General features: G+C 62.2%; 211 protein-coding genes, 3 tRNA genes, 4 pseudogenes and 2 riboswitches (1 of these 220 running past the window's edge). Of the genes and pseudogenes, 133 read left to right on the top strand and 85 right to left on the bottom strand.

What is annotated here, in order from left to right:
- Positions 1–275: the 5' end (the start) of a CASTOR/POLLUX-related putative ion channel gene (locus ASD31_RS01590; RefSeq protein WP_056328424.1), read on the bottom strand. 1,624 nt of this gene lie to the left of the window's left edge; only the first 275 of its 1,899 coding nucleotides appear in the window; its start codon is at positions 273–275; the stop codon falls past the left edge of the window.
- A 198-nt stretch (positions 276–473) separates the two neighbouring features.
- On the opposite strand from ASD31_RS01590, the gene ASD31_RS01585 reads away from it, so the two are divergent.
- The 6 genes from ASD31_RS01585 (at position 474) to ASD31_RS25720 (ending at position 4,677) form a co-directional block, all read left to right on the top strand.
- Positions 474–1,580: an endonuclease/exonuclease/phosphatase family protein gene (locus tag ASD31_RS01585; protein ID WP_056328422.1), complete on the top strand. Its 1,107-nt coding sequence runs from the start codon at positions 474–476 to the stop codon at positions 1,578–1,580.
- Positions 1,581–1,585: 5 nt separating this feature from the next.
- Positions 1,586–2,335, top strand: coding sequence for an NUDIX hydrolase (locus tag ASD31_RS01580; RefSeq protein WP_056329289.1), 750 nt, complete (start codon positions 1,586–1,588; stop codon positions 2,333–2,335).
- Between the two features lie 67 nt (positions 2,336–2,402).
- The gene (locus ASD31_RS01575) at positions 2,403–3,323 is read left to right on the top strand and encodes a PhzF family phenazine biosynthesis protein (protein WP_056328421.1); all 921 of its coding nucleotides are present in this window, start codon (positions 2,403–2,405) and stop codon (positions 3,321–3,323) included.
- A gap of 127 nt (positions 3,324–3,450) precedes the next feature.
- Positions 3,451–3,526, top strand: a tRNA-Lys gene (locus tag ASD31_RS01570).
- Between the two features lie 234 nt (positions 3,527–3,760).
- The gene (locus ASD31_RS01565; RefSeq protein WP_056328419.1) at positions 3,761–4,396 is read left to right on the top strand and encodes a DUF1236 domain-containing protein; all 636 of its coding nucleotides are present in this window, start codon (positions 3,761–3,763) and stop codon (positions 4,394–4,396) included.
- Between the two features lie 116 nt (positions 4,397–4,512).
- Positions 4,513–4,677, top strand: a complete 165-nt coding sequence (locus ASD31_RS25720; protein ID WP_156392464.1) for a hypothetical protein — start codon at positions 4,513–4,515, stop codon at positions 4,675–4,677.
- Positions 4,678–4,680: 3 nt separating this feature from the next.
- Here the strand turns inward: ASD31_RS25720 and ASD31_RS01560 are convergent, their stop codons facing one another.
- Positions 4,681–4,929: a hypothetical protein gene (locus tag ASD31_RS01560; protein WP_056328417.1), complete on the bottom strand. Its 249-nt coding sequence runs from the start codon at positions 4,927–4,929 to the stop codon at positions 4,681–4,683.
- A 184-nt stretch (positions 4,930–5,113) separates the two neighbouring features.
- On the opposite strand from ASD31_RS01560, the gene ASD31_RS01555 reads away from it, so the two are divergent.
- Complete coding sequence (locus tag ASD31_RS01555) at positions 5,114–5,374, top strand: DUF6894 family protein (RefSeq protein WP_056328416.1); 261 nt, start codon at positions 5,114–5,116, stop codon at positions 5,372–5,374.
- On the opposite strand, the gene ASD31_RS01550 is transcribed toward ASD31_RS01555, so the two are convergent.
- Genes ASD31_RS01550 through ASD31_RS01535 form a run of 4 tightly spaced genes read right to left on the bottom strand, consistent with a single transcriptional unit; the run spans position 5,364 to position 9,179 of the window.
- Positions 5,364–6,398, bottom strand: a complete 1,035-nt coding sequence (locus ASD31_RS01550) for a sulfate/molybdate ABC transporter ATP-binding protein (protein ID WP_056328414.1) — start codon at positions 6,396–6,398, stop codon at positions 5,364–5,366. The two genes, ASD31_RS01555 and ASD31_RS01550, sit on opposite strands and share 11 nt — an antisense overlap.
- A gap of 14 nt (positions 6,399–6,412) precedes the next feature.
- Positions 6,413–7,300 carry a sulfate ABC transporter permease subunit CysW gene (gene cysW / locus ASD31_RS01545; RefSeq protein WP_056328413.1) on the bottom strand — a complete coding sequence of 296 codons (888 nt, stop codon included), beginning with the start codon at positions 7,298–7,300 and terminating at the stop codon, positions 6,413–6,415.
- Positions 7,290–8,147, bottom strand: coding sequence for a sulfate ABC transporter permease subunit CysT (gene cysT, locus ASD31_RS01540; protein WP_056328411.1), 858 nt, complete (start codon positions 8,145–8,147; stop codon positions 7,290–7,292). Before cysT ends, cysW begins: the two co-directional genes overlap by 11 nt.
- Before the next feature lie 6 nt (positions 8,148–8,153).
- On the bottom strand, positions 8,154–9,179 hold the full coding sequence (locus ASD31_RS01535) for a sulfate ABC transporter substrate-binding protein (protein ID WP_056329286.1): 1,026 nt from the start codon (positions 9,177–9,179) through the stop codon (positions 8,154–8,156).
- Positions 9,180–9,485: 306 nt separating this feature from the next.
- Between ASD31_RS01535 and ASD31_RS01530 the strand changes: the two genes are divergently transcribed.
- The 6 genes from ASD31_RS01530 (at position 9,486) to ASD31_RS01505 (ending at position 18,547) form a co-directional block, all read left to right on the top strand.
- Positions 9,486–10,046, top strand: coding sequence for a DUF924 family protein (locus ASD31_RS01530; RefSeq protein WP_056328409.1), 561 nt, complete (start codon positions 9,486–9,488; stop codon positions 10,044–10,046).
- A gap of 135 nt (positions 10,047–10,181) precedes the next feature.
- Positions 10,182–12,728, top strand: coding sequence for a mechanosensitive ion channel family protein (locus ASD31_RS01525; protein ID WP_056329283.1), 2,547 nt, complete (start codon positions 10,182–10,184; stop codon positions 12,726–12,728).
- A gap of 149 nt (positions 12,729–12,877) precedes the next feature.
- Positions 12,878–15,439 (top strand): GcvT family protein, encoded by a 2,562-nt coding sequence (locus ASD31_RS01520; RefSeq protein WP_056328408.1) that lies wholly within the window; start codon positions 12,878–12,880, stop codon positions 15,437–15,439.
- Positions 15,440–15,718: 279 nt separating this feature from the next.
- The gene (locus ASD31_RS01515; protein ID WP_056328406.1) at positions 15,719–15,982 is read left to right on the top strand and encodes a hypothetical protein; all 264 of its coding nucleotides are present in this window, start codon (positions 15,719–15,721) and stop codon (positions 15,980–15,982) included.
- A 177-nt stretch (positions 15,983–16,159) separates the two neighbouring features.
- Positions 16,160–17,002, top strand: a complete 843-nt coding sequence (locus ASD31_RS01510; RefSeq protein WP_056328404.1) for a response regulator — start codon at positions 16,160–16,162, stop codon at positions 17,000–17,002.
- Between the two features lie 276 nt (positions 17,003–17,278).
- A complete protein-coding gene (locus ASD31_RS01505; RefSeq protein ID WP_056328402.1) occupies positions 17,279–18,547 on the top strand; it encodes a sensor domain-containing diguanylate cyclase in 1,269 nt (422 codons plus the stop codon).
- A gap of 74 nt (positions 18,548–18,621) precedes the next feature.
- Here ASD31_RS01505 and ASD31_RS01500 read toward each other — a convergent pair whose 3' ends face one another.
- Entirely contained in the window at positions 18,622–19,626 is a 1,005-nt protein-coding gene (locus ASD31_RS01500; protein ID WP_156392462.1) for a GlxA family transcriptional regulator, read from the bottom strand.
- Here ASD31_RS01500 and ASD31_RS26200 point away from each other — a divergent pair.
- Entirely contained in the window at positions 19,565–19,753 is a 189-nt protein-coding gene (locus ASD31_RS26200) for a hypothetical protein (RefSeq protein WP_162251119.1), read from the top strand. The genes ASD31_RS01500 and ASD31_RS26200 overlap by 62 nt on opposite strands.
- A 673-nt stretch (positions 19,754–20,426) precedes the next feature.
- Here the strand turns inward: ASD31_RS26200 and ASD31_RS01490 are convergent.
- The 6 genes from ASD31_RS01490 to ASD31_RS25715 form a co-directional block, all read right to left on the bottom strand.
- Positions 20,427–21,932: a tripartite tricarboxylate transporter permease gene (locus ASD31_RS01490; protein WP_056328397.1), complete on the bottom strand. Its 1,506-nt coding sequence runs from the start codon at positions 21,930–21,932 to the stop codon at positions 20,427–20,429.
- Positions 21,933–21,941: 9 nt separating this feature from the next.
- Positions 21,942–22,403, bottom strand: a complete 462-nt coding sequence (locus ASD31_RS01485; protein ID WP_056328395.1) for a tripartite tricarboxylate transporter TctB family protein — start codon at positions 22,401–22,403, stop codon at positions 21,942–21,944.
- A gap of 159 nt (positions 22,404–22,562) precedes the next feature.
- Positions 22,563–23,546 carry a tripartite tricarboxylate transporter substrate-binding protein gene (locus tag ASD31_RS01480; protein WP_056328394.1) on the bottom strand — a complete coding sequence of 328 codons (984 nt, stop codon included), beginning with the start codon at positions 23,544–23,546 and terminating at the stop codon, positions 22,563–22,565.
- A gap of 198 nt (positions 23,547–23,744) precedes the next feature.
- On the bottom strand, positions 23,745–25,094 hold the full coding sequence (locus ASD31_RS01475) for a sigma-54-dependent transcriptional regulator (protein WP_056328392.1): 1,350 nt from the start codon (positions 25,092–25,094) through the stop codon (positions 23,745–23,747).
- Positions 25,091–26,860 (bottom strand): sensor histidine kinase, encoded by a 1,770-nt coding sequence (locus ASD31_RS01470; RefSeq protein ID WP_274534247.1) that lies wholly within the window; start codon positions 26,858–26,860, stop codon positions 25,091–25,093. The genes ASD31_RS01475 and ASD31_RS01470 overlap by 4 nt, the downstream gene beginning before the upstream one ends.
- A gap of 152 nt (positions 26,861–27,012) precedes the next feature.
- On the bottom strand, positions 27,013–27,150 hold the full coding sequence (locus ASD31_RS25715) for a hypothetical protein (protein ID WP_156392461.1): 138 nt from the start codon (positions 27,148–27,150) through the stop codon (positions 27,013–27,015).
- Positions 27,151–27,374: 224 nt separating this feature from the next.
- Here ASD31_RS25715 and ASD31_RS01465 point away from each other — a divergent pair, with 224 nt between their 5' ends.
- Positions 27,375–28,259: a LysR family transcriptional regulator gene (locus tag ASD31_RS01465; protein ID WP_056328391.1), complete on the top strand. Its 885-nt coding sequence runs from the start codon at positions 27,375–27,377 to the stop codon at positions 28,257–28,259.
- Between the two features lie 19 nt (positions 28,260–28,278).
- Here the strand turns inward: ASD31_RS01465 and ASD31_RS01460 are convergent, their stop codons facing one another.
- The 9 genes from ASD31_RS01460 to ASD31_RS01420 all read right to left on the bottom strand — a co-directional run bounded on the left by ASD31_RS01460 (position 28,279) and on the right by ASD31_RS01420 (position 37,042).
- Positions 28,279–29,364 carry a DNA topoisomerase IB gene (locus ASD31_RS01460; RefSeq protein WP_056328389.1) on the bottom strand — a complete coding sequence of 362 codons (1,086 nt, stop codon included), beginning with the start codon at positions 29,362–29,364 and terminating at the stop codon, positions 28,279–28,281.
- A 51-nt stretch (positions 29,365–29,415) separates the two neighbouring features.
- The gene (locus ASD31_RS01455; protein WP_056328387.1) at positions 29,416–31,455 is read right to left on the bottom strand and encodes an ASKHA domain-containing protein; all 2,040 of its coding nucleotides are present in this window, start codon (positions 31,453–31,455) and stop codon (positions 29,416–29,418) included.
- 262 nt (positions 31,456–31,717) lie between these two features.
- Complete coding sequence (locus ASD31_RS01450) at positions 31,718–32,680, bottom strand: methyltetrahydrofolate cobalamin methyltransferase (protein WP_056328385.1); 963 nt, start codon at positions 32,678–32,680, stop codon at positions 31,718–31,720.
- 121 nt (positions 32,681–32,801) lie between these two features.
- Entirely contained in the window at positions 32,802–33,896 is a 1,095-nt protein-coding gene (locus tag ASD31_RS01445) for a methylenetetrahydrofolate reductase (RefSeq protein ID WP_056328384.1), read from the bottom strand.
- Between the two features lie 3 nt (positions 33,897–33,899).
- On the bottom strand, positions 33,900–34,481 hold the full coding sequence (locus ASD31_RS01440) for a methylenetetrahydrofolate reductase C-terminal domain-containing protein (protein ID WP_056328382.1): 582 nt from the start codon (positions 34,479–34,481) through the stop codon (positions 33,900–33,902).
- Positions 34,474–34,776: a virulence factor gene (locus tag ASD31_RS01435; protein ID WP_056328380.1), complete on the bottom strand. Its 303-nt coding sequence runs from the start codon at positions 34,774–34,776 to the stop codon at positions 34,474–34,476. Before ASD31_RS01435 ends, ASD31_RS01440 begins: the two co-directional genes overlap by 8 nt.
- 112 nt (positions 34,777–34,888) lie before the next feature.
- Positions 34,889–35,671, bottom strand: coding sequence for a formyl transferase (locus ASD31_RS01430; RefSeq protein ID WP_056328379.1), 783 nt, complete (start codon positions 35,669–35,671; stop codon positions 34,889–34,891).
- 11 nt (positions 35,672–35,682) lie between these two features.
- Positions 35,683–36,321, bottom strand: a complete 639-nt coding sequence (locus ASD31_RS01425; protein WP_056329276.1) for an exopolysaccharide biosynthesis protein — start codon at positions 36,319–36,321, stop codon at positions 35,683–35,685.
- A gap of 121 nt (positions 36,322–36,442) precedes the next feature.
- On the bottom strand, positions 36,443–37,042 hold the full coding sequence (locus ASD31_RS01420) for a DUF1638 domain-containing protein (RefSeq protein ID WP_056328377.1): 600 nt from the start codon (positions 37,040–37,042) through the stop codon (positions 36,443–36,445).
- A 58-nt stretch (positions 37,043–37,100) separates the two neighbouring features.
- On the opposite strand from ASD31_RS01420, the gene ASD31_RS01415 reads away from it, so the two are divergent.
- A complete protein-coding gene (locus ASD31_RS01415; RefSeq protein ID WP_056328375.1) occupies positions 37,101–37,259 on the top strand; it encodes an entericidin in 159 nt (52 codons plus the stop codon).
- 76 nt (positions 37,260–37,335) lie between these two features.
- Here ASD31_RS01415 and ASD31_RS01410 read toward each other — a convergent pair whose 3' ends face one another.
- A complete protein-coding gene (locus ASD31_RS01410) occupies positions 37,336–38,034 on the bottom strand; it encodes a corrinoid protein (RefSeq protein WP_056328374.1) in 699 nt (232 codons plus the stop codon).
- Between the two features lie 382 nt (positions 38,035–38,416).
- Here ASD31_RS01410 and ASD31_RS01405 point away from each other — a divergent pair, with 382 nt between their 5' ends.
- The 5 genes from ASD31_RS01405 (at position 38,417) to ASD31_RS01385 (ending at position 44,225) form a co-directional block, all read left to right on the top strand.
- Positions 38,417–39,988, top strand: a complete 1,572-nt coding sequence (locus tag ASD31_RS01405) for a trimethylamine methyltransferase family protein (RefSeq protein ID WP_056328372.1) — start codon at positions 38,417–38,419, stop codon at positions 39,986–39,988.
- 107 nt (positions 39,989–40,095) lie between these two features.
- The gene (locus ASD31_RS01400; protein ID WP_056328370.1) at positions 40,096–40,797 is read left to right on the top strand and encodes a 4Fe-4S dicluster domain-containing protein; all 702 of its coding nucleotides are present in this window, start codon (positions 40,096–40,098) and stop codon (positions 40,795–40,797) included.
- A 92-nt stretch (positions 40,798–40,889) separates the two neighbouring features.
- Positions 40,890–41,615, top strand: a complete 726-nt coding sequence (locus ASD31_RS01395) for a phosphodiester glycosidase family protein (protein ID WP_244483726.1) — start codon at positions 40,890–40,892, stop codon at positions 41,613–41,615.
- A gap of 73 nt (positions 41,616–41,688) precedes the next feature.
- A complete protein-coding gene (locus ASD31_RS01390) occupies positions 41,689–42,210 on the top strand; it encodes an RNA polymerase sigma factor (RefSeq protein WP_056328366.1) in 522 nt (173 codons plus the stop codon).
- Entirely contained in the window at positions 42,210–44,225 is a 2,016-nt protein-coding gene (locus ASD31_RS01385; protein WP_056328364.1) for a vWA domain-containing protein, read from the top strand. The genes ASD31_RS01390 and ASD31_RS01385 overlap by 1 nt, the downstream gene beginning before the upstream one ends.
- A gap of 65 nt (positions 44,226–44,290) precedes the next feature.
- Here the strand turns inward: ASD31_RS01385 and ASD31_RS01380 are convergent, their stop codons facing one another.
- Positions 44,291–44,611 (bottom strand): hypothetical protein, encoded by a 321-nt coding sequence (locus tag ASD31_RS01380; RefSeq protein ID WP_156392483.1) that lies wholly within the window; start codon positions 44,609–44,611, stop codon positions 44,291–44,293.
- 248 nt (positions 44,612–44,859) lie between these two features.
- Between ASD31_RS01380 and ASD31_RS01375 the strand changes: the two genes are divergently transcribed.
- Complete coding sequence (locus tag ASD31_RS01375) at positions 44,860–45,882, top strand: hypothetical protein (RefSeq protein ID WP_156392459.1); 1,023 nt, start codon at positions 44,860–44,862, stop codon at positions 45,880–45,882.
- A gap of 50 nt (positions 45,883–45,932) precedes the next feature.
- Here the strand turns inward: ASD31_RS01375 and bmt are convergent, their stop codons facing one another.
- Both bmt and ASD31_RS01365 read right to left on the bottom strand, forming a co-directional pair.
- Positions 45,933–46,949, bottom strand: coding sequence for a betaine--homocysteine S-methyltransferase (bmt, locus tag ASD31_RS01370; protein WP_056328357.1), 1,017 nt, complete (start codon positions 46,947–46,949; stop codon positions 45,933–45,935).
- A 160-nt stretch (positions 46,950–47,109) separates the two neighbouring features.
- On the bottom strand, positions 47,110–48,108 hold the full coding sequence (locus ASD31_RS01365; RefSeq protein WP_056328355.1) for an ABC transporter substrate-binding protein: 999 nt from the start codon (positions 48,106–48,108) through the stop codon (positions 47,110–47,112).
- 629 nt (positions 48,109–48,737) lie between these two features.
- Between ASD31_RS01365 and ASD31_RS01360 the strand changes: the two genes are divergently transcribed.
- The 5 genes from ASD31_RS01360 (at position 48,738) to cobO (ending at position 57,256) form a co-directional block, all read left to right on the top strand.
- Positions 48,738–50,192 carry a cobyric acid synthase gene (locus tag ASD31_RS01360; protein ID WP_056328353.1) on the top strand — a complete coding sequence of 485 codons (1,455 nt, stop codon included), beginning with the start codon at positions 48,738–48,740 and terminating at the stop codon, positions 50,190–50,192.
- Positions 50,193–50,254: 62 nt separating this feature from the next.
- Positions 50,255–50,651, top strand: a riboswitch (cobalamin riboswitch).
- A 161-nt stretch (positions 50,652–50,812) separates the two neighbouring features.
- Positions 50,813–51,334: a bifunctional adenosylcobinamide kinase/adenosylcobinamide-phosphate guanylyltransferase gene (gene cobU, locus ASD31_RS01355; protein ID WP_082520359.1), complete on the top strand. Its 522-nt coding sequence runs from the start codon at positions 50,813–50,815 to the stop codon at positions 51,332–51,334.
- A gap of 3 nt (positions 51,335–51,337) precedes the next feature.
- Complete coding sequence (cobW, locus tag ASD31_RS01350) at positions 51,338–52,405, top strand: cobalamin biosynthesis protein CobW (protein ID WP_056328348.1); 1,068 nt, start codon at positions 51,338–51,340, stop codon at positions 52,403–52,405.
- A gap of 182 nt (positions 52,406–52,587) precedes the next feature.
- The gene (gene cobN, locus ASD31_RS01345) at positions 52,588–56,547 is read left to right on the top strand and encodes a cobaltochelatase subunit CobN (protein WP_056328346.1); all 3,960 of its coding nucleotides are present in this window, start codon (positions 52,588–52,590) and stop codon (positions 56,545–56,547) included.
- A 64-nt stretch (positions 56,548–56,611) separates the two neighbouring features.
- The gene (cobO, locus tag ASD31_RS01340; protein ID WP_056328344.1) at positions 56,612–57,256 is read left to right on the top strand and encodes a cob(I)yrinic acid a,c-diamide adenosyltransferase; all 645 of its coding nucleotides are present in this window, start codon (positions 56,612–56,614) and stop codon (positions 57,254–57,256) included.
- Between the two features lie 10 nt (positions 57,257–57,266).
- Here the strand turns inward: cobO and ASD31_RS01335 are convergent, their stop codons facing one another.
- Positions 57,267–58,052: a TSUP family transporter gene (locus ASD31_RS01335; RefSeq protein WP_056329272.1), complete on the bottom strand. Its 786-nt coding sequence runs from the start codon at positions 58,050–58,052 to the stop codon at positions 57,267–57,269.
- A 314-nt stretch (positions 58,053–58,366) separates the two neighbouring features.
- Here ASD31_RS01335 and ASD31_RS01330 point away from each other — a divergent pair, with 314 nt between their 5' ends.
- The 12 genes from ASD31_RS01330 (at position 58,367) to ASD31_RS01275 (ending at position 69,259) form a co-directional block, all read left to right on the top strand.
- Positions 58,367–58,894, top strand: coding sequence for a cobalamin biosynthesis protein (locus tag ASD31_RS01330; protein WP_056328342.1), 528 nt, complete (start codon positions 58,367–58,369; stop codon positions 58,892–58,894).
- Positions 58,891–59,733 (top strand): uroporphyrinogen-III C-methyltransferase, encoded by an 843-nt coding sequence (gene cobA, locus ASD31_RS01325; protein ID WP_056328340.1) that lies wholly within the window; start codon positions 58,891–58,893, stop codon positions 59,731–59,733. Before ASD31_RS01330 ends, cobA begins: the two co-directional genes overlap by 4 nt.
- Positions 59,730–61,034 carry a cobyrinate a,c-diamide synthase gene (locus ASD31_RS01320; protein ID WP_056328337.1) on the top strand — a complete coding sequence of 435 codons (1,305 nt, stop codon included), beginning with the start codon at positions 59,730–59,732 and terminating at the stop codon, positions 61,032–61,034. Before cobA ends, ASD31_RS01320 begins: the two co-directional genes overlap by 4 nt.
- A complete protein-coding gene (cobD, locus tag ASD31_RS01315) occupies positions 61,031–62,035 on the top strand; it encodes a threonine-phosphate decarboxylase CobD (protein WP_056328336.1) in 1,005 nt (334 codons plus the stop codon). Before ASD31_RS01320 ends, cobD begins: the two co-directional genes overlap by 4 nt.
- A gap of 13 nt (positions 62,036–62,048) precedes the next feature.
- The gene (cbiB, locus tag ASD31_RS01310; RefSeq protein ID WP_056328333.1) at positions 62,049–63,032 is read left to right on the top strand and encodes an adenosylcobinamide-phosphate synthase CbiB; all 984 of its coding nucleotides are present in this window, start codon (positions 62,049–62,051) and stop codon (positions 63,030–63,032) included.
- A gap of 145 nt (positions 63,033–63,177) precedes the next feature.
- A complete protein-coding gene (locus ASD31_RS01305; protein WP_056329269.1) occupies positions 63,178–63,606 on the top strand; it encodes a L,D-transpeptidase in 429 nt (142 codons plus the stop codon).
- A 143-nt stretch (positions 63,607–63,749) separates the two neighbouring features.
- Entirely contained in the window at positions 63,750–64,034 is a 285-nt protein-coding gene (locus ASD31_RS01300; RefSeq protein WP_156392458.1) for an acyl carrier protein, read from the top strand.
- 216 nt (positions 64,035–64,250) lie between these two features.
- A complete protein-coding gene (locus ASD31_RS01295) occupies positions 64,251–64,736 on the top strand; it encodes a 3-hydroxyacyl-ACP dehydratase FabZ family protein (RefSeq protein ID WP_056328332.1) in 486 nt (161 codons plus the stop codon).
- 2 nt (positions 64,737–64,738) lie between these two features.
- Positions 64,739–65,944: a beta-ketoacyl-ACP synthase gene (locus tag ASD31_RS01290; RefSeq protein ID WP_056328330.1), complete on the top strand. Its 1,206-nt coding sequence runs from the start codon at positions 64,739–64,741 to the stop codon at positions 65,942–65,944.
- Between the two features lie 11 nt (positions 65,945–65,955).
- Positions 65,956–67,239, top strand: coding sequence for a beta-ketoacyl-ACP synthase (locus ASD31_RS01285; protein ID WP_056328328.1), 1,284 nt, complete (start codon positions 65,956–65,958; stop codon positions 67,237–67,239).
- Between the two features lie 53 nt (positions 67,240–67,292).
- Positions 67,293–68,321, top strand: a complete 1,029-nt coding sequence (locus ASD31_RS01280) for a zinc-binding dehydrogenase (RefSeq protein ID WP_056328326.1) — start codon at positions 67,293–67,295, stop codon at positions 68,319–68,321.
- Positions 68,322–68,332: 11 nt separating this feature from the next.
- Entirely contained in the window at positions 68,333–69,259 is a 927-nt protein-coding gene (locus tag ASD31_RS01275; RefSeq protein ID WP_056328324.1) for a lipid A biosynthesis lauroyl acyltransferase, read from the top strand.
- A 14-nt stretch (positions 69,260–69,273) separates the two neighbouring features.
- Here ASD31_RS01275 and ASD31_RS01270 read toward each other — a convergent pair whose 3' ends face one another.
- Positions 69,274–69,624: a VOC family protein gene (locus tag ASD31_RS01270; RefSeq protein WP_056329262.1), complete on the bottom strand. Its 351-nt coding sequence runs from the start codon at positions 69,622–69,624 to the stop codon at positions 69,274–69,276.
- Positions 69,625–69,633: 9 nt separating this feature from the next.
- Positions 69,634–70,032, bottom strand: a complete 399-nt coding sequence (locus ASD31_RS01265) for a hypothetical protein (protein ID WP_056328322.1) — start codon at positions 70,030–70,032, stop codon at positions 69,634–69,636.
- A gap of 313 nt (positions 70,033–70,345) precedes the next feature.
- Between ASD31_RS01265 and gndA the strand changes: the two genes are divergently transcribed.
- On the top strand, positions 70,346–71,776 hold the full coding sequence (gene gndA / locus ASD31_RS01260) for an NADP-dependent phosphogluconate dehydrogenase (protein WP_056328320.1): 1,431 nt from the start codon (positions 70,346–70,348) through the stop codon (positions 71,774–71,776).
- A 70-nt stretch (positions 71,777–71,846) separates the two neighbouring features.
- On the opposite strand, the gene ASD31_RS01255 is transcribed toward gndA, so the two are convergent.
- Positions 71,847–72,875 carry a LacI family transcriptional regulator gene (locus ASD31_RS01255; protein ID WP_056329260.1) on the bottom strand — a complete coding sequence of 343 codons (1,029 nt, stop codon included), beginning with the start codon at positions 72,873–72,875 and terminating at the stop codon, positions 71,847–71,849.
- Positions 72,876–73,335: 460 nt separating this feature from the next.
- Between ASD31_RS01255 and ASD31_RS01250 the strand changes: the two genes are divergently transcribed.
- The 10 genes from ASD31_RS01250 to ASD31_RS01205 all read left to right on the top strand — a co-directional run bounded on the left by ASD31_RS01250 (position 73,336) and on the right by ASD31_RS01205 (position 85,481).
- A complete protein-coding gene (locus ASD31_RS01250; protein WP_056328318.1) occupies positions 73,336–74,571 on the top strand; it encodes an ABC transporter substrate-binding protein in 1,236 nt (411 codons plus the stop codon).
- A gap of 172 nt (positions 74,572–74,743) precedes the next feature.
- Complete coding sequence (locus ASD31_RS01245; RefSeq protein ID WP_056328316.1) at positions 74,744–75,646, top strand: carbohydrate ABC transporter permease; 903 nt, start codon at positions 74,744–74,746, stop codon at positions 75,644–75,646.
- Between the two features lie 103 nt (positions 75,647–75,749).
- A complete protein-coding gene (locus tag ASD31_RS01240) occupies positions 75,750–76,577 on the top strand; it encodes a carbohydrate ABC transporter permease (RefSeq protein WP_156392481.1) in 828 nt (275 codons plus the stop codon).
- 3 nt (positions 76,578–76,580) lie between these two features.
- The gene (locus tag ASD31_RS01235; RefSeq protein ID WP_056328313.1) at positions 76,581–77,672 is read left to right on the top strand and encodes an ABC transporter ATP-binding protein; all 1,092 of its coding nucleotides are present in this window, start codon (positions 76,581–76,583) and stop codon (positions 77,670–77,672) included.
- Positions 77,673–77,755: 83 nt separating this feature from the next.
- Positions 77,756–80,212 (top strand): beta-mannosidase, encoded by a 2,457-nt coding sequence (locus tag ASD31_RS01230; protein WP_056328310.1) that lies wholly within the window; start codon positions 77,756–77,758, stop codon positions 80,210–80,212.
- A 10-nt stretch (positions 80,213–80,222) separates the two neighbouring features.
- Positions 80,223–80,912, top strand: a complete 690-nt coding sequence (locus ASD31_RS01225; protein WP_056328308.1) for a D-lyxose/D-mannose family sugar isomerase — start codon at positions 80,223–80,225, stop codon at positions 80,910–80,912.
- A gap of 21 nt (positions 80,913–80,933) precedes the next feature.
- Positions 80,934–81,695, top strand: coding sequence for a sugar phosphate isomerase/epimerase family protein (locus ASD31_RS01220; RefSeq protein WP_056328306.1), 762 nt, complete (start codon positions 80,934–80,936; stop codon positions 81,693–81,695).
- Between the two features lie 24 nt (positions 81,696–81,719).
- Entirely contained in the window at positions 81,720–82,853 is a 1,134-nt protein-coding gene (locus tag ASD31_RS01215; RefSeq protein ID WP_056328304.1) for a Gfo/Idh/MocA family protein, read from the top strand.
- 129 nt (positions 82,854–82,982) lie between these two features.
- Positions 82,983–84,014 (top strand): L-glyceraldehyde 3-phosphate reductase, encoded by a 1,032-nt coding sequence (mgrA, locus tag ASD31_RS01210; RefSeq protein ID WP_056328303.1) that lies wholly within the window; start codon positions 82,983–82,985, stop codon positions 84,012–84,014.
- A 357-nt stretch (positions 84,015–84,371) separates the two neighbouring features.
- Positions 84,372–85,481, top strand: coding sequence for a TRAP transporter substrate-binding protein (locus ASD31_RS01205; RefSeq protein WP_056328301.1), 1,110 nt, complete (start codon positions 84,372–84,374; stop codon positions 85,479–85,481).
- A 117-nt stretch (positions 85,482–85,598) separates the two neighbouring features.
- On the opposite strand, the gene ASD31_RS01200 is transcribed toward ASD31_RS01205, so the two are convergent.
- Both ASD31_RS01200 and ASD31_RS01195 read right to left on the bottom strand, forming a co-directional pair.
- Positions 85,599–87,350 (bottom strand): TRAP transporter large permease, encoded by a 1,752-nt coding sequence (locus ASD31_RS01200; protein WP_056328299.1) that lies wholly within the window; start codon positions 87,348–87,350, stop codon positions 85,599–85,601.
- Positions 87,347–87,925, bottom strand: coding sequence for a TRAP transporter small permease subunit (locus ASD31_RS01195; protein ID WP_056328297.1), 579 nt, complete (start codon positions 87,923–87,925; stop codon positions 87,347–87,349). The genes ASD31_RS01200 and ASD31_RS01195 overlap by 4 nt, the downstream gene beginning before the upstream one ends.
- A gap of 336 nt (positions 87,926–88,261) precedes the next feature.
- On the opposite strand from ASD31_RS01195, the gene ASD31_RS01190 reads away from it, so the two are divergent.
- A complete protein-coding gene (locus ASD31_RS01190; RefSeq protein WP_056328296.1) occupies positions 88,262–89,881 on the top strand; it encodes a glycoside hydrolase family 43 protein in 1,620 nt (539 codons plus the stop codon).
- Between the two features lie 83 nt (positions 89,882–89,964).
- On the opposite strand, the gene znuA is transcribed toward ASD31_RS01190, so the two are convergent.
- Positions 89,965–90,942, bottom strand: coding sequence for a zinc ABC transporter substrate-binding protein ZnuA (gene znuA / locus ASD31_RS01185; protein ID WP_056328294.1), 978 nt, complete (start codon positions 90,940–90,942; stop codon positions 89,965–89,967).
- Positions 90,943–91,047: 105 nt separating this feature from the next.
- Between znuA and ASD31_RS01180 the strand changes: the two genes are divergently transcribed.
- Genes ASD31_RS01180 through ASD31_RS01170 form a run of 3 tightly spaced genes read left to right on the top strand, consistent with a single transcriptional unit; the run spans position 91,048 to position 93,213 of the window.
- On the top strand, positions 91,048–91,983 hold the full coding sequence (locus ASD31_RS01180; RefSeq protein WP_056328292.1) for an ATP-binding cassette domain-containing protein: 936 nt from the start codon (positions 91,048–91,050) through the stop codon (positions 91,981–91,983).
- Complete coding sequence (locus tag ASD31_RS01175) at positions 91,976–92,809, top strand: metal ABC transporter permease (RefSeq protein ID WP_056328291.1); 834 nt, start codon at positions 91,976–91,978, stop codon at positions 92,807–92,809. Before ASD31_RS01180 ends, ASD31_RS01175 begins: the two co-directional genes overlap by 8 nt.
- A complete protein-coding gene (locus ASD31_RS01170) occupies positions 92,809–93,213 on the top strand; it encodes a Fur family transcriptional regulator (protein ID WP_056328289.1) in 405 nt (134 codons plus the stop codon). The genes ASD31_RS01175 and ASD31_RS01170 overlap by 1 nt, the downstream gene beginning before the upstream one ends.
- Before the next feature lie 3 nt (positions 93,214–93,216).
- Here the strand turns inward: ASD31_RS01170 and ASD31_RS01165 are convergent, their stop codons facing one another.
- The 3 genes from ASD31_RS01165 to ASD31_RS01155 form a co-directional block, all read right to left on the bottom strand.
- Complete coding sequence (locus ASD31_RS01165) at positions 93,217–93,759, bottom strand: gamma carbonic anhydrase family protein (RefSeq protein ID WP_056328288.1); 543 nt, start codon at positions 93,757–93,759, stop codon at positions 93,217–93,219.
- A 17-nt stretch (positions 93,760–93,776) separates the two neighbouring features.
- Positions 93,777–94,463, bottom strand: coding sequence for a fumarylacetoacetate hydrolase family protein (locus tag ASD31_RS01160; RefSeq protein ID WP_056328286.1), 687 nt, complete (start codon positions 94,461–94,463; stop codon positions 93,777–93,779).
- Between the two features lie 67 nt (positions 94,464–94,530).
- A complete protein-coding gene (locus ASD31_RS01155; RefSeq protein WP_056328284.1) occupies positions 94,531–94,734 on the bottom strand; it encodes a hypothetical protein in 204 nt (67 codons plus the stop codon).
- 280 nt (positions 94,735–95,014) lie between these two features.
- On the opposite strand from ASD31_RS01155, the gene ASD31_RS01150 reads away from it, so the two are divergent.
- The 3 genes from ASD31_RS01150 to dusA all read left to right on the top strand — a co-directional run bounded on the left by ASD31_RS01150 (position 95,015) and on the right by dusA (position 97,129).
- Positions 95,015–95,269, top strand: a complete 255-nt coding sequence (locus ASD31_RS01150) for a hypothetical protein (protein WP_056328283.1) — start codon at positions 95,015–95,017, stop codon at positions 95,267–95,269.
- A gap of 211 nt (positions 95,270–95,480) precedes the next feature.
- A complete protein-coding gene (locus tag ASD31_RS01145) occupies positions 95,481–95,723 on the top strand; it encodes a DUF982 domain-containing protein (RefSeq protein ID WP_056328281.1) in 243 nt (80 codons plus the stop codon).
- 272 nt (positions 95,724–95,995) lie between these two features.
- Complete coding sequence (dusA, locus tag ASD31_RS01140) at positions 95,996–97,129, top strand: tRNA dihydrouridine(20/20a) synthase DusA (RefSeq protein WP_056329257.1); 1,134 nt, start codon at positions 95,996–95,998, stop codon at positions 97,127–97,129.
- Between the two features lie 139 nt (positions 97,130–97,268).
- Here the strand turns inward: dusA and ASD31_RS01135 are convergent, their stop codons facing one another.
- Positions 97,269–97,481 (bottom strand): cold-shock protein, encoded by a 213-nt coding sequence (locus tag ASD31_RS01135; protein WP_037095903.1) that lies wholly within the window; start codon positions 97,479–97,481, stop codon positions 97,269–97,271.
- Positions 97,482–97,970: 489 nt separating this feature from the next.
- Here ASD31_RS01135 and ASD31_RS01130 point away from each other — a divergent pair, with 489 nt between their 5' ends.
- The gene (locus ASD31_RS01130; RefSeq protein ID WP_056328280.1) at positions 97,971–98,555 is read left to right on the top strand and encodes a J domain-containing protein; all 585 of its coding nucleotides are present in this window, start codon (positions 97,971–97,973) and stop codon (positions 98,553–98,555) included.
- A gap of 227 nt (positions 98,556–98,782) precedes the next feature.
- On the opposite strand, the gene ASD31_RS01125 is transcribed toward ASD31_RS01130, so the two are convergent.
- The gene (locus ASD31_RS01125; RefSeq protein WP_056328279.1) at positions 98,783–99,208 is read right to left on the bottom strand and encodes a hypothetical protein; all 426 of its coding nucleotides are present in this window, start codon (positions 99,206–99,208) and stop codon (positions 98,783–98,785) included.
- A gap of 414 nt (positions 99,209–99,622) precedes the next feature.
- Between ASD31_RS01125 and ASD31_RS25710 the strand changes: the two genes are divergently transcribed.
- From ASD31_RS25710 to ASD31_RS01115, 3 genes are all read left to right on the top strand, one after another.
- A complete protein-coding gene (locus tag ASD31_RS25710) occupies positions 99,623–99,892 on the top strand; it encodes a hypothetical protein (RefSeq protein WP_156392457.1) in 270 nt (89 codons plus the stop codon).
- A 279-nt stretch (positions 99,893–100,171) separates the two neighbouring features.
- Positions 100,172–100,390, top strand: a complete 219-nt coding sequence (locus tag ASD31_RS01120) for a hypothetical protein (RefSeq protein WP_156392456.1) — start codon at positions 100,172–100,174, stop codon at positions 100,388–100,390.
- A 74-nt stretch (positions 100,391–100,464) separates the two neighbouring features.
- Positions 100,465–101,061, top strand: coding sequence for a hypothetical protein (locus tag ASD31_RS01115; protein ID WP_156392455.1), 597 nt, complete (start codon positions 100,465–100,467; stop codon positions 101,059–101,061).
- Positions 101,062–101,136: 75 nt separating this feature from the next.
- On the opposite strand, the gene ASD31_RS01110 is transcribed toward ASD31_RS01115, so the two are convergent.
- Both ASD31_RS01110 and uvrB read right to left on the bottom strand, forming a co-directional pair.
- On the bottom strand, positions 101,137–101,595 hold the full coding sequence (locus ASD31_RS01110; RefSeq protein ID WP_056328273.1) for a DUF3828 domain-containing protein: 459 nt from the start codon (positions 101,593–101,595) through the stop codon (positions 101,137–101,139).
- Positions 101,596–101,910: 315 nt separating this feature from the next.
- The gene (gene uvrB, locus ASD31_RS01105) at positions 101,911–105,189 is read right to left on the bottom strand and encodes an excinuclease ABC subunit UvrB (RefSeq protein WP_056328272.1); all 3,279 of its coding nucleotides are present in this window, start codon (positions 105,187–105,189) and stop codon (positions 101,911–101,913) included.
- Between the two features lie 207 nt (positions 105,190–105,396).
- Between uvrB and ASD31_RS01100 the strand changes: the two genes are divergently transcribed.
- The 3 genes from ASD31_RS01100 (at position 105,397) to ASD31_RS01090 (ending at position 108,533) form a co-directional block, all read left to right on the top strand.
- Complete coding sequence (locus tag ASD31_RS01100) at positions 105,397–105,750, top strand: DMT family protein (RefSeq protein WP_056328270.1); 354 nt, start codon at positions 105,397–105,399, stop codon at positions 105,748–105,750.
- A gap of 94 nt (positions 105,751–105,844) precedes the next feature.
- On the top strand, positions 105,845–107,341 hold the full coding sequence (locus ASD31_RS01095) for a DUF1800 domain-containing protein (RefSeq protein ID WP_056329254.1): 1,497 nt from the start codon (positions 105,845–105,847) through the stop codon (positions 107,339–107,341).
- A 7-nt stretch (positions 107,342–107,348) separates the two neighbouring features.
- Positions 107,349–108,533, top strand: coding sequence for a DUF1501 domain-containing protein (locus ASD31_RS01090; protein ID WP_056328269.1), 1,185 nt, complete (start codon positions 107,349–107,351; stop codon positions 108,531–108,533).
- A 7-nt stretch (positions 108,534–108,540) separates the two neighbouring features.
- On the opposite strand, the gene ASD31_RS01085 is transcribed toward ASD31_RS01090, so the two are convergent.
- Positions 108,541–109,128, bottom strand: coding sequence for a hypothetical protein (locus ASD31_RS01085; RefSeq protein WP_056328267.1), 588 nt, complete (start codon positions 109,126–109,128; stop codon positions 108,541–108,543).
- Between the two features lie 3 nt (positions 109,129–109,131).
- A complete protein-coding gene (locus ASD31_RS01080; RefSeq protein ID WP_056328265.1) occupies positions 109,132–109,512 on the bottom strand; it encodes an acyl-CoA thioesterase in 381 nt (126 codons plus the stop codon).
- Positions 109,513–109,738: 226 nt separating this feature from the next.
- Between ASD31_RS01080 and ASD31_RS01075 the strand changes: the two genes are divergently transcribed.
- The 3 genes from ASD31_RS01075 (at position 109,739) to ASD31_RS01060 (ending at position 113,244) form a co-directional block, all read left to right on the top strand.
- Positions 109,739–111,553, top strand: coding sequence for a methyl-accepting chemotaxis protein (locus ASD31_RS01075; protein ID WP_056328264.1), 1,815 nt, complete (start codon positions 109,739–109,741; stop codon positions 111,551–111,553).
- A gap of 210 nt (positions 111,554–111,763) precedes the next feature.
- A complete protein-coding gene (locus tag ASD31_RS01065) occupies positions 111,764–112,360 on the top strand; it encodes a Kazal-type serine protease inhibitor domain-containing protein (protein ID WP_056328260.1) in 597 nt (198 codons plus the stop codon).
- An 80-nt stretch (positions 112,361–112,440) separates the two neighbouring features.
- Complete coding sequence (locus ASD31_RS01060; protein ID WP_056329251.1) at positions 112,441–113,244, top strand: endonuclease/exonuclease/phosphatase family protein; 804 nt, start codon at positions 112,441–112,443, stop codon at positions 113,242–113,244.
- A gap of 50 nt (positions 113,245–113,294) precedes the next feature.
- Here ASD31_RS01060 and ASD31_RS26575 read toward each other — a convergent pair whose 3' ends face one another.
- Entirely contained in the window at positions 113,295–113,588 is a 294-nt protein-coding gene (locus tag ASD31_RS26575) for a hypothetical protein (RefSeq protein WP_244483725.1), read from the bottom strand.
- Here ASD31_RS26575 and ASD31_RS01055 point away from each other — a divergent pair.
- From ASD31_RS01055 to ASD31_RS01045, 4 genes are read left to right on the top strand one after another with little or no spacing between them, the layout of a single operon-like run.
- Positions 113,587–114,738: an extensin family protein gene (locus tag ASD31_RS01055; RefSeq protein ID WP_244483724.1), complete on the top strand. Its 1,152-nt coding sequence runs from the start codon at positions 113,587–113,589 to the stop codon at positions 114,736–114,738. The two genes, ASD31_RS26575 and ASD31_RS01055, sit on opposite strands and share 2 nt — an antisense overlap.
- A gap of 53 nt (positions 114,739–114,791) precedes the next feature.
- A complete protein-coding gene (locus ASD31_RS25705) occupies positions 114,792–114,986 on the top strand; it encodes a hypothetical protein (RefSeq protein WP_156392454.1) in 195 nt (64 codons plus the stop codon).
- 56 nt (positions 114,987–115,042) lie between these two features.
- Entirely contained in the window at positions 115,043–115,969 is a 927-nt protein-coding gene (locus tag ASD31_RS01050; protein WP_056328257.1) for an ABC transporter ATP-binding protein, read from the top strand.
- Positions 115,966–116,727 carry an ABC transporter permease gene (locus ASD31_RS01045; RefSeq protein ID WP_056328255.1) on the top strand — a complete coding sequence of 254 codons (762 nt, stop codon included), beginning with the start codon at positions 115,966–115,968 and terminating at the stop codon, positions 116,725–116,727. Before ASD31_RS01050 ends, ASD31_RS01045 begins: the two co-directional genes overlap by 4 nt.
- A 28-nt stretch (positions 116,728–116,755) precedes the next feature.
- On the opposite strand, the gene ASD31_RS01040 is transcribed toward ASD31_RS01045, so the two are convergent.
- From ASD31_RS01040 to ASD31_RS01020, 5 genes are all read right to left on the bottom strand, one after another.
- A complete protein-coding gene (locus ASD31_RS01040; RefSeq protein WP_056328253.1) occupies positions 116,756–117,673 on the bottom strand; it encodes a DMT family transporter in 918 nt (305 codons plus the stop codon).
- A 62-nt stretch (positions 117,674–117,735) separates the two neighbouring features.
- Complete coding sequence (locus tag ASD31_RS01035) at positions 117,736–118,326, bottom strand: TetR/AcrR family transcriptional regulator (protein WP_056328252.1); 591 nt, start codon at positions 118,324–118,326, stop codon at positions 117,736–117,738.
- Between the two features lie 228 nt (positions 118,327–118,554).
- Positions 118,555–119,256 carry a TIGR02281 family clan AA aspartic protease gene (locus ASD31_RS01030; protein WP_056328250.1) on the bottom strand — a complete coding sequence of 234 codons (702 nt, stop codon included), beginning with the start codon at positions 119,254–119,256 and terminating at the stop codon, positions 118,555–118,557.
- Complete coding sequence (locus tag ASD31_RS01025; RefSeq protein WP_056328248.1) at positions 119,253–119,477, bottom strand: DUF1289 domain-containing protein; 225 nt, start codon at positions 119,475–119,477, stop codon at positions 119,253–119,255. Before ASD31_RS01025 ends, ASD31_RS01030 begins: the two co-directional genes overlap by 4 nt.
- 44 nt (positions 119,478–119,521) lie before the next feature.
- On the bottom strand, positions 119,522–120,310 hold the full coding sequence (locus tag ASD31_RS01020) for an adenosylcobinamide-GDP ribazoletransferase (protein WP_056328247.1): 789 nt from the start codon (positions 120,308–120,310) through the stop codon (positions 119,522–119,524).
- 169 nt (positions 120,311–120,479) lie between these two features.
- On the opposite strand from ASD31_RS01020, the gene cobT reads away from it, so the two are divergent.
- The 5 genes from cobT to ASD31_RS00995 all read left to right on the top strand — a co-directional run bounded on the left by cobT (position 120,480) and on the right by ASD31_RS00995 (position 126,123).
- Positions 120,480–121,496, top strand: coding sequence for a nicotinate-nucleotide--dimethylbenzimidazole phosphoribosyltransferase (gene cobT / locus ASD31_RS01015; protein ID WP_056329248.1), 1,017 nt, complete (start codon positions 120,480–120,482; stop codon positions 121,494–121,496).
- 259 nt (positions 121,497–121,755) lie between these two features.
- Positions 121,756–122,172, top strand: a complete 417-nt coding sequence (locus ASD31_RS01010; protein ID WP_056328245.1) for a diacylglycerol kinase — start codon at positions 121,756–121,758, stop codon at positions 122,170–122,172.
- 141 nt (positions 122,173–122,313) lie between these two features.
- Positions 122,314–123,345 (top strand): iron ABC transporter substrate-binding protein, encoded by a 1,032-nt coding sequence (locus ASD31_RS01005; protein ID WP_056329245.1) that lies wholly within the window; start codon positions 122,314–122,316, stop codon positions 123,343–123,345.
- Positions 123,346–123,568: 223 nt separating this feature from the next.
- On the top strand, positions 123,569–125,068 hold the full coding sequence (locus ASD31_RS01000) for an ABC transporter permease (protein ID WP_156392480.1): 1,500 nt from the start codon (positions 123,569–123,571) through the stop codon (positions 125,066–125,068).
- On the top strand, positions 125,065–126,123 hold the full coding sequence (locus ASD31_RS00995) for an ABC transporter ATP-binding protein (protein WP_056328242.1): 1,059 nt from the start codon (positions 125,065–125,067) through the stop codon (positions 126,121–126,123). Before ASD31_RS01000 ends, ASD31_RS00995 begins: the two co-directional genes overlap by 4 nt.
- Positions 126,124–126,184: 61 nt before the next feature.
- Here the strand turns inward: ASD31_RS00995 and ASD31_RS00990 are convergent, their stop codons facing one another.
- The gene (locus tag ASD31_RS00990; protein ID WP_056328240.1) at positions 126,185–127,720 is read right to left on the bottom strand and encodes a sensor histidine kinase; all 1,536 of its coding nucleotides are present in this window, start codon (positions 127,718–127,720) and stop codon (positions 126,185–126,187) included.
- A 133-nt stretch (positions 127,721–127,853) separates the two neighbouring features.
- Here ASD31_RS00990 and ASD31_RS00985 point away from each other — a divergent pair, with 133 nt between their 5' ends.
- The 3 genes from ASD31_RS00985 to ASD31_RS00975 all read left to right on the top strand — a co-directional run bounded on the left by ASD31_RS00985 (position 127,854) and on the right by ASD31_RS00975 (position 129,628).
- Positions 127,854–128,444 carry a thermonuclease family protein gene (locus ASD31_RS00985; RefSeq protein WP_056328238.1) on the top strand — a complete coding sequence of 197 codons (591 nt, stop codon included), beginning with the start codon at positions 127,854–127,856 and terminating at the stop codon, positions 128,442–128,444.
- Positions 128,437–129,075: a uracil-DNA glycosylase family protein gene (locus tag ASD31_RS00980; RefSeq protein WP_056328236.1), complete on the top strand. Its 639-nt coding sequence runs from the start codon at positions 128,437–128,439 to the stop codon at positions 129,073–129,075. The genes ASD31_RS00985 and ASD31_RS00980 overlap by 8 nt, the downstream gene beginning before the upstream one ends.
- Positions 129,076–129,139: 64 nt before the next feature.
- Complete coding sequence (locus ASD31_RS00975) at positions 129,140–129,628, top strand: Lrp/AsnC family transcriptional regulator (protein WP_056328235.1); 489 nt, start codon at positions 129,140–129,142, stop codon at positions 129,626–129,628.
- 15 nt (positions 129,629–129,643) lie between these two features.
- Here ASD31_RS00975 and ASD31_RS00970 read toward each other — a convergent pair whose 3' ends face one another.
- The 4 genes from ASD31_RS00970 to ASD31_RS00955 form a co-directional block, all read right to left on the bottom strand.
- A complete protein-coding gene (locus ASD31_RS00970; protein ID WP_413813772.1) occupies positions 129,644–130,342 on the bottom strand; it encodes a DNA alkylation repair protein in 699 nt (232 codons plus the stop codon).
- The gene (locus tag ASD31_RS00965; RefSeq protein ID WP_056328233.1) at positions 130,339–131,208 is read right to left on the bottom strand and encodes an NAD(P)-dependent oxidoreductase; all 870 of its coding nucleotides are present in this window, start codon (positions 131,206–131,208) and stop codon (positions 130,339–130,341) included. The genes ASD31_RS00970 and ASD31_RS00965 overlap by 4 nt, the downstream gene beginning before the upstream one ends.
- Positions 131,209–131,408: 200 nt before the next feature.
- Positions 131,409–132,980: a hypothetical protein gene (locus ASD31_RS00960; protein WP_056328231.1), complete on the bottom strand. Its 1,572-nt coding sequence runs from the start codon at positions 132,978–132,980 to the stop codon at positions 131,409–131,411.
- Between the two features lie 156 nt (positions 132,981–133,136).
- Positions 133,137–133,952 (bottom strand): methyltransferase, encoded by an 816-nt coding sequence (locus ASD31_RS00955; protein WP_056328229.1) that lies wholly within the window; start codon positions 133,950–133,952, stop codon positions 133,137–133,139.
- Positions 133,953–134,101: 149 nt separating this feature from the next.
- Here ASD31_RS00955 and ASD31_RS00950 point away from each other — a divergent pair, with 149 nt between their 5' ends.
- Positions 134,102–134,827 carry a DUF2270 domain-containing protein gene (locus ASD31_RS00950; protein WP_056328228.1) on the top strand — a complete coding sequence of 242 codons (726 nt, stop codon included), beginning with the start codon at positions 134,102–134,104 and terminating at the stop codon, positions 134,825–134,827.
- Between the two features lie 88 nt (positions 134,828–134,915).
- Positions 134,916–135,620: an SDR family oxidoreductase gene (locus ASD31_RS00945; RefSeq protein WP_056328226.1), complete on the top strand. Its 705-nt coding sequence runs from the start codon at positions 134,916–134,918 to the stop codon at positions 135,618–135,620.
- Positions 135,621–135,644: 24 nt separating this feature from the next.
- Here the strand turns inward: ASD31_RS00945 and ASD31_RS00940 are convergent, their stop codons facing one another.
- The 4 genes from ASD31_RS00940 to ASD31_RS00925 all read right to left on the bottom strand — a co-directional run bounded on the left by ASD31_RS00940 (position 135,645) and on the right by ASD31_RS00925 (position 138,724).
- Positions 135,645–135,911: an usg protein gene (locus ASD31_RS00940; protein ID WP_056329240.1), complete on the bottom strand. Its 267-nt coding sequence runs from the start codon at positions 135,909–135,911 to the stop codon at positions 135,645–135,647.
- 252 nt (positions 135,912–136,163) lie between these two features.
- On the bottom strand, positions 136,164–136,994 hold the full coding sequence (locus ASD31_RS00935; protein WP_056328224.1) for an ABC transporter permease: 831 nt from the start codon (positions 136,992–136,994) through the stop codon (positions 136,164–136,166).
- Positions 136,991–137,794, bottom strand: a complete 804-nt coding sequence (locus tag ASD31_RS00930) for an ABC transporter permease (RefSeq protein ID WP_056328222.1) — start codon at positions 137,792–137,794, stop codon at positions 136,991–136,993. Before ASD31_RS00930 ends, ASD31_RS00935 begins: the two co-directional genes overlap by 4 nt.
- A gap of 147 nt (positions 137,795–137,941) precedes the next feature.
- Positions 137,942–138,724, bottom strand: a complete 783-nt coding sequence (locus tag ASD31_RS00925; RefSeq protein ID WP_056328220.1) for an ABC transporter substrate-binding protein — start codon at positions 138,722–138,724, stop codon at positions 137,942–137,944.
- 352 nt (positions 138,725–139,076) lie between these two features.
- Between ASD31_RS00925 and ASD31_RS00920 the strand changes: the two genes are divergently transcribed.
- Positions 139,077–141,143 carry an OmpA family protein gene (locus tag ASD31_RS00920; protein ID WP_056328219.1) on the top strand — a complete coding sequence of 689 codons (2,067 nt, stop codon included), beginning with the start codon at positions 139,077–139,079 and terminating at the stop codon, positions 141,141–141,143.
- Positions 141,144–141,198: 55 nt separating this feature from the next.
- Here the strand turns inward: ASD31_RS00920 and mobB are convergent, their stop codons facing one another.
- From mobB to ASD31_RS00905, 3 genes are read right to left on the bottom strand one after another with little or no spacing between them, the layout of a single operon-like run.
- Complete coding sequence (gene mobB / locus ASD31_RS00915) at positions 141,199–141,735, bottom strand: molybdopterin-guanine dinucleotide biosynthesis protein B (protein ID WP_056328217.1); 537 nt, start codon at positions 141,733–141,735, stop codon at positions 141,199–141,201.
- Entirely contained in the window at positions 141,732–142,388 is a 657-nt protein-coding gene (mobA, locus tag ASD31_RS00910) for a molybdenum cofactor guanylyltransferase MobA (protein ID WP_056328216.1), read from the bottom strand. Before mobA ends, mobB begins: the two co-directional genes overlap by 4 nt.
- Complete coding sequence (locus ASD31_RS00905; RefSeq protein WP_056328214.1) at positions 142,385–143,320, bottom strand: DMT family transporter; 936 nt, start codon at positions 143,318–143,320, stop codon at positions 142,385–142,387. Before ASD31_RS00905 ends, mobA begins: the two co-directional genes overlap by 4 nt.
- Positions 143,321–143,754: 434 nt before the next feature.
- On the opposite strand from ASD31_RS00905, the gene ASD31_RS00900 reads away from it, so the two are divergent.
- On the top strand, positions 143,755–146,307 hold the full coding sequence (locus ASD31_RS00900) for a methyl-accepting chemotaxis protein (RefSeq protein WP_056328212.1): 2,553 nt from the start codon (positions 143,755–143,757) through the stop codon (positions 146,305–146,307).
- Between the two features lie 125 nt (positions 146,308–146,432).
- On the opposite strand, the gene moaA is transcribed toward ASD31_RS00900, so the two are convergent.
- The gene (moaA, locus tag ASD31_RS00895; RefSeq protein ID WP_082520356.1) at positions 146,433–147,482 is read right to left on the bottom strand and encodes a GTP 3',8-cyclase MoaA; all 1,050 of its coding nucleotides are present in this window, start codon (positions 147,480–147,482) and stop codon (positions 146,433–146,435) included.
- A gap of 167 nt (positions 147,483–147,649) precedes the next feature.
- Between moaA and ASD31_RS00890 the strand changes: the two genes are divergently transcribed.
- The 3 genes from ASD31_RS00890 to ASD31_RS00880 all read left to right on the top strand — a co-directional run bounded on the left by ASD31_RS00890 (position 147,650) and on the right by ASD31_RS00880 (position 149,913).
- Complete coding sequence (locus tag ASD31_RS00890) at positions 147,650–148,024, top strand: gamma-butyrobetaine hydroxylase-like domain-containing protein (protein ID WP_056328210.1); 375 nt, start codon at positions 147,650–147,652, stop codon at positions 148,022–148,024.
- A 24-nt stretch (positions 148,025–148,048) separates the two neighbouring features.
- On the top strand, positions 148,049–149,236 hold the full coding sequence (locus tag ASD31_RS00885; RefSeq protein ID WP_413813771.1) for a low temperature requirement protein A: 1,188 nt from the start codon (positions 148,049–148,051) through the stop codon (positions 149,234–149,236).
- Between the two features lie 68 nt (positions 149,237–149,304).
- Entirely contained in the window at positions 149,305–149,913 is a 609-nt protein-coding gene (locus ASD31_RS00880) for a pyridoxamine 5'-phosphate oxidase family protein (protein WP_056328209.1), read from the top strand.
- 21 nt (positions 149,914–149,934) lie between these two features.
- Here the strand turns inward: ASD31_RS00880 and ASD31_RS00875 are convergent, their stop codons facing one another.
- On the bottom strand, positions 149,935–151,002 hold the full coding sequence (locus ASD31_RS00875; protein ID WP_056328207.1) for a GGDEF domain-containing protein: 1,068 nt from the start codon (positions 151,000–151,002) through the stop codon (positions 149,935–149,937).
- Between the two features lie 177 nt (positions 151,003–151,179).
- A complete protein-coding gene (gene fumC / locus ASD31_RS00870; RefSeq protein WP_156392453.1) occupies positions 151,180–152,592 on the bottom strand; it encodes a class II fumarate hydratase in 1,413 nt (470 codons plus the stop codon).
- A 535-nt stretch (positions 152,593–153,127) separates the two neighbouring features.
- Between fumC and ASD31_RS00865 the strand changes: the two genes are divergently transcribed.
- On the top strand, positions 153,128–155,005 hold the full coding sequence (locus ASD31_RS00865; protein WP_056328203.1) for a L,D-transpeptidase family protein: 1,878 nt from the start codon (positions 153,128–153,130) through the stop codon (positions 155,003–155,005).
- 53 nt (positions 155,006–155,058) lie between these two features.
- Here the strand turns inward: ASD31_RS00865 and ASD31_RS00860 are convergent, their stop codons facing one another.
- Positions 155,059–155,736: an HAD family hydrolase gene (locus ASD31_RS00860; protein ID WP_056328201.1), complete on the bottom strand. Its 678-nt coding sequence runs from the start codon at positions 155,734–155,736 to the stop codon at positions 155,059–155,061.
- Between the two features lie 220 nt (positions 155,737–155,956).
- Between ASD31_RS00860 and rpiA the strand changes: the two genes are divergently transcribed.
- From rpiA to ASD31_RS00835, 5 genes are all read left to right on the top strand, one after another.
- Positions 155,957–156,658 carry a ribose-5-phosphate isomerase RpiA gene (gene rpiA / locus ASD31_RS00855; RefSeq protein ID WP_056328199.1) on the top strand — a complete coding sequence of 234 codons (702 nt, stop codon included), beginning with the start codon at positions 155,957–155,959 and terminating at the stop codon, positions 156,656–156,658.
- 175 nt (positions 156,659–156,833) lie between these two features.
- On the top strand, positions 156,834–157,382 hold the full coding sequence (locus tag ASD31_RS00850; protein ID WP_056328197.1) for a DUF2059 domain-containing protein: 549 nt from the start codon (positions 156,834–156,836) through the stop codon (positions 157,380–157,382).
- A gap of 187 nt (positions 157,383–157,569) precedes the next feature.
- The gene (gene gor / locus ASD31_RS00845; protein ID WP_056328195.1) at positions 157,570–158,961 is read left to right on the top strand and encodes a glutathione-disulfide reductase; all 1,392 of its coding nucleotides are present in this window, start codon (positions 157,570–157,572) and stop codon (positions 158,959–158,961) included.
- Positions 158,962–159,232: 271 nt separating this feature from the next.
- Positions 159,233–160,606 (top strand): class II 3-deoxy-7-phosphoheptulonate synthase, encoded by a 1,374-nt coding sequence (locus tag ASD31_RS00840; protein WP_056329233.1) that lies wholly within the window; start codon positions 159,233–159,235, stop codon positions 160,604–160,606.
- Positions 160,607–160,739: 133 nt separating this feature from the next.
- Complete coding sequence (locus ASD31_RS00835) at positions 160,740–161,138, top strand: GFA family protein (RefSeq protein WP_056328193.1); 399 nt, start codon at positions 160,740–160,742, stop codon at positions 161,136–161,138.
- A 35-nt stretch (positions 161,139–161,173) separates the two neighbouring features.
- Here the strand turns inward: ASD31_RS00835 and ASD31_RS00830 are convergent, their stop codons facing one another.
- The 3 genes from ASD31_RS00830 to ASD31_RS00820 all read right to left on the bottom strand — a co-directional run bounded on the left by ASD31_RS00830 (position 161,174) and on the right by ASD31_RS00820 (position 166,291).
- Positions 161,174–162,088 (bottom strand): hypothetical protein, encoded by a 915-nt coding sequence (locus ASD31_RS00830; RefSeq protein ID WP_056328191.1) that lies wholly within the window; start codon positions 162,086–162,088, stop codon positions 161,174–161,176.
- 187 nt (positions 162,089–162,275) lie between these two features.
- Positions 162,276–164,057 (bottom strand): methyl-accepting chemotaxis protein, encoded by a 1,782-nt coding sequence (locus ASD31_RS00825; RefSeq protein WP_056328190.1) that lies wholly within the window; start codon positions 164,055–164,057, stop codon positions 162,276–162,278.
- Positions 164,058–164,365: 308 nt separating this feature from the next.
- Positions 164,366–166,291, bottom strand: coding sequence for an LTA synthase family protein (locus ASD31_RS00820; RefSeq protein ID WP_056329230.1), 1,926 nt, complete (start codon positions 166,289–166,291; stop codon positions 164,366–164,368).
- A gap of 291 nt (positions 166,292–166,582) precedes the next feature.
- Here ASD31_RS00820 and ASD31_RS00815 point away from each other — a divergent pair, with 291 nt between their 5' ends.
- The 4 genes from ASD31_RS00815 to bluB all read left to right on the top strand — a co-directional run bounded on the left by ASD31_RS00815 (position 166,583) and on the right by bluB (position 171,115).
- Positions 166,583–168,262: an NAD+ synthase gene (locus ASD31_RS00815; RefSeq protein WP_056329227.1), complete on the top strand. Its 1,680-nt coding sequence runs from the start codon at positions 166,583–166,585 to the stop codon at positions 168,260–168,262.
- Positions 168,263–168,271: 9 nt separating this feature from the next.
- On the top strand, positions 168,272–169,108 hold the full coding sequence (locus ASD31_RS00810; protein WP_056328187.1) for a TolB family protein: 837 nt from the start codon (positions 168,272–168,274) through the stop codon (positions 169,106–169,108).
- Positions 169,109–169,295: 187 nt separating this feature from the next.
- On the top strand, positions 169,296–170,117 hold the full coding sequence (locus ASD31_RS00805) for an SDR family oxidoreductase (protein WP_056328186.1): 822 nt from the start codon (positions 169,296–169,298) through the stop codon (positions 170,115–170,117).
- A 41-nt stretch (positions 170,118–170,158) separates the two neighbouring features.
- Positions 170,159–170,369: riboswitch (cobalamin riboswitch) on the top strand.
- A gap of 44 nt (positions 170,370–170,413) precedes the next feature.
- Complete coding sequence (gene bluB / locus ASD31_RS00800) at positions 170,414–171,115, top strand: 5,6-dimethylbenzimidazole synthase (RefSeq protein WP_056328184.1); 702 nt, start codon at positions 170,414–170,416, stop codon at positions 171,113–171,115.
- Here bluB and ASD31_RS00795 read toward each other — a convergent pair whose 3' ends face one another.
- Together ASD31_RS00795 and ASD31_RS00790 are read right to left on the bottom strand one after the other, a co-directional pair.
- A complete protein-coding gene (locus ASD31_RS00795) occupies positions 171,116–172,219 on the bottom strand; it encodes a DUF2865 domain-containing protein (RefSeq protein ID WP_056328181.1) in 1,104 nt (367 codons plus the stop codon).
- Positions 172,220–172,360: 141 nt separating this feature from the next.
- Positions 172,361–174,673 (bottom strand): NADP-dependent malic enzyme, encoded by a 2,313-nt coding sequence (locus ASD31_RS00790; RefSeq protein WP_056328179.1) that lies wholly within the window; start codon positions 174,671–174,673, stop codon positions 172,361–172,363.
- A 194-nt stretch (positions 174,674–174,867) separates the two neighbouring features.
- Here ASD31_RS00790 and ASD31_RS00785 point away from each other — a divergent pair, with 194 nt between their 5' ends.
- Complete coding sequence (locus tag ASD31_RS00785; RefSeq protein WP_056328178.1) at positions 174,868–175,707, top strand: UDP-2,3-diacylglucosamine diphosphatase; 840 nt, start codon at positions 174,868–174,870, stop codon at positions 175,705–175,707.
- Between the two features lie 76 nt (positions 175,708–175,783).
- Positions 175,784–177,004 carry an MFS transporter gene (locus ASD31_RS00780; protein WP_056328175.1) on the top strand — a complete coding sequence of 407 codons (1,221 nt, stop codon included), beginning with the start codon at positions 175,784–175,786 and terminating at the stop codon, positions 177,002–177,004.
- Here ASD31_RS00780 and dgcA read toward each other — a convergent pair.
- The gene (dgcA, locus tag ASD31_RS00775; RefSeq protein WP_056328173.1) at positions 176,956–177,939 is read right to left on the bottom strand and encodes an N-acetyl-D-Glu racemase DgcA; all 984 of its coding nucleotides are present in this window, start codon (positions 177,937–177,939) and stop codon (positions 176,956–176,958) included. The genes ASD31_RS00780 and dgcA overlap by 49 nt on opposite strands.
- 139 nt (positions 177,940–178,078) lie before the next feature.
- Here dgcA and ASD31_RS00770 point away from each other — a divergent pair, with 139 nt between their 5' ends.
- The 4 genes from ASD31_RS00770 to ASD31_RS00755 all read left to right on the top strand — a co-directional run bounded on the left by ASD31_RS00770 (position 178,079) and on the right by ASD31_RS00755 (position 182,323).
- On the top strand, positions 178,079–179,221 hold the full coding sequence (locus ASD31_RS00770; RefSeq protein WP_056328171.1) for an MlaE family ABC transporter permease: 1,143 nt from the start codon (positions 178,079–178,081) through the stop codon (positions 179,219–179,221).
- Positions 179,222–179,301: 80 nt separating this feature from the next.
- Positions 179,302–180,075 carry an ABC transporter ATP-binding protein gene (locus ASD31_RS00765; protein WP_156392479.1) on the top strand — a complete coding sequence of 258 codons (774 nt, stop codon included), beginning with the start codon at positions 179,302–179,304 and terminating at the stop codon, positions 180,073–180,075.
- A gap of 82 nt (positions 180,076–180,157) precedes the next feature.
- Positions 180,158–181,528, top strand: coding sequence for an MlaD family protein (locus tag ASD31_RS00760; RefSeq protein WP_056328169.1), 1,371 nt, complete (start codon positions 180,158–180,160; stop codon positions 181,526–181,528).
- Positions 181,529–181,708: 180 nt separating this feature from the next.
- A complete protein-coding gene (locus ASD31_RS00755; protein WP_056328167.1) occupies positions 181,709–182,323 on the top strand; it encodes an ABC-type transport auxiliary lipoprotein family protein in 615 nt (204 codons plus the stop codon).
- On the opposite strand, the gene ASD31_RS00750 is transcribed toward ASD31_RS00755, so the two are convergent.
- Entirely contained in the window at positions 182,316–182,588 is a 273-nt protein-coding gene (locus tag ASD31_RS00750; RefSeq protein ID WP_056328166.1) for a BON domain-containing protein, read from the bottom strand. The genes ASD31_RS00755 and ASD31_RS00750 overlap by 8 nt on opposite strands.
- Positions 182,589–182,742: 154 nt before the next feature.
- On the opposite strand from ASD31_RS00750, the gene ASD31_RS00745 reads away from it, so the two are divergent.
- Positions 182,743–182,997 carry a hypothetical protein gene (locus tag ASD31_RS00745; RefSeq protein WP_056328164.1) on the top strand — a complete coding sequence of 85 codons (255 nt, stop codon included), beginning with the start codon at positions 182,743–182,745 and terminating at the stop codon, positions 182,995–182,997.
- A gap of 65 nt (positions 182,998–183,062) precedes the next feature.
- On the opposite strand, the gene hemF is transcribed toward ASD31_RS00745, so the two are convergent.
- Positions 183,063–183,974 (bottom strand): oxygen-dependent coproporphyrinogen oxidase, encoded by a 912-nt coding sequence (gene hemF / locus ASD31_RS00740; RefSeq protein WP_056328161.1) that lies wholly within the window; start codon positions 183,972–183,974, stop codon positions 183,063–183,065.
- A gap of 206 nt (positions 183,975–184,180) precedes the next feature.
- Between hemF and ASD31_RS00735 the strand changes: the two genes are divergently transcribed.
- Positions 184,181–184,441: a hypothetical protein gene (locus ASD31_RS00735; protein ID WP_056328158.1), complete on the top strand. Its 261-nt coding sequence runs from the start codon at positions 184,181–184,183 to the stop codon at positions 184,439–184,441.
- A gap of 12 nt (positions 184,442–184,453) precedes the next feature.
- Here ASD31_RS00735 and soxR read toward each other — a convergent pair whose 3' ends face one another.
- Entirely contained in the window at positions 184,454–184,978 is a 525-nt protein-coding gene (gene soxR, locus ASD31_RS00730) for a redox-sensitive transcriptional activator SoxR (protein ID WP_056328156.1), read from the bottom strand.
- A gap of 76 nt (positions 184,979–185,054) precedes the next feature.
- On the opposite strand from soxR, the gene ASD31_RS00725 reads away from it, so the two are divergent.
- Positions 185,055–185,624 carry an NADPH-dependent FMN reductase gene (locus tag ASD31_RS00725; RefSeq protein ID WP_056328154.1) on the top strand — a complete coding sequence of 190 codons (570 nt, stop codon included), beginning with the start codon at positions 185,055–185,057 and terminating at the stop codon, positions 185,622–185,624.
- 16 nt (positions 185,625–185,640) lie between these two features.
- On the opposite strand, the gene ASD31_RS00720 is transcribed toward ASD31_RS00725, so the two are convergent.
- Positions 185,641–186,105, bottom strand: coding sequence for a tRNA (cytidine(34)-2'-O)-methyltransferase (locus tag ASD31_RS00720; RefSeq protein ID WP_056328152.1), 465 nt, complete (start codon positions 186,103–186,105; stop codon positions 185,641–185,643).
- A gap of 395 nt (positions 186,106–186,500) precedes the next feature.
- On the opposite strand from ASD31_RS00720, the gene ASD31_RS00715 reads away from it, so the two are divergent.
- The 7 genes from ASD31_RS00715 to ASD31_RS00685 all read left to right on the top strand — a co-directional run bounded on the left by ASD31_RS00715 (position 186,501) and on the right by ASD31_RS00685 (position 194,440).
- Entirely contained in the window at positions 186,501–188,366 is a 1,866-nt protein-coding gene (locus ASD31_RS00715; RefSeq protein ID WP_056328150.1) for an ABC transporter ATP-binding protein, read from the top strand.
- A 40-nt stretch (positions 188,367–188,406) separates the two neighbouring features.
- Positions 188,407–188,790: a hypothetical protein gene (locus tag ASD31_RS00710; RefSeq protein ID WP_156392452.1), complete on the top strand. Its 384-nt coding sequence runs from the start codon at positions 188,407–188,409 to the stop codon at positions 188,788–188,790.
- Between the two features lie 107 nt (positions 188,791–188,897).
- Positions 188,898–190,766 (top strand): ABC transporter ATP-binding protein, encoded by a 1,869-nt coding sequence (locus ASD31_RS00705; protein ID WP_056329223.1) that lies wholly within the window; start codon positions 188,898–188,900, stop codon positions 190,764–190,766.
- Between the two features lie 365 nt (positions 190,767–191,131).
- Entirely contained in the window at positions 191,132–191,710 is a 579-nt protein-coding gene (gene petA / locus ASD31_RS00700) for a ubiquinol-cytochrome c reductase iron-sulfur subunit (RefSeq protein WP_056328147.1), read from the top strand.
- A 14-nt stretch (positions 191,711–191,724) separates the two neighbouring features.
- Positions 191,725–192,996, top strand: coding sequence for a cytochrome b (locus ASD31_RS00695; protein WP_056328145.1), 1,272 nt, complete (start codon positions 191,725–191,727; stop codon positions 192,994–192,996).
- A gap of 32 nt (positions 192,997–193,028) precedes the next feature.
- Complete coding sequence (locus ASD31_RS00690) at positions 193,029–193,913, top strand: cytochrome c1 (RefSeq protein WP_056329220.1); 885 nt, start codon at positions 193,029–193,031, stop codon at positions 193,911–193,913.
- Positions 193,914–194,221: 308 nt separating this feature from the next.
- Positions 194,222–194,440 carry a hypothetical protein gene (locus ASD31_RS00685; protein WP_056328143.1) on the top strand — a complete coding sequence of 73 codons (219 nt, stop codon included), beginning with the start codon at positions 194,222–194,224 and terminating at the stop codon, positions 194,438–194,440.
- Between the two features lie 201 nt (positions 194,441–194,641).
- On the opposite strand, the gene ASD31_RS00680 is transcribed toward ASD31_RS00685, so the two are convergent.
- Both ASD31_RS00680 and ASD31_RS25700 read right to left on the bottom strand, forming a co-directional pair.
- Positions 194,642–194,715 (bottom strand) — tRNA-Cys (locus tag ASD31_RS00680).
- Positions 194,716–194,822: 107 nt separating this feature from the next.
- Positions 194,823–194,960, bottom strand: coding sequence for a hypothetical protein (locus ASD31_RS25700; protein ID WP_156392451.1), 138 nt, complete (start codon positions 194,958–194,960; stop codon positions 194,823–194,825).
- A 268-nt stretch (positions 194,961–195,228) separates the two neighbouring features.
- Between ASD31_RS25700 and ASD31_RS00675 the strand changes: the two genes are divergently transcribed.
- Entirely contained in the window at positions 195,229–195,777 is a 549-nt protein-coding gene (locus ASD31_RS00675) for an MgtC/SapB family protein (protein ID WP_056328141.1), read from the top strand.
- Positions 195,778–195,879: 102 nt separating this feature from the next.
- Here the strand turns inward: ASD31_RS00675 and ASD31_RS00670 are convergent, their stop codons facing one another.
- Both ASD31_RS00670 and ASD31_RS00665 read right to left on the bottom strand, forming a co-directional pair.
- Positions 195,880–196,254, bottom strand: coding sequence for a GFA family protein (locus ASD31_RS00670; protein ID WP_056329218.1), 375 nt, complete (start codon positions 196,252–196,254; stop codon positions 195,880–195,882).
- A gap of 271 nt (positions 196,255–196,525) precedes the next feature.
- Positions 196,526–196,601 (bottom strand) — tRNA-Lys (locus tag ASD31_RS00665).
- A 190-nt stretch (positions 196,602–196,791) separates the two neighbouring features.
- On the opposite strand from ASD31_RS00665, the gene ASD31_RS00660 reads away from it, so the two are divergent.
- Entirely contained in the window at positions 196,792–197,541 is a 750-nt protein-coding gene (locus tag ASD31_RS00660; protein ID WP_056328139.1) for a cytochrome c biogenesis CcdA family protein, read from the top strand.
- A gap of 31 nt (positions 197,542–197,572) precedes the next feature.
- Positions 197,573–198,550: an AEC family transporter gene (locus ASD31_RS00655; protein ID WP_056328137.1), complete on the top strand. Its 978-nt coding sequence runs from the start codon at positions 197,573–197,575 to the stop codon at positions 198,548–198,550.
- On the opposite strand, the gene ASD31_RS00650 is transcribed toward ASD31_RS00655, so the two are convergent.
- Entirely contained in the window at positions 198,518–199,723 is a 1,206-nt protein-coding gene (locus ASD31_RS00650) for a UbiH/UbiF family hydroxylase (RefSeq protein WP_056328135.1), read from the bottom strand. The two genes, ASD31_RS00655 and ASD31_RS00650, sit on opposite strands and share 33 nt — an antisense overlap.
- Positions 199,724–199,987: 264 nt before the next feature.
- Between ASD31_RS00650 and pcsA the strand changes: the two genes are divergently transcribed.
- The 12 genes from pcsA (at position 199,988) to ASD31_RS00590 (ending at position 213,481) form a co-directional block, all read left to right on the top strand.
- Positions 199,988–200,713 carry a phosphatidylcholine synthase gene (gene pcsA, locus ASD31_RS00645; RefSeq protein ID WP_056328133.1) on the top strand — a complete coding sequence of 242 codons (726 nt, stop codon included), beginning with the start codon at positions 199,988–199,990 and terminating at the stop codon, positions 200,711–200,713.
- Positions 200,714–200,722: 9 nt separating this feature from the next.
- Positions 200,723–201,700, top strand: a complete 978-nt coding sequence (locus ASD31_RS00640) for a quinone oxidoreductase family protein (protein WP_056328131.1) — start codon at positions 200,723–200,725, stop codon at positions 201,698–201,700.
- A 50-nt stretch (positions 201,701–201,750) separates the two neighbouring features.
- Positions 201,751–203,325 (top strand): ABC transporter ATP-binding protein, encoded by a 1,575-nt coding sequence (locus tag ASD31_RS00635; protein ID WP_056328129.1) that lies wholly within the window; start codon positions 201,751–201,753, stop codon positions 203,323–203,325.
- Positions 203,315–204,424 (top strand): ABC transporter permease, encoded by a 1,110-nt coding sequence (locus ASD31_RS00630; RefSeq protein ID WP_056328127.1) that lies wholly within the window; start codon positions 203,315–203,317, stop codon positions 204,422–204,424. The genes ASD31_RS00635 and ASD31_RS00630 overlap by 11 nt, the downstream gene beginning before the upstream one ends.
- Entirely contained in the window at positions 204,424–205,344 is a 921-nt protein-coding gene (locus tag ASD31_RS00625; protein WP_056328126.1) for an ABC transporter permease, read from the top strand. Before ASD31_RS00630 ends, ASD31_RS00625 begins: the two co-directional genes overlap by 1 nt.
- A gap of 44 nt (positions 205,345–205,388) precedes the next feature.
- Complete coding sequence (locus ASD31_RS00620; protein ID WP_056328124.1) at positions 205,389–206,459, top strand: BMP family ABC transporter substrate-binding protein; 1,071 nt, start codon at positions 205,389–205,391, stop codon at positions 206,457–206,459.
- A 163-nt stretch (positions 206,460–206,622) separates the two neighbouring features.
- A complete protein-coding gene (gene ytfQ / locus ASD31_RS00615; RefSeq protein WP_056328123.1) occupies positions 206,623–207,585 on the top strand; it encodes a galactofuranose ABC transporter, galactofuranose-binding protein YtfQ in 963 nt (320 codons plus the stop codon).
- Positions 207,586–207,736: 151 nt separating this feature from the next.
- Complete coding sequence (gene ytfR, locus ASD31_RS00610; protein WP_056328121.1) at positions 207,737–209,260, top strand: galactofuranose ABC transporter, ATP-binding protein YtfR; 1,524 nt, start codon at positions 207,737–207,739, stop codon at positions 209,258–209,260.
- Positions 209,257–210,282 carry an ABC transporter permease gene (locus ASD31_RS00605; protein WP_056328119.1) on the top strand — a complete coding sequence of 342 codons (1,026 nt, stop codon included), beginning with the start codon at positions 209,257–209,259 and terminating at the stop codon, positions 210,280–210,282. Before ytfR ends, ASD31_RS00605 begins: the two co-directional genes overlap by 4 nt.
- Positions 210,279–211,247 carry a galactofuranose ABC transporter, permease protein YjfF gene (yjfF, locus tag ASD31_RS00600; RefSeq protein ID WP_056328118.1) on the top strand — a complete coding sequence of 323 codons (969 nt, stop codon included), beginning with the start codon at positions 210,279–210,281 and terminating at the stop codon, positions 211,245–211,247. The genes ASD31_RS00605 and yjfF overlap by 4 nt, the downstream gene beginning before the upstream one ends.
- Positions 211,248–211,258: 11 nt before the next feature.
- Positions 211,259–212,020: a FadR/GntR family transcriptional regulator gene (locus ASD31_RS00595; protein WP_056328117.1), complete on the top strand. Its 762-nt coding sequence runs from the start codon at positions 211,259–211,261 to the stop codon at positions 212,018–212,020.
- A gap of 183 nt (positions 212,021–212,203) precedes the next feature.
- The gene (locus tag ASD31_RS00590) at positions 212,204–213,481 is read left to right on the top strand and encodes a hemolysin family protein (protein ID WP_056328115.1); all 1,278 of its coding nucleotides are present in this window, start codon (positions 212,204–212,206) and stop codon (positions 213,479–213,481) included.
- A gap of 225 nt (positions 213,482–213,706) precedes the next feature.
- On the opposite strand, the gene glp is transcribed toward ASD31_RS00590, so the two are convergent.
- The 5 genes from glp to ASD31_RS00565 are packed head-to-tail and all read right to left on the bottom strand — an operon-like array spanning position 213,707 to position 219,181.
- The gene (gene glp / locus ASD31_RS00585; protein ID WP_056328114.1) at positions 213,707–214,936 is read right to left on the bottom strand and encodes a gephyrin-like molybdotransferase Glp; all 1,230 of its coding nucleotides are present in this window, start codon (positions 214,934–214,936) and stop codon (positions 213,707–213,709) included.
- Positions 214,936–215,430, bottom strand: coding sequence for a cyclic pyranopterin monophosphate synthase MoaC (moaC, locus tag ASD31_RS00580; protein WP_056328112.1), 495 nt, complete (start codon positions 215,428–215,430; stop codon positions 214,936–214,938). Before moaC ends, glp begins: the two co-directional genes overlap by 1 nt.
- Positions 215,427–216,245, bottom strand: coding sequence for an indole-3-glycerol phosphate synthase TrpC (trpC, locus tag ASD31_RS00575; RefSeq protein WP_056328110.1), 819 nt, complete (start codon positions 216,243–216,245; stop codon positions 215,427–215,429). Before trpC ends, moaC begins: the two co-directional genes overlap by 4 nt.
- An 11-nt stretch (positions 216,246–216,256) precedes the next feature.
- Positions 216,257–217,270 carry an anthranilate phosphoribosyltransferase gene (gene trpD / locus ASD31_RS00570; protein WP_056328108.1) on the bottom strand — a complete coding sequence of 338 codons (1,014 nt, stop codon included), beginning with the start codon at positions 217,268–217,270 and terminating at the stop codon, positions 216,257–216,259.
- A gap of 15 nt (positions 217,271–217,285) precedes the next feature.
- Positions 217,286–219,181, bottom strand: coding sequence for a peptidylprolyl isomerase (locus ASD31_RS00565; RefSeq protein WP_056328107.1), 1,896 nt, complete (start codon positions 219,179–219,181; stop codon positions 217,286–217,288).
- A gap of 375 nt (positions 219,182–219,556) precedes the next feature.
- On the opposite strand from ASD31_RS00565, the gene ASD31_RS00560 reads away from it, so the two are divergent.
- Positions 219,557–221,203: a Na/Pi cotransporter family protein gene (locus ASD31_RS00560; RefSeq protein ID WP_056328105.1), complete on the top strand. Its 1,647-nt coding sequence runs from the start codon at positions 219,557–219,559 to the stop codon at positions 221,201–221,203.
- Here ASD31_RS00560 and ASD31_RS00555 read toward each other — a convergent pair whose 3' ends face one another.
- A complete protein-coding gene (locus tag ASD31_RS00555; protein ID WP_056328103.1) occupies positions 221,204–222,952 on the bottom strand; it encodes a hypothetical protein in 1,749 nt (582 codons plus the stop codon).
- A 178-nt stretch (positions 222,953–223,130) separates the two neighbouring features.
- Between ASD31_RS00555 and glmU the strand changes: the two genes are divergently transcribed.
- The 5 genes and pseudogenes from glmU to ASD31_RS26555 form a co-directional block, all read left to right on the top strand.
- Positions 223,131–224,489, top strand: a complete 1,359-nt coding sequence (glmU, locus tag ASD31_RS00550; protein ID WP_056328101.1) for a bifunctional UDP-N-acetylglucosamine diphosphorylase/glucosamine-1-phosphate N-acetyltransferase GlmU — start codon at positions 223,131–223,133, stop codon at positions 224,487–224,489.
- 155 nt (positions 224,490–224,644) lie between these two features.
- A pseudogene (locus ASD31_RS26570) lies at positions 224,645–225,422 on the top strand (glutamine--fructose-6-phosphate aminotransferase); the annotation flags it as partial.
- A gap of 2 nt (positions 225,423–225,424) precedes the next feature.
- Positions 225,425–225,886: pseudogene (locus ASD31_RS26565) on the top strand (SIS domain-containing protein); the annotation flags it as partial.
- A 1-nt stretch (position 225,887) separates the two neighbouring features.
- Positions 225,888–226,581, top strand: a pseudogene (locus ASD31_RS26560) (SIS domain-containing protein); the annotation flags it as partial.
- Between the two features lies 1 nt (position 226,582).
- A pseudogene (locus ASD31_RS26555) lies at positions 226,583–226,771 on the top strand (glutamine--fructose-6-phosphate aminotransferase); the annotation flags it as partial.
- Positions 226,772–227,688: the final 917 nt, after the last annotated feature.

Here is a 227,688-nt window from a genome sequence, read left to right as displayed (position 1 = left end):
ACGAACAGCGAGACGCCGCGGAAACTCCAGCCGGCATCGCCACCCATGGTTCCGGCGTCGAAGGTGCGCATCAGCGAGCCCCAGGTGCCCTCGATGAAGCTCATGGGTTCGCCGCCCTCGGGCGCAATGCTGGTCAACGCAAGGAAAGCGCCGGCGACAACGATGACGAAAAGAGAGATGACCGTCAGCCAGCCGATCAGCGCGATCGGCCCGGCCGCCATGCTCTTGTCGAACTCATAGCGCAGCCGTGTGCCCCATGTCGTCGTCTTGCTCATCGAATTCCCCTTGCTCGGTGGTGGCGCGATGTTGCGCATTCGAAACGGCACAACAAGATCGATTGTTCGTGCTTTGGCGATCACCCCAAATTTGGTTCGGGCCGACAGATTATGGTCTGGGCGCGCTGGCCTGCGGAAAGCCGTTCGACTTTTCCGGGCGAATGGCTAAAGTCCGGGGATTGCATACGGAAACCTCTGATGTCCCTTCGCCTTGCCACCTTCAATATCGAGAACCTGATGAGCCGGTTCGATTTCTCCGGCTTTCGCAACCAGACCAAACAGGATCGCGTCCTGCGGCTTTTCGACGTGAAGGACAAGGACGAATACGAGCGGCTGGAATCGGCCCGCACCATCGCCCATACGGACGATACGCGCCAGATGTCGGCGCTGGCGATCGCCGATTGCGATGCCGATATCCTGTGCCTTCAGGAGGCCGACAATATGGCGGCGCTGCAGGCCTTCGAATATGGCTATCTTTATCGCATGGTCGGCAATGGCTATCGGCAGAAATACCTGATCGAAGGCAATGACAGCCGCGGCATCGACGTCGCCGTGCTGGTGCGCGAAAAGACCCGCGACGGCGAGACGATCGAATGCGTCGGGGTCACCTCCCATGCCGGCGCCACCTATGCGGATTTCGGCCTCTTCGACAACGCCATTGCCGACACCAACGTGCCCGGCGATCGCATCTTCCGGCGCGACTGCCTGGAGCTGGATTTCCGCATCGGCGGGCGGCCCTTCACGCTGTTTGTCGTCCATTTCAAATCGATGGGTCCGGCCCGCGACGGGATCGACGGGCGCATGGCGACGATGCCGGTGAGAACGGCCGAGGCCGCCGCCGTCCGGCGCATCGTCGAGGCCCGTTTCGGCGCCGGCAACACCGGTGGCAAGATGTTTGCCATCTGCGGCGACATGAACGATTATCAGGAACGGGTTGAGGTGCTCGGCGACCGGCGCCAAGGCTACCGCTTCGTGCCGCGCCGCGAGGCGGTCAGCGCCCTAGACGTCTTCAGCCGCGACGGCTTTGCCGAAAACGCCATGCGGCGGCGACCGGAACTCGACCGCTGGACGCTGTTCCACAGCCGCGGGCCTGAAGAACGGCACCTCTGCCAGCTCGATTATATCTGGCTGTCGCCGGCACTTGCCAAGCGCAATCCGGCAAGCGTGCCGGAGATCATTCGCGCCGGCCAGCCCTATCGGACGATCTTTCCGCAAGGACAGGAGGTGGAGCGCTATCCGCGGACCGGCTGGGACCGGCCGAAGGCGTCCGACCACTGCCCGGTCGTCATGTCGCTCGATCTGTGATGCCCATGGACGATCCCCAGCCGCAGCCGACCAGCAACATATCCAAATGGCCCGGCGAGCGGGTGATCTTTCCGGTATCACGCATCGATCTGCGCGTGACTGATGCGCCACATCCTTATTTTTCGGCCAATCGGGCGCAGGTCGCGCAGAACTGGGCCGAGGAAATCGCCGCCAATCCGGCCCTCTTTGACGGGCGCATGCTGCTGCCGCGTTTTGTCCATATCGGCGACGGCGCGATTTCCGGCGAGGCGCATATCGTCTCCTACTCCACCTTCCTTCTTTGGCGGAAGACGCGCCCGGCGGCATCGGCGATCCATCTGTTCGGCCTCCCGGTGATCCTTTCCGCCGATGGCGCGGTGATCGCCATCCGTATGGGCGGGCATACCGCCAATCCCGGCCGCGTCTATTGTGCCGCCGGCTCTCTCGACCCGCAGGATGTCCGCGACGGGATGTGCGACCTCGACGGCAACATGGCGCGCGAAGTGCTGGAGGAGACCGGGTTGGTGCTTGCCGAGGCGGTCTCGGTGTCAGGCTTTCACGCGCTGCATGAAAACGGCGTGATCGCCGTGCTGCGGCTCTACCGGTTCAAGGAAACCGCCGACACGTTGATCGGGCGTATCACCGCGCATATCGCCGGCGATCCGGAGCCGGAGATCGATGAGGCGTTTGCCATCCGCGATGCCGCGCCGGAGCGGCATGCCTATCCGCCGTTCATGCCGCCGATTCTCGACTGGGTTTTCAACAATCGGCCGTAATGCTTTTGCTTGCCGGTCCGCGCCGGTCGTGCAAGGTCTTGAAAAGGCAACAGACAGGGAGTTCATCGTGGCGCGACGCTATGCAATCTATGACGTTTTCACCGCCAGGCCGCTTGAAGGCAATCCGCTGGCGGTGGTGTTCGACGGCGATGGCCTGAGCACGACGGCGATGCAGGCGATCGCTGTGGAATTCAGCCTGTCGGAAACGGTCTTCATCCTGCAGCCCGAAAATCCTGCACATGCGGCGCGCCTGCGGATCTTCACGCCGGACCATGAACTGCCCTTTGCCGGACACCCGACGGTTGGCGCCGCCGTGGCGCTGGCGGAAATTTCGCGCGGCGGCGAAGGCGAAGGGAATTACGATCTCGTCCAGGTGCTGGAGGAAAATGTCGGCCCGGTGCGCTGCGCGGTGCGAGCAAGGGCATCGGCCGCGACCTTCGCGGAGTTCGACCTGCCACGCAAATCGGTGAAACTCGCCGCGAAATTCGACCGGCAGGCGATCGCCGACGCGCTCAGCCTCAAGGCGACGCAGATCGGTTTTGAAAACCACGTGCCCTCCTTCTGGAGCGCCGGCGTGCCCTTCGTGACGATCCCGATACACGACCTTGCCGCCGCGGGTGCCGTCGATTTCGACGCCACGCTATGGGAGCGGCTGGCGCCGATGGCGGAAGGTCGATTGGCCAGTGCCTATCTCTATTGTCGTGGCGGGGTCAACCACATGGCGCGTTTCCATGCCCGCATGTTCGCGCCTGCCATGGGCATTGGCGAGGATCCGGCAACGGGGGCGGCGGTTGCTGCCCTTTCCGGGGCCATCCATCATTTCGATGGATTGACCGATGGCCACCATCCCCTGCTGGTCGAGCAGGGCGTCGAGATGGGCAGGCCGTCCTTCCTGCATCTCCATGTCGATGTCGCCGGTGGGGAGATTACCGCGGCAAGGATCGGCGGGCAGGCGGTCCGGATCGCCGCGGGCGAACTTTATCTTTGAAAAACAGGCTCTAACCGCCGCTCTGTATTTTTTTGTCAATTCGCCAAAGAAAATGACGTCGGGAACTGGACAAGCTCCAAGAAGGCCATTATACGCCCCATCAGACCGCAGCAACGCGGTTCTGGACGGGTGATTAGCTCAGTTGGTAGAGCAGCTGACTCTTAATCAGCGGGTCCACGGTTCGAGCCCGTGATCACCCACCAGATTTCTTTTCCAAGATGATTTTCTTGTGCCTCTTGAATTTTCAGCAGGGTAATCGGCCTTTTCTGATCCAGCCTCAATCCGTACGCCGCGATGACGATCAGTCTATCCTGGTGGACCTGATCTGATGCAGCGCTGACCGCTATTCACATTCCTGTTGAACGACAAGTCGCGAGCACAACGGCGCCCGGCTTCGTGCGCGTCGAGGGAACCTTGCGGGCGGCGGGGCGTTTGGGATGCAGTGTTCTAGCAGGAGAAGATATATGCGTTGGATTTCAAGGCCCTTGCTCGCGGGTGCGATGCTTTTTTCCGGCGCTGGGCTTGCCCAGGCCGAGATGATGGCGACGACGGCGACCGATCTGACCGTCTATTCCGGGCCGGGTACCGACTATCCGTCGGTGGGCGTCGCCACGCGCGGCAGTTCGGCCGCCCTTGACGGGTGCCTCGCCGGTCAGGGCTGGTGCCGCATCGACGTCAACGGCATGCGCGGCTGGGCCTATGCGCAGGAACTGACCATGGATCTGGGCGGCGCCGCGGTGATCGTCGAAGAACGGCGGACCGACCTCGGCATTCCCGTCGTCACCTATGAGCGTACCGGCAGCATCGCCGCCGATCCGGCCCCGGGTGACGAATTGATCGGGACGGTGGACGCCAACGGCGTCATCGTGCCGCCAGCCGAAGTGCGCACCTATATCGACAGCAGCCCGATCGCGACCGTGACCTATGAGGGTGACATCGCCGTCGGTACGATCCTGCCGGGTGACATGGTGATGACCGAGGTTCCCGACTATCAGTATCGCTATGTGCGGATCAACGACCGGCCCGTGCTGGTCGATCCGCAAAGCCGCCGAATCGTCTACGTCTATCAATAGCCCACATGCCGGCCATGGACAGATGAATGCCCATGGCCGGTTGCATCGCGCCTCGGAAAGCCTCCAAGATTGATATTTGTAAGTGATTTTAGGAAGCATCGAGATCGGAGCTCGATATGACGTCCCGCACACTGATGATCAGCGTTATCGGCGTCGTCGTCGGGTCGATATTGAGCATTCTCGCGGTTCAGTATTTTCTTCCCGACGAAAGCGCGAAAAGCACCCGGCCGCCTGACCCGCTCGTCGTCAGCCCGGAAAATGCTGCGCAGGACACCAACTAGGCGTCAGTGGCTCGCGGTTGCCGTGTCGATCACCAGGTCGCGCTGCAGGGTGGTTTCGCAGGCCCTCTTCAACACAGCAGCGTCGCGCTCGCCGGCCCGGTAGAGACGCATGATGGTGGAGGCGCATCTCTGCATGTCCTCATCGGAGCCCGGTTTCCGATGCGTCCTGCAGAATTCCTCGAAGACCAGCCGCATCAGGTCGATGTCCTCCGAGCAGAGGACATCCGCATAGGGGCTGTGGGTCGCCATCATATTCCTCCTCCTGAAGGTGGAATTACCTGTCCTTGCAAAGCCGTGAAACGGTTCGGACCGGTGCAGTGTAGCGCGATTTTCGCTCGATGCCATTCACTATGACATGATCGGCATGTCAGGATAATTTTTTCCCGAGGCAACCTTTTCGTCTTTCAGGCTTTTGTCCCGACACGGGAAAAATGCCATGGCTCTCTTCTATTTCAAGGTCGTCGATAATGACGGCACCATTCCGGCCGACGATGGATTCGAGTTTCCGGATCTCCTATCCGCCGTCAGGCAGGCGAAAGTGGTTCTGGCCGAAATGGCGCTCGACGGATTGCCGCAGGATCCGGAAAAGGCGCTCGAGATCGAGGTGCAGAATGCCGATCACTTTCCAATCGTGCGGCTGCTTCTGGAACTGAAGGTCGACTATCTCGCCGCTCCGGCGGTCAAAACTACGTCCTGAACAATTTCCATCGGGTCGGCCTGAAGGCGATGCGGGCGCGATCGGATGTGAATTTTTCCGGCGGAAGCTCGATCTCCACCTTGGTGCCCGTCGCGCCGATATCGAGTTCGACATGCCGGGTGCCTGCAACCCGCCGTGTCACCACCACGGTGCCGGAAATGCTGCCTTCGCCGTCCAGCAGTTCGATGTCGTGCGGGCGGAAGTAGAGATGGGCGGCACCGTCCGCCTCGCCGGGGGCACTAACGCCGACTGGCTGATCACCCATCAACAATTGACCGTTCTCAATCCGTACCGGCAGCATGTTCGACTGGCCGATGAAGCCGAACACAAAGGGGGAATTGGGCGTATCGTAGATTTCGTCGGGCGTGCCGATCTGCTCGATTTTCCCCTTGCTCATGACGACCACCCGGTCGGCGAGTTCCAGCGCCTCGTCCTGGTCATGGGTCACGAAGACCGTGGTATGACCGGTGCGGTCGTGGATTTCCCGCAGCCAGCGGCGCAGTTCCTTGCGCACCTGCGCGTCCAGCGCGCCGAAGGGCTCGTCGAGCAGAAGCACGTTCGGTTCCACCGCCATGGCGCGCGCGAGTGCGACGCGCTGGCGCTGGCCGCCGGACAATTGTGCCGGATAACGTTTTTCAAGGCCGCTCAGTTGCACGAGATCGAGCAGTTCGCCGGCGCGACGGCGGATTTCGGCGTTGGAGGGGCGCCGGTCAGCTGGCCGGATGGTCAGGCCGAAAGAGACATTGTCGAGCACCGTCATATGCCGGAAAAGGGCATAATGCTGGAAGACGAAGCCGATATTGCGCTGCTGCACGGTCTTGCGGGAGGCATCCTCGTCACCGAAGAAGACTGTGCCTTCGGTCGGGCTTTCCAGCCCGGCAATCAGCCGCAGCAGCGTCGTCTTGCCGGAACCGGAGGGCCCGAGCAGCGCGATAAGCTCGCCGGACCTGATGTCGAGCGAAACGTCGTTGAGCGCCGGAAAGCGGCCGAATTCCTTGCGTATGTTCTGAACGCGGACTTCCATGAAATCTTGACCTTTCAGTGCCGGCGGCTGGCGGCGATCTGTTCGCTGTACTTCATTTCGAGCAGCGATTTCAGAACGAGGGTGACGAGGGCCAGCAGGGCGAGAAGCGTTGCGACCGCGAAGGCGGCAACGAAATTATACTCGTTGTAGAGGATTTCCACCTGCAGCGGCATGGTGTTGGTCAGGCCGCGGATATGGCCGGAGACGACCGATACGGCACCGAATTCGCCCATGGCGCGGGCGTTGCAGAGCAGTACGCCATAGAGCAGGCCCCATTTGATATTCGGCAGGGTAACATACCAGAAGGTCTGCCAGCCGCTGGCGCCGAGCGACAGGGCCGCTTCTTCGTCGCTCGTTCCCTGCTCCTGCATCAACGGGATCAGTTCGCGGGCAACGAAGGGGAAGGTGACGAACACGGTGGCAAGCACGATACCCGGCACGGCGAAGAGGATCTGGATGCCATGGCTTTGCAGAAAGGGCCCAGCCAGGCTGTGCGATCCGAACAACAGCACGAAGACGAGGCCGGAAATGACCGGCGAGACCGAAAACGGCAGGTCGATCAGCGTTGTCAGGAAGGCCTTGCCGCGAAACTCGAACTTGGCGATCGCCCAGGCGGCTGCGATGCCGAAGACGAGGTTGAGCGGCACGGCAATGCCGGCAACGAGCAAAGTGAGCCTGATTGCCGCGAAGGTCTCGGGATCGGACAGCACGGTCAGGAATTCGCCCGGACCGTTGCGCATGGCCTCGGTAAAGACCGCCGCCAGCGGCAGGACGAGAAACAGCGCGACGAAGCCGAGGGCGAGGCCGATCAGGCCGTAGCGCGCCAACCGGCTTTCGGAGGTCGCGACGCGAACCAGTTCGGTGTTGCCGGAACCGGTGTTGGAAACAGCCTCATGCGCCATAGCCGTACCTCCGCCTGCTCCAGGCCTGGATCATGTTAATGATCAGCAACATGGCAAAGGAGATCATGAGCATGACCGCGGCAATCGCGGTGGCAGCCGGATAGTTGAACTCCTCCAGCCGGATCACGATCAGCAGCGGTGCGATTTCAGAGACATAGGGGAGATTTCCGGCAATGAAGATGACCGAGCCATATTCGCCGACACCGCGCGCGAAGGCGAGGGCGAAACCGGTCAGCACCGCCGGCGCGAGGCCCGGCAGGAGGACGCGGCGGATCGTCTGGAAGCGGTTGGCGCCGAGCGTGGCGGCGGCTTCCTCCACTTCCTTGTCGATTTCCTCCATGATCGGCTGGACAGTGCGCACGACGAAGGGCAGGCCGACGAAAACGAGCGCAAAGACGATGCCGAGCGGGGTGAAGGCGATCTTGATGCCGAGCGGGCTCAGCAGGCTGCCGATCCAGCCGTTCGGGGCATAGAGCGTCGTCAGTGCGATGCCGGCAACGGCCGTCGGCAGCGCGAAGGGCAGGTCCACCATGGCATCGACCAGGCGCTTGCCGGGAAAGCGATAGCGTACCAGCACCCAGGCGAGGATGACGCCGAAAACCACATTGACCAGAGCCGCCGCAAGCGCGGTGCCGAAGCTGATGCGCAGCGCATTGATCGTTCGCTGGTCTGTGGCGAGTTCGAGGAAGGTTGCCCAGCCGAGCGCGCTGGAGCGCCAGGCGAGACCGGAAAGAGGGATGAGGATGATGAGAACGAGCCATGTCAACGTGACGCCGAGCGCCAATCCGAAACCCGGAAGGACGCTCGGCTGCCTGAATTGCCACAGCGGTGCTGTGCGTGCGCTCATGAAATCTTACTGTCCCGGCTTGTAGATCTGATCGAAGAGCCCGCCGTCGCCGAAATATTTCGGTTGAGCTTCCTTCCATCCGCCGAATTCGTCAATAGTGACGAGCTTCACATCCGCAAACCGCTTGATGTCCTCGGGATCGGCGGCTTCGGGCTTGAAGGGGCGATAATAATGTTTCGCCGCAATCTTCTGTCCGACATCGGAATAGAGGTATTGCAGATAGGCCTCGGCCACCTTGCGGGTACCCTTGGCATCGGCATTGCCTTCCACCAGCGCCACCGGCGGCTCGGCCTTGATCGAGATGGACGGCGTGACGATGTCGAAATTGTCGGGCCCGAGTTCCTCGAGCGAGAGATAGGCCTCGTTTTCCCAGGCAAGCAGCACATCGCCGAGGCCGCGCTGCACGAAGGTGGTCGTCGCGCCGCGGGCGCCGGTATCGAGCACCGGTACATGCTTGAAGAGATCGGCGACATATTGCTGAGCCTTGGCGTCATCGCCGCCATTGGCATCCCGCGCCCAGGCCCAGGCTGCCAGGAAATTCCACCTTGCGCCGCCGGAGGTCTTCGGATTGGGCGTGATGACCTGGATATCGTCCTTCACCAGATCGCCCCAATCCTTGATGCCCTTGGGATTGCCCTTGCGCACCAGGAAGACGATGGTCGAGGTATAGGGCGAACTGTTGTTGTCGAATTTGGTTTTCCAGTCGGCCGGGATTTTTCCGGTAGCGGCGGCGATGGCGTCGATATCCGCCTCCAGGGCCAGGGTCACCACGTCGGCGCCAAGGCCGTCGATCACGGACCGGGCCTGCTTGCCGGAGCCGCCATGGGATGCCTGTATCGTCACCGTCTCGCCGGTATCGGCCTTCCACTTCTCCGCGAAGGCGGCGTTGAACTCCTTGTAGAGTTCGCGGGTCGGATCATAGGAGACGTTGAGCAGCGTCGTGTCGGCGAATGCCATGCCCGGCCCGCCGAGCTGGATGCTGCCGGCGAGAAGTGCTGCGGTAAAAAAACGCATCAGTGTCTTGGCTTGCATGTCCACCTCCATTGTTAGCAGGTATAGTCTATCCATTAAGTGGGATATTATAACGCAGAACTTTTCGCCTTCGCCGATCCGTTGGAGAAAGTCCTGCCCCCAGTGGGCATGGATGCTGAAATCATTTGCCCGGCGCGGCCGTTTCGCCGTCGAACTTCCGCAGGCCCTTGCCGGAGCTGCGGTGCCGGCGGTAGGACTGTGGCGGCGAAACGAACGCCGACCGGCTGCCATGGAAACGGCGACGTTACTTTCTATGTCTCCAATAGCACGGCATTGGGCGTTCGTGATTGAAGAGAGGGAACCGACTTGGCTGAGACTGATGACAATGCCAGCCCGGACGACATCCTGTCGTTCTGGTTCGAGGAACTGCAACCGCAGGATTGGTTCAACCCGCCGCCGGGGCTCGACGAACAATGCGACCGGCGCTTTCGAAAGGCGCATCTGGCACTGGCGCGGGGCGTCGCTCCTGTTTGGCGGGCAACGCCTGAGAACAGGCTTGCCGCGGTGATCCTATTGGATCAGATGCCGCGCAATATATACCGGGCAACACCGCTCGCCTTCGCGACCGACGGACTTGCGCTGGGCGAGGCCCGGCTTGCCATGGAGGCGGACGCGGACAAAAGCCTGACGGTCGATCAAAGGGCGTTTCTCTATTTGCCGTTCGAACATTCCGAAAACCTCGTCGATCAGGAGCAGTCGGTGCGGCTGTTCTCCGATCTCGGCAACGCCAATTATCTGGATTTCGCTATCCGTCATCACGAGATCGTCGCCCAGTTCGGGCGTTTCCCGCATCGCAACGCCATTCTGGGGCGAGCCTCGACGCAGGCCGAACTGACATTCCTCACCCAGCCGGGTTCCGGATTCTGACGGTCCGCCGCCGATGAGGGAAGAATGGCCATGAAATGGATTTTGCATCCGGCGCGCCTGCGCCTTAAGCAGCGCCTCAACTGCTTGCGTCCCGTTGCGATTCTGTCTGGGACGCGGTTGCTGCCGGAGAAGAACATGTCATTGTCCAAGCGCTTTCTTGTAGCCTTTTCTCTGATGTTACTGGCCTGTTCCGTACCGGCTCTCGGCCAGCAGCCGGCCGTTCGCGCCGAACCTCAGGGCCAAACGCAGGGCAAGATCCAGCCTCCGGATGAAGCAAGTCCGCAGGCGCAGACGAGCGCGCAGCTCGACGCCGCCCGCAAATCGCTTCAGCAATTGGCCGATCAGGTCGAAAAAGCCGAGAATGACGATATCCGCCTGGCGGATATCAAGGTCGAGGTCGATGCCGCCGCCAAGCAGATCATCGCGATTTCCGTCGCCACCCGGCCGCGTCTCGACGCGATCAAGGCGCGGTTGACCGAACTGGGCGAGCCGCCGCCGGCGGATGCACCGCCGGAGGCCGACGTCGTTACCCAGGAGCGCAAGCGCCTGATGGCCGAGCGCGGAGAAATCAACGCGCTGACCGGAACCGCCGAGGATCTCTCGATCCAGGCGACCAGATTGTCCAACACCATTACGGCAACGCGGCGCGCCCTGTTCAGCAATACGCTGCTCAAGCACACCACGATCAACGGTGCCACGCTCGACAATGCGATTGTCGCGTTCAACATCGAGCGGCAGCAGTTTTCGCGCAGCGTCACCAGCTGGCTCCGGTTCGTCTGGAGCTTCAAGCGCCTGCAACTGCTGGGAGCGTTGTTCCTGTCGCTTTGCGCCGCGCTTGTTCTCGTGGTCGGGACGCGACGGCTTTTTTCGCCGCTTGTCTATCGTGAGGCAACCAGCGGAGAGCCCGGCTACATCACCCGCCTGTCGGTCGCCTTCTGGTCGACCATGATACCGACTACGGCCATGGTGGTTTTTGCGGTGACGAGCTATTTCTTCCTTCAGTCCTTCAATGTCCTGCGGCCGGATATCGCGCCGATCGTTGCGGCGATGCTGGCGACGAGCGGAGCGCTCGTCTTCGTCTCCACCCTTGCCAATGCGGTGCTGGCGCCACGGCAGAATGTCTGGCGCCTAGTGCGCGTCTCCAATCAGGGCGCGCGCCTGCTGGTCCTGTCGATCTTCGCCATGGCGATCGTCAATGGCCTCGATTACCTGGCCGGCGCGATTGGCGAGGCAATGGGCTCTCCGGTGGTCCTGACCGTCGTCAAGAGCCTGATCGCGTCTATCATCACCGGGCTGATCCTGATGGCTATGGCGCTGATCAAGCCGATCGTTTCCGCCGGCGAAACGCCGGATGGCCGCGGCAAGCCTTGGCCGCGCTTCATCTCGGCGCTGCTGGTTCTGGCCGGCGCCGGGCTGATCATCGCGGCACTTTCGGGCTATGTCGGTCTTGCGCGCTTCATCGCCACCCAGATCGTCATGACCGGCGCCATCGTGGTCACCATGTATATCGGCATCCTGACGGGCAAGGCGGTGGCCAAGCAGAACGCGCTCGCCGACACGGTCGTCGGCCGCTATCTGGAGCGCCGTTTCGGCCTGGAACAGGTGGCACTCGACCAGGCGGGGCTTGCCGCCGGCCTTGCCATCTATGCGCTGGTGGTACTGGTTTTCATACCGCTGATCCTGCTGCAATGGGGATTCCAGATCGCCGATATCCAGGCCTGGGCCTATCGCATCTTCACCGAGATCAAGGTAGGCAGCATCACCATCTCGCTGGTCGGCATTTTTGTCGGGATATTGCTGTTCATCGCCGGCTTCGTCGTCACGCGCTGGTTCCAGCGCTGGCTTGACGGCAATGTCATGGCACGTAGCCGTGTCGATACCGGCGTGCGCAATTCGGTCAAGACCGGCATCGGCTATCTCGGGCTCGGGCTTGCCGGGCTGATCGGCATTTCGGCGGCCGGGCTCGACCTGTCGAGCCTGGCGCTGGTGGCCGGCGCGCTGTCGCTTGGCGTCGGCTTCGGCCTGCAGAATATCGTGTCGAATTTCGTGTCCGGCCTCATCCTTCTGGTGGAACGGCCGTTCAAGGTCGGCGACTGGGTCGTCACCGGCACGACGGAAGGCTTCGTCAAGCGCATCTCGGTGCGCGCGACCGAGATCGAGACCTTCCAGCGGCAGACGATCATGGTGCCGAATTCATTGTTCATCAATGCCATGGTCGGCAACTGGACGCACCGCAACAAGCTTGGCCGCTCCGATATCCCGGTGACCGTCACCTATGAAAGCGTGCCGCGACAGGTGATGGATACGCTGCTGGAGATCGCCGCTGCGCATCCGCTGGTTCTCCGGAACCCCGAGCCCGTCGCCGTGTTCAGCGCCTTTGGCGATTCCACCATGACCTTCGAACTGCGGGTCTATCTCGCCGATATCGTCAATGGCGGCGGCGTGCGCAACGAGTTGCGGCTGGCGATCTACGAGCGTTTTCGCGAGGAGGGGCTCGGCGCGCCCTTCCCGAAGCAGCAAGCGGAGGCCGAGCCGACCGTGCCGGAGACTGACGAAATCGAGGCGCCGGACGTGTCTGAGGAGCAGATGCAGACGGTTCTTCCGGCCGACAGCGTCAAGCGCAGCGGCACGCAACGCAGGCCCCGAAGAATCAGCGTCGGCGGCACGGCGGAAACGGATTGACGTGAACGGCGATCGGCAAGGTCATGGGCCGTTGCGCTCTGGTCGTGCAGTATGGTGATTATGTCGTAGACAGGCTCTAGTCCCGACGGCGCAAGCCCTAAAGTCCGCCTTCAATACTCCAATCCAGCATCCAATCAGGGTCGCACGCAATGGCAGAATTTCCACAAAAGGCGAAGGTCGTCATCATCGGGCTCGGCGGTATTGTCGGCGCCTCCATTGCCCATCACCTGATCGAGCGGGGATGGGACGATATCGTCGGCATCGACAAGTCCGGCATCCCGACGGATATCGGCTCGACCGCGCACGCCTCCGACTTCTGCTACACGACCAGCCACGATTTCCTCTCGGTCTGGACCACGCAATATTCGATCGATTTCTACGAGAAGATGGGTCACTACGCCCGCATAGGCGGGCTTGAAGTGGCGCGTACCGGCGACGACAACTGGATGGAAGAGATCAAGCGCAAGCTTTCCTCCGCCCGGGCCTTCGGTACCCGCGCCCATTATGTCGGTCCGGCCGAAATCAAGACGCTCTTCCCGCTGATCGAGGAAGACCAGGTCATGGGCGGGCTGTTCGACCCGGATGCCGGCCTCGTCATCCCACGCTCGCAGACCGTTGCCGGCAAGCTGGTCGATGCCGCCGAGAAATCCGGCAAGCTCAAGATCTTCGGCAATACGCCGGCCCAGTCGCTGATCGTCGAGGGCGGTCGCATCAAGGGCGTCGTCACCCATCGCGGTACGATCATGGCCGATCACGTCGTCGTCTGCGCCGGCATCTGGGGCCGCCTGATCGCCGAAATGGTCGGCGAGGACCTGCCGGTCATGCCGGTCGATCATCCGCTGACCTTCTTCGGCCCGTATAATGAGTTCGAAGGCACCGGCAAGGAGATCGGCTATCCGCTTCTGCGCGACCAGGGCAACTCCGCCTATATGCGCGATACCGGCGATCCGAACACCACCGAGGGTGGTCAGATCGAATGGGGCTATTACGAAACCGACAATCCGCGCCTCTGCCATCCGCGCGAGATCCTGGAGAAGCATGAGGCGCGGCTGTCGCCGTCGCAGCGCGACCTCGACATGGAACAGATCATCGAGCCGCTCGAGCGTGCCATGGAACTGACGCCGATCCTCGGTGAGCTCGGCTATAATGAAGGTCATTCCTTCAATGGTCTCCTGCAGGTTTCGGCCGCCGGCGGACCGTCCTGTGGCGAAAGCCAGAAGGTGCGCGGCCTCTGGTACTGCGTTGCCATCTGGGTCAAGGACGGCCCGGGCTACGGCAAGCTGATCGCCGACTGGATGACCGATGGCCGTACGGAAATCGATCACAACTCGATCGACTACGCCCGTTTCTATCCGCACCAGCTCACGGAAGAGTTCATCAACGGCCGCAGCTACGAGGCGGCGCAAAAAATCTACTTTCCGGCGGTGCACACCCGCGAGCCCTACGCCTCCGGTCGCGGCGTCAAGCGCTCGCCCTTCCATGAGCGCGAGAAGGAACTGGGCGGCTATTTCATGGAGCTTGGCGGCTGGGAGCGTGCCCATGGCTATGCGGCCAACGAGCATCTTCTGGAAAAATACGGCGATCGCGTACCAGTGCGCGAGAACGAATGGGACAACCGCCATTTCTGGCGCGTTTCCAATGCCGAACAACTGGCGATGAGCGAGGATTGCGGCATCGTCAGCCTCTCGCATTTCCATATGGTGGATATCGAAGGTCCGGATCATGTCGCGCTTCTCGAATGGCTCTGCGCGGCCAAGATCGGCGGAGATGGCAATATCGGCAAGGGCATCTATACCCACTTCCTCGACGACGAGGGCATGGTGCGCGCCGATTTCACCGTCTTCCGCATGGCTGACCGCTGCCGCCTTGTGAACGGCGCCGATGCCGGCCCGCGCGACTTCCACTACATGAAGCGCTTGGCTGAGGATCGCGGTCTCGATGTCACCATCACCGATGTCTCGGAAAAGATCATCACCATCGGTATCTGGGGCCCGAACGCCAGACAGACGCTCAAGAAGGTCGTTGCTGATCCCACAAGTCTCGATCCGGAAAACTTTGCCTTTGCGGCGATCAAGCAGATCGAGATCGCCGGCAAACCGGTCACCGCCTTCCGCATTTCCTATGTCGGCGAGCAGGGCTGGGAACTGCATATGCGATATGAGGATGGCCTGGCCGTCTGGGACGCACTACGCGAAACCGGCGTCATGGCCTTTGGCGTCGAGACCTACGCGAATTCGCGCCGCATGGAAAAGAGCCTGCGCCTGCAGAACGCCGACCTCCTCACCCAGTACAACCTGATCGAGGCCGATCTTGCCCGTCCAAAGGTCAAGGAAGCCGATTTCCGCGGTAAGGCCAAGCATCTGGAATACAAGGCGCGCGCCAACCAGCCGGCCATGCTCTGCACATTGGTGATGACCGAGAATACGGACAGGAATGGCGTGAAACGTTATCCGGTCGGCTCGATGCCGGTGGTCGATCCAGCGACCGGCGAGGTGCTTGTCGATAGCCTTGGCCGTCGCTCCTACACCACTTCTGTCGCCTTCGGCCCGACCCTCGGCAAGAATATCGCGCTTGCCTATCTTCCCTGGTCCCATTGCCAGGAGGGGCGCAAGCTGAATGTGGAATATTTCGGCGAAACCTTTCCCGTCGAGGTCGCGAGCGTCGGCTACAAGCCGCTTTACGACCCGGAAAACTTGAAGCCGCGGAGCTGATCAGGCGGCGCCGGATATCACAATGCAGTCTTTCAGGCGCGCCGTTTAAATCGACGGCGCGCCTTTTTTCGTCGGCATAACCACCGTGAAGGCGGCAGATCATGTGAATGCCGGCTGCATGTGGCATTCAGCCCCTATTCAGCCGGCCCGGAATATTTATCATGCAATTCATCCGGCATGCGTTACTCTAAAGCCGGCTGAATAAGTGTCTCGCTTCATCCGGGCATGTCGTCCGGAGCCGCGAGCCGCAAAAGGGGCGGCGCTTGGCGCCGATGGGCGATGAAAATATTTGCAAGTGCCTGTTTCTTGACTGTGATCGCGGCTTTTCCCGCCTGGTCCGCCACCGTGACCAACAGGGACGGCGAGGCCGCCGTGCTCGTCGTCGTCGAGGGCGAAAGCCGCATGGAAGTGGCCATCAGCGCCGGCGGCACGGAATCGATCTGCCCGAGCGGCTGTTTCATCACCACGCCGAGCGGCGACCGCATTGGTCTGCAGGGTGATGAAACCATAGAGATCGTCAATGGCTCGGCGGTGGTGAAATAGGCCTGGCAGCCTCCGTGTCCAGGGCGGGGGCGACCGCCCGCCTGCTGCGGTGCAGTGCGGGCTCTTGCCGATGCATGGGGTATTTGTGACCGTATTAATTCAGCAAGCGGTTAACCACTGGGAAAACCTTTCTGCGTAGCTTGGCCTCGAGGGACAATCTTTTCAGATAGGCGATCAATGTCATTCTTCGGCGTGTCCGGAATGTACTATTCCGGTGAATCCTTGCAGCATCATCGCATCGTGCTTGCCGAGGATTCCAATCTTTTCTCCGCCATGGTTTCGAAGCGCCTCAAGGAGCTTCTCGACATCGACGTCATCAACTGCCGCGACTATGACGATTTGCAGTTTGCGGTTGAAAATGCATCCTTTCCCGCGGCGCTGGCGATTTCGAACATCAATCTTCCCGGCGCTGAAAATGGCGAGGCGCTGTCCTATCTCATCGATATGAGCGTGCCGACGATCGTCTTTACCGGCACCTTCCAGGAAAGCACGCGCGAGTCCATTCTTGCCAAGGACATCGTCGATTATGTCATCAAGGACAATGTCTTTGCCGTCGACATGCTGGCTGAATCGGTCTGCCGATTCCTGACCAACCACAAGCATCACGTGTTGATCGTCGACGACAGCCCGACGGCACGCGCGCTTTTGACGACGCAGCTGAAGCGCTACAATTTCCGCACCAGCTCGGCCGAAAGCGGCGCGGCGGCGCTGGAGATCCTGAAGCAGCATCCCGATATCGGGCTGGTGATCACCGATTACAACATGCCCGATATAGACGGGTTCGAGCTGACGCGGCGCATCCGCGGCGCCTATGGGCCGCATCAGTTGCGCATCATCGGCGTCTCGTCATCGGCCAACCGCCTGCTGTCGGCGCGATTCCTCAAGGCCGGCGGCAACGACTTCATGCTGCGGCCCTTCATCAACGAGGAATTCTACTGCCGAGTGAACCAGAACCTCGATACTTTGACGAAAATCCAGACGGCAGGGGACAGAAAGCCGCCGAAAAGCATGAAACTGTGATTTCCAAGGCAGCTGAATGCGGATTTCTTGTATTAAACAACAATTTTAGGTCATTCGAACGGATCATTTAACCAATTTGCAAGCGCCAGCGATTTGAATGGTGTGGGGAAAAAGGGTGGCGTTCTGTTTGATCAGACCCGTCGTCCAACAGAACGAAAAGTCTAAGAGCCAGCGCCCCTCAGGAACGCCCACGGCTCAATACGGGATTGACCAAAGGTGAGCTTTCGCAAAGCATCGGGGCGAGGAGCCAACGTGCACAAGCATTCGGGAAAACGAATGCTGCTCGTTGAGGATTCCCGCATGTTCACCGCTGCCTTGAAATCCGGCCTGGAGGCCGCTCACGGACTGGAAGTCATGCCTTGTGCCTCCCTTGCCGCGCTGCGAGAGGCGGTGGAGGGGCATGATGGCGAATTCTGCCTTGCTGTGCTCGATCTCAATCTTCCCGACGCGCCCAATTGCGAGGCGCTCGACTATGTGATCTCCAAGAATATCGCCGCCATCGTCTTTACCGGATCTTTCAACAACCGGACGCGCGAAGAAATACTGTCGCGCAATGTGGTGGACTGCGTCATCAAGAGCCAGCCGGAGTCCATCGGCCATCTGATTGCGGTGGTCGATCGGGCGTTGATCAATGTCAGGACCAGCGTGTTGCTGATCGATTCCGACGCGGCATCGCGGGCGGAACTGTTCACCCGCCTGCAGCAGCAGCAATTCTGCGTGACGGCCGCCGACTGCGGTGCGCAGGCCCTGCGGATGCTCGATGCCAGCGACAATTTCGACGTGGTGATCACCGATATCGCGCTGAGCGACATGACCGCCTACACCCTCCTGACGGAAATCCGCCAGCGGCACGGCGAGGATACGCTGGGCGTGATCGCGCTTGCCGCCACGCAGGACCGCCAGCATGCGGCGCGCTTCCTCCATAGCGGCGGCACGGAATTCATCCAGAAGCCCTTCCTGCCGGAGGAGTTCAACAGCCGGGTCTTCCAGGTCGCCAATATCCAGAAACGCATTCAGGCGCTCCACAATATCGCCGCGCGCGACTACCTCACCGACATTTACAACAGGCGCTACTTCTTCCAGACGGGGCCACGGCTCGTCGAGCAATGTTTGCGGCGGGGAGAAACCACTTCGATCGCCATTCTCGATATCGATCACTTCAAGCGGCTGAACGACACTTATGGCCACGAGGTCGGCGATCTCGTGCTGAAGGCGGTGGCGAAACGGCTGCGTATGCTGGTGGGTGAGGAGCATCTGCTGGCGCGACTGGGCGGTGAGGAGTTCGGCGTCCTGTTCAACGGGCTCGATGTCCCTGCCGCCAATGTGTTTTGCGAAACCTTGCGGGCCGAGATCGCCGAGGCGAAAATTCTGGCCGACGACGAGGAATTGTCCATCACCGTATCGATCGGCCTGGCGCGGATCGAAGGTCCAGAGGCCTTCGACAACTACCTGAATGCCGCCGACCAATTCCTCTACATGGCAAAATATGACGGACGCAACCGGATCGTCTCGGAACTGACCGTGCTCAAATCCATGGCATCCTGAAAGCAAAAATTGAAAAACCATCGCCGGCTTTGCGGCGATGGTTTTTCAGCGTCATTGGCGCCATTCGGCGCGCGTCAGCGCACGGTCTGCAGTGTCAGCTTGCGCTCTGCGCGCTCCTGCTGGGGAGAACGGTTATAGAGCTCGCGGTAACATTTTGAAAAATGCGAGGCCGAAACGAAGCCGCAGGCGACGGCCACTTCCACCACCGGCATGGCCGACTGGACCAGCAGGTGGCGGGCACGGTCGAGCCGGATTTCGAGATAGTAGCGGGCAGGGGACCTGCCCATTTCCTGACGGAACAGCCGCTCGATCTGGCGGCGCGACAGGCCGGCGCTGTCGGCGATCTCAAGCAGCGACAGGGGTTCGGAAAGGTTTCCTTCCATCAATTCGATGATCGACAGCACCTTGGCATTCTGCACGCCGAGGCGTGCACGCAGCGGCAGGCGCTGGCGATCATGCGGCCCGCGCACGCGGTCCGTGAGGGCCTGTTCGCAAACCCGATTGACGAGGTTCTCGCCGAAATCCTGGTCGATGAGATTGAGCATCATGTCGAGCGAGGCGGTGCCGCCGGCGCAGGTATAGATATTGCCGTCGATCTCGTAGAGATCTGCATAGACATCGACCTGCGGAAAGCTTTCGGCAAAGCCCGGAAGGTTCTCCCAGTGGATCGCGCAGCGCTTGCCGGTGAGCAGGCCCGCGGATGCCAGCACATGGGCGCCCGTACAGAGGCTGCCGACCGAAACCCCGCGGTTATAGACTTCGCGCAGCCAGGCATTGACCGACTTGTTCTGGAATTCCTCGACATAGACGCCGGAACAGACCAGCACCATCGAGGGGCGGTTCTCGCCGCCCAGGAACTTGCGCTCGTCGGCAAGCGACGTATTCACCTCCAGGCCGATGCCGCTCGACGACTGGACCTGTGTGCCGTCGGTCGAGGCCAGCCGCCATGAATAGGCTTCATAGCCGAGCATCCGATTGGCGATGCGCAAGGTTTCGATCGCCGCGGAAAAAGGCAGCATGGAAAAATTAGGCACCAGAAAGAATACGAGGGAACGCTTTGTCGTCAAAGGCTTCGTCATCGGTGGCTCCATGCGCCGCGGGATGTCGCATTTGTCACGTGGACGCCCGGCATCGCGCTATCTTGAAAGCGACATTGGCATGGACGGCCGCGACGGGGAAGGAATATGTGATCTTTTTAAATTATAAATCAGTCTTAAACGAACCGAAGAGCCCAAGATTTAATCATAATCTTGCGTAGGACAAGGGTTCATCCGGTGATCCATCATTTGTCCACCGCTCGGAAAAGCGCCACGAAACCGAGATAGGCACCGTTCTTCTTGGCAATTTGCGACGTCGTTTTTCTCGCCATTCTGTCGGAAACAGGCCATCCTGAGCGGCGGTAAAGGCGGGCAGCAAAAAGGGCATTCGGTCATCGAATGCCCTTTTCAAAGATCTAGAGTTTTGCGACAGGCGAACTTATCGCCCGTCCCGGTGAGCGGATCGGTCATCGCGTCGGGGTGTTTTTGTTTGACCCGTCGGCGACGGGAAAACCGATATCCTTGAGTGTTTCGTAGGAAAGGCCTGCGAGAGCCTTTTCGGCGCGGTGACGCTTCCAGGACGCAACGGTCCGGGCACGCAAACCGATGAGACTTGCGGCGAGGACGGAGCGCCCTGACCGCGGTGAGTGTTCGAGACTGAAGAATGACATTTCCTGGTTCCTTTTGAACGAGTGCTTTCAAAAGGTCGCGACCATGCAAGGATAATGCCGCCTGCCCATCCATCATTCAAGCGAATATAATTGATCTCGTACATCAATGAATTTGATTGATTGGAGCGGGTGGCCGAGGGCGGCTAAGCGTTGCCGCTCGCCGCCCCTCGTTCAATCCTCTTCCTGGAACACGGCTTCGCGCTTGGCCTTGACGGTGGGCATGAAGACGATGACCAGCACGGCAAGGGCGATCAGCAGGAGAACGGCGCTGATCGGCCGGGTCACGAAGGTCGTCGCATCGCCGCGCGACAGGATCATCGCTCGCCTCAGATTTTCCTCCAGCAGCGGACCGAGCACGAAACCCAGCAGAAGCGGTGCCGGCTCGCAGCGCAATTTCACCAGCGCATAGCCCACGAGCCCGAAGAAGGCGACCGCATAGAGATCATAGACGTTGGAATTGACGCTGTAGACGCCGATCGAGCAGAAGGCCATGATGATCGGGAAAAGCACATAGTAGGGGATCGTCAGCAGTTTCACCCAAAGGCCGATCAGCGGCAGGTTGAGGATCACCAGCATCAGATTGCCGATCCACATCGAGGCGATGATGCCCCAGAACAGTGCCGGCTGTTCGGCGGCCACGTTCGGGCCGGGCACGATGCCCTGGATGATCATGGCGCCGATCATCAGCGCCATCACCGGATTGGCGGGGATGCCGAGCGTCAGCAGCGGTATGAACGAGGTCTGGGCGCCGGCATTGTTGGCCGATTCCGGGCCGGCCACGCCGGCGACTGCGCCATGACCGAATTCCTCGGGCGTATCGGAAAGGCGCTTCTCCACCGTGTAGGAGGCGAAGGCCGCGAGGATGGCGCCGCCGCCTGGCAAGATGCCGAGCGCCGAGCCGATCGCGGTGCCACGCAGGACCGGAGCGACCATCTTGCGGAAATCGTCGCGCGTCGGCAAAAGGCCGCTCACCTTCGCCATCAGCACCGTTCGGGTCTTCTCGCCTTCGAGATTGCGCAGGATTTCGGCGATACCGAAGACGCCGACCGCGACGGCAACGAAGTTCAGTCCGTCGGAATATTCCCGGATGCCGAGGATGAAGCGCGGCGTGCCGGTATAGATGTCCGTGCCGACGAGGCCGAGCAGAAGCCCGAGAACCACCATGGCCAGCGCCTTGACGATCGAGCCATGGGCAAGCGCGATCGAGGAAACGAGACCGACGACCATCAGCGAGAAATATTCCGCGGCGCCGAACTTCAGCGCGATCCCGGTCAGCGGAATGGCGAAGATGGCGACCAGGAAGGTAGAGACCGTGCCGGCGAAGAAGGAGCCGAGGGCGGCGATCGACAGGGCGGCGCCGGCCCGGCCCTTGCGGGCCATCTGGTAGCCGTCGATGGCGGTGACGGCGGAAGAGGATTCGCCGGGCATGTTGATCAGGATCGCCGTCGTCGAGCCGCCATACTGAGCGCCGTAATAGATGCCGGCAAGCATGATCAGCGAGGACACGGGCTCAAGCTGGAAGGTGATCGGCAGGAGCATGGCGATGGTCGCCGTGGCGCCGATGCCCGGCAGCACGCCGATCAGGGTGCCGAGCAGCACGCCGATCAGGCAGAACAGGAGATTTTCCGGCGACGCGGCTGTGGTGAAGCCGAGTGCGAGATTGCTGAAAAGGTCCATCGGTATGTCCTAGAATCTGAGCCAGGGGCCAAAGCGCTGAAAGGGCAGGCCGAGCGCATAGCTGAAGACCGCGACGGAAAAAATCGCCAGTCCCGCCGATACGATCAGGGCCGTGAGCGGCTTCATGCGCTGCGACGCGAAGCAGGCGATCAGGGCGGTGCAGAAGACCGCCGGCACGAAACCGAGGCCACGCACCGTCAGGCCGAAGAAGATGGGGGCCGGCAGGATGAAGAACACGCCGCGCCAGGCGATCGGCCCCAGCGGCTCGCCCTTGACACGAGCCGACTGGACGAGAATGACGCAGCCGAGAAAGGTCAGGATAAGGGCAAGCATGAGCGGAAAATAGCCGGGCCCCATCCGGAATGCCGTGCCAAGCTCGAGGCCGAGACATTGGTAGATGAAGAACCCGCCGGTCGCGATAAGGATCGCGCCGCAGAGTGCGTTTGTCGTATCGAAAGCGATGGATCTCATGGAACCCCCTCCCTTGGTTTCCAGCCTGCCCGGCAGGGCGTAGAGTTTTCGAGCCATGCCGGACAGCGGTTTGTTCGTGAAGCCTGCGCGACCGCTTGCAACGGCCACTCTTCCGCCGGAAGGGAAAGAGCGGCCGTTAATGGGCGGCGGATCGAACGATCAGTCGGCGTACTGACCGGCAGCCTCGATTACAGGCTTCCAGCGAGCGATTTCGCTTTCGAGCTTGGCCTTCAGGGCAGCCGGCGTCGCGTCTTCCTGCGAGGACGGTTCCGTGCCGAGTTCGGCGAAGCGGGCAACGACATTCTCGTCCTTGAGGGCAACCTGCAGCGATTTCGACAGACGCTCGACGGCCTCCGTCGGCGTGCCCTTCGGGGCATAGACGCCGTGCCAGATGCCAACCTGGAAATCGGCAAGGCCGCTTTCGATGGCGGTGGGGACATCCGGCAGCACCGGCAGGCGTTCCGGCGACGTCACGGCATAGGCCTTGATCGTGCCGCCCTTGATCTGCTTGGTGGTGTTGGTCGTCTGGTCGCACATGATATCGACCTGACCGCCGAGCAAGTCGGTCATGGCCGGGCCGGTACCCTTGTACGGTACGGTGACCAGCGGCGTTTCGATCGCACTCATGAACATCATGCCGCAGAGATGCGAGGCGGCGCCGATGCCGGCATTGGCGACGGTCACCTTGTCCTTGTTGGCCTTGACATAGTCGATCAGGCTCTTGATGTCGGTCGGCTCGAAGTCCTTGCGGGCAACGATCGTCATCGGCACTTCGGTGACGAGGCCGACATATTCGAAGGCGTTCAGCGTGTCATAGGCGAGCTTGCGATAAAGCGTCGCGCTGGTTGCCATGCCGATATGATGCAGAAGGACAGTGTAGCCATCCGCTTCGGCCTGCGCCACGCGCCCTGCGCCGAGCGTTCCACCGGCGCCGCCGACATTTTCGACGACGACCTGCTGGCCGAGATCCTTGGACATGGATTCGGCAACCAGGCGGGCAACGGTGTCGGTCGGGCCGCCGGCCGAGAACGGAACGACCATGGTGATCGTACGCTCGGGATAGGTCTGCGCGCTGGCGGAAACGGCAATGAGCGAAACGGCGGCAAGCGCCGTCATGCCAAGCATGGCTTTCAGGGTTTTCATCGAAATCCTCCGGATAAATATGGCCAGCCGACGCAGCTCCTCCCGCGCCGTTTCTGGGTCCTTTATTTTTGGCGCCGACCCATCATGGCGCAACCGCTAACATGCGGCTGATGGATTTTCCTGAGATCATCGAGCGCAGCATGGGTAGGATTCGAAACAAATGCGTTTGGCGATGAGTGGAATTCCGCCCATTCGGGATCAGGAAAGGTCGTCGGTGAAAGCCATCTTCTTGTCGAGGCCGTATCTCTGCATCTTTTCGTAGAGCGTCTTGCGGGAAATCCCCAGCATTTCATAGACCGGTCGCAGGCTGCCGCCATGGGCGGCAAGCGCGCTTGCGATGACACCGCGCTCAAAGGCGGCGACCTTTTCGGCCAGCCGCTGCGACCCGGAGGCAGCCGGGATATCCTCCGGCTTGAGGTCAAGACCGAGCACGAGACGGTCGGCGGCGTTGCGCAGTTCGCGGACATTGCCGGGCCAGCTCTGTTCGGCGATCTCGGCCACCAGGTCCGGGGGGACATCGATGTCATTGCGGGCATAACGGGCGGATGCTTCCCGTACCAATTGCAGGAACAGGAGCGGGATATCGGCCTTGCGCTGCGCCAATGAGGGAACGCGCAAGGTCGCGACATTCAACCGGTAGTACAGATCCGCACGAAACCGGCCGGCGGCGACTTCCGCCTCCAGATCGGCCTTGCTCGTGGCGATGAAGCGGACGTCGAGGGGCACGATTTCGTTGGAGCCGAGCCTTGAAATCACCCGCTCCTGCAGCACGCGCAGGAACCTTGCCTGAAGGTCGTAGGGAAGGGAGCCGATCTCGTCGAGCAGGATCGTGCCGCCGCGGGCATGTTCGAACTTGCCGTAGCGCGGACGAAGGGCGCCGGGAAAGGCGCCGACCTCATGGCCGAACAGTTCGCTCTCGATGAGATTTTCCGGCAGGGCGGCGCAATTGATGGCGACCAGCGGCCGGTCGGCGCGGATGCTGATATCATGCAGCGCGCGGGCGACGACCTCCTTGCCGACGCCGGTCTCGCCGATGATCAGCGTGTCGGCGTCCGAGGCGCCGATGGCGCGCAGGCGGTAACGCAGATCGACCATGGCCTGGGTGCGCCCGGGCAGCCTTGCCTCGATATCGTCGCGCTTTCCCGCGACGGCCCTCAGCCGGCGGTTTTCGAGCACGAGGCTGCGCCGGTCGAGCGCCCGGCGGGCAATGGCGGCCAGATGCTCCGCGGTAAAGGGCTTTTCGAGAAAATCATAGACGCCCTCGCGCATCGCCTTGACCGCAAGCTGCACGTCGCCGTGGCCGGTGACGAGGATAACCGGAATTTCCGCATCGACCTCGCGGATGCGCTGCAAAAGGGTCATGCCATCCATGCCGGGCATGCGGATATCGCTGATCACGATGCCGGAAAAGCTGTAGCCGATCAGTTCCAGCACGTGTTCGGCGCTGGAGAAGGTCTCGACATCCAGCCCGAACAGTTCCAGCGCCTGCGTGGTGGAGCGCCGCATTTCCTCTTCGTCGTCGCAGAGAAGCACGCGGGCATCGCTCATTCGGCCGCCTCCCGCAGCGCTGTCGCCGCCTGGAGTTCGACGCTGAAAACGGCGCCGCCATCGGGGTGGTTGGAAGCCGATAGGCTGCCGCCGAAATCCTTGACGATATTGTAGGATATGGAAAGCCCGAGCCCGAGCCCCTTGCCGACGCCTTTGGTGGTGAAGAAGGGGTCGAATATGCGCTCCGCGATGGCGGCCGGCACGCCGGGGCCGTGATCGCGGATTTTCAGGATCGTCTTTGCGCCGTGGCGTTCGGCGGCGATATGTATGCGCCGGTCGGGAAGGCCCTCGACGGCGTCGGCCGCATTGCTGATGATGTTGACGAGCACCTGCTGCAGGCGGACCGAGCCGGCCTTCACCATCATCCTGTCAAAGGGCGCGATCTCGACATCGGCATCGGCCGCCTTCAGGCGCGCCGAGACGATATCGAGCGTGTCCGCCATTACGTCGGTCAGCGCCACGGGGCCGAATTTCTCGTTCGGCTTGCGGGCGAAATTTCGCAAATGGCGGCTGATGGAGGCCATGCGGTCGATCAGGCCGGAGATGCGGCGTATATTGTCGCGCGCTTCCTCGGTGCGTTCGCGATCGATCAGCATGGCGGCGCTGTCGGCATAGGTCTTGGCGGCGGCCAGCGGCTGGTTCAGTTCGTGGGAGAGGGCCGCCGACATCTGTCCTAGGCCCGCCAGCTTGCCGGCCTGGATCAGGTCGGCTTGAGTCTTGCGCAATTCCTTCTCCGTCAGTCGCCGTTCGGCAATTTCGAGCTCGATGCGCCGGTTGACCAGGGCAAGATCGGCGGTCCGCTCCTCGACCCGGCGCTCCAGCTCGTTGCGAGCCTCGGCCTGCATGCGCATGCGCTCTGCCAGGCGGGCCCGGCGCTGCAGGAAGATCGCCAGCGCCAGGCCTGCCAGGCAGAGGAAGAGGACCACGGCAACGACGATGGTGCGCGCCTGGGTGCGTGCGGAGGCGGTGTCCATCAGTACGTTCACCGTCCAGTCAGCCTGCGGCATGTAGTGCGACAGGACGAGATATTCGCGGCCGTCGGCCGTAGTCACCAGCGAATGATCGTCCAGCCGGCTACGGGCGATCGGCAGCGGCTTGAGTTCGGCCTCGGCATAGCGGCGCGATGCCTGGGTGCGGTCAATGCGGGCATGATCCAGCGGCAATATGCCGGAATAGAGCCATTCCGGGCTGCCGGTCATGAAGATGATGCCTTCGGGATCAGAGACGAAGATCTTGTACTCGCCCCCGCGCCACGAGGTCTCGATCGAATCGATATCCACTTTGAAGACGATGACGCCGCCGATCCGACCTTCGGCGCGGATGGGCGAGGCGAAGTAGTAGCCGCGCTTCAGCGAGGTGGTCCCGAGCGCGTAGAAGCGTGACTGGCGCCCCTCGGCGGCATCCTGGAAATAGGGCCGATAGCTGAAATTCTGACCGATGAAACTTGCCGGCCCGTCGAAATTGCTGGCGGCGATGGTGTTTCCATCCATCGTCATCACATAGACATCGGAGGATTCCAGCAGCGTGTTGATGCTTTTCAGATAGATGTTGGCCCCGCGGCGCAGCCTGTCATCATCCGGTCGGCGGATCAGGGCCTTGATATCGGCATGATCGGCGATCAGCGCGGGAAGGGGCTCGTAGCGGCTGAGATGACCGCTGAGTGCCGAGACCGCCAGACGGAGCGCCGAGCCCGCCTGCAGGGAGGCTTCGTTCATGGAATTGCGGGTTGCCAGCGCGCCGCCCTGGAACACCACGGCATAAAACATGAGCGGCGCCAGGAACAACACCAGGCCAAGGCGATATTTCACGACTGCAACGCTCCACCCAACTTGGCGACCGCATTGGCCGCTGCAGCAAGCTTAGCCGTCAACGCCGCTGTTTCCAAGAGGAGGTGGAGAGTGGGCGTGCAAGGTGCGGTTCATAGCCATCTGGTGCCGACAACCGTACCGTCTTCGAAAGCCAGATCCTCCTGCAGATTGCCGGGCAAGGCGGAGATTTCGCGCTGGGTCGCCTTGCGTGCTTCCATGATCCTGTGGGTGCGGTAGCTGTCTCTCACGTCTCGCACCAATGGAGAAAATATCCGACGCATCGCCGAGGAGAGGCTCATGGAGCCTGGAGCCGCATCTTTGAGTGGTGTTGTTACACTGTGTTGCAGAGACATCGAAAGCTCCTTTCATCGCATTTTTCGTGCTTGCAACTTGACTATCGGGCCGGTTTGAAGTTCAATCAAACGAAATGGTATCAAGCTATAAGTCAGAAAATTTGATCTAGGAGCCCCCCATGAACGTGATGCTGCGGCACGTCCTTCCGCTTCTCGAACTGGACGTCCTGAAGACGTTCGTCGCCATCGCCGAGACAGGCAATTTCACGACGGCGGCCGAAACCGTCTACCGGACGCCCTCGGCGGTCTCGATGCAGATCAAGAAGCTCGAGGAGATGCTCGGCTGCGTACTCTTCCTGCGCGATGCGCGCTCTGTTTCGCTGACGCCGAAGGGCGAGGTACTGCTCGGTTTTGCACGGCGCTTGCTGGCGCTCAACAACGAGGCCGTCTCGCGCTTCCTGCTGCCGGACATGAACGGTGTCGTCAAGGTTGGCGCGCCGGAGGATATCGGCGAGCGCATCCTGCCGGAAGTGCTCAAGAACTTTTCCGAATCCTATCCGAACGTGACCGTCGATGTGACGATCGGCAACAGCATCACCATGCGCAAGCGCGTCGAGGAACACCGCATGGATATCGCCATCTTCAACAGCATGGCGGGCGACAACACCGGCGGCGGCGAAATCCTGGTGGCCGAGAAACTGGTCTGGGCCGGGACGAAATGCGGCACGGCGCATACGCGCGAACCGCTGCCGGTCTCGATGTGGGAAGATGGCTGCGTCTGGCGCGCCGATGCGGTGGAACGGCTGAACCGCAGCGGCCGCAAGTTCCGCGTGGCGTTTCTCAGCGCCCATACGACCGGACAGCGTGCGGCCATTCAGGCCGATCTCGCCATTGCGCCCTTGCCCCGTTACCTCGTCCAGGGAGACCTGGTGGCACTCGGTGACGCCGAAGGCCTGCCGGAACTCGGGCATTACAATATTGGACTGCAGGTGGTCGAGAACGCCTCGGCGCCGGTACTGGCGGTCGCCGAGCATGTGCGCACCGCCTTTGTTGGGCTGCAATAATCTTAGACGAGAGGAAGGCTCAGGCGCCAGTTTTCTTCAACCAGCGCTGAACCCTGATCTCATCCTCATCCATCCAGCGGGTCAGGGTCTCGCTGCGGCTCGGCCGCAATTTCAGAAGGCCCGAAAGCGTGCCGCTGGCAAAATCCTCGAAGACCTGGGGATGGATATAGGAGGAGCGGCAGACGGCGCGGGTGTTGACGAGGCGGGCGGCCACTTCGTCCACGACCTTGTTGACCTGCTGCTTGAGGACACGCTCGCTGTCGCCCGGCTCGATGGCCGCCAGCCGCGTCGCCGCCATGCGTGTGGCGCCCCAGGTGCGAAATTGCCGTGAGGAAAAGTCGGTGCCGCAGGCCTCGCGGATATAGGCATTTACGTCCTGCGATCGGATCGGATGGCGCCGGCCATCCTCGTCGAGATATTGGAACAATTGCTGGCCCGGCAAATCCTGCAGCATCCGGATCGCCTTGCTGATGCGCCGGTCGGTATGGCTGAGGCGCCATTCCTTGCCGGATTTCCCCTTGAAATTGAAATGGACGCTGGAGCCGTCGATCTTCACATGGCGGTCGCGCAGCGTCGTCAGCCCATAGGAGCCGTTTTCCTGGGCATAGGCCGCATTGCCGATGCGGATGAACAGATTGTCGAGAAGCCAGACGACGGTGGCCAGCGCCTTGTCCATGCCCGGCTTGCGCAGCCTAAGGTCGGCATCGACCCGCTCGCGGACTTTCGGAAGCCGGGCGGCGAAATCCGGCAATTGCGCGAATTTGGTTTGGCCGCGCTCGGCGGACCAGTCGGGATGGTAGCGATACTGCTTGCGCCCGCGCACGTCCCGCCCCGTCGCCTGCAGATGCGTGTTCGGATCGGGCGAGATCACGACATCCGTATAGGCGGGTGGGATGGCTAGGGCGGCGATCCGGTCAAGCTCTGTCCGGTCGGTGATCCGCTGCCCATCGGGGGCATGGTAGAGGAAGCCGCGCTTGCCGGGCGTGCGGATAATGCCTTCGTCGAGGCTAGAAAGATAGACGAGTTCGCCTGGCGTCTGCTCCTTGTCGGGCGCGCGCAGCTTGATCGTCTTCTGTTTCGAGATGTGAGAAATTGTCTGATCCACGGTGACGCAAGAACGCCACCGTGGTCATTTGGTTCCCGGGGTTTTCCAGCGTCAGTCGCGACTGCGACGCCTGCGTCTGCCGCTCCCATCGCCGCCGTCGTCGGCCAGAACCTTGCGCTCCGGCAGCGTGACAACCTGGGCGAGCTTCGGGAAGGCATCGACCTTGTTGGGAAGCGCCATCGCATAGACGAAATGCTCCTGAAATTTTGATTCAAGTGCCGTCTCTATCTTCTCGATCTTGCTGACCATTTGCTCGATCTCGCGGCGGTGGCCGCGATTGAGGAGACACATCAGCGCGCCGGTGCCGGCGGCATTGCCCACAGCCTTCACCTCGGCAAGGTCGCAATCGGGGATAAGGCCGAGTACCATGGCATATTTCGGATCGATGAAGGAGCCGAAGGCGCCGGCGAAGCGGATCGTATCGACGTGATCGATCCCGAGCTTTTCCATCAGGAGCTTGATGCCGGCATAAAGGGCCGCCTTGGCAAGCTGGATGGCGCGCACGTCGTTCTGCGTCACGGTAATCCGCGGCTGTCCGTCATGGACGAGATAGGAGAAGGTGCGGCCGTTCTCGAGGATGCGCGGGCTTCTTGCGGCCATGCTGCCATCGACGACGCCGTCCTGCGAGATGATGCCGCAGAGATACATTTCGGCGACGACCTCGATGATCGCCGAACCACAGATGCCGGTAACGCCGACCGATGCCGCAGCCTCTGCAAACCCGTCCTCGTCGGACCATTTGTCGACGCCGATGACGCGGAATTTCGGCTCCAGCGTCTCGGGATCGATGCGTACACGCTCGATGGCACCAGGGGCCGCGCGCTGGCCGGAGGAAATTTCCGCGCCCTCGAAGGCAGGCCCGGTCGGCGAGGAGGCGGCGACGACGCGGTCGCTGTTGCCGAGTACGATCTCGGCATTGGTGCCGACATCGACGAGCAGCATCATCCGGTCCTGCTTGTAAGGCGCCTCGGCCAGCGTCGCGCCGGCGGCGTCGGCACCGACATGGCCGGCAATGCAGGGAAGCATATAGAGCCGCGCGCCGCGATTGACGTCGATGTCGATCTCATGTGCCCAATATTGAAGCGCGCCGGAAACGGCCAATGCGAACGGTGCCTGACCAAGCTCGGTCGGGTCGATGCCGAGGAACAGGTGGTGCATGATCGGGTTGGCGACGAAGACCATGTCGAGGATGTCGTGCCGGTCGACCTGGCCTTCCTCGCAGACCTTGCCGATCAGCATGTTGGCGGCCTCACGCACCGCCTTGGTCATGGCTTCGCGTCCGTCCGGGTTCATCATCACGTAGGAGACCCGGCTCATCAGGTCCTCGCCGAAGCGGATCTGCGGGTTGGACGTACCGGAGGAAGCGACGATGCGGCCGGAGAGCAGCGAGACGAGGTGCATGGCGATGGTCGTCGAGCCGATATCGCAGGCGATGCCGTAGGCCTCGTTCTTAAGCCCGGGCCAAAGCGCGACGATGAAGGGACGGGAGGAATCCATGTCGCGATGGATCGCGGCGGTGACGCCCCAGTTTCCCTTGCGCAGGATGCCCTGAATCTGCGGAATGAGATGCGGGGCGATCAGCAGGTCCTTCCAGCCCCAGTCCCGTTCCAGCATGACCTTCAGGCGGTCGAGATCGCCGAGCGGCTTGTGCATGTCGGGGTCGTCGACCTCGACATAGCAGAGCTGGACGGCGGCATTGCGCTCGATCACCCGGTCGGTCGCGGCCTTGCGCACGACCTGCGCATTGATCACGGTATCCTGCGGCACATCGACGACGAGATCGCCGAGGATCTGGGTGGAACAGGAGAGGCGGCGGCCTTCCGGCAGGCCGCGAATGCTCTCGTAGCGCTCCTCCTTCGGTCCCTTGGCGGAAATATTGTCGAGCGAGGAGACGATCTTGTGCTTGGCGAAATTGCCCTCCTGCACGGAGATCTGGCAACGGCCGCAGGTCGCCCGGCCGCCGCAGACGCTTTCGACATAGACGCCGAGCGAGCGCGCCGCATCGAGCACCGGCGTGCCGACAGGAAAGCGGCCGCGCTTGCCCGACGGCATGAAGAGGACGAGGGGATCCTTGCCTGTGACTTCGGTCATGTGGGCATCGTTTCCGGCAGAGCCATCAGTACGCATTTCCATCTTCCCTTACAAAGCCGTCCGTCGCCAGACTGCACCCGCCCTGTCGGCAACATTGTCCGGTTTCCGACATGCAAAGATCACCCTGCCGTTTTTGCAGGGTGACCGATCAAAATCCCGTCGGCCGGGATGTCCGGAGATTCGTCTCTCCTTCATCCCAGCGCTGTTTCACACCATAGACCCATCCGCCAGGTGGAGCGGCGAGCCTATTTCGATACGGTGGTCATTCCACCTTTGCGCCGGCGCCGGCGCGTCCCGCCCGTCCACCGCGGCGGCCGCTCGAGGCGCCGGGAGCGGATGCCGCGGTGGCAGCGCCGCCTTCGGCCGGCTTGTGATCGCGATAGGTCATGATCCAGTTGCCGCAATTCTGGTCGGTGCCGTTCAGCACATTGGCGGCGCGCACGGCTTCCATTTCCTGCGGGCGGCAGGGGTTCATGATCGCCGAGGTCATGCCGGCGCCGATCACCATGGGGATGAAGCCGGCATTGATGCCGTGGCGGTGCGGCAGGCCGAAGGAGATGTTGGAGAGGCCGCAGGTGGTGTTGACCTTCAATTCGTTGCGCAACCGGTGCAGCAGCGCAAAGACCTGGCGGCCGGCATCGCCCAGCGCCCCGATCGGCATGACCAACGGATCGACGACGATATCATGCGGCTTGATGCCATGGTCCATGGCGCGCTCGACGATTTTCTTGGCGACCGCGAAACGGACATCCGGGTCCATGGAAATGCCGGTCTCGTCATTGGAGATGGCAACCACCGGAACGTCGTATTTCTTGACCAGCGGCAGGATGGCCTCGAGCTTTTCCTCCTCGCCGGTGACGGAGTTCACCAGCGGCCGGCCCTTGGCGACCTTCAGGGCCGCCTCGATGGCGGCGGTGACCGAACTGTCGATCGACAGCGGCACGTCGACGAGACCCTGAACGATCTCCAGCGTCTGGACGAGCAGGCCCGGTTCGGTCTCGTTCGGATTGACGGAGGTGACGCCGGCATTGACGTCGAGCATGGTGGCGCCGGCGGCGACCTGTTCCAGCGCGTCCTTGATGACGGTCTCGAAATTGCCAACGATCATTTCGGCCGCCAGCTTCTTGCGACCGGTCGGATTGATGCGTTCGCCGATGACGCAGAAGGGCTGGTCGAAACCGATGATGATCTCGCGGGTGGCGGAGGCGACGATAGTGCGGGTCATGTCTGATCCTTGGGGTCGGTGGAGCGCGTATTGTTCGTAGCGCGCCGGCGTGGTTTGTCAAAGGCGTTCAGGCGGCTGCGCCCAATTTGTCTGTTGGCATTGGTCAATGCGATTGCTGGGGTCAATGCGATTGCTGGGCGGCGACCTCGGCCATCTGTTCCTGGTTTTCCGTCTTGCCGCCCTTCAATGCGTCGAGCCTTTCGGCGACGCGGCCGTCGCCCGGATTGGATTCGCGAGTCCAGGGGGTGCGGCCCTTAAGGACGCCCGATTCGTGGACGATCTCGGCGACATATTCCTCTTGCCGGTAGGCCATGACATGCACGCCCGATACGCCCTTGATCTCCTTCACCTCATTGATGATGTCGATGCAGAGCTGCTTGCCTTCCTTCTTCTGGTCCTGCGCACCTTCCAGCCGCTTGATGATCGCGTCGGGAATATGGATACCCGGCACATTGTTGCGGATCCAGTTGGCGGTCTTGGCGGAGGCGAGCGGGCCGACGCCGACGAGGATGAAGCATTGTTCGTCGAAGCCGAGGTCGCGCACCCTCGTCATGTAGTCGCGGAACATCGGCACGTCGAAGCAATACTGGCTCTGGACGAATTGCGCGCCGGCCTCGATCTTCTTGCCGAGCCGGTGGGGACGGAAATCGTAGGGCGGCGCAAAGGGATTGATGGCGGCGCCGAGAAACACCTGCGGCGGCGTCGTGAGCTTGCGGCCGGACAGGAACTTGCCGTTGTCGCGCATGATCCGCACGGTTTCCAGCAGCGACATGCAGTCGAGGTCGAAGACGGGCTTGGCGCCAGGCTGGTCGCCGGCCTGGACGCCGTCGCCGGTCAAGCACATGATATTGGCGACGCCCATGGCGGCGGCGCCCAGAACATCGCCCTGGATGGCGATGCGGTTCTTGTCGCGGCAGGCGATCTGCATGATCGGCGCATAGCCCATGCGGGTCAAAAGCGCGCAGATGCCGACCGAGGACATATGGCAATTGGCACCGGAGGCATCGACGGCATTGATGCCATCGACCCAGCCTTCGAAGATCGCCGCCCGCTCGTAGACGTCCTCGGGATCGGCGCTGTCGGGCGGATTGAGCTCGGCGGTGACGGCGAATTCGCCGCGTCGCAGCACGCGTTCGAGGCGGCCGCGCGAGGAATGGCCGGGCACCGGATCAAGCGGCAGATGGCGCCCCAGCGGGTTTTCGTCGATATGCGCCATGCGTCAAGCGTCCTTCGATACGGCTGCCGCTGCTTCGCGGGCTTCGGCGGCCTGCGCGGTCACGCGTAGCCAGGAGGAGGTTTCGCGCAGCGACTGGTTGACCGGTTTCTGCACGTTCATGATGGCATTGCCGCCGGCCATGTTGCGCGAGCCTTCCCAGGCCTTGACCCAGACGCAGGGCATGTCCGGCTCGACCTCGCAATTGCCGTTGGCGCGCACGCCGCCGCAGGGGCCGTTGCGCAACTGCTTGGGGCAATTCATCGGGCAGGACATGCCGGTCGATGAAAGCACGCACTGGCCGCACATGCGACAGTCGAACAAAAGGCCCTTGACGTGGCGCTCGACGAATGTGACCGGCGCCTCCACGCGGGCATAGCCGATCGCCTTCCACAGCGGATGCAACAGCAGGAAGACCCGGGCGAAGCGGTGATAGAACCATTCGAAGAAGCGTGAGTGGCGTATCGCCCAGAGGCGGATCGTATAGCTGCGCTGGCCGCGGCGGTTGGGCGAGACGCTGGACGGCGTATAGGCGCCTGTCGCCGCCTTCTTGGCGGAGGCTGCGTTTCCGGGCTTCGGATCAGCCATTGTCTTTGCCGCCGGATTTGACCAGCGCCACCAGCCGCTCCCGGTCATAGGTCGCCTCGAGTTCCGCCGCCGCCTTGTCGGCTTCGGCCTCGAGATCGTCGGAGACGGGGGTCGGTTCGGCCTTGCGCCATTCCGCCAGGTAATCGCCGCTGTCGGCGGCGCCGGTGCGCATGGCGCACATGTCTATCGCCTCGGTGAAGCGCAGGCTCAGCTCGCGCTTGGCGGTCCTGCGCCCCTGCTTGATGATGACCTGTGCGGGAATATCGCGCCAGTAAACGATGATGCGGTCTGCCATTTGCCAGAAGTCTCCTCTCGCGGGACAATGCGCATCCTGGCGCGTCATGGCTCACCTTGGCACGACGCGCGGCATGCTCAAAAGCGACCCGGCGCCCTGTGCGTAAATATAACTACCAGATGCCCCGGGTAACGCCATTCCACAACCAGGTCCAGACAGGAGGATGATACCATTGCTGGGACGGGCCGAGGCAGGGTTGCGGCCGCAGATCACCCGACAGGGCATCCTCGACCGCGCGCGTGACGATCTCGACGGATGCCGCCGTCTGCAGCAACGGATAGGTGTGCATGGTGTCGCCTCCCAAAGGACGCATGCGCGCCTGATAGAGGATATCGCCGGTATCGACGCCCGGATCGACCAGATGCACCGTCGCCCCGAAATTCGCCTCGTCGTCGTTTATGCGTGACCAGTATCCGCCCATCAGGCCGCGATAGTGTGGTGTGATGCCCGCATGGAAATTGAGGACGGGGCAGGGCATGGCGGCGAGCGTTTCGCGCTTCAGCATACGGCAGCTGACCAGGAGGACGACGGCCGGGGAAAGCTTGCGAATCTGCGCAATCGCCGCCGGCGTATTGATGGAATCTGTCGCGATCATCTGCACTTCCGGATTGTCCCGGTCGTCTGCGCCATGGTCGCGAAGAATTTCGGCGGCGCGCTTCCCGGTAAACCTCTTGCCGAATTTCGAGGCGATCATGGTGGCGAACTGGCCGATTGTCGTGACAAGGCCAAGCTTGCGCATGCGGCGGCTGAAAAAGACCGCCTTCGATTCAGGTTTTTCCCGCAGCACGACAACGTCGGCAAAGCTGCCATGGAGCGCGTTGATGAGGATATTCGGGTTCTGCCCGCCTGCCGTCACGATCAGGACCGGACCGCTCCGCGCATTGGTGTCTGACATGGAACTGCCGCCTAGACGAGAAAGGCCAGAAGTGCGCCGGCGGCCGCGATGACGCTGAAGGCGACCGCCAGCGACACGATGCCGATCAGTGCACCGGCGACGAGGCCCAGGCCGTCTCGCTCCGTATGGGCAAAGCCGATGACGGCGAGCGCGAAGGCCGGCAGCCAGTTGCCGAAGGGTATCGGCAGGAAGATGACGACCGCCAGCACGAGCGCCAGAAGTCCGACGAGACGCTCGCAGAAGCGGCTGCCGAGAAACCAGCCGCGCGGCCGGATCAGGCTTTCGGCCCGCTGAAGCCAGGGCGAGATGCGGTTGACGAAGACGAAGAAGGTCTGGTTTTCAAAGGCATAATCGCCCATCCGCTGCGGCAGCCAGAGCCGGGTGCGGCGCGAGGCCAGCATCTGCCAGGCGACGAAGATCAACGGAAGGCCGAGAATGAAGGTGGCGCCTGGCGGCAGCGGAATGAGGTTCGGCAGCGCGAAGACGACGAGGAAAGCGCCGAACGACCGATCTTCCATGGCGATCGCCAGGTCGCGCAGGGTGATCTTCGGGCCGGCATCGAGCGCCAGGTTGCGCAAAAGCTGCGAAAGCTGCTGCGGGTGGCCGTGGGCGTCTTTTCTTCCCGTCGCCGTCGCAAAACTGTCCATCATCCCCGTCACCTTATTGTCTTTGTTGGCGGGAGTTTGACGGAGAGCCTTTACAAGGCGCTTAAATCGCTTGCTGTCGTGATCGCAAAATTCGCGCAAGGCTAACAGATGGTTTCCATCGCGCTTACACGCCAAGCAATGCCGGCTTCAGGTCGCCAAAGCCGGTAAACCGATATTCATAGGCAAGGCCGAGCAATTCCGCCGCCCGGCGGGCCTTTTCCTGCAGTGCCTCGTCCTCGACCTGCGAGAGGTAGACGAGTTTCCTGTAGTGGCCGAAATACATGTCGCGCAGTTCCGGATGGCGATCGAGGCCAAGCGGTTCGATGACGAAGGCCTCGAACTGGCGGGCAAGGAAATCGGTGAGGAAGAAGGATGTGAAGTCATCGTCCCAGCTGGCTTCGAAGGCAGCATTGCCGGCAAAGAAGGAATAGCAGTGGGGGCCGGCAATGCGCTCCACCTTCTCTTCTTCGCAAAGCTTGTCGAGCAATCCGCCGGTGCCGCAATCGGCATAGGCGACGAAGATCCGGGTGAAGCCCTCGGCGCGGGCCTTGTCGATCGCAGCCTTGATGCCGGGGGTGATTTTTTCGGGCGTGTTGTGCCAGATCGCCGGCAGACAGCTCAGCTCGATATGGCCGAGCTTGTTGGCTTCGCAGATGGCGAGGATTTCCCGGGCGATCGCGCCGCAGCCGATGACGTGAACTTTTTTCGCTTTCGTGCGTTCCATAGCCGAAGATCTTTCTTCCCCGCCGATTTACCTGTCACAAGCGTAAGGAACTCCAGCAATGACAGCCAGAACACTCGCCACGCTCGGTATCGTCCTCTTCTCCGTCGCCACGCTCGCCTCCTGCGGCAATACGATCCGCGGCATGGGCGCCGACACGGCCAACGCAGTGGACGCAACGCAGGATGCGGGGCGCAACGTCGAAAGAGCCGCCAACTAAGGTCTATCCCTGATATAGGAAAACCGGCCGCGCAAATCATCAGCGCGGCCGGTTTTGCGTTGTTTGGTCAGTCCGGTCAGGCGCCGGACATCTGATTGTGCTTGCGCTTCATGAAGTCCTTGGCGGTTTCGACCGCGACCGCGGCATCGCGGCAATAGGCGTCGGCGCCGACGGCCTTGCCGAATTCCTCGTTGAGCGGCGCGCCGCCGACCAGAACGACGTAATCGTCGCGCATGCCCTTTTCCTTCATCGTGTCGATCACGACCTTCATGTAAGGCATGGTCGTGGTCAAAAGGGCGGACATGCCGAGAATGTCGGGTTTTTCGCGCTCGATGGCATCGAGATAGTTTTCGACCGGATTGTTGATGCCGAGATCGATAACGTCGAAGCCGGCGCCCTCCATCATCATGCCCACAAGGTTCTTGCCGATGTCGTGGATATCGCCCTTGACGGTGCCGATCACCATCTTGCCCTGCTTGGGGGCACCGGTCGCGGCAAGAAGCGGCCGCAGGATGAACATGCCGGCCTTCATGGCGTTGGCCGAGAGCAGCACTTCCGGAACGAACAGGATGCCGTCGCGGAAATCGACGCCGACGATCCGCATGCCTTCGACCAGGGCCTGTGTCAGGACATCATAGGGGACCCAGCCGCGCGCCAGAAGGATCTTGGTCGCATCCTCGATTTCCTCTTTCAGGCCGTCGTAAAGGTCATCGTGCATCTGCTGCACGAGTTCTTCGTCGGAAAGATCCTCGAGAATGATTTCGTCGTCTGCCATGATGGGTTTCCTCGGTTCCAGGCGCTGCCGGGGCAATCTCCCGGACGGACGCACTATACTTAGCTTTGTTGCAGCCAAAAGCTCTTTTCGAAAGCGACGTCGCAGGCGATGAAAAACGACGGCGGCGTGGCGATATCCGCTCCTAGCCGGAGACGGCTGATGAAAACAATATTTCATCTGCCAAAGCCGATAAAAAACATGATATCGCAAGAGAAACGAGCGGTCCCGCCAGTTGCCGCCGACTGTCGGGACGGCAGCCGGCGGGCGCGTCATCGTGTTCGAGTTGCGCCACCTGTTGGCGCATTGAGAAGCGTTCCGATGCCACGGCTTGGTAGCATAGGCTCGATTACAGGCGCAGACGATGCGTTGGAGAGGATTTGACATGACTGAACTGACGGAACAGAAGGAAGAAAGCGGCGCGCGCCGCTCGCGCGGAGAGAGCCGGGGGGCCGCCGCCAGACGCGCGTCCCGCACCGGTGGCGGCGCCGGTCCTTCGCTTCCCTACATCACCCGCAAGATTCGCGAATACGAAGTCCTCGACGAGGAAGGCCTGAGCCTGATCGAGGCCAATGCCGACCTGATCCTCGAAGAGATCGGCATCGAGTTCCGCGACGACGCCGAGGCGTTGGCTCTGTGGAAGGAAGCCGGCGCGGACGTTCGGGGCGAGCGGGTGCATTTCCCCAAGGGCCTGTGTCGCGAACTCCTGAAGACGGCGCCGTCCAGTTTCACCTGGCATGCGCGCAATCCGGAGCGCAATGTTCAGATCGGCGGCAAGGCGACGGTCTTCGCGCCGGTCTACGGCCCTCCCTTCGTACGCGATCTCGAGGGCGTGCGCCGCTATGCGACGATCGAGGATTTCCGCAATTTCGTGAAGCTCGCCTATATGGCGCCGTCGATTCATTCTTCCGGCGGCACGGTCTGCGAGCCGGTCGATATTCCGGTCAACAAGCGCCATCTCGACATGGTCTACAGCCATATCAAATATTCCGACAAGCCGTTCATGGGCTCGGTCACGGCGCCGGAACGGGCAGAAGACACGATCGCCATGGCCAAGCTCGTCTTTGGCGACGACTTCGTCGAGAACAATTGTGTCACGCTGAACCTGATCAACGCCAATTCGCCGATGGTTTTCGATGAAACCATGGTGGGTGCGCTAAAAGTCTATGCCCGTCACAACCAGGCCTGCGTCGTGTCGCCCTTCATTCTTTCCGGTGCCATGAGCCCGGTGACGGTGACGGGAACCTTGACGCAGATCCTGGCCGAAGTGCTGGCCGGCGCCGCCTTCACCCAGTTGATCCGTAAGGGCGCGCCGGTGCTGTTCGGCACGTTTGCGGCCTCGATTTCCATGCAGTCGGGCGCGCCGACCTTTGGAACGCCGGAGCCGTCGCTGGTTTCCTATGGCGCGGCCCAGCTCGCGCGGCGTCTCGGCCTGCCGTTCCGAACCGGCGGTTCGCTCTGCGGTTCCAAGGTTCCCGATGCCCAGGCAGCACACGAATCGGCCAACACGATCAACATGACGCTGCTTGCCGGCACCAATTTCGTGCTTCACGCAGCCGGCTGGCTGGAAGGCGGTCTCGTCAGTTCCTACGAGAAGTTCATGATCGACCAGGACCAGCTCGGCATGATGCAGAAGATGGCCGAAGGCATAGATCTCTCGGAAAACGCTCAGGCGCTCGACGCCATCCGCGAAGTCGGTCCCGGCAGCCATTATCTCGGCTGCGCCCATACCCAGGCCAATTTCCAGACGGCCTTCTACCGTTCGGCGCTGGCCGACAACAATTCCTTCGAACAATGGGAAATCGAGGGCGAGAAGCGGGTGGAACAGCGCGCCAATGCACTGGCCCGCAGCTGGCTGGAGCACTATGAAAATCCTCCGCTCGACCCGGCGATCGATGCCGCGCTCCTTGACTACATTGCAAAGAAGAAGGATTCGATGCCCGACGCCTTCACTTGAAGAGAGCCCGAACAAGCCAGGGAGCAAGGCGGAGCGGCGCAGGTAGCAGATTTCATCCAGAAAGAAGTCTGGCGCCCACATTATGACAGGCATGGACCGAAACCGAAATGACCGGTCCCGTGGCATCGCCCGATGATGTCTTGAACACACTCCGTGCGGTGCTTGCGCCGCACGGAGTTTTTTTGCGCGGCATTGTCGTTTTTTCGGAGGGCGAAGCGGCACCGTCATTGAAAAACGGCCGGCCAGCCAGAAGCGTGGTCCTGATCGGCAATGTTGGTGGCTCCCTCTGGCCGGCCTTCGCGCGCTGGCGGGCCGATGTTGGCCAGGGCGTGGACAATCCGCTCGATTGCTGGTCCAAGGCGGTGATCGAGCCCGTGGCACAAATATTGGGTGCAACGGCGTATTTTCCATCCGATCCGCCCTTTCAGCCATTCCAGCAATGGGCGATGCGCGCGGAAGGCCTGCGGGCCTCGCCGCTCGGCATCCTCATCCATCCGGATTATGGACTGTGGCACGGATATCGCGGCGCGCTGGGCTTCGATCATGTGCTGCCCTCGGGGGCGGTTGCAGCGAAAGATCATCCCTGCGCCCGCTGCACCGACAAACCCTGCCTTTCGGCCTGTCCGGCGAATGCGATATTTCTCTCGGGATTTGGCGTGGCGGCCTGCCGAAATCATCTGAAGACACAGCAGGGACAGGCCGGCTGCATGAACGCCGGATGCGCGTCCCGCAATGCCTGCCCGTTCGGGGCCGGATATCGATATCCCGACGAACAATTGCGTTTTCACATGGCCGCGCTTGATATCTAGGTGTTCTGCCCCGATTTTGCTGCTGTCGGCGGGCAGGTTCGGCGTTATCAAAGGGAGCGGGCATGGTTCGCAATGCAGGCATTGGAGTGGTCATGGCCGCATCTGTTGTTTTTGGTGGGGACGCTGCCGCCGCCTGCCGCACGGTGACGCATCTGGCGCAGCCGTATGCCGTCTGCAGCTATGATCCGGCCGTTAGCGATATCCGCATTCATCACCGGGGTAGGGACGGGCTTCCCCATGGCGGCTTCGAAGCCCTGGCGCGTGATCTGCGGCAGGAGGGCGAATATCTCGAGTTCGCCATGAACGGCGGCATGTATGAAAGCGATCTCACCTCCGTCGGCCTGCTGGTGACGGAGGGCACCGAGGCCAAGCCTTTGGCGCGCGGCCAGAGCTGGGGTAATTTCTATCTGAAGCCGAACGGCGTTTTCTTCCTTCAGGGCAAGCGGGCAGGGGTGATGGAAACCGAGGCCTATGCGGCAGCGTCGATCAGGCCGGATTTCGCCACGCAATCCGGCCCGATGCTGGTGATCGATGGCGCCCTGCATCCCGCCTTCCTGCCGCACAGCGACAGCCTGCAGATCCGCAACGGCGTCGGCGTGGCGCGCGACGGCATGGCGGTCTTTGCGATTTCGCTCGAACCGGTGCGCTTCCACGATTTCGCCACCCTGTTTGCCGATCGGCTCGATTGCCCGAACGCACTCTTTCTCGACGGCTCCATTTCGAGCCTGTTTGCGCCCTCGTTGAACCGCTACGATGGCGCCCATCCGATGGGGCCGATCATCGCCGTGACGCGAAAAATTCCCGGCTCCGGAAAATAATCGATATCCGCACCCAAGGATCGGACAACGGCGGACGTCAGAACAGCAGTTGGCAACGGACCGGGCGGATATATTGGACGAGGATTTGATCGAAAGGGCGCGGCAGGGCGATCGGGATGCCTTCGGCCTGCTTGTCGAACGGCATTATGATTTCGTCCATTCCGTCGCCTGGCGCTGGTCCGGCAATGTCGATGACGCGGAGGATATCGCCCAGACCGTGTGCGCCAGGCTCGGTGGTGCCATCCGGGCCTTTCGCGGCGCGAGCCGCTTTCGTACCTGGCTCTATACGTTGACGCTGAACGCAGTGCGCGATCAGCAAAGGCGCCAGTCGCGGGAGCGCCGGCAGGTCGCGCGCTTTCTCACCGATCCCACCAGCGCCGTCGTCCATGACGATCAGGGCCAGATCGAGGCTTTGTGGGAAGCGGTCCGGCAGCTTCCGGAAAAACAGTCCGATGCCGTCCTGCTCGTCTATGGCGAGGGATTAAGCCATGCGGCGGCGGCCGATGTGCTTGGATGCGCGGAGGCGACGATATCCTGGCATGTGCACGAGGCGCGCAAGCGCCTGAAGATCCTGCTCGGCAGGGAGATGGTGTGATGAACGACGAATTGAACAAACTTGGCCGGATGACTGCACCACCGCCATCGCCGCAGGCGCGGGCGAAAGCCCTTTCCGCTGCGATGGCGGCTTTCGACGAGGCCGAAGATAATTCGCGGCGAACCCAAGGAACGGCTGCCGACCGGCGTCGAAGCTCCATCCTCAACAGGCTATGGAGCGCCGTCATGAACAGGAAATTTCTCGCAGGCTCGGCACTTGCCACGCTGATCGTCGTGCCCGCCGCCGGCTTTCTCACGCTGGAACTGACGCGTGGCGGACTGCCGGTCGAGATTGCAGCCAAGGATCCATCGGTGGAGAAGCAGGTGGCCAAAGCGGAACCTGCTAAACCGAAGAACGATACCGTGGCAGACAGCATCGCCGGCGACAAACAGACCCCGGCACTTGCAAAGGAACGAGCAGCAGACAGCGAACAGGCGGCCGAAGTGAACGCAGCGGCCTCCAGCACGCGCCGGACGCAGTTCCGCGCACCGTCGCCTTCCGCGGTCACGACCGAGGCTTTCGGCGGCGCCGTCGGGCAGATCATGCCACCGCCGGGGCCGGATTCGGACCTGTCGTATCAGGCAGAGAATCGCGGTCGGTTCGCTCAAGTGGAGACCAATCCCGTCAGGAGCGTCGCCACCGACCCGGTGTCCACTTTCTCCGCCGACGTCGATACCGCCTCCTATTCCTTCGTGCGGAAATCGCTGCTGGCCGGGCGGATGCCGGATCGCGACAGCGTGCGCGTCGAGGAGATGATCAATTATTTTCCCTATGACTGGCCGGGGCCGGACAGCGAGGCCGAGCCGTTCAAGGCCAGTGTCACCGTTCTGCCGACGCCGTGGAACCCGGACACGCGGCTGATGCATGTGGGCATCAGGAGCTATGACCTGACGCCTGCCCAGGCGCCGCACGCCAATCTCGTGTTCCTCATCGATGTCTCCGGTTCGATGGACGAGCCGGACAAACTGCCGCTCTTGAAAAGCGCCTTCCGGCTTCTGGTCGAAAAGCTGCAGCCGGAGGATACGGTGTCGATCGTCACTTATGCCGGCAATGCCGGTACGGTGCTGGAGCCTACGGCCATCCGCGACAAGGCAAAAATCCTGTCGGCGATTGATACGCTCCAGCCGGGCGGATCGACGGCGGGTGCCCAAGGGCTTGAGGCGGCCTATCAACTGGCCGAGCGCGCCTTCGTCAAGGGTGGGGTCAACCGCGTCATGCTGGCGACCGACGGCGACTTCAATATCGGCCCCTCGAGCGACGAAGACCTGAAGGCGGACATCGAGGCCAGGCGCAAAAGCGGCATTTTCCTGTCGGTGCTCGGTTTCGGGCGCGGCAATTACAATGATGCGCTGATGCAGACGCTTGCGCAGAACGGCAATGGCACGGCGGCCTATATCGACACGCTGTCGGAGGCGAGGAAGGTCCTGGTCGAGGAGGCGGGTTCGTCGCTGTTTCCGATTGCGAGCGATGTAAAATTCCAGGTGGAGTTCAATCCGGGTGAGATCGCCGAATACCGGCTGATCGGCTATGAGACGCGGGCGCTGAAGCGTGAGGATTTCAACAATGACAGGGTCGATGCCGGCGATATCGGTTCCGGCCACCGGGTCACGGCCATCTACGAGATCACCCCGACGGGAAGTCCGGCGACGCTCAACGACGACCTGCGTTATGGCACGAAGCCCGCCGGCCAGGCCGATCCTCAGGCTTCATCGGGCGAATTGGCCTTCCTGAAGATCCGCTACAAGCGGCCGGATGGCGATGCCAGCACGCTCATCACCACGCCGGTGACCCAGGCCAATCTTGTACCGTCCGTGGAAAAAGCAGGCGAAGATGTACGCTTTTCCGTGGCGGTCGCGGCCTTCGGCCAGAAACTGCGCGGCACGGATGCCGTCTCCGCCTATCCCTACGGTTCGATCATCGATCTTGCCTCGGGCGCCCGGGGCACGGATATCTACGGCTATCGCGCCGAATTCCTGAACCTCGTGCGGCTCGCCAAAAGCCTTTCGGGGGAATGACGGCGGGGCAGAAAAAAGTCCTCTCGCCTGGAGGGATATCGACCGCATCTTCCGAGGGCGAGGTGTCACGCCTTCGGATAAGCCTTTTCCAGTCCGCCCGACCGGACAAGTCCGGCGCGGAAAGCCTGGTAGGCGGCGTGCTGGCTCGACTTCGACGTTTCCATCAGGCGGATCTGCAACCGGTTGGGGGCGTTCGCACCCAGCCATTCGCCAAGCCGTTCGAGTTTCAGCGAGTTCAGCAGCCTGGCGTTCGAGGCGAGATCTATATGGTGACGCAGGGCTTCGATCAGGTTTTCGTCCTGCGCGGGATTCTCCATCAAAAGCTGGAGATGCGATTTTTCGCTGTCGCCGAGCGCGGAAAGCGTGGCGGCAATATTCTCGCGCATGGATAGGGTGGCCGTGGTTCCGTTCATGAATGCTCCCGTCGATCGCCGTAATCGTCCTGTCATGCCTTCGCCGTCGTCCAGCGTCGGGCCTTGGTGCCGTTTTAGAGGGTGGCGCTGGAGCAGAACTGGATTTGCGCCGGACTTTGCGCCAGCCCGGCGCAGGCATGCCGAGTCTTAGTGTATCGACAAGCGCAAGCCGAACGGATTAGGGACCAAGCCGACAATGGCGCTGCCAGCGGGACAGGACAATGCCACTTCTCTCTATCTGCATGCCCAGCAACCGCGATCTCGCCGGCTCACGCGGGGCGATCGAAAGCGCGCTTGCCTATGCGCAAGGGACGGGCGCCCGGCTGATCATCTCCGACAATTCCGCCGATCCCTTAAAGCGAGCCTTCCTGGAAGGCCTGTCATCGCCCAGTCTCACCCATATCTCGTCAACTGCCAGCGATGCCATGGGCAACTGGATGAGCACGCTCTCGCGGGTCGATACGCCCTTCGTCCTGCCGATGGGGGATGACGACGAGCTTCACCTCGTCGATGGCGCCGTGCCGATCGATCTTGCCGGCTTGCCAGCGGATGTCGCCGGCGTCAGGCCGCTGACGGAAATATGGACGGCGCAGGACGGCGTTCATCACAGCGAGGCCTTCACCATCGACGCCCCGTCGCCGTCCGGCCGGCTGGCCGAATACAGCGCCAAGGCGCAGGGCAATAACAGCATTTATTACAGCATATATCGTACCAGCCTGTTCCTGCCGCTGATCAGCTTCTTCAATGCGGCGCATCCGACACATGGCGGCTATTGCGACTGGGCCATGTGCCTGTCGCTGTTTACGGCCGGCCGGATGCTGCACGATCCCTCCATGCTCTATCGCTACGACATGGGGCGCTGGGCGGAGGCGCGGCAGCTTGACACGATGAAGAAGAGCCTGTTCCTGCAGGCGGGGCTGCCGGAGGCGGCGGAGAATTTCTCAGCGCTGCTGATGTTTCTCGACCTGCACATCTTCAGCCTGCGTCCATCTCTTCCCCTTGATGCGCAGCAGCGCCGCGAGGTGCTGATGATGAACGCTCGGGTCACGCTTGCGGGCTTCCTGCGGCAGGTGCGCGAACAACCGGAAATCTTTGATGAGACGGTTGTTTATCTCTGCCAGTTGATCGAGCAGGAACAGGATCTCGATCAGATCGTCAGTCTCTGCATTCTCCTGACCGATTGCATCAGGCCGGGATTGAAGGACGGCTATGTCCGGTTCTTCCAGGCGGCGCTCAAAGCATAAAGGCCGAAAACGCTTGCGTTTCCGGCCTCGGTAGGGAGCAGGGCCTTGTCTCAGCCGCGGCGGCGGCTGCGCTCGCGTGGGGCGGCGGACGGGGTTTCGTTGGCCGTCTTGTTCCGCATCGGGCCGATGCGTTCGACAATGGTCTCGACCGTCGGCCGTTCGCCGGGGACATAGGTATCGAGCGCCACGCGCATCGCCGCCAGATGCTCGCAGGAGGTGCCGCAGCAGCCGCCGATGATTTTTGCGCCGGCGTCGCGGGCTAGCCGCGCATAATCGGCCATCAGCGGCGGTGTACCGGAATAATGGATTTCCGAGCCGCGAAATTCCGGAATGCCGCAATTGCCCTTGACGACGAAAATCGCCTCCGGATTGGCTTCGGTCATGTCGAGAAGCGAGGACAGGATGTCGGAGGCGCCGACGCCGCAATTGGCGCCGGTAGCGACCGGGCCGTTTCCGATATCGCCGGCAACGGCGAACATGTCGCGCGGGTGGAGGCCCATCATCGTCTTGCCGGCCGTGTCGAAGGAGCCGGTGCAGACATAGGGCATGCCGATTTTCACGGCGGCTTCAGCCGCGGCGCGGATTTCATCCGGCGACGACATGGTTTCGATCCAGGCGATTTCAGCGCCGCCGGCCTTCAGGCCCTCGATCTGCTCGGCGAAGGCATCGACGGCCTCGTCATAGGTCATGGCGCCGAGCGGAACCAGCAATTCGCCGGTCGGGCCGACCGAGCCGGCGGTGATCACTTTGCGCGGCGCCTTGTCGGCAACGGCACGGGCGATTTCGGCGGCACGCCGGTTGAGTTCGTGAACCCGGTCCTGCGCATGGTGCAGCTTGAGGCGGTGGCGGGTGCCGCCAAAGGAATTGGTCAAAATGATATCGGCGCCGGCATCGACGAAATCCTGATGCAGCTTGGTGATGTTTTCAGGCCGCGTTTCGTTCCACAATTCCGGAGCCTCGCCGGCTTCCAACCCCATGGCGAACAACGACGTGCCGGTGGCGCCATCGGCGAGGAGCACGCCCTTGGCATGAAGCAGGTCGGACAGCGGGTTGGCATGCACGGTCATGGGCGGATTCCTGATGAATGGATTCACAAAGACATAAGGATATCTTTATGTGATTGCAATGGCCGAGATTGTGCCGTGCGGGATATCGGCGGCAATTCATCAAAAAAAGCGCGCTTTGCGGAGCGCCCTTACAGCCTATCCGCTCGATCCGGGTCAGATATCACAACGCCGCCTTGATCTTCTCGGCGACACCCGGAGCGACCCATTTTGTCCATATGTCCGGATAGGTCTCCAGGAAATAGCGCGCCGCATCCTCGTTCGTTGCCTTGTTGGTCTCCATCCAGGCAAGGATCTTGTTGACAGTGCTGTTGTCCCAGTTGCGGTTCTTCACGTAATCCATTGCGACACCGGCCTTTTCGGAAAAGGCCTTGGTCACCAGCGTATAGACGTCGGAGGTCGGATAGGAATTGACCTTCGGGTCCGGGCAGTCCGGCACCGCCGTGCAGGTGTCCCACTGCGCCTTGTCGTGTTCGGTGTTGAAGCTCAGGCGGATCATGTCGTATCTGCCGAGAATGGAGGTCGGCGCCCAGTAATAGCCGAGCCAGCCGATTTTCTGTTCGAAGGCACTGGCGATCGATTCGTCCAGGCCGGTTGCGGAACCCGGATCGACAAGCTCGAAACCCAGCTGTTCGGCCCCGAGTGCCCTATAGAGATTGGCTGTGGAGACATGACAGTTCCAGCCTGAGGGGCAATTGTAAATGGCAGCCTTCGAGGCGTCCTTTGGTGCAGGGAACAGGTCGGGATGTTTCAATGCGTCCTGGACCGTCCTGATATCGGGGTGGGCGTCGGCAAGGAATTTCGGGATCCACCAGCCCTCGACCCCGCCCTCGTTGAGGATCTTGGCCGCCTGGATCAATCGGCCTTCCTCGACCGCCTTGGCAAGCGGGACGCGCAATGAACTGACCCACATTTCCGGCGCCATGTCGGGCTGGCCCTTTTCGTTCATCGAGGCAAAAGTGGGCACGATATCGCCGGCCACCAGCGTTGCGGTGCAGCCATAGCCTTTTTCGAGGATGAATTTGTCGAGATGGGCGGTAACGCCGGCGGATGCCCAGTTCATTTCGGCAATAGTGACTTCGCCGCAACCAGCAGCCTGCGCGGAGCCTGCGAAGGCCCAAAGGCCGGCCGCCAGCATCGTGGAAGCGAGGAGCTTCATCATGTTCAAGACCTCCCAGTCTCGGTTGCAGCCGGATCCGGAATGGCCGGAAACGGCACCTCCCGAACATCCCGTCGACCAATCGAGGCAGGCCGGGATGACCGATCCATGCCGATCGTGGCGGCCTGGCAGGACAAAAATTTCTGTCTGATCGCCTCTCACTACATTGAGTGAGCCTAGGTGTTCCCTGAAGGAAATCAACCACGGGATTGCTCAAACGCAATTTTTTGGTCCCGGCTCGCCAAGCAAATGGTTGAATTGAGTGAGCCTGACCGGATTGGACGATTGCCCTGTCATTTTCAGCTTCTCTTCTCACAGATTGATCATGGTCGCCTGCATCCAGGAAGATTTTACGCCTTTCAGAAAAATGCGAAAAAATCGCCGAATTCATCTTTGGTTAAACACTCGCTAACCATGCGGTAACACTGTCAGGCTAATTGTTTCTCGCGGCCGAAATTGCCGCCCGGCCGGATCAGGTGTTGCGTCCCGGCTGGTGATCTCCGGGTGTATGCCGGAGGGCCATGTGTCTGTTTTGGCGGACCGCACAGTTCCCTGCAGGGTGCGTGCGGTTTTCCGCGTTGTCGGATGATTTCGATTGGCGGACATGCCAACTCTGCTCTAGACGAGGCGTCATGACAAAGACGATCATGCTTCAGGGAACCGGCTCGGATGTCGGAAAAACCGTATTGGTGGCGGGGCTGTGCCGGATCGCCTCGAATCGCGGCCTGAAGGTCGCGCCGTTCAAGCCGCAGAACATGTCGAACAACGCCGCCGTCTCCGACGATGGCGGCGAGATCGGCCGGGCGCAGTGGCTTCAATCCATGGCGGCGCGCATCCCGTCCTCGATCCACATGAACCCGGTTCTCCTCAAGCCGCAATCCGACACCGGCAGCCAGATCGTCGTCCAGGGGAAGGTCGCGGGCCAGGCGAGGGGGCGCGACTATCAGGCGCTGAAGCCGAAGCTGATGGGCGCCGTGATGGAGAGCTTCGAGGCTGTTTGCGCCGGCACCGACCTGGTGGTCGTCGAGGGGGCGGGATCGCCGGCGGAGATCAATCTTCGCGCCGGCGACATTGCCAATATGGGCTTTGCCACCCACGCCGGCGTACCGGTCGTGCTGGTCGGCGACATCGACCGCGGCGGGGTTATCGCCTCGCTCGTCGGCACCCACGCGATCCTTGATGATGACGACCGGCGTATGATCACCGGCTATCTCGTCAACAAGTTCCGCGGCGACGTTTCCCTTTTCGACGATGGCATCGCGGCGGTTGGAAAATTCACCGGCTGGCCGTGCTTCGGCGTCGTGCCCTGGCTGAAGAGTGCCGCACGCCTGCCGGCCGAGGATTCCGTCGTGCTGGAGAAGCTGACGCGTGGAGGCGGCAGGGCGTTGAAGGTCGCGGTGCCAGTTCTCTCGCGTATTGCCAATTTCGATGATTTCGATCCCCTGGCAGCCGAGCCGGACGTCGATCTCGTCTTCGTGCGCGCCGGAGAGCCCTTGCCGCCGGATGCCGCTCTTGTCGTTCTGCCCGGCTCCAAGGCGACGATCGCCGATCTTGCCTATCTGCGCGCGCAGGGCTGGGATCGTGATCTTGAGGTGCATCTGCGCCGCGGCGGCCGCGTCATCGGCATCTGCGGCGGTTATCAGATGCTGGGGGAGCGCATCACCGATCCTCACGGCATAGAGGGCGATGCCCGCGAAATCGCCGGTCTCGGGGTTCTCTCGGTCGTCACCGAGATGGCGCCGGAAAAGACCGTGCGCAACAGCAGCGCCCGCTCGGCGGTCTATGATGTGCCACTGGAGGGCTATGAAATCCATCTCGGCCGGACCACCGGTGAAGATTGCGCCCGGCCGGCGGTGATCATCGACGGGCGGGCCGATGGCGCCGTCTCGGCAGATGGCAGGGTCAGTGGAAGCTATCTGCACGGGCTTTTTACCAGCGATGCCTATCGCGCCGCCTTGCTGGACAGTTTCGGCATTGCCGGCGGCGGCGAAAACTACCGGCAATCCGTGGACCGCGCGCTCGACGATGTCGCGGGCGAACTGGAGGCCGTGCTCGATCCGAAATGGCTCGACCAGTTGATGTCCTGACAGCTTGTGCGCCGCCTGCATGGATGCCGCGATCCGATTGACTTGCCTCCGGCGAAGGCCTATTCATCGACGCATTGGATGGTTCCCGGACCGGCGTTTCGGTTCGGGAGTAAATGGGAATGTGGAGGAGTGGACCCAAGCCGGGCGCTCTTATCGCAGCCGACCCCGCGACTGTAGAACGGTCAGGGTTCGCCATCCGGGAAAGCCGGTGTTTCGGACTGGCCGCCTGACGCGGCCGCGAAATTTTCAGGCCCAACCGGAAAAGCCACTGGAGAGCATCACGATCAGCCGGGGCCGGACGCCTCTATCTCTACGAATCGTCCACCTCTTCGTGATGCCCGTCGATTGCGGTCACGCAATCCGGCGCGAAACCTCCGGGAAGGCGAGGCGAACCCGTTCGCGCCCTTGAAGCGCGTGGCACCGTGAGCCAGGAGACCTGCCATCCGCAGGGCATCGTGCCCGATCCAGGGAGAGATACTCCCGATGCCAGCACGGAGGTTGTCATGGCTTCATCATCCCGTTTTTTCGGCGCCTGCGCGCGCCTTGTCGTGTTTTCCCGTCCGTGCCAGGAGCAGGGCATGCTCCTCTCCCGCAGGCGCTGAGGCCGGGATATTTCCATCATGTCGATCCCATCAGGACCCGTGCTGGTGCTGGGCGGCGCCCGTTCCGGCAAATCTGCCTTCGCCGAAAAACTCGTCCGGACGTCGGGTCTCGATGCTCATTACGTCGCGACCGGAAGAGCTTTCGACGACGAGATGCGGGCAAGGATTGCCGAGCATCGCGACAGGCGCGGGCCGGAGTGGAAGACACATGAGGCGCCGGTCGATCTCGCCGCCCGCCTGGTGGAAATCGATGCGCCCGGCAGGATCGTCCTCGTCGATTGTCTGACGCTCTGGGTCACCAATCTGATGATGGAGGAACGGGACATGGCGGAGGAATTCGAGGGCCTCGTTTCGTTTTCGCGGAAGGCACAGGCGCGGCTCGTCTTCGTTTCCAACGAGGTCGGGCTCGGCATCGTGCCTGAAAACCGCATGGCGCGGGCTTTTCGCGATCATGCCGGCCGGTTGCACCAGTTCATCGCGGAAATTTCCGCTGACGTCTATTTTATCGCGGCGGGATTGCCGCTGAAAATGAAGGGTTGATCCATGACCACCGCCAAGACCGCCCACGGCAAAATTCCTGCCACCGTCATCACCGGCTTTCTCGGTGCCGGCAAGACGACGATGATCCGCAACATGCTCGAGAACGCGCAAGGACGGCGCATCGCGTTGATCATCAACGAATTCGGCGATCTCGGTGTCGATGGCGATGTGCTGAAGGGCTGCGGCGCCGAAGCCTGCAGCGAGGACGATATCATCGAGCTGACCAATGGCTGCATCTGCTGCACCGTCGCCGACGATTTCATACCGACGATGACCAAGCTGCTCGAGCGCGAGAACCGGCCGGACCACATCATCATCGAAACCTCGGGCCTGGCGCTGCCGCAGCCGCTGATCGCCGCCTTCAACTGGCCGGATATTCGCACGCAGGTGACGGTCGATGGCGTGATCACTGTGGTGGACAGCGCGGCGGTTGCGGCCGGGCGGTTTGCCGACGATCACGACAAGGTCGATGCGCTGAGGGTCGAGGACGGCAATCTCGACCATGAAAGCCCGATCGAGGAATTGTTCGAGGACCAACTGACCGCCGCTGACCTGATCATCCTCAACAAGACTGATCTCATCGACATGGCCGGCCTTGCCTTCGTGCGCAACGAAGTCTCCTCGCGCACGGCCCGCAAGCCGGCGATGATCGAGGCGAAGAACGGCGATGTCTCCGCCGCCGTGCTGCTCGGCCTCGGCGTCGGCACGGAAAGCGACATCGCCAACCGCAAGTCCCATCACGAGATGGAGCACGAGGCGGGCGAGGAACACAGCCATGACGAATTCGACAGTTTCGTCGTTGAGCTCGGTGCGATCGCGGATCCCGCCGGTTTCGTCGAGACGCTGAAAACCATCATCGCCAAACACGACGTGCTGCGCCTGAAAGGTTTCGCCGACGTGCCCGGCAAGCCGATGCGCCTTTTGATCCAGGCCGTCGGTACCCGCATCGACCAGTATTTCGATCGCGCCTGGGCCGCCGGCGAAGTCCGCCGCACTCGGCTGGTGGTCATCGGCCTGCACGACATGGAAGAGGCGGCGGTACGGGCTGCGATCACGGCGGCAGCCTCGTAAATGGTTAGTGCTGCGTACCCCCCTCTGTCCCTTCGTGACATCTCCCCCTCAAGCGGGAAGATCACCACGATAGGCAGTGCGTCCATTGCCGGTGACGCTCGGAGCTTGCGGCCAATCTCCCCCCTTGAGGGGGAGGTGTCCCGGAGGGACAGAGGGGGGTGCTGCAGGCAGCGGGGGGGCTCATGCACCTGCTCCTAGCCCAGAAAGGCACCATCGCCGATGGCGAGGAGGCGATCGATCTCGGTCAGTCGCCGGCCGATATCCTATTCCTGTCGGCCGCCGATACCGAGCTTTCCTCCATCGCCGCCGCGCATCGGTCAGGCAAGGGGCCGAAAAGCCTGCGGGTGGCCAGCCTCCTGACGCTCAAGCATCCGATGTCGGTCGATACCTATGTCGAGCGTACCGCGCGCTATGCCCGGCTTATCGTGGTGCGGGCGCTCGGCGGCGCCAGCTATTTCCATTATGTGCTGGAGGCGCTGCATGCGGCGGCCGTCACCCACGGATTCCAGATCGCGGTGCTGCCGGGTGACGACAAGCCGGATGCGGGCCTAGATGCCTTTTCCACTGTTTCACTCGATGACCGCGACCGGATATGGGCCTATTTCACCGAGGGCGGCGCCGACAATATGGGGCGGCTGCTTGCCTATGCCGAAGCACTGATCGACGGCACGGAGAAGCCGGAGCCGGCAGCCCCGTTGCTGAAGGCCGGCATCTGGTGGCCGGGGCAGGGTGTGGTCGGGGTCGAGGCATGGAAGACGGTGGTCGGGTTCCGTGCAAGTAGCGAATTACCCCCCTCTGAAGTTCGCGCCCCCGTCGTCGCCCTCTGCTTCTACCGCGTCCTCGTCCAGAGCGGCGAGACCAGGCCCGTCGAGGCCCTGATCGAGGCCCTGTCCGCCGAGGGCATGACGGTGCTGCCGGTCTTCGTGTCGAGCCTCAAGGATGCGGTCTCGATCGGCACGCTGGAGGCGATTTTCGGCGAAGTGGCGCCGGATGTGGTGATGAATGCCACCGGTTTCGCTGTCTCAGCGCCCGGCGCCGACCGCAAGCCGACCGTGCTCGAAATAACCGAAGCGCCGGTGCTGCAGGTGATCTTTTCCGGTTCCACACAGGCCGCCTGGGAGGCCTCGCCGCAGGGGCTGATGGCGCGGGACCTCGCCATGAACGTGGCGCTGCCGGAGGTCGATGGCCGCATTCTTTCGCGGGCCGTTTCCTTCAAGGCAGCTGCCGTCTACGACGATGTGGTTGAGGCCAATATCGTCGGCCACCAGCCGCTGGCCGACCGTGTGGCCTTTGCCGCAAAACTGGCGGCCAATTGGGCGCGATTGCGCGGTATCGCGCCGCGCGAGCGCCGCGTGGCGATCATCCTGGCGAACTATCCGAACCGCGACGGCCGGCTCGGCAATGGCGTCGGCCTCGATACGCCGGCCGGCACTGTCGAAGTGATGAAGGCCATGGCCGCCGGCGGCTACGACATCGACGCCATTCCGGCCGATGGTGATGCACTGATCGGCCATCTCATGGACGGCCCGACCAATGCGGCAAGGGCCGATTGTGTCATCCGCGAGACGATTTCGCTCAATCAATACAACCGCTTCTTGGCTGGTCTTCCCCTTCAGATTCAGAATCAAGTCGCTGACCGATGGGGCGCGCCGCAGGATGATCCGTTCTTTCGGGACGGCCGGTTCGCACTGCCGCTCGCCCGCTTCGGCGAGATCCTTGTCGGCATCCAGCCGGCGCGCGGCTACCATATCGATCCGAAGGAAAGCTATCACTCGCCGGATCTCGTGCCGCCGCATGGCTATCTCGCTTTCTATGCCTTCCTGCGGCGCGAATATGGCGCGCATGCCGTCATCCATATGGGCAAGCACGGCAATCTCGAATGGCTGCCCGGCAAGGCGCTGGCATTGTCGGAAACCTGCTATCCCGAAGCGGTGTTCGGCCCCATGCCGCATCTCTATCCCTTCATCGTCAACGATCCGGGCGAGGGCACGCAGGCCAAGCGCCGCACCAGCGCCGTTATCATCGATCATCTGACGCCACCGCTGACGCGCGCCGAATCCTATGGGCCGCTCAAGGACCTCGAGGCGCTGGTCGACGAATATTACGACGCGGCCGGCGGCGATCCGCGCCGGTTGCGGCTCTTGAGCCGGCAGATTCTCGATCTCGTCCGCGATATCGGGCTCGACCACGACGCCGGCATCGCCGGCACGGATGGAGAGGACAAGGCCCTTGAAAAGCTCGACGCCTATCTCTGCGACCTGAAGGAACTGCAAATCCGCGACGGCCTGCATATCTTCGGCGTGGCGCCGGAAGGGCGGCTGCTGACCGATCTGACCCTGGCGTTGGCGCGCGTGCCACGCGGCCAGGGCGATGGCGGCGATCAGAGCCTGCAACGCGCGATCGCGGCGGATGCAGGGCTCATGCGTGCCCCATCGATCTCCCCCTCAAGGGGGGAGATCGACCAGGTGGCTGGCCTTGGTGGACAAGCAGCAGCAAAAATTGAACCTGCGTTGAGGCCCTTGTTGGGTCGAGATGTCGCCACAGCGATCTCCCCCCTTGAGGGGGAGATGTCCGACAGGACAGAGGGGGGCAAAGCGGCAAACTCGATCGGCCCAGTCTTCGACCCGCTCGACTGCGTCCTCTCCGATCCCTGGACAGGACCGAAGCCGGCGATCCTGGCCGATCTCACCGAAGCACCCTGGCGCACCGCCGGCGATACGGTGGAACGTATCGAGCTGCTGGCCGCCGAATTGGTCTCGGGCGCAATCCTCTGCCCGCCGGACTGGCAGGCGACACTGGTGGTTCTTCATCAGGTGGAAACCCGCCTCAAGCCTTCGATCGTGCAATCGGGGCCGGCCGAGATTGCCGCGCTGATGACCGGCCTCGACGGTCGTTTCGTCGCTCCGGGGCCTTCCGGCGCGCCGACGCGCGGGCGGCCGGACGTGCTGCCGACAGGCCGTAATTTCTATTCCCTCGACAGCCGCGCCGTGCCGACGCCGGCGGCCTTCGAGCTTGGCAAGAAGTCGGCTGAGCTTCTGATCCGCCGCTATCTCCAGGATCACGGCGAATGGCCGACCTCCTTTGGCCTGACCGCCTGGGGCACGTCCAATATGCGCACCGGGGGCGACGACATCGCCCAGGCCATGGCGCTGATCGGCACCCGGCCCGTCTGGGACATGATATCGCGCCGGGTGACCGGCTATGAGATCGTGCCGCTGGCGCTGCTCGGGCGTCCGCGCGTCGATGTGACCCTGCGCATCTCCGGCTTCTTCCGCGATGCCTTTCCCGACCAGATCGCCCTGTTCGATACGGCCATCCGCGCGGTCGGCGCGCTTGCGGAAGACGATGCCGACAACATGATCGCGGCGCGGATGCGGGCGGAAGCCCTGCGCCTGGAAGCGGCTGGTATCGCGCCGAAGGAAGCGGCAAGGCGCGCCTCCTACCGCGTCTTCGGCGCCAAGCCCGGCGCCTATGGCGCGGGCCTGCAGGCAATGATGGACGACGGCGGCTGGGAAAACCGCGCCGATCTCGCCGACGCTTACCTCACCTGGGGAAGCTATGCCTATGGTGCCGGGGAAGACGGCAAGGCCGAGCGCGGACTGCTGGAGGCACGGCTGAAGACCGTCGAGGCCGTCGTCCAGAACCAGGACAACCGCGAGCACGATCTGCTCGACAGCGACGAATATTACCAGTTCGAGGGCGGCATGTCGCTTGCCGTCGAGCAATTGGCGGGCAACCGCCCCGCCCTTTATCACAACGACCATTCCCGGCCGGAAAAGCCGGTGATCCGCTCGCTGGAAGAGGAGATCGGCCGGGTGGTGCGCGGCCGCGTCGTCAATCCGAAATGGATCGAGGGCGTCATGCGCCACGGATACAAGGGCGCCTTCGAGATCGCCGCCACGGTGGACTACATGTTCGCCTTTGCGGCGACGACCGGCGCGGTGCGCGACCATCATTTCGAGGCTGCCTACCAGACCTATGTGCTGGACGAGCGGGTGCGTCGGTTCATGGAAGATAAGAACCCGGACGCCCTGCGCGACATGACCGAGAGGCTGATGGAGGCGATCGACCGCGGCCTCTGGTCGCCGCGTTCCAATTCCGCCCGCTTCGAGTTGCAGGGGCTTGTCGTCGCGGCCCAGTGAACAGGCGGCCCCTGATCGCGGATCGGGGCCGCATCGACCACCACCATGATCGGAGGAAACAGGAATGAGCGAAGACCAGGTGCAGACGGACGAAGGCGCAACCGGCCATGACGAGGCGCGCCATGCCATGAAGATGGCAAAGAAGAAGGTGGCCCGCGAAAAGATCATGGCGACGAAAACGGACCAGAAGGGCCTGATCATCGTCAATACCGGCAAGGGCAAGGGCAAGTCGACGGCCGGCTTCGGCATGATCTTCCGCCATATCGCCCACGGCATGCCCTGTGCCGTCGTCCAGTTCATCAAGGGCGCCTGGGAAACCGGCGAACGCAACCTGATCGAGAAACATTTCGGCGAGCTTTGCCAGTTCCACACGCTCGGCGAGGGCTTTACCTGGGAGACCCAGGATCGTTCGCGCGATGTCGCCATGGCTGAAAAGGCCTGGGAAAAGGCCAAGGAACTCATCCGCGACGAACGCAATTCCATGGTTCTGCTCGACGAGATCAATATCGCCTTGCGCTACGATTATATCGATGTCGCCGAGGTGGTGCGGTTCCTCAAGGAGGAAAAGCCGCACATGACCCATGTCGTTCTCACCGGGCGCAATGCCAAGGAAGAACTGATCGAGGCCGCCGACCTGGTGACCGAAATGGAACTGGTCAAGCATCCGTTCCGCTCCGGCATCAAGGCGCAGGTCGGCGTCGAATTCTAGGCTTTGTCGATCAGAAGCCGAACCAGATCCGGACCGGATGGGCCGGGTCTGCCAGGAGCCGGATCGCCAGCGCGATGCAGGTGATGACCAGGAGTGGCTTGATGATCTTCGCGCCGTTCTTCATGGCAAAGCGCGAGCCCACCTGCGCGCCGGCGAACTGGCCGGCACCCATAACCAGGCCGACCTTCCACAGGACGACGCCATAGATCAGGAAAACGGTGAAGGCGCCGATATTCGAGCCGAAATTCAGGAATTTCGTATGTGCGGTCGCCTTCAGCACGCCGAAGCCGGCCAGAGCGATGAAGGCCAGCATGAAGAACGAGCCGGCACCGGGTCCGAAAACGCCGTCATAAAAGCCGATCAGCGGCACGATCGTCAGGGTAAACAGGAAAGGCGTCATCCGGCGGGCCGTGTCGAGATCGCCGACACTCGGCTTGACGGCGAAATAAAGCGCGATGGCGACGAGCAGGAAGGGCAGGAGGACTTTCAGCACATCCCCCGGCACGACCGTGGCAAGCAGCGCGCCCAGCGCCGCACCCAGCGCCGACATCGCCGCCATCGGCAGCTGCGCCCGCAGGTCGACATGGCCGCGGCGGGCATAGGCAAGGCTGGCCGAGGCCGAGCCGAACAGCGATTGCAGCTTGTTGGTTCCCAGCGTTTCGAGCGGCGGAATGCCGGCAAGCAGCATGACCGGCACGGTGATCATGCCGCCGCCGCCGGCAATCGAATCGATAAAGCCGGCCACGAAGCCGGCGATGAACAAAAGGGCGAGGATATGGAGCGCAAGATCGTGCAAGGGGGACTCGGTGAATGGCGGGCCGTTCGGGAATTTGATCTTCTGTGACAGAGGCCGGGCGAAAAAGCAAAGGGCCTGGTGGGCCAATGTCGCATATGGCGTCGATCGCCTGCTTGATGGCGCAAACCGGTTTGACCGGCCTTTTTCTCTGGGGTAAAAACAGGCTGTGCGACGGTGCCCGAACAAGGGCTGAAAAAGCGTCCGGTCCGGCCGACCCAGTCAGGGGGCTTTATCCGGTGCTGTCCAGGCCGCTTCGATGCCATCGGCTCGAATGCCCCGACGCTTCCTGACTGCGGCGAGGGGAGGTCCGTTTCGTGACATATCGGAAGAGCAAGGATCAGGTCGCGCCTGCGTCGCTCGTTCTCGGCCTTGGCTGCGAGCGCGGGACGCCGCCGGAAGACGTGATACGGCTGGCGCAGGCCGCGCTCGATGCGGCTGGCGGCACCGCTCGCTCGCTTACCTGCATCGCCTCGCTGGACGCGCGTTTGACGGAGCCGGCCTTGATCGCCGCGGCCGCCCATTTTTCTGTGCCTCTGCAGGGTTATGATGCCGCAGTGCTGGAAAATGAGACAGCGCGCCTGAAAAATCCCTCCGACATCGTCTTTGCGCTGACGGGCTGCCATGGCGTGGCGGAGGCGGCAGCTTTAGTCGCAGCCGGAACCACTGGTGCTCTCCTCGTGCCGAAAATGAAATCCGCCCATGCGACCGCCGCCGTTGCCTCGATCGATTTCTGCATGCCGAACCAGAGGGTTACGGCCGTTTCCTTGCAGTGTGATTCGCCGTCTTCAGCTTTTGATTCAGCCGGCTTGCGGCCCACCCTTCCGGCAGGGGCGATGTCATGAGCAATGCGATGTTTTCCACCCTGCCAGCGCTCGAACCGGGCTCGGTCTGGCTCGTGGGTGCCGGTCCCGGCGATCCGGGGCTTCTGACGCTGCATGCGGCCAATGCCCTTGGTCAGGCTGACGTCATCGTTCATGACGCGCTGGTCAATGCCGACTGCCTTGCCATGGCCAAACCGGGCGCGGTGCTTGAATTCGCCGGCAAGCGCGGTGGCAAGCCTTCTCCGAAGCAGCGGGATATTTCCCTGCGATTGGTGGAATTGGCGCGCCAAGGCAAGCGTGTGCTTCGGCTGAAAGGGGGCGACCCCTTCGTATTCGGACGCGGCGGCGAGGAGGCGCTGACCCTGGTCGAGCACGGCATCCCGTTCCGGATCGTGCCCGGTATCACCGCCGGCATCGGCGGCCTTGCCTATGCGGGCATCCCGGTCACGCATCGCGAGGTCAACCACGCGGTGACCTTCCTGACGGGCCACGATTCGTCGGGCCTCGTTCCCGACCGCATCCACTGGGAGGGCATTGCCAAGGGCTCCCCGGTGATCGTGATGTATATGGCGATGAAGCATATCGGCCAGATCGCCAACAACCTGATGGCCGCCGGCCGGTCTCCGGCAGAGCCGGTGGCCTTCGTCTGCGATGCCGCCACAGTGCGGCAAACCGTCCTGGAGACGACGCTCGCACGGGCAGAGGCGGATGTTGCGGCCTCCGGGCTCGAACCGCCGGCCATCGTCGTTGTCGGCGAGGTCGTGCGGCTACGCCCGGCACTTGACTGGCTGGGCGCGCTCGACGGTCGCGTTCTCAGCGCCGATCCCTTGTCGCTGCGCGCCTTCAAGGATCCGGCATGACCGGTCTTTTGATCGCGGCGCCATCCTCCGGTTCGGGAAAAACCACGGTCACGCTCGGGCTGATGCGCGCCTTGCGCCATCGCGGCATTGCGGTGGCACCGGGCAAGGCGGGGCCGGATTATATCGATCCGGCTTTTCACACGGCGGCCAGTGGCGAAGCCTGCTTCAACTACGATCCCTGGGCGATGCGCCCGGGCCTCCTGCTTGCCAATGCCAGCGAGGCGACGGCCGGCGACCGGACGCTGATCATCGAGGCGATGATGGGACTTTATGATGCCTCAATCGACGGGACCGGTTCGCCGGCGGATCTCGCGGCACTTTTGGGATTGCCGGTCATTCTCGTCGTCGATTGCGGCCGCATCTCCCAGTCGGTGGCGGCTCTCGTTCGCGGCTATGCCGGGCATCGCGACGATGTGCGCGTTTGCGGCGTCATCCTCAACAGGGTCGGCAGCGACCGCCATGAAAAAATGCTGCGTGATGCATTGGCAGGGATCGGCATGCCGGTGCTCGGCGCTCTTCGCCAGAGCGAGGATTTGAAGCTGCCGGAGCGTCATCTCGGCCTGGTTCAGGCCGGCGAGCACGGCGAACTGGAGGCCTTCATCGAACGGGCTGCAAGCCGTGTCGAGCAGGCCTGCGATCTCGACGCCATGCTGTCAGTCGCCCGCTCCGGTGCTGTGAAGAGGCAAGCCGCGAACGCAAGACCGCTCAGGCCGCTTGGCCAGAAGATCGCAATAGCCCGTGATATCGCCTTTGCCTTCTGCTACGAGCATCTGCTGTCCGGCTGGCGGAGTGCCGGTGCCGAGCTGTCGTTCTTCTCGCCGCTGGCCGATGAGGTGCCGGCAGGAGATGTCGATGCAGTCTATCTGCCCGGAGGCTATCCGGAACTTCATGCCGGGGTTTTGGCGGATGCCGCCCGGTTCAAGGCCGGCATGGCGGCGGCGGCAGGCCGTGGTATCAGGATTTTCGGCGAATGCGGCGGCTACATGACTCTCGGTGAAGGCCTTGTCGCTGCGGATGGCGAACGTTACGAAATGCTCGGCCTTTTGCCGCTCGTGACCAGTTTTGCCACGCGCCGCCGGCATCTCGGCTATCGACGCATCACGCCGCTCGATAAAACCCTGTTTACCGGCTCGCTGACGGCGCATGAATTCCACTATGCGACGATCCTTTTGGAGGGTGATGCCGAGCGACTGTTCGACACAGCGGACGCGGCCGGCACGCCGTTGGGCCAGGCGGGACTTCGGCGCGGTAAAATTGCAGGTTCCTTCATGCACATCATCGATGAGGCCCGGCCGGCATGAGCGCTCCCATCTTGCACGGCGGCGGGATTACCGAGGCTGCCGCCACCTATGGCGGCGAGCCGGGGGATTGGCTCGATCTGTCGACGGGCATCAATCCCAATCCGGTCGCCTTGCCGGATATTCCCGTTTCCGCCTGGCACCGGCTGCCGGACCGGCATCTGGCCGATCGGGCGTGCATGGCGGCGGCGCGCTATTATCGCAGCGGCACGCGCCTGCCGCTTGCCGTTCCCGGCACGCAATCGGTCATCCAGCTATTGCCGCGCCTTGTCGCGCCCGGCAGGCGTGTTGCCATCTTCGGGCCAACCTATGGCGAATATGCACGTGTCCTTGCCGCTTCCGGCTTTGACATCGATCAAGTTTCGTCGCCGGAGCAACTGACGCCGGACCACGGGCTTGCGATCGTCGTCAATCCCAATAATCCGACCGGCCGCGCCTTTTCACCGGAGGAACTCGGCGGCCTTGCCCGCCGCATGGCTGGCGTCGATGGCCTGCTTCTGGTGGATGAGGCCTTCGGCGATACGCAACCCGGATTGAGTATCGTGCCGCTCGCCGGCGCGCATGACAATCTCGTCGTCTTCCGGTCCTTCGGCAAGTTCTTCGGGCTTGCCGGCCTGCGGCTGGGCTTCGTCATCGCAACCGAATCCGTGGTCTCGGCCTTCCGCGAAGGGCTTGGCCCCTGGGCGGTGTCCGGCCCGGCGCTGGTTGTGGCGGCGCATCTGATGACAGGCGATACGCTGGCGGTGCAAGCGCTGATATTGGAGCGCAAGGCCGGGCTCGATGCGGTCTTGCGAGGAGCGGGGCTGAGGATCATCGGTGGTACGCCGCTTTTTTCACTGGTCGAACTGGACCGGGCGTCCCGGCTTCACGAGCATCTCTGCCACCGCCATATCCTTACCCGGAAATTCGATTATGCACCGTCCTGGCTGAGGATTGGGCTTGCGCCGGACGGGGCCGGCGATACACGCTTGGCACAAGCGCTGCGCGATGCGGATCTTGCCTGAACGGACCCGTTGAATGTCGATCGAAATCCTCCTTCTCCTGATGGCAGCCCTGGTGCTCGACCGGATCGTCGGCGATCCAGATTGGCTCTGGCGCCGCCTGCCGCATCCCGTCGTCCTGTTTGGGGCACTGATCGGCTGGTGCGACCGGAGCTTCAACCGCAAAAGCCTTGGTACGGACACCTTGCGGATCAGCGGTGTTGTCACGATTGTTGGTCTCCTGACCGCAAGCCTTGCCGCAGGCTTTGCGCTGCACCGGCTGTTCGGCGCCATCGGGCCGCTGGGCCTGGTGCTGGAGATCATCCTCGTTGCGGTTTTCCTGGCGCAGAAAAGCCTTGCCGATCATGTGGCCCGTGTTGCCACCGGCCTGCGTCTCGGTGGGCTCGACGGAGGGCGCGCGGCCGTGGCGATGATCGTCGGGCGCGATCCGCAAAAGCTGGACGAACCCGCCGTCTGCCGTGCGGCGATCGAAAGCCTGGCGGAAAATTTTTCCGACGGCGTCGTCGCGCCGGCCTTCTGGTATGCGCTGCTCGGCCTGCCGGGACTGCTTGCCTACAAGATGCTGAACACCGCCGATTCGATGATCGGCCACAAGAGCCCGAAATATCTGCATTTCGGCTGGGCCGCTGCGCGTCTCGACGATTTTGCCAATCTTCCAGCCGCCCGACTTTCGGTACTTCTGATCGCGGCGGGCGCTCTGTTCACTAACGGGCGGCGGGCGGCCTGGAATGCCGTGGACACGGGCCTGCGCGACCACGGCCTGCATCGCTCGCCCAATTCCGGCTGGCCGGAAGCGGCAATGGCCGGCGCGCTCGATATCCGGCTTGCGGGTCCGCGAATCTATTCGGGCGACGTGGTCAATGAACCGATGATCAACGGCGCGGGCCGGCCGGGCGCCACCGTCGGCGATGTGGAGACCGGCATTTCGATCTTCAACGGCGCCTGCACGGCGCTTGTCGCCTTCCTTGGGCTTGCCGCCATCGTCTTCTGTATAGTTTAATGCCCCGCACGGGCCGGAAATATTCCTGCCGACCTGTTCATTGCAGATTTCGCTTCGTCTTGAACGCCTGTCATTTCAGAGACTGCAAGGTCGAAATTGCGTTGGGGCACCCGTAGAAATGGTGCGCAGTTTTGGGGACATTTTCATGCGCAATATTCTCATGGCCTTTCTGGCCCTTCTATTCCTGCAAATTCATTCACCCTCTGCCTTGGCCGCCGCACTTATTGCCAATATCAGCCTTTCCACCCAAACCATGACGGTTTCGCAGAATGGCGTCGTGCGTCATCGCTGGAAAGTCTCCACCGCGCGCAAGGGCTATGTCACGCCGCGCGGCAGCTGGAGCGCCAAATGGCTTTCGCGGCATCATCGGTCGCGCAAATATGACAATGCGCCCATGCCTTATGCGGTGTTCTTCAACGGCGGCTATGCCGTTCACGCGACCTTCGACCTCAAACGTCTCGGGCGCGCGGCGTCGCATGGCTGCATTCGCCTGCATCCGGAGAATGCCGCCGCGTTCTTCTCGCTTGCCAGGCGGTACGGGTTGAAAAACACCAGGATCACTGTCGGTCGCTGAGCCTTTGCGCAAGGTATGTGGCGCACCGGCGGACATGATGTTTGCGCAACACCGCCTTTCTAAATGCAGGCGCCGGCGCGCAAGCCCATTGGCTTTTCCGGCGCATTTACCTATAGGTGCGCCAAATATGGATTCTATGAGGTATGGGCGTGACAGCTACATTCGACAAGGTTGCCGACATCATTGCAGAGACCAGCGAGATCGATCGCGAAACGATCACGCCGGAAAGCCACACCATCGATGATCTCGGCATCGACAGCCTCGATTTCCTCGACATCGTCTTTGCGATCGACAAGGAGTTCGGCATCAAGATTCCGCTTGAACAGTGGACGCAGGACGTCAACGAAGGCAAGGTTTCCACGGAGGAATATTTCGTCCTGAAGAATCTCTGCGCCAAGATCGATGAACTGAAGGCCGCCAAGGCCTGATCGCCGCTCCGCGGCCTTTCGCGGAGCCCGGCGTGACCGATCAGATGCCGCCTGTCGCGTGGTCTGCGCTTGACAGGCGGCATTTGCGTTTTTACTTGACGGTCACATGATCGCGTCTGTTCCGCCCTGGCGGATCGCGCGCGAATTCGAAATCCGGGGAATTGTCGGCGCCAGCTTCCTGCGCGCCGTGCTCCGGGCCAAGCTGGATAGCTCCTGATGCTCCTTGAATATTTCCAGATGATCGACCGGGTCGAAACGCTTGATCTTTCCGCCCGAACGCTGACGGCGCGCTCGGTGGTTCCTGCCAAGAGCCCGGTGTTCGAGGGGCATTTCCCAGGTTACCCCCTTGTTCCCGGCGTGCTGTTGATCGAGACCATGGCGCAGGCCTGCGGCTTTCTCGTTCTGGCCGCCACGGATTTCGCGGCCATGCCCTTCCTCATGTCGGTCGATAGCGCCAAGATGCGCAGCTTCGTCGAGCCGGAAGCCGTGCTCGATATCGAGGCCTTCCTCGAACATGACGGTTCGGGCTTCGCCGTCGTCAAGGCAAAGATCACGTCAGAAGGCAAGAAGGTCTGCGACGGTCAGTTGAAATTGCGCACCATGCCCTTCGATCAGGTGCCGCTTGGGCCGATCGTCAGAAAGCGCGCCGAAGAAGTGGGGCTGATCGCCGCGATGGCGGGTTCAGTCGGGACGGGGGAATGATGATGGAAAAATCAGCCAATGACGTGGTGATCACCGGCGTCGGCATCGTGACCAGCCAGGGTGTGGGCGCGCAGGCTCATACGGCGCTTCTGACCTCGTCGGAAACGCCGGTTGCCCGTGTTGAAACCGAGCGTTTCGCGCCCTATCCGGTGCATCCGCTGCCCGAGATCGACTGGTCGCAGCAGATCCCCAAGCGGGGCGACCAGCGGCAGATGGAGAACTGGCAGCGCCTCGGCGTGTTTTCGGCCGGACTGGCGCTCGACGATGCCGGCTTCAAGGACGATCTGGATGCCTGCGGCAGCATGGACATGATCGTGGCCGCCGGCGGCGGCGAGCGCGATATCAATGTGGATTCGCTGATCGTCGACGAGGCCTTGAAACGCAACGACCGGGAGCATCTGCTCAACGAAAAGCTGACCACCGAACTGCGCCCGACGCTGTTTCTGGCCCAGCTCTCCAATCTCCTCGCCGGCAATATTTCCATCGTCCACAAGGTGACCGGCTCCTCGCGCACCTTCATGGGCGAGGAAGGCGCCGGCATTTCGGCGATCGAGACCGCCTTTGCCCGCATCAAGGCCGGGCAATCGACCCACACGCTGGTAGGCGGCGCCTTTTCGGCGGAACGCCTCGACATGCTCCTTCTCATCGAGGCGATCCAGGGACATGCGCTGGGCGAATGGCACCCGATCTGGTCGCGCAAGCCGGAAGATGGCGGCGGAATGATCCTCGGTTCGGTCGGCGCCTTCCTGGTGCTGGAATCGCGGGCCCATGCCGAAGCTCGCGGCGCCCGCATCTATGCGACGATCGACGCGATCGGCGGCGATCGCGGCAGCCGCGACGGCGACCGGCTGGAACAGCGCCTTCAATATCTGACCGATCCCGCGACCGATGCCGACCCGGCTTCGACCGTCGTGTTTTCCGGTACATGCGGATTTCACGATCTGACATCTCGCGAAAAGACGTTTCTCGACGCGCAGTTTCCGAAGGCCGCCATCCGCGCTTTCGGCGGGCTCGCCGGCCATGGGCTCGAGGCACAGTTTCCACTGGGGCTGGCCTTCGCCGCCCTGTCGCTCGGCGCCGGCGCCAAGGTGCCCGCCTTCGATCCTGCAATCGAAAAGCCCATGGACGAGGCGGCAAGAACGGCCATCGTCACCACGATCGGCCATGCGCGCGGCGAAGGTGTCGCCGTTCTTTCGGCGGAAGAATAGGAGCGGCAGATATGACCAGCGCTTACCAGGACCATCTCGGCCGCCCGCTGATCGCCGTCACCGGCATGGGCGTCATCACCTCGCTCGGCCAGGGGCTCGACGACAATTGGAAGGCGCTCACCTCGGGCGTCTCCGGCATTCACAAGACCACCCGATTCCCGACCGAGGGCCTCTCGACGAGAATCAGCGGAACCGTCGATTTCATTGATATTCCTGTCGAAAACTCGGTCGAGCGTTCCTATGCCTTTGCCCGCGAGACGACTGCGGAAGCTTTGGCGCAGTCCGGCCTGTCTGGCGATTTCAACGGGCCGCTGTTTCTGGCCGCCCCGCCGATCGAGCCGGAATGGAGCGCCCGCTTCGATCTTGCCGACCGGGCAGGGCCGTCCGAAAAGCCGGGCGATGCCTATGACCGGTTCCTCGCCGCCATGCGCCAGCGCGCCGACGCGAATTTTCATGAGGCTGCGCTGTTCGGTGCCATTTCCGAGCGCCTGTCCGATCGCTTTGGCACACGCGGCCTACCGGTAACCCTGTCGACGGCCTGCGCCTCGGGCGCAACCGCGATCCAGCTCGGCGTCGAGGCGATCCGCCAGGGGCGCACCGACCGCGCCCTGACGGTGGCGACGGACGGGTCCGTCAGCGCCGAGGCGCTGATCCGTTTCGCGCTTCTTTCGGCTCTTTCCACCCAGAACGATCCGCCGGAGCGCGCCTCCAAGCCCTTTTCCAAGGATCGTGACGGCTTCGTTATCGCCGAGGGTGCCGCCACGCTGGTGCTCGAATCGCTGGAAGCCGCGATTGCACGCGGTGCCCGCGTCTACGGCATCCTGAAGGGCTGTGGCGAGAAGGCCGATCATTTCCACCGCACGCGCTCTTCGCCCGACGGCGGGCCGGCCATCGCAACGATCCGCGCGGCCCTTGAAGATGCGGGCATGGACGAGGGCGATATCGGCTATATCAATGCGCACGGCACCTCGACGCCGGAAAACGACAAGATGGAATATCATGCCATGTCGGCCGTCTTCGGCGACGGTCTGCCAAAGATTCCAGTCTCGTCCAACAAGTCGATGATCGGCCATACGCTGACCGCCGCCGGTGCCGTCGAGGCCGTGTTCTCACTGCAGACTATGCTGACCGGCACGCTGCCGCCGACCATCAATTACCAGAACCCCGATCCGGCCATCGTTCTCGACGTGGTACCGAATGTGAAGCGCGACAAGCAGGTAACGGCCGTCCTGTCGAATTCCTTCGGCTTCGGCGGCCAGAACGCCAGCCTTGTCATGGCGGCTGAACCGGCCTAATCGGACTGCTGAATCTTTCGACGAATGACGCCCTTCGGGCTTGAGGACTTATCATGCGCGCTTTGCAACTGGTCGACGACCGCAAGCTGGAAATCACCGACCTGCCCGAGCCGGATGCGCCGGGGCCGGGCGAGGTGACGCTGCGCGTCAAGGCCGTGGCGCTCAACCATATCGATGTCTGGGGCTGGCGCGGTATGGCATTCGCCAAGCGCAAGATGCCGCTGGTGATCGGCGCGGAAGCCTCAGGCGTGGTCGATCAGATCGGTCCGGGTGTTTTCAACGTCCTGCCGGGACAGCTTGTGTCGATCTATGGCGCGCGCACCTGCGGCCTTTGCCGTCCGTGCCGCGAAGGCCGCGACAATCTGTGCGAGCATGTGGGTGGGGTTCACGGTTTCCATCTCGACGGTTTCGCACAGGAAAAGGTCAACCTGCCGGCCCGCCTGCTCGTTCCGGCACCTCCGGGCGTCGATGCGGTAGCGGCGGCGGTGGCACCGGTCACCTTCGGTACCGTCGAGCACATGCTGTTCGACAATGCGAAGCTCGAACCCGGCGAAACCATCCTCATTCATGCCGGCGGTTCCGGCATCGGCTCGGCGGCGATCCAGCTTGCCAAGAAGATCGGCTGCACCGTGATCACCACGGTCGGCTCCGACGACAAGATCGAGAAGGCGAGGACGCTCGGCGCCGATCACGTCATCAACTATCGCACCGACCGTTTCGAGGGCGTCACACGCAAGCTGACCAAGAAGAAGGGCGTCGACGTCGTCTTCGAACATGTCGGCAAGGATACCTGGGCGGCCTCGATGTTCGTGCTGAAGCGGGGCGGGCGCCTCGTGACCTGCGGCTCGACCTCCGGTGTTTCCACGGAAATGAACCTGATGATGCTGTTCCAGCAACAGTTGAAACTGTTCGGTTCCTTCGGCTGCCGCATGGAGAACATGGCCAATGCCATGCAAAAAATGGCGCGTGGCCTTGTTCATCCGGTCATCGACACCGAAGTGGGCTTCTCCGAGATCGACCGGGCGCTGGAGCGGATGGAAACCCGCCAGGTCTTCGGCAAGATCATCCTGAAAATGGACTGAACATCGTGCGGATGCTGATCACCAGGCTGGTTCTGACGGCGGAGCGTTTCCGCCAATGGTCGATCGCACAGTTCGCCTTCCTGCTCCTGGGATTGCTGAAGCTGTTTCCGGCGGATGGCGCCATTGCCTTTGCCGAGCGCTTCACGCGCTGGCTCGGTCCGAAGCTCAAGCGCCGGCACAAGCTGACGCTAACCAATCTGCGCAATGCCTTTCCGGAGAAAAGCGAAGCGGAGATCGAAGCGATCGCGCTCGAAAGCTGGGGCAGCATCGGCCGGCTGGCGGCCGAATATGTCTTTCTCGACGAGCTCTTCGATTTCGATCCGGAAAATCCGAAGCCCGGCCGCATCGAGGTCTCAGGCATCCCGCTGTTTCTGGAACTGCGCGAAAAGCCGCGGCCCTTCATCGTCTTTACCGCCCATACCGGCAATTTCGAATTGCTGCCGGTGGCCAGTGCTGCCTTCGGCCTCGACGTGACGGTGCTTTTCCGGCCGCCGAACAATCCCTATGTCGCCGAAAAGGTGTTTGATTTCCGCAAGCAGCGCATGGGCAACCTCGTACCGTCGCATGCCGGTTCGTCCTTCACGCTGGCGCGAAAGCTCGAAGCGGGCGGTGCGGTCGGCGTGCTGGTCGATCAGAAATTCCGCAAGGGCCTGACGACCAAGTTCTTCGGCCAGGATGTGCGCACCAATCCGCTTCTGGCCAAGCTGGTACGGCAATTCAATTGCGAGGTCTATCCGGCCCGCTCCATCCGCCTGCCGGGGGGACGGTTCCGGCTCGAACTGGAACCGGCCATCGAAATCCCGCGCCGGGCCGATGGCAGCGTCGATGTCGTCGCCACCGCCCAAATGCTCAACGACAAGGTGGAGAGCTGGGTCCGGGAATATCCCGGACAATGGCTCTGGTACCACGACCGCTGGCAGATCAAGCGCAAACTGTGAGTGGCTGCCGCACCTTATTTGTCGGACCAAACCGCCAATTCATACCCGTCCGGATCGGCAAAATGGAAGCGTCGGCCGCCGGGAAAGGAAAAGGTCTCGCGGACGATACGGGCGCCTGCCGACTGTAGTCGCGACTGCGTCTCCAACAGATTCTCCGCATAAAGGATTACTAGGGGACCGCCCGGCCGCACCGGGCCGGTGGTCAGTCCGCCGGTCAACCGGCCATCGCTGAATTCGCAATAGTCCGGGCCGTAATCCGTAAACGTCCAGCCGAAGGCCGCTCCGTAAAAAGCCTTCGAGCGGGCAATATCGGCAACCGCGAATTCGATATTGTCGATCTGGCGATCGGTGCCCTTCTGTCCCATCATGTGCCCCTATGTTTCCAATAGCGTCTTCAGCTCGGTGAGGTCCTTCAGAACCCATTTCGAATCGGCGTCGAACTGCGCATCGGTCATATCCGGCTGTTTCAGCAAGGTGAACGCCACTTCGGCGCCATCGCCATTCGCAACGACGCGCAGCGCATTGTTGACCTGGAGGCCCGATTCCATCGTCACGAGATGGTCGATCACGCCGAAATCGTTTCTCGGCGCAAACCGGACCCGCACGCTGCCGAGTGCGCCCTGCGCCACCCAGTCCTCGCCGTCCTGCACCAGCCCGGAAGCCAGGCCGGAGGCCCAGGCAGGCATGTTTTCCGGTCGCGACGCATAATCATAGACATCGCGCCAATGCCTGTTGATGCCGATATGCACGATCCTGGCTTCCATCACGCTCATTTCAATCCTCCGGTACGGGATGGTCAGGTCACGATATCCCGGTGCTATTCTTTTCTGCTCGAGCGGCCCTTTGCAAGACCTTCCGATACCATCGATGCACGGCGATCCGGTTCGTCGAAGTCGCCAAAACTTGCCGGTGGGCGAACAATCGCTTGTCGTTGCACGCTTTGAGTGCCAAAACTCCGTCAGCATTCGCGGGGCGCAATGTCCGGGGTATTCATGCCCGGACGGGATCGCCGGCGGCGTCAATAGGATGAGGCGTTGCGATGGCCCATGAGGACCTTCGCCGCTTCACGGTCAATGGAGACATAAGATGGCACAGGCGGAAATCGGCCTTATCGGACTTGGGGTCATGGGATCGAATCTGGCGCTGAACATTGCCGAAAAAGGCAATCGGATCGCAGTTTTCAACCGCACGCCTGAAGCGACGCGCAAATTCTATGCGGAGGCGGGGGCCTTGCAGGGCCAGATCGTTCCCTGCGAAACGATCGAGGATTTCGTTGCCGCCATTCGTCCGCCGCGGCCGATCATCATCATGATCAAGGCCGGCGATCCCGTCGACCAGCAGATGGAACTGCTCAAGCCCCATCTTGAAGCCAACGACATCATGATCGATGCCGGCAATGCCAATTTCCGCGATACGATGCGCCGCTTCGATGCGCTCAAGGATAGCGGCCTGACCTTCATCGGCATGGGGGTGTCGGGCGGCGAGGAGGGCGCGCGCCATGGTCCGTCGATCATGGTCGGCGGCAAGGAAGCCTCGTGGAAGCGGGTCGAGCCGGTACTGACCTCGATCGCTGCCAAATATAATGGCGTTCCCTGCGTTGCCTGGCTTGGTGAAAACGGCGCCGGCCATTTCGTCAAGACGATCCACAACGGCATCGAATATGCCGACATGCAGATGATCGCCGAAATCTACGGCATCCTGCGCGACGGCCTGAAGATGGGCGCCACGGAGATCGGCGAAGTCTTCGGGGAGTGGAACAAGGGGCGCCTCAATTCCTATCTGATCGAGATCACCGAGACGGTCCTGAAGGCCGCCGACCCGATTACCGGACGGCCGATCGTCGATCTCATCCTCGACAAGGCCGGCCAGAAGGGCACCGGCAAATGGTCGGTGATCGAAGCGCAGAACATGGGCGTGCCGGCCACGGCAATCGAGGCGGCCGTTGCGGCGCGCAGCATCTCTTCGGTGAAGAGCGAGCGCGAGGCGGCCGAACAGGTGCTGGGCCTGCCGAATGTCGGCGAGTTCAAGGTGATCGACAGGGCCTCTTTCCTGAAGGATCTCGAAAGCGCGCTGCTGGCGGCCAAGATCGGTGCCTATGCGCAGGGCTTTGCCGTCATGGCGCAGGCCTCGCGCGAATTCAATTGGAACCTTCCGATGCCGACCATCGCCAAGATCTGGCGTGCCGGCTGCATCATTCGCTCGCAGTTCCTCGACGAGATCACCACCGCCTTCACCAAGGATCCGAACATCGCCAACCTGATCGTCACGCCGGCATTTTCGGCCATGGTCAAGGAAAGCGACGGCGCCTTGCGCCGGGTGGTCTCGGCGGCGGCCCTTGGCGGACTGCCGGTGCCGGCACTCGCCTCTGCGCTTGGCTATTTCGACAGCTACCGCCGCGCCCGCGGCACCGCCAACGTCATCCAGGCGCAGCGAGACTTCTTCGGTGCCCATGGATTCGACCGGATCGACGGTGCCGATGCGCATCACGGCCCCTGGGGCAGCGGGCTCAACGCCTGATCATCATTGATTCGATGAACAGCAACGCCGCGCGAATCGCTTCGCGCGGCGTTCTCATATCAGGGTGAGTCTAAAGTGGCTGGCTCAGGCTCTGCAGCTCTTCCGCCGGCGTGCCGGCTATGCGGGCGATGACGGCCCTTGCAAGCTCCTGGCCGGCGCGGCGGATATCTTCCCGCATGGTGATGACCTCCGGCCGCAGCCAAGTGAGAAAGTCGCTCGGTACTTTCGAGACCATATCGACGTCCTGATGCAATTTCTTTCCGGCGGCTTCCAGCCCGGCGATCACCGCGATCGAGCCTGCACCCGAACCCGAAACGATACCGTCGGGCGCCTCCGGTGAGCGCATCAGCGCTTCGACGGCAGCGCGGATTTCCACGAGGCTGTTGTCGATATCGACGGCACCGAAGGGCACGGCCTCGACGCCGAAATCGCGGATGCCCTTGTCGAAGCCCTTGCGCATATGCCGGTGGAACGTCAGGTGCTGCGGCGGCTGCAAGAGCACGATGCGCCGGCGCCCGAGTTCGGCCAGGCGCCGGACCGCCTCATAGGCAAAGCCTTCATTGTCGAAGTCGTGATAGGGATGAGCCAGCCCCATATCCGTCCTTCCGTGGGTGGCAAAGGGGAAGCCCCGCTCCATCATCAGCGCGACGCGCGGGTCCTTGGGCTCCGTGCGCGAAATGATCACGCCGTCGGCGGCCCCGGTGTCGAGGACGTAGCGCACCGGGGCAAGCGCGTCCTTGGACGAGCTATAGGGGGTGATGACGAGATGGTAGGGGGTTTCCGCCAGGACCTCGGAAATTCCGACCACGATCGGGCTCGTCAGGCCCATCACCTCTTCCTCCAGCGACAGGACGAGGCTGATGACATTGGTCTTGCCGGTGCGCAGGCGGACCCCCGCCCGGTTGGGCTGGTAGCCTACCTGCCTGGCCACCAGCCGGACCCGCTCCTTGGTCTCGGCGCCGATATCGGGCGCATCCTTCAATGCCCGTGAAACGGTGGTGATGCCGAGCCCGGTCATGAAGGCTATGGTTTTCAGGGTCGGACGCTCGTTCGGCGAGGATGCCGCCGCCGTCTGTCTGCGCTTGGTCTTCTGGTCCATGTCGCCGTTCATCGCTTTCCCAGGTTCAGGCGCTGGCGCCGCAAGGGCTGTAATGGCCTGGAGTGGCCATCCCTGGCCTTTTTTGCGCTTATATATGATTTCGCCGACATTGATATCCGCAGGTTGCCAATGCTGGCAATGAAAACCTGTAACGATACAGGTGGTTTTTCCGAGTGATATCCGCGTGTGATGGCTCACATTTTTTACTGTTCCACAGCTCGGAGATGCGCAATGCGCCCCGCGGACAGGATTTCTGATTTCGACGAAAGTATAAAGGGTGATAAAATAATACTTATATATCAGTATGTTAATTCCGTGCTGTGTTCGCATGCTGATGAAATACGCTGGTCTCGTGATGGCGTTTTTCATTTTACCGAAAAATTCCACCCGCCGGCTGTTGCGTCTCCAAATCGATTGAATTAAGTTTTTACGGTAACGTTACAGTGAGGGAGGAGAACTCATGAAATCGCGTTTGTTGGCTGCCGTCCTGGCAGCAGGTGTCGTGCTTCCGCTCGGAATGGCAAAGGCTGCCGAACTGGAAGTGACCCATTGGTGGACGTCCGGCGGTGAGGCCGCGGCCGTCGCCGAGCTTGCCAAAGCATTCAATGCCACCGGAAACAAGTGGATCGACGGCGCCATCGCCGGTGCGGGTGGAACCGCGCGGCCGATCATGGTCAGCCGCATCACCGGCGGCGATCCGATGGGTGCCACCCAGTTCAACCATGGCCGCCAAGCCGAGGAGCTGGTTGAGGCTGGCCTGATGCGTGACCTCACAGATGTCGCCACCAGGGAAAACTGGAAGGACATCATCAAGCCTTCGAGCTTGCTCGACAGTTGCACGATCGACGGCAAGATCTATTGCGCGCCGGTCAATATTCATTCCTGGCAATGGCTATGGTTGTCGAATGCGGCCTTCGAGAAGGCTGGCGTCGACGTGCCGAAGAACTGGGACGAATTTGTCGCGGCGGCTCCGGCGCTCGAAAAGGCAGGCATCATCCCGCTCGCTGTCGGCGGCCAGCCATGGCAGTCCGCAGGTGCCTTCGACGTGCTGATGGTGGCGATCGCCGGCAAGGACGTCTTCAACAAGGTATTCGGCGACAAGGATGCGGAAGTGGCCGCCGGTCCCGAAATCGCCAAGGTCTTCAAGGCCGCGGACGATGCCCGCAAGATGGCCAAGGGCAGCAATGTCCAGGATTGGAACCAGGCCACCAATCTCGTCATCACCGGCAAGGCCGGCGGCCAGATCATGGGCGATTGGGCGCAGGGCGAATTCCAGCTGGCCGGCCAGACGGCGGGCAAGGATTACACCTGCCTTCCGGGGCTCGGCGTCAATGAAGTGATTTCCACCGGCGGCGATGCCTTCTATTTCCCTGTCCTGGAGGACGAGGAAAAGTCGAAGGCCCAGGAAGTGCTCGCCTCGACCTTGCTCAGCCCGGCAACCCAGGTTGCCTTCAACCTGAAGAAGGGCTCGCTGCCAGTGCGCGGCGATGTGGATCTCGCGGCCGCCAACGATTGCATGAAGAAGGGTCTCGATATCCTGGCAAAGGGCAATGTGATCCAGGGAACGGACCAGCTGCTTTCGGCCGACAGCCAGAAGCAGAAGGAGGACCTCTTCTCCGAGTTCTTCGCCAATGCCTCCATGACGCCGGAAGATGCGCAGAAGCGCTTTGCCGACATCATCGGGTCTGCCGACTGACCAGGTTCTCGACGAAAACCGGTTCCGCTTTGCGGAGCCGGTCCATCGCCGGGCCTAGGCGTTTCATCACATCGCAATGTCGTTCGTAGCTGGATATCCGGCCGCGCCGGGATTGCGGTGGACGCGCGGCCTTGCCGGCGACAACGATCGCAATTCAGGGAGGAATGACCGAATGACGGGCCATGCGAAAGCCGGCCGGCCGAACCAGTTGCTGCGCAATCTCAATTCCAAGATTGCCTCCATTCCGATGATGCTGACCGCCGTGGTCATCTTTCTCGGCGGCACGCTCTGGACGGTCGTCTATTCCTTCACCAATTCAAAACTCCTGCCGCGAATGAAATTCGTTGGCCTGGATCAATATGAACGTCTGTGGTCGGCACCTCGCTGGCTGGTCTCGATCGAGAATCTGGCGATCTACGGCGTGTTTTCGCTCATTTTCAGTCTGACGATCGGTTTCGTGTTGGCGGCATTCATGGATCAGAAAATCCGGTTCGAAAACACGTTCCGTACGATCTTCCTTTATCCCTTCGCGCTGTCCTTCATCGTTACGGGCCTCGTCTGGCAATGGATCCTCAATCCGGAATTCGGCGTGCAGTCCGTGGTGCGTTCGCTGGGCTGGACCAGCTTTGCCTTCGACCCACTCTACAACCAGGAGATCGTCATCTACGGCATCCTGATCGCCGCGCTGTGGCAGGGGACCGGGCTCGTCATGTGCCTGATGCTGGCCGGCCTGCGCGGGATCGACGAGGATATCTGGAAGGCGGCGCGCGTCGATGGCATCCCGATGTGGAAGACCTATATCTTCATCATCATCCCGATGATGCGGGCGGTGTTCATCACCACGCTCGTCATCGTCGCCAGCGGCATCGTGCGGGTCTATGACCTCGTCGTCGCCCAGACGAGCGGTGGCCCGGGCATCGCGTCGGAAGTGCCAGCCAAATATGTCTATGACTATATGTTCCAGGCGCAGAATCTCGGCCAGGGCTTTGCCGCCTCGACCATGATGCTGATCACGGTCGCCATCATCATCGTGCCTTGGGCCTATCTCGAATTCGGAGGGCGCAAGCGTGGCTGACACCGCATCGATCGACCATTCGACTATCACCTCGACCTCGGCAAAATCCGCCGCCGGCCCGCGCGGGAAAAAGCCCCGCCCGCTCTTTTCTTCCCGCAACATCATGGTCTACGGCGTCCTTATTTTCGCCGCGGCCTATTATCTTCTGCCACTTTACGTCATGGTGGTCACGTCTCTGAAAGGCATGCCGGAAATCCGGCTCGGCAATATCTTCTCGCCGCCGATGGAGATCACCTTCGAGCCCTGGGCAAAAGCCTGGGCGAGCGCCTGCACGGGGCTCAATTGCGAAGGCCTGTCGCGCGGCTTCTGGAATTCCGTCCGCATCACCATTCCCTCCACCATCGTCTCGATCGCGATCGCCTCGGTCAACGGCTATGCGCTGGCCAACTGGCGGTTCAAGGGCGCGGACCTGTTCTTCACCATCCTCATCGTCGGCGCCTTCATTCCCTATCAGGTGATGATTTATCCGATCGTCATCGTGCTGCGTGAAATGGGCCTCTACGGTTCGCTTACCGGCCTGATCCTTGTCCATACGATCTTCGGCATGCCGATCCTGACGCTGTTGTTCCGCAACTATTTCAGCGCACTGCCGGAGGAATTGTTCAAGGCTGCCCGCATCGACGGCGCCGGATTCTGGACGATCTATTTCAGGATCATGCTGCCCATGTCGCTGCCGATCTTCGTCGTCGCGATGATCCTGCAGGTCACCGGCATCTGGAACGACTTCCTGCTCGGCGTCGTGTTCACGCGGCCGGAATATTATCCGATGACCGTGCAGCTCAACAATATCGTCAATTCGGTCCAGGGCGTGAAGGAATACAATATCAACATGGCCGCGACCATTCTTACCGGCGCCGTGCCGCTGATCGTCTATTTCGTCTCCGGACGGCTTTTCGTCCGGGGCATCGCCGCCGGCGCAGTGAAAGGATAAGCCATGACCAGCAACAGCGTATCGGTCAGGGACCTGTCGTTGAACTTCGGTGCGGTCACCGTTCTCAAGACCCTCAATCTCGATGTCAGGGACGGTGAGTTCCTCGTCCTGCTCGGGTCTTCCGGTTGCGGAAAGTCGACGCTTCTCAATTGCATCGCCGGACTTCTCGACGTCTCGGACGGCCAGATCTTCATCAAGGAGAAGAATGTCACCTGGGAAGAGCCCAAGGACCGGGGCATCGGGATGGTGTTCCAGTCCTACGCGCTCTATCCGCAGATGACGGTGGAGGGAAACCTGTCCTTTGGCCTCAAGGTCGCCAAGCTGCCGCAGAGCGAGATCGACAAGCGGGTGGCGCGGGCGGCCGAAATCCTGCAGATCCAGCCGCTCCTCAAGCGCAAGCCGTCCGAGCTTTCCGGCGGCCAGCGCCAGCGCGTGGCGATCGGCCGGGCCTTGGTGCGCGACGTCGATGTCTTCCTGTTCGACGAGCCGCTGTCCAATCTCGACGCCAAGCTGCGCTCGGAACTGCGAGTCGAAATCAAGCGGCTGCACCAGTCACTGAAGAACACCATGATCTACGTCACCCATGACCAGATCGAAGCCCTGACGCTGGCCGACCGGATCGCGGTGATGAAGAGCGGCGTCATCCAGCAGCTTGCCGATCCGATGACGATCTACAATTTTCCGGAAAATCTCTTCGTTGCCGGCTTCATCGGTTCGCCGTCGATGAATTTCTTCCGCGGCGAGATCGCTGACCGGGGCGGCCGCAAGGTGATCGCCGTCAATGGCGTCGATTTCGGCATGGAGAGCTATCCGGCGCGCGGGCCGCTGGAAACCGGCCGAAAGGTCGTGCTCGGCGTCCGCCCGGAGCATGTGAAGGTCGACGAGAGCGTTCCCGGTTCCGAGGAGCATGACGCGGTCGTCGATATCGAGGAGCCGATGGGTGCCGATAATCTGCTCTGGCTGAAGCTTGCCGGCCAGACCATGTCGGTCCGCATCGCCGGCGCACGTCGCTATGCGCCCGGCACCGCCCTCAAGCTCGGCTTCGACATGTCGATGGCCTCGGTCTTCGACGCGGTGACGGAGAATAGGGTTTAGTCGCCCAGTTAGTCCGTGGGGGAGATGTCCCGGAGGGACAGGGGGGTAAAAGCCCCGCACATCGAAGCAAATTGGTATCTCGCATGAATATCGCCACCGCCATCGACCTCTCGGGCACCTGGCAACTTGCCACGACCGACCAGAGCCATGAACTGACGATCGCCGTTCCCGGCGACGTCCATAGCGCGCTGCAGGCGGCTGGCGTGATCGCCGATCCCTATGCCGGCCGCAACGAAGACGACGTGCAATGGGTGGCACACAGGGATTGGCAGCTCGCGCGGACGGTCCATATCGACGGCGCCGATCTGTCCGGCAGCTGGTATCTCGATATCGAAAGCCTCGATACGGTCGCCGAAGTCTATGTCAATAAGCATCTGGTACTCGAAGCCGACAATTGTTTCCGGCGCTACCGGCCGGATGTCGGCCGGTTCCTGAAGGCGGGCGAAAACAGGCTTCGCATCATCCTGCGCTCGTCGGTCACAGCGGCGGCGGAAACGCAGGCTAAGCAGCCCTTCTACATTCCCTATTCGACCGGCAATTCGCCGATTGCCAACGGCAATATGCTGCGCAAGCCGCAATGCCATTTCGGCTGGGACTGGAACATCGCCATCGCGCCGCTCGGCATTTACGGCACCATTTCGCTGAAGAGGCTTGCCGCCGCCCGCATAGAGCATGTGACCACGCGCCAAGTGCCGCTCGCCGGCGGCGCCATCGGTCTTCAGGTCACCGTGACGCTCTTTGCCGAAGAGCCCGGCGTTGCCAGTCTCGACCTCTCGCTCGATGGGCAGAGTGATCGCCTCGATTGCGCCGTCAATCCCGGCGAGACCCGCACTACCCATGTCTTCAGGGTCGAAAATCCCAAGCTTTGGTGGCCGGCGGGCAGCGGCGATCAGGCGCTTTCCAAGCTTGTCGTCACCGTAGCCGGCGAGAGCGTCACTCGCCAGATCGGTTTTCGCACCGTCGAACTTCTGACCGATCCGGACGAGGCCGGCAGCCGCTTTGCATTCCGCGTCAATGGCCGCGAAATTTTCTGCCGCGGTGCCAACTGGATACCGGCCGATGCCTTGATGTCACGGGTGAGCCGCGAGAGCGTCGAGGATCTGCTGCGCTCGGCCGTAGATGCCAATATGAACATGATCCGCATCTGGGGCGGCGGCTTCTATGAGCCCGACTGGTTCTACGATCTTTGCGACCGGCTGGGCCTGATGGTCTGGCAGGATTTCATGTTCGCCTGCAATCTCTATCCCTCGACGCCGGACTTTCTGGAAAATGTCACGGAGGAGGTCGATTATCAGGTCAGGCGTCTCTCCTCGCATCCCTCGATCGTGCTCTGGTGCGGTGACAACGAGTTGGTGGGCGCTCTCACCTGGTTCGACGAGAGCCGCAAGGACCGCGACCGCTATCTCGTCTCCTATGACCGTCTCAACCGGACGATCGAGACCGGTATCAGGGCAGCAGCACCCGAGGCGATCTGGTGGCCGTCGAGCCCCTCCGTGGGACCGCTCGATTTCGGCGACGCCTGGCATGCCGACGGGGCCGGCGATATGCACTACTGGTCCGTCTGGCACGAGAACAAGAGCTTCGACAATTACCGCAGCGTGCGCCCGCGCTTCTGCTCGGAATTCGGCTTCCAGTCCTACACATCGATGCCGATCATCAGGCAATTCGCCGGGCAGAAGGATTTGAATATCGCCTCGCCGGTGATGGAGGCCCATCAGAAGAATGCCGGCGGCAATGAGCGTATCGCGGCCACCATGTTCCGCTATTTCCGCTTCCCGAAGGATTTTTCGAGCTTCGTCTATCTGAGCCAGATCCAGCAGGGGTTGGCCATCAGGACCGCCGTCGATTACTGGCGCTCGCTGAAACCTCATTGCATGGGCACGCTCTACTGGCAGCTCAACGATACCTGGCCGGTCGCCTCCTGGGCGAGCCTCGACTATGGCGGTAACTGGAAGGCCTTGCACTACATGGCGCGCCGATTCTTCCAGCCGGTCGCCGTGGCCGCCATTCCGTCTACCGATGATGGCGAGATCGCCTTCTCGATGGTCAATGACACGGCCGAACCGGTCACCGTTGAGCTGCAGACCTTCCTCGTCACGCTCACAGGCGAACGGCAGCCGCTGACGGCCGCTGCCGGAACCTGCAGCCCAGATCGCGCCGCCACGCTGATGACGATCGCCGCATCCGATATCGGCAAGGGTGAAGTTCTTTTCTGGTCCTTCGAGGCATCGAACGGCATGCGCGGCGAGGGGCATCATGTCGCGGGCACCTACAAGGCGCTCGACCTCAATCCCTCCGGCCTTTCCCTTTCGGCAGCGCTCAGGGGGGACGGTGTCTTCGAAGTGACGATTTCGGCAACGGGACTGGCCCTGCATGCCGTCATCGAGGCGGATGTCGAAGGCCGCTATTCGGACAATGTCATCGATTTGACGGCGGGCGAAAGCCGCACCGTGGAATTTACGCCCAAGCTGCCGCTGGCTTTGGGGGCCTCTCCGGTCTTCACGGCCTATGATCTGCAATCCTGTCAGGGCAACGGATAGGGAAAATCTGATGCTGCGCAGCGACGTCAATGCCATTATCGAGCGAAGCGAGGCCTTCATGCGCCGGCACGGCTTCGTCCTGCCGCCTTTCGCCTATTGGTCGCCGGAGGAATTGCAGGCGCGGACGGCTTCCGATGCGCCCGCCATCCGCGATGCCCGGCTCGGCTGGGATATCACCGACTACGGCAAGGGCCGCTTCGACGAACTCGGTCTCGTGCTCTTCACCCTGCGCAACGGCAATGTCGCGGCACTGAGCGAAGGGCGCGGCATGCTCTATGCCGAAAAGCTGATGATCACCGCCAGGGACCAGGTCAATCCGCTGCACCGGCATGCGGTCAAGACCGAGGATATCATCAATCGCGGCGGCGGCACGCTCGTGCTGCAGATGTACAATTCTCTGCCCGATGGCGCGGTCGATGGGGAAAGCGATGTCCATGTCGCGAGCGACGCCCGGCTCAGGACCTTGAAGGCCGGTGCCTTCCTCAAACTTTCGCCCGGTGAAAGCGTCACCCTTCTGCCGGGAAACTGGTATGCCTTCTGGGCCGAGGGCGCCGATGTGCTGATGGGCGAGGTATCCACCGTCAACGACGACCTGACCGACAATTATTTCCGCGAGCCCGTCGGCCGCTTTTCCACCATCCAGGAAGATACCCGCCCGAGCCACCTCTTGGTCTCGGACTACGACACCTGGCTCAGATAGATTCACCTCGGAGGATTTTCCATGCAGACCGTCAGTTTCCAGCTTTACAGCGCCCGCAATTTCCCGCCGCTCGCCGATGTCCTGAAAACCGTGGCTGCCGCCGGCTACGGCCAAGTCGAGGGCTATGGTGCGCTCTATGCCTCCCTCGACGATGCGGCGATCAGTGCCCTCAAGCAGGACCTCGACAGAAACGGGTTGACGATGCCGACGGCGCATTTCGGCCTCGACATGCTGGAAGCCGATCCGGCGCGTGCGCTTCAGATCGCCAATACGCTCGGTATCAAGGCCATCTACTGCCCCTATATTGCCGCTGAGCAGCGCCCGGGCGGTCCCAACGGTTGGCATGAGTTCGGCAAGCGACTGGAACAGGCCGGCAAGCCGTTTCGCGACGCCGGTCTCGATTTCGGCTGGCACAATCACGATTTCGAATTCGTCGAACTGGCCGATGGCAGTTTTCCGCAGGACCATATCTTTGCCGGCGGGCCGAGCCTGAGCTGGGAAGCGGATATCGCCTGGGTCATCCGAGGCAACGCCGATCCTTTTGCCTGGATCGAGAAATACGGCAGCCGCATCACCGCCGTCCACGTCAAGGACATCGCGTCGGCGGGCGAGGGCGCAGATGAGGATGGCTGGGCGGATGTCGGTCACGGAACCGTGGAATGGCCGCGGCTTTTTGCGGCGCTCGCCTCGACGCCCGTGAAATATTTCATCGTCGAACACGACAATCCCAAGGATTTCAAGACGACTGCCGAGCGCTCCATCGCCTCGATCAAGTCCTACTGAACATTACCGATAGAAAGACGGACCATGACACGCGAACTCGGCGTCGGCATCATCGGATGCGGCAATATCTCCACGACCTATTTCACGCTTTCGCCGCTCTTCAAGGGCATCAAGGTGCTGGCATGCGCCGACATCAACCCGGCCGCCGCTGAGATGCGGGCGTCCGAATATGGCGTCGAGGCACAGACCATCGAGGCCCTGCTCGCCAATCCGCAGATAGATATCGTCGTCAATCTGACGATTCCGGATGCCCATTTCGCGGTTTCGAAAATGATCCTCGAGGCCGGCAAGCATGTCTATTCGGAAAAACCGCTGGTGCTCTCGCTGGAAGAGGGCGAGCAGCTTCGTGGGCTCGCCACCGCCAACGAGCTGAAGGTGGGATGCGCGCCGGATACGTTTCTCGGCGGCGCCCACCAACTGGCGCGCGACTATATCGACCAGGGCAGGATCGGTCGCGTCACCTCCGGCACCTGCCATGTGATGAGCCCTGGCATGGAGATGTGGCACCCGAACCCGGATTTCTTCTTCCTGCCCGGCGGCGGCCCCATCCTCGATCTCGGTCCCTATTACATCGCCAATCTCGTCAACCTGATTGGCCCAGTCAAGCGGGTGGCGGCCTTGACCTCGATGGCCAACCACACGCGCACCATCACCAGCGAGCCGCGCAAGGGCGAGGTCATTCCGGTGAAGACCCCGACCAATATCCATGCGCTGCTCGAATTCCAGAATGGCGCGACGGTCACGCTGTCGGCCAGCTGGGATGTCTGGTCGCACCGCCACGCGAATATGGAGCTTTATGGCACCGAGGGCTCGCTGTTCGTGCCGGATCCGAATTTCTTCGGTGGCACGGTATCGGCCAGCGGCCGGGACAAGGATATCCAGCCGCTCGAAACCTGGGATCATCCCTTCTCGATCGCCAATCAGGAACATCCGCAGGGCATGATGGCGAACTATCGCACCGCCGGCCTTGCCGACATGGCGACCGCCATTCTCGAAGGCCGCGACGCCCGCTGCTCGCTGGAGCGCGCCCTGCACGGCGTCGATGTCATGGTCTCGATCCTGAAATCCGGTGCGGAAGGCTGCTTCATCGAGCTGACGACGACCTGCACCCAGCCAGCGGCGCTTGGCATCGAGGAGGCGAGGGCTCTGCTGCGCTAGGGCGCCCTTGATCTTGGCGGTGGAGATCGGACGGGCGCGTTTGCGCCTTGTCCGGGATCGGGATAAAAGCGGCAACGCATCCCCGGAGGCTCCGCTTCGGGGATTTTGGTTTTGAGGAAAGGGCCAGCCATGACATGGCAACCGGCGGACAATCGCTACGAAACGATGAAATATAACCGCTGCGGCAGGACCGGCCTGAAATTGCCGGCGATCTCGCTCGGGCTCTGGCACAATTTCGGCCAGGACACGCCGCACGAGCGCAAGCTCGACATGTGCCGCACGGCCTTCGATCTCGGCATTAGCCATTTCGACCTCGCCAATAATTACGGCCCGCCCGCGGGGTCCGCCGAAACCGCTTTCGGTGAAATCCTGCGCAGCGATTTTGCCGCCCATCGCGACGAGTTGATCATCTCCTCCAAGGCCGGCTACGACATGTGGCCCGGCCCCTACGGCGAATGGGGCAGCCGCAAATATCTGATCGCCTCCTGCGACCAGAGCCTTGCGCGCATGGGCCTCGATTATGTCGATATCTTCTATTCCCATCGCTTCGATCCCGATACGCCGCTCGAGGAAACCTGCGGCGCGCTCGACCATATCGTCCGGTCGGGCAGGGCGCTCTATGTCGGCATTTCCTCCTATAATTCGCAGCGCACCCGCGAGGCGGCAGCCATCCTGAAGGAACTCGGCACGCCCTGCATCATCCACCAGCCGAGCTATTCCATGCTCAATCGCTGGGTGGAGGAGGACGGTCTCGTCGATACGCTGGAGGAACTCGGCATCGGTTCGATCGTCTTTTCGCCGCTGGCACAGGGAATGTTGACGACGAAATATCTCGGCGGCATTCCCGAAGGCAGCCGGGCGGCACAGAACCATTTCCTCAAGAAGGAATTCATCCGCCCGTCGATCATCGACAATATCAGGAAGCTCAACGAGATCGCCGAGAGGCGGGGCCAGACGCTGGCGCAGATGGCGATCGCCTGGGTCTTACGCGGCGGCCGCGTGACCTCGGCACTGATCGGCGCCAGCCGCGCCTCGCAGATCGTCGATTGCGTCGCAGCCTTGAACAACGACCAGTTCACGGCGCAAGAACTGGCCGAGATCGATGTCTATGCCAAGGAAGCCGATATCAATTTGTGGGCATCCTCGGCCGAACGCGTCTGAACGGATCTGGATTTCGGCAGCAAATGAAGGCACCGGATCGTCAGATCCGGTGCCTTCATCGTTTTGGCGCAGCTGGTGTTTCATGGTCTTGAAAAGCGCCCCGTGAAACCGCTGCAAATATGGAAAATTGTTGTTAGACAAAAGTTGAAAGAATGGTCCCGCGGCCATGGCTGGACATGGGGGGCTCAGCGTGTAATCTGCCTGCGAAGCCATGGTTTTCCCTGAAAACGCATGGCTAAAGACAGACGTTCAATATGGCGCACGCCTTGGTCCGGTCGGAGCGATCGGCGCGGCCTGCACCCCGCGGGGAGGATCAGCACCGGCATGTCGGGCTGTCCGCGAAACAGAGGAGAGAACATGGATCGCCGTTCATTTATCACGCGTGCAGGTCTCGGCGGCGTCGGTGCCGTTGCGGCAACGACGCTCGCAGCGCCTGCGATTGCCCAGAGCAATCCGAAGGTCAACTGGAGACTGGCTTCGTCGTTTCCGAAAAGCCTCTCCGACACGATTTTCGGCGGCGCGACCTCGCTGGCGAAATATGTTTCCGAGGTTACCGACGGGAATTTCAACATCCAGGTCTTTGCCGCCGGCGAGATCGTGCCCGCGCTTCAGGTCGCCGACGCGGTAACGCAAGGGACCGTCGAGGCAGGCCATACGGTTTGTTACTATTTTTGGGGCAAGGACCCCACCTGGGCGCTTGGATCGGCTGTCCCGTTCTCGCTCAATGCCCGCGGCATCAACGCCTGGCACTATCATGGCGGCGGTGTGGACCTGTTCAACGAGTTTCTCGCCACGCAGGGCATTGTCGGCTTTCCGAGCGGCAATACCGGCGTCCAGATGGGTGGCTGGTTCCGTAAGGAAATCAACACGGTCGAAGACCTGAAGGGGCTGAAATTCCGCGTTGGCGGCTTTGCCGGGAAGGTTCTGGAAAGGCTGGGCGTCGTGCCGCAGCAGATCGCCGGCGGCGATATCTATCCGGCGCTCGAAAAGGGCACGATCGATGCCGCCGAATTCGTCGGTCCGTTCGACGACGAGAAGCTGGGCTTCGTCAAGGTCGCTCCCTACTATTATTATCCCGGTTGGTGGGAAGGCGGACCGACGGTCCATTCGCTCTTCAACAAGGAAAAATTCGAGGAACTCCCCAAGCAGTATCAGTCGGTGCTTCGGGTTGCTGCCCAGGCGGCGGATTCGAACATGCTCAGCGCCTATGATTTCCTGAATACCGCCGCTCTGAAACGGCTGGTTGCCGCCGGGGCGCAATTGCGGCCGTTCAGCCAGGAAATCCTGTCGGCGTCCTTCGATGCCGCGAACGAGACCTACGCTGAAATCGAAGCGACCAATGCTCCCTTCAAGAAGATCTGGGATTCGATCAAGGCATTCCGCAAGGATTATTACCTGAACATGCAGGTGGCGGAATATAATTACGACACGTTCATGATGGTCCAGCAGCGCAACGGCAAGCTTTAGCCAGAGCTGCGGAGATCGGAAACAGACAAGCCCCGGGGCGGCGACGCTCCGGGGCTTGTCGATTCTGGCATGTGTCGTGGAAAAAAACACGGCCGGAAAGTCCGGCCGTGCTTCGTATCAGTTGAATGACGGTGGTGCGCTGAGGTCGATGGCGGGCTGGCTTTCCTTGCCACCCTCCGTTCCCTCTGCAGGCGGGGCACCATCGGTGAGCGGAGTGCCTGGAAGCTGCAGGCCCGGCAGGCCAAACCCGCTGTCGTTGAAGCCTGGAACCTGCAGCTGGATGGTCGAGGGATCGACGACCACGGCCTCGTCCTTGTAGTGCGTGACCATTTGCGGGAACATGATCGTCAGCGCCACCATGAGGATCTGGATGCCGACAAAGGGCACGGCGCCCCAATAGATTTGGCCTGTCGTTACCGGCGCCGTCACCTTGCCCGTTACCCGGTCGAGATAGGGGACGCGGGCGGCCACGGATCGCAGATAGAACAGCGCGAAACCGAAGGGTGGGTGCATGAAGCTGGTTTGCATGTTGATGCCGAGCAGGACGCCGAACCAGATCAGGTCGATGCCGAGCGCGCTGGCCGCCGGCGCGAGCAGCGGCACGATGATGAAGGCGAGCTCGAAGAAATCGAGGAAGAAGGCCAGGAAGAAGACGAGCAGGTTGACGACGATCAGGAAGCCGACTTCGCCGCCCGGCATGGAGACCAGCAGGTGTTCCACCCAGATATGGCCGTTGACGCCATAGAAGGTGAGCGAAAAGACCCGCGCGCCGATCAGGATGAACAGCACGAAGGACGAGAGGCGGGTGGTCGAGGCCAGCGCCTGCTTGATGACGTCGAAGGTCAACCGTCCCTTTGCCGCTGCCATGACGAGGGCGCCGACCGCGCCCATGGCGCCGCCTTCCGTCGGCGTGGCGACGCCGAGGAAGATGGTCCCGAGCACCAGGAAGATCAGCGCCAATGGCGGGATCAGAACGATGATGACCTGCTGGGCGAGCCGCGACATCCGGTTAATGTTCAGGCCACGGTCTGCGAGTGCGACGATGTAGATGAAGGCGATGCCGACAGTGGCACCGAGAATATCGGCATTCTCGCCCTGGGTCGGGAAGAGCAGGACGTGCGCCGTATAGGCAATACCGGCGGCCACGGCGAGCGCGATGATCAGCGAGGTGACGCCGGAGCCGAGGGTACGGGCCTCAATCGGCAGTGCCGGCATCGAATCCCTGCGGATGAAGGTCATCAGCAGGATATAGCTCATATAAAGGCCGGTAAGAACGAGACCCGGGATCAGGGCGCCGGCATACATGTCGCCGACCGAACGGCCCAGCTGGTCGGCAAGGACGATGAGCACCAGCGATGGCGGAATGATCTGTGCCAGCGTGCCGGAGGCGGCGATGACGCCCGAGGCCACCCGCCGGTCATAGCCGTAGCGCAGCATGATCGGCAGCGAGATCAGGCCCATGGCGATGACCGAGGCGGCAACGACGCCGGTGGTGGCCGCCAGAAGCGCGCCGACGAAGATCACCGCATAGGCGAGACCGCCACGGACAGGCCCGAACAGCTGGCCGATCGTATCGAGCAGATCTTCGGCCATTCCGGATCGTTCGAGCACGATGCCCATGAAGGTAAAGAACGGGATCGCAAGCAGCGTTTCATTCGCCATCACACCCCAGAAGCGATCCGGCAGTGCGTTCAGGAGCGGCCAGGACAGATTGATCGATTCCGAATAGGGGGCAAGTTCGACGCCGATCACGAAAAACAGCAAGCCATTGGCAGCCAGCGCGAAGGCAACGGGGTAACCGAGCAGAAGGAAGACGAAGAGTGACAGGAACATGATCGGTGCCATGTTCTGGGCGATGAATTCGATCATCCGCGGTCCTCCCTGACCGACGCGTCATCGTCGAGCGGCGCGTGGGCGGGTACGTAAGGGGTGGGGTCCTCCATATCGCCACGGATGATGGCAATCTTCTTGATGATTTCCGAAACACCCTGGAATGCGAGCAGGACGAAACCTGCGAGCAGGATCGCCTTGGCGGGCCATACGATCAGGCCGCCGGCGCTGGAGGAGCCTTCGCCCGAGACATAGGACATCTCCACATAGGGCACGAAATAATAGACCATCAGGAGCACGAAGGGCATCAGGAAGAAGCAATGGCCGAACAGGTCGATCCAATGCTGAACCCGGCGCGAGAAGGCGCCATAGACGACGTCGATGCGGATATGCTCGTTCTGCTGCAGCGTATAGGCGGCCGCCAGCATGAAGGCACCGCCGAACAGATACCATTGGGCCTCGAGCCAGGCGTTGGATGACATATTGAATATCTTGCGGATGACCGCGTTGCCGGCGCTGACGAGAACGGCGACGAGAATGAGCCAGGCGACGGCCTTGCCTATGTTTTCCGTGATCGTGTCTATGAGTCGGCTGAAGCCGAGTAAAGAATTCATCTGTTCCTCCCCGCAAGGCTGTTTTTCGCTTTTTTGCCAAGCACAGTCACAGTGCCGATTTCAAGCCCCGATTCAACCCTGGCCAGGGATTTTCCCGCATTGTGCCGTAGCGTCATACCAAAGTCGCATGCGCCTTTATGTGTGGTGCCTAATGTTTGGGCAGAACCCTTCCGGTCCAGCATCCTGCAGCCTGGAGGCCACGGCTATTCCATGCAAAGGCGATTCGAAGAAGGTGGTTGTCGGTCGTTTTTGCGAGCCATCGGCCGCCGCCGGCACTTGAAACGGCATGGCGTTTCGGGCTGGATGCGGCACCGAATATCGAGGAAGAGAGAAGACATGCCCGCGACGATCCGCAATCCGATCCTGCCCGGCTTCAATCCGGATCCTTCCATCTGCCGCGTCGGCGACGATTACTATATCGCGACCTCCACCTTCGAATGGTATCCGGGCGTGCAGATCCACCACTCGCGCGATCTCGTCAACTGGACGCTCGTGCGCCGCCCGCTCGAGCGGGCAAGCCAGCTCGACATGCGCGGCAATCCGGACAGCTGCGGCGTCTGGGCACCCTGCCTCTCCCATGCCGACGGGCTGTTCTGGCTGGTCTATACCGACGTCAAGCGTTTCGACGGCAATTTCAAGGATGCCCATAACTATATCGTCACATCGCCGACGATCGACGGCGAATGGTCCGATCCCGTCTATGTCAATTCCTCGGGCTTCGATCCCTCGCTGTTCCACGACGAGGACGGCCGCAAATGGTTTCTCAACATGCAGTGGAACCACCGCACCGAAAGTTTCGGCGGCGCGCCGAAATCGCCGGCTTTCGACGGCATCCTGCTGCAGCAATGGGACCCGGCTTCCGGGACGCTTGTCGGTCCGGTCCGCAACATCTTTGCCGGCAGCAGCCTGGGCTTGGTGGAAGGTCCGCATCTCTTCCAGCGAAACAGTTGGTATTACCTGACCACGGCGGAAGGCGGGACCGGTTACGACCATGCGGTGACGATGGCCCGTTCGCGGGCGATCGAGGGACCGTATGAGATGCACCCGCAGACGCATCTGATCACCGCCAAGGACCATCCCGATTCACCTCTGCAGCGGGCAGGGCATGGGCAATATATCGAGACGTCGGACGGGTTGGCCTATCATACCCACCTGACCGGCCGGCCGCTCGGGCCCGGACGGCGCTGCACGCTCGGCCGCGAGACCGCATTGCAGAAATGCGTGTGGAGGGACGATGGTTGGCTCTATCTCGAGCAGGGCGGCGTCGTGCCGGCAATCGAGGTTCCAGCTCCTGCCGATGCTGTTATCGTCGAGAGGCCCGCCCGGGTCGAAACCGGTTTTGACGGCACGCACTTGCCTGCGGAATTCCAGTGGCTGCGCACGCCGCTGCCGCAGCGCATCTTCTCCTTGACCGACAGACCCGGTTTCCTGCGTCTCTTTGGCCGCGAAAGCATCGGCAGCTGGTTCGAGCAGGCGCTGGTGGCGCGGCGCCAGGAACACCACCGGTTCCGCGCCGAGACTGTCGTCGATTTCGATCCCGACACCTACCAGCAGGCCGCCGGCCTGACGCATTACTACAACCGGCATAAATTCCATGCTCTTGCCGTGACGCTGCACGAAACGCTTGGCCGCGTGGTGACGGTGTTTTCCTGCGCCGGGGATTTCCCGCATAGTCGCATGAGCTTTCCGGCCGGAAGCGGCGTGGCCGTGCCCGATGGACCGGTGCATCTGGCGATGGAAATTCGCGACAACGACCTGCAGTTTTCCTGGCGGCCGCAGGGCGCAAACGACTGGCAGGCGCTTGGACCGGCGCTTGACGCCGGCGTCGTTTCCGACGAGGGCGGGCGTGGCGAACATGGCTCCTTCACCGGTGCCTTTGCCGGCGTTTTCGCCTTCGACACATCGGGCAGGGGGCAGGCGGCCGATTTCGACCGATTCAGCTACGAGGCGCTGTGATCGTCCTTGCCATGCATTTGCGGTGCCGGGGGCGGCGATATCGCACGAGCCCGCCCCCGGCGGACCTTTGGTAAGGCGACCTGTCAGTCGCTCGAGGAGAGGCAGGTCTTCAGGGATGTGGCGATGCCTTCCATGAGCTGGAAATAGAGGTCTGGTCCGGCTTCGATGGTCGCCCCCTCCGGGTCGAGCGTGCCGGATTTGGCTTTCGTGCCCTCCAGCACGACATTGACCAGCTTCGGTTCGAACTGCGGTTCGGCAAAGACGCAGGTTGCGCCAAGGTCGATGATTTTTTCATGGATCTGCGTCAGCCGCGCGGCACCGGGCAGACTTTCCGGGCTGACGGTGATCGAGCCGGCCACCTTCACGCCATAGCGATGCTCGAAATATTGATAGGCGTCGTGAAAGACGACGAAGGGCGTGTCGCGGATCGGCGCGACAGTTTCTGCGAGCATCCCGTCGAGCGTGTCGATGCGCGTGTTCAGCTTGTCGAGATTGGCGCTGTAGGTGGCGGCATTGTCCGGATCCGCCGCGGCCAGTGTCTTTTCGATCTCGGTCGCCATCGCCTTTGCATTGGCGGGGTCGAGCCAGAGATGCATGTCGAAGCCGCCGTCATGGTGGTGCTCCCCGGCATGTGCGTCTTCGCCCTCAGCTACCGCATGTGCGTCGCCATGGTCGTGGTCGTCGCCGTGATCATGCGCCTCGAAGGCGCCGCCTTCGCGGAATTCCAGCTTGGTCAGGCCGGGAGCCTCTTCCAGCGCCACGCGTTTCGCGCCCTCGCCAAGCGTCTCCAGCGGTTTTTCCAGAAAGGCCTCCATCCCATGACCGACCCAGAAGACGATATCGGCCTTCTCGATGGCAACCGCACTGGAGGGCTTCATGCTGAAGGTATGGGGCGAGGCGGCGCCATCGACGATCAGTGCCGGCTCGCCAATTCCCTGCATGATCGATGCGACCAGAGAGTGGATGGGCTTGATCGAAACCACGACATTCGGCGCTTCGGCATGGGCTGCGGCAGTCGAAGCCAGCAGCAGGGGGGCAAGAAATAGGGTCTTCAGATTCATTGATCGGCTCCGGGCTTGTTAATGCATGTAATGTTATTACATCAATTGCGTAATGCTATAACGTGTGGCATAGCAACTGGCAACACCGAATTCGGAAATTTTGAAATGTCTCTGATCCGCCCCTCCGATCACAAGCTGTCCGATCAAAAGCCGCTTGTGGTCCTGAAAAATGCCGGCGTGCGCCGCAATGGCCGTTGGCTGGTGCGCGGTGTCGAATTTTCGATTGGGCGCGGCGAGATCGTTACGCTGATCGGCCCCAATGGTTCGGGAAAATCGACGACGGCGAAGGCGGCGATCGGCGTTCTCAAGCCGGACGAGGGCTGGGTGGAGAGGCAGCCAGGCTTGAAGGTTGGCTATGTCCCGCAAAAACTTGCGATCGACTGGACGCTGCCCTTGACCGTCGAGCGGCTGATGACCTTGACCGGGCCACTGAAGGCCGGTGAGATCGCCGATGCGCTTTCCGCCACCGGCATTTCCCATCTTGCCCGCGCCGAGGTGCAGCATCTGTCCGGCGGCGAATTCCAGCGCGCGCTTCTCGCCCGCGCCGTTGCCCGCAAGCCGGATCTTCTGGTTCTCGACGAGCCGGTGCAGGGCGTCGATTTCACCGGTGAAATCGCCCTCTACGACCTGATCAAGTCCATCCGCAACCGGACCGGCTGCGGCATCCTGCTGATTTCGCACGATTTGCACATGGTCATGGCGGCGACTGATACGGTCATCTGCCTCAACAGCCATGTCTGTTGCCGCGGTACGCCGCAGGCGGTCAGCCAGAGCCCGGAATATCTCAAGCTGTTCGGTAGCCGCGCGGCAAAGACGCTCGCCGTCTACAGCCATGATCACGACCATACCCATCTGCCCGACGGGCGGGTGCTTCACGCCGATGGCAGCATTACCGATCACTGCCACCCGGATGACGGACATCATCATGGCGACCGGGCAGACGAGGGCGGCGATCTCGATCACAGCCACGGACCGGATTGCGGCTGTGGCCACCACAGCCGCCTGCAGGGCTTCGATACCAAGGAGCGCGACCGTGCTTGACGATTTCTTCATCCGGGCGCTCGTCGCCGGCATCGGTCTTGCTATCACCGTAGGACCGCTCGGCTGTTTCGTCATCTGGCGGCGCATGGCTTATTTCGGCGATACGATGGCCCATTCCGCTCTGCTCGGGGTAGCGCTGTCGCTGCTGTTCGATCTCAACCTGATGCTCAGCGTCTTCCTGGTCGCCGCCGGCGTCTCGCTGCTGCTGCTTCTCTTGCATCGGCGCGGCGCGCTCTCCACAGATGCGCTGCTGGGCATTCTCTCCCATTCGACCCTGTCGATCGGCCTCGTCCTGGTCGCCTTCATGAGCTGGGTGCGGATCGACCTGATCGGCTTCCTGTTCGGCGATATCCTGGCCGTATCCAGGGCCGATATCGATCTGGTCTGGGGCGGCGGCATTCTGGTGCTTTTCGCCATTATCTACCTCTGGCGGCCGCTGCTTGCCTCCACCGTCAATCACGAGCTTGCCGAAGCCGAAGGCCTGCAGCCGCAACGAGCACGGCTTTTCTTCATGCTGCTGATGGCGCTGGTGATTGCCATCGCCATGAAGATCGTCGGCATCCTGCTCATCACCTCGCTTCTGATCATCCCGGCGGCGACGGCGCGGCGCTTTGCCAGTTCGCCGGAAATCATGGCCGTGCTTGCCTCGTTGATCGGCGTGCTTGCGGTCACCGGCGGATTATTCGGCTCGCTTCATTTCGATACGCCTTCCGGCCCTTCGATCGTGGTTGCGGCGCTCGGGCTTTTCGTGCTCAGTCTTATACCGTTCGGGCGCCGGGCCGCCGGTGGAGCGATGACCCATCCGACATCTGGAGGACAGCATTGATGGCGACACAGCCTCTGACCAGGAACCAGATTCTCGTTCTGGATGCGCTGACCGGTGCAGAGGGCCCGCTCAGCGCCTACACGATCCTCGACAAGCTGCGGGACCACGGCTTTCGCGCGCCGCTGCAGGTCTACCGGGCGCTCGACAAATTGCGCGAACTCGGCCTTGTCCACCGTCTCGAAAGCCTCAACGCCTTCGTCGCCTGCACGCAGCCCCATGACCATCATACCGATCACGGGGTCACGGCCTTCGCCATCTGCGAGGATTGCGGGCAGGTGGACGAGATGCACGATGCGGGTATCGAGGAGCGCCTGTCGGTGCTGGCCGGCGTCCGGCATTTCAAGACCGAGAAAACGACGATCGAAATCCGCGGCCATTGCCAGAACTGCAGCGCGGCGGAATAGCCGTCACCGCTTTGCCTGATCGACCAGCGAGAGCGAGGTGGCGAAATGCCGCCACTTCTCGACATAGCTCTCGGCCGATTTGCGCAAGCCCGCGACAGCGGTCTCATCGAGCACGCGGATAGCCCGCGCCGGCGCGCCGACGATCAGCGAATTGTCCGGAAAGCTTTTGCCCTCGGTGATCAGGGCATTGGCGCCGACCAGGCAATTCCTGCCGATGACGGCACCATTGAGCACTGTCGCGCCCATGCCGATCAGGGAATTGTCACCAATGCTGCAGCCATGCACGATGGCGCGATGGCCGATCGTGCAGCCTTCGCCGATCGTCACCGGATATCCCGGATCGACATGGACGACGGCGCCTTCCTGGATATTGCTGCGGCTGCCGATGCTGATCCGCTCATTGTCGCCGCGCAGCACCGCACCGAACCAGATGCCGACATCCTCGCCCAGTTCGACATCGCCGATCACATGGGCGTCCGGCGCCAGCCAGTAGCTGCCCTCGGCCGGTGTGCGGGGGTGGCGGGGGCCAAGGTCGTAAAGGGGCATGGGCTCTGCCTTTGCTGTCAGACGACGGTGACGGAAAGGGTCGCAACCCCATCTATGCCGCAGGAAATCACATCGCGGCGCGCGACCGCGCCGACACCGGAGGGGGTGCCGGTCATGATCAGGTCGCCGGCGGAAAGCCTGAACAGGCGCGACAGTTCCGCAATGATTTCCGGCACGTTCCAGATCATCTGGGAAAGATCGCCTTCCTGTCTCGTTTCGCCATTGACGGCGAGCCAGATGCGACCGTTGTCCAGATGGCCGATCGCCTCGGCGGGGACGAGGGGCGAAACCGGTGCGGAATGCTCAAAGGCCTTTGCCGCTTCCCAGGGCTTGCCGGCGGATTTTGCCCGGGCCTGCAGGTCGCGGCGGGTAAAATCGATGCCGACACCATAGCCATAGACGCAGTCGAGCGCATCGGCGGCGTCGATCGCCTCGCCACCGCTCTTCAGCGCGACGACCAGTTCCACCTCGTGGTGGACATCCTCAGACAGGGGCGGATAGGGAAAACCGGCGGCCGGCAGGACGACATTGTCGGGGTTCTTCTGGAAGAAGAAGGGCGGTTCGCGCACGGGGTCATGGCCCATTTCAATAGCGTGGGCCGCATAATTGCGCCCGACACAATAGACCCGACGGACGGGAAAGGACGATTTGGAGCCGGAGACGGGCAGGAGAACGGGGGCAGGCAGCGAAAATACGGTTGTCATTTCGGTCCAGACATTCGATTGCGAATATCTGACGATAGCACCCCTTCACCGGGCGGGGAAAGACCGATCAGCCGCAGACATAGGCCTGAAGCTGGTCGCGGGTCAGAAACCGGCTGTCGGCATGTGAATTGATCTCGGGATAGGTATATTCCAGGCTTGGAACATCCGGGAGTTCCAGTGCCTGGCGCACGGTCATGATGCCGACGTCACGCCGGCTTGCGCCGTGCTTGAGGCTGACCTCGACGATACGATACAGATGGTCCTGACCCATGTTTTACTCCCTATTTCTTATTCTTATGATTCTGTGCGCAGTAGCTGCCTGGAAACAGGTTTTTGTGAGGCGCCTCCGATTATAGCACCGTGCGATGAACAAGCCGTGACGCCCGGCGCACCATGGCGACCGGAAAGTGTATCGGAGCGGGCCATATGATCGGCCATCCGGAATAGAGGCCATATCGACCTGGCGAAGACGGCCGCTCAGTCCGGCTGCGGGAACCATCCGGCACTTCATGGGTTTGTCGAACAGAACAGCCCTGCGGAAGGAGTTTCGAATGGCGAACGTCAAGAATTTGAAGACCGGCTTTACCGGCGAGCTGGAAAAGACGGACGGGCTTGCCGCCAAGGCGCGCCAGGCCGCCGGATATGTCAAGGAAGAGGCCGGCGCGGTGACCCGCAGCGCGCAGGACCACCCTTCCGCTACTGGCACGGCCCTTCTGGTGTTTGGCGCTGCAGCTTTCATCGCCGGTTACCTGATCGGCAGCGGCTCTGCACCGGAGAGAAGCCGCTATTGGCATTGGGATAGATAAGGTATTTGCAGCGTTGAGGCCGGCTGGAGCCTGATTTCCGCTTCAACCCCATGGCTTGGAAGCCAATTTTCTCGGCACTCCGGCTCCGATTTAGGAAGCCGACCGCATGGGTTTGCGCGGCCGGCTTTTTTTATTGCCGAGGACTGCCCAGCGGGAACCAAATGGATTACCTTGTGGTTATGGTCTGGCAAGACAATCGGAGGAGACGTTCATGCCAAATGCCAAGTGGTCCAGCCCCGTCGAGGTTGGTTTCGCGCATAAAGCTTCCCAAACCGTACAGGGCCCGTTCGATGCCCTGATCTGCCTGATGGATACATGGCCTGACATGCGCGGCCCACGCTATGTCGCGGCCAGGAGCTTCTGCCGCGCGGCAATCGAGGGCCGCAAATCGCCGGAGGAAGCGCGCGAGGTCTTCATTTCCGCCGCGAAGGAAGCGAAACTGCGGACCCACTGAGCGGCGCCTATCGCGTCCGTTTCAAGTCTCCCGCCTTGGACTTGCCGATTGCCAAAGGCTTCGGGAGGAGGCGGCTTTTCCGCAGCCGGGACCGGTTTCCGGCCCGCTTCGCCTTTCCCGTTCCAATAATTTCGAATGCCTCTCTCCATGCCGAACCTCCGCGCCGGGTGGCTCTTGTCTCGCTTTTTTCCCCTTTGCAGTGTATAGGCCGCACCTTCCGGATCGAGACCGGCTGCGACGGCACGACCCGGCAGGCAAGCGAGACAGGCACCATGACCACCGCACATTCTTTCACAGGCCAAGAAGGCTGCCAGCCATCCGACACGAAGGCCGCATCCGGCCGCTACTTCAAGGCGCCGGTTTTTGCCGTTGCCCCTATGATCGACTGGACGGATCGGCATTATCGGTTCCTGGCCCGCCAGCTTTCGAGCCATGCCCTGCTTTACACGGAAATGATCGTCAGCGAGGCGATCCTGCGTGGCGACCGGCAGCGGCTGCTTGGGCATGATGCAGGCGAGCAGCCGGTGGCGCTTCAGCTTGGCGGCAATGATCCGGAGAAGATGGCGCAGGCGGCACGGATCGGCGAGGCGTTCGGCTATGCCGAGATCAACATGAATGTCGGCTGCCCCTCCGACCGGGTGCAATCGGGAACCTTCGGCGCCTGCCTGATGCGCGAGCCGGCGGTGGTTGCCGATTGCGTGGCGGCGATGAAGGCCGCGGTCTCCATTCCCGTCACCGTCAAATGCCGGATCGGCGTCGACGACCAGGACCCCGAACTGGCGCTGCGCGCGCTGGTGGCGGATGTGGCGGTGGCGGGTGCCGACGCGGTCTGGGTGCATGCGCGAAAAGCCTGGCTGCAGGGACTTTCGCCGAAGGAAAACCGCGATATCCCGCCTCTGGACTATGGCCTCGTGCGCCGGCTCAAAAGCGAATATCCTCATCTTTTCATCGGCCTCAATGGCGGTCTTGGCAGTTTGAATCAGGCTCTTGAGGAACTGAATCAGGAAAACCCCGTGGATGGCGTCATGCTGGGCCGGGCTGCCTATCACGATAGTGCAATGCTGAGCGCCGTGGACGGATTTTTTTCCCATCCGCTCAGCGGCACGGCACCTGTCGATTTTGGAAGCGAGGCGTTTACCGCCGGCGGGCACCGGCAATCGGCCGACTTCTGGGCCGGGGTCTGCGCCGCGATGATGGAGCATGCGGCCGGCCACATTGCCGCCGGCGGACGGTTGATCCATGTGACCCGCCACATGGTGGGCCTGTTCCAGAGCTGGCCGGGGGCGCGGCGGTTCCGCCAGATCCTCTCCAGCGACGCGACCCGCCCCGGCGCCGGCCCTGATATCATCGCCCGCGCCTTCGAGGCCGTGCTGACAGCCGCCGAGGGGCGGCAGGCCGCGGAGTAGGTGAGCAGTGATTAGTGAGCGGGAGGTAGGTTGATGGCGTGCGGCTTTGTTGTTCTTAACTCCTCACTTCACATCCCGAACAAAAAAAACGGCGCCCCGGGAGGCGCCGTTTGAAGAGCGATCGCTTGGATCGTCAGGCTTAGTCGGCCTGGATGTTGACGGCCTTCGGGCCCTTGCCCATGCGGTCCGGCTCGGTGTCGAAGGTGACCTGCTGGCCGTCCTTGAGGGTCTGGAGGCCGGCGGCCTGCAGCGCGGAGATGTGTACGAACACGTCCTTGGCGCCGCCTTCCGGCGTGATGAAGCCAAAGCCCTTGTCCTGGTTGAAGAATTTTACGGTGCCCTTGGTGGCCATGGGAGAAGTCCTTGTTTCCCTTGTTGATCTGTCTTCACCCCTGCCAGGGTGGAGACTTCTTTTCTTTCCGTTTTGTCTTTATGCGGAAAGCGGTGGGTGAAGTCACGTACGGGGAAAGAACGTCTACAGTGCCGTCTTTATCGACACGCCCGGTTTGCTTCCGGGACCATACAGCCAGTCCAGTCTCCGGGATTGAAAACGCCCGAACATCGAAATAATTGCCAGCAAAAAAACAAAATAGCAAGCGTTTAATCCTTGCCGCTAAACTGTGCCGCCGAACGCCGCGGCCTTGGCCAAATCTCTGTTTTCGCCTCGCCGCCGGGGAAAACCGCCGGCCATCGCCTTTCCACCACAATTTGGTCCCGGCCGTGCCCGATGAAGGAGCGGGGTTGATGACGGCCCGGCGACGGGCTAGGTCAGGTGCCAGGCTGCAAGGGGCCAAGGGGCAAAGGCGGAAGGACGAGGTGCGGCGGGAATGCGAGGTGCTCATTGATCGATCCCTATGAAACGCTCGGCATCGGGCGCGAGGCCGATGGCGAGGCGGTCAAGGCGGCCTATCGGAAACAGGTGAAGACTGCTCATCCCGACAGCGGCGGCGACGAGAAGGCTTTTGGCCGGCTGCGGGCCTGCTACGAGCTCTTGAAGGACCCGGTGCGCCGCAAGCTCTACGACCATACCGGCTACGACCCGGAACTGGCCGATCCGCGCGATCTCAAGGGCATATTGCGGCTGGAGACCCTGGTCAGCGACGTCATCCTCGACGAACGCGAGCCCGGCAGTTTCGATCCGGTCGCGGCCATGCGCCGCAAACTCTCCGACGACATGGTGCAGAGCCGCTTCCACATCCTCGAACTGGAGCGGCACCGCGCCCGGGTGCGCCAGCATCTCGACCGGCTCGGCCGCCGGCCCGCCGCCGACGTGCTCGGCGCGATGCTGCGCAGCCGCTCGCAATCGATCAGCGAGGCGATCCGCAGCGCCGAGACGCAGATCGAGGCGATCGAGCAGGCCTATGCCATGCTCGAAGGCTATTCCTACGAGATGGAGGCGCTGGCCGAGGTGAAGGCGGCGGAATAGGGAGGGGTGATTCATGCGGACGTCTTTTCGATGTGTCGAGCGTTGTTTCGGGGGTCTCCCGGTGTCCGTCATTCCTGTGCTTGTCACAGGAATCCAGTGTGCCGTGTCCACGGCGCGTTAGACTCTTTACGAGGAACGAAGGAAAGCCTCCTTTCACGGCGCGGACGCGCCGTGGCTGGATTCCTGTGACGAGCACAGGAATGACGGAGGGTGAGGAGCCCCGAGGCTCACGAACGATCACGGCGGTTGTCAAGGTCAACCGAGCCGCCGGATGCCGGGCCGGACGGGTTTTCCCGGTCGCGGCGGAAGGTGTCGAAGCGGCGTTTGTCGTGGGGCGGAATGATGGTGCGGGCGATCTCGACGCCGGCATCCTGCAGCGGCCGGTGCTCGGCATTGCCCCAGGCATACATCAGGCCGTTGCGGCCGCCATGCTCGCGGACGAGCAAGGCCTGCTCGTAGAGGTCGTCGAACAGGCGGCGTTGTTCGGGCGTCAGGTTGCGCAGGCAGCAGGGCTCGCCGCTTCCCTTGAAATGCCAGAAGCAGGCGTTCCGGCGGCGGCAGTCGCGGCGGCGGCAGGCGAAATGCGGCAGGGCCAGCATCTCGGCGGTGTGCGCCATCAGCTTCGTGTGGACCGTAAGGCGGCGCTCTGTCATGTCTCGTCTCCGGTGTGAGTGCAGGATGTCCGTGCATGCGAATGCGTTCACGCGCGATGTCTCGCCGTGGCTTGAAGGCATTTTCGGACGGGGCGCTGGAAGCTGCCTCGCTTGGTAGTCTAAAAGTGGCACCTTTCAGCGCCCCGTTCGGCGGTTTTTGCCCGCGACTTGGGTCCCTCTGAGGTGGCCTGGCGAAAGATGTTCGTCTGACCTGATGSAGGCACGCCCGGCGCGCTCTTTCGGGCATCAAGAGACAGGAGCAAAACTCCCGTCTCTCCCCGTGTCGCCGGAGGGAGACCATTTTCCGCGAACCCCGGACCTGGAGACTTCCGTCCTTTCTCCAAGTCCAGCGCCGGCCCCGCCTCGCTGCCACGGCTGGCAGTGTATCCGAGGGCGGAACGAGATGAGTGTGGCATGAGCGCGAGGGGCGGGGATGAGCGGGGATCATACTTACCAGCAGAATTTGAAAATGAGCTTAGCTACCCAGATAAGGCGCGGTGTTCTCGGGCGGAATACTTCCGCAATCCGGCGGTGTGGATTGCCGGGTTTGAGGGGTATTTCCGGGGTTTTGTTTGCGGTATCGGAAAATTTAACTGCGACTTTATGTCATGGAAAAATTGGGTAGAGACCCTCTTTTATATTTTATTTGAATTGTTAAACTCATCACAACGATTTGTGGTGTAGATTCTATTGACGAGATGCGCCTGGTTGTGTAGGGCGCCGCAACTAGGGTCTTGTTGTTGCCGCATTGCAACGCTACATTGCCGTGAATAGAGGCGAAAGCACCCGTATAGGGATTACGTTTGTAATTCTTTCTGTCATGGTGTTTTTGGCTTGGCCGACGAGGAGAATTCCGGCGGCAAGAATTTAATCGGAACAGGGAACGTTTGTCAGCGCTCACTGTTCTTCCTGTATGATGGCAAAGGGAGAGTGCCACATGCGTGATCAGAAGGAGTGTCTATGATGTCCGAGAGCGCCAAGACTAAGCTCCACTCCCTTCTTTTCGAAGAGGGGCGTGAGCTGGTGAACATAAAGTTTATGCCCGGAAAGAGTCGCGGGCTGACGGCTGCCCGCCTTTCTGATGCTGCTGCGGATGCCATTCGCAGCGCAATTGATGGTGGATTGGTTAATCAACCGCCACGTACTGGAATGCGAAAGTGTAAACTTGAAGCTTTTCATTAAAAAGGCTATCCAGATTCATTCGAATCGTAAAAGGCTCGGGTCATTCCGAGCCTTTTTTCGTGGTGGTGTTGTTTATGTATTTGAAGAATTTGCTGGCTGCCGTCGCTATAATCGATGAGATGCCACTCGAAGTGGAAGACATGGCTGCGGAGCTGATAAAGGCAGGCTGTCAGGACAGGATTATATTCAGCGCCGCTGACGAGGATCCTGCGGAAATACAAGGTGTATTTTATCAGTACACCACTAAGCCTGGTGTTTATTGCTCACCTGACTTTATCACCCTGATTGTATATTCAAAACATCTTTCTGTCGAGTGGCAGCGTCTTGTGTGTTGCAAGGAGTTGATCCATGCTTGTGATAGCGAGATAGAACAAACCAACACGGAAGAAGAGGTTCAAGCGTTATTAGAAAAGATTTTAGGTCCCCTTTCTACAGAGGACTTCGGTTTGGCCGATCTCATGGCGGCCAAAGACAAATTTGCAATATACCAAGCGCTTGCAATTTTATTTCCTTTATCTGCTCGTGATGAGGCTCGAAAAGCTATGTCAGAGAAAAAAAGAACGCTTGAACAGGTGGCTGCTTGGGCTTGTTTGCCTTCTCAATTAGTTGAACTGGTTCTCAGTGATGATTGGCCTAAAATTCGTAACGATTTAGTCGTCGGCTGGGGCTGAGTAGGGGCGGGCGTCGTTGATGGATCCTCGGGTCAAGCCCGAGGATGACGGAGGGGAGGCTTATTCTTCGCCTGCTCACCGTCCCACCCCCTCAAACAGCCCGCTCAAGCTCCACGGATAGTCCCCCTGCTGCTGGGCGATGTCATCGACTTTCCAGGCGCCGTGCTCGTGCACGAGCGTGTAATAGAGGGTGACGGGCTCGAAATTGGTGAAGGTGACTTCCAGCTCGGCGGTGGTGTCGAGGATGATCGGCTGGCCGATGTCGACATTGGTGGCTTCGCCGTCCTGGCCCGCGATGACCGGGTCGAAATCAATGGCGCCGACGTCGCCTTCCGGGGTGTTGTCGAGGTCGGCCTGGAAGCGGGCGTTCAGTTTTTCGGAGAAATAGGCGGAATAGGGCGAGGGCGCGTTCGGGTCGGCCTCGGCGGGGTCGGCGCTGTAGAGGGCTTCGAGCAGCGCGCGTGGCGTCTCGAAGGGTTCCGCGGCGGCCGGGAATGCGATGAGGGCGGAGAGGAGCAGGGCGGGCAGGCGCATGGAAGGGTCCTTTGGCGAGGCGGCGTCGATCGAGGATTAGTTGATGGCGGTGGTTCGGCCAAGGTGCATTTTGGGGGATGTGGGCGGGGTGGGATGGCGTTGGCTTGCCCCTCACCCTAGCCCTCTCCCCGCAAGCGGGGAGAGGGGACGACGCAGGGCGTCGTTGCACCTCCCGGCATGCTGAGAGAGAATGTGCCGTGGGTGCGGAAATTGTGGGGGCTTACCCCCTCTGTCGGCCTTGCCGACATCTCCCCCGCAAGGGCGGAGATGGGGTCCGTGGATGTGCGGCGTTGTGGCGGTTTTCTTTTCGAGGGCTTATTGGCCGGGGCGGCCGGTCTTGCCCTTGGTCTTTTTCTGGCGCTTGAGGTCGCCGGAATCCTCGTAGGAGCCGGCGCCGGGTTTGGCGCGGATCAGGGGTTTGGGGTCGTCGGCGCGTGTGGCCCCCTCATCCGCCCTTCGGGCACCTTCTCCCCGCTGGGGAGAAGAGGAGTCCGAGCGCTCCGGCTGGCCTTCCATCAGCGGCGAGAAACGCTTCGTGCTTTTGGCGATGTCCGGTTTTTCCGGCAGTTGACCCCTGGTGTTGAGCGGTTTTTCGGTGCGGCCGACGGTCATTTCGTCGAGGCTGTTCTTGCGGAAGAGGCTGCCGGCCGGCGGTGATTCGCTCGAGGCATCCGGACGGTCCCCCTCATCCGCCCTTCGGGCACCTTCTCCCCGTGGGGGAGAAGCGGAGCGGGCGGGGGTGGCGATGTCGCGGCCCATCTCGTCGAGGGAGGGCTTGGCGAAGGTAGACGGCTTGCGGGCCGGGCGTGTCATGTCGGTACCGGGGCCCATGTCGTCGAGGCTGGGTTTGGCGAAGAGGGAGCGGCCAGACTGATCTTCCCCCTCAAGGGGGGAGATCGGGTCCGTGGGTGGGGTTTTCCCCTCCCCAACGCTCCCCACAGGGGGGAGGGAGTCGACGGAGGTTGCGGCGCCCGGTCCTCGGGTCGCGCTGCGCTTGCCCGAGGATGACGGAGAGGTGCGCGCGCCCTCCATCGCCCGCGCCGACTTTCCTGCGTTCCCGGTCGCGCCTTCGGCGCTCCTCGCCTCCTGCCTTGCCATCGGGTCGTCCATGACGGCGAGTTCGGCGGCTTTGAGGCGCTTGATTTCGTCGCGGAGGCGGGCGGCGGTTTCGAAGTCGAGGTCGGCGGCGGCGTTGCGCATCTGTTTTTCGAGCGCTTCCAGATGGGCGGCCATATTGTTGCCGACCAGTTCGGTGACGCCGCCCTTGACGCCCCTGATGCCGATATCGGCGCGGACATGGTCGCGCTCGTAGACCGAATCGAGAATGTCGGAAATGCGGGCCTTGACCGATTCCGGCGTGATGCCGTTGGCCTCGTTATAGGCCATCTGCTTTTCGCGGCGGCGCGAGGTCTCGTCCATGGCGCGCTGCATGGAGCCGGTGATGTTGTCGGCATAGAGGATGACCTTGCCGTCGACGTTACGCGCGGCGCGGCCGATGGTCTGGACCAGCGAGGTTTCAGAGCGCAAAAAGCCCTCCTTGTCGGCATCGAGAATGGCGACGAAGCCGCATTCCGGGATGTCGAGGCCTTCGCGCAGAAGGTTGATGCCGACGAGCACGTCGAAGGCGCCGAGCCTGAGGTCGCGGATGATCTCGATGCGCTCCAGCGTGTCGATGTCGCTGTGCATGTAGCGCACGCGAATGCCTTGCTCGTGCAGATATTCGGTCAAATCCTCGGCCATGCGCTTGGTGAGCACGGTGACGAGGGTGCGGTAGCCGGCGGCAGCGGTCTCGCGGATCTCGCCGAGCACGTCGTCGACCTGGCTCTTCGCCGGGCGAACCTCGACCGGCGGATCGATCAGGCCGGTGGGTCGAATGACCTGTTCGGCGAAGACGCCGCCGGCCTGTTCCATTTCCCAGGCGGCCGGGGTGGCGGAGACGGCGATGGTCTCGGGGCGCATGGCGTCCCATTCCTCGAAGCGTAGGGGACGGTTGTCCATGCAGGAGGGCAGGCGGAAGCCGTATTCGGCCAGCGTCGCTTTTCGCCTGAAGTCGCCGCGATACATGCCGCCGATCTGGCTGACGGAGACATGGCTCTCGTCGATGAACAGCAGGGCGTTGTCGGGGATATATTCGAACAAAGTCGGCGGCGGCTCGCCGGGCTGGCGGCCGGTGAGATAGCGCGAATAGTTCTCGATGCCGGCGCAGGAGCCGGTGGCTTCCAGCATCTCGATATCGTAGCGGGTGCGCTGTTCCAGCCGCTGGGCTTCCAAGAGGCGGCCGCCCTTTTCAAGCTCGGCGAGGCGCAGCTTCAGCTCCTCCTTGATCGACTTGATCGCCTGGTTGAGCGTCGGGCGCGGGGTGACATAGTGGGAATTGGCGTAGATTTTCACGCTCTTCAGGTCGTCGGTCTTCTGGCCGGTGAGCGGATCGAATTCGGTGATGGCGTCGATCTCGTCGCCGAACATCGAGATACGCCAGGCCGCGTCTTCCAGGTGGGCCGGGAAGATCTCGATCGTGTCGCCCCTGACGCGAAAAGAGCCGCGCTGAAAATCCATGTCGCGGCGCTTGTATTGCTGGGCGACGAGGTCGGCGAGCAATTGGCGCTGGTCAAGCCGGTCGCCGATCTGCATCTGGAAGGTCATGGCGGTGTAGGTTTCCACCGAGCCGATACCGTAGATGCAGGAGACTGAGGCGACGATGATGACGTCGTCGCGCTCGATCAGCGAGCGGGTGGCGGAGTGGCGCATGCGGTCGATCTGCTCGTTGATCGACGATTCCTTCTCAATGAAGGTGTCGGAGCGCGGCACATAGGCCTCCGGCTGGTAATAGTCGTAGTAGGAGACGAAATATTCGACCGCATTGTCGGGGAAAAAATTCTTGAATTCGGAATAGAGCTGGGCGGCCAGCGTCTTGTTGGGCGCCAGGATGACGGCCGGGCGCTGGGTGGCCTCGATCACCTTGGCCATGGTGAAGGTCTTGCCCGAACCGGTGACGCCGAGCAGGACCTGGGTACGGTCCTGGTTGGCGAGGCCTTCGACCAGGTCCTTGATGGCGGTGGGCTGGTCGCCGGCCGGCTCGAAATCGGATTTCATGACGATCTTGATGCCGCCTTCGGATTTCTCCGGGCGGGCCGGACGGTGCGGCGTCCACAGCTTGCCGTCCTTGAACAGCGGATTGCCCGATTCGATCAGCGCCGACAGGGCCTCGACGGTGGCGGTGACGCCGCCGGGAGCCAGGGCGCCGGCCTCCTCCAGCGAGACGTCCATGCCGGAGACCGGATTGAGGCCGGCGGCGGCGCGGGCCTTGGGGTCCGATGTGCCGCCCATGGAGGTGCCGCGTGCGCTTCTGCCCGGCCCAACGGTGTCCGTGTTTTTCGCCTTCTGCGCGGCGATCTCCACCTTCTTGCGGTGCTTGCCGGCCTTGGAGGCGACGTCGTGGCGGGTCTCGATCGTCTCGGCCTCGGCCATGCGCTGCAGCTCTTCGGCCCAGTCCGCGACGTTGGAAGACAGGGGGGCGCCTTCGAACGGGGCCTGGGGGGCTTCCTCGAAGCCGCCAAGGTCGGAGGGGCGGGATTTTTTCGGTGTTTTCGACATGGCGGGAATATGGAGAGAGTCCGGCGGAAAGGGAAGGGGCGGAGGAGTACAAAAAGGCAACGGCCGGTTCGCTACTGCCGGTTTCTGGCAGGATGTCGTGAGCCGCCGGCCGGCAGACTTTCTTTTCAGGCGGCCTGGTGTCCCTGCTTGAATGGCAGTGGCCTGGCGGTGCATGTTGCGTCTCCCACCGCTCCCGAGGAATCACCGATGCCCTTCGCGCTCAATCCGGCCGCCGTCTGGCCGATCCTGCTGCTCGTCCTGTCGAACGTGTTCATGACCTTTGCCTGGTACGGCCATCTGAAGCATCCGGGCTCGCCGCTGTTCATGGCGATCATCGTCAGCTGGGGCATCGCCTTCTTCGAATATTGCCTGGCCGTGCCCGCCAATCGGATCGGCCATACGGTCTATTCGGCGGCGCAGCTGAAGACGATGCAGGAGGTGATTACCCTTCTCGTGTTTTCCGGCTTCTCGGTGTTCTGGCTGAAGGAGGCGCTGACCTTCAACCATGTCGTCGGCTTCTGCCTGATCGCCGCCGGTGCCGCCTTCGTGTTCCGGGGTTAAAGCAAGCCGCTCCGGATTTTGACTTTTGCGCCGGCCGTCCGCAGAATTGCCACAAGCCCGGCGTAGCAAGGCGTGACGATATGGGGCATTGCTGATGACGCTGGCATTTTCGACAATCGCGAGCTTGCGGTTCGGCACGGGTTTTCGCCCGGGCGAGACGCCGCCCGGCAGCGTCGAGGACCTGCTGGCGCAACTGGAGGCCGGACGGCGCGAGGCGCTGGCCTTTCCCGATGGCGGGCCGGCGGCGGCGCGCGAAAGGCTGGCCGATGCGGCGCAGGCCTTTGCAGGATTGCGGCTGGCGGAGAAAAACCGCGATCCGGTGAGCAAGCGCGCCCACCGCCTGCGGTTCCGCGCCGGCCTGAACAATCTGCTGTTCAAGGACGAGCATGCGCGCTTCATGCAGGGCGTCCTGTCGCCCCACGGTTTCAACGAGCGGCTGGCGGGCTTCTGGTTCGATCACTTCAGCGTCCATACACTGAAAGAGGGTTTTACCCGGCTGCTGGTGCCCCTCTATGAGGCGGAGGCCATCCGTCCGAACATGGCCGGGCGGTTCGCTGATCTGGTCAAGGCGGCGGTCCTGCATCCAGCCATGCTGATCTATCTCGACCAGGTTAAATCCTTCGGCCCGACATCGTCTGCGGGCCTGAAGCGACAGGCCGGCCTGAACGAGAATCTCGGCCGCGAACTCCTGGAACTGCACACGCTCGGCGCCGGCGGCGGCTATAGCCAGGAGGATGTGCGCAACGCCGCCTTCGTGCTGACCGGCATGACCGTCGACCGCAAGACCTACCGCCCCCGCTACAGTCTCGGCATGGCGGAGACCGGCGCGTGGAGCGTGCTGGGAAAATCCTATGGCGGCGCGCGGCGCGGGCAGGGCGATATCCTGGCGATGATCGAGGATCTGGCCGCCGCGCCGCAGACGCGCGCGCATATCTGCACCAAGATCGCCCGCCATTTCCTCTCCGACAGGCCACCGGCCGATGTGGTCGCGGCGATGGAAACCGCCTGGAAACGCCATGACGGGGAACTGGCGGCGGTCTATGGCGCGATGCTGCGCCACAGGCAAAGCTGGGAGAACGAAGGGCAGAAGGCCAAGCCGCCTTTCGACTTCATCATTTCCGGCCTGCGGGCGCTTTCGGCCGAGAAAGACGATCTGCAGGACCGCGGATTGGCGCCCCTGAAGACGGCGATGGCCATGCCTGCCGCCGCCAAGGACACGCGCGGGGCGATGACGGAAGCGCCGCTGCCGGCGGTCGATATGCCCGATGCCGCCATCCGCAAGTTGCGGCTCAATCCGTTGACGGTGCTGGGCGCCGCGAGACTGGGCCAGCCGCTGTGGCGGCCGCCGAGCCCGGCGGGGTTCGACGACAGTTTTTCCACCTGGATCGCCGGCGGGCCGCTGACGGGCCGGATCGCCTGGGCGCGGCTTGCCGTGGCGAAGCTGGGCGACGAGCATGATCCGCGGCGGTTCCTGCGGGAAACACTGGGCGATGCGGCACGCCAGGATACGATCGACATCGTCTCGAAGGCGCCGAACAGACAATTGGGGCTGGCTCTGGTTCTGGCGTCGCCCGAGTTCAACAGAAGGTAGGCCGCAGATGGATATGAGCGACAAGATGGCTCTGAGCCGGCGCGGCTTCCTCACCTCCGCCTGCTGCCTTGCCGCAGCGCCGCTGATGACAAAAATGACGCTGGCCGCAGTGCCGGGCGACAAGCGCCTGATCACCATCATTCTTCGCGGCGCAATGGATGGGCTGCATCTCGTCCAGCCCTATGGCGACCCGGCCTTTCGGCTGCTTCGGCCGAACCTTGCGGCTGCACCCGGTAAGGAGATGATCGATCTCGACGGTTTCTACGGACTGAATGCCGAGGCCGGCAGCCTGCTGCCGCTGTGGCGGCGCGGCGAACTTGCCTTCGTGCAGTCGGTCTCGACGCCCTATCGCGATGCGCGCAGCCATTTCGACGGCCAGGACATGCTGGAAAGCGGCGGTACGGACGTCGGGCAGGAAAAGACAGGCTGGCTGAACCGGGCGCTGTCGGCCATACCCTCCGCCGGCTCAAGGCGGGCGATCGATATCAATTCATCCGCCGAACTGCTGCTTGGCGGGGCCAACGAAGTCGATGTCTGGTCGCCGCGCGCCGACCTGACGATGAAGGCGGACGAGATGCGGTTCTTCGACCGGCTCTATCGCAACGATCCGCCCTTTGCCCGGGCGATGGCCGAGGCGACGATGACCGATCTTTCCGCCGACGCGCTCTATGGCGATGAGAAGCGGGGCGCAGGGGCCGAGGACGTGGCGCGGCTCGCTGCCGGCATGCTGATGCAGGACTACCGGATCGCCAGTTTTTCCATCACCGGCTGGGATACCCATGCCGGCCAGAGACGCGCCTTCAAGGCACCGGCATCCGACCTTGCAACCGCGATCCTGACCATCCGCAAGACGCTGTCATCGGCCGTCTGGCGCGAGACGGTAATTCTCGCCATGACGGAATTCGGCCGCACGGCGCGCGAAAATGGTTCCGGCGGCACCGACCACGGCACCGGGGGCATGGCGCTGATTGCCGGCGGCGACATCAATGGCGGCAAGGTCATCGGACAATGGCCGGGGCTTGCCGAGAGCCAGCTTCTCAACGGCCGCGACCTGATGCCGACCGGCGACGTGCGCGAACTGGCGGCGGCGATGCTTTATCGTCAGTTCGGCATTTCGCCCGGCAATCTCAGCAATACCGTCTTCCCCGGTATCGGCTTCGACCGCTCGTCGATCTATCTGCGGGCGCTCTGACGGGCGCTTAGTCGAGAAAGTCAAAGGCGCGGAATATCCAGGCGACCTGATAGAGGAGGCCAGCGATCAGGAAGGTCGCGTGAAACCGCCTGTTGGCGGTGATCGCAGCGATGATGCAAAGCAGGATATAGGCGCCGTTGCGCAAGGGATATTCGATGCCGAAATGCGAGAAATAGACGCTGCCCTTCAAGGCTGTATCCGCGAGATCGACAGCATAGACGAGGGCGAGGAAGCCGAAGAACCAGCGCCGGCGCGACAGGAAATAATCCTCATAGCCGTCATAATCGTCCAGTGTGGTGGGGAACAGCAGCACGCAGAGAAAGAAGAAGATACAGCAGTAGGAAATGACGAACAGGTAGACGCTGAAATCGATGACCGGCAGCGCATGCAGGCGATATTCCCACCACCAGAAATAGACCAGGAAGAGAAACAGGAACAGGACCCAGCCGAGATGGAGCCCGGAGACTTTCGTCTTGCCGGGATGCTGCACGAACAGGGCGAGGCCGCTCAGCAGCCGCGCCATCGAAAGGCCGATGACCATGCCCATGACGACGCGGATATGGGAGAAGATCTGCGGATCGACGGTATGGTCCATTGTTCAGGCCTCCGCGGGCACCGGCTTGGGGTGGCCGGTCTCGTCCAGCGCCACCATGACGAAGAGAGCATCGGTGACCTTGTCCATGCGGTCGGACAGATAGCGCTGCGCCCAGGCCTCGACCTTGAGGGTGATCGAGGTGCGGCCGACCTTGACCACATCGGTATAGATGCACAGCGTATCGCCGATCTTGACCGGCAGTTCGAAGGCCATTTCCTTGACGGCGGCGGTAACGACGCGGCCGCGGGCACGCTCGGCCGCCCGGATGCCGCAGGACAGGTCCATCTGCGCCATGACCCAGCCGCCGAAAATATCGCCGGCGGCATTGGCATCGGCCGGCATGGCCAGCGTGCGCAGGGTCAGATCGCCATTCGGTTTTGCCATTTCGTCTTGTCTCCGTGCATTCGTGGGGCGTTTCCGGTGTAGAGCGGTTCCTTCCCGAACGGAAGCCCTTGTCGTATGCGAGATGGCGGCCAGCTACTCCGGCAGCGGGGCTGAACATTAACGGCCGGTAAAAATAAAACTCTTATTTCTAACGATGCTTTGTTAGTAAGTTTGAAAACTCGACGACGTTACTTTCTTTTTCGATATCGAGGAGGACCCGTTCGTCATGAAGAATTTCCGTATTTCCGTGCGTCTCTATGCCCTGGTGGGGCTCGCGCTCCTGGCGATCGCCGGGGCGATGACGCTTGGACTGTTCCAGGAGCAGGATAAGCTCGTTGCCCAGCGCAAGGCCATGCTGGAAGCGATGAACGAGAACGCCGTCTCGATGTTCGAGACCTACTACAAGCAGGAGCAGGCCGGCACGCTGAGCCGCCAGGAAGCGCAGGCGCGCGCCATGGAGGCGGTTCAGGCGATGCGTTACCAGGGCGACGGCTATTTCTGGATCAACGACATGCATCCGGTCATGGTCATGCATCCGATCAAGCCCGAGCTGAACGGCGTCGATCTCACGGAAAACAAGGATCCCAACGGCAAGCACCTGTTCGTCGCCTTCGTCGACAAGGTCAAGGCCGAGGGCAAGGGCTTCGTCGATTATCATTGGCCCAAGCCCGGCGCCGACAAACCGGTGCTGAAATATTCGCATGTCGCGGGCTTTGCGCCCTGGGGCTGGATTGTCGGGACCGGCGTCTATGCCGACGACCTGGCCGCCATGTTCCATCGCGGCCTCATCGAAATGGCGCTGATCTGCGGCGCCGCGACGCTGCTCATTCTTCTCGCCGCCTTCTCCATCGTGCGCAGTGTCGTCCGCCCGATCGAGCGGCTGAAAGCCTCGATGCAGGCGATCGCCGACGAGGATGTGTCGGCCGAGGTGCCGGAGACGGACCGCAAGGACGAGATCGGCCAGATGGCCGGCGTGCTGGTGGTGCTGCGCGATTCCGTCAAGGAGCGGATCGGCCTTCGGGAACGCGAGGCCGAGCAGCAGGACCGCCTCGACGACGAGCGGCGCAACAACGAACATCGCCAGCAAACGGATGCGCGGATGCAGGCCGATGCCATGGCGACGGTCGGCGATGCGCTGGAAAAGCTGGCAAGCGGCGACCTGACGGTGGAGATTACCGGGATTTCCCCGCAATATTCCAAGCTGCGCGATGATTTCAACACCGCCGTCACTGCCCTTCGCGGCGTCATCCACTCGATCGCCCAATCGACCGAAGTGGTCTATGGCAGCGCCGGCGATATTTCCCAGGCGGCCAACAACCTGTCGCGCCGCACCGAACAGCAGGCGGCGGCTCTCGAAGAGACGGCAGCGGCGCTCGACGAGATCACCTCGACCGTCCGGAGTGCTTCCGAGCGGGCGGCCGAGGCGCGCGAAATGGTCAACGAGACCAAGGCGAGCGCCGGCAAGTCGGGCGAGATCGTCAGCAATGCGATCGCGGCGATGAGCCGGATCGAAGGGTCGTCCAGCCGCATCAGCCAGATCATCGGGGTGATCGACGAGATCGCCTTCCAGACCAACCTGCTTGCGCTCAATGCCGGCGTTGAGGCGGCGCGGGCAGGCGAGGCGGGCCGCGGCTTTGCCGTCGTGGCGCAGGAAGTGCGCGAACTGGCGCAGCGTTCGGCCGGTGCCGCCAAGGAAATCAAGGAACTGATCCGCAATTCGGCGGTCGAGGTGGAAGCCGGCGTGACGCTGGTACGCTCCACCGGCGATGCGCTGAAAGCCATCGAGGGGCTGGTCAACCAGGTGAACGAGCATGTCGCCTCGATCGCCACCGCTGCCCGCGAGCAGGCGACCGGTCTTGCCGAGGTCAACACCGCCGTCAACAGCATGGACCAGATGACGCAGCAGAACGCGGCCATGGTCGAGGAGACGACGGCGGCCAGCCAGACGCTGGCGCAGGAAAGCCGCGAGTTGAAAAACCTGCTGCAGACCTTCCAGCTTTCCGAGGAAGGCCGCCCGCCCGCCTATGGCCGCGCCGCCTGAGCATCCAAAAAGACGGAAATGCCGATTGCCCGCGTCTGACAAGGACGCGGGCTTTTTCGTGGGCGCGGCGAAACGGTGTCACGGCTTTTTCCGGGGGCAGCGGGCGGGATATGCGCGCGCCGCCTTGACCGGGGCGGATTTGCAGGGAGAATACCGCCGATGGAAACCGGATGCGCCGCAAGAGGCGAGCGCCGAAGCCAGGGAAGCTGAATGATGTCGTTTCGACGTGGTGTGATCCGCATGGGGGCGCTGGTGGCCCTTTCCCTTGGCCTGCTGAGCGCGTGCACCGTAGTGGAGGAAAGCGGGCCGAGACCGCCGCGCCCCAGGCCGTCCTCCCCGCAGATGTGTACGATGGAATATGATCCGGTCTGCGGCCAGCGCGGCGGCGACAGGCAGACGTTTTCAAATGCCTGCCAGGCGCGGGCGGACGGCTACCGCATCGTCGGCCGCGGCGAATGCCGGCGCGAACGGCCCGAACCCGACCGGGACCGGCCGCAAGTCTGCACCCGCGAATATGATCCGGTTTGTGCCCGCAAGGGCCGCCGCGAGCAGACGTTTGCCAATGCCTGCACGGCGCGGGCCGATGGCTTCCAGGTGATCGGTCGCGGCGAATGCCGTCGCTCCGACAGCCGGCCCGACGACACCGGCATGCGCCCGGACCGCGACCCGGATCGGCGGCCACAGATGTGCACGATGGAATATGATCCGGTCTGCGCTCGCCAGGGCCGTCGGGAACGGACTTTCGCCAATGCCTGCTCGGCGAAAGCCGAAGGCTTCCGGGTGACGGGCGCCGGTAGCTGCCGGTAAAATAAGGTGGCCGGGGGAGCCGGCGCGCCGCCCGAAGCGGGCGGTTGCAGGTGGCTGCGGCTGGAGCGGAGGACAGGGTGCTGCGCATCGTCTCGTTGAATGCCTGGGGCGGTCGGTTGCATGCGCCGCTGATCGCCTATCTGGCCGGGGTGGATGCCGATGTCTTATGCCTGCAGGAGGTGGTGCGGGCGCCCGCCGCCCGCACCGACTGGCTGGACTACCGCGACCAGAACATGGTGCTGCCGCAGCGGGCCCATCTTTTCGAGGAAATCCGCGCGGCCTTACCCGGTCATGACGGGTTCTTCGCACCGACGGCGCGCGGCACGCTGTTCGACGGCGAGGAGGCGGTGCCTGCGGATTTTGGGCTGGCGACTTTCGTGCGCAAATCGCTTGCCGTCATCGGCCAGGCGCAGGACTTCGTCCATGGCACGTTTTCAACCGATGGCTGGGGACCGCATCCGCGCGCCCGCAATGCGCATTGCCTGCGGCTGTTCAGCCACGACCACGGGTTTGCGGTGACGGTGGCGCAGATGCACGGGCTTCGCGATCCGGAGGGCAAGGGAGACACGCCGGCGCGGGACGCTCAGACTGGGGCGCTCACGGACCTGATCGGGCGCATATGGGCGCCCGGCGAGCGGCTGGTGGTCTGCGGCGATTTCAACGTGCTGCCGGACAGCCGGATGTTTCCGGCTCTTGGCCGGCTCGGGCTTGCCGACCTGGTGACCGGGCGCGGTCATGCCGATACGCGTACCTCCTATTACGAAAAGCCCAGCCGCTTTGCCGATTACATGCTGGTGACGCCGCAGGTGGAGGTGGTGCGCTTCGATGTCGTCGCCGAGCCGGAGGTCTCCGACCACCGCGCCCTGCTGCTCGACATGCGGTAGGACATGCGTTTACGGGGAGAGGGCGGAAAGGCTTCGTTTACCCTATTCACCTAAAATCCAGGCTGTTCGACCCATTGCGGTCCGGCGACCGCTTTTCCGACACGGGCGGGAAGCAGGTTGCGGCTGGGCGGGCGATTTTGGACGATGCGTTGCGGCGCATCCAGTGCGCGGCGGCTGTTGTCGATCTTGACGGCGGCGTTGCCAAGGGCGGCGATCAGTATGGCGTATGTTTCCCCTTTCCACCGGTCGGCGCGGGCGCTCACCCTTTCTCTTTCCATCTCTCTGTTGCTTGCAGCCTGTTCGACCGACGTGCTGAGCCCGCCGGCGCGGATCGATACCTCCATGCGGGTCAGTTCCGTGCAGCCGGTGCGGCAGGCGGCCTATCCGGCTGTCGAGACGCCGATGGGTGATTTCACCGATGCACCCGAAAACGCGATGCCTGTGGAGACGGGCGATATGGCCTCCGGGCAGCGGTTGCCGATGATCGACAGTGCGGCGGCTGGCGTGCAGGTTGCTGTGGCGAATGCTGGTTCCCAGCCGCTGGTGGTGCCGCCGCAGGGCGTCAACATGGATGCGATGCTGGGTGTCGCGCCGGCCTCGGGCTCCGTGGTGGGACTGGCCGAGGAACAGAGCCGCGAGATCGCCGAGGGCAATGCCAGCCAGCCGGTGGTCGGCGGCATCGGCAGCGACGATGTCCGCCAGCTCGGCGGACAGCAACAGGCGATGGTGGCGCCGGATGCGGGTGGCGATGCCGACCTGCCGATGCTGACGCCGGAACGACAAGCGGCCGAGGAGGCGCGCAGGGCCGCGTTTCTGGAGCAGGAGCAGCGGGCGACGCTGCGCAAGCGCGAGGTTCGGGAGGAGCGGCAGGTGGCCTTTCTGCCGCGCGCCGGCAATCCTTTGTCCGGGCCCGACTCCGAGCCGGATTTTACCGGCCGCATGCCGGCAGCCGAAATTGCCTGTCGGCAGCGGCTGAAGAAGCTGCGCGTCGAATTCACCGATGTCGCCCGCATTTCCAAGGGGAAATCCTGCGGCATCGATTATCCGATCGAGCTGACCGGGCTTTCCGGCGGCATCGACGTCAAGCCGGCCGTCAAGCTCAACTGCCAGGTGACGGAAGCCTTTGCCAAATGGGTGAAGAGCGAACTCGCCCCCTCGGCGCGCTACCGCTATCTTTCCGGCATCAAGACGATCAAGCCGCTCGGCGGCTATTCATGCCGGACGATGAATTCAGGTCGCGGCAATCCGATGTCGGAACATGCGCGCGGCAATGCCATCGATGTCGGCAAGTTCGTGCTGAATTCCGGCAAGGAGATCGACGTGCGCAAGCCGGGCTTCTTTGCCTTCCGCGAAAAAGGCCTGCTCAAGGCGGTGCGCACTGACAGCTGCAAATATTTCAGCACCGTTCTCGGGCCCGGCAGCGACCGGCACCACAAGGACCATTTCCACTTCGATCTCAGAAGCCGCAAATCCGGCTACCGGCACTGCGACTGACCGGCTCATTGGTCTGCGGGCAAAAAAAATGGCCGGCGGGGAGCCGGCCTAAAATGAACCTCGCCGAAGGTGGGACTGCCGGAAGGTTCTCGCAAATCCGTCGCGGTGTGGTGCGACGGGGTGACCATGCCTGCCAAGGGTCACGGTTTGATGACAGCGGCGGCCTGATGCGCGTGGCGGGAAGAGGTCAGCCGCGCATTGTGAACAGTTTTTCGGGTTTGATGATTTTTCGGGCTGATATTTTCTGAAAGGCACCCCATATAGGAGCATCTCCTTGCCCCACCCGTCTCCCGGAACATCATCCATGGCTCCCATCGTTTCCGTTTCCAATCTGGTCAAGACCTATGCGTCCGGCTTCCAGGCCCTGAAGAATGTCAGTCTCGATATCGAAGAGGGCGAGATCCTCGCGCTGCTGGGGCCGAACGGCGCCGGCAAGACGACGCTGATCTCGATCATCTGCGGCATCGTCAATCCGAGCGGCGGAACCGTGCTGGTTGGCGGCCATGATGTCGTCAAGGAGTTTCGCGCCACCCGCGCGATGATCGGCCTGGTGCCGCAGGAACTGACGACCGACCAGTTCGAGACGGTGTGGAACACGGTTTCCTTCTCGCGCGGCCTGCACGGCAAGAAGCCGGATCCGACCCATATCGAGAAGGTGCTGAAGGACCTTTCGCTCTACGACAAGAAGGACAGCATGCTGCGCGAGCTTTCCGGTGGCATGAAGCGCCGGGTGCTGATCGCCAAGGCGCTCAGCCACGAGCCGCGCGTGCTCTTCCTTGACGAGCCGACGGCGGGCGTCGACGTCAATCTGCGCAAGGATATGTGGCAGGTGGTGGAGCGCCTGCGCGAGACCGGCGTGACGATCATCCTGACGACGCATTATATCGAGGAGGCCGAGGAGATCGCCGACCGGGTCGGCGTCATCAATCACGGCGAAATCCTCCTGATCGAGAGGAAGGCCGAACTGATGAAGAAGCTCGGCCGCAAGCAGCTGCGCGTCGATCTCGCCGAACCGGTGACGGTGCTGCCGGAGGCGCTTTCGAGCTATGCCCTGACCATCGAGGACGAGGGCCATCGGCTGATCTACGACTATGACGCCGCCGGCGAACGCACCGGCATCACCGCGCTTCTGTCGGCGCTTGCCGCTGCCGGCATCAGGCTCAAGGACCTCTCGACGCGCCAGAGTTCGCTCGAGGATATTTTCGTCGAACTGGTGGGGACACGGGCATGAATTTCGAAGCGGTCAAATCGATCTATCTTTTCGAGATGGCGCGGACGCGGCGCACCCTGCTGCAGAGCGTCGTCTCGCCTGTCATCTCGACCTCGCTCTATTTCATCGTTTTCGGCGCCGCCATCGGTTCGCGCATCCAGCTTATCGACGGGGTGTCCTACGGTGCCTTCATCACACCGGGGCTGATCATGCTGACGCTTCTGACGCAGTGCGTCGGCAACGGGTCCTTCGGCATCTATTTCCCGAAATTCACCGGAACGATCTATGAGCTTCTCTCTTCGCCGATCTCGATGATCGAAATCGTCCTCGGCTATGTCGGGGCGGCGGCGACGAAGGGCATGATGATCGGCCTGATCATCCTGGCGACAGCATCGCTGTTCGTCGACCTGTCGATCGCCCATCCCTTCGTGATGCTCCTGTTCTTCGTCCTGACGGCGGTAACCTTCAGCCTGTTCGGCTTCATCATCGGCATCTGGGCCAAGGATTTCGAACAGTTGAACCTCATTCCGATGCTGGTGATCCCCCCGCTGGTCTTTCTCGGCGGCAGCTTTTATTCGATCAGCATGCTGCCGCCCTTCTGGCAGGCGGTCAGCCATTTCAATCCCGTCCTCTACCTGATCAGCGGCTTCCGCTGGAGCTTCTTCGAAATCGCCGACGTCAACCCGGTCGTCAGCCTTGCCATCATCATCGGCTTCCTGGCGGCGCTGATGGGGCTGCTGACCTGGATCTTCAAGACGGGCTATCGGTTGAGGAACTGAGGGCAGGAGCCGTCTGACGAAAGGAAGGTTAGTCGGGCTTGCCCGCTTTCGCCACCATGACGATGCCGGCCAGCGAGACGATGAGGCCGACCGCCATGGCGAGGGACAGGGGCTCGTCGAACATGATCCAGGCCCAGACCATCGTGACCGGTGGGCTGAGATAGAGGATGGCGGTGACGCGGGCCGGCGAGGATTTGCGCAGCGCGATGTAATAGAGGCTCCAAGCGCCGAAGGTGGCGACGAAGACGAGCCAGAGGATGCCGCCGATAAAGCCCGGCTCGAGGACGGGCAGCACGCTGCCTTCGTGCCAGGCCAGGAGAGCGAAGATCGCGGAGGCCGAGAGGCACTGGATGCAGAGGCTCTGGTAGACCGGCATGGAGACGCTCGGGCTGCGCTTTTGCAGCAGCGTCGCCATGGCGAGCGACAGCGTTCCAAGGACCGGCAGGCCATAGGCCCAGAGCGGCACATCGCCCATGTCCAGCGACCATCCCGAGGCAATCAGCACGCCGGCAAGTCCGATGAAGGAACCGAGCCATTGGCGCGGCGTCAGCGCCTGGCCGAGCACCGGCCATGACAGGAAGGCGACCGCCAGGGGCAGCATGTCGGTGATCAGCGCCACCAGGCCGGTGGGAACGCCATGGGCAATAGCCAGCGCAAAGCCCGTCAGATAACCGGCCATCGCCAGCACACCGAACAACATATGGGCAAGCACCTGTTTCAGGCGCAGCTTGGGGCCAAGGGTGAGGGCGAAGGGCAGGAGAAAGAGGCCGGAAATGAGGCTGCGCCACAGAAGGATCAGGAAGATCGGCGCGTGATCGATCGCGAACCGGATGCCGACGAAGCCGGCGCTCCAGGAGACGATCAGTGCCGCCTCCAGAAGGACGAGGATGGCGACCGCCGAGAGGGTAGCTCTGTGGCGCGGAGATGCGGCGGTGGCGTCGGTCATTTCATGGGATTTCCGGTTTGGGTGGTGACGGGTGTAAAAACGTCTGAACGCCAGGGCGCGACCTACGGCGCGGCGGCATCCGGGAATTGCTCCAGCATGGAAAGGGCGATCTTGCGCGCTGTCTTGAGGCTGGTGTCGTGGCCATCAAGCCCGGCACGCGCCATCGCGCCTTCGAGCAGGAAGGACAGGTGCTGGGCGGTTTCCTCCACAAGGGCGTCGTCGTCCGGCCTGATCTCGCCGAGATAAAGCCTGAACAGCCGCTCGACCTCGTCCTTCTGGAAGGCGACGGTTGCCCGACCGGGATCGCCGACCGGAAGCTCGGCCGCCGCATTAAGCAGGCCGCAGCCGCGAAATCCCTTTTCGCCGGCGAGGTTCGTATAATCGACATAGGAATCGAAGACGGCGAGCACGCGCTCCAGAGGCGTTTTCGCGCCTTCCAGTCTTCCGGCCAGAACCGCCTGCCATTCCGAGACGCGGGTCTTGAGATAGGCATCAACGAGTTCGGCCTTCGACGAAAAATTATTGTAGAGGCTCATCTTCGCGACGCCGGCGCGCGCGGTGATCGTGTCAATCCCGGTGGCACCGACCCCTTCCGCATAAAACAATTCAGCGGCGGCCTTCAGCAGGCGCTCCCTGGCGGGAATCTTTTCCATGACATGCGCTCCTCACATAGGTAGACCGATCTACCTATTTTTGTTTCCTGTCAAGCGTACGGCTGGCTAATCCCGCCCGGCATTCAGTAGGCGGGTTCAACGGATGCTTTAAGGAATGGATATAAGCTTTGGAAATGGAAGAAATAAGTTTCATGCAGTCGCGCTTGGCGGACGTGCATATGGTTCTCTTTCAGGCTGAATGGAGGCCCTGGATGCCGAGCCGGGCGATCAGTCCCTCAACCGCAATTCATCGGTCTGCATCTGCAGGAAACCGAGTGTCGATAGGAAACTCATGCCGAGCAGGCTCTGGTCGAGCTTGCCCTGTTCGGTGACCATGGCGCGGACATCGGTGCGGACGATCGGGCCGATGGCGACTTCGGCAAGGGTGACGGGGGCGGCGCGGGCCTCGCCGTTGGCCGTCAGCACGACCTGGGTAAAGGCAAGATTCTGCGGATCGAGGCCAAGCGTTTCGGCATCCTCCCAGGACAGGACCACCCGGCTCGCGCCGGTATCGAGCAGCATGCCGACGCTTGTGCCGTTTACCGCAACCGACGTTTCGAAATGGCCGCTCATGCCCTTGTGGAGAACGACCTCGCTGTGGCCCTCCGCATCGGTGATGACTGTTGCCCGGCCGGGAATGAGGCCGGCGGCCAGCCTGTTGCCGAAAGCCTCCAGTTCGGTGCGGTAGAGATAGGCCGAAACGAGAAACAGCACGATCAGTAGCCAGATGCCGAACTGGCGTAGGCTCTGTCCCAGATGCCGCCGGCTCTGCACCACACCGGTACCGATCATCGCGGCAATGGCGCCGAGCGTGACGAGGCGGCCGAAATCATCGTTCATGATGCCGAAACTGCGGCCGCTATCGTGATTGAGGATGAGGACGACGAGGCCGATGGCGAGAATGGCGAGGAGGATGGTGAGCCTGTTCATTCGCTGCCTATGCGCTCCTTCGCCATACGCGTGCGCCGGGTTTCGCGGCGGGGCTTGCGCTCCACGGTTTCCAGCCGGGCGGGAAGGGCGGCCATGATGGAGCGGCGCTCTTCCGACGTATAGAGCGTCCAGGCGCCGATCTCCTCGCGCGTGCGGCCGCAGCCGAAGCAATAGCCTGTGGCCATGTCGATCGAGCAGACGAGGATGCAGGGTGATTCCATGAGGCACAATGTCCGAACAAACCAGTGCTGAAGATATCGTCGTTTCAGATCGCCAAAGCAAGGGCGGCAAGGACGGCGATCTCGGTCAATTGCTGGGTGGCGCCGATCGTATCGCCGGTATGGCCGCCGATCTTGCCCTTTACGATCTCGCTGAAGGCGGCGACGGTGGCGGCAAAGGCGCCGATGGCGAGCACCGCCGAAAGCAGCGAGGCGCCCGACAGGAGAAGAAGCAGCGCGGCACAGACGATGCCGAGGACGAGCGCCATCGTGACCGCTCCCGTCTCCGGCTCGCCGGCGGAAGCGGCCACCCCGTCGCGGCGGGCGGGCGGCAGTTTCGACCAGTGCCAGACCATGGCCGTGCGGCTGAGCGCGGCGACGGCGAGCACGAGGAGGCCGGCGCCTGTCGGCGATAGAAGCGGCAGCACCGCCGAAAGCGCCGAGACCCTGAGCCCGAAGGACAGGATGAGGGCGACCGCGCCATAGGAGCCGATGCGGCTGTCCTTCATGATGATCAGGGCGCTTTCCTTCGTCCTTCCGCCGCCAAGCCCGTCGGCGGTATCGCTAAGACCGTCCTCGTGCAGGGCGCCGGTGATCAGCGCCTGGATCGCCACCACGACGAAGGCCGTGAACAGGGCGGCGGCATCGATGGCGCTGAAGATCGAGGCAACCGCCGCCGCAGGCAGAACGATGAGGAGGCCGGCCAGGGGAAAGGCACGCACGGCGCGGCTGAGGCGGCCGTCGAAATCGACGAAATGGCGCTGCGGCATATGGATGCGGCTGAGAAAGGCCACCGAACGGGCCAGATCGTCGATGAAGTCGCGGATGTCGATCATTGGTTCCTCCCGGGGCCTCGCGCGCCTGCGAATCGCTGCCTGCACGGATCATGCGCCGACGACAGGAAGCGGCGCAAATGCCGTTGCCCGATTCTTCGCGGCCCTCTATGAGGAAGCATCTTGGCGGGACGGGCGTTCCGCCGGCGACACGATGATCAAGGATATTCCCATGAGTGCCAGCGGCCTGCCTTTCGACGATTTCCGCGAATTGCTGCGCAATCTTCCAGGCCCCGACAGCGCCGCCCTGATGGCGGCGCGCGAGCGCGACGCGCAGTTGACCAAGCCGCCCGGTGCGCTGGGGCGGCTGGAGGAGATCGCCTTCTGGCTGGCGGCCTGGACCGGCCGGCCGCCCGCCGTCAACCGGCCGCTGGTGGCAATTTTCGCCGGCAATCACGGCGTGACGAAACAGGGCGTGACGCCCTTTCCCTCATCGGTGACGGCGCAGATGGTGGAGAATTTCGCGGCCGGCGGCGCCGCCATCAACCAGATCTGCGTCAGCCATGATCTGGGGCTGAAGATATTCGATCTCGCGCTCGACTATCCGACGGGTGACATCACCGAGGAGGCGGCGCTGTCCGAGCGCGACTGCGCCGCCACCATGGCCTTCGGCATGGAGGCCGTGGCCGGCGGCACCGATCTGCTGTGCATCGGCGAAATGGGCATCGGCAATACGACGATCGCCGCGGCGATCAACCTGGCGCTCTACGGCGGGACGGCCGAGGATTGGGTCGGCCCGGGCACGGGATCGCAGGGCGAGGTGCTGGCCCGCAAGGTGGCTGCGGTGGAAAAGGCCGTGGCGCTGCATGCGGACCATCGTTCGGACCCGTTCGAAGTGCTGCGTCGCCTCGGCGGCCGCGAGATCGCCGCCATGGCCGGCGCGATCCTTGCCGCCCGCATGCAGAAAATCCCGGTGATCATCGACGGTTATGTGGCGACGACGGCGGCGGCGATCCTGAGGGCCGCCAATCCGTCGGCGCTCGATCATTGCCTGATCGGTCATGTCTCGGCAGAGCCCGGCCATATGAAGGCGATCGAGATGCTGGGCAAGACGCCGCTCCTGGCGCTCGGCATGCGGCTGGGCGAGGGCACGGGCGCGGCCCTTGCCGCCGGCATCGTCAAGGCCGCCGCCGCCTGCCATTCCGGCATGGCCACCTTCGCGCAGGCGGGGGTCAGCAACAAGGGGTGATGATTTGCGGGGTTTGCCGAGGGGGCGAATTCTCCCCGGTCGGCCATCGCATCCGTGAGGTGGGGATCGATCAAGCGGTCGATTCGCCTCGTGCCGGCCTAGGGCGACCGGTCAGGGCTTGATAGGCCCTGTGTTCTCACCTATTCGGAAGCGGCGGCCGCCATCGCGAATCGCTGCGCGCATGTCCATGTTCACGGCGCATTCAGGCTGATGTCAGTATCGCCTGCTCTTTGCCGATTTTAGAGAACGCGGGGCACGCATGGTTTCGGACGAGGGCACGATTGGAATGGGCAGTGAAAAGCCGGTAAAAAAGCTGACGGGCGTCCGGCATTTCTTTGCCGCCGCGACCTATTCCTTCGGCGGTGCCAAGCGCCTGCTCGGAGAAGCGGCGTTTCGCCACGAACTCGGCGCCTTCGTCGTCGTCCTCATCGCCTTTGCCCTGACCGGCGCGACCTTCTTCCAATATGTGGCGATGATCATCCTGTTTCTCCTGATGATCGCGTTCGAGGCGCTGAACACCGCCATCGAGGAGATCGTCGATCGCGTCTCGCCGGAGATTTCCGACATGGGCCGGAATGCCAAGGATCTCGGCTCGCTGGCCTGCCTCTGCCTGATCCTCGCCAATGGCGGATATGCGGCCTATGTGGTCGTGCTCTCGAAATTTTTCGGGTTCTAGCAAGGCCTGGGCCTAGCCGATAGAAGCCTGCGCGCTTTGCCGCGGCCGCGGTTTTCCCGCGACAATAAGTTGACGGATCAAATCAGGTATATATACCGAGACCGCCGGGCAGGAGGTCCGGTGGAGTTTCAAGAGGTGATCATGAACATTTCCCTTTCGGCCAGTGCCAATGCCTTTGCGCGCGCCGCGCTTTTCGCTGGCGTGTCGGTCGTTGCCTTCGGCTCTGTCTCGGCCAGCGCCGACGACATCGGAATCGTCGTCTACAATGCCCAGCATGAAAGCCTCGGCGTCGCCTGGGCCGAAGCCTTCACCAAGGAAACCGGCATCAAGGTGACGCTGCGCAAGGGCAAGGACATGGAGTTTGCCAACCAGATCGTCCAGGAGGGGGCTGCCTCGCCGGCCGATGTTTTCCTCACGGAAAATTCCCCCGCCATGTCGCTGGTCGATGGTGCCGGCCTGTTCGAACCGATCGCTGCCGAGACGCTGGCGCAGGTGCCCGAGAATTTCCGCCCCTCCAACGGTCATTGGGTCGGCGTTGCCGCCCGTTCGACGGTGTTCGTCTATGACAAGGCCAAGCTGAACGCCGAAACACTGCCGAAGTCGATGCTCGATCTTGCCGATCCGGAATGGAAGGGCCGCTGGGGCGCCTCGCCGTCGGGCGCCGATTTCCAGGCGATTGTCAGCGCCCTCCTGGCGCTCAAGGGCGAAGAGGTGACCGCTTCCTGGCTGAAGGCGATGAAAGAAAATGCCACGCCCTACAAGGGCAATTCCGCCGCGATGAAGGGCGCCAATGCCGGCGAAGTCGAAGGCGCGCTGATCTACCATTATTATTATTTCGGCGATCAGGCGAAGACCGGCGAAAACAGCGGCAATGTCGCGCAGCATTATTTCAAGAACCAGGATCCGGGCGCCTTCGTCAGCATTTCCGGCGGCGGCGTGCTTGCTTCCAGCCAGCACAAGGAAGATGCGCAGAAATTCCTTGCCTGGGTGACCGGCAAGGGTGGCCAGGCGATCCTGCGTGAAGGCACCTCGTTCGAATATGCCGTCGGCGAAGGCGAGGCATCACATTCGTCGCTGACGCCGCTTTCGGAACTGGATTATCCGAAGGTCGATCCGGCGACGCTCAACAGCGCCAAGGTGACAGAATTGATGACGGCGGCCGGCCTGCTGTGATAGGCAGCGCCTGAGCACCGTCAAACCTGAGCGGAAATCTCCGCTTAGGGTTCATCATCCGGTCTACCGGTAGCATTCGCAGGCGCTCGACGGGCGGCTGCGAATATCCTTTTTGGTTTGAAAGCAGACAATTTTGAGCGCCACCGCGTTGGATGCCGATTCGCCCCTTGCCGTCAGGCGGCTGATTGCCGCCGCGCGGGGCAGGCGCGTGGCCTATCCGTGGATGACCGCCATTGCGGCGCTGGTATCGCTCATCAGCCTCGTGCCGCTCGGCTTCATCGTCGTCATCACCTTCCAGACAGGATGGGACACGGCGGTCGCGCTGGTGTTCCGCGGCCGTGTCGGCCAGCTTCTGGTCAATACCGTCCTTCTGGAACTCTGCACCGTTCCGCTGACGATCCTGCTCTCGGTCTCGCTCGCCTGGCTGACCGAACGCACCGATCTGCCCGGCGCGCGGATCTGGGCGCTTCTGGCGGTCGCGCCGCTTGCTGTGCCGGCCTTCGTCCACAGTTATGCGTGGATCAGCCTGCTGCCCGGCCTCAAAGGCCTCGCCGGCGGCGTGTTGGTCTCGGTGCTTGCCTATTTCCCGTTTCTCTACCTGCCGGTCGCGGCCCAGCTTCGCCGCCTCGATCCGGCGATCGAGGATGCGGCGGCTTCGCTCGGCCTGACGCCCCGGCAGGTGTTCTTTCGAGCGATTCTGCCGCAGCTGCGGCTGGCAATCTGCGGCGGCTCGCTGCTGGTCGGCCTGCATCTGCTTGCCGAATACGGCCTCTATGTGATGATCCGTTTCGACACGTTTTCGACGGCGATCGTCGATCAGTTCCAGTCCGCCTTCAACGGGCCGGCGGCCAATATGTTGGGCGGCGTGCTGGTGGCGTGCTGCCTGGTGCTTCTCGCGCTGGAGGCCTTTTTGCGCGGTGACGAGCGCTATGCCCGTATCGGGTCCGGCGCGGCGCGGCCGGCGGACCGGCGCAGGCTTGGCCGGATGCTGGTGCCGGCGCTCGCGCTGAATGTCGCGACAGCGGCGCTGGCGCTCGGCGTGCCCTTCGTGACGCTGACGCGCTGGCTCTATCTGGGCGGCATCGAAATCTGGCGGCTGGACCTTGTCGGCGGTGCCTTCACGCAGACGCTGGTACTGGCGATCGCCGGAGGACTCATGGCGACGATCGCGGCGATCCCGATGGCCTGGCTGTCGGTCCGGGCCCCCGGCCGGCTGCAGCGGCTTTTCGAGGCCTGCCATTATTATGTCGGGTCGCTTCCCGGCGTGGTGGTGGCGCTGGCGCTGGTGACCATTACCGTGCGTCTGTTCCTGCCGCTCTACCAGACCTTCGCGACGCTGTTTCTCGCCTATGGCATGTTGTTCCTGCCGCGCGCGCTCGTCGGCCTGCGCGCCAGCATCGCCCAAGCGCCGGTGGAACTGGAGCGCGCTGCCATGGCGCTGGGGCGCACGCCCTTCCAGGCGGTGCGTCAGACGACGATGCGGCTGGCAGCCCCCGGCGTCGCGGCAAGCACCGCACTGGTGGCGCTCGGCATCACCAATGAACTGACGGCGACACTGATGCTTTCGCCGAACGGCGTGGAGACGCTGGCGACGAAATTCTGGTCGCTGACCAGCGAGATCGACTATGTCGCCGCCGCTCCCTATGCGCTGATGATGGTGCTCCTGTCGTTGCCGCTTACCTTCCTTCTCCATGTTCAAGCCAGGCGGGCGACCGGACAATGACCTTTCTGACCCTTGACGGTATCAGCAAAACCTATGGCGAGACGGTGGCGCTCGACGCGATCCGCATGGAGATCGAGGCGGGCGGGCGCACGGCGATCGTCGGGCCCTCGGGTTCAGGCAAGACGACGCTCCTGCGCATCATCGCCGGTTTCGAGACGCCGGATCGCGGCTCGCTGGTGCTCGAGGACCGGGTGCTTGCCGATGATACCAGCTTCGTCCCGGCGCACCGGCGCGGCATCGGCATCGTTTCCCAGGACGGCGCGCTGTTTCCGCACCTGACCGTCGCCGACAATATCGGCTTCGGGCTTTCGCGCAATGCTGCCGGCCGCAAGGAGCGCATCACTGAGCTGATGGACATGGTGGAACTCGATGCGGTGATGGCGGAGCGCCGTCCGCATCAGCTGTCGGGTGGTCAGCAGCAGCGGGTGGCGCTTGCACGGGCGCTTGCGCTGCGACCGCGGCTGATGCTGCTCGACGAACCGTTTTCCTCGCTCGACACGGGCCTGCGCGACACGATGCGACGCACCGTAGCCCGGGTGCTGCGCGCCGCCGGCGCCACCGCGATCCTGGTCACGCACGACCAGGCGGAGGCGCTCTCCTTCGCCGACCAGGTGGCGGTGTTGCGGCAGGGCCGGCTCGTGCAGTTCGGGCCACCGCGGCGGCTCTACAGCAAGCCGGTCGATCGGGAGACTGCCGCTTTTCTCGGCGAGGCCATCCTGCTGGAGGCCGATATTGCCGATGGCCGTGCCGCCTGCGCGCTCGGGCCGCTGCCGGTCGATGCTGGCACAAGGGCAGGGCAGGCGACGATCATGCTGCGTCCCGAACAGATACGGCTGACCGCGGTGCCGGCCGACAAGGTGCTGCAGGTGCCGGTCGGACGGGTCGATGATGTGGAGTTCGGCGGCGGCGACTGCATGGTGCTGGTGAAGATCGACGGCTTGAAGACCGGCATGCCGGTGTTCCTGTCGATCCGCTGCGCCGGCTTCGAGGTTCCCGAACCCGGCGACCGGGTGGCGATCACCGTGCATGGCACGGCCCATGTGCTTTCCAACTGAAATTGCTGGCCGACTTAAAATTGCTTTGTGATTGAAAGCTGTTGGCCGACTGAAGAGTTGTTCAGGCGAAGCTTTTCCTGCGGCGGAAGACGGCCGGGGCGTCTTCGACGGCGGGCAGGCTCTGCAGCACGCGCTTGGACGGCAGGATGGCGATTGCCTCGGTCCCCTCGCGAAGCTTGGAGCGCAGGATGAATTCGCCATTGTGCTTGGCGAGGATGGCCTGGACGATGGGCAGGCCGAGGCCGGTGCCCTGTTCGGCGCTCTTGATGGCAATGGAGCCCTGACCGAAGGCCGACAGGACGATGGGGATTTCGTCTTCCGGAATGCCAGGTCCGTTGTCCCTGATCGACAGATATTGCCCGCCGCCGGCCGTCCAGCCGGCCTTGACCGAAATCTCGCCGCCGGAAGGCGTGAATTTAACCGCATTCGACAGGAGATTGAGCGTGACCTGGCGCATGGCCTTCTCATCCACCCAGACCGCCGGCATGCCCTGTTCGAACTGTTCGGTAATGGAGATGTTCTTGGTGCGGGCCTTGAGTTGCACCATGCCGATGCAATCCTCGGTGATTTCCACCAGATGGATGGCTTCCTCGTTGAGATCGTATTTGCCGGCCTCGATGCGCGACAGGTCGAGGATTTCGTTGATGAGATCGAGCAGGTGCTGGCCCGAGCGATGGATATCGCCGGTATATTCCTTGTAGATCGGATTGCTGAGGGGACCGAGAACCTCGGTCGACATCACCTCGGAGAAGCCGAGGATGGCGTTGAGCGGCGTGCGCAATTCATGCGACATGGACGCAAGGAAACGGGATTTGGCCAGGTTGGCCTCTTCGGCGCGGCGGCGCGCCTCGTCGGACATGGACTTGGCGACTTCAAGCTCGGCGATGAGATCGTCCTTCTCCGACTGGACGGAGAGGATATGCACATTGGCGCGGTGCATGCGGTTGGTCATGAAGATGAGGAAGACGAGCAAGGACGAGACCACCGCCGTCAGGGCCAGATAGGCGGGGCTTGCGGTGCGGGCGGCAAGGCCGGCGAGCACCAGTATGACCGGAACGAAGGTGACGAGCAGGCCATTGCGCAGAAGGAAGGTGCCCATGGCTGTCGCGGCGAGCGCAATGAGCAGGACCGCGGCCTTGAAGAAGCTGAATCCGGCCTCGCCGCACTGGCCGCAATCGCGCAGCAGGAAGGCCGCCCAGCAGATGCCGAACAGAGCCTGGACAAACAGGAAGCGGCGGCGCCAATAGGCCACCTTGTCGGCGGCGATCTCGCTCGCCTTTGCCCGGCGCGCCAGGAAGATGCCGATCGCATGGACGCAGAGCGCCATGATGCCCCAGACGAGGAGATCCAGGCTCTGCGACAGATAGATGCCGAGGCCGGTGACCAGAAACAGGAAGAACGGCATGGCGACGGCGCCCTGCAGCATCGAATCGATGTACAGTCCGAGCATGTCCTTGTCGAAGCCGGCGAAATTGGATGGACCGGCCTGCAGCTTCTCCCGGGTCGTACGCACGGCTTTCGACACAGCCGTGTTGCGATGGCTGCGCGATTTGTCGACGATAATCTTGTCGGTGGAGGTGCTGACGCCCTTGCTCATGGTCCCGGACACGTTCATGGAATTTGTTGAACTTTAAGGTTGAATCCTTAAGAAGTTGCTGCATTCGGCGGGAAACCGCGCGCTGCATCGAGCCCGGACGGCCGCATGCGCGCAAGGGACAAATGGGAAAGGCATGGCGCGAATCCTCCGCGATATTCTGCTCGTGACGCTGATCCTGCTGACGGCCGGGCTTGTCATCGTGCGCCTGGACGAGGCCGGGCAGGCAAGCCTTGCGGGCAGGGCGCGCGTCGTCGATGGCGATACGCTAGTGCTTGGCGCAGAGCGCATAAGACTGAGCGGCATCGACGCGCCCGAACTGCGGCAGGTCTGCCGGCGGGACGAGAGCGACTGGCCTTGCGGCACGGTTGCCCGCGATCATCTGGCCGGGCTGATCGGCGACGCGGATATGCGCTGCAAGACGGGCGGTGACGATCGCTACGGGCGGCGCCTCGCCACCTGCATTGCCGACGGCCGCGACCTCAATGCCGCGATGGTCCGGGCCGGCCATGCGCTGGCATTCGGCGGCTACGAGGCGGAGGAGGAGGCCGCGCGCTCAAGGAAGCTTGGCCTGTGGGCCGGCACGTTCGACGCGCCACGGACATGGCGGCGGACCCATGGCGGAATGGACGAGGCCCCCCATATTGTGGAGGACTGGCTGGACGCGATGATTGCGCGGGCGGCCGAAACGACAAGGACGATCCTTGTAGGCTGGTGGAATGGATGACAACGTGACGGACGGGCTGGACGCCCTGCGTATGGCAGTGGCGGCGTGCCGGATTTGCCGCGACAATCCGGCGCGCGGGGCCGAATACCGGCTGCCGCACGAGCCGAGACCGGTGGCGGTGATCTCGTCCGCCGCCCGCATCCTGATTGCCGGACAGGCGCCAGGCCTGCGCGTGCACGAGAGCGGCTTGCCTTTCGATGATGCCTCCGGCAACAGGCTTCGCCAGTGGCTCGGCGTGACGCGGGAAGAGTTTTACGATCCCGGAAATTTCGCCATCGTGCCGATGGGCTTCTGTTTTCCCGGCTATGACGCGCATGGCAGCGACCTGCCGCCCCGGCGCGAATGCGCGCCGCGCTGGCGTTCCGAGGTCATCGAAGCGATGCCGCAGGTCGAACTGGTGCTTGCCATCGGCCAGTATGCTCAGAGTTGGCATCTTGGCGAGCGGCGGGCCGCGACGATGACCGAAACGGTGCGCGACTGGCGCAGCCATCTCGGCAGCAACAGCAGCCTGGCGGTACTTGCCATGCCGCATCCGAGCTGGCGCAACACATCCTGGCTGAAGAAGAATCCATGGTTCGAGACGGACCTGCTGCCGGTGTTGCAGGAACGGGTGGGAAAATTGATTTCTTGAAACAATATTCTTTCATTTGCCAAATTTGACGCTATAAAGAGAAAAATATTCGAAGAGGTTTGTCATGGATCGTCTTGATCGCAAAATCCTGCGGCTGCTGCAGGAGGATTCCACGCTTGCAGTTGCCGATCTCGCCAAGAAGGTCGGCCTGTCGACGACGCCGTGCTGGCGGCGCATCCAGAAGATGGAAGAGGACGGCGTGATCCGCGGCCGGGTGGCGCTGCTCGATCCGGTAAAGGTCAATACCAAGGTGACCGTCTTCGTTTCCATCCGCACCAATACCCATTCGGTCGAATGGCTGCGGCGGTTTTCCGAAGTGGTTGGGGATTTCCCCGAAGTGGTGGAATTCTACCGGATGAGCGGCGACGTGGATTATCTGTTGCGCGTCGTCGTGCCGGATATCGCCGCCTATGACGCCTTCTACAAGCGGATGATCGCCCGGATCGAGATCCGCGACGTGTCCTCGGCCTTCGCCATGGAACAGATCAAATATACGACCCAGCTGCCGCTCGACTACATGATGATCGACCAGGCGAAATCCGGCGAGGATTGAGGCGTCTTGCGGGCGTCAGTCCCGCAGCTTTTGCAGAACGGCGCTGCCTGTCAGTTCGCGTGCTGCGTCCCGGCCGATCCATCGTGCTGTCCTATCGGGCAGGGTCGCCAGTTTTTGCGCCAGCGCCAATGCCGGCGCGTGGCAATGGGCATTGCGCTTGCCGATCTGACGCAGCGCCCAGTTCACCGCCTTCTTGACGAAGTTGCGTTCGTCGCCGGCATGCGCTTCAACCAGCGGCAGCCAGGCAAGTAGGGTTTCGTCCGGCTCGTTCTTTAGATGAACGGCGCTGACGGCCATTATGGAGAAGGCCATTCGTCGAACGAACTCCCGCCCGTCGGCGGCGAGTTCCGGCACAAGGATCGCCTCCAGCCGCGCCGCGACAAACAGATCGGCGACGCCATCGACAATTTCCCAGGAATTGCATCCAGCCGCCCATTTGCGCGCGGTGTCGAGTGTCAGTTTATCCGGTTCGGCGGTGAAGGCGGCGAGCAGGCGCGCTTCGCGAATGCCGCTTTCCCAAAGCGCAAGCGCGCGCGGCTGATCGCGTTTTATCCGTCGTGCGATCCTTCGTAACTTGGCGTTGGAAATACCCAGCGCCGTGCCGGTTTCGACGCCGAACCGGGACAATGCCGCGACGGCGTCGGGCGCCTGCAAGGATTGCAGATGGGCAATGATGACGCCCGCCGGGGAGGAGGGCGTCAGCGCTGGAATCACTTCTCCAGCCGCGCCAGAAGCGAGGATGTATCCCAGCGGTTGCCGCCGAGCGCCTGCACATCGGCGTAGAACTGGTCGACCAGGGCGGTGACCGGGAGGCTGGCGCCGTTGGCACGGGCTTCGGAAAGCAGGATGCCGAGATCCTTGCGCATCCAGTCGACGGCGAAGCCGAAATCATATTTGCCGGTGTTCATGGTCTTGTGGCGGTTTTCCATCTGCCAGGAGCCGGCGGCGCCCTTGGAGATGACCTCGACGACCTTTTCGATATCGAGGCCGGCCTTCTTGCCGAAATGGATGCCTTCCGCGAGCCCCTGGACGAGGCCGGCGATGCAGATCTGGTTGACCATCTTGGTCAGCTGGCCGCTGCCGGCCGGCCCCATCAGGCCGACCATGCGGGCATAGGCGTCGATGACCGGTCTTGCCCGCTCGAAAACCTCCGGCGTGCCGCCGCACATCACCGTCAGCACGCCGTTTTCGGCGCCCGCCTGGCCGCCGGAGACCGGAGCGTCGATGAAATGGGCGCCACGCGCCGTTGCGGCCGCGTCAAGCTCGCGGGCGACTTCGGCCGAAGCGGTGGTGTTGTCGATGAAGATCGCGCCGGATTTCAGGCTCTCGAAGGCGCCGTCCTTGCCGGTCGTCACCGCCCGCAGATCGTCGTCATTGCCGACGCAGGAGAAGACGAAATCGGCGCCATCGGCGGCTTGCGCCGGCGTCGGCGCCGCGCGCCCGCCGAATTCGGCCGCCCATTTTTCCGCCTTCGCGCCCGTGCGGTTATAGACCGTAAGGTCGTGGCCGCCCTTGACCCGCAGATGACCGGCCATCGGATAACCCATGACACCCAGACCGATGAACGCGACTTTCGCCATTTCCGGTATTCCCCCTGCAAATTCCGTGTCATCGAGCTTTAGCCGATGCGGCCGGGACGCGGAAGAGGGTAAAAATGGCGGATGGTGCAAATGGCCGTGAAACGGAGCCGGGCGCCGCGTGAGAGGCAAAGCTGGCGGGCAGACTGGAACGACAATGGACGGCCGGTTGGCGGCCGCCCTCTATCCTTGCGGGCAATGTCTCAGGCTGCGACCTGAGCCTGGAGGGCCGGGACGACGGCTGCGGCATCGGGATTGTCGGGCAGGTACCAGGAGCTTTCCCCCAGGCTGTTGGATATGTCGATCCACAGGCGGCGCAGGCGGCGTACATGCAGGTCGTCGGCGATCCAGCGCAGCACATGCTCGGCGGCCTGGGCGCTATCGGTCCCCTGGATGCGCAGCCGCGCCCAGAGGCAATAATCATCCGCCCCGACCTTGGCCGCCTGTTGGGCATCGACCTTGACGAGCCCGGTATCGGCGATTTGAAGCGTCTTTTTCAGGCCGCTGGTGGGCGCGAAGAGTATTCCGGCGCAGATTTCGTCGAAGGCGGGAACCGACTGGCGGCTGCTGATCGCCCGCTCGAGATCGAAGATCGTGCGGATATTCATTTCCCGGAAGATGAGGAATTTCTCCAGGCCGAGGATGTGGCAGAGCTGGGCCTGGGCGACCCAGTCGAAGGTCTGGTAGATGCCGTAGGGCGATTCGATATGCAGCATGATCGGATTGTAGGTGGCGAGATTCTGCACGTCGTAGATGCCGCATTCCTCCAGCCGGAAGCGGGTTTCGTAGTCGATGCCATCGATAACGTCGAGCGAGGTGATCTTGCTGACCTCGACAAAGCGGTCGTCGGTGGTCTTGATCCAGGTGATCAGCGACTGGAACTTGACCAGCAGGAATTTGGTGGCGCTCTGTGGCAGGAGACCAAGAAGGGGTGCGAGGCCGTACCAGACGGGTTGGATATGGGTGTCCGTATTGGCGACGGCAGCGCCCGGCAGTATCCCCGCGACGGCCGCGAAAGGATCGCGCAGCAGGGCGAAGAGAACGATCGTGAAAATCACCGAGGCGACGACCTCGCCGGTTTGTCGCAGGAAACCGTAGGGCGAGAGATCGAAGACCGCAACGGCGCGCACGAAACTGCGGACCGCGGCGATATAGGCGCCGGCAAAGGCCAGCGAACCGATGGCCGCCAGTTGCGCCCAGCTTCCGTAGGTTGCGCCGGGGGCGCAACCTGTCGTCCCCAGGCCGCAGAGGAGCGTGGCGTTGAGGGCGGAGAAGCCGAAATAGACGAGGATGACCAGCCCGATGGAGGAGTAGAACAGCCGGCGATCGGCAAACGAACCGAAGCCGCCGACATTTCTGAGGATCCAATCTATCTGCTCGACATCGTTGAGCCTGTCGAAGGTCTCTCCGTCCGCCTTGGTGATCCTCAGATCCGAGATATATTTCGACTTGACGAATTCGAAGGACGGATTGGTGGCGATCCTCGCATCCCGCGTGGAATTTGCCTCCGGCCTGGGCAGGATTTGCGGCAGTTGCGCGGCCGGCGTTACCGCTTGCGGCGGATCCCGGGCCGCATTAGGATCGAAGGCACGCAGGAAATCCTTGATCGACTGCAGCCGCCTCAAGCGCACCTCGTGGCGGGCAAAGAGAATAAGCAGCGGCGTCATCAGGGCGAAAAGAACGGCGACCGGGTCCAGCCCGACGTAATCCCTGATCGTAGAGACGATAAGACCGAAGAGACCGCCGGCCTCCTTGAACCATGCCAGATTGTCCATGAAGCTTCCCCCTCTTTCGAAGGAAAGCTTATGGCCGCATGGCAGGCATCGTCCATAAATCGGCCACATCAAAGGATTGCAAAATCTACCGGAGGTTGCAATGTGGCCTTATATTTTTGCTGTCCCGTCAAAGGCGGGTTGAAACGGTGTTTTACGTCAGCCGCGGAAACGAGCGATCACCAGGTGCCCGGCGATCGGCTCGCCCTCTTCCTTGCGCACGGTGATGTCTGTCATTTCGAGAAGGTCGAAGCCGGTGGCGTCGAGGCGTTCGCGGACATAGGCCGGTGCGTGGGCGAAACGTTGGTGCGGGCCGACCATGAAGGGGCGACCGGCGAAGCTCTCGTCGGGCAGGGTTTCGCTGGAGAAAATCAGGAGCCCGCCGGCATTGATGTTTTCGGCGACGCCGAAAAACAGCGCTTCCAGCGCGCCGAGATAGGGCAGGACATCCGTGGCGGTGACGAGATCGAAGGGCGCGTCGTCATTGTCCTCGAGGAAATCGACCACTTCGGCGACATAGAGGGTCTCGTAGAGATCCTTTTCATGGGCGATCTCGACCATGTTTTCCGACAGGTCGATACCGGTGATGTCGTCCGCCATGTCGCGCAGAGCGCCGCCGGTGAGGCCGGTGCCGCAGCCGAGATCGAGCATACGGGCGAAGGGGCCGAGACTGAGGGCCTGCAGCCGCTGGCGCACCAGCAGCGGCACGTGATAATCGAGTTGCTCGACGAGCACATCTTCGAAAACCTCCGCATGCTGATCGAACAGGGTCGTGACATAGGCGTCCGGCGCCTTGTCGGGCGTCTCGCCGCGTCCCATCGAGGCAATGCGCACGGCGGCGCCGCCGTGATCGTCCGGATCGATCGCCAGGACCTCTTCATAGGCCTTGACCGCCGCATCGACATCGCCCGATTTTTCGAGCGCAAGGGCGCGGTTATAGGCCTGCGCGAGGGCTTCTTCGTCGATCTTCTGCATGCGGCGTCTTTACGGCGCGGGCGCGGTTTTGGCAATGCAAAAACCGGGTGCAAAAACCGGAAATGCTGCATGGCCGGCCCCCGAAGACGTTTCTCCCTCGCCGAATCGGGTGCATGATCGGATGGATCACTACTGCGGAGGAAGAGACCATGGCTGCGGAACTCAATCCGACCGGGCTCCTGAAAGACGATGCCCAACCGAAGAGCCCGGCCTTGCCGGCGACATCGTCGGAGACGATCAGCGCGCTCACCCATTATTATCGCGGCGAGATGGGCCGCATGGCCGGCTGGCGCGACCGCATCGACCGGACCTCGAACTGGGCGATCACCGTGGTCGCCGCGCTTCTCTCGGTCTCGCTGTCGACGCCGGCCTCGCATCACGGCGTACTTCTGTTTGCCATGCTGCTGGTGACGCTGCTTCTGTTCATCGAGGCCCGACGCTACCGGTTCTTCGACGTCTACCGGGCGCGCGTGCGCCAGATCGAGCGCGGCTATTTCGCCGAGATGCTCTCCCCGCAGGCGGGTTTCACGGCCAACTGGGCAACGCCGATCGCCGAAAGTCTGCGCCGGCCGGCCTTCCTGATGAGCTATCGGGAAGCCTTCTTCCGGCGGCTGAGGCGCAATTATTGCTGGATGTACCTGATCCTGCTGCTCGCCTGGGGCCTGAAAATCTCCTCGCCGATCCTGCAGGCGGACGGAAGCGCGACGGATCATGTGCGCTCCCTTGCCGGTGCCGCCGCACGGGCGGCGCTCGGGCCGGTTTCCGGCTGGCTGGTGATTGCCGTCGTCGGTCTGTTCTATGCCGCGATCGCCTTCGCATCGTTGCACAGGGAACCGGGCGAGGGGGAACTGGCCCATGGGGAGGTGCATGTCTGAGGGCTGCTGATGGCAGATACAGGATTTCTCGTTTGCGATTGTCGTCCGCGGCTGCTTTGATCGCTTCTTTCGACAGGAGCAGACAAAGATGACGGATCAGAAGGTTGCAATCATCACGGCGGGCGGGTCGGGCATGGGGGCCGGTGCGGCGCGCAGGCTGGCGGCGGAAGGATACGGCGTCGCCATTCTTTCTTCTTCCGGCAAGGGGGAGGCGCTGGCAAAGGAGCTTGGCGGTATCGGCGTGACCGGTTCCAATCAGTCGAACGACGACCTGAAGCGGCTGGTGGACGCAGCCTACCAAAAATGGGGAAGGGTAGATGCGCTGGTCAATTCGGCGGGCCATGGCCCACGCGCGGCTGTTCTCGACCTGTCGGACGACGACTGGCACAAGGGCATGGACGTCTATTTCCTCAACGTGGTGCGCCCGACGCGGCTGGTGACGCCGATCATGCTGGAGCAGAAATCCGGCAGCATCGTCAATATCTCCACCTATGCGACCTTCGAGCCGGACCCGCTGTTTCCGACTTCGGGCGTATTCCGCTCCGGCCTTGCCGCCTTCACCAAGCTGTTTTCCGACAAATATGCGGGCGACAATATCCGCATGAACAATGTCCTGCCCGGCTTCATCGACAGCCTGCCGGAGACCGAGGAACGGCGCCAGCGCATTCCGATGGGGCGCTATGGCACGTCGGAGGAGGTTGCCGAACTGGTGGCGCTGCTGGCAACCGATCGCGGCGCCTATATCACCGGCCAGAACATCCGTATCGACGGCGGCATCACCCGTTCAGTGTAACATGCGGCACGGTGGGGCGAGGCGTCAGTTGATGATGAACTCGCCCTTCAGCGCCCGCCAGTCGGAGGCCGAAATCAGCTTGCGGTGCATGTAGCGCACCGAATGCAGCGGCCCATCGAGCTTTTCCTGCCAGAACTTCAGGAAGCTCTTCATTTCAGGGAATTCCGGCGCCAGATCATAGTGCTGCCAGATATAGGATTGCAGCAGGCTTGGGTGATCCGGCATGCGATAGAGAATCTGCGCCGTGGTCAGGCCATAACCCTTGAGTTGCAGTTCGAGTTCGTTTGTCATTTCGGACCCCATTCTTGTCGAAGATGGTCCCTGCAATTGAAGCGCTCAATTGCTTAATCATATCTGAATATCGGCCTGAAATAAAAAAAATAACTTTAAAACACAATGGGTTGGCAGCATGCCTTGATGAGTGCTGCCAAGCGACGGCCTAAGCGCGTCGCGATCTTTCAGATTCGCTTCCGACGCTTCAGGTCTTTGATTTCGCGCATGTCGCTATCACAAAACCGCCGCACATTTTTGCGCGACATTGCTTTAGCGCTTCAGGTGGCGGGTCAGGCGGTTTTCGATCCAGGTCCAGAGATTGCGCAATATCTCGACCATGATCAGATAGAGCACCGCGGCCCAGAGATACATCTGGAAGTCGTAGGTCCGCGAGAAGGCGCGGCGCGTTTCGCCCATCAGGTCGAACACGGTGACGATGGCGACGATGGCCGAACCCTTGATCATCAGGATGATCTCGTTGCCGTAGGGCCTGAGCGCGACGATCATCGCCTGGGGAAGGATGACCTTCAGGAACGCGATGCGCGTGGGCAGGCCGAGGGCCGCCGAGGCCTCGTGCTGGCCGCGCGGCACGCTCTGAATGGCGCCGCGCAGGATTTCCGCCTGGTAGGCTGCGGTATTGAGCGTGAAGGTGAACAGCGCGCAGAACCAGGCGTCGCGGAACAGCGTCCACAGGCCGACCTGTTCCAGATAGGGACGAAAACTGCCGAAACCGTAATAGACCAGGAAGAGCTGGGTGATCAGCGGCGTCCCACGGAAGAAATAGACATAGCCATAGGCGATGGCGGAAAGCCACTTGTTCTTCGTCATCCTGCCATAGGCGATGGGCAGCGACAGGATGGCGCCGAGCACGATGGAGATGGAGACCAGGGTCAGGGTGACGCCGAGGCCGGAGATGAAGTTCGGCCCGTATTTGACGAGTTTCTCGACGCTCCAGCTATCGACGATGAACAGGAATATGCCGACGGAGGCGGCGAGCCAAATGCCCAGGGCGACGCTGCCGACAAAGCGCGACAGGGTATAACGCCGCACGGCTTCGGGCGGAGCGGGCAGGGCGGGCAGCATGGTATCGCGATGGCTCATCGTCCGACCCCCGAACGATTGGACCGGCGCTCCAGTGCCGAGAAGACCAGCGACGACAGCATGGCCAGAACGAGAAACAGCAGGCAGGCGAGCGAGAAGAACTCGAAGGCGTGCTTGGTGACGCGCGCCGCGATGCCGGTCTGGCGCAGAATATCCGGAAGACCGATGATCGAGACCAGGGCCGTATCCTTGAGCAGGATCATCCAGAGATTGCCAAGCCCGGGCAGGGCGATGCGCACCAGTTGCGGCAGGATGATCAGGCGCATGGTCTTGCCGCGATGCAGGCCGAGTGCGTCGCCGGCCTCGTACTGGCCACGCGGAATGGCCTTGAAGGCCGACAGCAGGACTTCGGAACAATAGGCGGAAAAGACGACGCCGAGCGCAACCATGCCGGCGACGAAGGTATTGATCTCGACCGGCCCCTCATAGCCGAAACCCGCCATCAGGCGCTGGGCGAGGATCTGCAGGCCGTAATAGATGATGAACAGCGTCAGGAGTTCGGGCAGGCCGCGAAAGATGGTGGTGTAAATATTGGTGGCGAGGCGCAGCGATTTCTCTTCGGACTGTTTCGCAAGCGCGATGAAGAAGCCGAGAATGAGGCCGACCGGCAGTGTGCAGATGGCGAGGCTCGCGGTGATGAGGAACCCGTAGGCGATCTCATCGCCCCAGCCCGCATCCCCACAGGACAAGAGCGAATCCGCCGGCAGAAGCTGGAACAGGCCGATCGGGCCGCACAGTGGATCGAGAATCGTCGCGAACCAGGACACAATCGAAGAAAGGGCAGCAAAAGCAGCCTGCATGGACCAGATTTCCCCCGCGCGTCTTATTGAACGCTTGTTGTTGCTTTTCTTGTTAGACAAAAATGGCGGAAGGGCAAGCCTTCCGCCACTGCATTTTCGGCATAAGCCGGTGCTTTTTAGGATATCCGGATTTCAGATGCCTTCGAATCAGCCGCCATAGACGTCGAATTCGAAATATTTGTCATTGATTTCCTTGTATTTGCCGTTGGCGCGGATGGCCTGGATGGCAGCGTCGAGCTTTGCCTTCAGTTCGGTGTCGCCCTTGCGCACGGCAATGCCGGCGCCGACGCCGTGGATCTTCGGATCGGGGGTCAGCGCCTTCAGGAGCTTGCAGCAGGCGCCGTCCTCGGTCTTCAGCCAGGAGGAGAGAACGACGACGTCGTCGATGACGGCATCGACGCGGCCATTGGCGACGTCGAGCTTGTATTCGTCCGGCGTCGGATAGAGCTTCAGCTCGGAATCCTTGAAATAGGCTTCGGCGTAGTTGGAATGGGTCGTCGAGGACTGGGCGCCGAGCGATTTTCCGGCCATGCCTTCAGGTGTCGCGTCGGTGATCGGCGAATCCTTCGGTACGACGATCGCCGGTCCGGTGTTGTAATATTTCTCGCTGAAATCCACCTTTTCGAGGCGTTCTGGGGTGATCGACATGGAGGCGACGATGGCGTCGAACTTCTTGGCGATAAGGGCGGGAATGATGCCGTCCCAATCCTGGGTGACGAAGGTGCATTCGGCCTTCATCTCGACACAGAGCGCCTTGGCGATGTCCACGTCGAAGCCGGTCAGCGTGCCGTCCGCTTCCAGATTGTTGAAGGGCGGATAGGCGCCTTCCGTGCCGATGACGATCTTTTCGCCGTCGGCCATGGCAGAGCCGGCCATCAGCGCGAAAACGGCGGCCGAAGCGACCGTGGCGAGACGTCTTGAAATACGCATAGTGATCCTCTCTGTTGGCTGACGCCCGGATTGTTGCTTTTTGGCGGGCGTCGCAATGCCGGGCGTCGTTGCGTCCGGGCTGCGCCGATATTCCTACGCTTTAAATGTAAAAATCAACAGGAAAGCACGGTTGCGCCAGGGAAAAACGTCGCAGTCGCGGGGCGGGGTCTCGCCGTCACGCCAATGCCGCCTATGTCTGGCGAAGATGAACAGGACATTCATCGTGAGTTAATGCGGGTTTCGGTAGTCGTCGATGCTGATCTGAGCCGATAGACCCGGTCTTGCCTGATGGCCAGGCGCCGGGACGGCTTATCGGTTGAGACACGAAACGGGACCTCTGAAGGAGGAATAGATGACCATCCGATCCAAGCTTTTTGCGACCGTGGCACTGCCTGTGCTGTCGATATCGGTCGCCATCACGCCGGCGCTGGCCGACAGCCTGACCAAGCCTTTCGAGGTTGCGCAGGAACAGGGTATTGCCCAGCCGGACGGCGGCGAAGCCGTGCCCGAGGAATTGCTGCGCAAGAAGCGCAAGAAGAGCGAACAGGCGGAAGAGCAGCAGGCGCCGCAGCAGGAGCAGCCGGCGGCCGAGGAAGAACAGCCGAGCCGTTCCGAGCGCCGTAAGCAACGCCAGGATGCCGAGCAGCAGGAGGAACAGCCGCAGCAGGACGCCCAGCCGGCCGAGGAAGAACAGCCGAGCCGTTCCGAGCGTCGCAAGAAGCGCGAGCAGGAGGCCGAGCAGAAGCAGGCTGAGGAGCCGCAGCAGGACCAGGCCCAACCGAGCGGCGATGACGAGGCAGCCAAGGCCGCCGAGGAAAGGGCCAAGGCCCGTGCCGAGCGCAAGAAGAGCAAGCAGGACGCCGACCAGGCCGAGCCGAAGCCGGAAGAGGTTCAGCCGAGCGCTGACGATGAGGCGGCAAAGGCGGCCGAAGAGCGGGCCAAGGCACGCGCCGAGCGCCGCAAGAAGGCCCAGCAGACGGAAGAACAGCAGACCGAAGAGGCGCAGCCGTCCGGCGATGACGAGGCGGCCCGCAAGGCCGAGGAAGATCGGGCGCGCGCCGAAGGAAAGGCCAAGGAACAGGGCGAGCAGCAGACCGAACAGCCGGCGGAAGACGGCGAATTGCGTCCGGCGCTCGATGGCGACGCTGATGCCGATACGCCTCGCAAGCCGCGCGACCGTCGCGAACCGGTTCCGGAGATCGTCGATACCCGCACAAAGGAAGAGAAGCAGGAGATCGCCCGCGATCCGGCCAAGAGCGACGAGACCGTCGTTCTGCCGGTCGAAAACGGCGCGGCCGTTCTCGACAGCGACAAGGATGCCGACAATGCGAGTGGCGGTGAGGCCCGCGAAAAGCGGCGCAAGCAGCGCGAACGCATGCGCGCCGACGACGAGAATGTCGAGGTTCCGAAGAGTGACGCCGAGGCGCAGTCGCGTCGCCGCGACCGTCGCCCGAGCGAGGACGAGATCAGGGCTGCCATCAAGGAAGACGGCCGCCGTGTCGAGAGGGCGCCGGAATTCGGCATTCCCGACCTGATCGACGCCTTTACCGGCAATGACCGCCGTCGTCCGCGGATCGACGAGACGGGCGACGATCGGGTGGTGCTCGATTTCGGCGACCGGATTATCGTGCGCGGCGACGATCGTCCGCGTCTTCGCCGCAATGCCGAACGGAGTTTCTACGAGGAACTCTCCCGCGGCCGGACCCGCGAGACCATCGAGCGCAGAAATGGTGTCCAGATCGTGACGATCTATAATCGCTACGGCGATATCGTCCAGCGTTCGCGCATCGACCGGGACGGTCGCGAATATGTGATGATCTATGCGCCCGAGAGCGATGATGGTCCGCGGCCGCCGGCCTACGATGTCGGGCAGGACCTGCCGCCGATGCGCCTGCGCGTGCCGGTCCAGGACTATATCATCGATACCTCCAGCCAGCCCGACCGCGACTATTACGACTTCCTGGCCGAGCCGCCGGTGGAGCAGGTCGAGCGTGTCTACACGATCGATGAAGTCAGGAGTTCGGCGCGTATCCGTGACAAGGTGCGCCGTATCGACCTCGATACGATCACTTTCGCCACCAACAGTGCGGAAGTGCCGCTGTCGCAGGCCAAGACCCTGCGCAAGGTCGCCGACGCCATGCTGGAAGTGATCGACAAGGATCCGGGCGAGACCTTCCTGATTGAAGGCCATACGGATGCGGTGGGCGGTGACCAGCCCAACCTCGTCCTCTCCGACGAACGCGCCGAATCGGTCGCCTCGCTTCTGACGGAGGTTTATGACATCCCGGCTGAAAACCTCGTGACCCAGGGTTATGGCGAACGCTTCCTGAAGGTGCGCACGCCGGAGGCTGAGCAGGAGAACCGCCGCGTCACCATCCGGCGCGTAACACCGCTGGTGCGCCCGGTCGCGCAGAACTGACGCGCTAAAGCCAGATCAAGAAAAACGGCCCGGAGCATGCTCCGGGCCGTTTGCGTTATGTCGCTGGTTGCTGTCGCGACAGGCCGGTGATGCGTTCGACGAAATCGGCGATCGCAACGGTATCGTCCAGATCGAAGAGCTTAAGGCCCGTGTCGGCGACGGGATGGTCGGCGGCGATGGCGAGGATATGGGGATCGGTCGGCGCCAGCGGCTCGTTCCTGGCGGAGGCCAGGCGCCGGGCCTCGATCTTGGGGATCGGTTCGCGCTTGTAGCCTTCGATCAACACCAGGTCGCAAGGGGCAAGGCGGGCGAGGATTTCCGAAAAGGCCGGCTCCGGCGCGCCGCGCAATTCGTGCATGATGGCATAGCGGGTGCCGGACACGATCGTGACTTCATGGGCGCCGGCCTCGCGATGGCGAAAGCTGTCGGCGCCGACCTTGTCGATATCGAAATCATGATGGGCGTGCTTGACCGTCGAGACACTATAGCCGCGCCGCGTCAGTTCCGTCACCAGCCGCACTGCAAGGCCGGTCTTGCCGGAGTTCTTCCAACCGGCGATGCCGAAAACCCTTGGACCGGGAGGTACCGTCATTTTTCCAGATCCTCGATGAAGGGCAGCCAGCGCTCGGCACGTTCAAGATCGGCCGGCGTATTGATATTGAAGAAGGGGTCAACCGGACCCTGGGCGGTCTCGACCGGGTCAAAGGCGACCTCGACCATCGGCCGGCTTTCGATGAAATCGCGCACACGGCGCTTGCCGTCGGTCAACAGCCAGTGTTCCAGCGCGTCTGCAAGCTCGACCGGCCACAGCGCAAAAACCGGATGCGGCGCGCCGCCCGAACTGGCAAATGCAATCCGGTCGGGAAGGGCGGTAACGGCCAGTCGGGCGACGAGGTCGAGGGGAAAGAACGGTGTATCCGTCGGCACGGTGACGACATGGCTGGCGGCCGGGAAACGGGCGCGTGCATGGCGCATCGCCGAAAGCACGCCGGCCATCGGCCCCGGCTGGCCGGCAAGCGTATCTGTAAAAACGGCGATGGCCGGATCGCTCCTGCGCGGCAGGGCGCCGTTCATGTTGATGCCGATCCCGGCCGTCTGCGGCGCAAGGCGGGCGATGACCCGATCGAGCAGCGTTGTTCCGCCGAGCGAAAGGCTTGCCTTGTCACGTCCCATGCGCGACGATCGGCCGCCGGCGAGGACGACGCCGGGAAAGGCTGTCGAGCTCGGCACAGGCGCCCGTGTCATTCCCTGTCTCCCTTGTCGGGCGAAGTCATCGGTGCGCCCGGCGGTGCGGGCAGCGTCACGATTGCGGTACGGCGCTTGTTTTCCCGCGCAAAGGCGTAGAGGCCGGAGCCGATAATGACGGCAACGCCGGTGATCATCCAGATATCCGGCTCTTCGGCAAAGAACAGCATGCCGATGCCGATCGACCAGACCAGGCTGGTATAGCGCAGCGGCGCGACGACGGCGATCTCGCCATTGCGCATGGCAAGCACGATGAACTGGTAGCCGACCAGAAGCAGCAGGCTGGCGCCGGCGAGCAGGCCGAGCGATCCCATGGACATGGGCTGCCATCCGCCAAGCGGCACGACCAGGACGGCGCCCGTCAGCGTGATGGCGGTTGCGGTGATGACGGAAATGAACAGCGAGGGAACGGCAGGGTCGATCCGGCGGGTGCAAAGGTCGCGGGTTGCGGCAAAGACGACCGAGGCGAGCACGCACACCGCCGCCCAGGTAAATCCTTCCGGTCCGGGCCGCAAAACGATCAGTACCCCGAGAAAGCCGACAAGGATCGCCAGCCACCGCCGCCAGCCGACGGGCTCCCTGAGGAAGAGCGCGGCGCCCAACGTGACGGCAAGGGGCAGCGCCTGCAGGATCGCCGAGGCATTGGCAAGCGGCATGTGGCCGAGCGCCCAGATATAGGCGATGGAGGCGCTGACCTCGGCCAGCACACGCAGGCCGATGGCCGGGGTGAGAACCAGCCGAAAGGAGCGCATCGCGCCGAAATGGCGGGCCAGCAACAGGACGAGCAGGGAGGTGAAGACGCCGCGCACCAGCATGATCTGGCCGGCATTCATAACGCCGGAGACCGCCTTGACGAGGGCGTCATTGCAGGTGAAGCCTGCCATGGCGAGACCCATGAAACCGGCGCCGCGCAAATTGGCCGACAATTGCATTCTCTTCGGATCCGTTCCTGTCGTTGACCGCGAACGCGCAGTCGCGCCGGCCAGAAGATTCGGTAGCCGGCCGACCCATTCTAAAGCACCGGCGATTTTTTTATGCAATGGCCATTCCGCAGGCTTTCCCTTTTGTCTTACCAAGGGAAATATCGGTATTATCAGTATTTTAGCACGCGGCGATAAAGGTGATGGACATTCAACCTTTTCGGGTATTGGCCCTATCCTTTGGCGAAATGTTAAGCTTCGATCACTATCGTCCCCCTATTCCGCTCCCCTTCGCATGATGCGATCTGGTCGATGTGACGATGTCGATATCGTCGACCTGGATGACTTCCGGACAGGCGCCATGGTTGCGCATCCGGTGTTGGGCCTTCTTTTCTGAAGGACAGTCTGGCGGAGATGTCCGATTTGCTCAACATCTGGAGTTCGGAATGTCCCTGATCGATCGTTCACTGCAGCGTCTTCGCATCGTTACCAAGGTCCTGCTGTTCGTCGTGCCGCTGGTCGTGCTCATCGCCGGCATCGGCCTTGTCGGGTATTTCACCGCAAGCACGCTGAACGGCCACATGACGGTGACGCGCGAGACGATCAGCAACCTGTCCGATTTCCAGGCGCTGCGCAGCGGGCTGCAGAATTTCATCGACAATCCGACAGACGAAACGCGCGCGACGCTTTCGGGGCGGATCGACGAGCAGGAAACGGGCATCCATGCGCTGAACGATCTTCTGGTCGCCGACGACGACAAGGCGAGAATAAGCTCGGTCGTCACGTTGAGTGCGGCAATGCGGGCGCAGGAAGACACGCTGTGGTCGATCAAGACCGAACGCGACAGCGTCACTGCATCGCTGGATGCAGCACTTGCCGACATGACCGCACAGGGCAACAGCGCCTATAAGCAGATCGATATCCTGCGCGAGGAATCGGGCAAGAAGGAATCCTTCGCCAAGGCGCTTCTGTTCGATGCCGCCGCCTATCAGGGGCTTGCCGAGCGGATCAAGAAATTCCGCCTGCCGGTGACTTTGGCGATTGCCCCCGACGCCAAGGTGCAGCAGGCCACCGACCTCCTGCCGCATCTCGTTAAGCAGATCGGCGAATCCGAGAAGATCGCCACTGAAAAGGTAAGGAGCAATATTGCCGTCGTGAAGGCCGAAACGCAGAAGATCCAGGATATCCTGGCGAGCGCCGAGCCGAACGACATCAAGAAGAACAAGCTGGGTTCAGTGCTCGGCAAATTCTCCAAATATGAGGCCGATTTCGCCAAGCAGGCGGTCGCCAATTCCGATACGGCAGCCAAGCGTTTCGTCGGCATGGACAGCGAAATATCGGAGCTGAAAACCTTGATCATGCTGATGGACCAGACCTTCAAGGGGCTCGACAAGACCCGTCTTCACATCAGCGAACTGCATCGCAAGCTGGATCAGGAAAGCCGCCAGCTGATCATGGCCGATATCGAAGCCGTGCGCGACAGCGTCACCAAGCTTTCCGCACTCGGTGGCAAGAATGCCGCCCTGCGCGACCTCGCAGGCAAGCTCGCGCCGTCGCTTGAGGATATTGGTGCCGGCACCGCCCAACTGATCGACGTCGGCGCGCGGTGGCAGGCTGCCAAGGCGGAGACATCGAGCCTGGTTGCCGATGCCAGCCAGACGCTGGAGAATTTCGTCAGCAATGCGCAGGAAGCCGGCAAGAAGGACAGCCAGCGCTCCGCCAATGTGTCGATCATCGCCATGGTTGCCGGCACGCTGCTGTCCATCGTCGGCGGCCTGATGCTGATCGAGACTTTGCGCGGCCCCTTGAAGCGGGTCACCGAGACGATGACCCGGCTTGCCAATGGCGATCTCGAAGTGGCCATCGAAGGACGCAACCGCGGCGACGAGATCGGCGACATGGTGCGCTCGGTGGCCGTCTTCCGCGACAATGCGGTGGAGAATGTCCGGCTCGGTCAGGAAGCGGAGGCCGCACGCACGCTGTCTGCTGAAGAGGAAGCCCGCCGGCGCCAGGAGCGCGCCCGTATCGAGGCCGAGCAGATGGAAGCGCTGACCGCACTCTCCGACGTGCTCGCCAAGCTTGCCGACGGCAATCTCGAAGAGGGCATGGCCGAGGATCTTTCGGAAGACTATGTCGTCATGGCCCGCACCTACAACAATGCGGTCGAGGCGCTTCGCGCAACACTGATGGATGTTCGCACGGTGACGCAGGAAATCACCGGTGGTACCGGCAATCTGGCTTCCTCGGCCGACGACCTTGCCCGGCGGACCGAACAGCAGGCCGCGGCCCTGGAGGAAAGCTCGCGCGCGCTCGGCCAGTTGACGGAAATCGTCCGTTCGACCGCCGAAAGCGCCCGCAAGACCACGGTCTCGGTCGATGAGACGCATAATTACGCCCGCCACTCCGGCGAGGTTGTCGGCAAGGCGATCGATGCGATGGCGGCGATCAACAAGTCCTCGGAAAAGATCAGCACGATCATCGGGGTGATCGACGAGATCGCCTTCCAGACCAACCTGCTTGCGCTCAATGCCGGCGTCGAGGCGGCGCGGGCGGGCGATGCGGGTCGCGGCTTTGCGGTCGTGGCGCAGGAAGTGCGCGAGCTTGCCCAGCGTTGCGCCGGTGCTGCCCGCGAGATCAAGGGCCTGATTTCCGACAGTTCGAAGCAGGTGAGGAGCGGTGTCGAACTGGTGCAGGAAACCGGCACGGCGCTGACCGTGATCAACGACCATATCTCGACGATCCACCAGCTGGTCAGCAATATCGAGGCGGCGGCGGCCGACCAGTATCGCGGCCTGAACGAGGTGAACGAGGCTGTCCGTGAGGTCGAACTGCTGACCCAGCAGAACGCCGCCATGGTCGAGGAGAATACAGCGGAAATCCACGGCCTGCGCCATCAGGTCGATACGCTGAACGAGCGGATCGAGCGCTTCAAGACGGGCACCAGCCATTCGGTCTCAGGTGGCCGGGCGCCGGCCTACGGCAAAAGCTACGCCGCCTGAGATCGGGCATCTACCGAATATTAGGCCCGTGCCGGGAAACCGACGCGGGCTTTTCGATTCCGGCTGCAACCATGCGGTGGTTCAGGGTTGCGATGCCGAGAGAGGGGCTTGTCGTGGCGGGTTGCTCAGCCGCCGGTGACGCTCATATGGCGTGCGACGGCGGGCCTGTTGCTGGTCCGGTCGATGATGAAATCATGGCCTTTCGGCTTGCGGGCGATCGCGTCGTCGATAACCTGCGACAGATAGGTGTCGTCGTCGGAGGCGCGAAGCGCGGTGCGCAAATCGGCAGCGTCGTCCTGGCCGAGGCACATATAGAGCGTACCGGTGCAGGTGAGGCGCACCCGGTTGCAGCTTTCGCAGAAATTATGGGTCATCGGCGTGATCAGTCCCAGCCGGCCGCCCGTTTCGGCGACCTCCAGATAACGTGCCGGTCCGCCGGTCGTGTAGCCGATTTCCGACAGGCTGAATTCGGACGCCAGCCGGTCGCGCATTTCCGACAGAGGCAAATAATGGTCGGTGCGATCCTCGTCGATCTCACCCATCGGCATGGTCTCGATCAGGGTGAGGTCCATGCCGCGCCCATGCGCCCAGCGCATCATGGCGGGGATTTCGGCGTCATTGAAGTCCTTCAGGGCAACGGCATTGATCTTGACGTGAATACCGGCCGCCTGCGCCGCATCGATACCTTCCATCACCTTTGACAATTCGCCCCAGCGGGTGATCTGCTTGAATTTATCCGGATCGAGCGTGTCGAGCGAGACATTGATGCGGCGGACGCCGGCATCGGCGAGTTGGCCGGCGAAGCGCGACAGCTGCGAGCCGTTGGTCGTCAGCGTCAGCTCGTCCAGGCGTCCGGCATGCACATGCTTGCCGAGCTCCTCGACCAGGAACATGACATTCTTGCGCACCAGCGGCTCGCCACCGGTCAGCCGCAATTTGCGCACGCCCTTGGCGATGAAGGCGCTACAGAGCCGGTTCAGTTCCTCGAGCGTCAGCAGATCCTTCTTGGGCAGGAAGGTCATGTTTTCGGCCATGCAATAGGTGCAGCGGAAGTCGCAGCGGTCCGTTACCGAAACTCTCAGATAGGTGACGGCGCGACCGAACGGGTCGGTCATCGGGGCCTTTGCTTCGGCGAGCGGCGAAGCGCCTGTCCTGTCGATGGTCACGCTGTTCAACGAATATCTCCCTACAACCTCAATGTCGTGAGCAAAGGGCGGCGCGTCAAGTCGAAAGCGGTGCGAAACAGTTTCTTCGCGGCAAAAGGGCGCGGCCGGCGGCCGGCGGCAATTCCCTCCGCCTGGAAACTGCGCTAGTGCTCGGGCGAAGCAAGGAGAGTGCATCCATGAGCGATATCTGGCCCACCGAACTGCGCGTGTCGAAGGACCGTCACCGGCTGAAGGTGGGGTTCAACGATAATGCTTCCTTCGATCTTTCGGCCGAGATGCTGCGGGTGCTGTCGCCGTCGGCGGAAGTGCAGGGCCATGGCAAAGGGCAGGGGGTGACCGTGCCCGGCAAGCGCAATGTCGCGATCATTTCGATGACGCCCACCGGCAATTATGCCGTGCGCATCGGTTTCGATGATGGCCATGATACGGGGATTTTCACCTGGACCTATCTGCGGGAACTCGGCGAGGAGGGCGAAGCGCTGTTTGCCGCCTACGAGCGGGACCTCGCCGACAAGGGGATGAGCCGCGACAGGGCCGAAAAACCGCGCTGAGGCGCAATCGACGGATGCCGGGAAATGAGCAGATTTTTCGACGTCATGAGAGACCGGAGCAGCTGGCTGCGGATGCGCCGCGAAGGCGACGAGGGCAAGGTCGTCTATCACGAGCTGTTCTTCGATCTCGTCTTCGTTTTTTCGATCGTGCAATTGTCCCATACGCTTGCGGAGCATTATTCGCCGGCCGGGATCGGCAAGGCGATCATTCTCATTCTCGCCGTCTGGTGGGTTTGGAATTTCACGACCTGGGTGACCAATTGGCTCGACCCTGACCGGACCCCGGTGCGCGGCCTGTTGTTCGTGCTGATGTTCTGCGGACTGGTGCTGTCGGCGTCCATACCCGATGCCTTCGGTGAAAAGAGCCTGCTGTTTGCCGTGACCTATGTGCTTATGCAGGTGGGGCGGTCGCTGTTTGCGGTTTATGCGCTGCGCGGCCATAGTCCGGTGCATTACCTGAATTTCCTGCGCATCACCTGCTGGCTGTCCTGTTCGGCGGTTTTCTGGCTTGCGGGCGCTTTTGCGGGTGGCGAGGCGCAACTGTTTCTCTGGATCGCGGCAATCGTCATCGAATATCTCTCACCGGCGCTGGGGTTCCAGGTGCCCGGGCTCGGGCGTTCCAAGGTCGATGACTGGGACGTGCTGGGCGCGCACATGGCGGAGCGTTGCGCCCTGTTCGTGATCATCTGTCTCGGCGAGGCGCTGCTCGTCACCGGGCGTGTCTTTGCGGAAATGGAATTGTCGGCCCTGACCCTGTCGATGTTCTTTGCTGCCTTTGCCAGCACCGTGACCATGTGGTGGATTTATTTCCGTTTTGGTCAGGCACGGGCGGCGCAAAGCATCGAGAACGCCAACAGGCCGGGCGTCCTTGCCCGCACGGTCTTCACCTATGCCCATCTGCCGATCGTCAGCGGGATCATTCTCTGCGCGGTCGCCGAGGAGTTCATGCTGGCGCATCCGTATGGCGCCACGGACGTTAAAATGGCGAGCGCCATCCTGGCCGGGCCGGCGATCTTTCTTGCCGGCAATATCTGGATCAAGGCAAGCGTGGCGCCGCGGCTGCCGGTGTCGCACCTTGTCGGCATAGGCCTGCTCGCGGCAATGGTTCCGGTGTCGCTGATGGTGCAGCCCTATCAGCTTTATTTCGCCGCCGTCATCATCCTTGTCATCGTGGCCCTGTGGGAATATCTCGCGTTGAAAGTGATTCCCTGACGGCCGCCGGTCCTCGTCATCCCGCTGTCATGGCGGCGGGCGAAAGAGCATTGCAAAAGGAGCAAGGCATGTCGATCATTCGCAGCGTTGAGGAACTGAACGCGCTCTACGGGGATCCCGGCGAGGCTTCGCTGGTCAAGGTGACGAAGGCGCTGACATCAGGCTATGCGCGGATGATCGAGGCATCTCCCTTCGTCGCGCTCGCCACCGTGGGGCCGGACGGGCTCGATTGTTCGCCGCGCGGCGATGATGCCGGCGTGGTCAGGATCGCCGACGAGAGAACGCTTCTGCTGCCGGACTGGCGCGGCAACAACCGGGTCGATTCGCTTGCCAATATCGTTCGCGACCCGCGTGTGGCGCTGATGTTCCTTGTGCCGGGCTCCACGACCACGATGCGGATCAACGGCACCGCCGTGGTCAGCGTCGATCCGGCCCTTACCGGATCCTTCGAGGCCGATGGCAGGCATCCGCGCAGCGTCATCGTCGTTACCGTCGAGGAGGTCTATTTCCAGTGTGCTCGCGCCTTGATCCGCTCGCAACTCTGGAATCCGGAGCGCTTTGTCGACCCACAGTCGCTGCCGACGGCAGGCGCGATGCTGAAGGAGGCAAAGGACGATTTCGACCAGGAGGCTTATGACCGCGACTGGCCTGCGCGCGCCGCAAAGACGATGTGGTGATCCCCGGGCAGCTGCGAACGGCTATTTGCGGTAGATGAGCCAGTTCTTGCCGGTGTCCTTCTTCATGCCTTCCTCGAACAGGATGGTCCGGTTGCGGCCGGCATTCTTGGCGCAATAGAGGGCGATGTCGGCCTTATTGTAGAGATCGACCGGATCATCGGCGTGCGAGGCCTGGCAAACGCCGACGGACAGCGTGATCGGGCCGTAGTTGACGCCCGTCTTGGAGTTCTTGAACGGTGTCGTTGCCAGCGCATTGCGGATGCGTTCGGCCACCTGGAGGATTTCCTCCAGGCTGTTGTCGCCGAGAATGACGGCGAATTCCTCGCCGCCGGTGCGCGCCACGAAGGCATCGCGGCGCAGATTGGCGCGGATGACCGTTCCGACGGTCGCCAGGATCTTGTCGCCGACCGGATGGCCGTAGCTGTCGTTGATTTTCTTGAAGTGATCGATATCGACGATCAGCAGTCCGGTCAGTGCACGCAACTGCTCGGAATTGTAGATGGAGGCCAGTTTCTCGTCGAAGGCGCGGCGATTGGCGAGGCGCGTCAGCGAATCGGTATTGGCGATGCGCTTGTACTCGTCCAGCTCCTGGCGGATGACTTCCATCTCGAAGGATTTCAGCGAGACGCTTTCAGCCCGCTCCTTGCCCTGGCTCATCGTGTCGGCCGTCGCCTCGGTGAGGATGCTGACGGCCTGACGCAGGATCTCGGCGCTGGAACTGCTCTTGCTGGTGATGTTTTGATAGGTCTCGTCGAGCAGGCGATTGTAATTTTCAAGAGCGGATTGCTCTTCCTGCAGGAGCGTCAGGAGCGCACTGAGCTCGCCGCTGAGATGCATATGGGCGCGATCGACACCGGCAGCGCGATGATAATGACTGAAATAGCGCGCGCCGATCTCGTCGAGTTCCTCCTGGGTCGCCCGGCTGCCGAGCGCTGCCAGTTCCTTGGTCAGTTTCGGATTGGAGCCGATATAGGCTTCGTAGTAGAGCTCGTAATTGCGTGGTAGTGGCGAAATGCCCATGATGCGCATCGCATAGGTTACCTGTGCCGCGATGTCGGGTATCTGCGCCTTGTGAAAAGTCGCCTGCATTGCAAGCTCCTGTTGTGCTGTGTTGCGGCGCTAATTTTAGGAATAAATGATTTGCGAAGGCTTAATGTCTGGCAAATCGGATCGTTAGAATTGCAGGGATCGGCAACTGGCAGCACGAAACGCAATCAGGCAGCGATGACCGCTGCCTGATGCATGTTCTCCAGTTGGCGACCGGGATCAGGAGGGGCTGATCATGGTCTCCGGACGCACGACGGCGTCGAATTCCGCATCGGTGACGTAGCCGCCGCCGACCGCCTCTTCGCGCAGCGTCGTGCCGTTCTTGTGGGCCGTCTTGGCGATCTTGGCGGCATTGTCGTAGCCGATCTTCGGCGCAAGGGCGGTGACCAGCATCAGCGACCGGTCGAGCGCCGCCTTGATATTGTCCTCGCGTGCCTCGATGCCGACAACGCAATTGTCGGTGAAGGAGATGACCGCGTCAGCGAGAAGCTGCACCGACTGCAGGAAATTATAGGCCATCAGCGGATTGTAGACATTCAGTTCGAAATGACCTTGGCTGCCTGCGAAGGTGAGGGCGGCATTGTTGCCGAAGACCTGCACGCAGACCTGCGTCAGCGCTTCGCATTGGGTGGGATTGACCTTGCCGGGCATGATCGAGGAGCCTGGCTCGTTTTCCGGCAGCGACAATTCGCCAAGGCCGGAGCGCGGGCCGGAGCCGAGGAAGCGGATGTCGTTGGCGATCTTGAACAGCGCGGCGGCGGCGGCATTGATCGCGCCATGGCTGAACACCATGGAATCATGGGCTGCCAGTGCCTCGAACTTGTTCGGCGCCGTCACGAAGGCGATGCCGGTGATGGTGGCGATTTCGGCTGCGACCTTTTCGGCAAAGCCGACCGGTGCGTTGAGGCCGGTTCCAACCGCCGTCCCGCCCTGCGCCAGTTCGCACAGGCCCGGCAGCGTCATTTCGATGCGCTTTATCGAGGAGGCGACCTGGGCGGCATAGCCGGAAAATTCCTGGCCGAGCGTCAGCGGGGTGGCGTCCTGGGTGTGGGTGCGGCCGATCTTGATGATGTGGTCGAAGGCTTTCACCTTGGCTTCCAGCGCCTGGTGCAGGTGCTTGAGCGCCGGCAAAAGGTCATGGACGATGCGCTCGGCGCAGGCGATGTGCATGGCCGTCGGATAGGTGTCGTTGGAGGACTGGCTCATATTGACGTGATCGTTCGGATGAACCGGCTTCTTCGAGCCCATGACGCCGCCGAGCATTTCGATCGCCCGGTTGGAGATCACCTCATTGGCATTCATGTTCGACTGGGTGCCGGAGCCCGTCTGCCAGACGACGAGCGGGAAATGATCGTTGAGCTTGCCGTCGATGACCTCCTGGGCGGCCTCGATGATCGCCTTGCCGACCGTGGCGTCGAGCCCCTGCAACTCCATATTGGCGCGGGCGGCGGCCTGCTTGACGATGCCGAGCGCGCGCACGACCGCGAGCGGCTGCTTTTCCCAGCCGATCTTGAAATTGCCGAGCGAGCGTTGCGCCTGGGCGCCCCAATAGCGATCGCTGGCGACCTCGATGGGGCCGAATGTATCTGTTTCCGTGCGCGTTGAAGTCATCGTAATCCCTGCTTTCGTCATGCGGTATCAAGACCGGAAGGTGGATGCGGCCGCCGGCTGCCTGGCCCGATTGCCCGGCTCGGGGGCCGTGATCGTTCTCTCTCGCCCAGGTCCCGGGTGCTTGTAAAGAGGTTGCGGCAGCTGGATTCGTGCTACAATCGTTTAAATGCCGGTGTTTCGCGCGGGATCGCGATGCGCGGCGCTTTCGTCCGGGTCCGACGCGTGTTTCGCACGGCCGCATTCCGGGTCCCGTTTTGTGCCTTTTCGAACACAAGCGGGTGCGGAGTTGTCGCCGGTTTGACGGTCGCTGCGAAGCCAAGGCGGACATTTTGTCGGTGACGGAAAAATAGTGCAGGAAATTCAAGTTTCTGGGGCCGTTCGCCCGTCATCTGGCCGCAGGGAGACGAGCGATGCGCCGTGCCGGATGGGAAGTAGAAATGGGAGACGTTTTCTTTTCATTCACCATCCTTTCTTATAAGTACAAAAGCACGATGACATCAGGGCATCGGGCGCGAACCGCCGGTGGCGGCAATGCGAGACAGGGACGTATAAGTCGATGAGAATGATGAAAACCGCAACGATCGTGGCCCTCATGACCGGGTGTGCGCTCACCTCCATCGGCATACGTCCCGCCGAGGCGCTGACGCTGATGGATCTTTTCCGCAAGAAGAGGCCGGCGGTCGAGGAGATTCAGCCGGAGCCGGGCGTCGCGCGGCAGTCGATCCTCAAGGAACAGGTTTCCCGCCCGCTGCCGAAGGTCAGTTCGCCGAAATACTATACCTACAAGGCGGAATCGCTGCGCCGCATCGAGACGGCCAAGCTTGCCGATCCGCTGGTGACGGGGTCCGTCGATAGCGCCGCCCTGCCGCCGATACCGGGTTCGTCGCTTGCCGATGCCCGCCAGTTCCTGCCGGAGGTGACGGCTTACGCACCTGCCGACGTCGCCAAGGCCATCGAAAGCTTCTATGCGGATCATGACGGCTTCCTGTGGATCGAAAAGGACGCGCCGAATGCTGCCGCAAGGGCGGCGCTTGCTGTTCTCGATCAAGCGGCGGCGATCGGTCTCGATCCCGAGGATTATGCCGTCAACGTGCCGCCGGACCTGTTCGACAAGGCCGATATTGCCGCGCGTGAAAAGACGCTGGTCGAATTCGAGATACGCCTTTCAGCCGCGACCCTTACCTATATCGCCGATACGATCCGGGGACGGATCGATCCGAACAAAATTTCCGGCTATCACGATTTTGCCCGCAAGAGCGTGAACCTCACGGCCAAGCTCGCCAATATCGCCAGGAGCCACGATGTCGGCGCCTATCTTGCCGGGCAGACCCCGTCCGGTCCTGAATTCATGTCCCTGAAGCATGAGTTGCAGGCGCTGCAGGCGCAAGGTGCTGCAGAGCCGAGAATCGTCATTGCGCCCGGCACGCTGCTGAAGCCCGGAACGAGCAATCCCGAGCTTGCCAATGTGATCGCGGCCATCCGCCAGAAGGGATCGGAGGCGCTGAAGACCGAACATCAGGCCGCGCTCGCCGCCTATCTGGATACGCCGGACTATACGCCGGACCTGGTCGCGCTGGTCGAGGCCTTCCAGAAGGAAAACGGCCTGACGCCGGACGGTGTCGTCGGCAAGGCGTCGGTCCGCGTCCTGACCGGTGGCGATACGACGGCCGACAAGATCGCCAAGGTGAAGATCGCCCTGGAGCAGGCCCGCTGGCTGCCGGCCGATCTTGGAAGCCGCTATGTCTTTATCAACCAGCCGGCCTTCACTGCGTCCTATCACGACAGCGGCGTCGAGCAGTTCGACATGCGCGTGGTGGTGGGCTCGAAGGCGCACCAGACCTTCTTCTTCCAGGACGAGATCCAGACGGTCGAGTTCAATCCCTATTGGGGCGTGCCGCAATCGATCATCATCAACGAGATGCTGCCGAAGCTGCGCAGCGATCCCGGCTATCTCGACCGACTGGGCTATCAGGTCGAGGTTTCCGGCCGGCCGGTTTCGTCCTATGACGTCAACTGGCACGGCTCGACCAAATCGGTTGCGGTGCGCCAGCCGCCGAGCAGCGACAATGCGCTGGGCGAGCTGAAGATCCTGTTTCCGAACAAGCATGCCATCTACATGCACGACACACCCTCGAAGAGCTTCTTCAAGAGAGACCAGCGGGCGCTCAGCCATGGCTGCGTGCGGCTGGCCGATCCGCGCAAGATGGCGGCGGCGGTGCTCGGAACGACGGTCGAGGATATCGGCAAGCAGATCGCCGGCGGCCGCAACAAGGGCGTCCAGGTGCCGCAGAAGATACCGGTCTACGTCGCCTATTTCACCGCCTGGCCGAACGGCGATGGAAGCGTGGACTATTTCGAGGATGTCTACGACCGCGATATGTATATGGAGCGGGCGCTTGAAGCGACGCGCGCGGCACGGCGCGCCGAAGGCTAGGCGAAGCACAGACGGACGATCGGGTTTGTGGAAAAGCGGCTTCGGCCGCTTTTTCAGTGTCGGGCCACCAGTTGCTCGATCAGGTCGGGGGTGAGTTCGTCGAAATGACGGATGACCAGATCCGGCTCCAGGCTTTCGACCGGCACGTCGGAATAGCCGAAGGGCACGCCGATCGACCGGACGGCGGCGTTGCGCGCCACCAGGATATCGTTGAGACTGTCGCCGATCATCACCGACCGCTCCGCCGCACCGCCGGCAAGCCGGATGGTCGACAGCAGGTGCTCGGCATCCGGCTTGCGGACATGGAAGGTGTCGCCGCCGGTGATGGCCGCGAAGCGCGCCGTCAGGCCCAATCCGTCGAGCAGGCTCCTGGCCAGCATTTCCAGCTTGTTGGTGCAGACGGCGAGCCGATAGCCGGCGTGCCGCAGCCGGTCCATGGCGGCAAGAACGCCCGGATAGGGGATGGAATCGCCCGGCATCGAGCCGTGATAATAATCGACGAATTCCTTCATCTGCCAGTCGAGGTCTGCCTCGCTCAAGGATTTGCCACGCAGCGCGAAGGTCCGCTCGATCATCGCCTTGGCGCCATGGCCGACGAGATGGGTGAGGTCGTGATAGGTGACCGGCTCGAGGCCCGCCTGCACAACCGCATGGTTGAGGCTGGCCACGAGATCGGGCGCGGTATCGACAAGGGTTCCATCAAGATCGAAGACGACTACGGATGCGGACACGGGAACCTCTTGGGCGAGAACGGCTATTACCGGTTCGGGTAGGGGAACTGGCGGTAAAAAGCAATCGCCACTTTTAGGCGAAAGACACCGTGCGCGCATTTGCCCGCCGCCGGTGTTTTGGGCTTTTGTTTGGTCCGGCAGCCGTGTAAACGTCTCTACACAACAAAGGAAGGCGCGGTTCTTGTTGCCTTTCAGAGATAATTTGAGGAGAGCGTGGCGCATGGACGCCCGTGAGATGAAGATCAAGGCAGCGCAGGCAGCGCTCGACTATGTGGAAGACGGCATGCGTCTGGGCATCGGAACCGGATCGACGGCGGAGGAATTCGTCCGCTTGCTGGCCGAAAAGGTGGCCGCCGGATTTCGCATCGAAGGGGTACCGACATCGGAGCGGACGGCGCGCCTCTGCCTGGAACTTGGCGTGCCCCTGAAGTCGCTCGAGGAGCTGCCGCAACTGGATCTGACGATCGACGGCGCCGATGAGGTCGATGGCCGGTTGCGCCTGATCAAGGGCGGCGGTGGCGCGCTTCTGCGCGAGAAGATCGTCGCCTGTGCCTCGGAGCGAATGATCGTGATTGCCGATGAGAGCAAGGTGGTCGAAACGCTCGGCGCCTTCAAGCTGCCTATCGAGGTCAATTCCTTCGGGCTTGGCGCCACCCGCATCGCAATCGAGAAACTGGCGGCGCGGCAGGGGCTGTCCGGTGAAATCACCATACGCGCTTCCGGCGACGGGCCGTTCATGACGGATGGTGGCCACCTCATTCTCGACGCATCTTTTGGCCGTATTCCTGATGCAGATGCGCTGGCGCTCGACCTGAACGGCATACCCGGCGTGGTCGAGCATGGTTTGTTCATCGGCATTGCATCGCTTGCCATCATCGCCGGCCCAGCCGGGGCGAGGGTTCTTACGTCGCAACAGGCTTGATCCCGTGAGCAGTCGCGGCATCTCGTTCCAAGATGCGGGGGAGACGGTGTGTGGCAACGAGGCTTGGGTTCGATTGCGCGGCACGGTGGCGGTGATTTTAAAATTGAATTATGCAGGGGTTCGAAATGCACGAGGCGCACCGAACCCGGCGTCAACTGACAGGAGCGTTACAGACATGATCAATCTCGCAGGTCCCGGCCGCAGGCTGGCCGCCGCCGCCATCATTCTTTCGACCGTCATGGTTCCGGCCCTGCGGGCGCAGGATGTAAGCGACGAGCAGATCAAGGCAGCGCGCGCCGCCATCGAGGCGATCGCCGCGACTAACGGATTCGACAATATCCTGCCGAATCTTGCCGAACGGCTGAAGACGACGCTCATCCAGTCCTCGCCGAACCATCAGGAACTGATCACCAAGACGGTCGACGACAAAGCGCTGGAACTTGCCGCGCGGCGCGCCGACCTGGAGCGGGAAGCAGCGACGATCTACGCTAAGACGTTCAGCGTGGAGCAGTTGAACGCGATCACCGCCTTCTACACATCGGATGCCGGCAAGAAGCTCCTGAAGGACGGCCCGATCGCTTCGCGCGAACTGCTCAAGGCCGCCGATATCTGGGCCGCCGGCGTTTCCCGCGACCTCACCGAGGCGGCGACGAAGGATCTGAGCGCCACCCTGACCGAGGGTCAGCAGCCGGTCCCCGGCACGGAAGAACAGCCCAAGCCCTGAACCGCGCTTGAGCGATATCACGACGAATTGCAGAGCCCGGGTCATTCCGGGCTTTTCATTTCGCGGATCGCCACACTATATCACACCAAGCGGCGGATTCGCCGGCAGACGGGCGCGCTCTTCCTGATCGCGACACTGCCGGGGTTCCGCCTTCCTTCGCGCATGACCTGGCCGGGAGATTTTCAGCATGGCTTCTTTCGATTATGATCTTTTCGTTATCGGTGGCGGTTCGGGAGGCGTTCGCAGCGGCCGCCTGGCCGCCGCCATGGGCAAGAAGGTCGCGATCGCCGAGGAATTCCGCTACGGCGGCACCTGCGTTATCCGTGGCTGCGTTCCCAAGAAGCTCTATGTCTATGCGTCGCAGTTTTCCGAGCATTTCGAGGACGCCGAAGGTTTCGGCTGGAGCGTCGGCGAAAGCCGGTTCGACTGGAAAAAGCTGGTCGCTGCCAAGGACAGCGAGATCACCCGTCTGGAGGGCCTCTATCAGAAGGGGCTTGCCAATGCCGGCGCGGAAATCCTCCAGAGCCGGGCCGAGCTGACAGGTCCCAACACGGTCAAGCTGCTCGACAGCGGCAGAACGGTGACCGCCGAGCGCATCGTCATCGCCGTTGGCGGCCATCCGACCCCGCATGAGGCCTTGCCGGGTCACGAACTCTGCATCAGCTCGAACGAGGCCTTTGACCTCGCGGAACTGCCGAAGTCGATCCTGATTGCCGGCGGCGGTTATATCGCCGTCGAGTTCGCCAATATCTTCCATGGGCTGGGCGTTGAGACGACGCTGATCTATCGCGGCAAGGAGATACTGTCTCGCTTCGACCAGGACATGCGGCGCGGACTGCACAGGGCGATGGAAGAAAAGGGTATCCGCATCCTGTGCGAGGACGTGATCCAGTCCGTGGCCAGGGACGGCGAGGGCCGGTTGGCCGCGGAGACGATGAAGCACGGGACGTTGATCGCCGACCAGGTGCTTCTGGCACTCGGTCGCGTGCCCAATACCAAGGGGCTCGGCCTGGAGGCCGCGGGCGTTGCCGTCGATCAGCGCGGCGCCATCATCGTCGATGCCTTTTCGCGCACCAGCGCGCCGGGCATCTACGCGCTCGGCGATGTGACCGACCGCGTACAACTGACGCCGGTCGCCATTCATGAGGCCATGTGCTTCATCGAGACGGAGTACAAGCAGAACCCGGTGTCTCCGGATCACGATCTCATCGCCACCGCCGTATTCTCGCAACCGGAAATCGGGACGGTCGGTCTTTCCGAGGATGAGGCCGCGACGAAATTCGACGAGCTCGAAATCTATCGGGCGGAGTTCCGTCCGATGAAGGCAACCCTTTCGGGGCGTAGCGAGAAGACGATCATGAAACTCGTCGTCAACGCTGCCGACCGCAAGGTTCTTGGCGCTCATATTCTCGGCCATGACGCCGGCGAGATGGCGCAATTGCTGGGAATTTCGCTCAAGGCCGGCTGTACCAAGGATGATTTCGACCGGACCATGGCCGTGCATCCGACGGCCTCCGAGGAACTGGTGACGATGTATAATCCGAGCTACCGTATCAAAAACGGCGAGAGGGTCGCCTGAGCTTCGGCTTTGCTTCCTTGGAGGGAAGCGAGCCCGGCGAGGGGATCGTTGCGGCTTTGCCGGTACAATGGCTTTGCATTTGGCCCGTTAAAGTCTATAAGCCCCCGCATTCGCGATATCGCCCCCGTCCTGACAGGCAGGATGCCGGTCGGAATTGCTTGGCCGCCGGCCTGTCCGGAGGAGCTGCTCGATTTCATTCCAGGCGGCATTGCGGGAAGCGGTCCGGCAATGCCATGGCCGCGGACCTTGCGCAAGAAAACAGGTGATCGACATGGCACAGAATTGGACCCCGAACAGCTGGCGGCAGAAGCCTATCAGCCAGGTTCCGGACTATCCGGATGCGGCAGCACTTGCTGCCGCTGAAAACCAGCTGGCAAGCTATCCGCCGCTGGTCTTTGCCGGTGAGGCGCGCCGCCTGAAGAGCCAGCTTGCCGACGTGGCGGCCGGCAAGGGGTTCCTGCTGCAGGGCGGCGATTGCGCCGAGAGCTTTGCCGAGCACGGCGCCGACACGATCCGCGACTTCTTCCGCGCCTTCCTGCAGATGGCGGTGGTCCTGACATTCGGCGCCCAGCAGCCGGTGGTCAAGGTTGGCCGCATTGCCGGCCAGTTCGCCAAGCCGCGTTCCTCCGGTATCGAGAAGCAGGGCGGTGTCGAGCTGCCGAGCTATCGCGGCGACATCATCAACGGCATCGATTTCAACGAGAAGAGCCGGGTGCCCGATCCAGAACGCCAGATCATGGCTTACCGGCAGTCGGCAGCGACGCTCAACCTATTGCGCGCCTTTGCCATGGGCGGCTATGCCAATCTCGACAATGTGCATCAGTGGATGCTCGGTTTCGTCAAGGAGAGCCCGCAGGCCGAGCGCTACCGCAAGCTCGCCGACCGGATTTCCGAGACCATGGATTTCATGAAGGCGATCGGTATCACGCCGGAGAGCAATCCGAGCCTGCGCGAGACCGATTTCTTCACCAGCCATGAGGCGCTGCTGCTCGGCTACGAGCAGGCGCTGACCCGCGTCGATTCGACCTCGGGCGACTGGTATGCCACTTCCGGCCACATGATCTGGATCGGCGACCGCACCCGCCAGCCCGACCATGCCCATATTGAATATTGCCGTGGGATCAAGAACCCGCTCGGCCTGAAATGCGGTCCCTCGCTTTCCGCCGACGGGTTGATCGAACTGATCGACCTGCTCAACCCCGCCAATGAGGCCGGCCGGCTGACGCTGATCTGCCGCTTCGGCCATGACAAGGTGGCCGAGCACCTGCCGCGGCTGATCCGCGCCGTCGAGAAGGAAGGACGCAAGGTCGTCTGGTCCTGCGATCCGATGCATGGCAACACGATCACGCTCAACAACTATAAGACCCGGCCTTTCGAGCGGATCCTTTCGGAAGTGGAGAGCTTCTTCCAGATCCACCGGGCCGAGGGCACGCATCCGGGCGGCATCCACGTCGAGATGACTGGCAATGACGTAACCGAATGCACCGGCGGCGCCCGCGCTCTTTCCGGGGCCGATCTGGGCGACCGCTACCACACCCATTGCGATCCGCGCCTCAATGCCGACCAGGCGCTCGAGCTTGCCTTCCTTCTTGCCGAGCGCATGAAGGGTGGCCGCGATGAGAAACGCATGGTCGTCAATGGTTGATCAGGACTGATCAGCGCGGCTGATCCTCGCCTGAGCGGATTGAATTTGACAGAACCGGGCCGGCTTACGATGCTGGCCCGGTTTTTTCATGCCCGCAAATCGGGTCAAGGACAAAAAGGGAAGAGGGCAGAACATGGCGCAAGAGCACAGCGGATCCTGCAATTGCGGCGCGGTCCGTTTTCGCACGAAGGGCAAGCTGCGCGAGGTGATCGCCTGCCATTGCTCGCAATGCCGCAAGCAGACCGGCCTCTATTATGCCGCCACCAATATTCCGGACAGGGACCTCGAGATCGAAGGGGCCGAAAACATCACCTGGTACCGGGCGAGCGCGGAGGCGGGGCGCGGATTTTGCAGCATCTGCGGCTCGGCCCTGTTCTGGAAAATGGATGGCCTCGACCATACCTCGATCATGGCCGGCGCCTTCGAGACACCGACCGGCCTGTCGATCGGCTATCACATCTTCTGCGCCGACAAGGGCGATTTCTACGAGATCAATGACGGGTTGCCGCAGTTCGCCCAGTCACAGCCGTGATGCGCCAGTAAGGCGGGACGCAGGATGGGGCCGGCTTACACCTCGGCTGGCCGACTTGCCTGGTGGATTGCCTCGTCCAGCGCCGAGAATTTCACGGCTTGCCAGCGCTTGTACTCTTCCACGAAGGAGGAGGCGACCCAGACGGTGTGACGGGTATTGCCACGATCGATCCAGCCTATCGATCCGTTTGCCTCTGCTCGGGAGAACAGCCGGCGGATATGGGTGCGTGACAGGCTGTAATGGCTCGACAGTTCCGAAAAGCGTAAGCCTTCGACGCGATAGCGGTCATCGACCGGTGCCGGCTCGACGATACGGGAAATGAAATCGTCGAGAATGAGACCGCCATATTCGGTCCAGACGAAGCAGGAAATGCGCGGCGGTGGCTCACGCCAGGCGCTGTCGGCGATCAGCCGATTGGCGGCGAGCGGCTGAGCGCGCAGGAAAATGTCGGGATCGGCCTCCAGCCTGGCGACGCGATCGCCCTGGTCGAGAAGATCCAGGCTGCGCATCTGGCCGCGAAACCAGAGCATCATTGCCTCGTGGCTGGCCTCGGTCGGCTCCAGCGGCCGGCTGCGCCTGTTCGATGAGCCGGCGACATCGCGGATCAGCTTATAGGCCAGCATTTCGGCAAGGAAGGCGGTGGCCGTGTTGCGGCTCGCAGCGCCGAATTCCACGATGATGTCCAGCAGCCGCGCGGCGGTGATGCCGGATAGCGGGTCGGCCGGATCGCGCCCGAGATGCAAGGCATAGGCCGCCTGGGTGAGAAGCCACTTCTGCTGGGCCGCAACCAGCCGAGCTATTCGGGGGAACCGGTCATAAAGCTCGATCATGTGGCGCGCGCCCTGTTGCAGGACGACGAAGAAATCCGGGTTGGAGAGCAGCCTTTCGACTGAAAGTTTTCGCGGGGGATCGGAATTTTCGATCTTTGACGAGGATGTGCTTCGGTTCATGATCTTGACGAGCGTCCACTGAAAGGAGCGCCTCGGCTCCGGAATCGGCGGTCAGCCGAACGACCGCTATGTCGCCCGCAACTCGTGCAAAGTCCATCCATTGTTTCTGGTGATTGCGTCGGTGGAGGTGTCGCTCGTTCATGGAACGACCGCTTATCGTCATCGGCGAAATGGTGCGCAGGGTCGATCAAAATTCCTCCCAATCGGCGGAAGCCGCAAGGGCTGCCGAGCCGGAGCTGCGGGCAACAATTGGCCGCGGATTTCTGGATGCCGGCGCGGCGGGAGCGTCGGGCACGGCGACGGCTCTTGCGGCCGGGCGCTCGTGACCGGTTTCGATCCGGAACTGCGCCAGAGATTGCTGCAGGGCGCCTGCCTGCGATGCAAGGTCGGCGATGGCAGCGGTGTTTTCCTCGGCCATCGCGGCGTTCTGCTGGGTCGCCTGGTCCATCGAATTCACCGCGACATTGATTTCCTTCAATCCGACGGATTGCTCGCGGGCGGCCTCGACGATTGCGGCGACATTGGCGTTGATCTCGGCCACCTGGCGGACGATCTCTTCCAGCGAGGTCCCGGTCTGGCCGACCAGGTCGACGCCGTTGCGGACCAGTTCGCTGGAACTGCCGATCAGGGCCTTGATTTCCTTGGCGGCCTTGGCCGAACGTTGCGCAAGCTCGCGAACCTCCTGGGCGACCACGGCAAACCCCTTGCCGGCCTCACCGGCGCGGGCGGCCTCGACACCGGCGTTCAGCGCCAGCAGGTTGGTCTGGAAGGCGATCTCGTCGATGACGCCGATGATGCTGGTGATTTCCTGCGAGGAGCGCTGGATTTCGTCCATCGCGGAAACGGCGTTGCGTACCACCCTGCCGGATTTTTCCGCGCCTTCCTTGGTCCGTGCCACCAGGCTGCCGGCCTCATGCGCGCGGTTACTCGAATCGTTTACCGTTATGGTGATCTGCTCCAGCGCGGAGGCGGTTTCCTCCAGGGATGCGGCCTGCTGTTCGGAACGCTTGGAAAAACTGTTGGCATTGTCGCGCATTTCGCGCGAACCGAGGGCAATAGCGACCGCGCTCTGGCCGATCTGCCCGAGCGTTTCGCGCAGCCTGGCCATGGTGCCATTGAAATTGAGGCGAAGTCCTTCCATCGACGGCACGAAGGGCCTGTCCAGCGAGGCGGTGAGGTCGCCCTGCGACATCGCCTTCAGGCCGGCGTCGATCTCCTGGATGGCGCTCATCCGCTCGGTCACGTCGGTTGCGAACTTGACGACCTTCCTGACTTTGCCGGAGCTATCGAGAATCGGGTTATAGGCGGCCTGGATCCAGATTTCCTCGCCGTTCTTGCCGACCCGGACAAACTCGTTGGCAATGAATTCGCCGCTGGCGAGACGGTGCCAGAAGGCCTCGTATTCGGAACTGGCCGTATAGTCTTTCCGACAGAAGATCCGGTGGTGCTTTCCGACGATCTCGGAAAGCGCGTAGCCGAGCGTCTTGCAGAAGTTTTCGTTGGCCGTCAGGATTTCGCCCGATGGCGTGAACTCGATGACCGCCTGGGACCGCGACAGGGCGTCGAGCTTGCCGGCATCTTCCAGCGCCTGTTCACGGGCCAAGGTAATTTCGGCTGCAAATTTCACCACCTTGTAGGGCCGACCGCCCCGCAGGACGGCGTTGTAGGAAGCCTGGATCCATATCTCCCGGCCGCCCTTGGCGATGCGCTTGTAGCTGCCCGTTTCGAAGGTGCCGCTGGCCAACCTTTTCCAGAATTCCTTGTAGTCCGCGCCCGCAACCACGGCCGCATCGCAGAACATGCTGTGGTGCTTGCCGAGGATTTCAGGGAGTGTATAGCCGAGCGTCTTGCAGAAATTCTCGTTGGCCGAAAGGATTTTGCCTTCGAGGTCGAATTCGATGATCGCCTGCGATCTCGATACGGCCGCCAATATATTTTCCGCATTCCTCGAAGCGCCCAGACCGAACATGCAAAAGATTCCCGCTCGTTAAAGTAGTCTGCCGGGAAGCATGCTCGGCTACGGTTAACAGAACCTTTTCGCGCAAATGCTAAACCTAGTGAGAGCCGGTCGCGTCGCAGGAAGGGCCGGCAAAAGTTCGATCGAGGGGATGAGCGACATCAGATTGACCGCTCTCCGAACTAAGGTTACGAACTATGAAGCCGTCATAAGCGGTTGTAAAAAAATAATTTTATATGTAATCAGGAAATGCCGGCTTTGCCGTCGTCGGGAGAAACTGGCGGAGGCGAAAGCCCCGGCTGGGGCTTTCCGAGGGTTGCTCAGGCGCCTTCGTAGAGGCTGGCATGGGTCGGGAAGAAGCGCTCCATGCCAAATCGCTTGCCGAACATCATGTCGTGCTGGAGGAAGCGATAATCTCGCACGAGTGGCGGGATGGTCTTCTGGCGTGCCCAGGAGGCCATGTCCTTGCCGGCCTTGTCGACCAGCATATAGCGGTCGATGATCGGATAGCGGTCGAAGATGTTGCCGAGGAACCCGGTATAGTAGGGATGCTCGAAGCCGCCCTGTTTGAGGATCTGGTAGGACAGGAAGGCCGGGCTGATCGTGCCGATATCCTTGACCGGGCCGGTCTTGTTGGACCACACCACCAGCGGCGTTTCATGCTGCACCTTCATCTGGTCGAGCGGTCCCTTGCGCGATGCCGTCAGGCCCTTCATGAAGCCGGTGTTCGGGTAGACCGTGTTCAGCGGCGGCAGGTGATCGCCGAACAGCACGATGATCGTCTCGCGGTCACGCTCCTTGGCCCAGTCCATCAGCATTTTCAGGCTGTCGTCGGCTTCCTTGACACCCTGCGCATAGGTCGCCAGCACCTTCCGGTCGACCTCGGGCAGGTTGCCCTCCACCTTGATGGTGTTCTTGGCATAACGGTTGGCCTCATAGGGGCCATGACCCTGCAGCGTCACAGTGAAGAAGAAGAAGGGGTCGCGCAACTGATCGGCCTGGCGGATGATCTCCTTTGTCAGTCCTTCGTCGGAGGTGAAGATGCCGCGCTTCTGCATGGCCGGCAGGTTTTCTTCCGACCGGAAATCGTCGAAGCCGAAGGCCTTGTAGACGGCGCTGCGGTTCCAGAACCATTTCTGGAACGGATGGACCGCGCGAGAGACATAGCCTTCGCCACGGAAGAAGGTGGCAAGCGAGGGGATCGGATTGCGGATATATTGCTGATAGGGAATGCTGCCATAGGGCAGGAAGGCGTTGGAAAAGCCCGTCAGCGCCTCGAATTCGACATTGGCGGTCATGCCGCCGAATTCCGGCGAGAACACGTTGCCCGACTGCATTTCACGGATCGTCGGCATGGGATCGGGCGTCAGCGTCACCTGCGGCAGGCGGGTGGGATCCCAAAGGGATTCGCTCATCAGGACGATCACGTCCGGTTTGCCGCGATGGGAGGTGCCGGCGGGAAGCGGCTTGGTCGGAATCTTGTCGATCGCCTCGGACATATAGCCGCCGGGCGCAGTGACGTTCGCCATCGGCAGGTTGAGCGCAAAGGCCATGATGAAACCGTTGTGACGGTAGTTCTCCGTCTGGTCCCACATCATCGGGATCACCTGAAGCCGGTCTCGAACCCAGGAGAAGGTGTTGTAGTCCATAATATGGTAGAAGGACGCCAGCAGCGGCAGGGCGACCACCAGCCGCGTCAGGCGCTGCTTGCGGGTGAGGACCGGAAAGCGGCGCCATGCGAAGCGGACGAGCCAGGCGAGCGCGGCGAGCGCGGCAATGGCGCCGACCAGAATGCCGACAGCTGTCCAAGGACGATCCTTTACCAACACCGGCATCAGTTCCATGATCTGGCGGCCGAACAGGAAATCGGTGGGATAGAGCGGATCGGACAGGAAGATCTGTTTCTGGCGGCTGACGAGCGCCGGAAGAAGCGCCAGCGGGGCGATCAGGATGACGCCGTAGTTTTCACGCGAAAAAACCGCGTCAAGCGTCAGGAAAACAAGGAAAAACACCCCGACAGTCGTCCAGCCTGGGCGCAAGGGGTCTAGGAAGAATAGGCCGGCTTGAGTGGCGGAATCGCGGGCGATCCATTCGATGGCGAAGACCAGCGCGACCGAGAGCAGAAGTGACAGGACAAGGCGTCCGGCCAGCGGCAACGCCTTGCCGGCCTGCCAATGAAAGCCGAACCGGGGCGTAGAGGCACCGGAAACCGTGATCGCGCGGACTGCCGATTCAAAGCTTGCCAAACCCGTCTCCAATTTCATCAAAATTTCACATGCTTGTCATACAGACGTCATCTTGAACGCAGGATGAATAGCTAGGGCGCTCGCAGCGGAGCGCCACCTCGACGGGGCTTCGGGCTGGCTGGAAGTATCTCTCACCGCCTTTGTTTCTGGCAGATATTCCAACTGCCGGGCGGCGGTCGGGAGGATCGATTTTCTACCTATTCCGCGGCTTAACTATTCCGCGGCGGGATGCCATAACAGTCCTGGATGCATCTCTCCGCTCCGCCAGACCATCCAAGCACAGGCCTGTTCATGACCGCGCAAAAAACCATCTCCACGACGCTTCGTATCGCCGTCGGGCAACTCAACCCGACCGTCGGCGATATCGCCGGCAATCTTGCCAAGCTTCGCGATGCCCGCGCCGACGCCGCCCGCCACGGCGCCGATCTTCTTCTTTTGACAGAACTTTTCCTCTCCGGTTATCCGCCTGAAGACCTCGTGGTCAGGCCGGCATTCCTGAGAGCCTGCCGCAAGGCGGTGGAGGCTCTGGCCGCCGATACCGCCGATGGCGGTCCGGGCATCGTCGTCGGCTTTCCGCGCCAGGATGAGACCGGCCGGTATAATTCGGTCGCCGTTCTCGATGGTGGCGAGATCATCGCCATCCGCGATAAGGTCGATCTGCCGAATTACGGCGAATTCGACGAAAAGCGGGTGTTCAGCCAGGGCGCCATGCCCGGCCCTGTCAATTTTCGCGGTGTACGTCTCGGCATTCCGATCTGCGAGGATATCTGGGGTGAACTCGGCGTTTGCGAGACTTTGGCCGAGAGCGGCGCGGAACTGCTCCTGGTGCCGAACGGCTCGCCCTATTATCGCGGCAAGATGGATATCCGCCATCAGGTCGCCATCGGCCAGGTGATCGAGACGGGCCTGCCGATGCTCTATGCCAACCAACTTGGCGGCCAGGACGAACTGGTGTTCGACGGCGCCAGCTTCGCCATTAACGCCGACAGATCGCTGGCTTTCCAGATGAGCCAGTTCGAGGAGGCCGTGTCCGTTTCTGAATGGCGGAAAGGGGAAAGCGGCTGGACCTGCCAGCGCGGAACCATGTCGCGCCTGCCGGAGAACGAGGAGGCCGATTACCGCGCCTGCATGCTGGGCTTTCGCGATTACGTGAACAAGAACGGTTTCAAGAACGTGGTGCTCGGCCTGTCCGGCGGCATCGATTCGGCGATCTGTGCCGCCCTTGCCGTCGATGCGCTCGGCGAGGAGCGGGTGCGCGCCGTGATGCTGCCCTATCGCTATACCTCGGCAGCGTCCTTCAAGGACGCGGAGGACTGTGCAAGGGCGCTTGGCTGCCGCTACGATACTATCCCCATCGAGGAGCCAGTACAGGGCTTCCTGGGCGCGCTTTCCGATATGTTCGAGGGCACCGAAAGCGGCATTACCGAGGAAAACCTGCAGAGCCGCACGCGCGGCACGATCCTGATGGCGCTGTCCAACAAGTTCGGCTCGATGGTGGTGACGACCGGCAACAAATCGGAAATGTCGGTGGGCTATGCGACGCTCTACGGTGACATGAACGGCGGCTTCAATCCGATCAAGGATCTCTACAAGATGCAGGTCTATGGCCTGTCGCGCTGGCGCAACGACAATGTTCCGCCCGGCGCGCTCGGCCCGTCGGGCGAGGTCATCCCGAAGAACATCATCGACAAGGCGCCTTCGGCCGAGCTTCGCCCCGACCAGACGGACCAGGATTCGCTGCCGCCCTATCCGGTGCTCGACGATATCCTCGAATGCCTCGTGGAGAAGGAAATGGGCACGGAGGAAATCGTCGCGCGCGGCCATGACGTGGCGACGGTGCACCGGATCGAGCATCTGCTCTATCTCGCCGAATACAAGCGCCGCCAGTCGGCGCCGGGCGTCAAGATCACCCGCAAGAATTTCGGCCGCGACCGCCGCTATCCGATCACCAACCGCTTCCGCGACCGGTAGTCGGCGGCGATGCGCAGCTCAGTCGAAATCCATACGATGGCCACGGGCAGGAACCGAGTGGTCTTCCAGACGGAGCAGTTGATCGAGGCGCCGAATTTTTCGCCCGACGGGCAATCGCTCATCGTCAATGGCGACGGCCTGCTCTACCGGCTGCCGCTGTCCGGCAGCGGGCTCGTGCCGGTCGACACCGGCTTTGCGGGCCAGTGCAACAACGACCACGGCATTTCGCCGGATGGCAACCTGCTCGTCATCAGCGACAAGACCGAATTCGGCGCCTCGACGATCTATACGCTTCCCGTGGACGGGGGCGAGCCGCGGCGGGTGACGGAAAACAGGCCGTCCTACTGGCATGGCTGGTCGCCGGACGGAACGACGCTTGCCTATTGCGGCATCCGCGACCAGGTCTTCGATATCTACACCATCCCCGTGGCCGGGGGCGACGAGACCCGACTGACCTGGGGCGAGGGCCGCAACGACGGCCCCGACTATAGCCCGGACGGAAAATGGATCTATTTCAATTCCAGCCGCAGCGGCCGGATGCAGATCTGGCGCATCAGGCCGGACGGCTCCGACGTCACGCGGATCACCGACAGCATCTATGGCGACTGGTTTCCGCATCCTTCGCCTGATGGCAAGCATCTTCTCGTGCTCTCCTATGACGGCGATATTTTCGATCATCCGCGCGATCTGGACGTGCGGCTGCGGCTGATGGAGCCCGACGGAGGCAATGCCCGGACGCTGTTTTCGCTGTTCGGCGGGCAGGGCACGATCAACGTGCCCAGCTGGTCGCCCGACGGCCGGGAATTTGCCTTCGTCCGCTATGAGCCGGCGCCTTCGGCCGCATGATCGCTCGATAAATATGAAATGCATTGCCTATCCGATGCCAATAGGAGTTTGTTGAGCGCCGGAAGCAGCTTTGCCGGTACTTGCGCAGCGATAAAAAGAAGGCACAGTCAATGGGACAGGCCGGCCACAAACCTCAATCGGTATCGCAGGCGAGCTTCGGCCTGCCGACGCAAACGCGGAGAGAGATATGAACACCGAAACCAGCCGGCTCGACGGCAAGATCGCCATCGTCACCGGAGGCACCCAAGGCTTGGGAGCGGCGATTGCCCGGCTGTTTGGCGAGCGTGGCGCCGCCGGTATCGTCATCTGCGGTCGCAATGCTTCGAAGGGCGAGGCGAAGGCCGCCGAAATCGAAGCGGCGACGGGGGCAAGGGTCGTCTATGTGGAGGCCGATCTCGAAAACGTGGAAGAGGGTCGCAAGGTAGTGACGGCCTGCGACGCGGCCTTCGGCCGGGTCGATGCGCTGGTCAATGCGGCGGCGATCACCGATCGCGGCACGATCCTCGACACAAGCCCGGAACTGTTCGATCGGATGTTTGCCATCAATGTGCGGGCGCCGTTCTTCCTGATGCAGGAGGTGATCGGGATCATGCGCCGGGAAAAGACCGAAGGTACCATCGTCAATATCGGCTCGATGTCGGCCATGGCCGGCCAGCCGTTCCTCTCGGCCTATTGCGCCTCCAAGGGCGCGCTGGATACCTTGACCAAAAACACCGCCTATGCGGTGCTGCGCAATCGCATCCGCGTCAACGGTCTCAATATCGGCTGGATGGCATCGGAAGGCGAGGACCGCATCCAGCGCGAATTCCACGGGGCGCCGGACGACTGGCTGGAAAAGGCGGCGGCTGGACAACCCTTCGGGCGGTTGGTCGATCCGGCCGAAGTGGCGCGCGCCTGCGCCTATCTGTCGTCGGCGGAATCGGGCCTGATGACGGGATCGATGATCTGTTTCGACCAGGCGGTCTGGGGCGCCTATGACGGCTCGCCACATCCCGTCGCCGCCCTTTGAATGCGTCCCGGGCCGCGCATTGCGTTCGGTAGCACTTTATGGCCATATCGCTTCGTTCAGGTGCCCGCGCGAGCGGGAGAATCGGGAATCCGGTGAAAATCCGGAACGTGCCCACCGCTGTGACGGGGACGGTCTTGCACTGAAATCTTGAGGTTTATCAAGATTTTGCCACTGGATCTTCATGTGATCCGGGAAGGCAGCAAGATCGGCTGATCCGCAGTCAGAAGACCGGCCTGACAGGATAGACCAGCCCCGCGCGGACGGCGGGGAGGTTTCGCATTGTTGGGGATTAAACGATGCAAAGTAAACCACAGGACCGCCTTGTGGCGGCAAGTGCCTTTTCCACGGACGAGCGGGCTGCCGTCTATCGCGCCATAGAAACCCGCCGTGACGTGCGCGATCAGTTCTTGCCAGAGCCCTTGCCCGACGCGCTGGTAACGCGGCTTCTCTCCGCCGCCCACAGCGCGCCATCGGTCGGCTTCATGCAGCCCTGGAATTTCATCGTCGTGCGCGACGAAGCCCGGCGTGGCCAGGTTTTCGAAGCATTCCAGCGGGCCAATGAGGAGGCCGCGTCGATGTTCGAGGGTGAGGCACGCGACAAATATCGAACGCTGAAACTCGAAGGAATCCGCAAGGCGCCGGTCAGCATCTGCGTGACCTGCGACCCCACCCGCGCCGGCAAGGTGGTTCTCGGGCGGACGCACAATCCGCGCATGGATTCATTCTCGACGGTCTGCGCCGTCCAGAACCTGTGGCTTGCGGCCCGTGCTGAAGGGGTCGGCGTCGGCTGGGTGAGCATTTTTCACGAGCGCGACGTCAAGCAGGTTCTGGGCATTCCCGATCATGTCGAGATCGTCGCCTGGCTCTGCCTCGGTTATGTGGACAAGCTTTATGCCGAGCCGGAACTGGCGGTCAAGGGCTGGCGCCAGCGGCTGGCGCTCGAGGAGCTCGTCTTCAGCGATGCCTGGGGCGTCAAGGCGACCGGCGCGGTACCCTGATCAATTGGTTTGCTGCTGTTGCTGGTATCCCGGTCCCGTCGGATGGCGAAGGTCGATCGCGCTTTCGTGCGACGGCAGGAAACTTGGGCCGACGAGGCGTATCTTGCTGTTTTGCGGGTCGTAGGGACGTTCGGCAATGACGGCGTCAGCAGCGGGTACGGTCTTTTCCGGCTTGGCGGTGATGATCTCGAGAATGCCGCTGCCCTCGTCGGGGGTCGTCTGGTTGCCTGCCGAACGGCCGACCGGCGAACAGCCGCATTGCCCGGGCTGGCTGAGGTCGCGGGTCTTGTAGGCAAAGGCGGTCGGCAGGTCGAGATAGGGTTCGCCGCTGGCCGCCGAGATCATCTGGTCGGTTTCTTCGGTTTCCAGAGCATGGAAATAAAGCGCCGTTTGCGCGCCCGGGCAACGTTGCTCGCAGGTTTGCGCGTCACGCTGGAAATCGGCCGGCGTCGCATTGGATGAAATCGGGAAGAAGGCACCGTCGCAGGTGCGCACGCACATGGTGCGCAGGCTGCCGTCATAGCCGATGCCGTGCATGGCGAAGTCGGGGAAATCGTCACTGTCGCGAAATTCCGGATCATCTTCGCCGATCGGCGGTAGGTCGGAGAGGATATTGCGGTGGGTTTCGGGCTCCTGTGCCGCCGCTCTCAGCAATGCGTCCTGCTCCTCCGCGCAGCGGTTGATCTCGAGCGCCGCCACGATGCGCCGCCGGATAATCTCGCCGTCGCCGCCCAGGACCACAGACTGGCGCCTGGCTTTCAGGGTTTCGAGGTCGATCTCCATCCGGGCTATGACCGCGTTCAATCCATCGCAGGCGTCCTGGTTGGGGCCACCGACGACAAGGACGCTGCCGGAACTGCAGCCCATTCGGCGCCGGTCGCTGCGCGCCCTGCGCAGGTCGAGGTTCTGGCGCGAAATGGCGCCGGTATACTCACGCAGATTGACATTGGAGGTGACGATCCGCGGCAGGTTCGAAAGGCGCGCATTCAGGCGTTCGCAGACGGTCGAGGCATCGGCCGTGGCCGTCATGGCCAGAAGGAGCGGCGCCAGAAGTGCCGCGAAGGGAAGCAATCGGAACGTCACGTATTTCTCTCGCCTGGGCATGCCGGTGCGAAACCGGACGCGGCGGAATTCCGCCGCACGCTGGACCTGCCGCCATCATAATCCTATTCGGCGGCGGCGCAACGCGGTCCGTTTGAAAAGCGTTAACGCCGCCGGCCCCGGTCGGCTCCGGCTTGGCGCGGCCTATGCCGGATGGGAGGCTTCCACCACCGCGAGCGCGGCCATGTTGACCACTCCGCGCGAAGTGACCGATGGCGACAGGATGTGGGCGGGCAGGGCGGTTCCGAGCAGGATCGGCCCCACATGCAGGCTGTCGGTCATGGTCTTGACGACGCCGAGGGTGATGTTGGCTGCATCGAGGTTGGGGAAGACCAGGAGATTGGCCTCGCCGGTCAGCGTGCTGTCGGGCATGACGCGCCTGCGCAGGATTTCCGAAATGGCGGAATCGCCGTGCATTTCGCCGTCCGCCTCCAGATCGGGCTCCAGTTCGCGAACCAGTTGCATGGCCCGCCGCATCTTGAAGGCGCTTTCCGAATCGCGCGAGCCGAAATTCGAATGGGAGACGAGAGCAGCGCGCGGCGTCATGCCGAAGCGGCGGATTTCCTGTGCGGCCATCACCGTCTTCTGGGCGATTTCCTCGGCCGTCGGATCGAAGGTCACATAGGTGTCGGTGAGGAAGGTGGCACCGGTATGGGAAATCAGCAGGCTCAGCGCCGAGAAGTCGAGAACGCCCTCGCGCTTGCCGATGATCTGCGAGACGGCGCGCAGATGGCTGCTATAGCGTCCTTCGACGCCGCAGATCAGTGCATCGGCTTCGCCGCGCCGGACGGCGAGCGCGCCGATGACGGACTGGTTGGTCCGCACGATCGTGCGGGCTGCTTCCGGAATGACGCCGAGGCGACCGACCAGCGAGAAATATTCATCGACATAGTCGCGAAAGCGCGGGTCGCCTTCCGGGTTGACGACCTGGAAATCGACATCGGGGCGGATGCGCAGCCCGTATCGCTTCAATCTTGTCTCGATGATCTGCGGACGGCCGATGAGGATCGGGCGCGCCGTGCCCTCCTCGAGCAGCACCTGGGCGGCGCGCAGCACGCGCTCATCCTCGCCCTCGGCAAAGATCACGCGGTTCTTCTGGGCATTCTTGGCCGCGACGAAAATCGGCTTCATGATGAAGCCGGAGCGGAAGACGAAGCGGTTCAACTGATCTAGATAGGCGTCAAAATCGACAATCGGCCGGCTGGCGACGCCGCTTTCGGCGGCCGCTTTCGCAACGGCCGGTGCGATGCGCAGGATCAGTCGCTGGTCGAAGGGCGAGGGGATCAGGTAATCGGGCCCGAAGACGGGCGTCTCGCCCGAATAGGCGCGGGCGGCGACATCGGACGGCTCCTCGCGGGCAAGGCCGGCAATGGCGCGCACGGCGGCCATCTTCATTTCCTCATTGATCGTACGGGCGCCGCAATCGAGGGCGCCACGGAAGATATAGGGAAAACAGAGGACGTTGTTGACCTGGTTGGGAAAGTCCGAGCGACCGGTGCAGATCATCGCATCCGGGCGAGCGGCACGGGCGATCTCCGGCATGATTTCCGGATTGGGATTGGCAAGGGCCATGATCAGCGGCTTTTCGGCCATCTGCACCAAAAGTTCCGGCTTCAACACGCCGGCGGCCGAAAGACCGAGGAAGACGTCGGCGCCGGCGATGCTGTCGGCCAGCACGCGATTGTCGCTCGGCTGCGCGTAGACGGATTTCCACTCGTCCATCAGCACTTCGCGGCCTTCATAGACCAGGCCTTCGAGATCGTGGACCCAGATATTTTCGCGTTTTGCGCCGAGAGTGACCAGAAGATTGAGGCAGGCAAGGGCTGCCGCACCGGCGCCCGAAGCGACGATCTTGGCCGTGGCGATATCCTTGCCGGCCAGTTCGAGCCCGTTGAGGATCGCCGCCGCCACGATGATCGCGGTGCCATGCTGGTCGTCGTGGAAGACCGGGATGTCCATGGTCTCGCGCAGCCGCCGTTCCACCACGAAACATTCCGGCGCCTTGATGTCCTCGAGATTGATGCCGCCGAAGGTGGGCTCCAGCGCCGAGACGACATCGACCATCCGATCGATCCCGTCCGCATCGATCTCGATGTCGAACACGTCGATGCCGGCGAATTTCTTGAACAGGACGGCCTTGCCTTCCATCACCGGCTTGGAGGCGAGCGGGCCGATATTTCCGAGCCCGAGCACCGCCGAGCCGTTGGAGATGACGGCAACGAGATTGGCGCGCGCGGTGTAGTCGGCAGCGGTCGCCGGATCGTCGCGGATGGCAAGGCAGGGAGCGGCGACGCCCGGCGAATAGGCGAGCGCCAGGTCGCGCTGGTTGCCGAGCGGCTTGGTGGGCTGGATCTCGAGCTTGCCGGGGCGCGGATAGCGGTGGAAGAACAATGCCTGCTCATCGAGGTCGCCGCTTGTGGGAACCGCTGGGGTCTTGGCCTTGTCGCCGGTGCTCATGATCAAATCCTCTGTCTGTCGTCTTGGGTCTTCTTGCATGAAACGCGAGCGCCGTACAGTTTCGAACCGGGCATTTACCCCTCGATTTCCCGAACAGCTGTTTTGCCGGTGCGGCCTGTTGGCTGCCTGTCATGTTCCTGAAACAGGAGTCTGATCTTGAACGCGGAGAAACGCCGTTCATCCGAAGAGGCAGCATGACCGAGAAAGAGCACGATCCCTCCGCCCGCCGTTTCCGAACCCTGTTCATCTCCGATGTCCATCTGGGGTCTAAAGCCGCAAGGACCGATTATCTCATCGACTTCCTGCGCTCGACCGAGGCCGAAACCATCATCCTGGTCGGCGACATCATCGATGGCTGGCGGCTGAAGCGCAGCTGGTACTGGCCGCAGGCCTGCAACGATGTCGTCCAGAAGCTGTTGCGCAAGGCGCGCAAGGGCACCCGGATCATCTACATACCGGGCAACCACGACGAGTTCATGCGCGATTTTCCCGGCCTGCATTTCGGCGGCATCGAGGTGGCTGGACGCCATATGCACGAGGGCGCCGATGGCCGGAAATATCTGGTCCTGCATGGCGATGAATTCGACGTGGTGGTGCGCAATGCACGGCTCATCGCCCATCTCGGCGACTGGGCCTATGATGTGGCGATCGCCATCAATATCGTGCTCTCGGCCGTGCGCCGGCGTCTCGGGCTGCCCTACTGGTCGTTTTCGGCCTGGGCGAAGCTGCAGGTCAAGCACGCGGTCAATTTCATCGGCGAGTTCCAGCGCGTGGTTGTCGAGGAGGCGCGGCGGGAAAACGCCGACGGCGTCATCTGCGGCCATATCCACCATGCGGTGATCGAGGATATCGGCGGCATCCGCTACATCAATACCGGCGACTGGGTGGAAAGCTGCACGGCGGTGGCCGAACATTATGACGGGACGATGGAACTGATCACCTGGCGGCCGCAGGGCCGGGGTGTTGCTGCCCGCGAAACCGGGTCCGAAACCCCGGCGCTTTCCGGTCGGGCCTTTTCGCAGGAAGCCGCCTGACCGTCTACGAAAATCTGGCTATGGCGCGGCTCTCGCGCGGCATGATAGAGCATGGACGCATTCATCAGGTCGTTCCATGATTCCCTCGTCACAGCCTCCTCATCACGAGGATGCGCCGGCCTATTTCGTGCCGCGCATCGCCTTGCTCTTCTGCGCGCCGCTCGTCGTCAACGGCTTTGCCATGCCCTATTTTCCGGTCTGGCTAAGCACGCTGTCGCTCAGCGATTTCGAGATCGGCATCATCCTTGCGGTCCCCATGTTCGTACGTGTGATCACGGCGCCGCTGGCCGGGCTCCTGGCCGACCGGATCGGCGAGCGCGCCGAGGTGCTGATCTGGTCGGCGGTGCTGTCGCTGCTGACCGGGCTTGCCCTATTCGTATCCCACAGTTTCTGGTTCGTGCTGGTCGTCTATGCGCTGCAGGGCGGGGTCTATTCGCCCTATGTGCCGATCGTCGAGGCGATCGCGCTTACCGGGGTGCGGCGCTGGGGTTTCGATTATGCGCGCATGCGCGTCTGGGGTTCCGTCGCCTTCATCGTCGCGACCATGTTCGGCGGCGCGATGATCGGCCTCTATGGCGGTGGAATGGTCCTGCCGGCCATGGTGGGCGGCTTTACGCTGATGATCCTCCTGACCTTCATCGCGCCCCGCGTCGGCCGCCCGAGGCGTCCCTCGACCCTGACGACGCTGACCGAACCGCCGCCGAAGGCGCTTCGCAAGCTCGACCTGCAACTGCTCCTGATCGGGGTTACGCTGATCAATGCCAGCCATGCGATGCTATTTGCCTTCTCGGCCATCTACTGGCAGCAGATCGGCTTTTCCGGCACGCAGATCGGCCTTCTCTGGAGTGCCGGCGTGGCGGCGGAGGTTCTGATGTTTACCTGCGCCAAGATGATCATTCGCCGTTTCAGCCTGTGGACGATGATCTTTTCGGGCTGCATCCTCGCGGTCTTTCGCTGGATCATCTTTCCGATGGATCTCGGCTTCTGGGGCTATTTCGTGCTCCAGTGCTTCCACGCCTTCACCTATGCGATCATGCATACCGGCATGCAGAACAGCCTGGTGCGCCGCGTGCCGGAGGAGCAGGAAGCCTCGGCGCAGGGGCTGTACTTCTTCTATACCGGCGTGTTTTCGGCGATCTTTACCTTCGCATCCGGATATTTCTTCACCTGGTTCGGCGTCGATGGCTTCTATGCGATGTCGGTGGTGGCATTGATCGGCTGCCTCTCCACCTTTGCCGCCTGGTATCTTCAGCCCCAGAGGGCCGCGGATGGCGGGAAGACCAGCGAAGCCTCGTAGCGCAGGCCTGGGTCCCTGTCGCGGGCAAGCAGGAGAGGTCCGTCGAGGTCCACGAACTCGGCGCCCTGGGCGACGAGCACCGCCGGTGCCATGCCGAGCGAGGTGCCGACCATGCAACCGACCATGATCTTCAGCTTCAGCGCCCTTGCGGCGTCGCGCATGACAAGCGCTTCCGTCAGGCCGCCCGTCTTGTCGAGCTTGATATTGACGGCGTCGTAGAGCCCGACGAGGGCCGGCAGATCCTCGGTCTTGTGCACGCTCTCATCCGCGCAGACGGGAACCGGGCGTGCGATTCGCGCCAGCGCGTCGTCGCGGCCAGCCGGAAGCGGCTGCTCGATCAGCGCCACGCCGGCATCCGTGCAGACGGAAAAGTGATAGGCCAGATTGTCCTCGCTCCAGCCCTCGTTGGCGTCGAGGATGATGGCCGCCGCAGGGGCTGCGGCACGCACCGCGCGAATACGCGCGGCATCGTCGGCACTGCCGACCTTCACCTTGAGAAGCGCCCGATGGGCATATTGCGCCGCTTGGGCCGCCATCGCCTCCGGTTCGCCCATCGAGATCGTATAGGCGGTCGTCAGCGGCGCCGGCTGGGCGAGGCCGACAAGGATGAAAGCGGGTTGCCCCGATCGCTTGGCTTCCAGATCCCAGAGCGCGCAATCCACCGCATTGCGCGCCGCGCCGGCCTTCATCCTTTCCCTCAAGCCCTGACGGTCGAGGCCGGCTTCAACGAGTGGCGCGATTTCGGCGATCTCGGCAAGCACGCTGTCGATGGTTTCGCCATAGCGCCCATAGGGCACGCATTCGCCGCGCCCGGCAAAGCCGTTGTCGGTCACGGTGCAGGTCACCACGGACGCAGTCGTCTTGCTGCCGCGGGAGATGGTGAAGCTGCCGGCAATCGGGAAATGATCGACCGCGGTTTGCAATACGCGTTTCATGGAGTCTCCTGTTGCATTCATATCCCGGCGCCGAACCGTTTGGCGCCGAACTGTTTCAATCGGTGACAGATGATGCCGCAGCAGCTATGAGTCGCTGATCTTTTATCAAATACAGCCAGCACCGGAAGATCCAAGAGACGTGACGCCTTCGCAAGTGAAAACCGATACCGACGTCGAACTCGACGAGGCTGGCGAGGGCGGCGCCCGGATCTATCGCTTCAGCGGCGATTGGCGGAGCGTTTCCATCCATACCGTCACGTCCAAGCTGGAGGGCCTTGCCACCGGTGGCGGCGGGGTAAGCGAGGTGGATCTCAGCGCCATCACCGCGATGGATACGGCCGGCGCATGGCTCATCCGGCGGTTCATGACGCGGATCGGCGATACCAGGCTGACGAGCGACAATCCGCGTTATGTCGAGCTGCTCGGCGCCCTGCCGGAGACATTGCCGGAGCCGGCGGCAGACGGCCGGAAATCGCGCTTGCTCTTCGTCCGATTCTTTACCCCGGTCGGCAAAACCGTGGTGTCGGCCTGGGAAGATACGATCGCGGCCATGTTCATCCTCGGTTCGGCGGTACGCGGCGCGCAGCTGAAGCTGGGGCGCCATAGCGGCCTGTCGCCGGCGGCCATCGTCAACCAGATCGACCGCATGGGCGTTCAGGCCGTGCCGATCATCACGCTGATGTCCTTCCTGATCGGTGCCATCATTGCCCAGCAAGGAGCTTTTCAGCTGCGCTATTTCGGCGCCGAACTGTTCGTCGTCGATCTCGTCGGCATCCTGCAGTTGCGCGAAATCGGCGTTCTCCTGACGGCGATCATGATCGCCGGCCGGTCTGGCAGCGCGATCACCGCCGAAATCGGCTCGATGAAGATGCGCGAGGAGGTCGATGCGCTGAAGGTCATGGGCCTCAGCCCCATCGGTATCCTGGTCTTTCCACGGCTGGTGGCGCTGACGGTGGCGCTGCCTCTTCTGACGATCATCGCCAATTTCGCTGCTTTGACCGGGGCAGCCGTGGTCACCTGGAGCTATTCCGGCATCACCTTTGCCACCTTTCTTTCGCGCCTGCAGGAGGCTGTCGATTTTTCCTCCGTGCTCGCCGGCATGATCAAGGCGCCGTTCATGGCGCTGATCATCGGCGTGGTGGCTGCCGTCGAAGGCCTCAAGGTCGGCGGAAGTGCCGAATCGCTCGGCAAGCAGGTGACGCAATCGGTGGTGAAGTCGATCTTCGTCGTTATCCTCGTCGACGGTCTTTTTGCCGTCTTCTATGCGTCGATCGATTTCTGATGGAAGAGGGTTTGCCGGTGAACGAAAACGATGTCGGAGGATCGCAGGACGGGCAGGGCCTCGACGGAAACGGCACGGAGATCATCCTGTCGGTCAAGGACCTGACGGTCGGCTTCGGTTCCAACATCGTCCTCGACAAGCTCAATCTCGATATTTATCGCGGCGAAATCCTCGGCTTCGTCGGCGCCTCGGGCACCGGCAAATCAGTGCTGATGCGCACCGTGCTGCGCCTTTTGCCGCGCCGGTCCGGCTCCATCAAGATTCTCGGCGTCGAATACGACGGGGTAAGCGAGGAGGAGCGCATGGCACTCGACATGCGGCTTGGCGTGCTGTTCCAGCATGGCGCTCTGTTTTCCTCCTTGACCGTCAAGGAAAATATCCAGGTGCCGATGCGCGAATATCTCAACCTGCCGCAGGAGCTCATGGATGAACTGGCGCGGCTGAAGATCGACATGGTGGGCCTGGCGCCCGAAGCCGCCGACAAATTCCCCTCCGAACTGTCGGGCGGCATGATCAAGCGCGCGGCGCTTGCCCGGGCGCTGGCGCTCGATCCGGATCTGGTTTTCCTCGACGAGCCGACCTCCGGGCTCGATCCGATCGGCGCGGCGGAGTTCGACAACCTGATCGCCAAACTGCGCGACACCCTGGGGTTGACCGTGTATATGGTGACTCACGATCTCGACAGCCTGTTTTCGGTCTGCGACCGGATTGCGGTGCTGGGGCAGAAGCGCGTTCTCGTCGAGGGTACGATCGAAGACATGCTGGCCTGTGACGACGAATGGGTGAAATCCTATTTCCAGGGCAAGCGTGCGCGCTCGATCGTGCGCGACGACGATGACAGGAAGGCTTCCTGACAGCGCAGCGACAGGGCGGTGCGTCGAGAGGCGACGAAAAGCAAGGGGCCGCGCTGGCGGCATTCCAAGGGTACCGGGTGCAATGGAAACAAAAGCCAATTATGCGATTGTCGGGTTTTTCACCGTCGCGGTGATCTTCGCGGCCTTCGGCTTCGTCTACTGGATGTCGCAATATGGCCGCAGCGGCGAAATGGCCGAACTGGTCATCAGCATTCCCGGTTCGGCCAATGGCCTCAGCGTCGGTTCGCCGGTTCGCTTCAACGGCATCCCTGTCGGTTCGGTCCGCAACCTCGCGATCAATTCCAACGATCCGCGCTATTCCGTTGCCGTGACCGAGGTTTCCGCCGAAGCGCCGGTTCTCCAATCGACGACGGCGACCCTCGAGATCCAGGGCCTGACCGGGGCCGCCTATATCGAGCTCAGCGGTGGCAACAAGGGCGAGGAAAATATCCTGAAGAAGGCGCTCGAGACGGGCAAGCCGGCGCAATTGGTGGCCGACCAGTCAAGCGTCACCAGCCTGCTTGCCACCGCCGACAAGATCCTGGACCGCGCCAACAGCGCCATCGGCGATATCCAGGGCTTCGTCTCGGATGTGCGCGGGCCGCTGACCGGCACCATCTCCAATGCTGAGCGGTTCACCAGCGCGCTTGCCGATAATTCCGAAGGCATAGACCAGTTCCTGACGAGCGTCAGTGCCTTGTCGACGTCGATCACGGCCGCCGCCGGCAAACTCGATTCGACGCTCACCTCCGCCGATATCCTGGTGAAATCCGTCGATCCGCAGAAGATCGATCATATCGTCAGCAATGTCGAGAAGATGAGCAGCGATCTGAGCGCCGCCTCCAGCAGCGTTTCCGACACCATCGCCACTTTCAAGCGCACGGCCGAGACATACGAGCGGTTCGGCCAGAACGCCACCGCGACGCTTGACCGTGTCGATACGCTGATCGCTGCCGTCGACAGCCAGAAGGTCGGCGGCATCGTCAACGACGTGTCGGCGGCCAGCGCCGATGCCCGCAAGGCTGTCGCTTCGATCAGTTCGTTCGCCGAAAGCATCAACGGCCGCCGGACCGATATCGACCAGGCGATCACCGACGCGACGCAGATGGCCAACAAGCTGAATGCCGCCTCCAGCCGGGTCGATGGCATCCTGGTGAAGCTCGACGGCTTTCTCGGCGATGCCGACGCACCCTCGTTGTCGGCGGATGCGCGTGCGACGCTCGCCTCGTTCCGGCGGGTGGCCGACAACCTGAATGCGCAGATCGGCCCGATCGCCGAAAACCTCAAGCGCTTCTCCGGCTCCGGCCTGCGCGATATAGAGGCGCTGGTCGGTGAGACGCGCCGCGCGGTGAAGACGCTCGACACGACCATCTCCACCCTCGACAAGGATCCGCAGCGTCTTCTGTTCGGCGGCGAAAGGGTGAAACAATATGATGGACGCGTGCGCCGCTGAGGCTGGTCCGGCATTCACCCCGCCTGCGCCATGCGCAAGAGGCGGGCGGGGCCGCTGGCGTTGCAGGCCTGCAATCCCCGTCGGGTTTTTACCGCCCAGGGAGCGGAACAGGTGCTTTTCGGCTTGTCTTGGCCGGACCACCGTCTAAGTTGCTGGGAATCGGTGAAGGGTAATGTCTGAATGAAACTTCCGGGTGTTCTGTGTGTTCGAAAGGCGGGGTTGATCCGGGCCTGCGTCATCCTGGCTGTGAGCACAATGCTTGTCGCCTGCGGTGGCAAGGCGAACAATGACACCTATAGCCTGTCGGCCTCGCCGCTTATCGAGGGACGCGCATCCACCGGCAAGCAGATCCTTGTTCCTGAGCCAACCGCATTGAAGGCGCTCGACAGCGACCAGGTGGTCATCCGGCTTTCGGGTTCGGAACTGCAATATCTGGCAAAATCGCAATGGAGCGACCGCCTGCCGAGAATGGTCCAGGTCAAGCTCGTCCAGGCGTTCGAGAATACCGGCAAGGTCGGCGGCGTCGGCAAGCCGGGCGAGGGGCTCGCGATCGACTACCAGGTGATCAGCGAAATCCGGTCGTTCGAAATCTCCACCGAAGGCGCCGATATGGCGGTGGTGGAGATTTTCGCAAAGTTGCTCAATGATCGCAATGGCACAGTGGGTGCGCAAAAGGCATTCCGCGCGACAGTGCCGGTCAAGGGGAGCGGAAACCCCGCCTTCATCAAGGCGCTCGACGCTGCCTTTGCACAGGTGTCCGGCGAAATCGTCAGCTGGACACTCGCCTCTATCTGAACGCCACGACCGAGATCCGGTTGACCACTTCGTCCACGCCTTCAACCGAAGCCGTGGCTTCCTCCGCCCTGTCTGCTTCCTCCGGCGTTGCGACCGTTCCCGTCAAAAGGATCATATTGCCCTTGGCAACCACGGCTACATCGGAGGCATCAAGGCCATCGGTAGCTGTCAGGCAGTCGGCAACCCGCGTTTCGAGATCGGCATAATCCTGCGGAAAGATCTCTTCAGGGCTTTCTCCGTGAAATGTGCGTTCCTTGAAGACCATGGCTGCATTCTCCCTTTGCTGGTCTGCCCTCAACGCGCTTGAAACGCTTTTGTTCAGGCCTGTTCCATCCGAAACAGCGCCGGCACGCGCCCTGTGAGACAGTCGGGTCTCTGGATGAGACGGGCTCATCCGCAACCGACAGAGGAGAAGTCACATGCGCAAATTCATCATGTCTGCCGCCGTTGCCAGCATCGCCGTCCTTACCTTCACCGCACCTTCGCAGGCCGGCGGTTTCAGCATCGGCTTTGGCCACGGTCATCATGGACACGGTTACGGCCACTTCGGCCTCAACGTTCATGACGGCGGCTACTATGGCGGATACTACGAGCCGTCCTGCATCATCAAGAAGGTGAAGAAGTGGGACAAGTGGGGCAATCTCCACGTCAAGAAGGTGAAGATTTGCGATTAAGGAGTATTCCGCCGTATAAAAAATCCGGTCGTTTTCGCGACCGGATTTTTGTACGACAGATGCGGTCAGGGCCAGCGAACCACTGGCGGCATCGATGACAGGATCGAATCGACATTGCCGCCGGTCTTCAGGCCGAAGATCGTCCCCCGGTCGTAGAGCAGGTTGAATTCGACATAGCGGCCGCGACGGACCAGTTGCTCGTCGCGGTCCTCCTCCGTCCAGGGCTTGTTGAAATTCGCGCGCACGATCTTCGGATAGATCAGGCTGAAGGCGCGGCCGACATCCTGTGTGAAGGCGAAATCGGCCTCCCAGCCGCCCTTATCCTCGCTCGAGTGCTGCCAGTCGTAGAAGATGCCGCCGGTGCCGCGCGGTTCGTTGCGGTGCTTGAGGAAGAAATACTCGTCGCACCATTGCTTAAACCGGGAATAGTCCGCGACTGGATGGCGATTGCAGGCGATTTCCAGGCCGCGATGAAACAGCATCGTGTCCGGGTCGCTCGCCACCCGGCGCCGGTCGAGCAGGGGGGTAAGGTCGGCACCGCCGCCGAACCAGTGGCTGGTGGTGACGACCATGCGGGTGTTCATGTGAACGGCGGGCACATTGGGATTGACGGGATGGGCGATCAGCGAGATGCCCGAGGCCCAGAAGGCCGGATCCTCATTCGCGCCGGGAATCTGGCTGCGGAACTCGGGAGAAAACTCGCCGTGGACCGTCGATGTATGGACGCCGACCTTTTCGAAGACGCGGCCTTCCATCATCGACATGCGCCCACCGCCGCCAAGACCCTCGTTCCGGCTCCAGTCCCTGCCGACGAAGCGGCCCGGCTGTCGATCCGACAAAGGGCCGGCAAGCTCGTCCTCTATGGTCTCGAAGGCGGTGCAGATCGCATCCCGCAAACTCTCGAACCAGGCGCGTGCCTTGGCCTTCTTGTCTTCGATATCCGCAGGCAGGCCTTGCGGCAGATCCGGTCTTTCCATGGAGATCATCCTGTTGGCAGGAGCTTGAACGGCGAGAAACCGCCGATTCGCCTTTGCGCCCACGTTTCATATTTTTGTTGCGCCTGGCAACCGCGCGCTTGGTAGCGACGCATTTGCCGCAGGTGCGGGCGTCGCATTTCCGACTCGCAAAAGCTCTCTCCTGCGATTATCTTTCTGTTGCGGCTCCACTGATGAAAGGTGAGCTCATGGCAAGAATTCCGACAGGCCCGCCGCTCGAGGGACTGCGAAAACAGATTGTCCGGCATCGCCGCGAAACGGCCGCCAGCGGCGGCGGCCCTTTCGTGCGCGAAACTTTCCGGCTCGATCGCAGCCGTGCCCGCGCGAAAGCACAGGAATGGTTCGACGCCTGGCCAAAGGCCGCCTACTGGACCGAGGTCGAAAGCTGGCGGCAACTGGAGGGCGACGAGATCGAGTTCACCATGCGCCGCCTGCCGAGCGCCGATTGACCCGCTGCCGGCTCAATCGGCTGCGAGCGCTTTCTTTTTTCCCTTCTCCTTCTTTCCCTTCTCATCAATATCCTCGCCCGGATGTTCCAGAAGATAGGCGCCGGAGCCTTTTTCCGACAATTCGTCATAAGGGTTGCGCAAGGGACAATCACGCATCGAGAGACAACCGCAGCCGATGCAGGAGGTGAGCTGGTCGCGTAGCGCCGTCAGCCTGTCGATGCGATCCGTCAGGTCCGCATTCCAGCTGGCCGACAGACGCTCCCAGTCGCTGGCGAGCAGCGGCCGGTCGTCGGGCAGCGAAGACAGGGTCTTTCGGATTTCGGCCAGCGGAATCCCTGTGCGCTGCGCGATACGGATGACGGCGATGCGGCGCAACACGCTGCGGGGATAGCGGCGCTGGTTGCCCTGGCTGCGCGTGCTTCCGATCAGTCCCTTGGCCTCGTAGAAATGCAGCGTGGAGACGGCGACGCCGCTGCGCGCGGCAACCTCGCCGACGGTCAGATCCCGACGCGGAACGATAACATTGCTTTTTTCCATTGTGTGCTTGACCTCAACTATTATTGAGGTTCTATAACATGCGCTCCATTCGATCAGCAACGGAGCATTTCGAGACATGAACGACAAAATGACCATCGCCGTCGTCTATGGCAGCGTGCGGCAGGGCCGCTTCTGCGACACCGTCGTCAACTGGGTCCTGACCGAACTCTGGGCCGAAAGCGGTATCCGCGTCGTTCTGGTCGATCCGATGCAGCTCAAGGACGGTCTCGACGACGCTGCGATGAATGCGGCGCTCATCGAGGAGCGGATCGGCGAAGCTGACGCGTTCATCATCGTCACCCCGGAATATAATCACGGTTATCCGGCCGCATTGAAGGAACTGATCGACAGCGTCTACGAGCCCTGGCACGCCAAGCCGGTCGCCTTCATCTCCTATGGCGGCGTCTCCGGCGGATTGCGGGCGGTCGAGCAATTGCGTCAGGTCTTCGCTGGGTTGCACGCGGTCCCGATCCGTGACGGCGTGAGTTTTTCCAGCGTCTGGAAGCAATTCGACGCCACTGGCACGCCGATCAATGCAAAGGCGGCAACGGCCAGCCTGACAGTGATGCTGCGCCGGCTGAAATGGTGGGCAAGGGCGCTCCGAGCGGCACGGATGGCCGATGCCTATGGCGGCGTTGCGGCGTGAGAGGAAAGCGTGGTGGTCAGGCCGATAGCTGGCGGATGGCTTCGCCCGTGATCATCGCGACCGACATCGCGACATTCAGCGAGCGCTGGCCCTCGACCATCGGAATGACGACGCGCGCTTCGGCCCTGTCATGGACATGATCTGGAACACCGGCGCTTTCACGACCGAACAGGAGGGTGTCGCCGGGTTGGTAGCGAAACCGGGTATAGGGTACGGCCGCCTTGGTGGAGGCAAGGATAAGCCGGCGTCCTGCATTGATCCGCGCTTCCTCAAAACGTTCCCAGTTGACATGGCGCGTCAGCGTCACGGCGGCGAGATAATCCATGCCGGCGCGTTTCAGGTTTCGATCGGACAGGTCGAAGCCGGCAGGCTCGATGAGATCGACGCAAAGCCCGAGACAGGCCGCAAGACGCAGGATCGTGCCGGTATTGCCGGCGATATCCGGCTGGTAGAGGGCAATGCGCAGGGGAAGAGCTGTCATATCAACAATGCTTATGGCGTTCATCACAGGCCCTAATCAATCTGTGCCGTAATGGCAACAGAAACCAATGGGAGCGGGAAAACTGGAAAAATCTGCCTGCGACAATCTGGCGTGGCCCGACAAAAGCCTCTAAGTCTGCCCACATCTTCAACGCGAACCGACGGAGGCATGCATGGATTTCCTAATGATCATCAACCTCCAGGCTGTGTCACCAGTCCTGATGGACTGACCGGTCTCGCGCCTTTCCTTATATTTGGTACGACCGCGCCAGACCGCCCGCTTTCCGGACGACCTCTCTCGCGTGTGTGATCGAGTTGTTTTCCGGTCCGATTATTGAACCGATGAATGCGGTATCGCCGTTTTTCTTCCTGAAGATTTCCTGAAGGAGCTTTTTCATGTTTGGCTGGTTTGAATCCCGCCTCGATGCCTATCCCGCCGACGCGCCGACGGTGCCGCCGCAGGGACTGTTCGCCTTCTGCTGGCACTATACGAAGCCGGCGGCACCCTGGCTGCTGATCATGGCGTTCTGCACCATGCTGATCGCCATTGGCGAGGTCGCACTCTTCCAGTTTCTCGGCAATGTGGTCGATTGGCTGTCGCTCGCCAATCGCGACACTTTTCTCGAAACGGAGAGCACCAGGCTTTTCTGGATGGGCGCGCTCATCCTGGTCGGGCTGCCCGCCGTGGTGGCGTTCGATTCGCTGATCATGCACCAGGTCTTGCTCGGCAATTATCCGATGATCGCGCGCTGGCAGATGCATCGCTATCTGCTGCGACAGGGCATGACCTTCTTTGCCAATGAGTTCGCTGGGCGCGTGGCCACCAAAGTCATGCAGACCTCGCTGGCGGTGCGTGAAACGGTGATGAAGATCCTCGACGTCTTCGTCTATGTGGTCAGCTATTTCGTCTCGATGCTGGTCGTCGTCGCGGCGGCAGATTGGCGGCTTCTGGCGCCGCTGGTGGTATGGATCACCGTCTATGTCTGCATCGTCGTCCACTTCGTTCCGCGCCTGCGCAAGATTTCCAAGGAGCAGGCCGATGCGCGCTCGATGATGACGGGGCGGATCGTCGACAGCTACACCAATATCGCCACGGTGAAGCTGTTTTCGCATGCCGGCCGCGAGGAGACCTATGCCAAGGAAAGCATGGACGGCTTCCTGCAGACCGTGCACCGGCAGATGCGCAAGGTGACGCTGTTTCATGTGCTGGTCTATACCAACAACTGCATCGCATTGTTTTCGATCGCAGCACTCGGCATTCATCTCTGGCTGACCAGTGCGATCTCCGTCGGCTCGATTGCCATTGCCGTGGCCCTTGCCATGCGCATCAACGGCATGTCGCAATGGGTGATGTGGGAAGTCTCGGCGCTGTTTGAAAATATCGGCACCGTCTATGACGGCATGGGCATGATGACCAAGACGCACGATATCATCGACGCTGAGGATGCGACGGTCCTGAAAGCCCCGCAAGGGGCGATCGCGTTCGAGAACGTCCGCTTCCACTACGGCAAGGACAAGGGCGTGATCGACAACCTCTCGCTCACTGTCGCGCCGGGCGAGAAAATCGGGCTTGTCGGCCGATCAGGCGCCGGCAAGACGACGCTGATGAACGTGCTCCTGCGCTTCTACGATCTGGAATCGGGCACGATCCGCATCGACGGGCAGGATATTTCTACGGTCACCCAGGACAGTTTGCGCGCCCAGATCGGCGTCGTTACGCAGGATACGTCGCTGTTGCACCGTTCGATCCGCGACAACATCGCCTACGGTCATCCGGGGGCGGCGGATGCCGACATCATCGCCGCGGCGAAACGCGCCAATGCTTGGGAGTTCATCCAGTTGCTCGAGGACAACGAGGGCCGAAGGGGGCTGGATGCGCAGGTCGGCGAGCGGGGCGTGAAACTGTCGGGCGGCCAGCGCCAGCGCATCGCCATTGCCCGGGTCTTCCTCAAGGATGCGCCGATCCTGGTGCTTGACGAGGCGACCTCGGCGCTCGATTCGGAAGTCGAGGCGGCGATCCAGGAAAACCTGTTCGCCCTGATGGCCGGCAAGACGGTCATTGCGATTGCCCACCGCCTGTCGACGCTGACGGAAATGGACCGGCTGGTGATCCTGGAAGCAGGCGCGATCGCCGAAACCGGCAGCCATGCCGAACTGGTGGCGAAAAGCGGGCTCTATGCCGATCTCTGGTCGCGCCAGTCGGGCGGGTTCATCGCCGATGACAGCCAAGGCGCATCCGCCAAGGGGGAGGCGGCCGAATAGGCCGCTTCCCGTCTTCCCACCCTTTTTGGGGACGATCATTGTGAGCGATATCGAGTTTGAATTCGACGTCCTGATCAAGGGCGAGCACAAAGGCGCTTTCGACCTTTTCATGGAGGCCAACCCGAATTGGTCCTGCCGGTGCGGCAAGAATGGCGGCTTCCTTGCTGAACCGCCGCAGCTGGCAGGCGAGGGGGTCGATGCCAGCGTCTTTGTCGCGCGCCATGTCGATGCCTATGCGGCGCAGCTGTCGGCCTTGCGCGCCATCGGCCATGGTCACGGCATCAGGATCGCCGTCTATGTCGATCTGGGCAGAACGGCGGAACTGAGCTTTGGCCTGAAACCCTCGACCATGGCGCTGGTTTCGGCCCTTGGCTATGAAGCGGATTTCTGCATCTATCCCGCGTCCGATCACGAAGACGATTGAGCGGCGGCTGGGCGGAACCGTCCGGAATGGATGACGGTTTCGCGTGGCCGGCACTTTATCTGGCAGTCGCCGTTTGTTCCTGGCGCGAATCCTCCTATATCGAACCTATGTTTCTGCGCGCCCTCTTTGCCCCGTTTGAAAACTGGATCCAGTCCTTTGCCGCGCAGGGCGGACTGCAGCCGCCGGAGCGGCTGGCGGCCTATGTCTGGTTCTACATAAGGCAGGCCAAGGCGCCCTTTGTCGCCATGCTCGTGCTCGGCGGCATGACGGCGGCCATCGAGGCGACGCTGTTCTGGTTCGTCGGTCGGGTCGTGGACATCCTCGCAACGGTCAAGCCGGGCGATGGCTGGAAAGGACTGCTCGACGCGCACGGGGCCGAACTGTTCGGCATGGTCGTGCTGATCGGCGTCGTCCGCTTCGTGGTTTCGCTCGCGATGTCGCTGATCGACCAGCAGGTGATTACGCCCGGCTTTTACAATCTGGTGCGCTGGCAATCCTATCTCCATGTCGCTCGGCAATCGCTGTCCTTTTTCCAGAACGATTTTTCCGGGCGCATCGTCACCAAGGTCTGGTCGGGCGGGCAGGCGGTTGGCGATGTCGTGACCTCGTTGATGGAAAGCGTCTGGTTCGTCGGCATCTATTCGGTCTCGACCCTCGTGCTGGTCGGGCAGCTCGATGCCTCGCTTGCGATCGTGGTCCTTTTCTGGCTGATCGGCTTTGCCTTTCTCGCCCGCTATTTCGTGCCGCGGATTCGCCAGCATTCGCGCGAGACGGCTGAAGCCTCCTCGATGCTCAGCGGCCGCATGGTCGATGCCTATAGCAATATGCAGACCCTGAAGCTCTTTGCGCGCGACGAGGAAAACGACCGCTATATGCGCCAGGGCTTCGATATCTTCCAGGACAGCATCATGCGCTTTACCCGGTTCATCACCGGGGTGCGAGCCTCCATGGCCTTCCTTTCCGGGATCATGATCGTCACCATGGCGGGGCTGAGCGTTCATCTCTGGCTGTCGGGCCTGATCAGTTCGGGCGCCGTCGCCTTCACGCTGGCGCTGGTTCTGCGGCTGAATTTCCTTTTGAGCCGGATGATGGTGCAGTTCAACGGCATCATGCGCAATATCGGCACGATCCAGAACGCCGCCGAAATGATCTCCCAGCCGATCCAACTGGTCGATCGGCCGGAGGCGACAGCCCTTGTCGTGAGGAACCCGGTCATCCGCTTCGAGAACATCCGCTTCCATTATGGCCGGGGCAGCGGCATCATCGACGACCTGTCGCTGGACATTCGCGCCGGGGAGAAGATCGGCATCGTCGGCAGGTCCGGTGCCGGAAAGACCACATTGGTCAACCTCCTCCTGCGATTCTACGACCTGGAAGCCGGCCGTATCCTCATCGACGGCCAGGATATCGCCGCTGTGCGGCAGGAAACGCTGCGCATGCAGATCGGCGTCGTCAGCCAGGACACCTCCCTCCTGCATCGCTCGATCCGCGACAATATCCTGTTCGGGCGGCCGGACGCCGACGAGAACAATTTGAGAGCGGCGGCGAGCAAGGCCGAGGCGCTCGACTTCATCGAGCGGCTCGAGGACCAGCGCGGCCGAACCGGCTTCGATGCCCATGTCGGGGAGCGCGGCGTCAAGCTTTCCGGTGGCCAGCGCCAGCGTATCGCAATTGCCCGGGTGATGCTGAAGGATGCGCCGATCCTCGTGCTCGACGAGGCCACCTCGGCACTCGATTCGGAAGTCGAGGCGGCGATCCAGTCCAATCTGGACCGGCTGATGCGCGGCAAGACGGTGCTGGCGATTGCCCACCGCCTGTCGACTATTGCCGCCCTCGACCGGCTGATCGTCATGGATCAGGGGCGGATCGTCGAAGACGGCACCCATGAACAACTGATCGCCGCAGGCGGGCTCTATGCCGATCTCTGGACGCGCCAGTCCGGCGGTTTCCTGGCGGGCGACGCGGCCGCCGAATAGCCGCTCGCTGATAGCACCCTAGCGCCCGCAAACCGGTCCTCTAGCGCCATTCGAGCGGGAAAAGCGGTTTGGGAACATCAGCTTCGGTTTTCCCGCGACATTCTGGCTCACCCGTCCCCCTCAAGACTGGACAACCCCGGCGATCAAGCATAGAACGCGCCGGATTGCCGGGGAATCTGCCGCTTGCCGAAGGGGAGGGGTTCGCCCGGTTTTATGGATGGCGGAAAGGCGAAAGTTTTCTCCTTTTTCGTCCATCGGCTTATTGATTTGGCGCTGTTCTTTCGCTCAAGTGTCGGCACGGGGCGCGAAATACACGCCGGGGACAGTGCGGTTTCCGCAAACATGCGTGAGAGGATGGTTTAGCCGTGAGCGAACACGAGACATCAAGCGAAACCCTGGGCGAGCCCACTCGCCGCGATTTCCTGTATTTGACGACCGGCATGGCCGGCGCCGTCGGTGCCATCGCGGTGGCCTGGCCGTTCATCGACCAGATGCGGCCCGATGCCTCGACGCTGGCGCTGGCCTCGATCGAGGTCGATGTCTCGAGCCTTGAGCCCGGCATGTCGCTGACGGCGAAGTGGCGCGGCAAGCCGGTGTTCATCCGCAACCGCACCGACAAGGAAGTCGAAGAGGCCAATGCCGTCGAGCTTGCCGATCTGAAGGATCCCGTGGCGCGAAATGCCAATCTTCCGGCCGATGCACAGGCAACCGATCTTGACCGCTCCGCCGGCAAGGAAAAGGAAAACTGGATCGTCATGATCGGCTCGTGCACCCATCTGGGCTGCGTGCCGCTCGGCCAGGCCGGCGATTTCGGCGGCTGGTTCTGTCCTTGCCACGGTTCGCACTACGATACGGCCGGCCGTATCCGCAAAGGTCCGGCGCCCCAGAATCTGGCGGTTCCGACCTTCGCGTTCACGTCTGACACAGTTATCAAGATCGGTTGAGGGGAATACTGATTATGAGTGGTGATCATTCAACCTACACGCCTACGACCGGTATCGAAAAATGGGTGGATTCGCGCCTGCCGCTGCCGCGGCTCGTCCATGACAGCTTCGTTTCCTATCCGGTCCCGCGCAACCTCAACTATGCCTATACGTTCGGTGCCATGCTTTCGGTCATGTTGATCGTCCAGATCCTGACCGGCGTCGTGCTCGCGATGCACTACACTGCCGAGACGTCGGTTGCCTTCAACTCCGTCGAAAAGATTATGCGCGACGTCAATCACGGTTGGCTGCTGCGCTACATGCATGCCAACGGCGCCTCCTTCTTCTTCATCGCCGTCTATCTGCATATCGCCCGTGGTCTCTATTACGGCTCCTACAAGGCGCCGCGTGAAATTCTCTGGATCCTCGGCGTCGTCATCTATCTCCTGATGATGGCTGCCGGCTTCATGGGCTATGTCCTGCCCTGGGGCCAGATGTCCTTCTGGGGCGCGACCGTCATCACCGGTTTCTTCTCGGCCTTCCCGCTGGTCGGTGAATGGATCCAGCAGTTCCTGCTTGGCGGCTTTGCCGTCGATCAGCCGACGCTCAACCGCTTCTTCTCGCTGCATTACCTGCTGCCTTTCATGATCGCCGGCGTCGTCGTCCTGCATATCTGGGCGCTGCATGTCACCGGTCAGACCAACCCGACCGGCATCGAAGTGAAGACGAAGACGGATACCGTCGCGTTTACGCCCTATGCGACCCTCAAGGACGCGCTCGGCATCTCGGTCTTCCTACTGGTCTTCGCCTGGTTCGTGTTCTACATGCCGAACTTCCTCGGCCATCCCGACAACTATATCCCGGCCGACGCGCTGAAGACGCCCGCCCATATCGTTCCTGAATGGTACTACCTGCCGTTCTACGCGATGCTGCGCGCCATCACCTTCAATGTCGGCCCGATCGACAGCAAGCTCGGCGGCGTGCTCGTGATGTTCGGTGCGATCATCGTCCTGTTCTTCGTGCCCTGGCTCGATACGTCCAAGGTTCGCTCCGCCGTCTACCGCCCCTGGTACAAGCTGTTCTTCTGGCTCTTCGTCATCAACTCCATCCTGCTCGGCTGGCTCGGGTCGCGCCCTGCCGAAGGTCTCTATGTGGTGATGTCGCAGCTCGGCACGCTCTATTATTTCGGCTTCTTCCTTGTCATCATGCCGCTTCTCGGCCTGATCGAGACGCCCAAGCGCATCCCCAATTCCATCACCGAGGCGGTGCTGGAAAAACGGGCCGCGAAGAAGCCGGTTGCCGTGTGATGCCGACAGCGAAGATTAAGGAACCCACACAGATGAAAAAGCTCGTTGCAGGCATTCTTTCGCTCGCAGTCGTCGTCGGCCTCGGCGCCGGTCAGGTGTTCGCCCAGGAGGGTGAACACAAGGCCGAGGCAGGGGCGACGGAAGACCACGGCGGCACGCCGCACTTCCCGATCCACAAGCCCGAACAGCAGGAATGGAGCTTCGCCGGCCCCTTCGGCCATTACGACAAGGGCCAGCTTCAACGCGGTCTGAAAGTCTATACCGAAGTCTGTTCCGCCTGCCATTCGATGAGCCTGGTCACCTTCCGCACGCTGGGAGACCTTGGTTATTCGGAAGCCCAGGTAAAGGCATTCGCAGCGAATTACGAAGTCGAGGATGGCCCGAACGCCGATGGCGAGATGTTTACCCGCAAGGCATTGCCTTCGGATCATTTCCCGTCGCCCTTCCCGAACAGGGAAGCAGCCGCGGCCTCCAACAATGGCGCGGCTCCGCCTGATTTCTCGCTGATCGCCAAGGCACGCGGCATCGAGCGCGGTTTCCCGACCTTCATCTTCGATATGTTCACGCAGTACCAGGAAGGCGGCCCGGACTATATCCATGCGCTGCTGACCGGCTACCAGGAGCCGCCGGCCGGCGTCGAAGTGGCGGAGGGCACGCATTACAATCCCTATTTCGCCAACGCCTCGGCACTTGCCATGGCACCGCCGATCTCCGATGACCAGGTAACCTATGACGACGGCGCGCCGCAGACGGTCGAGCAGTATTCGCACGACGTCGCAGCTTTCCTGATGTGGGCCGCAGAGCCGCATCTGGAAGCCCGCAAGCGGACAGGGTTCATGGTGATGATCTTTCTGCTGATCTTTACCGGCCTGATCTACCTGACGAAAAAGTCGGTCTATTCCAACAAGGAACATTGAGGCCTTTTGCCTCCGGCGCCATCGCGTCGATCGAAGATAACAGACCCCTGGCTCGAAAGGCCGGGGGTTTTTCTATTCGCGCCCCTCCGCGGCTCAGCACGCTTGTGAGCCGTCGCGACGATCTTCGTCAAGATGCTGTTTGCGGCGCCCTTTGTGCGGTGATACCGGGCGCCGGAGAAATATCGCATTTCAGGAAAATCTGCTATAATCGTGACATCCTGTGCCGCGCAGGCAGTTCTGCCGGCAACGGGAGCGCATGCGGAACCGCGCCGGATTTTCGGACGCAAGCGGACGCGAAGGAGAACGCGATGCATTACAGCGTGCAGTTTTTCACCTGGACTCCGAAGCAGGGCGTCCATCAGGTCGGCGCGATGGTCGAGGTCGATGCGATCAACCCGAAGCTCGCGGCGACGTCTCTCCTTGGGTTGCGGCTGATGGAGGAGGGGACCGCCAAGAAGCTTGCCGTGCGCGTCTGGAGCGCGCCCGACGACAGCAAGGCCGATTGCCAATGCTTCTACTATCACTGACCCAGCCAGTCTCGGCGGGCGACGAAGAGAAGCCGGCAGTGCGGATCGCGGGTTTTGCCCGGCGGTGCGTTTCGTACGGGTGAAAAAGCTGAAAGGACTGCCGATATCGGTTCATAACGCGGCGACGTCTCGTTTCAGAATAGACCTCATATAGAGGCTAGACATTCGCCGTAATGGATTGGGAACAATTGGTGATTTGTTTGGAGGCCTCGCCCGGAATTGAACCGGGGTACAAGGATTTGCAGTCCTCTGCGTCACCACTCCGCCACGAGGCCTCACACGCCCGATAACCGAACGATGGCCGGGGTTTAGAATGATCTTCGCCAAACCGCAAGAGGCTTCGTTTCAGATCGGACGTTTTTGTTCTGGATAAACGGATTGCTTACAGGACGAAAAAACCGATGACGGCGGCGATGGGCACCGGCACGCCGATCATCCAGATCAACAGTTCGCGGATCATGAACTGGCGGTATTCGGACTGGCGTATCTCGGCGCCGCTTTCGAAGGGAGAAGGGGTCATGTTCATCTCCAAACTAGAAATAGAACATCCAGATCAGGATGACGACGACCAAGGGCACACCCATGAACCAAAGAAGACCAGCGCGCAGCATGTGACTTTCCTCCGTTGAGCGCGGCAGCGGCCGCGCGTGACTTTCCGGTAGACTGCAGCGGTAACGTGCAATGTCGGCATTGGTTCCCGTCCTTGGACGTGTTCGGTTTCATGCCGACGGCGAGCAGAGGCGGGCGCTGCTGCGGGAACCAAGTTTTTACCCGTGCGTTCTGGCGCCATGGACCAGATTATTGCCGATATATTCCCCGTCACCCAAATTCCCTATTCAGTGATCATTGCCCGGTTTTGCGGGGCGATCTTCTTTGGAGGGCTCATCGGCTTCGAACGCGAGGCGCGCGACAAGGCTGCGGGCCTGCGGACCCACATCCTAATCAGCCTTGCCTCGGCCGTCTTTGCGATCATTTCGATCGAGAGCGTTCATATGCCGGGTCTTTCGGACGGGCAGGTGCGGATCGATCCCTTGCGCGTGGTCGAGGCGGTGACCGCCGGTGTTGCTTTCCTGGCGGCGGGCACGATCGTGCTGTCGCGCGGCGAGGTGCGCGGGCTGACGACGGGTGCCGGAATGTGGCTTGCCGGCGCCATCGGCCTTGCGCTCGGTTTCGGCCATTGGCTGATCGCCATCTTCGCGCTGACCGCCGGCCTGACCGTGCTCTATGCCGTCGGTCGCCTGCAGGCCGCCGTCAAATCCAGATCCGATCCTGATGCTGGAAAACCCGCCGACCGAGAGCGTGACGGTCACGCCGGCGAGCGTGAAGCGGAGCAATGAAAGAAGTGGGGCGATTACCCGTTCTGTCGATGCCGGTTCTTCTGTCAGCTCTCTTTCGTTGAACTGACAACGCGGCTGGGCCCAAGGCCCGTCAAATCTGTGCTATATCCTGTCCTCGTCGAACTGCTCCGCATGCGGCAGCGGTTGCAGCCAGCTTTCGCGCCGCTTCACCCAGAGTTCATAGGTCGGTTCGATATCGGTAGGCGCCCCATCGAGACTGCCGAGCTTGATCTCCGCCTCGCCGTCGCTCAGTCCGAAAAGGGGCGATCCGCAGGCCGGGCAGAAGCTTTGGCCCGCATGGGTCGCGACGTTTCCTGAACTGCTGAATGCCGCGCGCGGCCAGACGCCGTAGCTGGTAAAGGACGAACCGCTTTCCCTCTTGCAATTGCGGCAATGGCAAAGGCCCGCACGCAGCGGCTCGCCCTCGACCTGATAATTCACCGCGCCACAAAGGCAACGGCCTGTTCGTATCGTCATGAGTTCCTCCGTCTCGCCGCTCAATCCTGCCTCCGGCAAATTGTCACAGGGGCAATCCCAGGTGAACCGCCTGATACAGGAAAACAAGGGCGAAAATGACTGCGGATTCACGGCGAGATGGACACGGGAAAAGGCCCTATCTCCCGAGGAGAATGTTCCTTGCGATGAAGAACAGACCTGTAAACACGCCGGCATGAAGGTTTCTAGCCTTGGGCGCGAAATCCGTATTGCCGTCGATGGTTTCTGTAGTTAGCTGATTTTATTGATTTTTTGGTGAGAGCGCAGGGATTCGAACCCTGGACCTACTGATTAAAAGTCAGTTGCTCTACCGACTGAGCTACGCTCTCCCAGGACCGGGCTTGATGCCGGTGGAAGTGGGCGGACATATGCACAGCGGGGTTGTCTGGGTCAACCCAAAAAAGGGCTGAAAACGCAAATTCGGCGATTTGCGGCAAGATCGCCAAAAGGTGATTGGTCCGGCCGCCGCATCGGCGCTAAGAGAGCGCGGGCATGTTGCCGGCTTGGAGTTGCTGACTGGTGTCGATCGCTGATATTTCCCTGTGGACCGCCGTTCTGGCCGGCGCCCTTTCCTTCCTTTCCCCTTGCGTGCTGCCGCTGGTGCCGCCCTATCTCTGCTACATGGCCGGCATTTCCGTCGATCAGTTTCGCGGCGGCGAGGCGGTGGTGGGGACAGCTGGTACACGGCGCGCAGTATTCGGCGCCGCCTTCGTGTTCACGCTCGGTTTTGCCACCGTCTTCATCGCGCTCGGCGCCGGCGCCTCGGGAATCGGGCTGGTGCTTCGCCAGCACATCGATATTCTTTCGCGCCTCGGCGGTATTGTCATCATCATCATGGGCCTGCATTTCTTAGGCGTTTTCCGCATCGGGCTCCTGGGGCGCGAAGCGCGCTTCCAGGGCGGCGGCAAGCCGGCGACACTGTCCGGCGCCTATATCATGGGGCTTGCCTTCGCCTTCGGCTGGACGCCCTGCATCGGCCCGGTTCTCGGCACGATCCTTGGCGTGGCCGCCGCCCGCGAAACGGTGTCCGACGGGGCTGTGCTGCTTGCAGTCTATTCACTGGGGCTTGCCATTCCGTTCTGGATCGCCGCCGGCTTTTCCGGTGCCTTCATGTCGTGCCTGTCGCGTTTCCGCCGGCATCTCGGCCTGATGGAAAAGCTGATGGGCGTGTTCCTGATCCTGGCCGGGCTCGCCTTCGTGTTCGGTTTCATCAGTTCCATGGCGATCTGGTTCCAGGAAACCTTTCCAGTGCTGATGCAAATCGGCTAAGCCGGATCTTCAAACAGGGGATCCGCAAGACATGGCCGAAATATCCGGTTTGGTGCTGCCGTTTTTCGGCCTGATCCTCCTTGGCTATCTGACGGCCCGGTTCGCGCGCAATCCGGCCGGCGAGGGCGCCGGCGATGCGATGGGCTGGCTCAATATCTTCATCATCTATCTGGCCTTGCCGGCGCTTTTCTTCAAGCTCGTGTCGAAAACGCCGATCGAGCAGCTGACCCGGTTCGACTTCGTGCTTGCCTCCATCGTCGCCACCTACACGGTGTTCACCCTGGTATTCGCCGCAGGCTATCTGATCCGACGCAATTCGCTGGCGGAATCCACCGTGCAGGGACTGGCCGGCGCCTATGGCAATATCGGCTATATGGGGCCGGGTCTTGCCCTTCTGGCCCTCGGAGAACCGGCCGCCGTGCCGGTGGCGCTGATCTTCTGCTTCGAAAACGTCCTGCATTTCATGGTGGCGCCGGCGATGATGGCGCTTGCCGGAGATGAGAGGAGTTCGCCCGGTCGGCTTGTCCTGTCGATCGCCCGGAAAATCCTTCTTCACCCCTTCATCCTATCGACGCTTGCCGGTGTGCTGGCGGCGGCCCTTTCGGTTCAGCCGCCGCTCGCCGTCCAGCGGTTGATCGATTATCTGGCGCAAGCGGCCGCTCCTTGCGCGCTGTTTGCCATGGGCGTGACGCTGGCCCTGCGGCCATTGAGGCGCATCCCCTCGGAGATCGGTTATATCGTTCCCGCCAAGCTGATCCTGCATCCGGTGCTGATGTATCTGGTGATGAGCCTTGCCGGAAATTTCGAGCCGGTCTGGGTGCAGACGGCGGTGCTGCTTGCGTCGCTTCCGACCGCCACGAACGTCTTCGTCATCGGTCAGCAATACGGCGTCTGGCAGGAGCGGGCATCGGCGACGATCCTGATCACCACGGTTCTCTCCGTGGCAACGGTGACGGCACTGCTCTATCTCATCGCCTCAGGCGCCTTGCCGGCCGATCTTTTTCCGTAGGGCGTTGCGTAGCCCGGTCAGCGCGCTGCCGGGATGGAGGCCCTCATGCATCATCAGGTTGCGCAGAGGCGAGATGCTGGCAAGCGCCTGCAGCCCGGCTGCCCGCAACATCTGCACGGGCAGGAAATCGGAGAGAAGCGAGCGGTTGAGCAGATCGACGCCGAGCGTGCGGGTGAATACATCGGCGCGACGCTTGGCATCGTAGCGGCTGCCGATATCGGCGGCGATGGCGGATGTTCCAAGCAGCGATAGCGCCGCGCCTATATCGCGCAGGCTGAGATTAAGCCCCTGCGCGCCGATCGGCGGGAAAGCGTGTGCGGCCTCGCCGACGAGGATGACGCGGCCCTTGCCGAAGGATTTGGCGGTCATGCCGGAGAGCGGAAAGGACTGGGGTGTCGTATCCACGGTAACCTTGCCGAGCATGGACTGCATGCGCCGCTCCACCGCAAGCGAAAGCTCGTCCTTGGACAGGGCAAGCATTGCCTTGGCGTCCTCAGGGCTCTGCACCCAGACGAGGCTCGAGCGCAGGCCACCGGGCATGGGAACCTGGGTAAAGGGGCCATGGGCCGTGTGAAATTCCGTCGAGATGTTCTGGTGCGGCAGTTGGTGGCTGAAATTGAGGACGATTGCGGCTTGCGGATAGGACCAGTTTCGCAGGCCGATATCAGCCGCCTCGCGGGCGCCCGATTTCCGGCCGTCGGCACCGACCACGAGGTCGGCCGTCACGGACTGGCCGTCGTCCAGAAAAAGCCGGGCTTTGTCTTCCTCGAGATCCAGCTGCGACAGGCTCGCGACGATGCGGGTCAGCGTTGGCCTTTTGCTTGCCTCCCGATCCAGAAGATCGAGGAAGGGCGCATTCGGGATATTATGGCCGAAGGCCTGAAGCCCGACTTCTGCGGCGTGGAACGTCACCGTCGGCGCGCGCAGCAGGCGGTCCGTTCCGTCGATGATGCGCATGCTCGCAAGCGGCGCGGCAAGGGGGGCGACCGCCTCCCAGAGGCCGAGCCGGCGCAGGAGATCGAGCGACTGATCCATGAGCGCGGTCGTGCGTCCATCCGGCCGGCCTGGCGCCGGCGCGATCAGCGCGACACTGCGGCCGGTGTCGGCAAAGGCGAGGGCTGCCAGCGAGCCGGCAAGTCCGGCGCCGACAACGGCGATTTCGAAGTGCTGCATGGCATCCGCTCCGTTACGGGTGGCTTTGATCCTCTTATCTAGTCCTTGGGCGTGACGAAGGAAATGGGGTGAAACGGCGCAGCCTGCGAAAGGCGTCCACAGATGAATGCGCTTCATTTCAAGCGCTTAAGGATTTTTGCTGGCGGCAAACCGGAAACGGTGCATATTACCGGCACGCCGCCATGGGCGGGGAGCATGCGCCGGTTCAAGGCCGGTTCGGCATGCTTCGGGGGAAGCGCAGAGTAAGGACAGGTGCGTCTGCCGATGAAGTTTTTCAATTACAAGCGCGTGCCCTACGCCGAAATACGCGCCTTCTCCGTCCATATCCTTACAGCGTCGGGGTCGTTTCTGGCCTTTCTCGGCGTCGTCGCCGCGGCCGAGCACCGATTCGTCGATATGTTCTGGTGGCTTGGCCTGGCGCTGGCGGTCGATGGCATAGACGGTCCGATCGCCCGCAAGCTGCGCGTCAAGGAAGTGCTGCCCAACTGGTCGGGCGATACGCTCGACAATGTGATCGACTATGTGACCTATGTGCTCTTGCCGGCCTTCGCGCTCTACCAGAGCGGCATGATCGGCGAGCCCTGGTCCTTCGTCGCCGCCGGCGCCATCGTCATGTCGAGCGCCATCTATTATGCCGATATGGGCATGAAGACGGACGAATATTTCTTCTCCGGCTTTCCGGTGGTGTGGAACATGGTGGTGTTCACCCTGTTCGTCATCGAGGCCAGCGAACTGACCGCCTCGATTGTCGTCTTCGTCTCGGTGTTCCTCACCTTCATGCCGATCAGCTTCCTGCATCCGGTTCGGGTTCGACGGCTGAGGCCGCTCAATATTGCCGTCTTCACCATCTGGTCGGTGCTCAGCGGCTATGCGTTGCTGCTGCATTTCGAAACGCCCGATTGGGTCGTCGCCGGGGTCGTCGGCACCGGCCTCTATCTTTATGTCATCGGTTTTGTCCTGCAGATATTTCCCCGGCTTGGACGGGGTTGAGGAGGTTTCATGGCACAGGCCATCATGATACGCGCGCTCGGCGGTCCGGACGTTCTGAAACTCGAAGGCGTGACGCTTTCGGCGCCAGGACCCGGCGAGGTTCAGATTCGCCAGAGCGCCATCGGCGTGAATTTCATCGACGTCTATTTCCGCACCGGTCTCTATAAGTCCGCCGAAGGCTTGCCCTTCATTCCCGGCAAGGAAGGGGCAGGCATCATCACGGCGGTCGGCGACGACGTGACCGGTTTCTCGGTCGGCGACCGGGTCGCCTATGCCTCTTCGGACGGCGCCTATGCGAGCGAGCGGAATATCGGAATTTCGCACCTGGTGAAGGTGCCGGACGGCATTACGCTGGAGACGGCGGCGGCGATGATGCTGAAGGGCATGACGGCGCAATACCTGCTCAACCAGACTTTCAAGGTCGGCCCCGAAACCACCTTGTTGTTTCATGCGGCTGCTGGCGGCGTTGGTCTCATTGCCGGGCAATGGGCAAAGGCGCTCGGCGCCACCGTCATCGGCACGGCCGGTTCGCAGGAGAAGATCGATCTGGCGCTCGCCCATGGCTATGACCATGTGATCAACTATCGCACCGACGATTTCGTCGCCCAGGTGAAGGAGATCACGAAGGGTCGCGGCGTGGACGTCGTCTATGATTCGGTCGGCAAGGACACCTATCCGGCCTCGCTCGACTGCATCAAGCCGCGCGGGCTCTGGGTCAGCTTCGGCAATTCGTCCGGGCCGGTCGAAGGGGTAAATATCGGCATTCTGGCGCAGAAGGGGTCGCTCTATGCGACGCGACCGACCCTGTTCAGCTACGTCTCCACCCGTCCGGCGCTGGAAGCATGTGCAAACTCGCTGTTCGATGTTGTGCAAGCAAACAAAGTGCGTATCAATATAAACCAGACCTATGCGCTTGCCGATGCGGGCCAGGCGCATACGGATCTCGAAGCAAGAAAAACAAGTGGAACAACGCTGCTGATCCCCTGAAGAATGGCCCAGAAGGGCGGGGCGCAGCAAGACTGGGGAAAGAGGACAGCGTGTCGGCTGAGGGAGAAACCGCCAATGGTCCGTTGCTGGCCGTTGGCCGACTGACGAAATTGTTCGGCACGTTCGCCGCCTGCAAGTCCATCGATCTGGATATCCGGCCGGGCGAAATTCATGCTCTGCTCGGCGAAAACGGCGCCGGCAAGTCGACCCTCGTCAAGATGCTGTTCGGGGTGCTTGCGCCCACCAGCGGCGAAATCCTGTGGCAGGGCCGGCCGGTCCGGATTGCGAGCCCCAGTGCTGCCCGCAGACTCGGGATCGGCATGGTCTTCCAGCATTTTTCGCTGTTCGAGGCGCTGACGGTCGCGGAGAATATCGCCCTGTCGATGGAACCCGGACATTCGCTTGCGAAGATCGCCGCGCAGGCCTCGGCCCTGTCCTATGCCTATGGCCTGCCGCTCGACCCGAATGCGCATGTGGCCGATCTGTCCGTCGGCGAACGCCAGCGCATCGAAATCGTCCGTGCCCTCTTGCAGAACCCGAAACTGATCATTCTCGATGAGCCGACCTCGGTGCTGACGCCGCAGGAGGCCGACCGGCTGTTCGAGACGCTGGCAAAGCTGAAGGCCGAGGGCCGCTCGGTCCTCTATATCAGCCATCGGCTGGAAGAGGTGCAGCGCATCTGCGACCGCGCGACCGTGCTTCGCCATGGCGTCGTCACCGGAACTTGCGATCCGCGCCAGGAGACGCCCGCCTCGCTGGCCCGCATGATGGTCGGCAGCGACGTGGCGCATGTGAGCGCGGAAGGAACCAATGCCAAGGGCGCGATAAAGCTGGAAACACGCCATTTGTCGGCACCTGCGCGGACACCCTTTGCGGTTTCGCTGAAAGACATCTCCTTGAAGGTCCATGCCGGCGAAGTGCTGGCGATCGCCGGTGTCGCCGGCAATGGCCAGGGCGAACTCTTCGATGCGCTGTCCGGCGAGTGTCAGGCACCTGGCGACGATGTCATCCGCATTGCCGACAAGCCCGTCGGCACGCGCGGCATCAATGCCCGCCGGCTGATGGGGGCCGGCTTCGTGCCGGAGGAGCGCCATGGTCACGCGGCCGTGTCAGCCCTGTCCCTCTCCGACAATCTCGTGCTGGCCCGCAGCCAGTCCGACCGTCGCGCCTTTCTCGGCGGCGGCTTTCTCGGCATCATCCGGCAGGACGCGGTGAAGATGGCGGCAAAGCGCATCGCGGCGGCGATGGATGTGCGCAAGAGTGGCGACAATCCGCCGGCCGGCTCGCTTTCGGGCGGCAATCTGCAAAAGTTCATCGTCGGGCGTGAATTGGATCGCCAGCCGACGGTGCTGGTCGTCAATCAGCCGACCTGGGGCGTCGATGCGGGCGCTGCCAGCCGTATCCGCCAGGCGCTGGTCGATCTGGCGAAGTCCGGATCCGCCGTCCTCGTCATCAGCCAGGACCTCGATGAGATTTTCGAGGTGGCGACAGAGATTGCCGTCATCAGCGAAGGCAGGCTTTCGGATATCTATCCGGCCGGCGAATTGTCGCGCGAGAAGATCGGCCTGTTGATGGGTGGCATGCCTGGCAAAAGCGAAACGGCGGAGACGGCGCATGCGCATTGAACTGGAAAAACGGCCTGACGTTTCCAGGCTCTTTTCGATCCTGTCGCCTTTCATCGCGCTTCTGTTGACGCTCGTCTGCGGCGCCGTCATGTTCATGATGCTCGGCAAGAACCCGGTGGCGGCGCTCTACGGCTTCTTCGTCGAGCCGCTGATGGAAGTCTGGTCGCTGCACGAACTGGCGGTCAAGGCGGCGCCGCTGATCCTGATCGCGGTCGGGCTTTCGGTCTGCTACCGCTCGAACAACTGGAATATCGGCGCCGAGGGCCAGTTCATCATGGGTGCGATTGCCGGTTCGATTTTGCCGGTGATGTTCCATGAGTGGAATTCGCCCTTTGTGCTGCCGCTGATGATGCTTTTTGGCATGCTCGGCGGGGCGCTGTTCGCCGGCATCCCGGCCTTTCTGAAGGCGCATCTGAACACCAACGAAATCCTCACCAGCCTGATGCTCGTCTATGTCGCGCAGCTTTTTCTCGACTGGCTGGTGCGCGGGCCGTGGCGCAATCCGGGCGGCTTGAACTTTCCCGAGACCCGGACCTTCGAGGCGTCCGCCATCTTGCCGGAAATGATCGCATCCGGTCGCACCCATTGGGGTTTCGGCTTTGCGATCCTCGCCGCGATCCTGATCTGGTTCATGATGCGCTACACGCTGAAGGGCTTCGAGATCACCGTGCTCGGTCAATCGGAGCGGGCAGGGCGGTTTGCCGGCTTTTCGTCGCGCAAGATGATCTGGTTCTCCATGCTACTTTCCGGCGCGCTGGCGGGCCTTGCCGGCATTTCCGAAGTGAGCGGCGCGATGCAGCAATTGCGCCCGGTGATCTCGCCCGGCTACGGCTTTACCGCGATCATCGTCGCCTTTCTCGGACGGCTGAACCCGCTCGGCATCGTCGTCGCCGGCCTCGTTCTGGCGCTGACCTATCTCGGCGGCGAGGCGGTGCAGGTCTCGCTCGAGATCTCGGACAAGGTGACCCGCGTCTTCCAGGGGCTCCTGCTGTTCTTCGTGCTCTCGTGCGACACGCTCATTCATTACAGGATCAGGCTTGTCGCATCGAAGTTGGCAGGCAGCGCCACAGCTGCCGCCACAACGGATGGAGCGCGCTGATGGGTATCTTCGAGGCCATCCTCCTCACCGTCATCACCGCGGCGACGCCGGTCGTCATCGCCGCGCTCGGCGAACTCGTTACCGAGCGCTCCGGCGTTCTTAATCTCGGCGTCGAGGGCATGATGGTGATGGGTGCTGCCTGCGCCTTCGTGGCGACGCAGGTCACCGGTTCGCCCTATATCGGCATTCTTGCCGGCATTGCCTCGGGCGCCCTGTTCTCGCTGCTGTTCGGCTTCCTGACATTGTCGCTGGTCGCCAACCAGGTGGCGACCGGTCTTGCCATGACGATCCTTGGCCTCGGCGTATCCGGCATGATCGGCGAAGCCTATGTCGGCCAGCCGGGCATCAAGCTGCCGCAGATCGTTTTTCCGCTGCTTGCCGATATTCCCGTCCTCGGCCGGCTTCTGTTCCAGCAGGACCTGATCTTCTACCTGTCGATCGCGCTTGTCGTCGGCGTCCAGTGGTTCCTGTTCAGGAGCCGGGCCGGGTTGAAGCTGCGTTCGGTCGGCGACAGCCATTCATCGGCCCATGCGCTCGGCATCAATGTGATCCGCACGCGTTATCTCGCCGTCATGTTCGGCGGCGCCTGTGCCGGGCTTGCCGGCGCGCAACTCTCGCTCGTCTACACGCCGCAATGGGTCGAGAACATGACGGCCGGGCGCGGCTGGATCGCGCTGGCGCTGGTGGTTTTCGCCTCATGGCGCCCGTGGCGCCTCGTTGCCGGCGGCTATCTCTTCGGCGCCGTTTCGATCAGCCAGTTGCATGCCCAGGCCTTCGGCATCGGAATTCCCTCGCAATTCCTTTCCGCTCTTCCCTATCTGGCGACAATCGCTGTACTTATCCTGATCTCGCATAATCGTCGCACGACGCTGATCAACACGCCGGCAGCCCTGGGCAAGCCCTTCGTGCCCGACCGGTGAACAAGAACAACACTGCACGTCTCTCAAACCTACAGGGGTCAAAAATGAAAAAACTTCTTCTCGCTCTCGCCACGACGGCGGCGGTGATCGGCTTCTCGGCCGCCGCCAGCGCCGCCGACAAGGCAAAGGTCTGCTTCATCTATGTCGGCTCGAAGACCGATGGCGGCTGGACGCAGGCGCATGATATCGGTCGCCTCGAACTCGAAAAGTCGCTCGGTGACAAGATCGAGACGCAGTTTCTCGAAAATGTGCCGGAAGGGCCGGATGCCGAACGCGCCATCGAGCGCCTCGCACGCTCCGGCTGCGGCCTGATCTTCACGACCTCGTTCGGCTTCATGGACGCGACCGTCAAGATTGCCTCGAAATTCCCTGATGTGAAATTCGAGCACGCGACCGGCTACAAGACGGCACCGAACCTTGCCACCTACAACAGCCGCTTCTACGAAGGCCGCTATATCCAGGGTCAGATCGCCGCGAAGATTTCGGAAAAGGGTGTTGCCGGATACATCGCCTCCTTCCCGATCCCCGAAGTGGTGATGGGCATCAACGCCTTCGTCACCGGTGCGCGTTCGGTCAATCCGGATTTCAAGATCAAGGTCGTATGGGCAAACACCTGGTTTGACCCGGGCAAGGAAGCGGATGCCGCCAAGGCGCTGATCGACCAGGGGGTCGATGTCCTGACCCAGCACACCGACACGACCGCGCCGATGCAGGTAGCCGCCGAGCGTGGCATCAAGGCCTTCGGCCAGGCGTCCGACATGATCAAGGCCGGCCCGGAAACGCAGCTGACCGCCATCGTCGATACCTGGGGCGCCTATTATATCAAGCGCACGCAGGCCTTCCTCGACGGCAAATGGGAAACCATGTCGAGCTGGGACGGTCTCAAGGACGGCATCCTGACAATGGCGCCTTACACCAACATGCCCGATGACGTGAAGGCGATGGCGGAAGCCACCCAGGCCAAGATCGAATCGGGCGAGTTGAAGCCCTTCACCGGCCCGCTGAACAAGCAGGATGGTTCGGAATGGCTGAAGGCGGGTGAAAGCTCCGACGATGCGACCCTGCTCGGCATGAATTTCTACGTCGAAGGCGTCGACGACAAGCTGCCGCAATAACCGTCATCGGCTTCGATGCATTCCAGGGGGGCGGCCGCAAGGTTGCCTCTTTTTGATTCCGATCAAGAAATTTGCCTAAACCCGCGCCGGCCTGTTTACATAAGTAATATAGTATGATTTTTTACATCGACTGCTGAGGAGCAGTTTTCTTTGGGAGGATTACATGAAAATCAAAATCGCACTGGCCAGTGCCACGGTGTTGGCTGCCTGCATGTTCGGCCAGGCCTCTGCCGCAGACCTGACGATCGGCTTTTCGCAGATCGGTTCGGAATCCGGCTGGCGCGCCGCCGAAACGACGCTCACCAAGCAGGAAGCAGAAAAGCGCGGCATCGACCTGAAATTCGCCGATGCCCAGCAGAAGCAGGAAAACCAGATCAAGGCCCTGCGTTCCTTCATTGCCCAGGGTGTCGATGCCATCCTGATCGCGCCGGTTGTCGCCACCGGCTGGGACGATGTCCTCACGGAAGCGAAGGATGCCGAGATCCCGGTCATCTTGCTCGACCGCACGGTCGATTCGAAGGACGATCTCTATCTGACGGCGGTCACCTCCGATCTCGTGCACGAGGGCAACGTCGCCGGCAAATGGCTGGTCGATACCGTTGCCGGCAAGCCCTGCAGTGTCGTCGAGCTTCAGGGAACAACCGGTTCTTCGCCGGCCATCGACCGCAAGAAGGGCTTCGAGGAGGCGCTGAAGGGTCATGACAATCTGAAGATCGTTCGCAGCCAGACCGGCGACTTCACCCGCACCAAGGGCAAGGAAGTCATGGAAAGCTTCCTGAAGGCGGAAGGCGGCGGCAAGGACATCTGCGCGCTCTACGCTCACAATGACGACATGGCCGTCGGCGCTATCCAGGCGATCAAGGAAGCCGGCCTGAAGCCGGGCACCGATATCCTCGTCGTCTCGATCGATGCGGTTCCGGACATCTTCCAGGCGATGGCGGCCGGCGAGGCAAATGCCACCGTCGAACTGACCCCGAACATGGCCGGTCCGGCGCTCGATGCGCTCGATGTTTTCCTGAAGGACGGCACCGCGCCGCCCAAGTGGATCCAGACGGAATCGAAGCTTTACACCCAGGCTGACGATCCGCAGAAGGTCTATGAGGAAAAGAAGGGCCTCGGCTACTGATCGGTTGCCGGCATCGCAGCTGTCACCTTTTCGGCCCTTGGGCTAAAAAGTGCCTCGCCACGATGCCGGCAGCATCGCCTGCGCGCTCCGGCGTGGCAGCCGATATGATCCATGGCCTTGGGCAACCTCCGTTTCCTCGGGAAGCCGATCTATGAAACATACCTCCGACGACATCCTCGTTGCCAGCGGCATCGTAAAGACCTTTCCGGGCGCCATCGCGCTCGATCATGTGGATTTTTCACTGCGCCGCGGCGAGGTTCATGCACTGCTGGGTGAAAACGGCGCCGGCAAATCGACATTGATCAAATGCATGACCGGCGCCTATCGTCGCGACGCCGGCACGTTGACGCTCTCCGGCAGCGAGATCGACCCGCGTGATACGCTCGACGCGCAGGCGCTCGGCATCGGTACGGTCTACCAGGAGGTCAATCTCCTCGGCAATCTCAGTGTTGCCGAAAACCTGTTCCTCGGCCGCCAACCGCGTCGCTTCGGCCTTCTGCGCACCGGCGAGATGAAGAAGCGCGCCGAAGCGCTGCTTTCGCAATACGGCATCGACATCAATGTGTCCGCGGCGCTGGAAAGCTATTCCGTCGCCATCCAGCAGGTGGTGGCGATCGCCCGCGCCGTCGATCTCTCGGGCAAGGTCCTGGTTCTCGACGAACCCACGGCCAGCCTCGACGCGCAAGAAGTCGAGATGCTGTTCCGCATTGTCCGCGATCTGAAATCGAAGGGTCTGGGCATCGTCTTCATCACCCATTTTCTCGAGCAGGTCTATGATCTGTCGGACCGCATCACCGTGCTGCGCAATGGTCAGCTGGTCGGCACCCGCGACACCCGATCGCTGCCGCGCCGAGACCTGGTGACCATGATGCTCGGCCATGAATTGCAATCGGCGGAAAAGGCCGTTGGCGCGGATATCATCGACAGCGGACCTGTGCGTTACCGGTTTTCGAACTACGGCAAGGCCGGGAGGGTCAAGCCCTTCGATCTCGAGATCCGAAAGGGCGAGGTCGTCGGCGTCGCCGGGCTGCTCGGCTCGGGCCGCACGGAAACGGCGGAACTTCTCTTCGGTGTCCACAGGGCCGATAGCGGCACGGCGGAGATCGACGGCAAGCCGGTCGATCTCTCGTCGCCGCGCGCGGCCGTGGCCGAGGGGTTCGGCTTCTGCCCGGAAGACCGCAAGCTCGACGGCATCATCGGTGAGCTGTCGGTCCGCGAGAACATCGCCCTTGCCTTGCAGGCGCGGCGCGGCTGGGCGCGGCCGCTTTCCACCGCCGAGCAGAACGAACTGGCCGACCGCTACATCAAGGCGCTGGATATTCGCACCAGCGACCGCGAGAAGCCGATCCGGCTCCTGTCCGGCGGCAACCAGCAGAAAGCCATTCTCGCCCGCTGGCTGGCGACCAATCCGAGTTTCCTCATTCTCGACGAACCGACCCGCGGCATCGATGTCGGCGCCCATGCCGAAATCATTCGCCTGATCGAGGACCTTTGCCGGCAGGGCATGTCGCTTCTGGTCATTTCGTCGGAACTGGAGGAGCTTGTCGCCTATAGTTCGCGGATCATCGTGCTGAGGGATCGGGCCCATGTCGCCGAGCTCACCGGCAGCGAGATCACCACCGGGCATATCGTCAACGCCATTGCCGCGGCAAATGCCGCCGGAGGGATGCAATGATCGACAATGCCAAGCGGCTTGGCCGCCGTCTGTTTCCCCAATTCGTGGCGCTGGCCTTGATCCTGCTTCTGATCCGCCTGGTCTTCCCGGATTTCTTCTCGCTCGAAATCCAGAATGGCAGGCTTTATGGTAGCCTGGTGGATATCCTTAACCGCGGTGCGCCCGTGGCCCTTCTTGCCGTCGGCATGACGGTGGTGATCGCGACCAAGGGCATCGATCTTTCCGTCGGCGCGGTCATGGCCATCTGTGGCGCTGTCGCCGCCGCTTCCAGCGTCAGGGGAGACCCGCTGGCCGTGACCCTGCTGCTGGCGCTGGGCACCGGCCTTGCCTGCGGGGTCTGGAACGGCTTTCTGGTGTCGGTCCTCAATATCCAGCCGATCATCGCGACACTGGTGCTGATGGTGGCCGGGCGCGGCATCGCGCAACTGGTCACGGAAGGGGCGATCCTCACCTTCAACGACCCGGGCCTTGCCTTCGTCGGCAGCGGCGCCTTGCTCGGCCTGCCCATGCCCGTCGTCACCTGGCTCATCTTCGGGATCGCCGTTGCGGTCATCGTGCGGCGAACGGCACTGGGGCTGCTGATCGAAGCCGTCGGCATCAATCGCCGCGCCAGCACGCTCGCAGGTATCCGCACGCCGCTGTTGCTGATGGCTGCCTATATGCTGTCGGGCCTCTGCGCCGCCATTGCCGGCCTGATCGTGACGGCCGATATCCGCGGTGCCGATGCCAACAATGCCGGCCTGTGGCTGGAACTGGATGCCATCCTCGCCGTCGTCATCGGCGGCACCTCGCTGCTTGGCGGACGGTTCAGCATCATCGCCTCGCTGATCGGCGCCATGATCATCCAGGCGGTCAATACCGGTATCCTGTCATCCGGGTTCCCGCCGGAATTCAACCTGATCATCAAGGCGGGGATCATCGTCGTCATCCTCGTCATCCAGTCGCCGCGCGTGCAGGCGGGCGTTACCTTTTTCAGCCGAAAACCCGTCCGCACGGATGGCGTGGAGCAGCCTGTCCGATGAATCAGAAATATCTCCCGCTGATCGCCACCATCGTCATCTTCGTCGTTTCCTATGCGCTCTGCGCGTTGCAATATCCCAATATCCTGTCGACCCGGGTGATCGGCAATCTTCTCACCGACAACGCCTTTCTCGGCATTGCCGCGGTTGGCATGACCTTCGTCATCCTGTCGGGCGGCATCGACCTGTCGATCGGATCGGTCATCGCCTTTGCCGGGATATTCCTCGCGGTCATGCTGGAAAACACCGCGATCCACCCGCTTGCTGCCTTCGTGCTGGTGCTTCTCATCACCACATTGTTCGGCGCGGTCATGGGAGCCATCATCCATTATCTGGAAATGCCGGCCTTCATCGTCACGCTGGCCGGAATGTTCCTGGCGCGTGGCATGGCTTTCGTTCTGTCGATCGACAGCATCCCGATCAAGCATCCGTTCTATGCGACGCTGAAGAGTTTCTATTACAAGCTGCCGGGCGGCGGCCGGATTACGCTGATCGGCGGGCTGATGCTCGTGGTCTTCGCGGTCGGCATCCTCATTGCCCAGCGAACCCGGTTCGGCACCAATGTCTATGCCCTTGGTGGCGGTGGCCAAACTTCGGCGCTGATGGGGGTTCCGGTCGGGCGTACGACGGTGATGATCTACGGGCTTTCCGGTTTTCTCGCCGGGCTTTCCGGAATCGTTTATTCCCTCTACACATCGGCAGGATATTCGCTCGCAACGGTCGGGGTCGAACTGGATGCGATCGCCGCGGTGGTGATCGGGGGAACGCTCCTGACAGGCGGCGCCGGATTTATCGGCGGCACACTGGTCGGCGTGTTGATCCAGGGGCTGATCCAGACCTACATCACCTTCGATGGTTCGCTATCGAGCTGGTGGACGAAAATCCTGATCGGTGCCTTGCTGTTTGCGTTCATACTGATGCAGAAGGCCATCCTGTTCCTGTCGCATCGGCGCGGAAATTATGCCTGAGGGAGAATGGCTTGCGTAAGGGTCTGCTTCAAACCGTCATTACCGGCGCCAATACGCGCACGAGCCATGCGCAGGTGGTCGACGAAATGGGCAAGGCCATTGTTGGAGGCGAATTCCCGGTCGGCACCATCCTGCCGGGGGACCTGGAACTGGCGGCGCGCTTCAAGGTTTCGCGCACCGTCCTGCGCGAAGCCATGAAGACATTGGCCGCGAAAGGCCTGATCGTGCCACGCGCCCGCATCGGCACGCGGGTCACCGACAAGAACCAGTGGAACCTGTTCGACAGCGATGTGCTGACATGGCATTTCCAGGGCGGCGTGGACGAGGAATTCCTGCTTCATCTGAGCGAAATCCGGCTGGCCTTCGAACCGCATGCGGCGGGGCTTGCCGCGACCCATGCGACGGAAGCGGAAATCAGCGGCATGATGCGGCTTGCGGTTGCCATGGGCGATCCCGAGCATACGGCCGAGACATTGGCCGTAGCCGATCTGCGCTTCCATCTGGCGGTGGTGGAGGCTTCCGGCAATCCCTTCATGCGCACTGTCGGCAGCCTGATCGAGGCGGCGCTGGTCGGCATTTTCAAGCTCAGTTCGCCGGCTTCGGGGCGCGAGCGCATCGACGATGTGGCCCGTTCGCATATGCGTATCGTTGAAGAGATCAGCCGGCGCGATGTGCCGGCGGCGCGGGCTGCGATGGAAAATGTCATCCGCGTCGGGCGCGAGCGGGTTCGCGTCGCGCTTTCGGAAACCGTGCGAACGCCACCGCTTGGCTGACGGCCACCGCCGTCTTCACTGTCGAATCATCCGGCTTTTCCCTTTCGATACAGTCGGATATCGAAAAATACAGTAAATCGGCGCTTGCTGCCTTGCTGCCATGACCTGTTCCGCCTACTTGATAGGGCTACAGCTGACGCGCGTCATTCCGGATGCGTGTCCCACCAACGGTGTCCGAGGGTTATGTCCGAACTGATCGTCATTTTCGTGCTTTTGTTGATCAACGCATTTTTTGCGCTTTCGGAAATGGCAATCGTCTCAGCCAGTCGGCCCCTGCTTCGGCAGATGGCCAAGCAGGGTAACAGCCGGGCCGAACTGGCGTTGCGCCTTGCCGAGGATCCCGGCAAATTCCTCTCGACCGTCCAGGTTGGCATCACGCTCGTGGGAACGCTTGCCGGCGCCTATGGCGGTGCCACGATCGCCGCCAAGATTGCGCCGACGCTCGACACGATCGAGTGGATCAATCCTTATGGCAGCACGGTCGCCGTCGCGGTCGTCGTCACCCTGATCACCTATCTGTCGGTGGTGATCGGCGAGCTTATTCCCAAGCAGTTGGCGCTGAAGAATTCCGAAGGCGTGGCAATGTTCGTCGCCGGGCCGATGTCCTTTTTGTCGCGCCTTGCTTCCCCGATCGTCTATCTGTTCGAAATGTCGGCCTCGCTGTTCATGCGGCTGTTCGGCGTGACGGGCGATGGCGACCAGGTGACCGAGGAAGAGGTCCAGGCAATCATGGCCGAGGGCGTCGAGAGCGGCGCGATCGAGAAATCCGAACATGAGATGCTGCGGCGAATCATCCGGCTCGGAGACCGGAACGTCAAATCGATCATGACGCATCGGACCGAGGTCAGTTTCATCGACGTCAACGACACGCTCGAAACCATCCGTGCCAAGGTCGAGCAGTCGGACCATTCCCGCTATCCGGTGATGGATGCGAACGGCGAGGTGCTGGGCGCGGTGCAGATCAAGGAAATCCTCAACGCGCCGGGTCGGGCGGGCTTCCAGGTCCGCAATTTCGTCAAGGACATCCATACGCTGCCGGAGACGGCGTCCTGCCTGAAAGCGCTTGAAGCGTTCAAATCCTCCCATATCAACATGGCGATGATCGTCGATGAATATGGCAGCATCGAAGGCATCATCACCATCGCCGATATTCTTGAGGCGATCGTCGGCATCCTGCCCTCCAACTACGACGACATCGAGCATACGCTGATCCGTCTCAGGGAGGACGGCTCCTATCTGGTCGATGGCCGCACGCCGATCGACGAGATCCATCTGACGATCGGCATCGATGAAATCGATTCGGACGGCAATTACGAAACCATCTCTGGCTTCCTCGTGCAGCAATTGCGCAAGAACCCGGAGGAGGGCGATGTGACGGAAGCCTATGGATATCGTTTCGAGGTGATCGACATGGACGGCCGGCGGATCGACAAGATCCTGGTTTCGCGCCTGCCGTTCTAGCGCTCAAACAAAAAGGCCGGGACAGACCCGACCTTTCCTCAATTCGCCTTGCGTATGATCTGCTAGTACATCCGTAGTCAGACCAACTGCGACGAATTATTCCTTTATTTGGTTAATAAAGCCTTAACGTGTCGATCCCGTGACGATCGAGCTTCGTTTTTAATTCACCGGTGAAGTTCCCGTATCGCATTTCAATCCGCGCCGGCTCTGTCCGGTTGATGGATATCACGGCGCAGGGACGGGCTGGCGCAGGACCATGATTTCGCAAAGATCGCCGGCCTTCGTCTCCACGGCATGGGGCTGTCGCACGATCAGGCAGTCGGCCTGCGCGAAGACCTGCATCATCGAGGAATCCTGTCGCTGAAACGGATGTGCGGCCATTGTGCCGGCGCTGTCCATGGTCAGCCGGGCGCGCACATAGTCCTGTCTCTTGTCGTTTGCGGGCAGGGTTTCTGCTGCAATCGCCCGGGCGCTTCTGTCGCGTGGCGGCAGGCAAGCGAGGCGGCGGGCAAGCGGCTCGAGGAAGAGCAGGGCGCAGACAAGACTGGAAACGGGATTTCCCGGCAGACCGAGGACGTGCATGCCTCCGAGCCTGCCAACCATCAGGGGTTTGCCCGGCCGCATGGCGATCCGCCAGAAATCGAGCGTCATGCCGCAGGCGAGAAGCGTCGGCTGGACGAGGTCGTGATCGCCGACCGAGGCGCCGCCAAGCGTCACGAGGACATCGGCGCCGGCGGCTCGCGCTTTCGCTACGGCCGCTGCGATGGCTGCACTGTCATCGCGGACTATGCCGAGATCGATGATTTCGGCGCCGTTTTCACGCGCCAGGGCCGCGACGCCGTATGTATTGGAGGCGATGATCTGGTCCGGGCCCGGAAGACTGCCGGGCACCAGCAATTCGTCGCCGGTCGCAAGGATTGCCACTTTGGGCCGCTCATAGACCGGTACACCGGCATGGTTCATGCCGGCTGCGACTGTCAACCGCCCCGCATCAAGGACGCTGCCGCGCTGCAGGACCATGCCTCCGACGGTGAAGTCCTGTCCCGTCGGGCGAATATGGCGACCCTTGGCAGGCGCGAAGCGCGTGCGGATCCGGCCTCGGTCGAGGATTTCCGCATCTTCCTGGATGAGCACGGTATCGGCACCCGCTGGGACCGGAGCGCCGGTGAAGATACGCACCACTTCTCCGGGGCCGACAGATCCGGAAAATCCATGACCGGCCGCGGACTGTCCGATCACCGACAGTTCCGCCCCGATATGGGCGAGATCGGCGTGACGCCCGGCATAGCCGTCCATGGCGGAATTGTCGAAAGCGGGATGGGTGAGTCTTGCGGCAAGGTCCTCGGCAAGGACGCGGCCCATGGCCTCATGCAGGTCGAGCATCTGCGCCCGGCTGATCGGCGAGGCGTTGGCCAGCAGCCTTTGCTGTGCTTCGTGGACCGCCAACAAGACCATCAATCCTTCTGTTCCAAGCGCCGATAGTCGCCGGAGCCTCCGCCGGACTTCTGGCAAAGCCTGACGCCACCGATCTCCATCTCGCGATCGGCGGCCTTGGCCATGTCATAGATGGTCAGGCAGGCAATGCTGACGGCTGTCAATGCTTCCATCTCGACGCCGGTGCGGCCGGTAAGCTTGGCCATCGCCTCGACCCTCAGTCCGGGCAGGTTTTCATCGGCGGTGATATCGACCGAAACCTTGGAGAGCATCAGCGGATGGCAAAGCGGAATGAGACTGGACGTCTGCTTGGCCGCCATGATGCCGGCAAGCCGGGCGGTGGCGATGACATCGCCCTTTTTGGCATTGCCTTCGAGGATGAGCGCCAGCGTTTCCGGCGTCATTCGTACATGGCCCTCGGCAACGGCGATGCGGACGGTTTCCTGCTTGTCGCCGACATCGACCATGTTGGCCTCGCCGCCAGCACCGATATGGGTGAGGGTGGGGCCACTCATTGACGGCCGGCCGGGGTATCGGCAGAGCCGGCTAGAAGCATGCGGGTCGCGGCGGCGACATCGTCCTGCCGCATCAGGCTTTCGCCGACGAGAAAGGTGGTGATGCCGCATTTCGCCAGGCGTGCGCAATCCTGATGGCTGAAAATGCCGCTTTCGCCGACCAGCAGTCGTTCGGCTGGAACCAATGGCGCCAGTTTCTCCGAAAGGGCGATATCGACCTCGAAGGTCTTCAGGTTGCGGTTGTTGATGCCGAGAAGCGGCGAGGCAAGCTTCAGCGCCCGCTCCAGTTCCTCCTCGTCATGCACTTCGACAAGCACGTCCATGCCGAGGGAAAAGGCTTCCTCCTCGAGGCGGCGGGCATCGTCGGTATGCAGTGATGCCATGATCAGCAGGATGCAATCGGCGCCCCAGGCGCGGGCTTCGTGAATCTGGTAGGTGTCGAACATGAAATCCTTGCGGAGCGCCGGAAGCGCGCAGGCATTTCGGGCTGCGGTCAGGAATTCCGGCGAGCCTTGAAAGCTCGGACCATCCGTCAGGACCGAAAGACAGGCCGCGCCGCCAGCCTCGTAAGCTTCGGCCAGAACGGGCGGGTCGAAATCGGCGCGGATCAACCCTTTGGAAGGGCTGGCCTTCTTGATCTCGGCGATCAGTCCGAAATCGCCTGTCGCCTGTCGGGTCTTGAGCGCCTTGTGGAACCCCCGCGGGGCTTCCTGGTCGGCCGCCATGGCCTTCAGTTCGGCAAGGCTGACACTGGCCTTTGCCGCGGCGATTTCCTGCCGTTTGTAGAATTCGATCTTCTGCAGAATATCGGCCATAGCATCATTCCCTAGGCTGCGTTCGAGGCCAGGACAAGCCGTTCCAGCGTGGCGTTCGCCGCGCCGGTTGCAAGCGACTGGCGGGCGAGCGCCATGCCCTCGGCAAGATCGCCGGCACGCCCCGCAATCAGCAGCGAGGCAGCGGCATTGGCAAGGGAGATGTCGCGATAGGGCGTTGCCGCCCCTTCGAGAACGCCCTTCAACGCAACCGCATTATGCGCCCCGTCGCCACCCTTCAAATCACTGAGCGAAACCGTTTCCAGGCCGAAATCACCGGGCGTCAGCTCGAATGTCCGGATCTCGCCATTCTCGAGCGCCGCAACCTGCGTCACGCCGGTCGTGGTGATCTCGTCGAGACCGTCGCCATAGACGACCCAAACGCTCTTCGAGCCGAGATCGCGCAGTACCTCGGCCACCGGCACGAGCCAGTGCGGTGCAAAGACGCCGACAAGCTGACGGGTGACGCCGGCGGGATTGGACAGGGGGCCGAGCAGGTTGAAGATCGTCCGGGTGCCGAGCTCGACGCGCGTAGGGCCGACATGACGCATGGCCGAATGGTGCTGCTGGGCGAACATGAAGCCGAGGCCTGCCTCGCGGATACAGCGCGAAATCGCGTCGGGACCGATATCGAGCTTGACGCCGAGACAGGAAAGCGCGTCGGCGGTTCCCGATTTCGAACTGAGCGCGCGATTGCCATGCTTGGCGACGGGAACGCCGGCACCGGAGACGATCAGGGCGGCCAGCGTCGAAATATTATAGGTCCCGGCACCATCCCCGCCGGTCCCGACGATATCGACGGCATCGGCAGGCGCCTCGACGGTGAGCATGCGGGCCCGCATGGCGCCGACGGCGCCGACGATCTCGTCCACCGTCTCGCCGCGCACCCGAAGCGCCATCAGGAAGCCGCCGATCTGCGACGGTGTCGCCTCGCCGGACATGATGATTTCGAATGCGGATCGGGCATCCTGGCGGTTGAGCGCCTCGCCAGCAGCGACCTTGGCGACGAAAGGCTTCAGATCCGGCATGCGTTTCCCTTTACTTTACCGCTGCTGCGTCAGCGCCAGTTCGGCGAGCTGCTGGTTGATCGAAACACCGTAGCCCTTCTGCAACTCGCTGACCATCTGGTCGAGAATATCGTCGCCGCTTGCCTCTGCCATGGCGTCGATCTGCCGCGCGTCATTGTCAAGCACATCGCCGGGATTGCTGTCGTCGACCGCGGTGACCTTCAGCAGAATTTGCCCTTCGCCGCCGACGCCGGGGGCGTTGGCAACCAGTTCGTTCGGTCCGGAAAAGGCCGCGGCGACAGCCGCCGGGCTCAGCGCCGCATCTTCCGCACCACGGCGAAGCCCGGTCTTGGTTTCGACGGCGATGCCGAGCTCGGTGGCAATGGCCGCCAGGGTTTCGCCTTTTTCCAGGCGCGCCTTCAGTTCGGTCGCCTTGGCTGCCAGTTGCGTGCGTTGCTGCTCGGCCGTCCAGTCGGCGACGACCCTTTCACGGGCTTCTTCCAGCGTCCGGTCGCGTGCCGGGGTAATCTCCTCGACATCGAACCAGACATAGCCGTCGCGGCCGAGATTGACGGGCAGGGTTTCTGCGCCGGCATCCGCCTTGAAGGCTTCCTCCAGCAGGCTCTTTGCCTCGGGGATGCCAGCGATTTCCTCGCCATCCGCATCGTTTCCGCGCGCATCCACGGCGTCGAGCACCACCAGCTTGAGGTTCGTCTGGCTGGCTGCTTCCTGCATGGTCGCGCCCGAAAGGCGGGCTTCCTCGAATTTGTCATGGACGGCCATGACCTCGTTGGCGGCATTGGAAAGGGCAAGCTCGGTGCGCAGCTCTTCCTTGACCTCGTCGAAACTGCGGACGGTTTCCGGCTTAATATTGGTAACGCGCAGGATGACGGGGCCGAAGGCACCATCCACCACCGGCGTCGTCCGGCCGTCCGCCGGCGCTGCAAAAACCGCGTCGGCGATCTTGGCATCGGGCATCCGGTCGCGGGTGAAATCACCCAGCAGGACATCGCCGGCTGTCTTGCCGGAGGCGGTGACCAATGTGTCGAAGCTCGTGCCTGTCGCAAGCTTGGCCGCCGCTTCGTCGGCTTCCTGACGCGACGGGAACGAGAGTTGCTCGACGGTGCGGGTTTCAGCCGTGCGGAAATTGTCCTTGCGCTTCTCGTATTCGGCGCGGATTTCCTCCTCGGTGACCGAGGCGGGATCGGCGATATCGGCTGGTTCCAGCTTCACATAGCTGACCTTGCGGAATTCCGGAGCGCGATATTCGACCTTGTGGCTTTCGAACCAGGGGGCGAGCATGTCGTCGGACGGCGCCTTGACCGGATCGACATTGGCATTGGACAGGAGCAGATAATCGATGCTGCGCGTCTCGTTGCGGTATTGGCGAAGCGCGTCACCCAGAATCTTCGGCGGCTCATAGCCATCTGACAAAGCCTCGACGATCTGCGAGCGCACGGCAACCTGGCTGCGATTGTTGATATAATCCTGTTCACGCAAGCCGGCATTGCGCAGCACGCTGGAGAAGGTCAGGCGATCGAACTGGCCGTTGACGCCGTGAAAGGCCGGGTCTTCGCTGATCAGCGTTGCCAGCCGGTCCTGTGAAAGCCCGAGATTCATATCCTCGGACAATTGGTCGAGGGTCGCGCCGGCGACGAGCTGCGAATAGACCTGCGCCTCCACCCCGAATGCCTTGGCCTGTTCGCGGCTGAGGCGCGTGCCGAACTGGCGGGAAAGCTGAGCAAGCTGCCGTTCGTAAGCGAGGCGGAAATCGCCCGGTGACACCTTGACGTCGCCAACCGTGACGACCGCATCAGCCGCGCCCGGTACCAGCGATGTCGATACACCCCAGACACCGAAGGAAAGAACAAGAAGGGCCATCAGCCCTTTGACAGCCCAGGTCTGGGAGGCTCTTCGCAGGAATTCAAGCATGAGTGGGCATTCCTCGTCGTAATTCAGGGCCGCCGGGCGGCAATCGATTTCGTTCCTTAGAGCAAACCGCCGGCGAATTGAAGTGTTCAGCGATGCAAATTATCAGGGAGAAGCGGCTTGCTCATGCCGGACAGCCGGCCGCTGTGAAATATCTTACGCTACGGTTCGGCTCCGCCCCGGTGTGGCGTTTGCGCTGGCATGCCCTATATCCCTTCGGGGCCATGCAATGCCGGACTTTGTTAGCCGGCAACCGAAAAACCTGTGACATTCCCCGCCCTTTGCACCTCATCGCATGTTCGGACATGCTAACGTTGGTAGACTAGTCGGCCGAGTCGCATGTGCCGTGCGAAGAGGCCCGGAAACCGGAGTACAGTCGTGGAATCCATTGTCGTCATGGTCAATCTGTTCGGGTCCGTGGCTTTGTTGTTGTTCGGCCTGTCGCAAGTCAAGGAGGGGGCGACGCGGGCCTTCGGCATCCGGCTGAGGACGGGCCTGGCGCAGGGCACGAAGGGACCGGTCCGGTCGTTCCTCGCCGGCTTCGTTGCAACCGTGGCCCTGCAGAGCTCCACGGCGACGGCGTTGATGATCACGGCCTTCGTCGAACGCGGTCTGGTGCGGGCGCGCATGGCGCAGATCGTGCTCCTGGGGGCGAATGTCGGAACCGCCGTCACCGCCTGGATCGTCGCGGCCGGCATCGGCTGGCTGTCGCCGCTCCTCATCCTCGCCGGCGTCGTGCTGCACCGGGCGGCGCGGTCGAGCGCCAAGCAGGGGGCCGGCACCGCGCTGGTGGGGATCGGGCTGATGCTGCTCTCGCTGCACCTTCTTGGGCTTGCAACGGAGCCGATGCGGCAATCGCCGGCGCTCACCGCATTCATCGGCATGCTCGACAGCGCCTGGCCGGTCGCCCTGATCTTTGCCGCGGTACTGGCATTCGCCTCTTCGTCGAGCCTGGCGGTGGTCGTCCTCATCCTGTCGCTTTCGACCACCGGGATCCTGTCATCGGGGCTGACCATCGCGCTCGTGCTGGGCGCCAATCTCGGCGGCGCGATACCGCCGGTCATGGCGACGCTGTCCGCCTCGGCGTCGGCCCGGCGCGTGACCGCCGGCAATCTCCTCGTTCGCGCCATCGGTTGTGCCATCGCCTTGCCGGCCGCGCCGATGGTTGCCGAATTTCTCCAGACCCTGCCGCTTGCCCCCGACAAACTGCCGGTCGACATCCACCTCCTGTTCAACGTTGCGCTCGCCATCCTGGCTTGGCCGTTCTCCTCGCTGCTGTCGGACATGATGCGCCGCCTTATCCCCGACGACCCGAAGGCGGAAGCCGGCCCGCTCCATCTCGACGACCGTGCCCTTGCCACGCCGATCATCGCCCTTTCCGGCGCCACGCGGGAGGTCCTGCGCGTCGGTGACCTGATCGAGGCCATGCTGATCGGCACGATGAACGCCTTCGAGCGCAACGATCTTTCCGAACTGCGCGATGTCGGAAAATTCGAAAAGCAGGTGGATACCCTGCAGCAGGAGGTGAAGCTCTATCTGTCTCGGCTCGGGCGCGCCGGCCTGAGCGACGAGGACGGCCGGCGCTCCATCGTCATCATCGACTATGCCATCAATCTGGAGCATATGGGCGATATCATCGAAAAGAGCCTGATCGTGCAGGTCAAGAAGAAGATCGACAATGGTCTTAAATTCTCCGAGGACGGCTATCAGGAACTGACCTCGATGTTCAACCTGACCATCGACAATCTCCGTGTCGCCCAGACCATCTTCGTCACCCGCGATGCCGATCTCGCCCGCCATCTGATGGAGGTCAAGGTCGATGTGCGGCGCATGGAGAAGCAATCGTCGGAGCGGCACCTGGAAAGGCTGCGGGATGGCCGCACCGACAGCCTGCAGACGAGTTCGCTGCATCTCGATATCCTGCGCGATCTCAAGCGCATCAATGCGCACATCGTCTCCGTCGCCCATCCCATCCTTGATGAAAGCGGGCTTCTGACGGAAAGCCGGCTGAGGATGCCGCGGTAATCAGGCCTCCTTGGCGAGAAGCGCCTTGCGCAGGAACGCGTCGTAGCACGGCGTCAGTGTGATGCGGGTGTGGCCAGCCTCAAGGATCGGCTCGTAGAGTTCCAAGAGCTTCAACCGGCCAAGCGTCGGCGGGCAGGTGGGGTAGAGCGCGATATCGACGGCGCTGACCGCATCGATGACGCTTTGGTCGGCAGCCGGAACGGAGCGGGTCGGGTCGGCGCCGATGGCGATATGTTCCGGCGCATGGCGATCCATCAGCCAGGCGAAAGGACTGGTGAAATCGATCGACATGATCGTCTCGAAGCGGATGTCGTTGGCTGCCTCATAGGCAAGAACGGCCGAAACCGCCTGGTCGGCACTCTGCAGCCACAGAGCCTGGAAATCATAGTCGCTGGTGAGCAGGAAGGACGGAAGTTCGCCGGCATCGGCGATCGCCTCATAGGCATCCCGGTAGTCGATATAGTTTTCCCGAAGGCGCTGCGCCCGCGTCAGGAAGGCCTCGCGCGCGCTCACCGCACCCATGCTCTTGAGATGCTGATGCGCGAGCGGGATATTGTTCAAGGTGCCAATCCAGGCGCGGGAGGATTTTTGCGCGACGGTGACGGCGAGCGGCAGCGCGGCGGCCAGCACCAGCACGGCGACGACGGCAAAGCGCGTGGAATTGGCCTGCCTGTAACTTGCCGCAAGAATGGCCAGCAGTAGCGGCCACAGGAAGATGAAGGCCTGGCTGCCGGTGTTCTGGCTCTCGAAGATCAGGCCGGCGGCGAGGAAACCTGCCAGCCAGAAAAACGGCTGGTCCAGGATGTCCGTGAATGCACGGCGCCCGGGCTGGGCGGCAAAGGCACGCAATGCCCCGCGCAATACCGGATAACCCTGCGCAAGCAGGACCAGTGCAAGGAGAAAGCAGGCGAGCACCATGCCAAAATTGAGCGAGGCTGCCTGCAGAAGCCGCGGCAACAGGCTGGAATCGTTGATTTCCAGAAGCGAGAGGATATCGCCCGCATAGGCCGAAACCAGCCCCGACCACAATTCGATCACGCCGCAGGCGGCCAGGAAAAGCAGGCCTGCGAGGAACGCCGCATGGAAGCGCAGGCGCCCGGCGAGGAATGCCGTCAGGCACAGCAGCCCGCCCGCCACCAGCCCGGTGACCTTCACGAATGTCAGGGCGAGCATGGCGAGGGTGGTGATCGCCGCTAGCATTTTCCAGCCGCGCACGAAAACAAGTGCGGCGGCCAGCACATAGAGCAATTGGCTGACCTGGCGATTGTAGATCGCAAAGCCGTGCGAGCCCGGATAGGGATAGAATTCGCCGGTATTGAACGGCAGCAGCGAGAAGAACAGGAATGGCAGCAGCAGGGCGTAAGCCGTAGCGACGGATCGTTTCTGCACGTCAAGAAGGACGAGCGCCATCAGCGGCACGGTCACCGTCATCAGCGACCAGCTTGCCAGGAGGAGCGGATGGCCATCCGGAAACAGATAGAGCCAGGCGGCAAACAGATAATAGCCGAGCGCGCCGACGGGCGCGAAGAAGTGGATGGACGGGATCTGTCCATCGGCAATCCGATTGGCCGCGTCGAGATAGATATAGTGATCCCAATACATCGGGCCGATCGGCATGGTGAGCGTTGTCGCCAGTGCCAGCGGCAGGCAGGCAAAAACGATGGCAAGCACGATGAGGGGCTGGCGGGCGAGTCTCGCGAAAAAGCCGGTGAGCCTGGCGGGAGGTACTGTATCCGTCGAAAGCTGCATTCTCTATCATCCCAGCGAGCGGAGCCGCTCGATACAATCCTTCCGTGTTTATGACATGATCGGGTTTTATCGGAGTTAACGTGGCGGGACGCCCGTTTTCGCGCGTTCCCGGCTTATGTTCCTCACCGGATCTTCCTGCTATGTAACGGGCAGATTCGGGCCGGACGGGAGAAGATGAATGAAGCGCACATGCATGGCGGTCGTCCTTGCCGCGGGGGAAAGCACCCGGATGAAATCCTCCAGGTCGAAGGTCCTGCATCCGGTTGCCGGCAGGCCGATGATCGCCCATGTGGTGGAATCGCTGGTCGGGGCCTCGATCTCATCGGTGGCGCTGGTGGTCGGCCGCGACGCGGATGCGGTGACGGCGGCTGCCCGCCGCGACGATATCGATGGTTCCGCCTTCGTCCAGACGGAGCGCCTTGGCACGGGCCACGCGGTGCTTGCCGCCAGGGAGGCGATCGCCAGGGGGTATGACGATATTCTCGTCGTCTTCGGCGATACGCCGCTGATTACGGCTGCGCCGCTGATGGCCGCGCGACGGGGGCTGGCGGACGGCAATGACGTCGTCGTCATCGGCTTCAGGACCGCCGATCCCACGGGCTATGGCCGGCTGATCATCGAGAACGGCGCACTCCTGGCAATCCGTGAGGAGAAGGACGCCTCCGAGGACGAGCGGAAGATCAGCTATTGCAACGGCGGCCTGATGGCCATCAACGGCGCGAAAGCGCTGGATCTGCTCGGCCGGATCGGCAATGCCAATGCAAAGGGCGAATATTATCTCACCGATATCGTCGAGATCGCGCGCGCGGCCGGCGGCAAGGCGATCGCCGTCGAGGCGCCGGAAACGGAACTGACCGGTTGCAATAATCGCGCCGAACTGGCGGCGATCGAGGCGATCTGGCAAAAACGCCGCCGCCACGAGATGATGGTGTCCGGCGTCTCGATGATCGCCCCGGAAACGGTATTTCTTGCCTATGACACCAGGATCGACCCGGATGTGACGATCGAGCCGAATGTGGTCTTCGGTCCCGGCGTCACCATCGAAAGCGGCGCGGTCATTCACGCCTTCTCCCATCTCGAAGGCGCCCATGTGGGTGCCGGCGCGGCTGTCGGCCCCTATGCACGGCTGCGTCCGGGCGCCAATCTGGGCGCCGATGCGAAGGTCGGCAATTTTTGCGAGGTGAAGAAGGCCGAGATCGGCGCTGGCGCCAAGGTCAATCATCTCACCTATATCGGCGACGCCTTCATCGGCGCCAGGACCAATATCGGCGCGGGCACGATCACCTGCAACTATGATGGCGTCAACAAGCACGTGACCCAAATCGGCGCCAATGTCTTCATCGGCTCCAACAGCGCGCTGGTGGCGCCCGTCAGCATCGGCGACGGTGCGCTGGTCGCCTCCGGCAGCGTCGTCACCGAGGACGTTCCCGAAGATGCGGTGGCCTTCGGCCGCGCGCGCCAGGAGATAAAGCCAGGACGGGCGAAACTCCTGCGCGAACGCTATCAGGCGGAAAAGGCAAAGAGACAGAACAAGTAGCAGGCCCGGCGTCGGTTAAAACCTGAAACCGAAAGTGAGTTTGGGCCGATTGCGCATTTTCCGGAATCCAGTACCAAAGCGTCACCTGAAATAGGATGTTGGCGGGCGCGGACGGGCGGCGCCGGCAGAAAGTCAATTGCGGAGAAGTTTTAAATATGTGCGGCATCGTCGGTATCGTTGGAAATCAGCCCGTCTCCGAACGGCTCGTCGATGCGCTGAAACGGCTTGAATATCGCGGCTATGATTCCGCCGGGGTGGCGACGATCCATGAGGGTGTGCTCGACCGCCGCCGCGCAGAAGGCAAGCTGGTCAATCTGGAAACCAAGCTGCGGGGTGCGCCGCTTTCCGGCCGGACCGGCATTGCCCATACGCGCTGGGCGACCCATGGCGCACCGACGGAAGACAATGCCCATCCGCATTTCACCGACGGGATCGCCGTGGTCCATAACGGCATTATCGAGAATTTTTCCGAATTGAAGGACGAACTGATTGCCGGCGGCGCCGTCTTCCGGTCGCAGACCGATACGGAAGTGGTGGCGCAGCTGCTGGCAAAGCTGATCCGCGATGGAGCAAGCCAGCGGGATGCCATGCAGGCGATGCTGCGGCGGGTCACCGGCGCCTATGCGCTTGCTGTGATCTTTCAGGACGCGCCGGGGACGATCATGGCGGCGCGCAGCGGCCCGCCGCTGGCGGTCGGCTTCGGCAAGGGGGAAATGTTCCTCGGTTCCGATGCCATCGCGCTGTCGCCCTTCACCAACGAGATCACTTATCTGATCGATGGCGACTGGGCGGTGCTGAGCGCCGAGGGCGTCGAAATCCTCGACCATGACGGCAAGCCGGTTTCACGGCCGCGTCAGGTCTCGGTCGCGGCCGCCTATATGGTCGACAAGGGCAATCATCGCCATTTCATGGAAAAGGAAATCTACGAGCAGCCNGCCGGTTTCACGGCCGCGTCAGGTCTCGGTCGCGGCCGCCTATATGGTCGACAAGGGCAATCATCGCCATTTCATGGAAAAGGAAATCTACGAGCAGCCSGAAGTGATTTCGCACGCGCTCGGCCACTATGTCGATTTCATCGAGAACCGGGTCAATCCGGCGGCGAGTACCATCGATTTCGCCAAGGTTCCCAGTCTGGCGATTTCCGCCTGTGGCACCGCCTATCTGGCCGGTCTGGTCGGCAAATACTGGTTCGAACGCTATGCCCGCCTGCCGGTCGAGATCGATGTYGCCTCCGAATTCCGCTATCGSGAAATCCCGCTCTCGGCGCAGTCGGCGGCGCTGTTCATCTCGCAGTCCGGSGAGACAGCCGACACGCTGGCCTCGCTGCGCTATTGCAAGGAAAACGGCCTTAAGATCGGCGCCGTCGTCAATGTCAGGGAATCGACGATCGCCCGCGANGGAGACAGCCGACACGCTGGCCTCGCTGCGCTATTGCAAGGAAAACGGCCTTAAGATCGGCGCCGTCGTCAATGTCAGGGAATCGACGATCGCCCGCGAAGCCGATGCGGTCTTCCCGATCATGGCCGGCCCGGAAATCGGCGTCGCCTCCACCAAGGCCTTTACCTGCCAGCTTTCTGTACTGGCAGCCCTTGCGATCGGCGCCGGACGCGCACGCGGAACGGTYTCKGCCGACGAGGAAAAGACCCTCGTCCGCCACCTTGCCGARATGCCGCGCATCATGGGCCAGGTGCTCAACAGCATCCAGCCGGCCATCGAAGGCCTGTCGCGCGAATTGTCGAAATGCAAGGACGTGCTCTATCTCGGCCGCGGCACCAGCTATCCGCTCGCCATGGAAGGGGCGCTGAAGCTCAAGGAAATCTCCTATATCCATGCGGAAGGCTATGCCGCCGGCGAACTCAAGCATGGGCCGATCGCGCTGATCGACGAGAACATGCCGGTCATCGTCATTGCGCCACATGATCGGTTCTTCGAAAAGACGGTGTCGAACATGCAGGAGGTTGCCGCCCGTGGTGGCCGCATCATCTTCATCACCGACGAGAAGGGGGCGGCGGCCTCGAAACTGGAAACCATGAGCACGATCGTGCTTCCGAATGTCGATGAGATCATCGCGCCGATGATCTTCTCGCTGCCGNGACGAGAAGGGGGCGGCGGCCTCGAAACTGGAAACCATGAGCACGATCGTGCTTCCGAATGTCGATGAGATCATCGCGCCGATGATCTTCTCGCTGCCGCTCCAGTTGCTCGCCTATCTTACGGCCGTGTTCATGGGCACCGATGTCGATCAGCCGCGCAATCTCGCCAAGTCGGTGACGGTGGAATGATCATTCGTCGCTTGATAGCCCGAGCAACATGAGATTTCCCCCGGCTTTGCCGGGGTGGCAGAAGAAGTAAGACATCTTCGGAAGTCCACCGTGACTTTTCCTCTGAGCCCCAAGCACACGTCGGGCTAAGTCACGGTTGACGAATTTACTGATGATCGTCGAGTTATAAACGGCATCCTTTGGCGGTTCAGGGCTCGCTCATCCTTGCGAAGTCTCCGCGAACGCTATGGCCGCACGACGCATTATAATCGTTCTGCTCGCCGGCGCGCAGCTGGTGTGGGATCGCCTTCCTGATGCAGTTCAAATGCTACGATGGTGACATCGTGATGATCGATCCATCCTGTGTTCGCGTTCACTGCATGGCGCGAAAGTAAAAACGGAGGGGATTGCCGATTTCGCATGGGACGTTCCCGCGGCGGCCTGACCATCAAGATCCATGCCCTCGTTGATGCGGAAGGCGACCGGGCCTATCACACTGACGGCATCAGGAAATTCGCCAAAGACCACAAGTCCTGGCAAACATTCCAACGAAGAGCAACCACAAGCAGACAGCTTCGGCCGCTGAGTCTATAGCTAGCGCAACCTCGTCGAGCGATACTTTAATTGCATCAAACAGATGGGGGTGGCAACCCGATATGATAGACGTGCGGACAGCTATCTTGCCGCACTCTAATTGTCGGCACCCCGGTATGGCAGTTGAACTAGTTCGATCTCACTTTGAAAACTGTGTTCGATTCAATCAGACGGGAAATTGCCCTGCAAGAATAATCGCGTGTAGTGAGACACTCTCGATGATGTGTACCACTGTAGGCCCAGCCCCACCCCATTTCAGACCGTCATATAGTTTTCAAGCGTATTGCGGACGATCAGGTCGATATCCGGAAAATCGACATTGCGCATATTGTTGCCGGAGCGGT

The organism is Rhizobium sp. Root482 (genome assembly GCF_001426565.1).
Taxonomy (GTDB): Bacteria; Pseudomonadota; Alphaproteobacteria; order Rhizobiales; family Rhizobiaceae; genus Pararhizobium.
Note: the sequence above shows the minus strand (reverse complement) of the source record. Positions and strands in the feature narration are given on the sequence as shown.

Coding starts and splice junctions, on each gene's coding strand:
- ASD31_RS01580 (WP_056329289.1), top strand. CDS start 1,586: ATGGACGATCCCCAGCCGCAGCCGACCAGCAACATATCCAAATGGCCC.
- ASD31_RS01440 (WP_056328382.1), bottom strand. CDS start 34,481: ATGGCTGATCCGAAGCCCGGAAACGCAGCCTCCGCCAAGAAGGCGGCG.
- ASD31_RS01095 (WP_056329254.1), top strand. CDS start 105,845: ATGACGCTGGCATTTTCGACAATCGCGAGCTTGCGGTTCGGCACGGGT.
- ASD31_RS01110 (WP_056328273.1), bottom strand. CDS start 101,595: ATGCGCCTGCCCGCCCTGCTCCTCTCCGCCCTCATCGCATTCCCGGCC.
- ASD31_RS01585 (WP_056328422.1), top strand. CDS start 474: ATGTCCCTTCGCCTTGCCACCTTCAATATCGAGAACCTGATGAGCCGG.
- ASD31_RS01490 (WP_056328397.1), bottom strand. CDS start 21,932: ATGGACCTTTTCAGCAATCTCGCACTCGGCTTCACCACAGCCGCGTCG.
- ASD31_RS01305 (WP_056329269.1), top strand. CDS start 63,178: ATGCGCAATATTCTCATGGCCTTTCTGGCCCTTCTATTCCTGCAAATT.
- cysT (WP_056328411.1), bottom strand. CDS start 8,147: ATGAGCGCACGCACAGCACCGCTGTGGCAATTCAGGCAGCCGAGCGTC.
- ASD31_RS01510 (WP_056328404.1), top strand. CDS start 16,160: ATGTCATTCTTCGGCGTGTCCGGAATGTACTATTCCGGTGAATCCTTG.
- ASD31_RS01455 (WP_056328387.1), bottom strand. CDS start 31,455: ATGACCGAAGTCACAGGCAAGGATCCCCTCGTCCTCTTCATGCCGTCG.
- ASD31_RS00830 (WP_056328191.1), bottom strand. CDS start 162,088: ATGAACCGAAGCACATCCTCGTCAAAGATCGAAAATTCCGATCCCCCG.
- ASD31_RS01290 (WP_056328330.1), top strand. CDS start 64,739: ATGGAAAAATCAGCCAATGACGTGGTGATCACCGGCGTCGGCATCGTG.
- ytfR (WP_056328121.1), top strand. CDS start 207,737: ATGAAACATACCTCCGACGACATCCTCGTTGCCAGCGGCATCGTAAAG.
- ASD31_RS01265 (WP_056328322.1), bottom strand. CDS start 70,032: ATGAGCGTGATGGAAGCCAGGATCGTGCATATCGGCATCAACAGGCAT.
- ASD31_RS01535 (WP_056329286.1), bottom strand. CDS start 9,179: ATGCAAGCCAAGACACTGATGCGTTTTTTTACCGCAGCACTTCTCGCC.
- ASD31_RS01550 (WP_056328414.1), bottom strand. CDS start 6,398: ATGGAAGTCCGCGTTCAGAACATACGCAAGGAATTCGGCCGCTTTCCG.
- cobT (WP_056329248.1), top strand. CDS start 120,480: ATGAGTGCCAGCGGCCTGCCTTTCGACGATTTCCGCGAATTGCTGCGC.
- ASD31_RS01380 (WP_156392483.1), bottom strand. CDS start 44,611: ATGCGCGAGAATATTGCCGCCACGCTTTCCGCGCTCGGCGACAGCGAA.
- ASD31_RS00675 (WP_056328141.1), top strand. CDS start 195,229: ATGGACCAGATTATTGCCGATATATTCCCCGTCACCCAAATTCCCTAT.
- ASD31_RS01480 (WP_056328394.1), bottom strand. CDS start 23,546: ATGAAAACCCTGAAAGCCATGCTTGGCATGACGGCGCTTGCCGCCGTT.
- ASD31_RS01155 (WP_056328284.1), bottom strand. CDS start 94,734: ATGGGTCAGGACCATCTGTATCGTATCGTCGAGGTCAGCCTCAAGCAC.
- ASD31_RS01160 (WP_056328286.1), bottom strand. CDS start 94,463: ATGACAACCGTATTTTCGCTGCCTGCCCCCGTTCTCCTGCCCGTCTCC.
- ASD31_RS01050 (WP_056328257.1), top strand. CDS start 115,043: ATGGCTCCCATCGTTTCCGTTTCCAATCTGGTCAAGACCTATGCGTCC.
- trpC (WP_056328110.1), bottom strand. CDS start 216,245: ATGGCCGATATTCTGCAGAAGATCGAATTCTACAAACGGCAGGAAATC.
- ASD31_RS01420 (WP_056328377.1), bottom strand. CDS start 37,042: ATGGAACGCACGAAAGCGAAAAAAGTTCACGTCATCGGCTGCGGCGCG.
- ASD31_RS01395 (WP_244483726.1), top strand. CDS start 40,890: ATGGCCGCATCTGTTGTTTTTGGTGGGGACGCTGCCGCCGCCTGCCGC.
- mgrA (WP_056328303.1), top strand. CDS start 82,983: ATGACATGGCAACCGGCGGACAATCGCTACGAAACGATGAAATATAAC.
- dgcA (WP_056328173.1), bottom strand. CDS start 177,939: ATGAAACGCGTATTGCAAACCGCGGTCGATCATTTCCCGATTGCCGGC.
- ASD31_RS00760 (WP_056328169.1), top strand. CDS start 180,158: ATGGAAACAAAAGCCAATTATGCGATTGTCGGGTTTTTCACCGTCGCG.
- ASD31_RS01415 (WP_056328375.1), top strand. CDS start 37,101: ATGACAGCCAGAACACTCGCCACGCTCGGTATCGTCCTCTTCTCCGTC.
- cobA (WP_056328340.1), top strand. CDS start 58,891: ATGAGCAATGCGATGTTTTCCACCCTGCCAGCGCTCGAACCGGGCTCG.
- ASD31_RS01020 (WP_056328247.1), bottom strand. CDS start 120,310: ATGATCGACATCCGCGACTTCATCGACGATCTGGCCCGTTCGGTGGCC.
- ASD31_RS00620 (WP_056328124.1), top strand. CDS start 205,389: ATGAAAAAACTTCTTCTCGCTCTCGCCACGACGGCGGCGGTGATCGGC.
- ASD31_RS01235 (WP_056328313.1), top strand. CDS start 76,581: ATGACCAGCAACAGCGTATCGGTCAGGGACCTGTCGTTGAACTTCGGT.
- cobW (WP_056328348.1), top strand. CDS start 51,338: ATGACCACCGCCAAGACCGCCCACGGCAAAATTCCTGCCACCGTCATC.
- ASD31_RS00785 (WP_056328178.1), top strand. CDS start 174,868: ATGACCGAGAAAGAGCACGATCCCTCCGCCCGCCGTTTCCGAACCCTG.
- dusA (WP_056329257.1), top strand. CDS start 95,996: ATGACCACCGCACATTCTTTCACAGGCCAAGAAGGCTGCCAGCCATCC.
- ASD31_RS01425 (WP_056329276.1), bottom strand. CDS start 36,321: ATGATGGACAGTTTTGCGACGGCGACGGGAAGAAAAGACGCCCACGGC.
- cobO (WP_056328344.1), top strand. CDS start 56,612: ATGAGCGAAGACCAGGTGCAGACGGACGAAGGCGCAACCGGCCATGAC.
- uvrB (WP_056328272.1), bottom strand. CDS start 105,189: ATGTCGAAAACACCGAAAAAATCCCGCCCCTCCGACCTTGGCGGCTTC.
- ASD31_RS00940 (WP_056329240.1), bottom strand. CDS start 135,911: ATGACAAACGAACTCGAACTGCAACTCAAGGGTTATGGCCTGACCACG.
- ASD31_RS00780 (WP_056328175.1), top strand. CDS start 175,784: ATGATTCCCTCGTCACAGCCTCCTCATCACGAGGATGCGCCGGCCTAT.
- ASD31_RS00835 (WP_056328193.1), top strand. CDS start 160,740: ATGGCGCAAGAGCACAGCGGATCCTGCAATTGCGGCGCGGTCCGTTTT.
- ASD31_RS01365 (WP_056328355.1), bottom strand. CDS start 48,108: ATGATGAAGCTCCTCGCTTCCACGATGCTGGCGGCCGGCCTTTGGGCC.
- ASD31_RS25720 (WP_156392464.1), top strand. CDS start 4,513: ATGACGTCCCGCACACTGATGATCAGCGTTATCGGCGTCGTCGTCGGG.
- ASD31_RS00720 (WP_056328152.1), bottom strand. CDS start 186,105: ATGACAGCTCTTCCCCTGCGCATTGCCCTCTACCAGCCGGATATCGCC.
- ASD31_RS01085 (WP_056328267.1), bottom strand. CDS start 109,128: ATGGACCATACCGTCGATCCGCAGATCTTCTCCCATATCCGCGTCGTC.
- ASD31_RS00810 (WP_056328187.1), top strand. CDS start 168,272: ATGCGCAGCTCAGTCGAAATCCATACGATGGCCACGGGCAGGAACCGA.
- ASD31_RS01180 (WP_056328292.1), top strand. CDS start 91,048: ATGTCTCTGATCCGCCCCTCCGATCACAAGCTGTCCGATCAAAAGCCG.
- ASD31_RS25710 (WP_156392457.1), top strand. CDS start 99,623: ATGAGCGCGAGGGGCGGGGATGAGCGGGGATCATACTTACCAGCAGAA.
- ASD31_RS01125 (WP_056328279.1), bottom strand. CDS start 99,208: ATGACAGAGCGCCGCCTTACGGTCCACACGAAGCTGATGGCGCACACC.
- ASD31_RS01555 (WP_056328416.1), top strand. CDS start 5,114: ATGGCTCTCTTCTATTTCAAGGTCGTCGATAATGACGGCACCATTCCG.
- ASD31_RS00995 (WP_056328242.1), top strand. CDS start 125,065: ATGACCTTTCTGACCCTTGACGGTATCAGCAAAACCTATGGCGAGACG.
- cobN (WP_056328346.1), top strand. CDS start 52,588: ATGCACCTGCTCCTAGCCCAGAAAGGCACCATCGCCGATGGCGAGGAG.
- ASD31_RS01100 (WP_056328270.1), top strand. CDS start 105,397: ATGCCCTTCGCGCTCAATCCGGCCGCCGTCTGGCCGATCCTGCTGCTC.
- moaC (WP_056328112.1), bottom strand. CDS start 215,430: ATGAGTGGCCCCACCCTCACCCATATCGGTGCTGGCGGCGAGGCCAAC.
- cysW (WP_056328413.1), bottom strand. CDS start 7,300: ATGGCGCATGAGGCTGTTTCCAACACCGGTTCCGGCAACACCGAACTG.
- ASD31_RS00930 (WP_056328222.1), bottom strand. CDS start 137,794: ATGCAGGCTGCTTTTGCTGCCCTTTCTTCGATTGTGTCCTGGTTCGCG.
- ASD31_RS01360 (WP_056328353.1), top strand. CDS start 48,738: ATGACAAAGACGATCATGCTTCAGGGAACCGGCTCGGATGTCGGAAAA.
- ASD31_RS01435 (WP_056328380.1), bottom strand. CDS start 34,776: ATGGCAGACCGCATCATCGTTTACTGGCGCGATATTCCCGCACAGGTC.
- ASD31_RS01300 (WP_156392458.1), top strand. CDS start 63,750: ATGGGCGTGACAGCTACATTCGACAAGGTTGCCGACATCATTGCAGAG.
- ASD31_RS00965 (WP_056328233.1), bottom strand. CDS start 131,208: ATGGCGAAAGTCGCGTTCATCGGTCTGGGTGTCATGGGTTATCCGATG.
- ASD31_RS00795 (WP_056328181.1), bottom strand. CDS start 172,219: ATGCCCAGGCGAGAGAAATACGTGACGTTCCGATTGCTTCCCTTCGCG.
- znuA (WP_056328294.1), bottom strand. CDS start 90,942: ATGAATCTGAAGACCCTATTTCTTGCCCCCCTGCTGCTGGCTTCGACT.
- ASD31_RS01285 (WP_056328328.1), top strand. CDS start 65,956: ATGACCAGCGCTTACCAGGACCATCTCGGCCGCCCGCTGATCGCCGTC.
- ASD31_RS00960 (WP_056328231.1), bottom strand. CDS start 132,980: ATGGACAATCTGGCATGGTTCAAGGAGGCCGGCGGTCTCTTCGGTCTT.
- ASD31_RS00925 (WP_056328220.1), bottom strand. CDS start 138,724: ATGCGTATTTCAAGACGTCTCGCCACGGTCGCTTCGGCCGCCGTTTTC.
- ASD31_RS00695 (WP_056328145.1), top strand. CDS start 191,725: ATGAGTGGTGATCATTCAACCTACACGCCTACGACCGGTATCGAAAAA.
- ASD31_RS00920 (WP_056328219.1), top strand. CDS start 139,077: ATGACCATCCGATCCAAGCTTTTTGCGACCGTGGCACTGCCTGTGCTG.
- ASD31_RS00750 (WP_056328166.1), bottom strand. CDS start 182,588: ATGGTCTTCAAGGAACGCACATTTCACGGAGAAAGCCCTGAAGAGATC.
- ASD31_RS00685 (WP_056328143.1), top strand. CDS start 194,222: ATGCATTACAGCGTGCAGTTTTTCACCTGGACTCCGAAGCAGGGCGTC.
- ASD31_RS00980 (WP_056328236.1), top strand. CDS start 128,437: ATGGATGACAACGTGACGGACGGGCTGGACGCCCTGCGTATGGCAGTG.
- glmU (WP_056328101.1), top strand. CDS start 223,131: ATGAAGCGCACATGCATGGCGGTCGTCCTTGCCGCGGGGGAAAGCACC.
- ASD31_RS00885 (WP_413813771.1), top strand. CDS start 148,049: ATGAGCAGATTTTTCGACGTCATGAGAGACCGGAGCAGCTGGCTGCGG.
- ASD31_RS00805 (WP_056328186.1), top strand. CDS start 169,296: ATGAACACCGAAACCAGCCGGCTCGACGGCAAGATCGCCATCGTCACC.
- ASD31_RS00840 (WP_056329233.1), top strand. CDS start 159,233: ATGGCACAGAATTGGACCCCGAACAGCTGGCGGCAGAAGCCTATCAGC.
- ASD31_RS00690 (WP_056329220.1), top strand. CDS start 193,029: ATGAAAAAGCTCGTTGCAGGCATTCTTTCGCTCGCAGTCGTCGTCGGC.
- ASD31_RS00555 (WP_056328103.1), bottom strand. CDS start 222,952: ATGCAGCTTTCGACGGATACAGTACCTCCCGCCAGGCTCACCGGCTTT.
- ASD31_RS00590 (WP_056328115.1), top strand. CDS start 212,204: ATGTCCGAACTGATCGTCATTTTCGTGCTTTTGTTGATCAACGCATTT.
- ASD31_RS01255 (WP_056329260.1), bottom strand. CDS start 72,875: ATGGACCAGAAGACCAAGCGCAGACAGACGGCGGCGGCATCCTCGCCG.
- ASD31_RS01565 (WP_056328419.1), top strand. CDS start 3,761: ATGCAGTGTTCTAGCAGGAGAAGATATATGCGTTGGATTTCAAGGCCC.
- ASD31_RS00880 (WP_056328209.1), top strand. CDS start 149,305: ATGTCGATCATTCGCAGCGTTGAGGAACTGAACGCGCTCTACGGGGAT.
- ASD31_RS01215 (WP_056328304.1), top strand. CDS start 81,720: ATGACACGCGAACTCGGCGTCGGCATCATCGGATGCGGCAATATCTCC.
- ASD31_RS01470 (WP_274534247.1), bottom strand. CDS start 26,860: ATGTTTTATGCCGTGGTGTTCCAGGGCGGCGCGCTGGCAACCCGCAAT.
- ASD31_RS25705 (WP_156392454.1), top strand. CDS start 114,792: ATGAACCTCGCCGAAGGTGGGACTGCCGGAAGGTTCTCGCAAATCCGT.
- ASD31_RS01245 (WP_056328316.1), top strand. CDS start 74,744: ATGACGGGCCATGCGAAAGCCGGCCGGCCGAACCAGTTGCTGCGCAAT.
- bmt (WP_056328357.1), bottom strand. CDS start 46,949: ATGACCGTGCATGCCAACCCGCTGTCCGACCTGCTTCATGCCAAGGGC.
- ASD31_RS00705 (WP_056329223.1), top strand. CDS start 188,898: ATGTTTCTGCGCGCCCTCTTTGCCCCGTTTGAAAACTGGATCCAGTCC.
- ASD31_RS01270 (WP_056329262.1), bottom strand. CDS start 69,624: ATGGGACAGAAGGGCACCGATCGCCAGATCGACAATATCGAATTCGCG.
- ASD31_RS00905 (WP_056328214.1), bottom strand. CDS start 143,320: ATGCAATTGTCGGCCAATTTGCGCGGCGCCGGTTTCATGGGTCTCGCC.
- yjfF (WP_056328118.1), top strand. CDS start 210,279: ATGAATCAGAAATATCTCCCGCTGATCGCCACCATCGTCATCTTCGTC.
- ASD31_RS01005 (WP_056329245.1), top strand. CDS start 122,314: ATGAACATTTCCCTTTCGGCCAGTGCCAATGCCTTTGCGCGCGCCGCG.
- ASD31_RS25700 (WP_156392451.1), bottom strand. CDS start 194,960: ATGACCCCTTCTCCCTTCGAAAGCGGCGCCGAGATACGCCAGTCCGAA.
- ASD31_RS01200 (WP_056328299.1), bottom strand. CDS start 87,350: ATGATCGAATTCATCGCCCAGAACATGGCACCGATCATGTTCCTGTCA.
- bluB (WP_056328184.1), top strand. CDS start 170,414: ATGCAAAGTAAACCACAGGACCGCCTTGTGGCGGCAAGTGCCTTTTCC.
- ASD31_RS01080 (WP_056328265.1), bottom strand. CDS start 109,512: ATGGCAAAACCGAATGGCGATCTGACCCTGCGCACGCTGGCCATGCCG.
- mobB (WP_056328217.1), bottom strand. CDS start 141,735: ATGACGGTACCTCCCGGTCCAAGGGTTTTCGGCATCGCCGGTTGGAAG.
- ASD31_RS01075 (WP_056328264.1), top strand. CDS start 109,739: ATGAAGAATTTCCGTATTTCCGTGCGTCTCTATGCCCTGGTGGGGCTC.
- ASD31_RS01410 (WP_056328374.1), bottom strand. CDS start 38,034: ATGGCAGACGACGAAATCATTCTCGAGGATCTTTCCGACGAAGAACTC.
- ASD31_RS00955 (WP_056328229.1), bottom strand. CDS start 133,952: ATGCAGAAGATCGACGAAGAAGCCCTCGCGCAGGCCTATAACCGCGCC.
- mobA (WP_056328216.1), bottom strand. CDS start 142,388: ATGACACGGGCGCCTGTGCCGAGCTCGACAGCCTTTCCCGGCGTCGTC.
- ASD31_RS01145 (WP_056328281.1), top strand. CDS start 95,481: ATGCCAAATGCCAAGTGGTCCAGCCCCGTCGAGGTTGGTTTCGCGCAT.
- ASD31_RS01065 (WP_056328260.1), top strand. CDS start 111,764: ATGATGTCGTTTCGACGTGGTGTGATCCGCATGGGGGCGCTGGTGGCC.
- ASD31_RS00850 (WP_056328197.1), top strand. CDS start 156,834: ATGATCAATCTCGCAGGTCCCGGCCGCAGGCTGGCCGCCGCCGCCATC.
- cbiB (WP_056328333.1), top strand. CDS start 62,049: ATGTCGATCGAAATCCTCCTTCTCCTGATGGCAGCCCTGGTGCTCGAC.
- ASD31_RS00990 (WP_056328240.1), bottom strand. CDS start 127,720: ATGAGCAAGGGCGTCAGCACCTCCACCGACAAGATTATCGTCGACAAA.
- ASD31_RS01280 (WP_056328326.1), top strand. CDS start 67,293: ATGCGCGCTTTGCAACTGGTCGACGACCGCAAGCTGGAAATCACCGAC.
- ASD31_RS01230 (WP_056328310.1), top strand. CDS start 77,756: ATGAATATCGCCACCGCCATCGACCTCTCGGGCACCTGGCAACTTGCC.
- ASD31_RS26575 (WP_244483725.1), bottom strand. CDS start 113,588: ATGGAGGTATCGATCCGCGCCGGCGGGCTCAGCACGTCGGTCGAACAG.
- ASD31_RS01045 (WP_056328255.1), top strand. CDS start 115,966: ATGAATTTCGAAGCGGTCAAATCGATCTATCTTTTCGAGATGGCGCGG.
- ASD31_RS01240 (WP_156392481.1), top strand. CDS start 75,750: ATGGTCTACGGCGTCCTTATTTTCGCCGCGGCCTATTATCTTCTGCCA.
- hemF (WP_056328161.1), bottom strand. CDS start 183,974: ATGGAAAGACCGGATCTGCCGCAAGGCCTGCCTGCGGATATCGAAGAC.
- ASD31_RS00900 (WP_056328212.1), top strand. CDS start 143,755: ATGTCCCTGATCGATCGTTCACTGCAGCGTCTTCGCATCGTTACCAAG.
- ASD31_RS01225 (WP_056328308.1), top strand. CDS start 80,223: ATGCTGCGCAGCGACGTCAATGCCATTATCGAGCGAAGCGAGGCCTTC.
- fumC (WP_156392453.1), bottom strand. CDS start 152,592: ATGACGAAAGCAGGGATTACGATGACTTCAACGCGCACGGAAACAGAT.
- ASD31_RS01170 (WP_056328289.1), top strand. CDS start 92,809: ATGGCGACACAGCCTCTGACCAGGAACCAGATTCTCGTTCTGGATGCG.
- ASD31_RS00605 (WP_056328119.1), top strand. CDS start 209,257: ATGATCGACAATGCCAAGCGGCTTGGCCGCCGTCTGTTTCCCCAATTC.
- ASD31_RS01010 (WP_056328245.1), top strand. CDS start 121,756: ATGGTTTCGGACGAGGGCACGATTGGAATGGGCAGTGAAAAGCCGGTA.
- ASD31_RS00625 (WP_056328126.1), top strand. CDS start 204,424: ATGGGTATCTTCGAGGCCATCCTCCTCACCGTCATCACCGCGGCGACG.
- cobD (WP_056328336.1), top strand. CDS start 61,031: ATGAGCGCTCCCATCTTGCACGGCGGCGGGATTACCGAGGCTGCCGCC.
- ASD31_RS01275 (WP_056328324.1), top strand. CDS start 68,333: ATGCTGATCACCAGGCTGGTTCTGACGGCGGAGCGTTTCCGCCAATGG.
- ASD31_RS01465 (WP_056328391.1), top strand. CDS start 27,375: ATGAACGTGATGCTGCGGCACGTCCTTCCGCTTCTCGAACTGGACGTC.
- ASD31_RS01320 (WP_056328337.1), top strand. CDS start 59,730: ATGACCGGTCTTTTGATCGCGGCGCCATCCTCCGGTTCGGGAAAAACC.
- ASD31_RS01505 (WP_056328402.1), top strand. CDS start 17,279: ATGCTGCTCGTTGAGGATTCCCGCATGTTCACCGCTGCCTTGAAATCC.
- ASD31_RS01485 (WP_056328395.1), bottom strand. CDS start 22,403: ATGAGATCCATCGCTTTCGATACGACAAACGCACTCTGCGGCGCGATC.
- ASD31_RS01030 (WP_056328250.1), bottom strand. CDS start 119,256: ATGAACAGGCTCACCATCCTCCTCGCCATTCTCGCCATCGGCCTCGTC.
- ASD31_RS00945 (WP_056328226.1), top strand. CDS start 134,916: ATGACGGATCAGAAGGTTGCAATCATCACGGCGGGCGGGTCGGGCATG.
- ASD31_RS01165 (WP_056328288.1), bottom strand. CDS start 93,759: ATGCCCCTTTACGACCTTGGCCCCCGCCACCCCCGCACACCGGCCGAG.
- trpD (WP_056328108.1), bottom strand. CDS start 217,270: ATGCCGGATCTGAAGCCTTTCGTCGCCAAGGTCGCTGCTGGCGAGGCG.
- gndA (WP_056328320.1), top strand. CDS start 70,346: ATGGCACAGGCGGAAATCGGCCTTATCGGACTTGGGGTCATGGGATCG.
- ASD31_RS01560 (WP_056328417.1), bottom strand. CDS start 4,929: ATGATGGCGACCCACAGCCCCTATGCGGATGTCCTCTGCTCGGAGGAC.
- ASD31_RS01220 (WP_056328306.1), top strand. CDS start 80,934: ATGCAGACCGTCAGTTTCCAGCTTTACAGCGCCCGCAATTTCCCGCCG.
- cobU (WP_082520359.1), top strand. CDS start 50,813: ATGTCGATCCCATCAGGACCCGTGCTGGTGCTGGGCGGCGCCCGTTCC.
- ASD31_RS00670 (WP_056329218.1), bottom strand. CDS start 196,254: ATGACGATACGAACAGGCCGTTGCCTTTGTGGCGCGGTGAATTATCAG.
- pcsA (WP_056328133.1), top strand. CDS start 199,988: ATGAAGTTTTTCAATTACAAGCGCGTGCCCTACGCCGAAATACGCGCC.
- ASD31_RS00950 (WP_056328228.1), top strand. CDS start 134,102: ATGGCTGCGGAACTCAATCCGACCGGGCTCCTGAAAGACGATGCCCAA.
- rpiA (WP_056328199.1), top strand. CDS start 155,957: ATGGACGCCCGTGAGATGAAGATCAAGGCAGCGCAGGCAGCGCTCGAC.
- ASD31_RS00725 (WP_056328154.1), top strand. CDS start 185,055: ATGAACGACAAAATGACCATCGCCGTCGTCTATGGCAGCGTGCGGCAG.
- ASD31_RS00815 (WP_056329227.1), top strand. CDS start 166,583: ATGACCGCGCAAAAAACCATCTCCACGACGCTTCGTATCGCCGTCGGG.
- ASD31_RS00715 (WP_056328150.1), top strand. CDS start 186,501: ATGTTTGGCTGGTTTGAATCCCGCCTCGATGCCTATCCCGCCGACGCG.
- ASD31_RS01475 (WP_056328392.1), bottom strand. CDS start 25,094: ATGAGCGATGCCCGCGTGCTTCTCTGCGACGACGAAGAGGAAATGCGG.
- ASD31_RS00755 (WP_056328167.1), top strand. CDS start 181,709: ATGAAACTTCCGGGTGTTCTGTGTGTTCGAAAGGCGGGGTTGATCCGG.
- ASD31_RS00655 (WP_056328137.1), top strand. CDS start 197,573: ATGGCCGAAATATCCGGTTTGGTGCTGCCGTTTTTCGGCCTGATCCTC.
- ASD31_RS01515 (WP_056328406.1), top strand. CDS start 15,719: ATGAAAATATTTGCAAGTGCCTGTTTCTTGACTGTGATCGCGGCTTTT.
- ASD31_RS00565 (WP_056328107.1), bottom strand. CDS start 219,181: ATGCTTGAATTCCTGCGAAGAGCCTCCCAGACCTGGGCTGTCAAAGGG.
- ASD31_RS01055 (WP_244483724.1), top strand. CDS start 113,587: ATGCGGGTCAGTTCCGTGCAGCCGGTGCGGCAGGCGGCCTATCCGGCT.
- soxR (WP_056328156.1), bottom strand. CDS start 184,978: ATGGAAAAAAGCAATGTTATCGTTCCGCGTCGGGATCTGACCGTCGGC.
- ASD31_RS01430 (WP_056328379.1), bottom strand. CDS start 35,671: ATGTCAGACACCAATGCGCGGAGCGGTCCGGTCCTGATCGTGACGGCA.
- ASD31_RS26200 (WP_162251119.1), top strand. CDS start 19,565: ATGGAAAAATTAGGCACCAGAAAGAATACGAGGGAACGCTTTGTCGTC.
- gor (WP_056328195.1), top strand. CDS start 157,570: ATGGCTTCTTTCGATTATGATCTTTTCGTTATCGGTGGCGGTTCGGGA.
- ASD31_RS00735 (WP_056328158.1), top strand. CDS start 184,181: ATGGCAAGAATTCCGACAGGCCCGCCGCTCGAGGGACTGCGAAAACAG.
- ASD31_RS01295 (WP_056328332.1), top strand. CDS start 64,251: ATGCTCCTTGAATATTTCCAGATGATCGACCGGGTCGAAACGCTTGAT.
- ASD31_RS01375 (WP_156392459.1), top strand. CDS start 44,860: ATGCCACTTCTCTCTATCTGCATGCCCAGCAACCGCGATCTCGCCGGC.
- ASD31_RS00890 (WP_056328210.1), top strand. CDS start 147,650: ATGAGCGATATCTGGCCCACCGAACTGCGCGTGTCGAAGGACCGTCAC.
- ASD31_RS01205 (WP_056328301.1), top strand. CDS start 84,372: ATGGATCGCCGTTCATTTATCACGCGTGCAGGTCTCGGCGGCGTCGGT.
- ASD31_RS01035 (WP_056328252.1), bottom strand. CDS start 118,326: ATGGAAAAGATTCCCGCCAGGGAGCGCCTGCTGAAGGCCGCCGCTGAA.
- ASD31_RS01000 (WP_156392480.1), top strand. CDS start 123,569: ATGACCGCCATTGCGGCGCTGGTATCGCTCATCAGCCTCGTGCCGCTC.
- ASD31_RS00790 (WP_056328179.1), bottom strand. CDS start 174,673: ATGAGCACCGGCGACAAGGCCAAGACCCCAGCGGTTCCCACAAGCGGC.
- ASD31_RS00875 (WP_056328207.1), bottom strand. CDS start 151,002: ATGCAGGCGACTTTTCACAAGGCGCAGATACCCGACATCGCGGCACAG.
- ASD31_RS00745 (WP_056328164.1), top strand. CDS start 182,743: ATGCGCAAATTCATCATGTCTGCCGCCGTTGCCAGCATCGCCGTCCTT.
- ytfQ (WP_056328123.1), top strand. CDS start 206,623: ATGAAAATCAAAATCGCACTGGCCAGTGCCACGGTGTTGGCTGCCTGC.
- ASD31_RS01150 (WP_056328283.1), top strand. CDS start 95,015: ATGGCGAACGTCAAGAATTTGAAGACCGGCTTTACCGGCGAGCTGGAA.
- ASD31_RS00975 (WP_056328235.1), top strand. CDS start 129,140: ATGGATCGTCTTGATCGCAAAATCCTGCGGCTGCTGCAGGAGGATTCC.
- ASD31_RS01500 (WP_156392462.1), bottom strand. CDS start 19,626: ATGACGAAGCCTTTGACGACAAAGCGTTCCCTCGTATTCTTTCTGGTG.
- ASD31_RS01190 (WP_056328296.1), top strand. CDS start 88,262: ATGCCCGCGACGATCCGCAATCCGATCCTGCCCGGCTTCAATCCGGAT.
- ASD31_RS01090 (WP_056328269.1), top strand. CDS start 107,349: ATGGATATGAGCGACAAGATGGCTCTGAGCCGGCGCGGCTTCCTCACC.
- ASD31_RS01525 (WP_056329283.1), top strand. CDS start 10,182: ATGTCATTGTCCAAGCGCTTTCTTGTAGCCTTTTCTCTGATGTTACTG.
- ASD31_RS01135 (WP_037095903.1), bottom strand. CDS start 97,481: ATGGCCACCAAGGGCACCGTAAAATTCTTCAACCAGGACAAGGGCTTT.
- ASD31_RS01400 (WP_056328370.1), top strand. CDS start 40,096: ATGACCGGTCCCGTGGCATCGCCCGATGATGTCTTGAACACACTCCGT.
- ASD31_RS00825 (WP_056328190.1), bottom strand. CDS start 164,057: ATGTTCGGTCTGGGCGCTTCGAGGAATGCGGAAAATATATTGGCGGCC.
- ASD31_RS00865 (WP_056328203.1), top strand. CDS start 153,128: ATGAGAATGATGAAAACCGCAACGATCGTGGCCCTCATGACCGGGTGT.
- ASD31_RS00650 (WP_056328135.1), bottom strand. CDS start 199,723: ATGCAGCACTTCGAAATCGCCGTTGTCGGCGCCGGACTTGCCGGCTCG.
- ASD31_RS01405 (WP_056328372.1), top strand. CDS start 38,417: ATGACTGAACTGACGGAACAGAAGGAAGAAAGCGGCGCGCGCCGCTCG.
- ASD31_RS00630 (WP_056328127.1), top strand. CDS start 203,315: ATGCGCATTGAACTGGAAAAACGGCCTGACGTTTCCAGGCTCTTTTCG.
- ASD31_RS01025 (WP_056328248.1), bottom strand. CDS start 119,477: ATGGAATCACCCTGCATCCTCGTCTGCTCGATCGACATGGCCACAGGC.
- ASD31_RS01040 (WP_056328253.1), bottom strand. CDS start 117,673: ATGACCGACGCCACCGCCGCATCTCCGCGCCACAGAGCTACCCTCTCG.
- glp (WP_056328114.1), bottom strand. CDS start 214,936: ATGGTCTTGTTGGCGGTCCACGAAGCACAGCAAAGGCTGCTGGCCAAC.
- ASD31_RS01445 (WP_056328384.1), bottom strand. CDS start 33,896: ATGGCGCATATCGACGAAAACCCGCTGGGGCGCCATCTGCCGCTTGAT.
- ASD31_RS01250 (WP_056328318.1), top strand. CDS start 73,336: ATGAAATCGCGTTTGTTGGCTGCCGTCCTGGCAGCAGGTGTCGTGCTT.
- ASD31_RS01195 (WP_056328297.1), bottom strand. CDS start 87,925: ATGAATTCTTTACTCGGCTTCAGCCGACTCATAGACACGATCACGGAA.
- ASD31_RS01450 (WP_056328385.1), bottom strand. CDS start 32,680: ATGACCCGCACTATCGTCGCCTCCGCCACCCGCGAGATCATCATCGGT.
- ASD31_RS00935 (WP_056328224.1), bottom strand. CDS start 136,994: ATGAGCCATCGCGATACCATGCTGCCCGCCCTGCCCGCTCCGCCCGAA.
- ASD31_RS01115 (WP_156392455.1), top strand. CDS start 100,465: ATGTATTTGAAGAATTTGCTGGCTGCCGTCGCTATAATCGATGAGATG.
- ASD31_RS01385 (WP_056328364.1), top strand. CDS start 42,210: ATGAACGACGAATTGAACAAACTTGGCCGGATGACTGCACCACCGCCA.
- ASD31_RS00640 (WP_056328131.1), top strand. CDS start 200,723: ATGGCACAGGCCATCATGATACGCGCGCTCGGCGGTCCGGACGTTCTG.
- ASD31_RS01120 (WP_156392456.1), top strand. CDS start 100,172: ATGTCCGAGAGCGCCAAGACTAAGCTCCACTCCCTTCTTTTCGAAGAG.
- ASD31_RS00985 (WP_056328238.1), top strand. CDS start 127,854: ATGGCGCGAATCCTCCGCGATATTCTGCTCGTGACGCTGATCCTGCTG.
- ASD31_RS01520 (WP_056328408.1), top strand. CDS start 12,878: ATGGCAGAATTTCCACAAAAGGCGAAGGTCGTCATCATCGGGCTCGGC.